General features: G+C 62.9%; 215 protein-coding genes, 1 tRNA gene, 7 pseudogenes, 1 riboswitch and 1 other annotated feature (1 of these 225 only partly in view). Of the genes and pseudogenes, 127 read left to right on the forward strand and 96 right to left on the reverse strand.

The genetic code is table 11. The features are described from left to right. Positions 1-325: the start of a thiamine ABC transporter substrate binding subunit gene (gene thiB, locus ACX3OW_RS10310; RefSeq protein WP_459095685.1), read on the reverse strand. 683 nt of this gene lie to the left of the window's left edge; 325 of the gene's 1,008 nt are visible here — the first part of the coding sequence; its start codon is at positions 323-325; its stop codon lies off the left edge, out of view. Positions 326-395: 70 nt separating this feature from the next. Then, a riboswitch (TPP riboswitch) is annotated at positions 396-492 on the reverse strand. A 20-nt stretch (positions 493-512) separates the two neighbouring features. On the opposite strand from thiB, the gene ACX3OW_RS10315 reads away from it, so the two are divergent. Beyond that, positions 513-1,223, forward strand: a complete 711-nt coding sequence (locus ACX3OW_RS10315) for a thiamine diphosphokinase (RefSeq protein ID WP_459095686.1) — start codon at positions 513-515, stop codon at positions 1,221-1,223. Positions 1,224-1,301: 78 nt separating this feature from the next. Here ACX3OW_RS10315 and rpoH read toward each other — a convergent pair whose 3' ends face one another. Beyond that, positions 1,302-2,171, reverse strand: a complete 870-nt coding sequence (gene rpoH / locus ACX3OW_RS10320) for an RNA polymerase sigma factor RpoH (protein WP_459095687.1) — start codon at positions 2,169-2,171, stop codon at positions 1,302-1,304. Between the two features lie 239 nt (positions 2,172-2,410). Then, on the reverse strand, positions 2,411-3,439 hold the full coding sequence (locus tag ACX3OW_RS10325) for an RluA family pseudouridine synthase (protein ID WP_459095688.1): 1,029 nt from the start codon (positions 3,437-3,439) through the stop codon (positions 2,411-2,413). Between ACX3OW_RS10325 and ACX3OW_RS10330 the strand changes: the two genes are divergently transcribed. Continuing rightward, the gene (locus ACX3OW_RS10330; RefSeq protein WP_459095689.1) at positions 3,438-3,791 is read left to right on the forward strand and encodes a hypothetical protein; all 354 of its coding nucleotides are present in this window, start codon (positions 3,438-3,440) and stop codon (positions 3,789-3,791) included. The genes ACX3OW_RS10325 and ACX3OW_RS10330 overlap by 2 nt on opposite strands. An 18-nt stretch (positions 3,792-3,809) precedes the next feature. Here the strand turns inward: ACX3OW_RS10330 and ACX3OW_RS10335 are convergent, their stop codons facing one another. Beyond that, positions 3,810-4,754: a hypothetical protein gene (locus ACX3OW_RS10335; protein ID WP_459095690.1), complete on the reverse strand. Its 945-nt coding sequence runs from the start codon at positions 4,752-4,754 to the stop codon at positions 3,810-3,812. 153 nt (positions 4,755-4,907) lie between these two features. Beyond that, entirely contained in the window at positions 4,908-5,477 is a 570-nt protein-coding gene (locus ACX3OW_RS10340; protein WP_459095691.1) for a DUF1134 domain-containing protein, read from the reverse strand. Between the two features lie 174 nt (positions 5,478-5,651). Between ACX3OW_RS10340 and ACX3OW_RS10345 the strand changes: the two genes are divergently transcribed. The 3 genes from ACX3OW_RS10345 (at position 5,652) to ACX3OW_RS10355 (ending at position 7,304) form a co-directional block, all read left to right on the forward strand. After that, positions 5,652-6,089 (forward strand): YHS domain-containing (seleno)protein, encoded by a 438-nt coding sequence (locus tag ACX3OW_RS10345; RefSeq protein ID WP_459095692.1) that lies wholly within the window; start codon positions 5,652-5,654, stop codon positions 6,087-6,089. A 54-nt stretch (positions 6,090-6,143) separates the two neighbouring features. After that, positions 6,144-6,857: a histidine phosphotransferase ChpT gene (gene chpT, locus ACX3OW_RS10350; RefSeq protein ID WP_459095693.1), complete on the forward strand. Its 714-nt coding sequence runs from the start codon at positions 6,144-6,146 to the stop codon at positions 6,855-6,857. Positions 6,858-6,935: 78 nt separating this feature from the next. Then, positions 6,936-7,304 (forward strand): response regulator, encoded by a 369-nt coding sequence (locus ACX3OW_RS10355; protein WP_459095694.1) that lies wholly within the window; start codon positions 6,936-6,938, stop codon positions 7,302-7,304. A gap of 35 nt (positions 7,305-7,339) precedes the next feature. Here ACX3OW_RS10355 and ACX3OW_RS10360 read toward each other — a convergent pair whose 3' ends face one another. The 3 genes from ACX3OW_RS10360 to ctrA all read right to left on the reverse strand — a co-directional run bounded on the left by ACX3OW_RS10360 (position 7,340) and on the right by ctrA (position 10,726). After that, complete coding sequence (locus ACX3OW_RS10360) at positions 7,340-8,602, reverse strand: RNA polymerase sigma factor (RefSeq protein ID WP_459095695.1); 1,263 nt, start codon at positions 8,600-8,602, stop codon at positions 7,340-7,342. A 390-nt stretch (positions 8,603-8,992) separates the two neighbouring features. Then, positions 8,993-9,859 carry an alpha/beta fold hydrolase gene (locus ACX3OW_RS10365; protein ID WP_459095696.1) on the reverse strand — a complete coding sequence of 289 codons (867 nt, stop codon included), beginning with the start codon at positions 9,857-9,859 and terminating at the stop codon, positions 8,993-8,995. Positions 9,860-10,018: 159 nt separating this feature from the next. Beyond that, positions 10,019-10,726, reverse strand: coding sequence for a response regulator transcription factor CtrA (gene ctrA / locus ACX3OW_RS10370; protein ID WP_459095697.1), 708 nt, complete (start codon positions 10,724-10,726; stop codon positions 10,019-10,021). Positions 10,727-11,147: 421 nt separating this feature from the next. Here ctrA and fliI point away from each other — a divergent pair, with 421 nt between their 5' ends. After that, the gene (fliI, locus tag ACX3OW_RS10375) at positions 11,148-12,476 is read left to right on the forward strand and encodes a flagellar protein export ATPase FliI (protein ID WP_459095698.1); all 1,329 of its coding nucleotides are present in this window, start codon (positions 11,148-11,150) and stop codon (positions 12,474-12,476) included. Positions 12,477-12,528: 52 nt separating this feature from the next. After that, on the forward strand, positions 12,529-12,942 hold the full coding sequence (gene fliJ, locus ACX3OW_RS10380; protein WP_459095699.1) for a flagellar export protein FliJ: 414 nt from the start codon (positions 12,529-12,531) through the stop codon (positions 12,940-12,942). 205 nt (positions 12,943-13,147) lie between these two features. Here fliJ and ACX3OW_RS10385 read toward each other — a convergent pair whose 3' ends face one another. The 11 genes from ACX3OW_RS10385 to fliF all read right to left on the reverse strand — a co-directional run bounded on the left by ACX3OW_RS10385 (position 13,148) and on the right by fliF (position 25,215). Then, positions 13,148-14,632 carry a SulP family inorganic anion transporter gene (locus ACX3OW_RS10385; protein WP_459095700.1) on the reverse strand — a complete coding sequence of 495 codons (1,485 nt, stop codon included), beginning with the start codon at positions 14,630-14,632 and terminating at the stop codon, positions 13,148-13,150. Positions 14,633-14,698: 66 nt separating this feature from the next. Beyond that, positions 14,699-14,754, reverse strand: a sequence feature (sul1 is cis-regulatory element that is thought to sense ions involved in sulfur or methionine metabolism; They are found in Alphaproteobacteria). Between the two features lie 46 nt (positions 14,755-14,800). Next, the gene (locus tag ACX3OW_RS10390; RefSeq protein ID WP_459095701.1) at positions 14,801-15,724 is read right to left on the reverse strand and encodes a PRC-barrel domain-containing protein; all 924 of its coding nucleotides are present in this window, start codon (positions 15,722-15,724) and stop codon (positions 14,801-14,803) included. Between the two features lie 72 nt (positions 15,725-15,796). Beyond that, on the reverse strand, positions 15,797-16,453 hold the full coding sequence (locus ACX3OW_RS10395; protein WP_459095702.1) for a PRC-barrel domain-containing protein: 657 nt from the start codon (positions 16,451-16,453) through the stop codon (positions 15,797-15,799). A gap of 419 nt (positions 16,454-16,872) precedes the next feature. Then, a complete protein-coding gene (locus ACX3OW_RS10400; RefSeq protein ID WP_459095703.1) occupies positions 16,873-17,307 on the reverse strand; it encodes a GNAT family N-acetyltransferase in 435 nt (144 codons plus the stop codon). Positions 17,308-17,508: 201 nt separating this feature from the next. Beyond that, positions 17,509-17,796: a putative quinol monooxygenase gene (locus ACX3OW_RS10405; RefSeq protein ID WP_459095704.1), complete on the reverse strand. Its 288-nt coding sequence runs from the start codon at positions 17,794-17,796 to the stop codon at positions 17,509-17,511. A gap of 2 nt (positions 17,797-17,798) precedes the next feature. Continuing rightward, a complete protein-coding gene (gene flhA, locus ACX3OW_RS10410) occupies positions 17,799-19,943 on the reverse strand; it encodes a flagellar biosynthesis protein FlhA (protein ID WP_459095705.1) in 2,145 nt (714 codons plus the stop codon). Between the two features lie 187 nt (positions 19,944-20,130). Further along, positions 20,131-21,498, reverse strand: a complete 1,368-nt coding sequence (flbD, locus tag ACX3OW_RS10415) for a sigma-54-dependent transcriptional regulator FlbD (RefSeq protein ID WP_459095706.1) — start codon at positions 21,496-21,498, stop codon at positions 20,131-20,133. An 11-nt stretch (positions 21,499-21,509) separates the two neighbouring features. Further along, positions 21,510-21,800 carry a flagellar motor switch protein FliN gene (gene fliN / locus ACX3OW_RS10420; protein WP_459096091.1) on the reverse strand — a complete coding sequence of 97 codons (291 nt, stop codon included), beginning with the start codon at positions 21,798-21,800 and terminating at the stop codon, positions 21,510-21,512. Between the two features lie 56 nt (positions 21,801-21,856). Beyond that, a complete protein-coding gene (locus tag ACX3OW_RS10425; RefSeq protein WP_459095707.1) occupies positions 21,857-22,510 on the reverse strand; it encodes a FliH/SctL family protein in 654 nt (217 codons plus the stop codon). A gap of 3 nt (positions 22,511-22,513) precedes the next feature. Further along, complete coding sequence (gene fliG, locus ACX3OW_RS10430; RefSeq protein WP_459095708.1) at positions 22,514-23,587, reverse strand: flagellar motor switch protein FliG; 1,074 nt, start codon at positions 23,585-23,587, stop codon at positions 22,514-22,516. Then, positions 23,587-25,215: a flagellar basal-body MS-ring/collar protein FliF gene (gene fliF, locus ACX3OW_RS10435; protein WP_459095709.1), complete on the reverse strand. Its 1,629-nt coding sequence runs from the start codon at positions 25,213-25,215 to the stop codon at positions 23,587-23,589. The genes fliG and fliF overlap by 1 nt, the downstream gene beginning before the upstream one ends. Positions 25,216-25,372: 157 nt before the next feature. Between fliF and ACX3OW_RS10440 the strand changes: the two genes are divergently transcribed. Then, positions 25,373-25,987, forward strand: coding sequence for a glutathione S-transferase family protein (locus tag ACX3OW_RS10440; protein WP_459095710.1), 615 nt, complete (start codon positions 25,373-25,375; stop codon positions 25,985-25,987). 445 nt (positions 25,988-26,432) lie between these two features. On the opposite strand, the gene sciP is transcribed toward ACX3OW_RS10440, so the two are convergent. From sciP to ACX3OW_RS10455, 3 genes are all read right to left on the reverse strand, one after another. Continuing rightward, a complete protein-coding gene (sciP, locus tag ACX3OW_RS10445) occupies positions 26,433-26,711 on the reverse strand; it encodes a CtrA inhibitor SciP (protein ID WP_035102845.1) in 279 nt (92 codons plus the stop codon). A 260-nt stretch (positions 26,712-26,971) separates the two neighbouring features. Then, positions 26,972-27,682, reverse strand: a complete 711-nt coding sequence (locus tag ACX3OW_RS10450; RefSeq protein WP_459095711.1) for a flagellar hook assembly protein FlgD — start codon at positions 27,680-27,682, stop codon at positions 26,972-26,974. A 12-nt stretch (positions 27,683-27,694) separates the two neighbouring features. Continuing rightward, the gene (locus ACX3OW_RS10455; protein ID WP_459095712.1) at positions 27,695-29,131 is read right to left on the reverse strand and encodes a flagellar hook-length control protein FliK; all 1,437 of its coding nucleotides are present in this window, start codon (positions 29,129-29,131) and stop codon (positions 27,695-27,697) included. Positions 29,132-29,388: 257 nt separating this feature from the next. Here ACX3OW_RS10455 and mnmA point away from each other — a divergent pair, with 257 nt between their 5' ends. Then, the gene (gene mnmA / locus ACX3OW_RS10460) at positions 29,389-30,540 is read left to right on the forward strand and encodes a tRNA 2-thiouridine(34) synthase MnmA (protein WP_459095713.1); all 1,152 of its coding nucleotides are present in this window, start codon (positions 29,389-29,391) and stop codon (positions 30,538-30,540) included. 168 nt (positions 30,541-30,708) lie between these two features. On the opposite strand, the gene ACX3OW_RS10465 is transcribed toward mnmA, so the two are convergent. After that, complete coding sequence (locus tag ACX3OW_RS10465) at positions 30,709-30,909, reverse strand: hypothetical protein (RefSeq protein ID WP_459095714.1); 201 nt, start codon at positions 30,907-30,909, stop codon at positions 30,709-30,711. A gap of 141 nt (positions 30,910-31,050) precedes the next feature. Here ACX3OW_RS10465 and ACX3OW_RS10470 point away from each other — a divergent pair, with 141 nt between their 5' ends. The 3 genes from ACX3OW_RS10470 (at position 31,051) to ACX3OW_RS10480 (ending at position 34,457) form a co-directional block, all read left to right on the forward strand. Beyond that, a complete protein-coding gene (locus tag ACX3OW_RS10470; protein WP_459096092.1) occupies positions 31,051-31,563 on the forward strand; it encodes an RNA polymerase sigma factor in 513 nt (170 codons plus the stop codon). Positions 31,564-31,757: 194 nt separating this feature from the next. Further along, a complete protein-coding gene (locus tag ACX3OW_RS10475; protein ID WP_459095715.1) occupies positions 31,758-33,578 on the forward strand; it encodes a vWA domain-containing protein in 1,821 nt (606 codons plus the stop codon). Positions 33,579-33,767: 189 nt separating this feature from the next. Next, positions 33,768-34,457: a hypothetical protein gene (locus ACX3OW_RS10480; RefSeq protein ID WP_459095716.1), complete on the forward strand. Its 690-nt coding sequence runs from the start codon at positions 33,768-33,770 to the stop codon at positions 34,455-34,457. Between the two features lie 184 nt (positions 34,458-34,641). On the opposite strand, the gene ACX3OW_RS10485 is transcribed toward ACX3OW_RS10480, so the two are convergent. Continuing rightward, positions 34,642-35,592 carry a ring-cleaving dioxygenase gene (locus ACX3OW_RS10485; RefSeq protein WP_459095717.1) on the reverse strand — a complete coding sequence of 317 codons (951 nt, stop codon included), beginning with the start codon at positions 35,590-35,592 and terminating at the stop codon, positions 34,642-34,644. A 268-nt stretch (positions 35,593-35,860) separates the two neighbouring features. Here ACX3OW_RS10485 and ACX3OW_RS10490 point away from each other — a divergent pair. The 7 genes from ACX3OW_RS10490 (at position 35,861) to ACX3OW_RS10520 (ending at position 44,969) form a co-directional block, all read left to right on the forward strand. Further along, a tRNA-Met gene (locus ACX3OW_RS10490) sits at positions 35,861-35,937 on the forward strand. A 723-nt stretch (positions 35,938-36,660) separates the two neighbouring features. Next, the gene (locus ACX3OW_RS10495; protein ID WP_459095718.1) at positions 36,661-38,724 is read left to right on the forward strand and encodes a hydantoinase/oxoprolinase family protein; all 2,064 of its coding nucleotides are present in this window, start codon (positions 36,661-36,663) and stop codon (positions 38,722-38,724) included. A gap of 17 nt (positions 38,725-38,741) precedes the next feature. Further along, positions 38,742-40,517 carry a hydantoinase B/oxoprolinase family protein gene (locus tag ACX3OW_RS10500; protein ID WP_459095719.1) on the forward strand — a complete coding sequence of 592 codons (1,776 nt, stop codon included), beginning with the start codon at positions 38,742-38,744 and terminating at the stop codon, positions 40,515-40,517. 22 nt (positions 40,518-40,539) lie between these two features. Further along, positions 40,540-42,102, forward strand: coding sequence for a sugar ABC transporter ATP-binding protein (locus tag ACX3OW_RS10505; protein WP_459096093.1), 1,563 nt, complete (start codon positions 40,540-40,542; stop codon positions 42,100-42,102). Positions 42,103-42,123: 21 nt separating this feature from the next. Next, entirely contained in the window at positions 42,124-43,137 is a 1,014-nt protein-coding gene (locus ACX3OW_RS10510) for an ABC transporter permease subunit (protein WP_459095720.1), read from the forward strand. 76 nt (positions 43,138-43,213) lie between these two features. Continuing rightward, the gene (locus ACX3OW_RS10515) at positions 43,214-44,143 is read left to right on the forward strand and encodes an ABC transporter substrate-binding protein (RefSeq protein ID WP_459095721.1); all 930 of its coding nucleotides are present in this window, start codon (positions 43,214-43,216) and stop codon (positions 44,141-44,143) included. 64 nt (positions 44,144-44,207) lie between these two features. Continuing rightward, complete coding sequence (locus ACX3OW_RS10520; protein WP_459095722.1) at positions 44,208-44,969, forward strand: SDR family NAD(P)-dependent oxidoreductase; 762 nt, start codon at positions 44,208-44,210, stop codon at positions 44,967-44,969. A 100-nt stretch (positions 44,970-45,069) separates the two neighbouring features. Here the strand turns inward: ACX3OW_RS10520 and ACX3OW_RS10525 are convergent, their stop codons facing one another. Beyond that, complete coding sequence (locus tag ACX3OW_RS10525; RefSeq protein WP_459095723.1) at positions 45,070-45,726, reverse strand: GntR family transcriptional regulator; 657 nt, start codon at positions 45,724-45,726, stop codon at positions 45,070-45,072. Positions 45,727-45,925: 199 nt separating this feature from the next. Here ACX3OW_RS10525 and ACX3OW_RS10530 point away from each other — a divergent pair, with 199 nt between their 5' ends. From ACX3OW_RS10530 to ACX3OW_RS10550, 5 genes and pseudogenes are all read left to right on the forward strand, one after another. Then, positions 45,926-46,726, forward strand: a complete 801-nt coding sequence (locus ACX3OW_RS10530; protein ID WP_459095724.1) for an SDR family oxidoreductase — start codon at positions 45,926-45,928, stop codon at positions 46,724-46,726. A gap of 31 nt (positions 46,727-46,757) precedes the next feature. Then, on the forward strand, positions 46,758-47,696 hold the full coding sequence (locus ACX3OW_RS10535; RefSeq protein WP_459095725.1) for a beta-keto acid cleavage family enzyme: 939 nt from the start codon (positions 46,758-46,760) through the stop codon (positions 47,694-47,696). A 38-nt stretch (positions 47,697-47,734) separates the two neighbouring features. Beyond that, the gene (locus ACX3OW_RS10540; protein ID WP_459095726.1) at positions 47,735-48,949 is read left to right on the forward strand and encodes a glycerate kinase type-2 family protein; all 1,215 of its coding nucleotides are present in this window, start codon (positions 47,735-47,737) and stop codon (positions 48,947-48,949) included. 28 nt (positions 48,950-48,977) lie between these two features. After that, positions 48,978-49,526 carry a gamma carbonic anhydrase family protein gene (locus tag ACX3OW_RS10545; RefSeq protein WP_459095727.1) on the forward strand — a complete coding sequence of 183 codons (549 nt, stop codon included), beginning with the start codon at positions 48,978-48,980 and terminating at the stop codon, positions 49,524-49,526. A 204-nt stretch (positions 49,527-49,730) separates the two neighbouring features. After that, positions 49,731-49,868: pseudogene (locus tag ACX3OW_RS10550) on the forward strand (IS3 family transposase); the annotation flags it as partial. Between the two features lie 51 nt (positions 49,869-49,919). Here the strand turns inward: ACX3OW_RS10550 and ACX3OW_RS10555 are convergent. Next, the gene (locus tag ACX3OW_RS10555) at positions 49,920-50,132 is read right to left on the reverse strand and encodes a carboxymuconolactone decarboxylase family protein (RefSeq protein WP_459095728.1); all 213 of its coding nucleotides are present in this window, start codon (positions 50,130-50,132) and stop codon (positions 49,920-49,922) included. A 25-nt stretch (positions 50,133-50,157) separates the two neighbouring features. Here ACX3OW_RS10555 and ACX3OW_RS10560 point away from each other — a divergent pair, with 25 nt between their 5' ends. Continuing rightward, positions 50,158-50,325 carry a hypothetical protein gene (locus ACX3OW_RS10560; protein WP_459095729.1) on the forward strand — a complete coding sequence of 56 codons (168 nt, stop codon included), beginning with the start codon at positions 50,158-50,160 and terminating at the stop codon, positions 50,323-50,325. 188 nt (positions 50,326-50,513) lie between these two features. Here the strand turns inward: ACX3OW_RS10560 and ACX3OW_RS10565 are convergent. After that, positions 50,514-50,647: pseudogene (locus ACX3OW_RS10565) on the reverse strand (alpha/beta hydrolase); the annotation flags it as partial. On the opposite strand from ACX3OW_RS10565, the gene ACX3OW_RS10570 reads away from it, so the two are divergent. After that, entirely contained in the window at positions 50,623-51,057 is a 435-nt protein-coding gene (locus ACX3OW_RS10570; protein WP_459095730.1) for an IclR family transcriptional regulator domain-containing protein, read from the forward strand. The pseudogene ACX3OW_RS10565 and the gene ACX3OW_RS10570 overlap by 25 nt on opposite strands. Positions 51,058-51,162: 105 nt before the next feature. Here the strand turns inward: ACX3OW_RS10570 and ACX3OW_RS10575 are convergent, their stop codons facing one another. Beyond that, on the reverse strand, positions 51,163-51,330 hold the full coding sequence (locus ACX3OW_RS10575) for a hypothetical protein (protein ID WP_459095731.1): 168 nt from the start codon (positions 51,328-51,330) through the stop codon (positions 51,163-51,165). 26 nt (positions 51,331-51,356) lie between these two features. Between ACX3OW_RS10575 and ACX3OW_RS10580 the strand changes: the two are divergent. After that, positions 51,357-51,809: pseudogene (locus tag ACX3OW_RS10580) on the forward strand (oligopeptide/dipeptide ABC transporter ATP-binding protein); the annotation flags it as partial. 83 nt (positions 51,810-51,892) lie between these two features. Here the strand turns inward: ACX3OW_RS10580 and ACX3OW_RS10585 are convergent. Continuing rightward, on the reverse strand, positions 51,893-52,714 hold the full coding sequence (locus ACX3OW_RS10585; RefSeq protein WP_459095732.1) for an IclR family transcriptional regulator: 822 nt from the start codon (positions 52,712-52,714) through the stop codon (positions 51,893-51,895). 252 nt (positions 52,715-52,966) lie between these two features. On the opposite strand from ACX3OW_RS10585, the gene ACX3OW_RS10590 reads away from it, so the two are divergent. Then, positions 52,967-53,623 carry a GntR family transcriptional regulator gene (locus tag ACX3OW_RS10590; RefSeq protein WP_459095733.1) on the forward strand — a complete coding sequence of 219 codons (657 nt, stop codon included), beginning with the start codon at positions 52,967-52,969 and terminating at the stop codon, positions 53,621-53,623. A gap of 210 nt (positions 53,624-53,833) precedes the next feature. Continuing rightward, entirely contained in the window at positions 53,834-54,253 is a 420-nt protein-coding gene (locus ACX3OW_RS10595) for a MarR family winged helix-turn-helix transcriptional regulator (protein WP_459095734.1), read from the forward strand. A gap of 23 nt (positions 54,254-54,276) precedes the next feature. On the opposite strand, the gene ACX3OW_RS10600 is transcribed toward ACX3OW_RS10595, so the two are convergent. The 4 genes from ACX3OW_RS10600 to ACX3OW_RS10615 form a co-directional block, all read right to left on the reverse strand. Beyond that, entirely contained in the window at positions 54,277-55,065 is a 789-nt protein-coding gene (locus tag ACX3OW_RS10600) for a crotonase/enoyl-CoA hydratase family protein (RefSeq protein WP_459095735.1), read from the reverse strand. Between the two features lie 45 nt (positions 55,066-55,110). Continuing rightward, a complete protein-coding gene (locus ACX3OW_RS10605; RefSeq protein WP_459095736.1) occupies positions 55,111-55,872 on the reverse strand; it encodes an SDR family NAD(P)-dependent oxidoreductase in 762 nt (253 codons plus the stop codon). Positions 55,873-55,894: 22 nt separating this feature from the next. Further along, positions 55,895-57,760, reverse strand: coding sequence for a feruloyl-CoA synthase (locus tag ACX3OW_RS10610; RefSeq protein WP_459095737.1), 1,866 nt, complete (start codon positions 57,758-57,760; stop codon positions 55,895-55,897). Positions 57,761-57,827: 67 nt separating this feature from the next. Further along, a complete protein-coding gene (locus ACX3OW_RS10615) occupies positions 57,828-58,718 on the reverse strand; it encodes an amidohydrolase family protein (RefSeq protein ID WP_459095738.1) in 891 nt (296 codons plus the stop codon). A gap of 62 nt (positions 58,719-58,780) precedes the next feature. On the opposite strand from ACX3OW_RS10615, the gene ACX3OW_RS10620 reads away from it, so the two are divergent. The 3 genes and pseudogenes from ACX3OW_RS10620 (at position 58,781) to ACX3OW_RS10630 (ending at position 61,287) form a co-directional block, all read left to right on the forward strand. After that, the gene (locus tag ACX3OW_RS10620; RefSeq protein WP_459095739.1) at positions 58,781-59,146 is read left to right on the forward strand and encodes a hypothetical protein; all 366 of its coding nucleotides are present in this window, start codon (positions 58,781-58,783) and stop codon (positions 59,144-59,146) included. A 26-nt stretch (positions 59,147-59,172) separates the two neighbouring features. After that, positions 59,173-60,834, forward strand: coding sequence for an acyl-CoA dehydrogenase family protein (locus tag ACX3OW_RS10625; protein WP_459095740.1), 1,662 nt, complete (start codon positions 59,173-59,175; stop codon positions 60,832-60,834). A 150-nt stretch (positions 60,835-60,984) separates the two neighbouring features. Next, positions 60,985-61,287 (forward strand): annotated as a pseudogene (locus tag ACX3OW_RS10630) (3-methyl-2-oxobutanoate hydroxymethyltransferase). A 64-nt stretch (positions 61,288-61,351) separates the two neighbouring features. On the opposite strand, the pseudogene ACX3OW_RS10635 reads toward ACX3OW_RS10630, so the two are convergent. After that, a pseudogene (locus ACX3OW_RS10635) lies at positions 61,352-61,969 on the reverse strand (VOC family protein); the annotation flags it as partial. A gap of 416 nt (positions 61,970-62,385) precedes the next feature. Here ACX3OW_RS10635 and ACX3OW_RS10640 point away from each other — a divergent pair. The 4 genes from ACX3OW_RS10640 to ACX3OW_RS10655 all read left to right on the forward strand — a co-directional run bounded on the left by ACX3OW_RS10640 (position 62,386) and on the right by ACX3OW_RS10655 (position 63,515). Then, complete coding sequence (locus ACX3OW_RS10640) at positions 62,386-62,622, forward strand: hypothetical protein (RefSeq protein ID WP_459095741.1); 237 nt, start codon at positions 62,386-62,388, stop codon at positions 62,620-62,622. A gap of 109 nt (positions 62,623-62,731) precedes the next feature. After that, entirely contained in the window at positions 62,732-62,899 is a 168-nt protein-coding gene (locus tag ACX3OW_RS10645) for a hypothetical protein (protein ID WP_459095742.1), read from the forward strand. A gap of 56 nt (positions 62,900-62,955) precedes the next feature. Next, on the forward strand, positions 62,956-63,420 hold the full coding sequence (locus tag ACX3OW_RS10650; RefSeq protein WP_459095743.1) for a cytochrome b: 465 nt from the start codon (positions 62,956-62,958) through the stop codon (positions 63,418-63,420). Further along, positions 63,333-63,515, forward strand: coding sequence for a cytochrome b (locus ACX3OW_RS10655; RefSeq protein ID WP_459096094.1), 183 nt, complete (start codon positions 63,333-63,335; stop codon positions 63,513-63,515). The genes ACX3OW_RS10650 and ACX3OW_RS10655 overlap by 88 nt, the downstream gene beginning before the upstream one ends. An 883-nt stretch (positions 63,516-64,398) precedes the next feature. Here ACX3OW_RS10655 and ACX3OW_RS10660 read toward each other — a convergent pair. From ACX3OW_RS10660 to ACX3OW_RS10670, 3 genes are all read right to left on the reverse strand, one after another. After that, on the reverse strand, positions 64,399-65,067 hold the full coding sequence (locus tag ACX3OW_RS10660) for an NAD(P)H-binding protein (protein ID WP_459095744.1): 669 nt from the start codon (positions 65,065-65,067) through the stop codon (positions 64,399-64,401). Between the two features lie 170 nt (positions 65,068-65,237). After that, positions 65,238-65,909: a hypothetical protein gene (locus tag ACX3OW_RS10665; RefSeq protein WP_459095745.1), complete on the reverse strand. Its 672-nt coding sequence runs from the start codon at positions 65,907-65,909 to the stop codon at positions 65,238-65,240. A 46-nt stretch (positions 65,910-65,955) separates the two neighbouring features. Beyond that, positions 65,956-66,984, reverse strand: coding sequence for a hypothetical protein (locus tag ACX3OW_RS10670; protein ID WP_459095746.1), 1,029 nt, complete (start codon positions 66,982-66,984; stop codon positions 65,956-65,958). Here ACX3OW_RS10670 and ACX3OW_RS10675 point away from each other — a divergent pair. The 3 genes from ACX3OW_RS10675 (at position 66,983) to ACX3OW_RS10685 (ending at position 68,601) form a co-directional block, all read left to right on the forward strand. Beyond that, a complete protein-coding gene (locus ACX3OW_RS10675; RefSeq protein WP_459095747.1) occupies positions 66,983-67,414 on the forward strand; it encodes a hypothetical protein in 432 nt (143 codons plus the stop codon). The genes ACX3OW_RS10670 and ACX3OW_RS10675 overlap by 2 nt on opposite strands. Next, positions 67,407-67,790, forward strand: a complete 384-nt coding sequence (locus ACX3OW_RS10680; protein WP_459095748.1) for a hypothetical protein — start codon at positions 67,407-67,409, stop codon at positions 67,788-67,790. Before ACX3OW_RS10675 ends, ACX3OW_RS10680 begins: the two co-directional genes overlap by 8 nt. Before the next feature lie 85 nt (positions 67,791-67,875). Further along, a complete protein-coding gene (locus ACX3OW_RS10685; protein WP_459095749.1) occupies positions 67,876-68,601 on the forward strand; it encodes a DUF6683 family protein in 726 nt (241 codons plus the stop codon). 84 nt (positions 68,602-68,685) lie between these two features. On the opposite strand, the gene ACX3OW_RS10690 is transcribed toward ACX3OW_RS10685, so the two are convergent. Beyond that, the gene (locus ACX3OW_RS10690; RefSeq protein ID WP_459095750.1) at positions 68,686-69,120 is read right to left on the reverse strand and encodes a hypothetical protein; all 435 of its coding nucleotides are present in this window, start codon (positions 69,118-69,120) and stop codon (positions 68,686-68,688) included. 109 nt (positions 69,121-69,229) lie between these two features. Beyond that, on the reverse strand, positions 69,230-70,354 hold the full coding sequence (locus tag ACX3OW_RS10695; RefSeq protein ID WP_459095751.1) for a hypothetical protein: 1,125 nt from the start codon (positions 70,352-70,354) through the stop codon (positions 69,230-69,232). A gap of 170 nt (positions 70,355-70,524) precedes the next feature. On the opposite strand from ACX3OW_RS10695, the gene ACX3OW_RS10700 reads away from it, so the two are divergent. From ACX3OW_RS10700 to ACX3OW_RS10720, 5 genes are all read left to right on the forward strand, one after another. Then, positions 70,525-70,878 carry a hypothetical protein gene (locus ACX3OW_RS10700; protein WP_459095752.1) on the forward strand — a complete coding sequence of 118 codons (354 nt, stop codon included), beginning with the start codon at positions 70,525-70,527 and terminating at the stop codon, positions 70,876-70,878. Between the two features lie 82 nt (positions 70,879-70,960). Next, positions 70,961-71,134 (forward strand): hypothetical protein, encoded by a 174-nt coding sequence (locus ACX3OW_RS10705; RefSeq protein ID WP_459095753.1) that lies wholly within the window; start codon positions 70,961-70,963, stop codon positions 71,132-71,134. A 99-nt stretch (positions 71,135-71,233) separates the two neighbouring features. Continuing rightward, positions 71,234-71,896, forward strand: coding sequence for an RNA polymerase sigma factor (locus ACX3OW_RS10710; protein WP_459095754.1), 663 nt, complete (start codon positions 71,234-71,236; stop codon positions 71,894-71,896). After that, a complete protein-coding gene (locus ACX3OW_RS10715; RefSeq protein WP_459095755.1) occupies positions 71,893-72,669 on the forward strand; it encodes a hypothetical protein in 777 nt (258 codons plus the stop codon). Before ACX3OW_RS10710 ends, ACX3OW_RS10715 begins: the two co-directional genes overlap by 4 nt. Positions 72,670-72,765: 96 nt before the next feature. Beyond that, the gene (locus tag ACX3OW_RS10720) at positions 72,766-73,371 is read left to right on the forward strand and encodes a hypothetical protein (RefSeq protein WP_459095756.1); all 606 of its coding nucleotides are present in this window, start codon (positions 72,766-72,768) and stop codon (positions 73,369-73,371) included. Positions 73,372-74,033: 662 nt separating this feature from the next. Here ACX3OW_RS10720 and ACX3OW_RS10725 read toward each other — a convergent pair. The 5 genes from ACX3OW_RS10725 to ACX3OW_RS10745 form a co-directional block, all read right to left on the reverse strand. Further along, the gene (locus tag ACX3OW_RS10725; RefSeq protein WP_459095757.1) at positions 74,034-74,630 is read right to left on the reverse strand and encodes an alpha/beta hydrolase; all 597 of its coding nucleotides are present in this window, start codon (positions 74,628-74,630) and stop codon (positions 74,034-74,036) included. Beyond that, positions 74,630-75,607, reverse strand: coding sequence for a glutathione S-transferase family protein (locus ACX3OW_RS10730; RefSeq protein WP_459095758.1), 978 nt, complete (start codon positions 75,605-75,607; stop codon positions 74,630-74,632). Before ACX3OW_RS10730 ends, ACX3OW_RS10725 begins: the two co-directional genes overlap by 1 nt. Continuing rightward, positions 75,597-76,433 (reverse strand): VOC family protein, encoded by an 837-nt coding sequence (locus ACX3OW_RS10735; protein ID WP_459095759.1) that lies wholly within the window; start codon positions 76,431-76,433, stop codon positions 75,597-75,599. Before ACX3OW_RS10735 ends, ACX3OW_RS10730 begins: the two co-directional genes overlap by 11 nt. Before the next feature lie 60 nt (positions 76,434-76,493). Further along, the gene (locus tag ACX3OW_RS10740) at positions 76,494-77,087 is read right to left on the reverse strand and encodes an NADPH-dependent F420 reductase (protein WP_459095760.1); all 594 of its coding nucleotides are present in this window, start codon (positions 77,085-77,087) and stop codon (positions 76,494-76,496) included. Between the two features lie 110 nt (positions 77,088-77,197). Beyond that, positions 77,198-78,097 (reverse strand): LysR family transcriptional regulator, encoded by a 900-nt coding sequence (locus ACX3OW_RS10745; protein WP_459095761.1) that lies wholly within the window; start codon positions 78,095-78,097, stop codon positions 77,198-77,200. Between the two features lie 203 nt (positions 78,098-78,300). Between ACX3OW_RS10745 and ACX3OW_RS10750 the strand changes: the two genes are divergently transcribed. Continuing rightward, on the forward strand, positions 78,301-79,383 hold the full coding sequence (locus tag ACX3OW_RS10750) for an ABC transporter ATP-binding protein (RefSeq protein ID WP_459095762.1): 1,083 nt from the start codon (positions 78,301-78,303) through the stop codon (positions 79,381-79,383). On the opposite strand, the gene ACX3OW_RS10755 is transcribed toward ACX3OW_RS10750, so the two are convergent. After that, positions 79,321-80,976, reverse strand: a complete 1,656-nt coding sequence (locus tag ACX3OW_RS10755; RefSeq protein ID WP_459095763.1) for an ABC transporter permease — start codon at positions 80,974-80,976, stop codon at positions 79,321-79,323. The genes ACX3OW_RS10750 and ACX3OW_RS10755 overlap by 63 nt on opposite strands. Positions 80,977-81,072: 96 nt before the next feature. Further along, a complete protein-coding gene (locus ACX3OW_RS10760; RefSeq protein WP_459095764.1) occupies positions 81,073-82,047 on the reverse strand; it encodes an ABC transporter substrate-binding protein in 975 nt (324 codons plus the stop codon). Between the two features lie 336 nt (positions 82,048-82,383). On the opposite strand from ACX3OW_RS10760, the gene ACX3OW_RS10765 reads away from it, so the two are divergent. The 3 genes from ACX3OW_RS10765 to ACX3OW_RS10775 all read left to right on the forward strand — a co-directional run bounded on the left by ACX3OW_RS10765 (position 82,384) and on the right by ACX3OW_RS10775 (position 86,323). Then, positions 82,384-84,606 (forward strand): methyl-accepting chemotaxis protein, encoded by a 2,223-nt coding sequence (locus ACX3OW_RS10765; protein ID WP_459095765.1) that lies wholly within the window; start codon positions 82,384-82,386, stop codon positions 84,604-84,606. A 161-nt stretch (positions 84,607-84,767) separates the two neighbouring features. Beyond that, positions 84,768-85,190 (forward strand): MarR family winged helix-turn-helix transcriptional regulator, encoded by a 423-nt coding sequence (locus ACX3OW_RS10770; RefSeq protein ID WP_459095766.1) that lies wholly within the window; start codon positions 84,768-84,770, stop codon positions 85,188-85,190. Continuing rightward, complete coding sequence (locus ACX3OW_RS10775) at positions 85,187-86,323, forward strand: FUSC family protein (protein ID WP_459095767.1); 1,137 nt, start codon at positions 85,187-85,189, stop codon at positions 86,321-86,323. Before ACX3OW_RS10770 ends, ACX3OW_RS10775 begins: the two co-directional genes overlap by 4 nt. Here ACX3OW_RS10775 and ACX3OW_RS10780 read toward each other — a convergent pair. From ACX3OW_RS10780 to ACX3OW_RS10795, 4 genes and pseudogenes are all read right to left on the reverse strand, one after another. Then, positions 86,304-86,565: pseudogene (locus ACX3OW_RS10780) on the reverse strand (ArsR/SmtB family transcription factor); the annotation flags it as partial. The gene ACX3OW_RS10775 and the pseudogene ACX3OW_RS10780 sit on opposite strands and share 20 nt — an antisense overlap. 43 nt (positions 86,566-86,608) lie before the next feature. Continuing rightward, complete coding sequence (gene chrA / locus ACX3OW_RS10785) at positions 86,609-87,820, reverse strand: chromate efflux transporter (RefSeq protein WP_459095768.1); 1,212 nt, start codon at positions 87,818-87,820, stop codon at positions 86,609-86,611. Positions 87,821-88,064: 244 nt separating this feature from the next. Further along, on the reverse strand, positions 88,065-88,739 hold the full coding sequence (locus tag ACX3OW_RS10790; RefSeq protein WP_459095769.1) for a L,D-transpeptidase: 675 nt from the start codon (positions 88,737-88,739) through the stop codon (positions 88,065-88,067). A gap of 47 nt (positions 88,740-88,786) precedes the next feature. Then, the gene (locus ACX3OW_RS10795) at positions 88,787-90,535 is read right to left on the reverse strand and encodes a peptidoglycan D,D-transpeptidase FtsI family protein (RefSeq protein ID WP_459095770.1); all 1,749 of its coding nucleotides are present in this window, start codon (positions 90,533-90,535) and stop codon (positions 88,787-88,789) included. 146 nt (positions 90,536-90,681) lie between these two features. Between ACX3OW_RS10795 and ACX3OW_RS10800 the strand changes: the two genes are divergently transcribed. Next, positions 90,682-91,134, forward strand: a complete 453-nt coding sequence (locus ACX3OW_RS10800; protein ID WP_459095771.1) for a MarR family winged helix-turn-helix transcriptional regulator — start codon at positions 90,682-90,684, stop codon at positions 91,132-91,134. 81 nt (positions 91,135-91,215) lie between these two features. Here the strand turns inward: ACX3OW_RS10800 and pcaD are convergent, their stop codons facing one another. From pcaD to ACX3OW_RS10820, 4 genes are read right to left on the reverse strand one after another with little or no spacing between them, the layout of a single operon-like run. Then, entirely contained in the window at positions 91,216-92,013 is a 798-nt protein-coding gene (gene pcaD, locus ACX3OW_RS10805; RefSeq protein WP_459095772.1) for a 3-oxoadipate enol-lactonase, read from the reverse strand. Between the two features lie 56 nt (positions 92,014-92,069). Then, on the reverse strand, positions 92,070-92,990 hold the full coding sequence (catA, locus tag ACX3OW_RS10810; RefSeq protein WP_459095773.1) for a catechol 1,2-dioxygenase: 921 nt from the start codon (positions 92,988-92,990) through the stop codon (positions 92,070-92,072). 35 nt (positions 92,991-93,025) lie between these two features. Further along, entirely contained in the window at positions 93,026-93,316 is a 291-nt protein-coding gene (gene catC / locus ACX3OW_RS10815) for a muconolactone Delta-isomerase (protein WP_459095774.1), read from the reverse strand. 1 nt (position 93,317) lies between these two features. Further along, the gene (locus tag ACX3OW_RS10820) at positions 93,318-94,463 is read right to left on the reverse strand and encodes a muconate cycloisomerase family protein (protein ID WP_459095775.1); all 1,146 of its coding nucleotides are present in this window, start codon (positions 94,461-94,463) and stop codon (positions 93,318-93,320) included. Between the two features lie 119 nt (positions 94,464-94,582). On the opposite strand from ACX3OW_RS10820, the gene ACX3OW_RS10825 reads away from it, so the two are divergent. Further along, positions 94,583-95,491: a LysR family transcriptional regulator gene (locus ACX3OW_RS10825; protein ID WP_459095776.1), complete on the forward strand. Its 909-nt coding sequence runs from the start codon at positions 94,583-94,585 to the stop codon at positions 95,489-95,491. 266 nt (positions 95,492-95,757) lie between these two features. Here ACX3OW_RS10825 and ACX3OW_RS10830 read toward each other — a convergent pair whose 3' ends face one another. Further along, a complete protein-coding gene (locus ACX3OW_RS10830) occupies positions 95,758-96,195 on the reverse strand; it encodes a hypothetical protein (protein WP_459095777.1) in 438 nt (145 codons plus the stop codon). A 504-nt stretch (positions 96,196-96,699) separates the two neighbouring features. Next, the gene (locus ACX3OW_RS10835) at positions 96,700-97,020 is read right to left on the reverse strand and encodes a hypothetical protein (protein WP_459095778.1); all 321 of its coding nucleotides are present in this window, start codon (positions 97,018-97,020) and stop codon (positions 96,700-96,702) included. Between the two features lie 197 nt (positions 97,021-97,217). Here ACX3OW_RS10835 and ACX3OW_RS10840 point away from each other — a divergent pair. Continuing rightward, a pseudogene (locus ACX3OW_RS10840) lies at positions 97,218-97,860 on the forward strand (hypothetical protein). 475 nt (positions 97,861-98,335) lie between these two features. After that, positions 98,336-98,548, forward strand: coding sequence for a cold-shock protein (locus tag ACX3OW_RS10845; protein ID WP_046171438.1), 213 nt, complete (start codon positions 98,336-98,338; stop codon positions 98,546-98,548). Between the two features lie 998 nt (positions 98,549-99,546). On the opposite strand, the gene ACX3OW_RS10850 is transcribed toward ACX3OW_RS10845, so the two are convergent. The 3 genes from ACX3OW_RS10850 to ACX3OW_RS10860 are packed head-to-tail and all read right to left on the reverse strand — an operon-like array spanning position 99,547 to position 103,682. Then, positions 99,547-100,578 carry an autotransporter outer membrane beta-barrel domain-containing protein gene (locus tag ACX3OW_RS10850; RefSeq protein ID WP_459096095.1) on the reverse strand — a complete coding sequence of 344 codons (1,032 nt, stop codon included), beginning with the start codon at positions 100,576-100,578 and terminating at the stop codon, positions 99,547-99,549. Next, positions 100,538-102,970, reverse strand: a complete 2,433-nt coding sequence (locus ACX3OW_RS10855) for a beta strand repeat-containing protein (RefSeq protein WP_459096096.1) — start codon at positions 102,968-102,970, stop codon at positions 100,538-100,540. Before ACX3OW_RS10855 ends, ACX3OW_RS10850 begins: the two co-directional genes overlap by 41 nt. Continuing rightward, positions 102,864-103,682 (reverse strand): hypothetical protein, encoded by an 819-nt coding sequence (locus tag ACX3OW_RS10860; protein WP_459095779.1) that lies wholly within the window; start codon positions 103,680-103,682, stop codon positions 102,864-102,866. Before ACX3OW_RS10860 ends, ACX3OW_RS10855 begins: the two co-directional genes overlap by 107 nt. 339 nt (positions 103,683-104,021) lie before the next feature. Between ACX3OW_RS10860 and ACX3OW_RS10865 the strand changes: the two genes are divergently transcribed. Further along, complete coding sequence (locus ACX3OW_RS10865) at positions 104,022-104,144, forward strand: hypothetical protein (RefSeq protein ID WP_459095780.1); 123 nt, start codon at positions 104,022-104,024, stop codon at positions 104,142-104,144. Between the two features lie 141 nt (positions 104,145-104,285). Beyond that, positions 104,286-104,621, forward strand: coding sequence for a hypothetical protein (locus ACX3OW_RS10870; protein WP_459095781.1), 336 nt, complete (start codon positions 104,286-104,288; stop codon positions 104,619-104,621). On the opposite strand, the gene otnK is transcribed toward ACX3OW_RS10870, so the two are convergent. The 4 genes from otnK to ACX3OW_RS10890 form a co-directional block, all read right to left on the reverse strand. Continuing rightward, positions 104,587-105,864: a 3-oxo-tetronate kinase gene (gene otnK, locus ACX3OW_RS10875; protein WP_459095782.1), complete on the reverse strand. Its 1,278-nt coding sequence runs from the start codon at positions 105,862-105,864 to the stop codon at positions 104,587-104,589. The two genes, ACX3OW_RS10870 and otnK, sit on opposite strands and share 35 nt — an antisense overlap. 115 nt (positions 105,865-105,979) lie before the next feature. Continuing rightward, a complete protein-coding gene (locus ACX3OW_RS10880; RefSeq protein ID WP_459095783.1) occupies positions 105,980-106,615 on the reverse strand; it encodes a class II aldolase/adducin family protein in 636 nt (211 codons plus the stop codon). A 99-nt stretch (positions 106,616-106,714) separates the two neighbouring features. Then, positions 106,715-108,148 carry an NAD-dependent succinate-semialdehyde dehydrogenase gene (locus ACX3OW_RS10885; protein ID WP_459095784.1) on the reverse strand — a complete coding sequence of 478 codons (1,434 nt, stop codon included), beginning with the start codon at positions 108,146-108,148 and terminating at the stop codon, positions 106,715-106,717. Between the two features lie 88 nt (positions 108,149-108,236). After that, entirely contained in the window at positions 108,237-108,995 is a 759-nt protein-coding gene (locus ACX3OW_RS10890) for an IclR family transcriptional regulator (protein ID WP_459095785.1), read from the reverse strand. 583 nt (positions 108,996-109,578) lie between these two features. On the opposite strand from ACX3OW_RS10890, the gene ACX3OW_RS10895 reads away from it, so the two are divergent. The 13 genes from ACX3OW_RS10895 (at position 109,579) to rpiB (ending at position 124,352) form a co-directional block, all read left to right on the forward strand. Beyond that, positions 109,579-110,361, forward strand: coding sequence for a CoA transferase subunit A (locus ACX3OW_RS10895; RefSeq protein ID WP_459096097.1), 783 nt, complete (start codon positions 109,579-109,581; stop codon positions 110,359-110,361). Then, positions 110,358-111,107 (forward strand): CoA-transferase, encoded by a 750-nt coding sequence (locus ACX3OW_RS10900; protein ID WP_459095786.1) that lies wholly within the window; start codon positions 110,358-110,360, stop codon positions 111,105-111,107. The genes ACX3OW_RS10895 and ACX3OW_RS10900 overlap by 4 nt, the downstream gene beginning before the upstream one ends. A 40-nt stretch (positions 111,108-111,147) precedes the next feature. Beyond that, positions 111,148-112,377 (forward strand): CaiB/BaiF CoA transferase family protein, encoded by a 1,230-nt coding sequence (locus tag ACX3OW_RS10905; RefSeq protein WP_459095787.1) that lies wholly within the window; start codon positions 111,148-111,150, stop codon positions 112,375-112,377. Between the two features lie 48 nt (positions 112,378-112,425). After that, the gene (locus ACX3OW_RS10910; protein ID WP_459096098.1) at positions 112,426-113,979 is read left to right on the forward strand and encodes an acetolactate synthase large subunit; all 1,554 of its coding nucleotides are present in this window, start codon (positions 112,426-112,428) and stop codon (positions 113,977-113,979) included. A gap of 40 nt (positions 113,980-114,019) precedes the next feature. Then, positions 114,020-116,338 carry a molybdopterin-dependent oxidoreductase gene (locus ACX3OW_RS10915; protein WP_459095788.1) on the forward strand — a complete coding sequence of 773 codons (2,319 nt, stop codon included), beginning with the start codon at positions 114,020-114,022 and terminating at the stop codon, positions 116,336-116,338. Positions 116,339-116,369: 31 nt separating this feature from the next. After that, the gene (locus ACX3OW_RS10920) at positions 116,370-116,939 is read left to right on the forward strand and encodes a peroxidase-related enzyme (RefSeq protein ID WP_459095789.1); all 570 of its coding nucleotides are present in this window, start codon (positions 116,370-116,372) and stop codon (positions 116,937-116,939) included. A gap of 61 nt (positions 116,940-117,000) precedes the next feature. Continuing rightward, on the forward strand, positions 117,001-117,993 hold the full coding sequence (locus ACX3OW_RS10925) for an MDR family oxidoreductase (protein WP_459095790.1): 993 nt from the start codon (positions 117,001-117,003) through the stop codon (positions 117,991-117,993). A 122-nt stretch (positions 117,994-118,115) separates the two neighbouring features. Beyond that, positions 118,116-119,756: an acyl-CoA synthetase gene (locus ACX3OW_RS10930; RefSeq protein WP_459095791.1), complete on the forward strand. Its 1,641-nt coding sequence runs from the start codon at positions 118,116-118,118 to the stop codon at positions 119,754-119,756. Between the two features lie 411 nt (positions 119,757-120,167). Further along, positions 120,168-120,860, forward strand: a complete 693-nt coding sequence (locus ACX3OW_RS10935; RefSeq protein ID WP_459095792.1) for an ABC transporter ATP-binding protein — start codon at positions 120,168-120,170, stop codon at positions 120,858-120,860. Then, the gene (locus ACX3OW_RS10940) at positions 120,860-121,693 is read left to right on the forward strand and encodes an ABC transporter permease (RefSeq protein ID WP_459095793.1); all 834 of its coding nucleotides are present in this window, start codon (positions 120,860-120,862) and stop codon (positions 121,691-121,693) included. Before ACX3OW_RS10935 ends, ACX3OW_RS10940 begins: the two co-directional genes overlap by 1 nt. A 37-nt stretch (positions 121,694-121,730) precedes the next feature. Further along, positions 121,731-122,771 (forward strand): ABC transporter substrate-binding protein, encoded by a 1,041-nt coding sequence (locus tag ACX3OW_RS10945; protein ID WP_459095794.1) that lies wholly within the window; start codon positions 121,731-121,733, stop codon positions 122,769-122,771. A 108-nt stretch (positions 122,772-122,879) separates the two neighbouring features. After that, positions 122,880-123,845 carry a nucleoside hydrolase gene (locus ACX3OW_RS10950; protein WP_459095795.1) on the forward strand — a complete coding sequence of 322 codons (966 nt, stop codon included), beginning with the start codon at positions 122,880-122,882 and terminating at the stop codon, positions 123,843-123,845. Positions 123,846-123,905: 60 nt separating this feature from the next. Beyond that, positions 123,906-124,352, forward strand: coding sequence for a ribose 5-phosphate isomerase B (gene rpiB / locus ACX3OW_RS10955; protein WP_459095796.1), 447 nt, complete (start codon positions 123,906-123,908; stop codon positions 124,350-124,352). 60 nt (positions 124,353-124,412) lie between these two features. Here rpiB and ACX3OW_RS10960 read toward each other — a convergent pair whose 3' ends face one another. Beyond that, a complete protein-coding gene (locus tag ACX3OW_RS10960; RefSeq protein ID WP_459095797.1) occupies positions 124,413-125,144 on the reverse strand; it encodes an SDR family oxidoreductase in 732 nt (243 codons plus the stop codon). A gap of 115 nt (positions 125,145-125,259) precedes the next feature. Between ACX3OW_RS10960 and ACX3OW_RS10965 the strand changes: the two genes are divergently transcribed. From ACX3OW_RS10965 to ACX3OW_RS10990, 6 genes are all read left to right on the forward strand, one after another. Then, on the forward strand, positions 125,260-126,243 hold the full coding sequence (locus ACX3OW_RS10965) for a TRAP transporter substrate-binding protein (protein WP_459095798.1): 984 nt from the start codon (positions 125,260-125,262) through the stop codon (positions 126,241-126,243). Positions 126,244-126,300: 57 nt separating this feature from the next. Further along, positions 126,301-126,789 carry a TRAP transporter small permease gene (locus ACX3OW_RS10970; protein ID WP_459095799.1) on the forward strand — a complete coding sequence of 163 codons (489 nt, stop codon included), beginning with the start codon at positions 126,301-126,303 and terminating at the stop codon, positions 126,787-126,789. Between the two features lie 2 nt (positions 126,790-126,791). Next, positions 126,792-128,063, forward strand: coding sequence for a TRAP transporter large permease (locus ACX3OW_RS10975; protein WP_459095800.1), 1,272 nt, complete (start codon positions 126,792-126,794; stop codon positions 128,061-128,063). 12 nt (positions 128,064-128,075) lie between these two features. After that, complete coding sequence (locus ACX3OW_RS10980) at positions 128,076-128,849, forward strand: IclR family transcriptional regulator (RefSeq protein ID WP_459095801.1); 774 nt, start codon at positions 128,076-128,078, stop codon at positions 128,847-128,849. A 102-nt stretch (positions 128,850-128,951) separates the two neighbouring features. After that, positions 128,952-130,037: a carbohydrate ABC transporter substrate-binding protein gene (locus ACX3OW_RS10985; protein WP_459096099.1), complete on the forward strand. Its 1,086-nt coding sequence runs from the start codon at positions 128,952-128,954 to the stop codon at positions 130,035-130,037. A 14-nt stretch (positions 130,038-130,051) separates the two neighbouring features. Continuing rightward, on the forward strand, positions 130,052-131,194 hold the full coding sequence (locus ACX3OW_RS10990; protein WP_459095802.1) for an extracellular solute-binding protein: 1,143 nt from the start codon (positions 130,052-130,054) through the stop codon (positions 131,192-131,194). Positions 131,195-131,239: 45 nt separating this feature from the next. On the opposite strand, the gene ACX3OW_RS10995 is transcribed toward ACX3OW_RS10990, so the two are convergent. The 9 genes from ACX3OW_RS10995 to ACX3OW_RS11035 form a co-directional block, all read right to left on the reverse strand. Then, positions 131,240-132,439 carry a UxaA family hydrolase gene (locus ACX3OW_RS10995; protein WP_459095803.1) on the reverse strand — a complete coding sequence of 400 codons (1,200 nt, stop codon included), beginning with the start codon at positions 132,437-132,439 and terminating at the stop codon, positions 131,240-131,242. After that, positions 132,436-132,744, reverse strand: coding sequence for a UxaA family hydrolase (locus ACX3OW_RS11000; RefSeq protein WP_459095804.1), 309 nt, complete (start codon positions 132,742-132,744; stop codon positions 132,436-132,438). Before ACX3OW_RS11000 ends, ACX3OW_RS10995 begins: the two co-directional genes overlap by 4 nt. A 9-nt stretch (positions 132,745-132,753) precedes the next feature. Beyond that, on the reverse strand, positions 132,754-133,443 hold the full coding sequence (locus ACX3OW_RS11005) for an RraA family protein (RefSeq protein WP_459095805.1): 690 nt from the start codon (positions 133,441-133,443) through the stop codon (positions 132,754-132,756). A gap of 21 nt (positions 133,444-133,464) precedes the next feature. Continuing rightward, positions 133,465-134,745 carry a TRAP transporter large permease gene (locus ACX3OW_RS11010; protein ID WP_459095806.1) on the reverse strand — a complete coding sequence of 427 codons (1,281 nt, stop codon included), beginning with the start codon at positions 134,743-134,745 and terminating at the stop codon, positions 133,465-133,467. Further along, positions 134,742-135,212 (reverse strand): TRAP transporter small permease, encoded by a 471-nt coding sequence (locus ACX3OW_RS11015; RefSeq protein WP_459095807.1) that lies wholly within the window; start codon positions 135,210-135,212, stop codon positions 134,742-134,744. Before ACX3OW_RS11015 ends, ACX3OW_RS11010 begins: the two co-directional genes overlap by 4 nt. Before the next feature lie 87 nt (positions 135,213-135,299). Continuing rightward, on the reverse strand, positions 135,300-136,274 hold the full coding sequence (locus ACX3OW_RS11020) for a C4-dicarboxylate TRAP transporter substrate-binding protein (protein WP_459095808.1): 975 nt from the start codon (positions 136,272-136,274) through the stop codon (positions 135,300-135,302). A gap of 43 nt (positions 136,275-136,317) precedes the next feature. Continuing rightward, positions 136,318-137,091, reverse strand: a complete 774-nt coding sequence (locus ACX3OW_RS11025; protein WP_459095809.1) for an SDR family NAD(P)-dependent oxidoreductase — start codon at positions 137,089-137,091, stop codon at positions 136,318-136,320. Between the two features lie 9 nt (positions 137,092-137,100). Further along, positions 137,101-138,114 (reverse strand): zinc-binding alcohol dehydrogenase family protein, encoded by a 1,014-nt coding sequence (locus ACX3OW_RS11030; protein ID WP_459095810.1) that lies wholly within the window; start codon positions 138,112-138,114, stop codon positions 137,101-137,103. Continuing rightward, positions 138,111-138,821 carry a FadR/GntR family transcriptional regulator gene (locus ACX3OW_RS11035; RefSeq protein ID WP_459095811.1) on the reverse strand — a complete coding sequence of 237 codons (711 nt, stop codon included), beginning with the start codon at positions 138,819-138,821 and terminating at the stop codon, positions 138,111-138,113. The genes ACX3OW_RS11030 and ACX3OW_RS11035 overlap by 4 nt, the downstream gene beginning before the upstream one ends. A gap of 317 nt (positions 138,822-139,138) precedes the next feature. Between ACX3OW_RS11035 and ACX3OW_RS11040 the strand changes: the two genes are divergently transcribed. Both ACX3OW_RS11040 and ACX3OW_RS11045 read left to right on the forward strand, forming a co-directional pair. Next, positions 139,139-139,786 carry an RraA family protein gene (locus ACX3OW_RS11040; RefSeq protein WP_459095812.1) on the forward strand — a complete coding sequence of 216 codons (648 nt, stop codon included), beginning with the start codon at positions 139,139-139,141 and terminating at the stop codon, positions 139,784-139,786. Beyond that, complete coding sequence (locus tag ACX3OW_RS11045) at positions 139,786-140,520, forward strand: FadR/GntR family transcriptional regulator (RefSeq protein WP_459095813.1); 735 nt, start codon at positions 139,786-139,788, stop codon at positions 140,518-140,520. The genes ACX3OW_RS11040 and ACX3OW_RS11045 overlap by 1 nt, the downstream gene beginning before the upstream one ends. 76 nt (positions 140,521-140,596) lie before the next feature. Here ACX3OW_RS11045 and ACX3OW_RS11050 read toward each other — a convergent pair whose 3' ends face one another. The 3 genes from ACX3OW_RS11050 to ACX3OW_RS11060 are packed head-to-tail and all read right to left on the reverse strand — an operon-like array spanning position 140,597 to position 145,512. Beyond that, a complete protein-coding gene (locus ACX3OW_RS11050) occupies positions 140,597-142,864 on the reverse strand; it encodes an NADP-dependent malic enzyme (RefSeq protein ID WP_459095814.1) in 2,268 nt (755 codons plus the stop codon). 36 nt (positions 142,865-142,900) lie between these two features. Further along, the gene (locus ACX3OW_RS11055; protein ID WP_459095815.1) at positions 142,901-143,326 is read right to left on the reverse strand and encodes a GlcG/HbpS family heme-binding protein; all 426 of its coding nucleotides are present in this window, start codon (positions 143,324-143,326) and stop codon (positions 142,901-142,903) included. Between the two features lie 20 nt (positions 143,327-143,346). Next, complete coding sequence (locus ACX3OW_RS11060) at positions 143,347-145,512, reverse strand: malate synthase G (protein WP_459095816.1); 2,166 nt, start codon at positions 145,510-145,512, stop codon at positions 143,347-143,349. Positions 145,513-145,664: 152 nt separating this feature from the next. On the opposite strand from ACX3OW_RS11060, the gene ACX3OW_RS11065 reads away from it, so the two are divergent. Together ACX3OW_RS11065 and ACX3OW_RS11070 are read left to right on the forward strand one after the other, a co-directional pair. After that, positions 145,665-146,483, forward strand: a complete 819-nt coding sequence (locus tag ACX3OW_RS11065; protein WP_459095817.1) for an IclR family transcriptional regulator — start codon at positions 145,665-145,667, stop codon at positions 146,481-146,483. 263 nt (positions 146,484-146,746) lie between these two features. Beyond that, positions 146,747-148,198 carry an aspartate ammonia-lyase gene (locus tag ACX3OW_RS11070; protein WP_459095818.1) on the forward strand — a complete coding sequence of 484 codons (1,452 nt, stop codon included), beginning with the start codon at positions 146,747-146,749 and terminating at the stop codon, positions 148,196-148,198. Positions 148,199-148,253: 55 nt separating this feature from the next. On the opposite strand, the gene ACX3OW_RS11075 is transcribed toward ACX3OW_RS11070, so the two are convergent. The 3 genes from ACX3OW_RS11075 to ACX3OW_RS11085 are packed head-to-tail and all read right to left on the reverse strand — an operon-like array spanning position 148,254 to position 150,786. Then, positions 148,254-149,429: an acetyl-CoA C-acetyltransferase gene (locus ACX3OW_RS11075; protein ID WP_459095819.1), complete on the reverse strand. Its 1,176-nt coding sequence runs from the start codon at positions 149,427-149,429 to the stop codon at positions 148,254-148,256. Then, positions 149,426-150,073 (reverse strand): 3-oxoacid CoA-transferase subunit B, encoded by a 648-nt coding sequence (locus tag ACX3OW_RS11080; protein WP_459095820.1) that lies wholly within the window; start codon positions 150,071-150,073, stop codon positions 149,426-149,428. Before ACX3OW_RS11080 ends, ACX3OW_RS11075 begins: the two co-directional genes overlap by 4 nt. Beyond that, positions 150,073-150,786, reverse strand: coding sequence for a CoA transferase subunit A (locus ACX3OW_RS11085; protein ID WP_459095821.1), 714 nt, complete (start codon positions 150,784-150,786; stop codon positions 150,073-150,075). The genes ACX3OW_RS11080 and ACX3OW_RS11085 overlap by 1 nt, the downstream gene beginning before the upstream one ends. Before the next feature lie 75 nt (positions 150,787-150,861). Between ACX3OW_RS11085 and ACX3OW_RS11090 the strand changes: the two genes are divergently transcribed. The 5 genes from ACX3OW_RS11090 to ACX3OW_RS11110 all read left to right on the forward strand — a co-directional run bounded on the left by ACX3OW_RS11090 (position 150,862) and on the right by ACX3OW_RS11110 (position 155,618). Further along, on the forward strand, positions 150,862-151,443 hold the full coding sequence (locus ACX3OW_RS11090) for a helix-turn-helix transcriptional regulator (RefSeq protein WP_459095822.1): 582 nt from the start codon (positions 150,862-150,864) through the stop codon (positions 151,441-151,443). A 132-nt stretch (positions 151,444-151,575) separates the two neighbouring features. After that, entirely contained in the window at positions 151,576-153,168 is a 1,593-nt protein-coding gene (gene ctaD, locus ACX3OW_RS11095; RefSeq protein WP_459095823.1) for a cytochrome c oxidase subunit I, read from the forward strand. Between the two features lie 26 nt (positions 153,169-153,194). Next, on the forward strand, positions 153,195-153,818 hold the full coding sequence (locus ACX3OW_RS11100) for a Tim44/TimA family putative adaptor protein (protein ID WP_459095824.1): 624 nt from the start codon (positions 153,195-153,197) through the stop codon (positions 153,816-153,818). A 1-nt stretch (position 153,819) separates the two neighbouring features. Further along, positions 153,820-154,182, forward strand: a complete 363-nt coding sequence (locus tag ACX3OW_RS11105) for a DUF488 domain-containing protein (protein ID WP_459095825.1) — start codon at positions 153,820-153,822, stop codon at positions 154,180-154,182. Continuing rightward, positions 154,179-155,618, forward strand: a complete 1,440-nt coding sequence (locus tag ACX3OW_RS11110) for an NAD(P)H-dependent flavin oxidoreductase (protein WP_459095826.1) — start codon at positions 154,179-154,181, stop codon at positions 155,616-155,618. Before ACX3OW_RS11105 ends, ACX3OW_RS11110 begins: the two co-directional genes overlap by 4 nt. A 104-nt stretch (positions 155,619-155,722) precedes the next feature. On the opposite strand, the gene ACX3OW_RS11115 is transcribed toward ACX3OW_RS11110, so the two are convergent. Then, on the reverse strand, positions 155,723-156,568 hold the full coding sequence (locus ACX3OW_RS11115) for a LysR family transcriptional regulator (RefSeq protein WP_459095827.1): 846 nt from the start codon (positions 156,566-156,568) through the stop codon (positions 155,723-155,725). Positions 156,569-156,719: 151 nt separating this feature from the next. Here ACX3OW_RS11115 and ACX3OW_RS11120 point away from each other — a divergent pair, with 151 nt between their 5' ends. The 9 genes from ACX3OW_RS11120 to ACX3OW_RS11160 all read left to right on the forward strand — a co-directional run bounded on the left by ACX3OW_RS11120 (position 156,720) and on the right by ACX3OW_RS11160 (position 166,052). Further along, on the forward strand, positions 156,720-158,528 hold the full coding sequence (locus ACX3OW_RS11120) for an assimilatory sulfite reductase (NADPH) flavoprotein subunit (protein WP_459095828.1): 1,809 nt from the start codon (positions 156,720-156,722) through the stop codon (positions 158,526-158,528). Beyond that, on the forward strand, positions 158,528-160,225 hold the full coding sequence (gene cysI, locus ACX3OW_RS11125; protein ID WP_459095829.1) for an assimilatory sulfite reductase (NADPH) hemoprotein subunit: 1,698 nt from the start codon (positions 158,528-158,530) through the stop codon (positions 160,223-160,225). The genes ACX3OW_RS11120 and cysI overlap by 1 nt, the downstream gene beginning before the upstream one ends. Then, on the forward strand, positions 160,218-161,084 hold the full coding sequence (locus ACX3OW_RS11130) for a sulfurtransferase (protein ID WP_459095830.1): 867 nt from the start codon (positions 160,218-160,220) through the stop codon (positions 161,082-161,084). Before cysI ends, ACX3OW_RS11130 begins: the two co-directional genes overlap by 8 nt. A 184-nt stretch (positions 161,085-161,268) precedes the next feature. Then, positions 161,269-162,540 carry an O-acetylhomoserine aminocarboxypropyltransferase/cysteine synthase family protein gene (locus ACX3OW_RS11135; protein WP_459095831.1) on the forward strand — a complete coding sequence of 424 codons (1,272 nt, stop codon included), beginning with the start codon at positions 161,269-161,271 and terminating at the stop codon, positions 162,538-162,540. A 503-nt stretch (positions 162,541-163,043) separates the two neighbouring features. Further along, entirely contained in the window at positions 163,044-163,436 is a 393-nt protein-coding gene (locus ACX3OW_RS11140; protein ID WP_459096100.1) for a DUF5602 domain-containing protein, read from the forward strand. Continuing rightward, entirely contained in the window at positions 163,437-163,964 is a 528-nt protein-coding gene (locus tag ACX3OW_RS11145; RefSeq protein ID WP_459095832.1) for a plastocyanin/azurin family copper-binding protein, read from the forward strand. A gap of 15 nt (positions 163,965-163,979) precedes the next feature. After that, complete coding sequence (locus tag ACX3OW_RS11150; protein ID WP_459095833.1) at positions 163,980-164,681, forward strand: RNA polymerase sigma factor; 702 nt, start codon at positions 163,980-163,982, stop codon at positions 164,679-164,681. A gap of 303 nt (positions 164,682-164,984) precedes the next feature. Next, positions 164,985-165,398 (forward strand): nucleoside diphosphate kinase regulator, encoded by a 414-nt coding sequence (rnk, locus tag ACX3OW_RS11155; protein ID WP_459095834.1) that lies wholly within the window; start codon positions 164,985-164,987, stop codon positions 165,396-165,398. A 120-nt stretch (positions 165,399-165,518) separates the two neighbouring features. Then, positions 165,519-166,052: a hypothetical protein gene (locus tag ACX3OW_RS11160; protein ID WP_459095835.1), complete on the forward strand. Its 534-nt coding sequence runs from the start codon at positions 165,519-165,521 to the stop codon at positions 166,050-166,052. Here the strand turns inward: ACX3OW_RS11160 and ACX3OW_RS11165 are convergent. Both ACX3OW_RS11165 and ACX3OW_RS11170 read right to left on the reverse strand, forming a co-directional pair. Next, positions 166,049-166,420 (reverse strand): YbaN family protein, encoded by a 372-nt coding sequence (locus tag ACX3OW_RS11165; protein WP_459095836.1) that lies wholly within the window; start codon positions 166,418-166,420, stop codon positions 166,049-166,051. The two genes, ACX3OW_RS11160 and ACX3OW_RS11165, sit on opposite strands and share 4 nt — an antisense overlap. Then, positions 166,417-167,103, reverse strand: coding sequence for an NnrU family protein (locus tag ACX3OW_RS11170; RefSeq protein ID WP_459095837.1), 687 nt, complete (start codon positions 167,101-167,103; stop codon positions 166,417-166,419). The genes ACX3OW_RS11165 and ACX3OW_RS11170 overlap by 4 nt, the downstream gene beginning before the upstream one ends. A 173-nt stretch (positions 167,104-167,276) precedes the next feature. Here ACX3OW_RS11170 and ACX3OW_RS11175 point away from each other — a divergent pair, with 173 nt between their 5' ends. Next, on the forward strand, positions 167,277-167,732 hold the full coding sequence (locus ACX3OW_RS11175) for a globin family protein (RefSeq protein ID WP_459095838.1): 456 nt from the start codon (positions 167,277-167,279) through the stop codon (positions 167,730-167,732). Here the strand turns inward: ACX3OW_RS11175 and ccoS are convergent. From ccoS to ACX3OW_RS11220, 9 genes are all read right to left on the reverse strand, one after another. Then, the gene (ccoS, locus tag ACX3OW_RS11180; RefSeq protein WP_459095839.1) at positions 167,729-167,887 is read right to left on the reverse strand and encodes a cbb3-type cytochrome oxidase assembly protein CcoS; all 159 of its coding nucleotides are present in this window, start codon (positions 167,885-167,887) and stop codon (positions 167,729-167,731) included. The two genes, ACX3OW_RS11175 and ccoS, sit on opposite strands and share 4 nt — an antisense overlap. A 2-nt stretch (positions 167,888-167,889) precedes the next feature. Next, entirely contained in the window at positions 167,890-170,118 is a 2,229-nt protein-coding gene (locus ACX3OW_RS11185) for a cation-translocating P-type ATPase (RefSeq protein WP_459095840.1), read from the reverse strand. A 3-nt stretch (positions 170,119-170,121) separates the two neighbouring features. After that, on the reverse strand, positions 170,122-170,919 hold the full coding sequence (locus ACX3OW_RS11190) for a DUF2189 domain-containing protein (protein ID WP_459095841.1): 798 nt from the start codon (positions 170,917-170,919) through the stop codon (positions 170,122-170,124). A gap of 23 nt (positions 170,920-170,942) precedes the next feature. Beyond that, on the reverse strand, positions 170,943-171,155 hold the full coding sequence (locus ACX3OW_RS11195) for a hypothetical protein (protein WP_459095842.1): 213 nt from the start codon (positions 171,153-171,155) through the stop codon (positions 170,943-170,945). Next, a complete protein-coding gene (ccoP, locus tag ACX3OW_RS11200) occupies positions 171,152-172,030 on the reverse strand; it encodes a cytochrome-c oxidase, cbb3-type subunit III (protein WP_459095843.1) in 879 nt (292 codons plus the stop codon). The genes ACX3OW_RS11195 and ccoP overlap by 4 nt, the downstream gene beginning before the upstream one ends. Then, the gene (locus ACX3OW_RS11205) at positions 172,018-172,194 is read right to left on the reverse strand and encodes a cbb3-type cytochrome c oxidase subunit 3 (RefSeq protein WP_459095844.1); all 177 of its coding nucleotides are present in this window, start codon (positions 172,192-172,194) and stop codon (positions 172,018-172,020) included. Before ACX3OW_RS11205 ends, ccoP begins: the two co-directional genes overlap by 13 nt. After that, positions 172,195-172,926 carry a cytochrome-c oxidase, cbb3-type subunit II gene (gene ccoO / locus ACX3OW_RS11210; protein WP_459095845.1) on the reverse strand — a complete coding sequence of 244 codons (732 nt, stop codon included), beginning with the start codon at positions 172,924-172,926 and terminating at the stop codon, positions 172,195-172,197. It abuts the gene before it with no gap. A 5-nt stretch (positions 172,927-172,931) separates the two neighbouring features. Further along, the gene (gene ccoN, locus ACX3OW_RS11215; protein WP_459095846.1) at positions 172,932-174,575 is read right to left on the reverse strand and encodes a cytochrome-c oxidase, cbb3-type subunit I; all 1,644 of its coding nucleotides are present in this window, start codon (positions 174,573-174,575) and stop codon (positions 172,932-172,934) included. A gap of 127 nt (positions 174,576-174,702) precedes the next feature. Continuing rightward, on the reverse strand, positions 174,703-175,914 hold the full coding sequence (locus ACX3OW_RS11220; protein ID WP_459095847.1) for an NnrS family protein: 1,212 nt from the start codon (positions 175,912-175,914) through the stop codon (positions 174,703-174,705). A 177-nt stretch (positions 175,915-176,091) separates the two neighbouring features. Between ACX3OW_RS11220 and ACX3OW_RS11225 the strand changes: the two genes are divergently transcribed. Next, complete coding sequence (locus tag ACX3OW_RS11225) at positions 176,092-177,639, forward strand: PAS domain S-box protein (RefSeq protein ID WP_459095848.1); 1,548 nt, start codon at positions 176,092-176,094, stop codon at positions 177,637-177,639. A gap of 3 nt (positions 177,640-177,642) precedes the next feature. Here the strand turns inward: ACX3OW_RS11225 and ACX3OW_RS11230 are convergent, their stop codons facing one another. Next, on the reverse strand, positions 177,643-178,350 hold the full coding sequence (locus tag ACX3OW_RS11230; RefSeq protein WP_459095849.1) for a response regulator: 708 nt from the start codon (positions 178,348-178,350) through the stop codon (positions 177,643-177,645). Between the two features lie 128 nt (positions 178,351-178,478). Between ACX3OW_RS11230 and ACX3OW_RS11235 the strand changes: the two genes are divergently transcribed. The 6 genes from ACX3OW_RS11235 (at position 178,479) to ACX3OW_RS11260 (ending at position 183,815) form a co-directional block, all read left to right on the forward strand. Continuing rightward, a complete protein-coding gene (locus ACX3OW_RS11235) occupies positions 178,479-179,156 on the forward strand; it encodes a helix-turn-helix domain-containing protein (protein WP_459095850.1) in 678 nt (225 codons plus the stop codon). A 17-nt stretch (positions 179,157-179,173) separates the two neighbouring features. Then, the gene (locus ACX3OW_RS11240) at positions 179,174-179,488 is read left to right on the forward strand and encodes a hypothetical protein (RefSeq protein ID WP_459095851.1); all 315 of its coding nucleotides are present in this window, start codon (positions 179,174-179,176) and stop codon (positions 179,486-179,488) included. 97 nt (positions 179,489-179,585) lie between these two features. After that, positions 179,586-181,451, forward strand: coding sequence for an ABC transporter ATP-binding protein (locus tag ACX3OW_RS11245; RefSeq protein ID WP_459095852.1), 1,866 nt, complete (start codon positions 179,586-179,588; stop codon positions 181,449-181,451). A gap of 141 nt (positions 181,452-181,592) precedes the next feature. Then, the gene (locus ACX3OW_RS11250) at positions 181,593-181,775 is read left to right on the forward strand and encodes a hypothetical protein (RefSeq protein WP_459095853.1); all 183 of its coding nucleotides are present in this window, start codon (positions 181,593-181,595) and stop codon (positions 181,773-181,775) included. 234 nt (positions 181,776-182,009) lie between these two features. Then, a complete protein-coding gene (gene motA, locus ACX3OW_RS11255; RefSeq protein WP_459095854.1) occupies positions 182,010-182,873 on the forward strand; it encodes a flagellar motor stator protein MotA in 864 nt (287 codons plus the stop codon). Between the two features lie 21 nt (positions 182,874-182,894). After that, positions 182,895-183,815, forward strand: coding sequence for a flagellar motor protein MotB (locus ACX3OW_RS11260; protein ID WP_459095855.1), 921 nt, complete (start codon positions 182,895-182,897; stop codon positions 183,813-183,815). A 40-nt stretch (positions 183,816-183,855) separates the two neighbouring features. Here ACX3OW_RS11260 and ACX3OW_RS11265 read toward each other — a convergent pair whose 3' ends face one another. Together ACX3OW_RS11265 and ACX3OW_RS11270 are read right to left on the reverse strand one after the other, a co-directional pair. Continuing rightward, on the reverse strand, positions 183,856-184,272 hold the full coding sequence (locus ACX3OW_RS11265; protein ID WP_459095856.1) for a c-type cytochrome: 417 nt from the start codon (positions 184,270-184,272) through the stop codon (positions 183,856-183,858). Positions 184,273-184,275: 3 nt separating this feature from the next. Further along, complete coding sequence (locus tag ACX3OW_RS11270) at positions 184,276-185,826, reverse strand: flavin monoamine oxidase family protein (RefSeq protein WP_459095857.1); 1,551 nt, start codon at positions 185,824-185,826, stop codon at positions 184,276-184,278. Between the two features lie 305 nt (positions 185,827-186,131). On the opposite strand from ACX3OW_RS11270, the gene ACX3OW_RS11275 reads away from it, so the two are divergent. The 10 genes from ACX3OW_RS11275 to ACX3OW_RS11320 all read left to right on the forward strand — a co-directional run bounded on the left by ACX3OW_RS11275 (position 186,132) and on the right by ACX3OW_RS11320 (position 199,039). Continuing rightward, a complete protein-coding gene (locus tag ACX3OW_RS11275; RefSeq protein ID WP_459095858.1) occupies positions 186,132-187,136 on the forward strand; it encodes a LacI family DNA-binding transcriptional regulator in 1,005 nt (334 codons plus the stop codon). Positions 187,137-187,373: 237 nt separating this feature from the next. Beyond that, positions 187,374-189,302 (forward strand): ABC transporter substrate-binding protein, encoded by a 1,929-nt coding sequence (locus tag ACX3OW_RS11280; protein ID WP_459095859.1) that lies wholly within the window; start codon positions 187,374-187,376, stop codon positions 189,300-189,302. A gap of 161 nt (positions 189,303-189,463) precedes the next feature. Continuing rightward, a complete protein-coding gene (locus tag ACX3OW_RS11285; RefSeq protein WP_459095860.1) occupies positions 189,464-190,456 on the forward strand; it encodes an ABC transporter permease in 993 nt (330 codons plus the stop codon). A 19-nt stretch (positions 190,457-190,475) separates the two neighbouring features. Further along, positions 190,476-191,600, forward strand: coding sequence for an ABC transporter permease (locus tag ACX3OW_RS11290; protein ID WP_459096101.1), 1,125 nt, complete (start codon positions 190,476-190,478; stop codon positions 191,598-191,600). Then, on the forward strand, positions 191,575-192,612 hold the full coding sequence (locus ACX3OW_RS11295; RefSeq protein WP_459096102.1) for an ABC transporter ATP-binding protein: 1,038 nt from the start codon (positions 191,575-191,577) through the stop codon (positions 192,610-192,612). Before ACX3OW_RS11290 ends, ACX3OW_RS11295 begins: the two co-directional genes overlap by 26 nt. After that, positions 192,609-193,667, forward strand: a complete 1,059-nt coding sequence (locus ACX3OW_RS11300) for an ABC transporter ATP-binding protein (protein WP_459095861.1) — start codon at positions 192,609-192,611, stop codon at positions 193,665-193,667. The genes ACX3OW_RS11295 and ACX3OW_RS11300 overlap by 4 nt, the downstream gene beginning before the upstream one ends. Then, on the forward strand, positions 193,668-195,539 hold the full coding sequence (locus ACX3OW_RS11305; protein WP_459095862.1) for a DUF2264 domain-containing protein: 1,872 nt from the start codon (positions 193,668-193,670) through the stop codon (positions 195,537-195,539). Continuing rightward, positions 195,536-196,546, forward strand: coding sequence for a hydroxyacid dehydrogenase (locus ACX3OW_RS11310; RefSeq protein ID WP_459095863.1), 1,011 nt, complete (start codon positions 195,536-195,538; stop codon positions 196,544-196,546). Before ACX3OW_RS11305 ends, ACX3OW_RS11310 begins: the two co-directional genes overlap by 4 nt. Before the next feature lie 201 nt (positions 196,547-196,747). Next, positions 196,748-198,379: an acyltransferase gene (locus ACX3OW_RS11315; RefSeq protein ID WP_459095864.1), complete on the forward strand. Its 1,632-nt coding sequence runs from the start codon at positions 196,748-196,750 to the stop codon at positions 198,377-198,379. A gap of 9 nt (positions 198,380-198,388) precedes the next feature. Further along, entirely contained in the window at positions 198,389-199,039 is a 651-nt protein-coding gene (locus tag ACX3OW_RS11320) for a ThuA domain-containing protein (protein WP_459095865.1), read from the forward strand. Positions 199,040-199,042: 3 nt separating this feature from the next. Here the strand turns inward: ACX3OW_RS11320 and ACX3OW_RS11325 are convergent, their stop codons facing one another. Beyond that, positions 199,043-199,753: a class I SAM-dependent methyltransferase gene (locus ACX3OW_RS11325; protein ID WP_459095866.1), complete on the reverse strand. Its 711-nt coding sequence runs from the start codon at positions 199,751-199,753 to the stop codon at positions 199,043-199,045. Positions 199,754-199,966: 213 nt separating this feature from the next. Here ACX3OW_RS11325 and ACX3OW_RS11330 point away from each other — a divergent pair, with 213 nt between their 5' ends. Then, entirely contained in the window at positions 199,967-200,191 is a 225-nt protein-coding gene (locus tag ACX3OW_RS11330; RefSeq protein ID WP_459095867.1) for a DUF2934 domain-containing protein, read from the forward strand. Positions 200,192-200,236: 45 nt separating this feature from the next. On the opposite strand, the gene efp is transcribed toward ACX3OW_RS11330, so the two are convergent. Beyond that, complete coding sequence (efp, locus tag ACX3OW_RS11335; RefSeq protein WP_459095868.1) at positions 200,237-200,806, reverse strand: elongation factor P; 570 nt, start codon at positions 200,804-200,806, stop codon at positions 200,237-200,239. 127 nt (positions 200,807-200,933) lie between these two features. Here efp and epmA point away from each other — a divergent pair, with 127 nt between their 5' ends. From epmA to ACX3OW_RS11420, 17 genes are all read left to right on the forward strand, one after another. Next, entirely contained in the window at positions 200,934-201,992 is a 1,059-nt protein-coding gene (gene epmA, locus ACX3OW_RS11340) for an EF-P lysine aminoacylase EpmA (protein ID WP_459095869.1), read from the forward strand. Between the two features lie 80 nt (positions 201,993-202,072). Next, positions 202,073-203,107 carry a lysine-2,3-aminomutase-like protein gene (locus ACX3OW_RS11345; protein ID WP_459095870.1) on the forward strand — a complete coding sequence of 345 codons (1,035 nt, stop codon included), beginning with the start codon at positions 202,073-202,075 and terminating at the stop codon, positions 203,105-203,107. Between the two features lie 367 nt (positions 203,108-203,474). Next, complete coding sequence (locus ACX3OW_RS11350) at positions 203,475-204,782, forward strand: hemolysin family protein (RefSeq protein ID WP_459095871.1); 1,308 nt, start codon at positions 203,475-203,477, stop codon at positions 204,780-204,782. Between the two features lie 12 nt (positions 204,783-204,794). Then, positions 204,795-205,829, forward strand: a complete 1,035-nt coding sequence (locus ACX3OW_RS11355) for an Ldh family oxidoreductase (RefSeq protein WP_459095872.1) — start codon at positions 204,795-204,797, stop codon at positions 205,827-205,829. A 97-nt stretch (positions 205,830-205,926) separates the two neighbouring features. Continuing rightward, a complete protein-coding gene (locus tag ACX3OW_RS11360; protein WP_459095873.1) occupies positions 205,927-207,123 on the forward strand; it encodes an efflux RND transporter periplasmic adaptor subunit in 1,197 nt (398 codons plus the stop codon). Between the two features lie 2 nt (positions 207,124-207,125). Further along, positions 207,126-209,075: a MacB family efflux pump subunit gene (locus tag ACX3OW_RS11365; protein ID WP_459095874.1), complete on the forward strand. Its 1,950-nt coding sequence runs from the start codon at positions 207,126-207,128 to the stop codon at positions 209,073-209,075. A 621-nt stretch (positions 209,076-209,696) separates the two neighbouring features. Further along, entirely contained in the window at positions 209,697-211,586 is a 1,890-nt protein-coding gene (locus ACX3OW_RS11370) for an autotransporter assembly complex protein TamA (protein ID WP_459095875.1), read from the forward strand. Then, positions 211,586-215,932 carry a translocation/assembly module TamB domain-containing protein gene (locus tag ACX3OW_RS11375; RefSeq protein ID WP_459095876.1) on the forward strand — a complete coding sequence of 1,449 codons (4,347 nt, stop codon included), beginning with the start codon at positions 211,586-211,588 and terminating at the stop codon, positions 215,930-215,932. Before ACX3OW_RS11370 ends, ACX3OW_RS11375 begins: the two co-directional genes overlap by 1 nt. A gap of 147 nt (positions 215,933-216,079) precedes the next feature. After that, positions 216,080-216,313, forward strand: a complete 234-nt coding sequence (locus ACX3OW_RS11380) for a hypothetical protein (RefSeq protein WP_459095877.1) — start codon at positions 216,080-216,082, stop codon at positions 216,311-216,313. Between the two features lie 115 nt (positions 216,314-216,428). Further along, positions 216,429-217,037 (forward strand): AprI/Inh family metalloprotease inhibitor, encoded by a 609-nt coding sequence (locus ACX3OW_RS11385; RefSeq protein WP_459095878.1) that lies wholly within the window; start codon positions 216,429-216,431, stop codon positions 217,035-217,037. 159 nt (positions 217,038-217,196) lie between these two features. Continuing rightward, positions 217,197-218,345 (forward strand): cell division protein ZapE, encoded by a 1,149-nt coding sequence (gene zapE, locus ACX3OW_RS11390; protein WP_459095879.1) that lies wholly within the window; start codon positions 217,197-217,199, stop codon positions 218,343-218,345. Positions 218,346-218,596: 251 nt separating this feature from the next. Further along, positions 218,597-219,559: a malate dehydrogenase gene (gene mdh, locus ACX3OW_RS11395; protein WP_459095880.1), complete on the forward strand. Its 963-nt coding sequence runs from the start codon at positions 218,597-218,599 to the stop codon at positions 219,557-219,559. Between the two features lie 113 nt (positions 219,560-219,672). After that, positions 219,673-220,872 (forward strand): ADP-forming succinate--CoA ligase subunit beta, encoded by a 1,200-nt coding sequence (gene sucC / locus ACX3OW_RS11400; RefSeq protein ID WP_459095881.1) that lies wholly within the window; start codon positions 219,673-219,675, stop codon positions 220,870-220,872. Positions 220,873-220,896: 24 nt separating this feature from the next. After that, complete coding sequence (sucD, locus tag ACX3OW_RS11405; RefSeq protein WP_459095882.1) at positions 220,897-221,802, forward strand: succinate--CoA ligase subunit alpha; 906 nt, start codon at positions 220,897-220,899, stop codon at positions 221,800-221,802. Positions 221,803-222,002: 200 nt separating this feature from the next. After that, entirely contained in the window at positions 222,003-225,005 is a 3,003-nt protein-coding gene (locus ACX3OW_RS11410) for a 2-oxoglutarate dehydrogenase E1 component (protein WP_459095883.1), read from the forward strand. A 12-nt stretch (positions 225,006-225,017) separates the two neighbouring features. Then, positions 225,018-226,283 (forward strand): 2-oxoglutarate dehydrogenase complex dihydrolipoyllysine-residue succinyltransferase, encoded by a 1,266-nt coding sequence (gene odhB, locus ACX3OW_RS11415; protein WP_459095884.1) that lies wholly within the window; start codon positions 225,018-225,020, stop codon positions 226,281-226,283. Between the two features lie 161 nt (positions 226,284-226,444). Further along, positions 226,445-226,891: a hypothetical protein gene (locus ACX3OW_RS11420; RefSeq protein ID WP_459095885.1), complete on the forward strand. Its 447-nt coding sequence runs from the start codon at positions 226,445-226,447 to the stop codon at positions 226,889-226,891. The last annotated feature ends 40 nt before the right edge of the window (positions 226,892-226,931 follow it).

A 226,931-nucleotide genomic window follows, 5' to 3' on the forward strand; every position in this document is an offset into this window, starting at 1 on the left:
TCAGCCCGTGATCGGCAAACAGGCCCGTGGCGCGGGCTTCGCCGGCGACGGCGGTATCGAGCCCGACGATGAGGTCGGCCTCGGTGGTATCGCCTTCAAGCTGCACGCGGCGTAGCGTGCCGATGGAGCTGTCGGCAGCGATCCATTCGACGGTGCAGCCGCCGCATATGGCTTCAAAGCCGGTCTTGAGCGCCGGGCCGGGGCCCCATTCGGCGGCAAAGCCGTCATAGGTGTAGATGGTGAGCTTGGGCGTATCCTGCGCAATTGCAGGTGCGACGAACAATCCGGCAAGGACCGCAAGCGCCAGACGAGTGGATTTGACCATGGGTCATCCCTTCAATGGTGTGCGGTCATGGGTGAAGGGATATGTGTCAATGGCGTGGACCGACGAGAGGCCCTTGCCATCTCGAACTTCCTCCGCCAGCATGACCTGGTTCAGGTTCAATGGGTAACTCTCAGCTCCGGAACCCCGGAACACCCCAGCGAGACACCCCACACTTAATGAGACCATTGTGACAGTGCAAGACACTTCGGTGCCGATAGCCCATGGGCCCTTGGTCGTATGCGATGGGCCGCTGGCCATTGTGGGCGGTGGCGCGGTCGATCCGGCGCTGCTGGTGGAGCTGGCCGGGCGCGGCGTCATGCTGGTGGGGGCCGATGGCGGCGGCGATGCCATTGGCGATGCCGGGCTGCTGCCCGCCGCCATCATCGGCGACCTCGATTCGCTGCGGGACCGCGCCCGCTGGGAGGCGCGGACGCGGGTGATCCATATTCCCGAGCAGATCACCACCGATTTCCAGAAAGCGCTGTATTCCACCGACGCGCCGGTGACGCTGGCGCTGGGCATGACCGGCAAGCGGCTCGACCATACGCTGGCGGCGCTCAGCGCCGTGCTGCAATTCGCGCCGTCGCGCCGCCTGCTGCTGGTCGACGAGGTGGATGTGGCGCTGGCGGTGACCGGCTGTATCGCCTTTGAGGCCGGTATCCGCGAACGCGTCTCGATCCATCCGCTGCTGCCGATCGATTTCGTCCGCTCCAGCGGGCTGCTCTATCCGATGGACGGGCTGACGCTGGAACCCGGCGGGCTGATCGGCACCTCCAATGAAGGCACTGGCGGCCGGGTGGTCATCGAGCCGATGGACGATACGCCGTGGCTGCTGATCCTGGGCAAGGAGCGGCTGTGGGATTTGATCGCGGCAAGCCAACTGGCCGCCCAGCCTTAGTTCGCGGTGACACCGTGCAAGCGTGCAGAAAACAAAAAAGGCGGGCACCGGGCCCGCCTTTTGAATATTTCATCGCGCTCAGTTGGCGCGGGCGGCTTCCTTGACGGCGTCTTGCACCTTCTCAAAGGCCCGCACTTCGATCTGCCGGATACGCTCGCGGCTGACCTCATATTCCTGGGCCAGCTCTTCGAGTGTCTTGGGATTGTCCTGCAGGCGACGGGCCTGGAAGATCGCCCGTTCGCGCTCGTTGAGCACGTCCATGGCATTGTTGAGCAGACCCATGCGCTCGGAAAACTCCTGGCTTTCGCCAAGGCTGGTTTCCTGGCTCGGCGTGTCATCGACCAGCCAGTCCTGCCATTCGGAGGCGCCTTCGTCGGCCCGCATCGGCGAGTTCAGCGAGGCGTCGCCGGAGAGGCGGGCATTCATCGAGACCACGTCGGCCTCGGTCACCTTCAGCGTGGTGGCGATCTGCTTGATCTGGTCGGGATGCAGCGCCCCATCGTCCAGCGCGGCGATCTGCCCCTTCACCTTGCGCAGGTTGAAGAACAGCCGCTTCTGGGCAGCGGTGGTGCCGATCTTGACCAGGCTCCAGCTGCGCAGCACATATTCCTGAATGGCGGCACGGATCCACCACATGGCATAGGTCGCCAGGCGGAAGCCCTTTTCCGGCTCGAAACGCTTGACGGCATGCATCAGGCCGACATTGCCCTCCGAAATCACTTCGGAAATCGGCAAGCCATAGCCGCGATAGCCCATGGCGATCTTGGCCACGAGCCGCAAATGGCTGGTAATGAGTTTCTGGGCCGCGCCGGGATCTTCATGTTCCTTGTAGCGCTTGGCCAGCATGTATTCTTCATTCGGCTCCAGCATGGGAAACTTGCGGATTTCCTGAAGATAACGGCTCAATCCGCCTTCGGCGGAGAGCACTGGTAGATTGGTCTGGGCCATAGACACGCACCCCTTTCTGGTTCCCTCGCATTCCGCGAGCGGACAACAATCCGGCCATGGCCACAACGGCCCATCGCCAGACTACGATGGATATATAGGCGCCAATGCGGCCTTTGTAAGGGGCGGCAACCAGAAGAAACGTTACAAAGCCGTAATGGTTGCGCGCCCGTAGCGGGGCACCGATAGATTAGACGCCTAAACCGCAGTTTGGTTCATTCACCTTGTAGTGAAGGTCGGGTCTAGCGCGCAAACGCCTTGTTATAGCCATCCAACGCCTCCTGCAGCGCCTCCAGATCGGGCGGGAGCGGGGCCTCGAAGAACATTTCCTCCTTGGTCATCGGATGCTCGAAGCCCAGTTCGGCGGCGTGCAAGGCCTGCCGGCCCAGCGCAATCACCGGCTCGGCGAGGTCGGGCGGCAGCTTGTTGATCTTGGTGGCATAGCCCGAGGCATAGACGCTGTCGGCGACCAGCGGGTGGCCGATATGGGCCATGTGGACGCGGATCTGGTGGGTGCGGCCGGTTTCGAGCTGGCACTGGACCCGGGTGATGTCCCAGCCGGGATCGCCATAGCGGGCTTCGACGACATAATGCGTGACGGCTTCGCGGCCGTCCTGGCGCACCGTCTGCTTGAGCCGGTTGTTCTGGTCGCGGCCGAGCGGGACCTCAATGGTGCCCTTGGCTGTTTCGGTGGTGCCCCAGACAAAGGCGGTATAGGCGCGGTGCAGCGGGCCGCTGCGGCCATGATCGGCAAACTGCGCGGACAAATGCCGATGCGCGCGCTCGGTCTTGGCGGCGACCATGACGCCGGAGGTGTCGCGGTCGAGCCGGTGCACGATGCCGGGGCGCTTGACCCCGCCAATGCCCTGCAGGCTATCGCCGCAATGAAACAGCAGCGCATTGACCAGCGTGCCATCGGGCGAGCCGGGGGCAGGGTGGACCACCATGCCGACCGGCTTGTTGATGACGATGAGCTGATCGTCCTCATAGAGGATGTCGAGCGGGATATTTTCCGGGTGTGGTTCGGCGTCTTCGGGGGGTGGGGCAAGAAGGATGATTGTCTCGCCCGCCGTTAGCCGGTATTTGGGCTCGCTGACGGTCTTCCCGTTCATGCTGACGGCGCCGGCCAGGATCAGATCCTTGATCCGGCTGCGGCTCAGCACCGGATGGGCCTTGGCCAAGGCGGCATCGAGCCGCAAGCCGGCCAGATCGGCATCGACCACGACCTCGACTTCGTCGCCCTCGAACTCTGCAGCGGTATTTTCGGCCATGAGCGATCCTAATCAGACTGGGCCAAGCGGCCCCAAAGCGGACGAGCCACTGTCCCCCGAGGCGCTGGCAATGTTTGCCAAGGCGCGCCGTTCCTTCGGGATTTCGATCGGCATCCTGTTGCTGGGCTTTATGGCGATTGGCATCGCCCTTGTCTATCGCGTGATGCGCGACGCTCCGCCGCCCACGATGGCGGAAAGCGTTATGCTACCCGCGGGTGCCGAAATTGTGTCGGCCATGGTGAGCGATGGCGCCCTCAACGTCACCTATGTGGCGGGCGGTACAACGACGCTGGCATTGTTCGATCCGGCAACGGGCGAATTGCTGCGCGTGGTGGTGCTGGCGACGGAATAGGGTGGCAAGGGCTAAGCCCTAGCGCCCCTGGATTTCCCGTAGCGCCGTCAGCCGATCCGTCACCGAGCCCTTGCGCTGGCCCTTGGTCGGCAGCAGGTCACTGCCCTCGCTATCATCGGCGAAGCGCTGGACGCGGTCGAACAGGCTTTCCTCTTCGGCCGTGGCTGCCGGAGTTTCTGTATCGACGGTATAAACCAGCCGGCTGACGCTGGCGGCGATGTCGTTGAGCTTTTCGCGCAGATAGGCATCCTCGATCCGCTCGCTGTCCCAATCGGCCAGGATGCTGGCTTCGACATTGCCCACCTGCTGGTGCAGCGCGTCCACCTCGGCGTCGAGGCTGAGCTTGTCGGCCAGCAATTGGTCGGCCTGATCGGCGGATTTTTCCACCACGTGGCTGGTTTCGGCGAGCAGGGCATTGAGCTGGTTTTCGGCGCTGGCCATGCGCGCTTCGGCGGCGACCAGGCTATCAGCCTCGGGGGCTTCGACCGGATCAGCCTGCACTTTATGCTGGGTTTCCAACGTGTCGGCTCGCGCCGCCAACTCGCGCTCGCGCATGCGCAAGTGCTGGGACAGATCGGTATTCTCGCGTTCCAGCTCGCTCAGCCGGGCGCGCAATTCGGCTTCGCGCGTCTCCAGTTCCTCGACAATGGCGCTGTGCTGCGCGCGTTCGGCTCTCAGCGCACCAAGGTCGCTGCGCGCCTGATTAACGTCGCCCAATTGCTCGGCGAGGCGGCTGCGCAAGGTCTCGACGGTGATTTCGAGGCGGCGGGTGGAAAGGGCGAATTCGGCGCGCAACTGATCCTTGTCGGCGCGGAATTCAGCCATGGTGATGGGAGTGGCGGCTTCGATGCGGCGCTTGGTGAGGCGCACGGCGCGCTTCCACACGGCCGGCAGGATGATCAGCGACACCAGGCCGGCCATCAGCAGGCCCAGCGCGAAATACATGATGTTCTCGATGACCATCGGCCAAACTCCGAAACCGCATCGGCACGCAATACGGGCAATCCCTATCTGGCAGCATCATGGCGCGGCCGCCAGGTTTGCCAGGGTTTAACCCTAACGGTTCTGGGAGGTTCCGTCACGGCCCCGCTGCAGGTGGGGCCAGTCAGGATTGCGTCAGAAGGGGTTCCAGGTCGGCTCGTTGGTGAATTTGAGATAGCCGACATTGATGCCGAGGCGGGCGCCGACGCCGGAGCGGATCGGCACCATCACCACATTGCCGCGCTTGATCACGGTCATGCCGAAGCCGCCCATGATATAGGCCGAGCCGTCGACGCCGGCAAAACGGCCGAGCGCGTCCGGCACCTGATTGAGATTATAGACCAGCATCATCACCTTGGAGCCGTCGCCGCCGATGTCGAAGCCGATCGACGGGCCCTGCCAGTAGATATTGTACTCGCCGACATTGCGGGTGTGCAGGATCCCTTCGCCATAGCGGGCGCCGGCAAACAGCGCCCCACCGGCGTCTTCGCCCAGAATATAGCCATTTGGCAGGCCGAACTGGCTGACGGCGCGCTCGACCAGCGAGGCCAGGCCCTGCGAGGCGGAGCCAAAGAATTCCTTGCCGCTGTCGACCAGATCTTCGCCGGAATAGCTGTCGCTGAGCGAGCCCTGAGCATAGGCAGTTTGCATCGGCGCGACGAGCGCGGCCATGATGGCAATGATGAGGGCGAGGCGCTTGAACATCGAAATCTCCCGGGGGCGAGGGGCGACGCCGGCGGTTACGGAGTCGTTAAGGCTTGGACCGTAGTTTTGTCGGGCAGACTTTGGTCGCCGACAATGCCGATCATTGGGTCCATGATGAAGCAAATCTCTAAACAAATCTTAACCATGCTTGCCTTTGTTTTGCCGCTATTGAGCATGGCTAGCCTCGCTATTTTGCCGGTCCGGGCACAGTCGATGGTGACGCTGATCGTCACCGATCCACTGACCGGGGTGGCCATCTATGGCATGGACCCGGTGAGCTATTTCACCGAGTCCGACCCGCAGCTGGGGCGGGGGGATTTTGAATTTATCTGGAACAATGTGTCCTGGCATTTCGCTAGTGCCGCCAATCGCGACATCTTCCAGCGCTCCCCCGAGATCTATGCGCCGCAGTTTGGCGGGCATGGGGCGATGGGGATGGCGCGCGGCTATGTCGCTGACAGCGACCCCCGCATTTACACCGTGTTCAAGCAACGGCTGTATCTGTTCTATTCGGCCTCCAATCGCGAAGCCTTCCTGCTGGCGCCTGACGTGGCTGCCCAGCAGGCTGAGACGCATTGGACCGAATTGTCGAAGACCCTCTCGGTCAATTGATCGCCGGCCCGGCGCCACAATTTCACCTGTCCCACTTTTATGGATCACCCTCTAATGTCGGCTGAACTGATTCTTACGGAGACTGCCCAGATGGACATCATCGAGCTGAAGGCAACCGATCTGGCGGCCATGCTGTGCAGCCGTGTCTGCCATGACCTGATCAATCCCATCGGTGCTATCGGCAATGGCCTTGAAGTGCTGGCCGATCCCAACCAGACCGAAATGGCTGAAGGCGCGCGCGATCTGATCGCCAGCGCTGCCAAGCAGAGTCGGGCCAAGCTGGAATTTGCGCGGCTGGCCTATGGCGCGTCGTCGACCTCGGGCACCGATATCGACACCCGCGAATGCGAGCGCGTTGCCCGTATCCTGTTCGAGATCGAAAAGGCCGATCTTGAGTGGAATGTGCCGCTGATCCTGATGCCCAAGCACAAGGCCAAGCTGTTCATGAATCTGCTGCTGATCGCCGCCATGTCGGTGCCGCGCGGCGGGCAGGTCAAGGCCACCATCGAGGGCGAGGCCGGCCAGGAGCGGTTTGAATTCACCTCCAAGAGCGACCCAGAAAAGCGCCAAAAGACTTTGATTCCAGCGGGTTGCGTCGGATTGCTGGCGGGCACGCCCGAGGAGGGCTTCGTCGATGCGCGGGGCATCCAGCCCTTCTACACGGGTGTGTTGGCACGGATGACGGATATGGAAATCAAGATCGGGCTGGAGGACGCGCAGTTTGTCCTCACCGCCACGCCCAAAGTGGTCGAGCCCGTCGCGGCCTGAGCCGGAAATGCTAACCAATTCCTAGGATGTGCGAACGCATAATCGGAGTGTGCGTTCGCCTCAATGGAGTCTTGGGGGATGAAATCCTGCCTGATTGTCGATGATTCCAGTGTGGTGCGCAAAGTGGCGCGCCGCCTGCTTGAGGACATGGACTATATCGTCGAGGAAGCCGAAGACGGGCAGGACGCCTTTGAAAAATGCCGGCAAGAAATGCCGGATGCCATCCTGCTTGATTGGAATATGCCGATCATGAGCGGGCTCGAATTTCTCAAGCTGCTGCGGGCCTATGTTGGCGGCGAGAAACCCCATGTGGTTTATTGCACCGTCGAAAATGATATTGGCGCCATAGCCTTAGCGCTGAAGGCCGGCGCCAGCGACTATATGATGAAGCCGTTCGACCGAGCCCTTCTCGAAGCCAAATTCGAGCCGGTCGCAGCAGCAGCCTAGTGCTGCATGCTGGCAGATTTCTTGCGGTTTTCTTGTCAGGCGGACTGTTCCGCCCGCCCCATCAGATAGACCCGTTCCCGTTCATTGCGGGTCAGCTCGGCGGCGCGGCGAAATTCCAGCGTCGCTTCGGTGTGGCGACCCAATTTGCTCAACAGGTCGCCGCGCACGCCATAGAGCAGATGATAGTTCTGCAGCGTCGGATTGTCCTTGATGGTCTCGATCAGCGCCAGCGCCGCCGCCGGACCATCGGCCATGGAAATCGCTACCGCCCGATTGAGTTCGATCACCGGCGAAGGGGTGAGCTGGGCCAGCCTTGCATAGAGATCGGCGATGCGGCGCCAATCGGTATCGACGGCTTTACGCGCCCTAGCATGGCAGGCGGCGATGGCGGCCTGTAGCGCATAGGGGGCGTCGGCGCCGCCCAGGGCGACGGCGCGGTCGAGGGCGGCCAGCCCCCGGCGGATCAGCAACTGGTCCCAGCGGGCGCGATCCTGATCCAGCAGCAGCACCGGAACACCCTTGGCATCGGTGCGGGCCGGAATGCGCGAGGCCTGGATTTCCATCAACCCGATCAGCGCATGGACTTCGGCATCGTCGGGGGCCAGCCGGGCCAGGGTGCGACCGAGTCGCATTGCCTCCTCGCAGAGTTGCGGCCGCATCCAGTCTTCGCCGGCGGTGGCTGAATAGCCCTCGTTGAAAATCAGATAGAGTACCCCCAGCACCGAGGACAGGCGCTCGACGCGTTCGGCGCCGCGTGGCACCTCGAAAGGAATACCGGCCTCGGCAATGGTTCGCTTGGCGCGGACGATGCGCTGGCCGATGGTCGGCTCGGCGGCGAGGAAGGCGCGGGCGATCTCTTCGGTGGTGAGCCCGCCCAACAGGCGCAAAGTCAGCGCCACCCGCGATTCCGCCGGCAGGATGGGGTGGCAGGCGGTAAAGATCAGCCGCAGCAAATCGTCGCCGACCTCGTCATCCAGCGCCTCGACCAGTTCAGTTTCGTGATCGGGGGTGTCGTCCTCGATGAGGCGGCCGACTTCTTCGAGCTTGGTGGCGGCCATTTTGCGGTGGCGGAAATAGTCGATGCCGCGCCGCTTGGCGGTCTGCATCAGCCAGGCGCCGGGATTTTTCGGCACGCCGGATTCGGGCCAGGCCTTGAGCGCGATCAGCAGGGCGTCCTGCGCCAGTTCCTCGGCCAGCGAGATATCGCGCACCATGCGCGTCAGCCCGGCGATCAACCGCGGCTGCTCGATCTTCCAGACGCTGGTGATGGCGCGGTGAGTCTCGGACTGAGAGGTCATGGCGGGGGATGAAATCAGGATGATGTGGCGGGGGCAAGATGGTTGGTGATGAGGGGGCCTCGCGGGATCGGTGCGTGGGGCTCCACCCCCTCCTGCCATTCGGGCGTAGCCCTCATGGCCTTACGCGCTCAAATCGCTCCATCGGAGCGATTTGTCCCTGCGGGCCGCTTGCAAGTCCCCCATCAAGGGGGAGGTATCAGATCGAGTTTGGGGCACCATCTGGCCAAAACCACAGGACAGCACCTCCCCCTAGATGGGGGAGGTTGGGAGGGCGTGGGCCGAACACGCCAAGGCTGCTGATCATCCCAGTGGCTGCATCTCAGGATGGGTCCCGGCTCAAGGCCGGGATGACACCGTGTTTTTTGATGCCTCGGTGCTCAAGAACTGCCTCTACATTCCCGTGAAGCCTTCCGGGGTCTGTCCCTGCAGGAAGGGTTCGATGAGGCCGTAGAGCAGGTCGACCTGGTTGATGACGGCGGTGTGGGAGGTGGCGGGGAGGATGGCGAGGCGCGAGGGGGAGAGGGGGGCGCCCATGTCGCCCATGTCGCCGCCGCCGAGCAGGCGGAACAGGGCGACATTGTGCTCGAGGGTGGAGACATCGGCGTCGCCGGCGATGATCAGCATCGGCGCGGCCAGCGTCTTGACCTCGGCTTCCCAGGCCATTGGTTCGCTTTCCAGCGCGATGAGCTTTTCCACCACGGGGCGGAAGCCGTCGGGATTGACGGCGAGTTTTTTCCACTCGTCTTCCATCGGAGTGCCGACGAACATTTCGGGGGTCATGTTCGGAATGAAGGCGGTAAAGGCCGGCTGCCAGCCGGAGATGTCATAGGCGACCGAGGCGGCGACCAGTTGGTCGACTTTTTCGGGATGGTCGATGGCGAGGCGGAGGCCGGCGGCGGCGCCCATGGAATAGCCGAAGATATCGGCCTTCTCGACGCCCACGGCATCCATGAAGGCGGCGACGTCACTGGCGAGGTTGGGATAGGTGATGGGGCGGTCGATATCGTTGGTGCGGCCGTGGCCCTGGAACTCGAGGGCATAGACCTTATGGGTTTCGGCCAGCTTGGGGATGATGGCGCCCATGGTCGGGATATTCATATAGGCGCCATGCAGGACGATCAGCGGATCGCCGGTGCCGGACACCTCGTAATACATCTCCATGCCGTTGACCGGCACGGTGGCGCCGACCGGTTCGGACTGGGCGAAGGCGGCGCTGCTGGCAAGCAACAGGCCAGTGATGATGGCAATGCGGAACATGAAATTCTCCTCGGTGCGGCGCTGGGCGCTTCTGACCCAACGACGAGCCGGGGGCGCCGGTTTCGACAGGGTCGGGAGAATTTTTGGTGCAGGGGCAAAGAAAAAGCCCCGCGCGACTGGGTCACACGGGGCTTCAAGTAACGTCAGAGCCTGGGAGGGCTAGGCGACGTTTTCTGAATAGGTTTCGACCTCGTCCGGCTCGCGCAGCACATAGCCGCGACCCCAGACGGTCTCGATGTAATTCTTGCCACCGGTGGCCACCGAAAGCTTCTTGCGCAGCTTGCAGATGAACACGTCGATGATTTTCAGCTCAGGCTCGTCCATGCCGCCATAAAGGTGGTTGAGGAACATTTCCTTGGTGAGCGTGGTCCCCTTGCGGAGGGAGAGCAGCTCGAGCATCTGATATTCCTTGCCCGTGAGGTGGACCCGCTGGGTCTGCACTTCGACGGTCTTGGTATCGAGATTGACGGTCAGTTCGCCAGTGGTGATGACCGACTGGGCATGACCCTTGGACCGCCGAACGATGGCGTGGATGCGGGCCACGAGCTCGTCCTTGTGGAAGGGCTTGGTCATGTAGTCATCGGCGCCGAAGCCGAGCCCGCGTACCTTATCCTCAATGCCGGCAAGGCCGGACAGAATGAGAATTGGCGTCTGAACCTTGGCGACGCGCAAGGTGCGCAGCACCTCGTAACCGCTCATGTCAGGCAGGTTCAGATCGAGAAGAATGATGTCGTAGTCATAGAGTTTGCCGAGATCGACACCCTCTTCACCGAGATCGGTGGTGTAGACGTTGAAACTTTCGGACTTCAGCATCAGTTCGATGCTTTGCGCTGTCGCGCTGTCGTCCTCAATAAGGAGTACCCGCATTATATTCCCCTTGTCATGCGTTCCTGCTGGAACCGTGGGACCTGGCCTGCCCACGCCAACCCTACTGGATATGACTGAACCCTAAGTCCAAATAGTTAACAAAGTTTAATTCGGTTGGGCAATACGCAAATGCCATCCGTACAAATTAAGTCTAAGTTATTGAAAATTAACAGCAATTTATATGAATTTTTCTTAATAAAATGGTTTAAGTCGTCGCTCTAAACGACTCTTTAGACTCAAGCAATTGCAGGTCTGGCAAGGGTTTGGCGGCGGGTCCGGCCAAATGGCGCACGGACGGGTCCACCGCTTGCAATAGCGCCATTTGCTTAACGATGGGTTACTGTGTGATTCGTGATTGACCATGGTTCGGCCGGTTTGGAAACCATAAACGGGCCACCAGCGAGCGGACATTAAGCGGAACATGAAGGCGCTGATCTCGGCCATTGAGGCCATCGACGACATCGAAGTGTTCGGTCGCGTCAAATCGGTGCAGGGGCTGCTCATCGAAATTGTCGGGCCGGTGCGCGAATTGCGGGTCGGCGGCCGGGTGCAGATCGAGACGGTGAACAGCGAAGTGCTGGCCGCCGAAATCATCGGCTTCAAGGATGGGCATGCGCTGTGCCTGCCATTCGGGCAGCTCTCGGGCGTGCGCATGGGCTGCAAGGCGGTGTTCCAGCGCCATGACGGCGCGGCGTTTCCCTCGGAGGGCTGGCTGGGGCGGGTGATCAATGCCAATGGCGAGCCGATCGATGGCAAGGGACCGTTGCCGCGCGGCGCCACGGCCTATCCGCTGCGACAGAATCCGCTGCTGGCACATGACCGGGTGCGGGTGGGCGATCCGCTCGAACTGGGGGTGCGCTGCCTCAACACCTTTACCACGGTGTGCGAGGGGCAGCGGCTGGGGATTTTTGCCGGTTCGGGCGTTGGCAAGTCGGTGCTCATGAGTATGCTGGCGCGCAACACCAATGTGGATGTGGCGATCATCGGGCTGATCGGCGAGCGCGGGCGTGAGGTGCATGAGTTCATCCAGGAATATCTGGGTGAGGCGGGGCTGGCCAATGCGGTGGTGGTGGTGGCGACCAGTGACGAGGCGGCGCTGATGCGGCGGCAGGCGGCCTATATGTCTTTGGCGCTGAGCGAGTTCTTCCGCGATTCTGGCAAGCGCGTGCTGTGCATGATGGACAGCCTGACCCGTTTTGCCATGGCGCAGCGCGAAATCGGGCTGGCCATCGGCGAGCCCCCGACCGCCAAGGGCTATCCGCCTACGGTGTTCACAGAATTGCCACGATTGCTGGAACGGGCGGGTCCGGGGACTCCATTAACCGGTTCTGTTACCGGACTATTTACCGTTTTGGTCGAAGGTGATGATCACAATGAGCCCATCGCGGACGCCGTGCGCGGTATTCTGGATGGTCATATTGTGATGGAGCGCGGGATTGCCGAGCGGGGACGCTACCCGGCTGTGAACGTGCTCCGGTCCATCTCGCGCACCATGCCAGGGTGTGTGCCAGCCGAATTTCGGCCGGTTCTGGCCAAGGCGCGAGAACTCATGTCGATTTATTCCGACATGGAGGAACTGATCCGGCTGGGGGCTTACCGGAAAGGGTCAGATCCGAAAGTGGACCGCGCTATCGCCATCTATCCCGCATTAGAGGCTTTTTTGAGCCAGGAGCGGGAAGAGACGACGACGATTGCCGAGGGCTATCAAAGGCTCGCGGAGATCGTGGCCGAGGCGGGCGCGGCAGGCTGATGGGACTGGGTATGGGTCCCGGAACTGACTTGGTGTGTAAGGAGTACAGGTCTTGAAATCGCGCAGCGAGAGCCTCATTCGGCTCAAAAAGTTCCAGGTGGACGAAAAGCGCCGTCAGGTCGCGCAGATCGAGATGATGGTGGCCGATTTCGAACGCATGGCGTCCGAACTCGACCAGCAGATTGAAATCGAGCAGACCAAGACCGGCATTTCCGATGTGGCGCATTTCGCCTATTCGACGTTTGCGAAGGCCGCGCTGACCAGGCGCGACAATCTGCTCAATTCGGCCGGCGACATGAAGGGCAAGCTCGAAGCGGCCCAGGACGCGCTCGCCGAAGCCCTTGAAGATCTCAAAAAGGTCGAACTGCTCGACCAGCGCGAGCACCAGCGCGAGGCTGCCGAGCAGCTCAAGCTGGAACAGGCCGAATATGACGAAATCGGCCGGCTGCGGTTTCGCAGCCAGTAAGCGTTACGGAATTTGAAAAAAGGCCCGCAGTTTGCGGGCCTTTTTGCGTTTGGGGGCCTGATTTAGTTTTGCCGTCATTGCCGGGCTTGTCCCGGCAATCCAGCGGAGCTTCAACCATCGCTGGACCACCCGGACAAGCCGGGTGGTGACGGTGGGGAGGGGCGGTGTCCGCCACCAAACATCGGGGGTGGGGGAGAGCCTGGCGTCAGGGGCCGAGGACGCGGTCGATGGCGCCGGCTTCGTCATGCACGGCCAGCCGGTCCATGATGGTGGCGCTGGCTTCGTTCATGCCCAGTAATTCGACTTCCACCCCGGCGCGGCGGAATTTGAGGATCGCCACGTCGACGGCGTTGACGCCGCTGAGGTCCCAGATATGGGCGGTGCTGACGTCGATAGTCACGCGCTGGAGCGGTTCGGCGAAGTCGAAGGCGTCGAGGAATCTTTCGGTCGAGGCGAAGAAGAGTTGCCCCTCGATCCGGTAGTGCCGCTCCTGGCCATCATCGGACAGCGTGGTGGTGACGCGGAAAATCTGCGCCACTTTCCAGGCAAAGAAAATGCCGGAGAGCAGCACGCCGACGCCGACGCCCAGCGCCAGATTATGGGTGCCGAGCACGGTCAGCACGGTGGCCAGCATGACGATGCTGGAGCGGCGCGGATGCTTGCGCAGATCGGCGAAGGACGACCAGTTGAAGGTGCCGATCGAGACCATGATCATGATGGCCACCAATGCCGGCATGGGAATGAGCCCGACCACGTCGCCGAGCACCATCAGCAGGAATAGCAGGAAGGCTCCGGCGATGAAGGTGGAGAGCCTTGTGCGGCCGCCCGATTTCACATTGATCACCGACTGGCCGATCATGGCACAGCCGGCCATGCCGCCGAACAGGCCGCTGACCATATTGGCAATGCCCTGACCGATGGATTCGCGGTTCTTGTCGCTCTTGGTATCGGTCATCTGATCGACAATGGAGGCGGTGAGCAGGCTTTCGAGCAGGCCCACGGCGGCGACGGCAGCCGAATAGGGCAGGATGATCCACAAGGTTTCCAGCGTCAGCGGCACATCGGGAAACAGCAGCATCGGCAGGGTGGAGGGCAGCTCGCCCAGATTGGCGACGGTGCGCACATCGATCTGCAGCGCCAGCGACAGCAGGGTCAGCACCAGAATGCAGATCAGCGGCGAGGGCACGGCGCGGGTGAGGCGCGGGAACAGATAGAGGATGGCCAGACCCGCCGCGATCATGGCGTAGGTCTGCCAGGAGACGCCGATCAGCTCGGGCAGCTGGGCCATGAAAATCAGGATGGCCAGTGCATTGACGAAGCCGGTCAGCACCGAGCGGGAGACGAATTTCATGATGCCGCCGATGCGCAGATAACCGGCGCCGATCTGCAGCAGGCCAGCCAGAATGGTGGCGGCCAGCAGATATTGCAGGCCATGCTCGCGCACCAGGCTGCCCATCAAGACGGCGGTGGCGGCGGTGGCGGCCGAGATCATCGCCGGGCGGCCGCCGGCGACGGAAATCACCATGGCGATGATGAAGGAGGCGTAGAGGCCGACTTTGGGATCGACCCCGGCAATGAGCGAGAAGCCGATGGCTTCGGGGATCAGAGCGAGGGCGACGACGATGCCGGCCAGCACATCACCACGGATGTTGCTCAGCCAATCGCGCCGCAAGGTTTGGGCAAAGGTCATGTTGGGGTCCAGACGACCAAACGGAACGGGCGCCAAGGCGCGCGGATCAGTGGGTCATGTCAGCTGGAGTGTCCGGCGGATTGGCGGCCGGAAGAGCCACCCGGAATTGCACCGGGTCCGATCGAGTACAGGCTTTGTGCCTGCCTCGACCGGAGAAATCAAGCGCGGCTAGGGGTTGATCACCATGCGCTGGCTGGCGCGGTCATTAGCGTAGGTGGTGGGATCGTAGGTGGCCTGGGCCTCGAGCTGGGTGCTGGTGGTGTTGAGGAACAGATAGCGGTTGCCGAAGGTGTCGGAGGAGAAGGCCAGATTGTCGAAGCCCACCGCCACCGGCTTGGCGCCGAGGCCGAGGAAGCCGCCGACATCGACGATCACCGCGTCAAAGCTGCCATCGGCATTGGTGATGATGTCGCCAATGGTGCCGATCTGCTGGTCGTCGACGCCGAAGACGCCGATGCCGCGCAACTGGTCGGCGGTCAGGCCGGATTCATCGAAATCGGAAAAGCCGGTGCGGTCGAGCGGGGCGCCGATCGCCGGGCTTTCGGGCTGGTCGGTGGTGAGGGCAGGATCAATGGCGGTGGCGTTGGGGTTGCCGTCGACCAGCTGGTCTTCTTCTTCCTGGGTGGTGAGGGCGGGCTTGCCGGTGGTTTCCTCGCTGTCCGACCAGATGAAGGCCGGCGCGGCGGTGAGCAGCTCGGCAGTGGTGGGCAGCACCCAGCGGCGCGAGCCATCGTCGCGCATCGCCCATTCGAGCTGGGCAAAATCGACGGCAATTTCCTTCTCGCCGACGCCGAGGAAGCCGCCAACGCTGACCACGACGGCCGAAATACCCAAGCCAGCGGTGACCACCAGATTGGTGACGGTGCCGATGTTTTCAGCAGGGTCCTCGACCGCCGAATAAATGGTTTGGCCGAGCAACTGGGTGACCAGCACATCCTCGCCGCCAGCCGCATAGCCTTGCGACAGCACTGTGGGCGGCGTCAGGCCGCTCTGTTGCAGCTCCGTGGGGGCAACGGGGGCAGCGGCCTGGCCCAGGGCGGGCGACGCCAGCAGCAGAGCGAGGGCGGTGGCAGTCAGAAACGGACGCAGCATTGAAGAATCTCCTGTGACGCAGAAAGGGCCGACCCGAAGGCCGGCCCTCCCCAAGGGATAATCCGCGAGGGATTAGTTGGTTGCGGGTGCGGCAGGCGCTGCGGCAGGCGCCATGGCGTCAGCCGGTGCCGGCGCCGGCTCATCCTCGAGCCAGACGAAATCGGGCGCAGCGTTCAGCGCTTCGGCGGTGGTGGGGACCACCCAGCGCTCGGTGTTGTCAGCGGCGATGGTGAATTCGAGGCTGCGGAAGTCCACCGCGACCGACTTTTCACCCAGGCCGAGGAAGCCACCGACGCCAATAATGGCGGCGACGATCTGGCCGTTATCGTCAAACACGATGTCGGTGATCTTGCCGATATCCTCGGCATCGTCACCGGTGGAGGAAAACACCGACTGGCCGATCAGGCGGGTGCCCAGATTGTCGGTATCAACGGCGGTGTAGCCGGTCGACAGCTCGAATTGCGGGCGGGTGGCATTGTCGACGGCCACAGCGGCATTGTTGGCTGCATTATTGGCAGCGTCAGCGGCCTTGCCGGCGGCCTCCTGCGTGGCTGCGGCAGCATCCTTGGCGGCAGCGGCAGCGGCGTCGGTGGCGTCTTTCACCGCATCGGCGGCGTTATCGACGGCATTTTCCACTGGAGTGGGGGCGGCCGGAGCAGCGTCCTGGGCAATTGCGCCGGTGGTCAGCAGGGCAGCAAGGGCTGTTGTGGCCAAAAGAGTGCGGATCATTGTAGGCTCCAAAGGTTCATCGTCAAAGGTGAACGGGCCGTACGGTGCAAAACTTGCCGGTAGCGCATCGTGCGGCCCTTTATGTCCACGACAACGCAGGTCGGCCGGAGGCGTTCCGAAAGATTATTGAGCGCTGGCTGGGATTTGGTGGGAACCGGCATTGAAAAGGCCGGCTAGCGAAATCGCTGCCGGCCTCCTCCGCCTCCCTGGCGGTATTGTTCGGGCGCTGCGCAGCACAGGGCGCGCAAACCTCCCGACATCGCCAATAATAGCGCAATCAGCGGGGCAGGAAACGGCTTGCCGCGCGACAGGCTTAAGGCCCTGCTAATTGGTTAATACGGCACCGCCATTCGGGCGTAGCCCTCATGGCCTTGTTCACTCAAATCGCTCCACCGGAGCGATTTGTCCCTGCGAGCCGCTCACAAGTCATAGCTGCGCATGGCGCGGTGCGGCATGCCGCCATCCTGAAACTCGGGGCCGAAGGCGGCGAAGCCGAGCTTTTCATACATGCCCAGCTTGTCCGATTGCGCCGTGAGGTAGAAGCGGTCGCGACCCTGGGCGCGGGCATGATCCATCGCCGCCAGCATCATCGCCTTGGCAATGCCCTGGCCGCGAAACGACTGGCGCACGGCGACCCGACCGATCTTGATGTGCTCGGGCAGGGTGATGAGCCGCAGCGTGCCGACCACTTCGCCGGCCACGATGGCGACGAAATGGGTGGCGGTCATGTCATCGGCATCGTGCTCGTCTGCCTCGGGGACGTGCTGCTCCCAGACAAAGACTTCGCGGCGCAGCGCGAAGGCGGCGTTGCACAGGGTGGAAAAGGGCGGGACGGTGAGGATGGTGATGGACATGGGGGGAGAATAACCAGTGGTGGATGCGGTGTCATCGGGGTTGGAGGCACAACAAACAGGGTGTCATCCCGGCCTTGAGCCGGGATCCATCTTGAGATGGTTTTGCCGGCGGGATCTCAGGATGGGCCCCGGCTCAAGGCCGGGGTGACATCGTGGGTGGGGTGAGTTTTGGGATCAAACTGACGCTGCGTCTTATGGCGATCAGGGCGTGGTGGTGATGGTGTAGTGCCGGGGCAGGCCGGCGGTGATGCGGGCCCAGGCGGAGGCGCCGGCGCGGTGCTGGTGGGCGTCGAAGGCGGCCTGGTCGGTGAAAAGTTCAGCGACCAGCAACCGGGTCGGGTCATCGGCGCTGTGGACGATTTCGAAACTGAGGCAGCCGGGCTCGGCCCGGGTCAGGGCGATGTGCTCGGGCAGGGCCTGCAAGACGGCGGCCAGCCGGTCGGCGGGAATTTCGACATAGCCCGTCAGATGGATTTGGCCGGTGGTCATGGCTAGACGCTGCCGACGGTCTTGAGGCGGATGCGGGGATGCACCTCGTTCTGGCTCATCACCACGGTCTGCGGGCGGAAGCGCTCGATGATCGAGCGGACATGCGGGCGGATCGAGGGTGAGGTGATCAGTACCGGCAATTCGCCCTGCTGGGCGGCGCGCTCGAAGGCGGTCTGGATGGCGCCGATGAATTGCTGCAAGCGGCTCGGGGCCATGGCCAGATGGCGGTTTTCGCCCTCGCCAACCATGGCTTCGGCGAAATCGCGTTCCCATTGCGGGCCCAGGGTCAGCAGCGGCAGATTGCCGTCCGGCCCCAGATTGGCGGCGCAGAGCTGGCGCGACAGGCGGCTGCGCACATGCTCGGCAATGGTCTGTACCGAGCGGCCGGGGCCGGCGATTTCGGCGATGGCTTCGAGAATGGTCGACAGGTCGCGGATCGAGATGCGCTCGTTGAGCAGGGTTTGCAGCACCCGCTGCACGCCCGAGACGGTGATCATGCCGGGCACGATGTCTTCCACCAGCTTCTGCTGCTCCTTGGGCAGGCCTGACAGCAGGGACTGCACATTGGCGTAGCTCAGGAGGTCCGCGACATTGGCCTTGAGCACTTCGGTCAGATGGGTGGAAATGACCGTGGACGGATCGATGATGGAGAGGCCGCGCAATTCGGCCTCGTCGCGCAGCGCCGGCTCGATCCAGGTGGCGGGCAGGCCAAAGGTGGGCTCGGTGGTGTGGGTGCCCGGCAGGTCGATCTGGTTGCCATAGGGGTCCATCACCATCAGCTGGCTGGCATAAATCTCGCCGGTGCCGGCTTCGACTTCCTTGATGCGAACCTTATAGACATTGGGCTCAAGCTGCATGTTGTCGAGGATGCGCACCGGCGGCATGATGAAGCCCAGCTCGATGGCGAGCTGGCGACGCAGCGCCTTGATCTGCTCGGTCAGGCGGTCACTGCCATTCTCATCTTCCTTGACGAGGCTGAGCAGGCCATAGCCGAGTTCGAGCTTGAGTTCGTCGATGCGCAGGCTGTCGCTGATCGGGGCCTCTTCATGGGCGGCCGGGCCACCGGGGGCGCCGGGCTGCGACGGGGCCTTGCTCAACTGCTGCAGCGTTTCGTCGGCGGCTTTCTCGTCCTTGGTGCGGGCGGCGCGCCAGGCGACGTAGCCGACGCCGGCGGCCAGCGCCAGGAAGGGCAGGATCGGCATGCCGGGCAGCAGGGCCAGCAGCGCCATGACGGCGGCCGACATGCCCAGAGCGCGCGGATAGCCAGTGAACTGGGCCGACAGGGCCTTGTCGGCCGAGCCGGTGACGCCGGATTTGGAGACCAGGATACCGGCAGCGGTGGAGACGATCAGCGCCGGGATCTGGGAAACCAGGCCATCGCCGATGGTCAGCAGGGTGTAGACATTGCCGGCTTCCTGAAAGGTCAGGCCTTCCTGCATCACGCCGATCAGAATGCCGGCCGAGATGTTGATGAAGGTGATGATCAGGCCGGCAATGGCGTCGCCGCGCACGAATTTGCTGGCGCCGTCCATGTTGCCGAAAAAGGCGCTTTCGCCTTCGAGTTCGGCGCGGCGCTTCTTGGCGCTGTCTTCGTCGATCAGACCGGCGGAAAGGTCGGCGTCGATGGCCATCTGTTTGCCGGGCATGGCGTCGAGGCTGAAGCGGGCGGCCACTTCGGCGATACGGCCCGAACCCTTGGTGATGACGATGAAGTTGACGATCACCAGAATGATGAACACCACCGCACCAATGACGAAATTACCGCGGGTGACGAAATTGCCGAAGGCCTCGATGACGTGGCCGGCAGCGGCGGTGCCGTTATGGCCTTCGGAGAGGATCAGGCGGGTGGTGGCCAGGTTCAGGCCCAGCCGCAGCATGGTGGCGATCAGCAGCACGGTGGGGAAGGCGGAGAATTCGAGCGGCTTCTGAATGAACAGGGCCGTCATCAGGATCATCACCGAAAAGACGATGGAGACGGCGAGCAGCCCGTCGACCAGCAAAGCCGGCATCGGCACGATGAGCAGGACGATAAGGCCCATGACGCCGGCGGCCAGGGCGATATCGCCCGAGCGCAGCATGTCGAAGACCGAATTGGCGGTCGGGATTTTGAACGGAGCGCGCGGGCGGCCACTGGGGAGATCGGTCATGGGCTACACTGCGTTCCCCTTCTCCCCTTGCGGGAGAAGGTGCCCGAAGGGCGGATGAGGGGTGTGTGTCCGCACATCGCGTATGCGGAGGCAGACCCCTCACCCTGGATTTCTGCTGAACGCAGAAATCCTGTCCTTCTCCCGCAAGGGGAGAGGGGAATCCGGTGGGTGGGGAAGGGGTGTGCCATCAAGCTACGCTGCGCCGTTCACCCGGATCGGGCACGTTGGTGCCTTCGTCGGCATATTGGTTGAGTTTGTTGCGCAGGGTGCGGATGGAGATGCCCAGGATGTTGGCGGCGTGGGTGCGGTTGCCCAGCGTGTGATCGAGGGTGTCGAGGATCAGCTCGCGTTCGACCTCGGCCACGGTCCGGCCGACCAGGGCCCGGGACATGGTTTCAGCGGTCTGAGCGAGCTGGGCGGAGAGCGAATTGGCCGAAGCGGCTTCGACCAGGCCCATGCCGTCCGGCAGCACGATGGCATCGGGGCCGATGATATCGCCCGAGGATAGCAGCACGGCGCGGTGCAGGGTGTTTTCCAGCTCGCGGACATTGCCCGGCCAGGGGGCTTGCAGCAGAGCGGCACGAGCGTCGGGGGACAGCTCGCGCGGGGGCAGGCCATTGGCCTTGGCGTATTTGGCGACGAAATGCTCGGACAGAGCGGCGATGTCGCCGGGGCGGTCGCGCAGAGCGGGGAGCTTGAGATTGACCACGTTGAGGCGGAACATCAGATCTTCGCGGAAGCTGCCCTCGCGCACCGCTTCGGCCAGGTTGCGGTTGGAGGTGGCGAGGATACGGATGTCGACGGGCACGGGCTTGCCGCCGCCGACGCGGTCGATCAGGCGTTCCTGAATGGCGCGCAGCAGTTTGGCTTGCAGGCGGACATCCATTTCGCTGATTTCGTCGAGCAGCAGCGTGCCGCCCGAGGCTTCCTCGAACTTGCCGATGCGGCGGGCGATGGCGCCGGTGAAGGCACCCTTTTCATGGCCGAACAGCTCGGATTCGAGCAGCGCCTCGGGGATGGCGGCGCAGTTGATCGAGATGAAGGGCTTGTTGGCGCGCTTGCTGCGGGAATGGACGTATTTGGCCAGCACTTCCTTGCCGGTGCCGCTTTCGCCGGTGATCAGAATGGAAGCGTCGGAGCCGGCGATCTGGTCGGCCATGCGCACGACACGCTCCATGGCCGGATCGCGGAACAGGAATTCGGAAGAGTCGCGGGCGACGGCGGCGATGACGGCGGCAATCAGCTCGGCATCGGGCGGCAGAGGAATATATTCCTTAGCCCCGGCGCGGATGGCGTTGACGGCGGCGGCGGCATTGGCTTCGACGCCGCAGGCGACCACCGGAATGGCGATGCGTTCGGCCTCGAGGCCGGCGATCAGCCGGGAAATATCCATCACCACATCGACCAGCAGCAGATCGGCGCCACGGCCGGCACGCAAAGCGGCCAGCGCGATCTCGACGGAGGGCGCATGGGCCACCTTGGCCCCGCCATTCATCGCCATCTTGGTGGCTTCGCTGAGTTGGCCCTCGAGGGCTCCGATGATGAGCAGACGCATCCTGGCCTCCCTTACTGTGGTTTGATGATTTCGGTCATGGTGACGCCGAGCTTGCTTTCGACCAGGACGATTTCGCCGCGGGCGACGAGGCGGTCATTGACGAAAATCTCGACGGCTTCACCGACCTGACGGTCGAGTTCGATGACGGTGCCGGTATCGAGGCGCAGCAGGTCGCTGACCGCCATCTTGGTGCGTCCGAGCACGACCGAGATGCGGACCGGCACGTCGAATACCGCTTCGAGATCGGAGGCGCTGCGCTCGCCATAGGCTTCGGGGCCGTCGGGCTTGCTGGGGGCCAGCATTTCTTCGAAGCTGATGGGTTCCTGCGTGGTGATGTCGTCACCGGGATCGGAAGCGCTCATTGGCTGCTCTCCTGTTGGCTGGCCCGGCCGCTGCGGGCGGCGAGATAGGCCGAAATCTTGCTATCAATGTCACTGGCGATGGCGCCGATATCGCGGACCAGCCCGCCATCGACCCATTCGAGCCGCCCGTCGCCGAGGCGGATATCGGGATCGCCCATCACCACCAGCCGACCGGCAAAGCCGGAAGTGTGCATATGGGCGGTGGCGATGTCGCGAATGCCGTCGGCAATGGTGGGGTGGCAGCGCACCACCAGATGCGGCACCCCATTGAGGTTTTGCATGCACTCGGCGATCAAAGCGTCGAGTTCGATGGTGGGGTAGCGCGCCAGCAGATGCAGCGCCAGCTTGCGGCCGATGCTGGCCGCCAGTTCCACCGCTTCGCGGCGCGACTGGCCGGTGGCGGCGTCGAGCGCTGCCGCCATGCCGGCGGTCTGGGTGGCCAGGGTGCCGGCGGCAGCGGCCAGGGTCTGCGCTGCCATCGAGGTGGCATTGCGCTCGCCGGCGGCGACGCCCTCGGCATAAGCCTCTTCGCGCGCCTGGGCCAGCAGGTCGGCGACGAGGCGCTCGGGCATGGTGGGCTCGGGCGGCGCTTGCGGGGTGGTGCGCTGGCCGAGGTCGAGATCGAAGGTGAAGCGGGCGGGTTGGGCCATAAGTTACGCCACCATCTGATCGTCGGACTTGGATTTGACGATGAGGATTTCGCCCTTGGCGGCGAGATCCTTGGCGGTGGAGACCATGCGGCCCTGCGCCTCGTCGACGTCCTTGAGCCGCACCGGGCCCATGACTTCCATATCGTCCTGCAGCAGCCGGACGGTGCGGCCGGACATGTTCTTGAAGAAGGTTTCCTTGACGGTCTCGTTGGCGCCCTTGAGCGCCATGGCGAGTTCCTTCTTGTCCATCTTGGCTAGCAGGGTCTGGATCGCCGAGGATTCGAGCTTGGCCAGATCCTCGAAGGTGAACATCAGCGCCTTGATGCGCTCGGCATCGTCGCGGTTGTGCTCTTCCAGCGTGGTGATGAAGCGGGCTTCGGTCTGACGGTCGAAAGAGTTGAAGATTTCGGCCATCTGTTCGTGGCTGTCGCGGCGCTTGGAATGGTTCAGCGTCGACATGAATTCGGTGCGGAGCGTGGTTTCGATCTTTTCGAGGATTTCCTTCTGAACCGGATCGAGGCCCAGCATGCGCTGGACCACATCCATGGCGAGTTCCTCCGGCAGGACGGCCAGGACCTTGGAGGCGTGATCGGTGGCGATCTTGGACAGCACCACGGCGATCGTCTGGGGATATTCATTCTTGAGGTAGGCGGCGAGCACGTCGGCCTGCACGTTGGAGAGTTTCTCCCACATGTTGCGACCGGCCGGCCCGCGAATTTCTTCCATGATGGAATCGACTTTTTCCTGCGGCAGGAAGCTGAGCAGCAGGCGTTCGGTGGAGTCGGTATTGCCCGAGAGCGAGCCATTGGACGAAATGGTGGTGACGAATTCCACCATCAGATCGTCCAGCATCTCCTGGGTGATCGGGCCAAGGCGCACCATGGCGCGGCTGAGCTGTTTGACTTCAAGGTCGTCCAGCTCATCGAAAATCGGCTTGCCGTAGTCGGGGCCAAGCGCCAGCAGCAAAGCGGCGGCTTTCTCGTCGCCCTTAAGCACGCGCGCGGTGGTGGCGTCGCTGACGATCAGCTGGCGGCTGACGCCTTCCTGGGAATCAAGGGATTGCGCGGTGAGGGCCATTACGCTGCGCTCCCCAGCCAGTCACGCACGATCAAGGCGGCCTGACGCGGATTTTCTTCAACCAGGGTGCCGACGGTCTTGAGCGTCTGCAGCTGGGTTTCGCCCATGGATTTGGCATTGGCGACCCAGGCGGGGGTCTTGTCATGCGGGCCATCGTCGATTTCGGCGATGATCTGGCCATCGGCGCTGAGCAGGCCATGATGGCCCAGTTCGGCGGCCGGCGGCAGGGCCAGCGGCAGGTTCTCGGGGGTCAGCGCCTTGCCCAGCAGCGGCCGCATGACGAAGAACACCAGCGCCAGGGCGATCAGCAGGGTGACCGCCATTTCGGCGCCGTTCATCAGATCGTCGCGGGTGAAATCGAGCAACCCACCGGCGCTGTCGGTCCCCGGCACCGACAGCTCGGGCCGCTCGGCAAACTGCATGTTGACGACTTCGACGCTGTCGCCGCGCAGCTCGGAATAGCCAACCGCCGAGCGGACCAGGGTCAGCAACTGGGCGACCTCGTCGGCGGAGCGGGGGGTATAGACCGGGGTGCCCGAAGTGTCGGCGGCGTAAACGCCATCGACCACCACGGCGACCGACAGGCGCTTGATGGCGCCGGCATCGGTCACGGCCACCTGGGTGGTCTTGGAAATTTCGTAATTGGTGACTTCCTCGGAAGAAGTGCCCTGTTCGGTGGGACCGGCGGCGCCGGCATTCTGGCTGGCACCGGGCAGCTCATTGGCGACGGTCACCTGGCCATTGAGGCCGCCGGACAGGTTTTCGGTTTCGCGGACCTGGCTGGAGCGAACCACCTGGCTTTCCGGATCGAAGGTTTCCTGGGTGGTGGTCGAGCGGTTAAAGTCGATCTCGGCGCTGACTTCGACGCGGGCCCGCCCGGCGCCAACGATATTGGCCAGCATGTCCTCGACGCGGGTGCGCAGGCGGTTTTCAAAGCCCAGCGTGCGCTCGGCGGCTTCCCCGGCAATGGCGCCCTGTTCGTCGGCGGTGCCCGAAGCCAGCAGATTGCCCTGATCATCGACGATCGAGACGCGGCCAGGCGTCAGACCTTCGATGGCCGAAGCGACCAGATGCTGGATCGAGCGGATCTCGCCGCTGGCCAGCTGACCGCGCACCGCCAGCACAATGGAGGCGGACGGATCGCTGCGTTCGCGGCGGAACAGCTCGCGCTCGGGTAGCACGAGGTGAACGCGGGCGCTCTTGATGCGGGTGAGCGAGCCGATGGTGCGGGCCAGTTCGCCTTCGAGGGCGCGCACATTGTTCAAATTTTGCACGAAGCTGGTGGCGCCCAGCGTCGACTGTTCGTCAAAGATCTCGTAGCCGACCTGGCCCCGCTGCGGCAGGCCCGAGCCGGCCAGCGTCATGCGGGTGGTGGTGATCTGGTCGCGCGGAATGAGGATGGTGTCGCCTTCGCCGCGCAGTTCAAACGGAATATTGAGGGTCTGCAGCTCGGTGACGATGGCCGAGGAATCTTCGAGGCTCAGCCCGGTATAGAGCGGCGCCAGATTCGGGGTCTGGGCGCGTAGCACCAGAAAGCCGAAAAAACCGAGCATCAGCACGGCGACGACCGCCATCGCTGCCAGACGGGGCAGGCCAATGCGGTTGATGAGCTGGGTAAAATTATCCACGCCGGCACTCGATTCCAGATATGGCCAGCACCGCGAACACGCGAAACGACCGGTGGGCAAAAATTACCTAGCTGATGGTAAATATTGTCTTAACCCCCGGTTGCAGTTTGCAAATTTCGGCAGAAACTGCCGGGATAAGTGGCGAAAGGATGAATGAATGCTGAAACTGCTGGGGCGCATCACCTCGATCAATGTGCGCAAAGTGCTGTGGGCGCTGGACGAACTGGGTCTGGCCTACGAGCGCGAGGATTGGGGTCTGCCGCTGCGCGATCCCAAAGCGCCCGAATTTCTGGCGCTCAATCCCAATGCGCAGGTGCCGGTGCTGGTCGAAGGGGCCTTCGCGCTGTGGGAAAGCAATGCCATCCTGATCTATCTGGCCGAGCGCGAGGGACGGTTATTGCCCGAACAGCTCGAATTGCGCGCCTTGGCGCTGCAATGGCTGAGCTGGCAGGCCAGCGAACTCAATCCGTCCTGGGGCTATGCGGTGCAGGCGCTGATCCGCCGCACCCCGGGCTATGACGATGAGGCCAGGATTGCCGCCGCGATGACCAGCTGGGGGACGCGGATGGCGATGCTGGAGGCGCAATTGACCAAGAGTGGACCGTTTATCAGCGATGGCTTCAGCATCGCCGATATCGCGCTCGGGCTGTCGGTGCATCGCTGGCTGGAAATCAAGGCGGAGAAGCCGGTGCTGCCGGCGGTGGTGGATTATTATCAGCGGCTGAAGGAGCGGGAAGCGGGGGCACGCTGGATGGCGGTGGAGACGCCGTAGGGGTTGGATATTGGCACCACCCACGATGTCACCCCGGCCTTGAGCCGGGGCCCATCCCGGGATCATGCCGCTGAATAAATCTCAGGATGGGTCCCGGCTCAAGGCCGGGATGACACCGAGTTTTTGGATGCTTGGGGTCGCTGGTCTTTCAGCATCTGGGAGCGCGAGTTTGCGCCATTCGAACGTAGCTCTCATGGCCTTCTTGCTTCAAATCGTTCCACAGGAGCGATTTGCCCGGCGGGACAGCTCGAAGCCCCTCACCCTGACCTTCCGCTGAACGCGTCAGGTCTGTCCCTCTCCCGCAAGGGGCGAGGGAGGCCGGTGGGTGGGGCGAGGGAAGAACTGGTCGGGCGCGAGGGGAAAAGGGGCTCTGGGCCCCGCCCAGACAACACAAAGCCCGCCGGGAAGACCTGGCGGGCTTTGAAATTGTTCCGGATCGGTGCACTCAGCCTTCGCGGTAGTGCTGGATCCAGGTCGTGCGTAGTCCGGCGAGGCCATGTTTATCGATGGCGGCCTGCCAGTTCAGAAATTCATCGACGCTCAGCGTGTAGCGGTCGCACGCTTCTTCGAGGCTGAGCAGTCCGCCGCGCACAGCGGCGACGACTTCGGCTTTACGGCGGATGACCCACCTCCGCGTGTTGGCGGGGGGAAGGTCTGCGATCGTGAGCGGACTTCCGTCCGGTCCGATTACGTACTTAACGCGAGGACGCATTTGTACGGTCATTTTACTCTCTACTCAACCTGACCATATGAGACTGAGAGTAGGCCAACGGCCTTAAAATTCGACTAAGGGGAAACTTACAACAGGTTAAGAATGGTCTGGGATTTCAAGGCATTGGATTGCTGTACCAAGGGACAGTAAAACGCCAAGCCGGTGAGCGTCGGTGGGGTGTGGGAGCTCCCACAGCTCGGTGTATGTGGAGACCACGACACCCCCACCCTAACCCTCCCCTCAAGGGGAGGGGACGGCATCGGGGCAAGCCGCTAGGCGGCGTCGGTTTCCTTGTCGTCGGCCGGTGGCGGCTTGGCGGTTACGTCGGGAATGCGCACGTCGGTGACGTCGGTGATGGTGACGCGGCGGCTGCCGACGCTGAGCACCGGTACGGCGCCGGTGAAGTCCACGGCCGTGACGATGCCGATCGAGGCGGTGCTGATGCGCACGGGCTTGCCATTGGCATCGGCGCCCTTGATCTCGACACTATAGACGCCGTTGGGGCGAATATTGCCGTCACTGCCCTTGCCATCCCAGCGGAAGGTGCCGGGGCCCATTTCCAGCGGGCCGGTCTCGACATAGACGATCTCGCCCTTGGCGTCCTTGATGGTCACGGTGGCGTTGGCGGCGTTGGCGTCGGCGCTATAGGCCCAGAACACCGCATTGGTGTCGCTGAGCTCGCCGGTCTTGCCCGAGGAGGTCACTTCCTTGCCGATATAGGACACCGCGTCCGATTTGGCGGTGTTCTGGCTCGACTGCATCAGCGCGGCCAGGAACTCATTGGTCTTGAGCTGCTGCTCGACGCCGGTGAACTGCACCAGCTGGGCGGTGAACTGGTTGGTGTCCAACGGGTCCATCGGGTTCTGGTTCTTGAGCTGGGTGGTCAAGATGTTGAGGAAGGTGTCGAAATTATCCGCGATGGTCGACCGCGAAGTCGCCATCTGGTTGGCGCCTGAATTGCCCGAAACACCGCTGACGGCCATGCCACCTGCTCCTTATGCGAGAATGTTGACACCGCTGGCACTGAGATTGCCGCGGTAAAGGTTGACGGTCGGGGGCGGCGCCTCGTCGGCAGTCGCGGCCAGCTCGGCGTCGAACAGGGAGCGGCCGCCATTGCCGTCCTGCTGGCCACCGCTGAAAGGGTTCTGCTTGAGCGAGAATTCCAGATTGGTCTTGGCGCCATCAAGGCCCGCCTGCTGCAGCGCCCGTTCCAGCCCGCGCTGGTCGCGCTGCATCAGATCGAGCGTTTCGGCCTTTTCCACGGTCAGTCTGGCATTGACCTTGCCGGAGGCGTCGATATCGAGCCGCACATCGATCTTGCCCAATTCGGCCGGGTCGAGGCGGATCTGGAAGCGGGTATTGCCGTCGCTGACCTGGCGCACCAGCTCGAAAGCAAGCTGGGGCAGGTTGAGCTGTTGCTGGTTGGTCTGATAGCCGGCCTGCACCACGCGCGGCGCGGCCACGATATCGGCGCGCGCTGCCGGCGCGGACTGGGTCGCGACGGGTGCCTCGGGCTGGGTGTCGACGGCAGCGGCAACCGCCGTGGGGCGGGCATCCACCGGCTTGCGGTCATCGGGCTTGGCCTCGGCGGTGGTGCCGGTGGGCTGGGGCTTGAGCGGGGCGTCGGCGGGCTCGGCGTCGGGATCGGTGGCAATGTCGGCTTTGCCCTTGCCGGTCAGGGCCGGCTCGGTCAGCTTGAGTTCGGGCGTCGCCAGCACGGGTTCGGCCGGCTTGGGCGGGGTGGTGAGCCGGGACAAGGCGGCCTCCAGCTCGGCGTCATCCGGCAAGGTCAGCTGGTCGTCGCCATTGAGCGCCGCGAGCAGGGCGGTAAGCTTTTCGCCCAGCGTCTTGGCTTGGGCGCTCAGCGTCGCGTCGGTGGTGGCCGCGCCGTCGAGCAGGGATTTGGCGATTGGGCCCAAAGCTGCGGTCAGCCGGGCTTCGAAACTGGACTCATCGGTTGCCAGCGCGGCGAGATCGCCGAGCACGGGCAGGGCATCGAGGTCGAGGCCGAGCGCTTCGCTCAGGCTGGTCAGCGCGGCGTCGAGGCGCTTGAGGGCTTCAGCATCGAGCGGTTCGCCGGCAGCGAGCCGGGCCTGCAGGTCGGCCAGGCCGTCGATGATTTCGGCGAGTAGCGGCGCGGTTTCCGGCGCGGCCTGGGCTGGGATGACGGCATCGATGACGGCGGCAATCGCGTCGGGGTCGTCCTGGCGCTGGGCCTCGTCGCCGCCGGAGCCGGCAGACGGCGTGGTCGGGCTGCGCTCGATAGCGGGTTCGGGCTTGGCGGCGGCAGTCGCTTCGGCCGGCTTGGCGGCATTGCCCACCAGCGCAGCAAAAACATCACGCGCGCCACGATCCGCCCCCGCAGCGCCATTGAGGCTCTTGCTGGAGGTGATGCCGGCGACGGCGCTGGTAACGGTCAGATGTGATGCCACGCAAGCGGCCCCGTAAAAGTGAGACTAGTCCGCCAGAGCTGATGCAAGTGTGGTGCCAAGTTGGGATGTGGTGAAAATCGACGCAAAAACAATGGCTTGATGGCGCGGGCGTGAAAGTGGCTCAGGCCCCGGCGGCAAGAGCTGCTGCGGCAGCGGCAATTGTTGCCGGGCGGTGGCGTTGCAGCCGCGCCGAGAACAGCGTAAAAGCCGCCCACTCGTCCGCTGGCCCTTGAACCCACCCGGATACTGGAACACACATGTTGAACTCGCTTGATATTGCCAAACGTCCCGAAGACACGCGCATTGTGGTCGCGATGTCAGGGGGCGTTGATTCCTCGGTCGTTGCCGGCCTGTTGGCCCGACAGGGCTATGACGTCGTCGGCGTCACACTGCAGCTGTACGACCATGGTGAAGCCACCCATCGCAAAGGCGCGTGCTGTGCCGGGCAGGATATTCACGACGCGCGCCGGGTCGCTGCCGCGCTTGGGATTCCCCATTATGTGCTCGACTATGAAGAGCGCTTCAAAAAGAGCGTCATTGCGCCCTTTGCCAATGCCTATCAGCAGGGGGAAACCCCGGTGCCCTGCATTGCCTGCAATCAGTCGGTCAAATTCGTCGACCTGATGGCAGTGGCGCGGGATCTGGGCGCCGATGCGCTGGCGACCGGGCATTATGTGCAGTCGCGGCTGGGTGACGATGGGCGGCGGCAGTTGTTCCGCCCGGTCGATGCCGAGCGCGACCAGACCTATTTCCTGTTTGCCACCACCCAGGCGCAGCTGGATTATCTACGCTTCCCGCTGGGCGGGATGAGCAAGGCCGAAGTGCGCGAGCTGGCCCGCGACATGGGGCTCGAAATCGCCGAAAAGCACGACAGTCAGGACATCTGCTTCGTGCCGCAGGGCAAATATTCCGACATCATCCGCAAGATGCATCCCGAGGCGGTGGCGACCGGCGAGATTGTGCATCTCGACGGCCGCGTGCTGGGCACGCATGAGGGGATCGTCAATTACACTATCGGCCAGCGCAAGGGTCTGGGCGTGGCGGCGGCCGAGCCGCTCTATGTCATCAAGCTGGAGCACAAGACCGGCCGGGTGATCGTTGGCCCGCGCGAGGCGCTGAAGACCCATACGGTGCGGTTGCGCAATGTGAACTGGCTGGGCGGCACGCCGCTGAGCCAGCTGAGCGCCGGCAATGGCGCGCCAGTGGAAGTCAAGGTGCGCTCGACGCGGGGGCCGCAGCCGGCGGTGATCCAGGAACGCGATGGCGAGGTGTTCGTGACGCTGGTGTCGGGCGAATATGGGATTTCGCCGGGGCAGGCCTGCGTGTTTTACGCCGATGATACGCCGACTTCGGAAGTCTGGGGCGGCGGGTTTATTGCCGAGGCGGTGCCGCAGGTGTTTGCGGCATAATTTGCCTTCAGCATCCAAAAACGCGATGTCATCCCGGCCTTGAGCCGGGACCCATCTTGAGATGGTTGCAACGGCGCGATTTGGGGATGGGCCCCGGCTCAAGGCCGGGGTGACACCGTGGATGGGGCGTGTTTTGTTTGCCCCTCCCAAGGGGCGAGGGGTGGGGCGCTATTGGGCGGCCGGAGCCTCGGCCGGGGCCTCAACCGCGGCGGCGTCTTTGGCGGCGGTGCTGGCTTCCTTGAGTTCCTGGTAGGAACTCAGCCCGCCCATGGCGGTGGAAATGGCGATCAGCACCAGTGCGGCGCCCAGGATCAGCAGCACGATACGCGAGCGGGTCAGCGCGAAGGGGCTCAGCTTGGGTTCGTCCATCGGATCAGCCTTCAAATAAATCTGCGCAAAGCACCCAAGGACTGGGCGCGCACCAGCGTCTTATCACTACAATGCAGCCGACTCTAGGCAGAGATGGTGATGGAGCTCTATGCCGCAGCGCCGGCCGAGGCAGCGAACGCGGTGACGCGGGCGCTGGTGGTGCGTGCGCAAAATGGCGATCCCGACGCCTTCTCAGAGCTGCTTGAGAGCCATTATGACCAGATCTTTCGCACCGCCTGGAAATGGTGCGGCAATCGCGCCGATGCCGAGGATATTGCCCAGGATGTCTGCGTCAAGCTGGGTGCGGCGCTTGCCGGATTTGACGGGCGCAGTGCGTTTTCCAGCTGGGTCTATCGCATCACGCTCAATGCGGTGCGCGATCTGCAGCGGGCTGGACAACGGCGCGGCAAATATGCCGATGCCTATGCCGAAGTGACGCCGGACGAACAGCCCGCCGACCAGGAAGAGGCCGCCACCAGCCGCCAGCTGTGGATCGCCGTGCGGGGCCTGCCGGAGAAGCAGCGCGACGCGGTGCTGTTGGTCTATGCCGAAGAATTGAGCCACGCGGACGCGGCCGAGATCATGGGCATTCGCGAGGCCACGGTGTCCTGGCATGTGCATGAGGCCCGCAAGACCCTGAGGGGGCTGCTATGAGTGACCACGATCCCCTGAACCGGCTAGAAGGTGCGACCACGCCCGCCCCGCATGCGGATGCTAAAGCGCGTGCGCTGGCGGCGGGCCGGGCCGCGTTTGCCGCCAGCCAGCAAAAAACCGCCCCGACGCCCCAAGGAAGTCATTGGGGCCAGCGTCTCAAATCCATCATCAGCTCCTCCAAAAGGATTTCGATCATGGATTTGCGTCTCCCCATTGGCACTGCCGCCATTGCGCTGCTCGTGCTGCCGCTTGGCTATCAGCTCTATACGACGACCTCGATGACTCCCGCCGAGAGCGTCGCGGTGCCGCAGCAGGTCGAGATCGCGCCGGCGCCGGCCGACGTGCCGGTGGCCACTGCCCAGACCAAGGCGGAGGCGCCCAACATCGCCGCCCGGCCCGCCCCCGAAATGGCGCGCCAGCCGGCGCCGAGCATCGCCCTCGACAGCAGCGTGGCCAACCGGGTGCAGTCGATGGCGCCTGCCGGCGCCATGGCAGAGAGCGAGGCGCTGTATGCGCCAGCGCCCATGCCCGTCGGCGGGGCAATGCCGAGCGAGCCGAGCGGCGACCAGTTCACCAGCTTTGACGAGCAGCGGCTCAAAATCGTGGCCGATGAGCCGGTGTCGACCTTCTCGATCGATGTCGATACCGCCAGCTATGCCTATGTGCGGCGGCTGCTGGAGGACGGCTATCTGCCCGGGCCCGATGCGGTGCGCATCGAGGAGCTGATCAATTATTTCCCCTATGATTACAAAGCTGCCGAAAGCGCCGCAGTGCCGTTCCAGCCGAGCGTGGCGGTTTATCCGACGCCGTGGAACCCCAAGACGCAATTGCTGCAGATCGGCATCAAGGGCTATGTGCCGGCGGCTGGCGAAGACAGAGCGAGCAATCTGGTGTTCCTCATCGACACCTCGGGCTCGATGGATGCGCCGGACAAGCTGCCGCTGCTCAAGCGCGCCTTTGGCCTGCTGGTCGATCAACTGTCGGGCAATGATAGTGTGTCCATCGTCGCCTATGCCGGCTCGGCCGGGGTGGTGCTGGAGCCGACCTCGGCCACAGACAAGGCCAAGATTTTGGGCGCGCTGGACCAGCTGTCGGCGGGCGGCAGCACGGCGGGCGCCGAGGGGATTACCCTGGCCTATCGGCTGGCCGAACAGGCCAAGGTGAGCGGCGGCACCAATCGGGTGATCCTGGCCACCGATGGCGATTTCAATGTCGGGATCGATGATCCTGAGGCGCTCAAGGACTTCATCAAGCTCAAGCGCGATAGTGGCGTGACGCTATCGGTGCTCGGTTTTGGGCGCGGCAATCTAGATGACGCGACGATGCAGGCGCTGGCCCAGACCGGCAATGGCAATGCCAGCTATATTGCCAGCTTCCGCGAGGCGCAGAAGGTGCTGGTCGAGGAAATCGGCGGCACGCTCGACATGATCGCCAAGGATGTGAAAATCCAGGTCGAGTTCAATCCGGGCGTGGTCAGCGAATATCGGTTGATCGGCTATGAGACGCGGGCGCTCAACCGCGAGGATTTCAACAATGATGCGGTGGATGCCGGCGATATTGGCGCCGGGCATACCGTAACCGCGCTCTATGAAATCACCCCGGTGGGTTCGGGGGGCGAGCTGGTTGATCCGCTGCGCTATGGGCAAGCGAGCGAGACGGCGGCGGCGGGCGATGAAATCGCCTTCCTCAAGATGCGCTACAAGCTGCCGGACAGCGATGTCAGCCAGCTGATCGAAACGCCGGTGACGCCGAGCGTGGTCTATGGCGATATCGCCGAGGTTAGCGACGACATGCGCTTTGCCGCCGCGGTGGCGGCGTTTGGGCAGAAGCTCAAGGGCAGTGACTATGGCAGCGCCATGGACTGGGACGGGGTGGAGGCGCTGGCCCGCTCGGGCAAGGGGGCGGATGAGGCTGGCTATCGGGCGGAGTTTATCCAACTGATCAAGACGGCGGCGCTGCTGCAGCGGGATGGGGCGAGCAAGGCGACTGGCGCGGACAACGCTATCACGCCCTGACGCATTCTATGCGGCTGGTGTTGCCCCGCCCACGATGTCACCCCGGCGAAAGCCGGGATCCATCCTGAGATCTCAAGATGGATCCCGGCTCAAGGCCGGGATGACACCGTGTTTTTGATCGTCTCTACAACCCCAGCGCCATCCTCACCCAATCATGTACAGTGCCGCTCCCAATCCCCGGAGGCCGCGTTGCGCAATTTCGATTTCAGTTCCTGGCAGGGCGTGCTCACCACTGTGCTCGGCCTGGCCATGTTCACCCTGATCGGCATCGGCATTCGCCTGCTGATGATGGTCACCATCCAGCAGCGGCAGCAGCGGCAAAACCGGCAGATCAACGAGCGGCTGAAGACGCTGATCGCCGCCTATAAGGTGCTGGGCGGCTCGTTCACCGGCACGCTGACGGTCAGCCCGATCCATTTGCGCCAATTGCGCCGCGATGAGGCCGAAGGCGATGCGGTGGCCGAACCCACTGGCGATGGCGATGGCGAAGGCTCGGACCGGACGCGGCGGATTCGCGATGCGGTGGAAGCCTCGCTGTCCGACATCATCCTGCTGGGCACCGAGGAGCAGGTGCGGCTGGCCGAACAGGCGGCGCGCGAACTGGTGGCTGGCCGGCCGGTGCATACTCATGATCTCGTGGTGTCGCTGCGCAATTTCATCCGCAAGGCGCTCGATCTTGACGGCATTCCCGCCGATCTCACCATCCCGATGCAGGGCCCGACCCGCCCCGGCAGTGCCGGCGGCGGCGGGCGCGGCAAGGGTGAAGGCGGGCAGGGTAGTAGTGGTGGCGGTGGCGGCGGCGGTATGGGTGGCGGAATGGGTGGTGGGGGCATGGGCGGTGGCGGTATGGGCACCGACGACCCGACCCCGCCGCGCTAGCCAGCCACAAAAAAAAGCCCCCTCCCCAGCGGGGAGAGGGCGGACCAGCGCTTTACAGGATCTCGTCACACCGTCACCACCCGGCTTGTCCGGGTGGTCCAGGGATGCGTGAACATCGCTGGATTGCCGGGACAGGCCCGGCAATGACGGTTGAACCAAGATCCAGGCCTAGACAGGCATCGTCTTACACCAGCGGCTTCAAGCCGGCTTCGATGCTGGCGCGGCGGCCTTCGAGGAAGGGCGGCAGGGCCAGGCTTTCGCCCAGGGTTTCCAGCGGCTCGTCGGCGGTGAAGCCGGGAACGTCGGTGGCGATTTCGAACAGGATGCCGTTCGGCTCGCGGAAATAGAGCGAGGTGAAGTAATAGCGCTCCACTTCGCCGCTCGAGCGCAGGCCGGCCTGGGTGACCCGCGCGATCCACTGGCGCAGGCTATCCTGATCCGGGGTGCGGAAAGCCACGTGATGCACGCCACCGGCGCCGGGACGGGCGGGCGACAAGCTCGGATCGACCACCACATGCAGTTCGGCGCCGGGGCCGCCCGGACCCATCTCGAAGACATGGGTTTCGGGGGTGTGGCTGGTCATGGCGTAGGAGCGAACCTTGCGCATATTCATCACCTGGGTCAGCACCGCCTCGGTGCGATCCAGCCGCGGCACGGCCATGCTGATGGGCCCGAGGCCAATGATCTGGCGCTCGACCGGCACCGGGCTTTTGGCCCAGGGCTTCACCTTGTTGGCGGAGTCGATCACCATGCGGAAGCGCTGGCCCTCGAAATCCTCGAAATCGAGCGAGAGCTGGCCATTGCGCTCCTTGATGGCGCTGGTGCCGACATTGTGGGTCTGCAGATGGTCCTTCCACCAATTGAGGCTGTCCTCGCTATCGACGCGCAGACCGGTGCGGCTCACCGTGTGGTTGCCGCGCTTTTCCGGTGCCGCGTCGAAGTCGAAGAAGGTCAGATCGGCGCCGGGCGACGCCACGCCGTCACCATAGAACAGGTGATAAGCGGTGGTGTCGTCCTGGTTGACGGTCTTCTTGATCAGCCGCATGCCCAGGGTCTGGGTGTAGAAGGCGAGGTTCTTCTTGGCCTCGGCGGTGACCGCCGTGAGGTGATGGATGCCTCCGAGTTCGAGCGTCATGTTTTGTCTCCTGCTGTCGGCGGGGTTGGGCGCCGCTGTGTTGAGCTAGATGTAGGCCAGACGGGACGGTTTGTGCAGACGGACAATTTCGACAGACTGGTGTCGATTATCGAACGATGGATAGCGGGCGTCGGCGCACCCCGTTCCGGCGCCCAGAAGCATGCGGCGACGAAATGGTGTGTTGAATCATCGTCACTGGTGTCTTGACAGCACGGCGTGCTAAACTTAGGTAAGTCGCGTCGCCGGGGAAACCCGCGCAGCCCCTTGAGGCGGAGTAGCTCAGTTGGTTAGAGCGGCGGAATCATAATCCGTGTGTCCCCAGTTCAAATCTGGGCTTCGCTACCAAATTAGCTGATTAAATTCAGCCACTTAGAGAGGGCCGTTGGTCGAATGACCAGCGGCCCTCGTTTTATTTCTATCCCCAGGAAATACGGGCTATTCCGGCGTTTTCCGTGGAAGCACGGCAAGTCCACGGCACACGCGTTGGCACATGATCCGCGACTTTTCGTGGAGAAGAAGATCGTGTTGAGGGGGAAGAAGGCGATCCGCCCACCCTCACCCACCCCCAGCTTCATCAAATCTGGGGCAAGCGCCGCAGGCGCTAGCGGACAAATCCGCAGTCAAGTCTGCCTCAGGCCCCGTCCTCAAAATGTGCGCGACAGCGCAAGCGACGCCACATCACCATTCTGGTCCAGCCGTCGCGGACCAGATCGAGCCAAGCGACATTATGAGGAAGGAAGAGGCAGACGACCTTGGCGCTAAGCCACAGTGCATCCAGGCCACGAAAGTCTGAGATGAGCCGGAAGCGACACGTCCTTGGCGACAGTAACACCTCGGTTCTCGGACCTAAACCTTCACGGTCGCGATTTCAGCGTCGAATCTGCCTTCTTTCCGAGCGGTCGCAGCGCGCGCAGGCTGCTTCATAAATGGGCATTCGAAAAAATCGACTGCACATGCATCACTAATGCCTTGACACGAACTCGCCCAAAGTCCTCAATGTGATCATTGATCAAAAGTCGCTTGGCGATTTGGTCAGCGTGTAGTTGAGCAGTGGATGGGAGTGTCCCAATGGGCATGCGTATGTCGTGTGATACGGGCGGAACGTTTACCGATCTTGCGGTCGCGACCGATGATGAGATCAGAATTTTCAAGAGCCTGACGACCCCGCATGATCCGGTTGAGGGCATTCTCAATGCCATCGGCCTAGCTGCGATCCACTATGGCCTCGACACCGTTGACCTGCTTTCGAGCGTCGAGAGCTTTATGCATGCCACGACCCGATCGCTCAACGCAGTGCTGACTGGAAACGTCGCCCGAACAGCATTTCTGACCACCAAAGGGCATCCGGATATCCTGGTGATCCGAGAGGGTGGTCGCTCGGACCCGTTCGACTACTCGATGCCCTATCCTTCGCCCTATGTGCCGCGTTCGATGACCTTTGAGATCGACGAACGCATCGGCCCGCACGGCGCCATTATTCAGCCACTTGATGAGCAGGCGGTGGTCGACCTGCTGTGGCAGGTGCGCGAGCGCAATGTCGAAGCTATCGGCGTCTGCCTGATGTGGTCGATCTCCAATGGTGCGCATGAAAAGCGCGTCGGCGAGTTGATCGAAAAAACCTTGCCGGGCATTCCCTACACGCTGTCCCACCAGCTTAATCCCACTCTGCGCGAGTATCGCCGCGCGTCGGCCGCCTGCATGGATGCGTCGCTGAAGCCGACCATGCATCACTATCTTAGCAGCCTGAAATCCCGGCTTATCGGCGCTGGCTTTGCCGGCCGGCTGTTGATGGTGACCTCGCAGGGTGGGGTCATGGACGCTGACGCAGTGGCGGCGGCACCAATCCATGCTCTTAATTCCGGTCCGGCCATGGCGCCCGTTGCCGGGCGGTTTTACGCCAAGCGCGATGCGGGCAGCGATGTGGCCATCGTCGCCGATACGGGCGGCACCAGCTATGACGTTTCCATCGTTCGACAGGGGCGTATTCCGCGTACCAAGGAGACGTGGATCGGCCAGCCGTTCCAGGGGCACATGACGGGATTTCCCTCGGTTGACGTGACCAGCGTTGGTGCAGGCGGCGGCTCGATCGCCTGGGTGGACGAGGGCGGGCTGCTGCATGTTGGTCCCCAAAGTGCGGGCGCCATGCCGGGACCGGTCAGCTATGGACGTGGCGGCACGCTGCCTACGGTTACCGATTGCTCGCTGATCCTCGGCTATCTCGATCCGGGTTTTTTCCTCGGCGGTACGATGCTGTTGGACGTGGAGAGTGCCCGCAAGGCGCTCGATATCAACGTCGCCCAGAAGCTCGGTGTGAGCATCGAAGACGCCGCTTTGGCGGTCATGTCACTCACGACAGAGAAGATGGTCGGCGCCATCGAGGATATCACCGTCAATCAAGGTATCGACACGTCATCTGCCGTGATGATTGGTGGGGGCGGGGCCGGTGGTCTCAATGCGGTTGCCGTCGGTCGGCGCCTGGGCTGCAAGTCGGTGCTAATCCCGGAGACTGGCGCGACCTTGAGCGCCGTCGGCGCATTGATGTCGGAACTCTATGGCGAGTTCACCAAGGTCAGCTACATGACCAGCGCGGATTTCGATGCCGCGGCGGCCAATGCTGTCATTGCCGAGTTGAAGGCCAAGTGCCGAGAATTTATCGAAGCCTATGGCCATGGCGCGGTCTCGACTTCGATCGAGGTCGCGGTGGAGGCGCGCTATCCCAAGCAGGTCTGGGAAATTGAGATTGGCGTACCCGACGACGATTTCAGCAAGCCTGATGTGCTGCCGACGCTGATCCAGGCCTTCCATGCCGAACACCGGACGCTGTTCCAGATCTCTGATGATCAGTCGGGCATCGAGATTATTGCCTGGCGCGCCTATGTCCGCTGCAAGCTGCAGAGTGAAAGTGCGCACAAGACGATCACCGTGACGGGTGAGCCCCAACAGTTGCACCGGCCTGTCTACCTCGCTGGCGAGGGCTGGACCGATGTCGAAGTGCGCCGTGTCGACGAGATGGCGCCGGGTGTGGCCATGGCAGGTCCCGCCATTGTGGAGTCGCCTTTCACCACCGTTGTCATCGATCGGGGGACCATCGCAAGCCGCAGTACGGCCGGCGGCCTCGTGGTGCAGCTATGATTTCGGGGAATTCTGACATGACCAAGAGCAATGCAAATTCCGGCGTGCAGATGGCAATTTTGGCCAGCCGTATCGACGGTATCGCCCGCAAGATGGCCAACACCCTGTTCCGAACGGCACGTTCTGGCGTGCTGAACAGCGGCCATGATTTTTCCTGCGTCGTGCTCACCGCCGATTTTCGCCTCATCGCCGGCGCTGTCAGCCTCCCGGCCCACGTCATGGCCGGTCCCGATGAAATTGCGCGTTATGTCAGCCAGATGCACCCCGAGATGCGGCGCGGCGATGCGTTTCTGCACAACTCGCCCTATCACGGCAACTCGCACGCCGCCGACCATTGCCTGGTCGTACCGGTTATCGATGACGATGGCGTGCATCGCTACACGGTGATCGCCAAGGCCCACCAGGCCGACTGCGGTAACTCCAAGCCGACCACCTATATTGGCGACGCGGCCGACGTATACGAAGAGGGCGCGCTGATTTTCCCGGCGGTCCAGATTCAGCGCGATTACAAGGATATCGGCGACGTCATCCGCATGTGTCAGACCCGCATCCGCGTTCCAGATATCTGGTGGGGTGACTATCTCGCCTCACTTGGAGCGGTGCGCATTGGCGAGCGGGAACTGCTGTCACTCGGCAAGGAAGTTGGCTGGGATCGGCTGGCCAACCATGTTGAAGAATGGTTCGACTATTCGGAACGCCGCATTGCCACGGCGATCGGTCGCCTCCAGAGCGGCTCGGTGACGGTCTCTTCTACCCACGATCCGTTTCCGGGTGCTCCAGATGGCATTGCTGTCGAGGTCAAGCTGACACTCGACGCCGAGGCCGGGCGCATCGAGATCGACCTGCGGGACAACCCGGACTGCCTGCCGTGCGGCCTCAACCTGACCGAGGGTACGTCCCGCAGCGCAGCGCTGGTTGGTGTTTTCAATGGTCTGGGTGATCACACCATTCCGGCCAATGCCGGCTCGTTCCGGCGCCTGACAGTTCACCTGCGCGAAAACTGCGTTGTTGGCATTCCACGTCACCCTTTCAGCTGCTCGGTCGCTACAACCAATCTGGCAGACCGGGTTGCCTCGCCGGTGCAGCGCGCCATCGCCCAGATTTCGCCCGGCTTTGGCATGGCCGAGGGTGGTCCGATCTTCCCGCCGGCTGGCGGTGTGATTTCGGGCAATGACCCGCGGCGCGGCAACACTGCCTATGTGAACCAGGTCCACCTGGGGATCACGGGCGGGCCGGCTACCCCCAGCCAGGACGGCTGGTTGACCCTGATCCACGTCGGCAATGCGGGCCTATGCCGCCACGACTGCATCGAGGTCGACGAGTTGAGCTATCCGATCACGGTCTGGGAACGACGGATCCTTTCCGACACGGCTGGCGCTGGCAAGTTCCGCGGCGCGCCCTCGGTTAGAGTGGAATTTGGTCCGTCCGAGAATGCCAGCATGCGCGTGTTCTACAATGCTGACGGGATGATCAATGTCGCTCAGGGCGCTGTTGGCGGTCTGCCCGGTTCTGCCACCGGCGCGCTCAAGCGTCTCAACAACGGCAGTCTGGAGCAGCAGGAAGCCTGCGGTGGCGTTTCGCTCAGCCAGAACGAACGCATTGTCTCCATCTCTTCCGGTGGCGGCGGCTATGGCCTGCCGTTCGAGCGCGACGAAGCTTCGGTCGCCCTCGACGTCAGCGAGGGCTACTTCACCCGGGACAAGGCGGAAGAGCTGTTTGGCGTGGTGCTGACCGAGAACGGCGCCGTCGACCAGCAAGCAACCGTCACCGCGCGGCAGGCGATGCGCGCCTGATCGAGGGGAGAAAGGCATGGCCATGACCCATTTTGCCCAGACCGATACGGATCGGCCGGCACTGCTGGAGATGCGCAATATCAGCAAGACGTTCGGCGTCTTGCGAGCGCTCAAGGATGTGTCCCTGTCGGTCCATGCCGGAGAAATCCATGCATTGATGGGCGAAAATGGTGCTGGCAAGTCTACGCTTATGGGCATCCTGTCGGGGAATACCCCGGCCGATGCCGGCGGCCAGATCCTGATGGACGGCCAGCTGCGCGACGTGCGCAACCCCATAGATGCCCGCAAGCTGGGCATTGCCATAATTCACCAGGAACTTGCCCTGGCCGAGAACATCACCGTCATGGACAACATGACGCTGGGCAATGAGCCATCGCACTGGGGCATCCGCTCCCGTGCTCGGCTCAAGGCATTGTGTCAGCCGGTGTTGGAACGCTTGGGACTGGCTTGGGCGCGCGATCGCAAGGTCGGTACCCTGTCGGTTGCCGAGCGGCAGATGGTGGAGATCGGCCGCGCCCTGATGCTCGACGCGCGGGTGCTCGTCATGGACGAGCCGACGACATCGCTGTCTTCGCGCGAGACCGACCGGCTTTTTTCCATTGTGCGCCAGCTCCGCGAGGAGGGTAGGGCGATCGTTTACATCAGCCACCGGATGAACGAGATCTACGATCTGGCCGATCGCGTGTCGGTGCTGCGGGACGGCGCCTATGTCGGTCAGTTGCAGCGGGACGAAATTGCTGCCGACCGTCTCGTCGCCATGATGGTTGGGCGCGACATTTCAACTTTTTATACCAAGGACGGCGATGCCCGAACCGACCTGTCGGCGGCGCCGGTGGTGCTGTCGGTGCAGGAGCTTGGCGACGGTGACTGGATTGGCCCCTGCAGCTTCGACATTCGTGCCGGCGAAGTGCTCGGTCTTGCCGGGCTCGTCGGCGCCGGACGAACTGAACTCGCGCGCCTGATCTTTGCCGCTGATCGTCCGCGGAACGGGTCGATTTCGCTTAATGGCAAGCTGTTGGCGCTGTCCGAGCCGGTGGATGCGCTGGAAGCGGGGATCGCCTACCTGACTGAGGACCGAAAAGGGCTGGGGCTGCTGCTCGACATGTCTGTGCGCAGCAACCTCAACCTCAACGTCATCGCGGACGACGCGAGTGCACGATTACTTCTGGATAAGTCCAAGGCCAAGCAGCGTTCTGCCGACGCCATCAAGGCTATGGCCATCCGCGTTCACGACGATCGCACCCTGGTCGGCACCCTTTCGGGCGGCAACCAGCAAAAGGTGCTGCTGTCACGTCTCCTGCAGCGCAATCCGTTTGTGCTCATTCTCGATGAACCAACGCGCGGGGTGGATGTCGGCGCCAAGTCCGAAATCTACAAGATCATCAGCGGTCTCGCTGCCGCAGGCGTTGCCGTGCTCGTCATTTCCAGCGAGCTACCCGAAATCATCGGCATTGCCGACCGCGTACTGGTGATGCGCGAAGGCCTGATCGCCGGCGAGTTGGGCGGCTTCACCGGTCTGTCCATCACCCAGGAAGCCATCATCAGCATTGCGACCGGCTCCGCGCCAGCGTCAGCGACCGCCTAGAACAGATCCAAAGGAAAAGCCATGCAGAGCCCATCTCAAACCGCGGCGGCGTCGGAAAAGCAGGCGCATGTCGGCTCCTTCATCCGGGCTGTCGGCATGCTGCCGATCCTGATCCTGCTGGTCATCGTCTTCCAGTTGCTGAGCGGCTATCTGCAGACGGGCGATCTCGTCGCCGCGTGGGGTTCCGGACGCGTGGTATCGGTCCAGAACCTTTCGATCGTGGCGCAGCAGGCGTCCATCAATATTGTGCTCGCGGCCGGCATGACCTTTGTCATCATTACCGGCGGGATCGACCTGTCGGTGGGGTCCGTGCTGGCAGCCGCGGCTATGGTCGGCGTCCTGGTTTCGCTCGATCCCAATATCGGAGCTTTTACAGCCGTCGGACTGGCGCTGGGCATGGGCCTGCTGCTCGGGATGGCCAATGGCACGCTGATCTCTGTATTCAAGCTGCAGCCATTCATCGTGACGCTTGGCGCACTGACGGCCGTACGCGGCCTGGCTCGACTTATCGGTAACGACCAGACCGTATTCAACCGAGACTTGCCTTTCGCGGCCATTGGCAATGGTAATTTTTTCGGCGTGCCGTGGATGGTGATCATTGCACTGGCCGTGGTGGTCGTCTCCTGGTTCATCCTGCGCTTCACCGTGCTCGGCGTGCGGATCTATGCGGTTGGCGGCAATCCCAAGGCAGCTCGATTGAGCGGTATCCGCGTGTGGCAGGTAATCCTGTTTACCTACGGCATGTCGGGCCTGTTGGCCGGGCTCGGCGGGGTCATGTCGGCCTCGCGTCTCTATGCGGCCAACGGCCTGCAGCTGGGGCAATCCTATGAGCTCGATGCGATTGCGGCAGTGATCCTGGGCGGCACCCGCTTTGTCGGCGGCGTGGGTTCTATCTGGGGAACGCTGGTTGGAGCCCTGATCATCGCCGTGTTGACCAACGGCCTCGTGCTGATCGGGGTCAGCGACGTCTGGCAGTACATCATCAAGGGTTTCGTGATCATCGGAGCGGTCATTCTCGATCGGCTCCGGCAGTAGATGACGCTCCCACCTAGGGCGGGGCGGTCGTGTCCTCAGGGCGCGGCCTGAAGGTTAGGCAACAAGGAATAGACCAATGAAAGCGACTATAATCTCAGCACTCGCCGTCCTTGCCTTGAGCAGCGTGGCCGTGCATTCAGCAGAAGAACTAACCTCTATCGGCATATCCGTAGGGTCGCTGGGCAACCCCTATTACGTCGCCTTGGCCAAGGGTGCAGAAGACGCCGCCAAGGCGATCAATCCCGATGTTCGCACCACGACGCTAGGCTTTGAGCTCGACCTCAACAAGCAGTTCGAGCAGATCGACAATTTTATTGCTGCCGGCGTTGACCTGATCGTCATCACAGCGGCCGATCCGGTTGCCGTCGAGTCAGCCGTGGCCCGCGCCCAGGCCGCCGGCATCAAGGTGCTGGCCGTCGATACCGGCGTTGCCAATGCCGATATCGTTGTCACCACCGACAATGTGAAAGCCGGCGAAATTGCCTGCCAATTCATCGTCGACGAGCTCAAGGGCAGTGGCGATGTGGTCATTCAGAACGGGCCACAGAATTCGGCGGTGATCGACCGCATCAATGGCTGCAAGGCAGTGTTCGCCGCCAATGCCGGCATCAACGTTCTGGCGGACAATCAGGACGGCAAGAGCTCGCGCGATGGCGGCATGGCAGTGATGCTGAGCGATCTGACGCGATTTGCTAATATCGATGCGGTGTTTGCCTGCTGCGATCCGCAGGCCCTGGGTAGCGATCTGGCGGCCAAGCAGCTCGGCCGTGGCGACATCATCATCACTTCGGTCGATGGTGCTCCCGATATCGTGGAAGCCCTGAAGGCCGACACGCTGGTGGAGGCTTCGGCCAGCCAGGACCCCTATGGCATGGCGCAGCTTGCCGTGAAGATGGGCTATGACCTGATGAACGGAACAGTGCCGGCCGAAAAGCTGATCTTGGTTGAGCCCAAGCTGGTGACCCGCGCCAATGTCGACGAATACAAGGGCTGGACCGGCAACTAAGCCGATCCAACACCAACGATGCCGGGCGGTTGCCGCCCGGTATTTTTCAATCTGGAGCTGAGCAATGGGTGAGCTGACTGGCAAGGTTGCCTTGGTAACCGGTGGCAATGGCGGGATTGGCTTGGCCATGGCACGCGCATTGGCCGGCGCGGGAGCGACAATAGCCATCGTTGGTCGCGATACGGCAAAGAATGCCGCGGCGGTTGAGGTTCTGACGCATCCCACTGCTCCGCCGCCCTTGGCTCTTGAGGGAAACATGACAGATGAGCAGAGTGTCAAGGCGACACTGGAACGCGTTGTCACGCAGTTTGGCGGCCTCGACATTCTGATCAACAATGTCGGCACCAATGACCGCAAGTTGCCTCAGGATTACGATCTGGCTGAATGGAACGCCCTGATATCCATAAACCTGACATCGGCCTTCCTGGTCTCACAGGCGGCATATCCCCTGATCTGCAGGCGCGGTGGCGGCAAGATGCTGAATGTCGGCTCGATGCTGTCGATCTTTGGATCGGCTATGTCTGCCCCCTATGCGGCTGCTAAAGGTGGAGTCGTTCAGATGACCAAGTCGTTGGCGCAGGCCTGGGCCGGGCAGAACATCCAGGTCAATGCGATTCTACCGGGCTGGATCGATACCGACCTTACGGTTGGTGCCAAGCAACAGATCCCGGATCTGCACGAACGGGTGCTCGCCCGAACACCTGCGGGTCGCTGGGGCCGGCCGGAAGACATTGGTGGCGCAGCACTATTCCTCTGCTCGTCGTCGGCAGATTTCATCACTGGCGTCAGTCTGCCGGTCGACGGAGGCTATTCGTCCGCCGGCTAAAGCGCGTCGCGATCTTTCAGATTCGCTCTATGCGCTTTAGGCCATTGTTTTTGCGCATGTCTTTATCCCGAAACCGGTTCCCACTTTCGGCAGACAGGCTCTAGACCAGAGCCAGCAGGGAATCCATGCCGTCCTTGATATCGCTGGTGATAGCCTTCTCCGCCGCGTCGGCATCTTCGTTGCGCAATGCATCGAGCGCCGCTTCGTGCATCATGTTGGAGTAGCTGTACTGCCCTTCTTTCTGCAGCAGGTGGAATGAAGGGCCGACACGCAGCCAAAGGGTCTCAATAGCACTGAGCGCGGTCTCGGAGGCCGCCTGCTTGTAGATGGTGAAATGGAACTTGTAGTTGGCGCGCACGTAGACCGCACGGTCCATCGACTTGGCGGCCGCTTCCAGTTCGGCAAGTATCTCGGTCAAGACGGCGAGGAAGGGGGCATCGACGCGCTCCGCCGCCCATCGCGCAGCGGCCGGCTCCAGTAAAAGCCGGACGCGGCGCAGGTCTCTCAGCCGCGCCGCATCAAGGTTTGGCACACCAATGGTGCGGCCGGACACCACCGTCAGGGCATTCGCCGCCGTCAGCCGCTTGAGCGCTTCGCGCACCGGCATGGCGCTCACACCGAATGCATCCGCCAAGCCATTAATGGTGACCAGCTGACCCGGAGCGATGCTGCCATCAAGAATGAGCTCGCAGAGCCGCTTATAGACATGTTCATGCATTGTGGAGTGGGCAATGGGCGTAATTGGCAATGTGCTCATTCGTGCTTCCCGAACCGGCCAGGTCGATTCGACTGCGGCCACCTATTGCACCTTAAGGGAAAAAAACCACCGCTTGAAGAGGTGTCGATATTTGATCTATGATCAAAAGTATCAAGAGACAGCGAACGTCTCCTCTCTAGTCAAATTGGTGTCCCATGTTTTCCATAAGCCATGCTGCCCTTTATCGCGGAGGTCTGCGGTGACAGACTATCTCTCACCCGTGAAAGGCTTGGCGGGGCTTGCCGGCCAACGCGTTATCGTTACCGCTGGAGCCGGTGGCATCGGGCTGGCTATTGTACAGGAGTTGGCTGCGCACGGTTGCCGGATCGCCATCTGTGACGTGTCCCAGGCCGCGCTCGCCAACGTTCAGGCGGAGTTCCCCGAGGTTTTCGCGATGCAAGCCGATGTGTCCGATGAGGTCGCTGTGTCCGACTTTTTTGGCGCCGCAGCAACAGCGCTGGGCGGACTGGATGCGCTGGTAAACAACGCGGGCATTTCCGGCCCCACCGGGGGCATAGAGGATATCGACCCGCAGGAATGGCGGCGGACCATCGACATTTGCCTGACCGGTCAATTTTTGTGTGCCCGTGCAGCAGTTCCCTTGCTGAAAGCGGCGGGCGGCGGCGCGATCGTCAACATGTCGTCGTCGGCCGGCCGGCATGGATATGCATTCCGCACGCCCTATTCATCGGCAAAATTCGGCGTTGTCGGGCTGACCCTGAGCCTCGCCAAGGAACTCGGACCCAGCGAAATCCGCGTCAATGCCCTGCTGCCGGGTATCGTTGCAGGCCCGCGCATGGAAAAAGTGATTTCTGATCGGGCAGGTCAGGTCGGGGTGCCGGTCGAGGAAATGCGCGAACGCTACATGCAGAATATTTCCATGCGTCGCATGGTCGATCCGGAAGATGTCGCGACCACCACCGCGTTCCTGCTGTCGCGTGCCGGTCGCAATATTTCCGGCCAACTCATCGGCGTCGACGGCAACGTCGAGACGCTCTGACCCTCCCCAAATTTCAAGCGAGAATCCAGTCATGTCCAAGGGCAGACCTGTCATCATTACCTGCGCCCTGACGGGTGCCATCCATACCCCCAGCATGTCGCCATATCTGCCGGTGACAGCCGAGGCCATCATCGCCGAGGCTCTCGCTTCGGCTGAGGCAGGCGCCGCGATACTGCATGTGCATGCGCGCAATCGCGCCGACGGTCGGCCAGATCAAAGCCCCGAGGGCTTTGCCGAACTACTGCCCTCCATCAGCGAGAATACGAATGCTGTGGTCAATCTGACCACCGGTGGCAGCCCCTTCATGAAAGTGGAAGAGCGCGTCAAGCCCGCCGTTCAGTTCGCGCCGGAACTTGCCTCGCTGAACATGGGCTCGATCAATTTCGGGCTCTATCCGATGCTGAGCAAGTATAAGGAATTCAAGTATGACTGGGAGCGCGAACATCTCGAAAACAGTCGCGACCTGATCTTCCGCAACAGCTTTGCCGACATCGAATACGTGTTGGAGGCCTGCTACGAGCAGGGAACGCGTTTCGAGTTCGAATGCTACGATATTGCCCATCTCTACAACCTGGCACACTTTGCCGATCGAGGCCTGCTCAAGGGGCCATTTTTCATCCAGTCGGTCTTTGGTTTGCTCGGGGGCATCGGCACCCACGCTGAAGACGTCATGCACATGAAGCGGACTGCGGATCGTCTGTTCGGCGGTAACTTCCAGTGGTCCGTACTGGGAGCCGGATCGAGCCAATTCCGTATCGGTGCACAATCTATCGCGATGGGTGGGCACATTCGCGTCGGCCTCGAGGACAGCCTGTGGATCGGCAAGGGCGAACTTGCCAAGTCCAGCGCCGACCAGGTGCGCAAGGCCGTGCAGATCATCGAAGGCCTCGGCTTGAGCGTGGCGACGCCTGACGAGGCCCGTACCCTGCTCGGGCTCAAAGGTGCTGGCGCCGTCAAGTTTAACGGCTGAAGCGAGCACTGAAAATGCCCTCGAGCTCCGAATTCCGATTGCGCCGCATCTTCGATGCGGCCTTGGCGGCTGCCTTGCCGGAGGGCAAGTTCGACGGCAAATTGCCCCCGCCGCCAGTTGGCCGCACCATTGTTTTGGGGGCGGGCAAGGCGGCGGCCAGCATGGCTGCCGCCTTCGAGGCTGCCTGGGAACATCCCTGCGAAGGGCTTGTTATCACCCGTTATAGACATGGCACCCCAACGCGGCACATCGAAGTGGTCGAGGCTGGCCATCCCATTCCCGATCTAAGCGGCCACGCCGCGGCAACGCGCATCATGGACCTGGCACGCTCCGCCGGGCCCGATGATCTCGTCGTTTGCCTCGTGTCTGGTGGTGCCTCGGCGTTGTTGAGCCTGCCCGCGGACGGCGTCACCCTTGATGACAAACGCCGGATTAATAGAGAATTGCTGGCCAGTGGGGCACCGATCGGGCAGATCAATTCCGTGCGGCGCTCGATGTCTGCTATCAAGGGTGGACGGTTGGCCGCGCTGGTTGCTCCAGCACGCCTAGTCACCTATCTGATCTCCGATGTGCCGGGCGATGCACCTCACGACATCGGCTCAGGCCCGACTTTCTCCACCGCCTCTAACCCCAAACGTGCACTTGACCTGCTGGATGGCTACGCCATCGCCACCCATGTCGATCTCAGGCAGGCGATCCTTCGCAATGTCGTTGAGTTATGCGGTGCACCGCCTGTCTGGCATATGCTCGCGACGCCCGTCGATGCGCTTGCGGCAGCAGCACGTTGCGTGGAAGGCTTGGGCTATCGTGCCATCATGCTGGGCGATGCGATCGAAGGCGAGGCGCGTGAAGTTGGCCGCGCCTTTGCCGCTATCGCAAGCTATCACGCGGACCAATCCGCCCGCAGCGGCCCCGTTGCTCTGATCTCGGGCGGTGAAACGACCGTGACAGTGCGGGGCACTGGAAGGGGTGGGCGTAATACCGAGTTCCTGCTCGGCTTGGTTGCGCAACTTGGCCAGCGGCGCGGGATCAGCGCACTGGCCTGCGATACCGATGGCATCGACGGCATCGAAGACAATGCCGGAGCTTGGATTGATCTCGGCGCCATCTCCAATGACGACGATCAGTCCATTGCGCGACACCTCGCGAACAACGACTCATATGCCTATTTTGCCGCTCAGGACCGGCTGATCATGACCGGCCCAACCCGGACCAACGTCAACGACTTTCGCCTTGTGCTGATCGAAGCCTAGGCGCGTACCGAAAACCGGAAAGAACGTCATGCCCTGTTCTGCCCTGGATGGCGTCAAGCCGCAGATCGACCCAACCTGCTGGATCGCGCCGACCGCAGATCTCATAGGCCGGATCAGGCTGCATGGTCAGGTGAGCATATGGTTTGGCGCTATTTTGCGCGGCGACCATGAAATGATCGACGTGGGGTCCCAAAGCAATATCCAGGATGGTGCTGTGCTCCATACAGACCCTGGCTTCCCCCTCAGTGTGGGGCAGGCGTGTACGGTCGGGCACCGGGCTATCCTGCATGGCTGCACGATCAGTGATGGCACGCTTGTCGGGATGGGCGCGACGATTCTCAATGGCGCGACTATCGGGGCACAGAGCCTTGTCGGTGCCAACGCCCTGGTAACGGAGGGCAAGAATTTGCCCGATCGCTCTCTTGTCGTCGGGTCGCCTGCAAGGGCCGTCCGCGTCCTGGCACAAGATGAGGTGGATCGGATCCGTAGCAATGCTCTCAGCTACGTCGCAAACGCCTGCCGCTATTCCGACACGCTTGAAAGCCTTCGTGGCTCTGTCCGTGACTACAAGATGTAGGCCTCGAGGTCTTCTATGGCGAAACGGCACGTCTCAAGTACCTACTTGTGGTGCCAGCATTTGGAGGAAAGCGAACGGTCGATGATGTCCGATATGGAACGTATTGCAGAAGGGGAAGTGATTTGGCACTTGCCGTCTGGTCTGCCCCCACAGAAGTGGTCCTTTTTGAAGTATGGGATATTCCCCTTTTGAAAGGATACGCAGATGGCTAGGAAACGTCCGACGGCCGAAGAGATCGTCACCAAACGTCGGTAGGTCGATGTACTGACCTCGCAGGGAAAAACGGTCGCGGAGGCTGTGCGCGCGATAGCCGTGACGGAAGTAACCTATTGCCGGCACCGAGTTCTCACACAGCCTCGGCGGGGAAGGAGACCAGCAGCTTTAGGATGGCACCTAGTGTTGCCGGACATTCGCGTGAAGCCTTGCCGTGCCCCAGCCGGCGTAGAAGGCGAGATGAGTGACGATCTCCGAAACTTCGGTGGCGGTGACGCCATTGGCCAGGGCCCGCTCCAGTTCGGTCGCAAGGTCGGCCGCATAGTTGCGTGCAACAAGTGCCGAAATCGTCAGGATGCTGCGGTCGCGCGGCGCCAAGTGCTGGAACGGCACGCAGGCCTACAGCGAAAGCAAGTTCTTGGTCGCCGCGCTGGCTTTGGCGGTCGCGCGCCTGCGGCCAGACATTTTCAGCAATGCGGTCGATCCCGACTGGGTGCCGACCCGGATGGGTGGCCAGGGTGCTCCGGACGATCTTGAACAGGGCGCCACAACTCAGGTCGCGCCGGCAGCAGGCACCATGGCCTAGCCGCACTGTTGGGGCAATATTTCTACCATCTTTAGACGCGCGAGCCGGAAACACAAACACGGGGCCTTCGCGTGCAGGATCGCGTCATCGACTTATGCAGCAAGCTGTCCGGGCTGAGCATTACCTGAAGCCTTGTCGCCGTAATGCGAATGCCGACGCCTTGCCAGAGACAAGGCGTCGGCCACAAATTATGCGCTCAGGTGCTGCTCGAAAAATGATTGCAGTTTGTCGAACGGTATCAGGTCCACCTGATCGTACAGATCAGTGTGGGTGGCGCCTGGATAGTCAGGAGCTCCTTTGGCTCCGCCGCAGCCTCATACGCCGGCGCTTGGTGGTTACGCGACCTCGCTCGGCCTGGTTCTGCTTTCGGGCCAGTCTCGCGACGCACAGGAGCAGTACTTGGCCAGGGGGCCGTTCAAGCGATACACATCTCGCACCAATTTCGATCCCATCGAACTGGTGGCTCTGTTGGGCAAAGCCCGGCTCGATGGCTACGCGACGGTTCAGGACCAACTGGAATATGGCGTGATTGCAGTGGCTGTGCCGGTAATGGACCGGGCGGGGCACGTCGTCGCGGCCATAAACTGTTCTGCGCTGTCGGAACGGGTGGATTCCGAAACGCTGATACGGACACGTGTTCCTGCACTTCAGGCCGCGTCGCGCCAGATCAGCCAGGCGTTGGATCGCCATCCTGCGCTGGTGCACTCGGTATTGAGCAGCGTCAACGCGTAGCTGCGGGTCTCGGCTTCAAGCCGGTTGACCAGATCGAGCGCGACGAGGAAGCGCCGCGCGTGCCGTTGCCGATGCACGCCCGGGTAATGGCGCCTAGCCGGGTGTTCAATATCCGGTGCCGAACGTTGCCCCGACGACGGGGGCTTTCTTGAATTTTCCGGCCAGTCCCGCAAGGGCGCTGGAAAAGAGCGTCACATCAGTGCCCACGGCCACGAAGGTCGCCCCCAATTCGAGATAGCGCGCTGCCAGCGTCGGGTCGGCGGCCGGAAGCAATATCGAACCGCCGCGTCAGGCCCCGCGCCCGCGCCCTGGCGCTGGAGCCCAAGATTATCGTGGCTGACGAGGCCGTTTCGGCGCTCGACGTTTCAATCAAGGGGCAGGTCGTCAACCTGTTGCTCGATCTGCAGCGCGATCTGGGCCTGTCCTATATCTTCATTTCTCATGACATGGCCGTAGTGGAGCGGGTCAGCCACCGGGTTGCGGTCATGTATCTCGGGGAAATTGTCGAAATGGGGCCGGCAGCGGCGATTTTCGCCAATCCGCAGCACCCCTATACCAAAACCCTCATCGCTGCCGTTCCGACACCGGACCCTCTGTTGCGGGATCGGAGCCGTAGGGTGCCGGCAGGCGACATAAAAAACCCGATCCGGCCTGCGGACTACCAAGTGCCGATCCGCGTATACCGGACTGTAGCGCCAGACCATGTCGTGCAGGTATGGGGCGCCGAATGGGAGCCCGGAGCAACGGCCTAAAGCCAGCCGCGACGGGCCGGTCGTGCAACGAAAGTGTCGGCCCGCCGCAAACGGGATCATTGCCGTGGGGCATGGACCTTCCGCTAGGCATTTTCTTGGGGCATACGGCCGCCCATGGCGATGGTGATTTCGGCAGCGGTTTCTTTGAGCAGATTGCCCAGCGCCGACAGGCGGCCATCCGTCAGGCGGCGGGCAAGCCCGGACACTGATATCGCGCACATTGGTTCGGCGCAGTGATTGTAGACGACCGCGGCCACGCAGCGCAGACCCAACAGGTACTCTTCGTCGTCCACCGCATAGCCCAATTCCCTGACCGCCATGAGCTGCTTCCGCAATTCACCGGGTGTCCTGATGCTTTTGGGGGTGGGGGTTTTTAGCCCTTCGGCCTTCAGGAACGAGGACAGGTCGTCATCGTCGTAGGAGGCCAGCATGGCCTTTCCCATACCAGAGACTGTGAGCGGCGCGCGCCCGCCGACATTGGAGATGGCGCGCATGATCTCGCGGCTTTCCACTCTGGTCAGGAAGAGCAATTGCCCGCGGTCAACAACGCCGAGATTGGCCGTCTCCTTGGTCTGGTCGCGCAGGCGGCGTAGGTACGGCGTGAGATGAGCCGCGAAATTGCGATGCTTGGCAAAGGCACTGCCAACGACAAAGGCCTGGCTGCCAATATGCCAGAGATTGGTGTGCATCCCGAACTGGACGAAACCATGCCGCTGCAAAGTGGTCATCAGCCGGTGCGTTGTGGACAAGGACAGGCGTGTGGTTTTCGCGAGGTCCGTTAGCCGCAGGCCATCCTCGTTGTCGGCCAAGGTTCCAAGCAGGCCGATCGCGCGATCGATCGATTGCACGCTGCCGGTGGAGTCGGCGCCAGGCACGCTGCGCTTCTTCGAATTCTCGTTCATCATCAATGCTCTGGACCCTCCATTCGACCTCGGCGGCGGCTGAAGCGAGCCAGCACGATGCCAAGCCACCCATCAGTGGTATGGATTCTCCAGCAGCCCGACATTTCACATAATACATTATGCATTATATTTGACGCTGGCAATCCGAACGTGTGATTGATGGGCTCGAGGCAAGGCGACGCGGATTGTGGCTAGCGCTTTGGTCCGTCGGGCGGGTAAGGGTTAATTTTAAGCATTGGGTGAATGGTGAGTAGATTGGACCAGTTTTCAGTGGGGGGGGCCGGGTATGTACGGGTTGGCGATGCCATTCGTGAATGCATCATCCACGGCGTCTATCCGCCGGGTTCGCGGCTGAAAGTTCAGGAGCTATGCGCGCAGTTTGGGATTAGCTCCAATCCCATCCGCGAAGCCTTGCAACAATTGCAGGGCGAAGGCCTGGTCGTTATTTCTCCCAATCGTGGGGCGACGGTTCGGGTTTTCGACGAGGAACTGATCCGCCATGTGTATGACATTGGCGCCGGGGTGGACGGCATTCTGGCGCGTCGATGCGCGTCCGTGGCCTCGCCCGCGCAAGTTGATCATCTCCGCGGCATCCAGCGCCAGCTCGAGGCGGTCGAAACGGCTTTGCGTGGGACCCTGAACGGCGAGTTTCACGCCGAGTTGGCGCGCATTTCCGGCAATACCGAGGCCCTGGAAATCCGCCGCAAGCATCACAATCTGATTGGCGGCATTCGAGAAAAGTATGGCCATTCTTCGCCTGCGAGATTTATGCAGGTTAACAAAGAGCACTGGTCGATAATTGATGCGATCGCGGCAGGCGATGAGAACGCTGCCGAACAGGCCGCGCGCTATCATTGCCTGCAGTCCTGTGAAGACTTGGTTGGTCTCTACAGAAGTTTTGACGCCGAATAATCGCTGGCTGCATTCGCGCGTTGGCCTATCTCGCGTGACCTGCCAGCGGCCTCTTCCATGACAGGTGCTCGCCGCTGTTCTCGGCCGCTGCCGGTGGGGCGGGGTGGCCTGGGCGTTTCAGCCCCGCTACGCCTTTGCAGCGGGCTTTTTATCTGGCGGTGGTATAGATGGCTGAGGCGCAGCCATCAGCGGGAAGGCTTAGTATCAGACGTGAACAGCGAAGCGACCACCAATATTATCGGCTATCGCCTCCGGCGCGCGCAGATCAGCGTCTTCCAGCGGTTCATGACGGCATTCGCCGAACTGGAGTTGCGGCCGGTGGAGTATTCGACGCTGGAGCTGATCGCCGAGAATCCGGGAAAGAAGCAGAGTGAGATCGCCGAAGTGCTCGGGGTGAAGCGCGCCAATTTCGTCGTGACAATCAACCAGCTGCAGAGCCGGAACCTCGTCGAGCGGCGATCAGACGCCGGTGACAAGCGCGCCAATGCGCTCTACCTCACGCCAATAGGCGTGGCTTTTTTTGAGCAGGCCCGCAGGATTCAAGCTGGCTTTGAGCAAGACTGCATCAACCGGCTGGGGGGAGGGCATGAGACGCAGCGTCTGTTCGCGCTGCTCGACCGGCTCAGCTAGCGTGGCCATGCTTGCTCCCACCGTCAGCTAAATATCGGGCGGCGTTTTTCAAGAAACGCCTTCAATCCTTCTTCGGCATCGGGTCCTGTCTGGCTCAAGGCTGCGGCAAGGCTCTCAGTGTAAAGGCCTGCCTCCGGCGGCATTGCTGCGATGCGCGCGATCGCCTGAACAATGAACTGGTTTATTGCCGGCGAGTTCTCCGCAATGCGGTGGGCCAACTCGAAAGCCTTGTTCAGCGCTTCTCCTGCCGGAACGGCGTAGTGCGCCAGCCCCAAGCGCTCGCCTTCGGCGGCCGTGTAGGTGCGCCCAGTCAACATCATCTCGGTCAGTCGGTCCGCCCCGATAAGTTTGGCAATGCGCACCGAGCCGCCGCCGCCCACGAAAATGCCACGCAGACCCTCCGGCATGCGGAACTGCGTACCCTCTTCAGCGATGCGCACATGGCAGGCCGAGGCGAGCTCAAGCCCCCCGCCCATCACCGCTCCGTTCATAGCCGCAATGACCGGGCACGGCGAATATTGCAACAATTCCATGACGCGGTGCCAATTTCGGGAATGCGCCATTACCTCAAGCGGTTGACGATGCACCTGCTGGCTGAGGTCGAGCCCGGACGAGAAATGTCCGCCCGCTCCCGAAAGCAGGATCACCCGAACCGAAGCGGGAAGGTCGGAGAAATAGCTGTCGAGCGCGGCGATGGTCGCATCATTGAGGGCATTCCGCTTCTCCGGCCTGCTGATGATCAGGTGCGCAACCTTCCCCGTCTGCGCGATAACGAGGGGGGTGGGTTCCATCTGTTCGGGCGTTTGGTGCATGTTACCTCTTGGCTAAGCTGCTGAGCAGGGCGATGTCTGCATGAGTTATTTGGGCTGCATCCGCAGTGCCCCGTCCAGCCGGACGACCTCGCCGTTCATGTAGTCGTTTTCGGCCAGCGCCATGACGAGCGCGGCGAACTCGTCGGGCTTGCCCAGGCGCGCCGGATTTGGAATGGACGCGCCCAAGGCCTGCTGGGCTTCGATCGGTAATTCATCAAGCAGGGGAGTCAGAAATAGTCCCGGTGCAATCGCCAGCACCCGGATACCGAAGCGGGCAAATTCGCGGGCGGCCGGCAGGGTGAGCGCCACGATGCCACCCTTTGAGGCTGCATAGGCGGCTTGCCCGATCTGCCCCTCATAGGCGGCAATAGAGGCCGTGGAGATGATGACGCCGCGCTGGTTATTGGCGTCCGGCTCTGCCTGCTGCATGGCGTGGGCAACCAGGCGCATCATGTTGAAGCTGCCCACGAGGTTGACCCGGACCACCTTCTCAAACGCCTCGAGCGGCATCGGACCGTCCCGGCCCACAATGCGCTGGGCCGAGCCGATGCCGGCGCAGTTGAGCAAAAGGGAAGGCGTGCCGAATTCCGCCACGGCACGACTGACAGCCGCTTCCACGGCGACCGCATCGGTGACATCACAGTCGAAGTAGGCGCCGCCAATTTCCCAGGCGATAGCTTCCCCCTGTTCCCGGTTACGGTCAAACACTGCGACCTTGGCGCCGGCCCCGGCAAGGCGGTTGGCGCTGGCCGCGCCCAAGCCTGAGGCAGCTCCAGTAATGAAAGCGACTTTGCCGTCAAATTTCATTGTCCTAATCCTGTCTGGCGCATCAGTCTGGTTGAGTTGCTCTTGGCATCTGCATCACTGCATCTGCTGCAGGCTCGACATAGAGTTGGTCGACCAGACTCTTTCGGCCCGCCAAGATCCCGCGCTGATTGATCGAACCTTTGTCGGTCACTTCCCCAGCATCCTGGCTCAACGGCTCAGTCATGACCAAGGCGCGCGCGACATGGTTGGAACTCCCGGTGGCCCCCTGCGCCAGTCGTGCCAGGTTGGCGCGGAAGGTCTGGGAAACCTGCGGAGTAGCGAGCAATTCTGCGGTGCCGATCTCGCCGGTAATGCCAGCATGTCGCATGCAGGCCTCGAGGTCAGGGACAATCAACGCGCCAATGTGGTTTCGGTCGGCCCCGGTCAATACGACATCGCGGATTAACGGAGCGCAGGCGTCGATGACAGACTTGCGGACCGCGGCGAAATTGACCCAGGTGCCCGTGGACAGTTTGAAGTCTTCGCTGACACGCCCGTCGAATATGAAGCCCTTGCTGTAGTCACTCGGGTCGACGGGCCGGATGGCGTCACCGATCTGGTAAAAGCCTTCATCATCGAAGGCTTCCGCCGACTTTGCTGCATCGCGCCAATAGCCGGGCGTGACATTGGGACCCTTGAGACGAACTTCCGTCTTGTCGCCATTGGGAACCAGCTTGATGGTCATGCCAGCAGCGGGCAGGCCGATATGCCCGGCCTGAGGCGCTGCCCAGGTCGTGGTGAAGGTGAATGGCGCCGTCTCGGTAGACCCGTAGCCGGTGATGATCGACACCCTCAGGCCAAGCTCGGCCAGGGCGGCATCATCCAGACCCTCGAACACGTGCTGGGAGAGGCTCGCGCCAGCGTATTGCATCAGCTTGAGCTTGGAGAAGAAGCTGGCGCGCACCTCGGCGTCATCGGCAAACGCAGCGACGAGGAACTCGTAGCCCTTGGGCACGGAGAAATAGACCGTCGGCTGCACGTCGCGCAGATTGCGCAAGGTTTTGCCGATGCCCTTGGGCGTCGGCAGGCCGTCATCAACGTAGAACGTGCCGCCGTTGTAGAAGGCGATGCCCGTGTTGTGGCTGCTGCCGGCGACATGATTCCAGGGCATCCAGTCGAGCATGACAGGCGGTTCGTCCTGCAAGAACGCAAGGGCGGTTCGGATCATCTCCTGATTGCAGGACATCATCCGGTTGGTGGTGATGACGCCCTTGGGCATGCCGGTGGAGCCTGAGGTGTAGAGCACCTTGGCGATCGTGTCGGGCGTGACGCTGTTATGTGCAGCCTCTACGGCTGGAGTGACAGGCGTGCGCGCGATGTCATCGAAAAGCGTGACTGAGCGACCATCTGGCGGATTCCGACGGACGACGACTGGAATGTCGTTGCCGAAGACGGCAGCTATGGCCGGCGCAAATGCAGCGCCGTCGGAAGCGTAGATCATGCCCGGCGTCAGGTTCGCAGCGATATGCTTGAGCTTGCCGTAATCGGTGGAGATGAGGGAATAGGCCGGCGAAATCGGGGCGTAGGGAATGCCGACCCAGATGGCGGCAAGACCGAGAAGCAGGTGCTCGATTTCGTTGCCGGAAAGGATCAGGAGAGGGCGTTCCAGTGAGATCCCCGCATCGAGCAGCGATTGGGCCAGGGGCGGCAAGCACTCCAGCACCTGGCGGTAGGTCTGGTGGCGCCAGTTGCCATCTTCACCGCGGTCAGCAATCATCACCGCATCGGGCGTTTTGTGAGCCCAATGCTCAATGGCCTCCACAATGGAGCGGGCATAATTGGCCAGCGCGACATCAGATTTCACAATCGTGGTACCGTCCGCGCGCTGCTCGATCCGCACGGTTGCGTGGCCCATGCGCACCGGACGCAGTGATGTCTCAGCGTTCATCTTTTCCTCCAGCGATCTTGTATTCGAAGTGCATGGTCGCGAGGTTGAGCCCCGCTGACGGCCGCGTTTAAGAGTGGGCGACTGGCTCTGAGACGCCCAGCAGTCGCATGGCATTCTGCTTCAGGATCAGCGGGCGAACCTCGTCCTTGATGTCGATGGTTTCGAACGCTGCCAGCCACTTTTCCGGGGCGATCATCGGCCAGTCGGAGCCAAACAAGACTTTGTGCTTGAGCAGCGTGTTGGCGTAGCGCACCAGGATCGGCGGAAAGTATTTAGGGGACCAACCGGACAGGTCGATGTAGACGTTGGGCTTATGGGTCGCGACCGCCAAAGCCTCGTCCTGCCAGGGAAAGGATGGGTGGGCGAGGATGATGGGCATGTCAGGGAAATCTGCCGCTACATCGTCGATATACATGGGGTTGGAATATTTTAGCCGCATGCCGTTGCCGCCACGCATTCCCGAGCCGACGCCGGTCTGCCCGGTATGAAAGAGCACCGGTTTTCCGGTCTCGGCCATCGCCTCGTAGAGCGGATAGGCTAACCGGTCATTGGGGAAGAAACCCTGCATGGTCGGGTGCAGCTTGAAACCTTGCACACCGTAATTTTCGACCAGGTTCCGCGCCTCGCGGGCGCCGAGCTTGCCTTTGTGAGGATCAATGGAGGCAAACGGGATTAGAATGTCGGAATGGTCCGCGCAGAGCTCGGCGACTTCCTCGTTCTCGTAGCGGCGGTAGCCGGTTTCCCGTTCGGCATCGACGGGGAAAATGACGGCGGCGATGTTCATTGAGCGGTAATGGGCAGCGGTCTCCGGGATTGTCGGCGGGTGCGTCCAGGGCGCGCGGAAATACTTGGCCATGGTGCTTTGCAGGTCGTCATAGCCATCGTCTGCATGGCAGCCGCAAGGCTCTTCGGCATGAGTGTGGAAGTCGATTGCCCGAACGCTTGCAAAGTCGACCATCGTCGTCCCCCTGATCCGCAATCGCCAGGATTGCCATTTATATTGTAATGAAGCATAACAACATGAACGGCAAGCCCTGTCCTGGGTTTTATGAGGAGTCATCGACAATGCAGGCTAACAAGGCACCCAGCTCGACAACCGCCGCAGTGCTTGAGGCTGCCGGCGACCTCGAGTCAGCGGTGGACATCAATGCGCTGGATGCTGCTGCTCTTGCCGCCGACAGGAAGCTGGCGACCACCCGTAAAAGCCTCGTGGAGCGCCTTATCTATGGGCCGGCACCAAGGGCCGAGGAGCTTCAGGAGGGCGGACGAATTGCAGCCTCCCTCGACAAACCACATCCGGTACTGGACGCGGCGCTCCGGACATTAGGGGAGGGGGTTGCCTTTACGTCCGAGGCAAAATTTCCCCGCAGCTGCGCTCCGCCGTAGCGGCCGCAGGCGCCTATGGCCTGACGGTGCCCGCCGAGTTCGGCGGGCGGGCGCAGAGCTATTTGCAGCTGGCGCATATCGAGGAGGCACTCAGCGCCAATGGGCTGGGTCCCATCGCCGTAGAAATCTCCGGTCAGCTCACGATCGGCGCTGGTGCGCTTCTGGGTTTTGGCACGGACATGCAGCGGGGCAAATTCCTGCCAGAGATAGCCAAGGGCCGGTTGATTGCCTTCGCCCTGACGGAGGTCGGTACAGGCGTTAATGCCAAGAAAATCCAGGCCTATGTCGAGACCGATGCTAACGGAAATTATCGCCTGTTCGCGGACGGATCGCGCAACAAGCTATGGATCACCAGCGCCTGCCATGGCGGACTTGTTGCCGTCGCCGCCCGCATCGGCAAGACTGGTACGGAACTGGGGCTGTTCATCACCGAGCTGCCCGAACAAGATGTTGCTGCCGGCGAGAAGGATTGGGAGTTCCGGTGCGAGCCTTCCGGCGTCGACGCCTTTACTGCCAATGTGAATTCACGGCTGCATTTCAGCAACTACCCCATCCCGGCCGAAAATCGGATTCCGGGCGATGGGGTGGAAGTTCTGTTCTATTCGCTTCGGCTCGGGCGCTGCATGCTGGCGGCGATGTCAGCGGGCTATCAGAGGATGCTGGCGCGTGACGCTAGCCACTATGCCGGGGAGCGCCGGGGCGTCGGTGGTCCGGTCATCAAGCATGAGCTGCCACAGCTCGCGATCGGTCGCATGCTTGGCGGCTCCCTGCAGGCGCGGGCGCTGGCCTATCTGGCGCTCAGCCAGGATGCGGCGGGTGCCAATCTTGCGGGCCTGCGGGACATCACCAAGTCGGCTGCGGCCGACACGGGCAATGAATCGATGCGGGCCAGCGAGCATGTCATGGGCGGGCGCGCCTTTGATCGCAACAGCCGCGTCAACAAGGCCCGCGCCAATCTGCATTTGTTCGGCATCGTTGAGGGCGAGAACGACATGATCCGCATGGGCATGGTGCGCGACGTGACGGCATCGTTTGTCGACCGCTACTTGGCGCCCCTGCTTGGTGCGTTGCAAAAGGCCAATATCGACCAGAACGGCAGGCCAGTGGCGGCGGACAGGCGCATGCTGCGGCTCGGGGGACTCGACCTTGTGCGTTCGCCGCGGCGTTCTGTCGGCGTCTTGGCGAATGTGGTGACGACACCGGCGGTCTACCGACTGCTGGGCTGGATAGTAGCGAATGCTGCGGACGACCTCAAAAAGATGCTATCCTCGAAGGGGCACAGCACCCTTCCAAAGGAACTGCGTGGCCATGCCCGATATGCGGAAGCTGAGCTTCGCAAGGTACGCTGGCGCTACCTTCGACTGACGCTGTCCTTCCAGCTTGAACTGGCCAGTGCGCAGCTGGCGCTGCAGAGGCTCGGCCTGCAGATCGAGCATCTCGTGTCCATGGTGGCCATCTGCCATCATGCGGCGGTGCAGGACCCTTCGCAGTGGCGGATAGCCCATCTTCGCTGCCTTCTTTTGCGGGAACAGGTCGAGGCACTGACGGCAGGCTTGCGGACCCGGACCCTGCGCCGGCTTCGCCGAGCCACGGCAGAAGTTGCGCAGGATGTCGTCATTGGCAGCACTAGCTTGTTTCATGGGCTCGATGCAGAGCCCTATGCTCACCCGTTCGGAAAGGCGGAGTGACAGGTCCAAACTGAGCAAAACACAGGCTAACTTCCTGGACTTTTGAGTCCTACATCATCATTGGATGGCCAAGATGTCAGTGCAGGCGACGACCAAGCATTGACTACACGCGATATCCGAAGGCTCCGGGATTGCGCAGAACCGATCGCCATGCTGACGGCCTATGATTGCGTCATGGCCGGTCTACTTGATCAGTCTGGCATCGACATGATCCTGGTCGGCGACAGCTTGGGCAATGTTGTGCTTGGCCACGAGACGACGCTGAACGTCACTCTGGCTGAATGATCCGACCTGCCCTTCGGCACCACCACCGATCCCGACACGGCGCTGCGCAACGCCGTGGACATCCTCCAGCGAACGGGTGTGCAGGCGGTGAAGATCGAAGGCCAAGGTGCCGGCTATCGAAAGGCTGACCGGGTACGGCATTCGAGACCGGTAACTTCTCTGGGGTGAGCGCTGCCACGATTTGTTAGCGTCGACCGGTCTGTGGTGCGCCGGTTGTCACCGGCGCCCGTCGTTAGTCAAGAGCGGGCAGAATCTCTTCAATGCGGGAGCGCAGATGGTCGTGTTGGGTCGGGATCTTCAGCGCCTCGCCCAGATGTGCGGTGTCCTCGTCGCGATCGAACCCAGGCTCGTTGGTCGCCACCTCAAAAGGACCCCGCCCGGGGGGCGGAAGCCCAGAAGCAGTCACGGTCGAGAACGGGGGTGACGTGGTACCCGGTGTTGAGCAGGGCCGTGCGGACTTCCAGCTGCGCAGCCCGGTTTTCCGGCGAAGGCGACGTGGCGCACCGAGCCTGCGCCTTCCCGAGCCGGGGCCGCACGGGCAGCACTTCCAGGTCGATGTAGTCAGCGCCATTGCCGCCGCTGATGCCGTATCGCGTCAGTGCGCCACGACGATCGATCTCCCGATAGCCCATATACTTCAGCAGTTCACCGGTGGCGCCGCCGTCACGCAGACGCATGGCCACGCCCTTGAAGCCATCATCGGCTGAAACAGGCCGCCAGCGAAAGGCGCACGGGGATGGCCATCGACTTCGGTGAGGGCGAAACCGTCGCCATCAGGACCAAAGAAACGAAGCTGCTTAAAGCTATCCCGCTCTTCCAGCCCAGCCAGATTGTTGGCAACGAAGCGTTCTCGAGGCTATGGGTCAGGAACAGGTCCCGCCAATGCCGCCGTCAGCTAAGCCATTCCACGATCTCGCCGAAGTGACGCCGCAACTCTCACAAATGTACCTCATCGGAGTTGGGGCCAATAAGCACCCATTAGCTCCGCCAAAAGTGGAGCTTCTTCCAGATTGAGGCCTTGTCTGCTGAATGGTCCCCTAGGTCCGGTTTCCTTCTAGACAGGCGGCGGGCGACCATCAGGGAGCACCTCAATGACTAGGCTCATCGCCCTGGGACGAGCAAGGCAGAGGCAGGGTAGTCGCCATATTTTCGCCATGTAGATGGCCGGCAAATGAGCGTTAATTAATAAAATTTCGGGGATGTAACTGGCGGTCAAGCCGCCCCGTGGCCCATCTATTCCACGTTACCAATGTGGAGAAAGAAGCCATGAAGAAACTCACTGCAACTCTTGCCGCCGCCCTGATTGTTGGCGGTCTTGCACCCTCCGTCATGGCCAGCGAAGATCGTACCTTTGACGCTGATTTTGCCAAGACTCTGATCACCTACGGGGGTTCTGACGTCGACCGCGTCGAAGAATGGGGCGGCTATGTCCGCGCCTTTATGAACGACGGCTCGATGGCGTTTTTTGATCAGGACACACTCAAGCCAGTTCAGTTGCGCTAGCACCCAGCAGCTATCGCTCGGCCGGCTCTGATGACAGGGCCTTGCTAGAGGCACCTGCCCAGCAGCCCTTGGCGCAACAGCCAGGGGCTTTTGCACATGGAGAGATAGCATGATGATCCTGCGGATGTTTCTCTCGGCTCATTGGGTTGCGGACTACCCATTGCAGGAGATTTTCTCGCCAAGGCAGCGCAAGCACGGCCCGCTTCGGTCCCTCGCTGTGGTGGGCATCGGCCGCGCCACGCCTTACTTAATATTCATGAACCTTGCGGCGAGTTAAGTTGGCATCGCTCCCAGTGATGATGCTCTTCTCCTCTGAAAGAATAGAGGCGTAACATGACCGGCAACTCTCCCAACTCCCCGTCACCCCAAGATCGCTATGACGTCATCACGATCGCATTTCACTGGATCACAGCGGTTCCGGTTCTCGTCCTATTTGGCAGTGCGTTGGTTTGGAATTCTACACCGCGCGACTGGGATCTTGATTGGCTGGAGGATTTGCACGTGTCCTTGGGCATCGCCCTCGCCGTTGTTCTTGTGGGGCGCTTGGCATGGCGTGTCTTTGCCTCGCGCCGTCTTCCTGGCGCCGGCGCTCCGGTGATGCAGCTAGCCTCTAAGTTGGTGCATGGGATCTTGTATGTTCTCCTCGCGCTGCAAGTCGTGCTCGGCGTCGGGCTGAGGTGGTACAGGGGCAGGATTTCTCGTTTTTCGGCCTGTTCTCGCTCCCTGTCGCTGCAGAAGCCAATCGCGAGTTATCGCGGCAGGTATCCGGGCTGCATGATGTTGCGGCCTGGGCGCTAATGTATCTCGTCATTGCGCATGCTGGCGCTGCACTGTTCCACCGTTATGTCCTGAAGGATGGCGTGCTTAAGAGGATGATGCCCACCGGGAGCTAGGACGTATTGCATTCATCGCGCCCGCAAGACTTTGGAGCGGCCCGATACCGCAGGCGTTCGGGAATTGGTTGATGCGGCCAACAAGGGGCCAGAGATCGCCAGCGTCAGGATCAGGTGTGCGGGACATACCAGCTGCGGGGCCGGCTGAAAGGCTCATGAAGGCCGGCTCCGGCCGCCCTTGCGGTCGTAATGATCTCCGTGCCAGCGCTGCTGGTGGAACATCACGAGGTGCACTCTCTGAGCGGCGCGGCCTCGCTTGAAGATTGGTTGCGCCGCACGCTAGCATTCAAAATGGAGTGGGTGTTGGTTGTAACTTCGGCGACGTCTCTAACGACCTCAGGGCTCTGACCCACCACGATCGGGTGGGTTTTCTGAGTCTGGTGGGCCATGAAAAAGCTATTCAATAACTGGAAATTCTATGTCGCGAAAAAGAATTAGAAATGCTTCAACCTCTCCCAAGCCCGCAACTAATTTACGGTACGCCGTACATGCGCACTGGCTATGGGTCGCTCTAGTAGTCGGTCTGGTGACTGGGGGCACGACGGGATACTTTGCGGGCCGTTCCGTCAATATCGACAGCAGTTCGGAACTGGATCAATACGGGCGTGGACTTAGCGATCCGCACTATAACCATTCACATCCATAGTGAAGAGTTGATGCGATGATGAAAAAATCCTCGCCCTGGTCCAGTCGATTATTATGACAATGGCTTATCTGCACACTTCGTTGGCTGCGGCCGGTCCAAGGACTGCATCAGCTTTTACTGGATCATCGAATGCAACGGTAATAAGTTCAGACATAAACCTTCTCTAGATTATGTTTGGTTGGAGTATTAGGAAGCGAGCCCAGCCCACGCCTTGGGCCGGACCATCATCGGAATGACCTACAGAAGTGCGGCTGCGACGGCGGTCGAGAGCGGGGTGGTCGGGCGACCAATCAGCTGTGAAAGCTGACGCGAATCGTCGAACAGCGCACCGTCCACGGCGGCGACATCATAGCCGGCAACTGCCTTTGCTGCTGGTTCCGGGAGGCCGAACCCGGCCAGCACGGTGGCATACTCGTCAGCCGGCAGGTTTTTGTGCGGGATTGCCTTGCCCGACTGACGTGAGATTTCGGCTGCGAGATCGGCAAGCGTATAGGCGTCGTCGCTGGCAAGCTCATAGGTCTTGCCGTTGTGACCTTCACTGGTGAGAATGGCAACCGCCGCTTCCGCATAGTCGGCCCGCGGGGCCGATGAAATCCGGCCGTTGCCCGCGCTGCCGTTGCCCGCGCTGCCGATGAATGCGCCGCCGGCGAGCGCGCCACCAATCGATCCGGTGTAGTGCTCGGTGTACCAGCCGTTGCGCAGAATGGTGAACGTGATGCCCGAGGCCTTCAATTCGGCTTCCGTTTGCCGGTGCTCTTCCGCCAGGTCGAGCGCAGAGGTGTCGGCATGCAGAGGCCTGGTATAGACGATCCGTCCGACGCCCGCCGTTTTGGCCGCTTCGATGATGTTGTGTCCTGATCGGTCGCGCTCAGTGTGATCCGCAGCACAATGGAGCCACTTGAACACGGACGCTCACCCCGCCGCGACGAACTATGGCGAGTCTGTGATCTAATCGCCGTCGATCGGGAAGGGGAGAGGAGAGGTGTTGCCTTGCAGGCCGAGGATCGAAACCCTCAGCACTTATGGTTTCACAGTTAATGGGGCAATATCACATGCGCGTCGGCCGAGAGTCGTCGTCAGTACTGTGCGCAGTAAGGTTCCCGGTCGAGGCGCATGGCGCCGCCGAACGGGTTCCATCGATTGACCAAGCGCCACTCCACCCGTTTGCAGCCATTGTCTTCGCCTGTCGCAGCTTCGGCTGCGCCTGCGTTTGGAACGGTGTCTGGTTCAGGCGATGCGACTGCGACCTCCATAGAAAAAATCAAGCTGAAGGCTGCGTCATCGGAGGTCGCACCCGCTTCGCTTGGAAAGCGGCGCAGCGTAAAACTGCCGTCCTGCTCGGATATTTCGCCGGTCAGGGTCGTCTCAAAGCCATTGGCCACGTCAATCGCGAGAAAGTGTCCTGCTGCGTCAATCTGGGTCATCCCCTCGGTGCTGAATTCACGCCACGCCCCATCTGGGCCCGGCTGCAGCGTCGCGCCCAGATCGAAGCCGCCGCTGCCCTCGATCATGCCGGAGGTGCTGAAGGCGATCTGGCCGTCATCGGCCTGCGAGAACCGCATTTCGACTGTTCCGGTGTCGCGGTGCACACGCTCGCCACCTTGGGCCGGAAACACCTCCACTGTCAGGGAGCCGCTATAGGTTTCGTCAAGCGTAGCGGGGAAGGGGGTATCTTGCGCCTCAGGAGAGGGCACTCCGACAAGGGTGGTGACGAGCAGAACGGCACCAATATAGACCAGTCGGCGCATGGCGGGTTTCCTGTGGTTTTGGGGCGAGGCCATGGGCGATTTTGACTCAGCCTGGGGCGCAGGTGACGGTGTAGCCGGCGACAGTCGGGGTGGCAGGCGGTTCGGCCTCGCCGACGCTGGAGACCGATAAGCGGCCTTGGGCTGAGTGATACTCGAAGCCGCAGTAACCAAATCCGGTACCGGAGCATCCCGTCACCTCCGTAAGGCCCAGCGCCGCAAGATCCGCGCTGCGTTGGTCAGGCCATTCGCCGAGGGACGGTTCAACCGGCATCCAGCCAAACTGGCCTATTTTGTTGCGCGCCTCGGCAAGCGGCAGTCCATAAATATAGGGCACGATGGCGCCGCCGCCGCAGAAGGTTTCCTCCGCCGCCAGGGCCGCGATGGTGATGGCGCCATCAGCGCCCAAGCTAATATCGGCGAGGGGCTGGGGCAGGTAATCGCCATCCCAGAGGCGCAGGCCGTGGTTGCCGAAGCGTTCGATCCGGCCAAGAGGCAGAGGAGCGGATGGGGCCGCATAGGCCACAGCGACCAGGGCCTTGCCAGCAAAGAAGCCGACATTGCCGTCATGCGATTGGCAGGAGCCGCTGGTGCCAGGCTCGAAGCCGCCAACAAAGCTGACAGCCGTCAACACGCCGATATCGAGTTCGCCGGTCACCCGCCATCCGGCGCGTTCCGCTACCAGCCCGCCCGGGGAGGTTGGCGGGATGGCCAGGTGTGCGCAAAATTCTGATGCATCGGCAATGCTCGGCGCCGGAGGTAGTTTTGACAGCGGGGTGATGGCGATGCCGACCACGGTTGAGCGTATTACTGCGGTGTTTCCGGCAACGAAAGCCGGCGCAACGACCAGCGCGGCAGCAGCCGCCATGAGCGGAAGAACCACAGAAAATTCGCGCATAGGGCGCTCCATTTGTGTCGTCGCCGGGGGGGAATTGGCTAGGCTTTGATGATAGGACGCGGCGTATGCTGGAAAGCTTGGCACAAACGGTAAAGAAAAATCTCGCCTGCCGCAGCGGTCCGACCAAGCTTTGCCTCTCTCCGAGCGTCTCACCATCAACAGCTTGGGAGAACCGGCCATGAAGACGCTTCTGTTTATTGCCGCCGCGCGGGGCCTGCTGGCGGGCGCCTTGCTTGGTTCCGCCAGTGCCGCGCTGGCAAATGACGCTTCTATCCGCGAGCTGGATGTGTACTGCCTGGCCGCCGATGGCACTCGCGGCGGGGTCGCGGCCAGTCAGGATGGCGCGACATTGGTCTATACGCAGCAGCCCAATGCGGCCGAGGACGCCCTGCATTTTGTGCATAGCCGGAGCGTTGTTGCGCAGTGGCATGCGCAGCTCGATGCGGCGGGGTTTGATGGCCTGGCCACGGTCGAACCGGCGGGTGATTTTTGCGCCATCAAGCGGACGCAGGCCGGCCATGTGCATCAGATCGCTTGGCCGCGCGATGCCGCCCCACCGGCACCACTAGGTGCTTTATTCGAGGCCATCATGAATTTTCGCTATGAGTGAGCGCTTCACCGACCCAGCATCACCACCACCGGCTCGGCCCGGACGCGATCAAGCGCGGGGCATCACGATGTTGGGCACGGCTTTATATATTGGTGTGCCCGCCCTGATCGCCTGCGCTGCAGGACTGGTATTTCTGCTGTGGGTTTTTGGCGCGTCGGCGACGGAAGGCGCGGGGGCGCATGGCTGGACGCTCGGGTTCTGGGCACTGCTGGGCTATGTGTCGCTGTATCAGGGGCTTTTGTTGCTGCTGGGGCTGGGTAAACTCGCGAGGCTACCCGTCAGCGAGCCCATCCATAGAGTGATCTGGACCGCCACGATAATCTTTGTCGCAGTCATGGCCTATGCGCTGCGAGAACTCGGCGTTTTCGCAGGCTGAAACCGCGCCCGTGGAAAACGCGATCTACTCACCAAGGTTTGGTGAAGCTGGCACGTCAAATAGGCAGGCAACGAGGAGAACCTGAATGATCGGCAGCCACAATTTGATCGGCGCACTCTTGGGGGCAGCGCTTTTGGCCACCCCAGTGCAGGCGCAGGACTTCGGCATGGTGCTGTTCAACGACTCGATCGATTTGACCAACGCCTACATTGCCCAGGAGGCCATGGCGAGCGTGGCCAATGCCGGTGCACATGCTGTGACCACAAAGGCGCGCACGGCGGCCGAGGTGCTGCAGTTTGGCACCGATCGCGGTATTTCGGCACAAGTGCGCGAGCAGTTTCGCAGTGAACTCATCAACACGCATCCGTCGCAAGCCGCTGCCATCGATGCCGCACTGCGCCAGGATTGGCTCCGCGGCTATCGCGAGGAAATAGCGACGCCCAATGGCCTCGACCCTGCCAACCTTGCTGACGCCTATACCGGCTATCTGGTGGCGAGTTGGGCCTTGGTCAACAATGTCGAAACGCTCAGCGATCGGGCTATCGCATCGGTGCGGAACAGCATGCGGATGGCAATGGCGGAAAACACCGCTATCGCCATGATGAGCGATGCCGAAAAGCAGCACGTTGCCGAGAGCCTGATCTACAATACCGTCCTGGTCATGGCCAATCGCATTCATATCAGCCAGATGGGCGACATGAGCCTACAACGGGCCGCCGCCGACCACTACCAGGCAGCCTTCCTGGCGCTTGGAATTGACCTGTCGAAGATGGCGCTGTCGGACACGGGCTTTGTCAGCGGCGCGCGATGAATTGTATGGGCGCGGCACTAGTGGTGGGCCGCGCCCTGCCTTTAACGCGCCCACCGTCACGACGGCCGCGGGGCCCGATGAGCATCATTTCGCATTCAACTCGGTCCGGTGGCGCTCAACGTAGTCGGCGAAGCGCTTGTCATTGAGATTGCCGGAGAGCCGATAGGGTGGATCGTAAGAAAAATCGAAGGTGAAACGCCCGCTTGAGTCCACCACCAGATCACACACCGTCCAGAAAACACCGTTCTGCGCCTGCATCTGCGCTGCCAAGCGGGCAAAGAGATCCTCGGTTGCCTGAGACAACTGGACCGAGACCTTTTCCAACTCTACGCCCACGCCGCCAGCCACGGCAAAGCTCAGCACGCTGGTGACCAAGTCCTCGGCCGACCATTGCGCCTCGAAGTTCACAACGATGCGCCGCCACTGGCGGTCGCCCCACTGACCGTCCCGCGGCTTCGCGATATCGGCAATTACGGAGGCGGCGATGGCTGTTTGGGTCTCGGATTGCTCGGCAAACATGTGGCCCCCATTGTCTGGCGCCTTGGACGTGCAGGTTGCTGCGGAGTCGCCGCCGCGAGCTTCCCTGGCGACCAGGCCGCGTCTGCGACCCGGCGCCATATTCCTCCGCTCACGACGCCTGCCCGATCTGCAACACGGTAAACTGCCGGCGCATATAGAGATCGAACAACGCGTTGAAGGTGGGGTTGACGTTTGGATCTTCGCCATCGCTGACGATGGTGACAATGGCGGCGCACAGGCTATCGACCCCTGCGGCCGTCGTGGCCGTGATTGTGCCCTGGGCCATATCGGGCATGGATTCGATCCAGCGCTGTTCGATGCGCTGTGCGGCTGCATCCGCCGTCGCGCAATCGCCATAGGTGAGCGACAGGGCCACAGCCGGGGTGTCCAATTGTACGTCGGCGATGATGCCACCGAAATAGGGCGGAATGCCCGCAAGGCTGGCGTCCATGCTTGCTTCCAGCCTGGTCCGAACGTCATCGAAATTGCCGCTTTGGGGCAACAGGAAATCCCCCGGATCAACCAGGGTCAGACCAAAAGCGGGAGAAATCACCATCGCCTGGACGATCCAGCCATCCCCAACGGACTGGTCGAGGCCGGCGAGCGCGGTGGCCACGATGGGATTGTCAGCGGCACTGGGCTGGTCCGCGACCAGTGTCGGCAAGGCATCGGGGTGCATCGATTGGACAACGGCATTACCGTCGGCTGTCGCGAACGAGGCCGCGCCCATGGTGCCGCGCCATGGGTCGGAAGGATTGCGGTTCCTCAGGTCTGGCGCCAGTGGCTCGCCATTGCCCAATATGCCGGCATCGCCCACCGGGACGAAATCGCGCGCGGTCAAGGCATCAAGCAGAGCAGTGGTAGCGGCGGCGTCAGCTAGCCCCCAGATCGACACCACTTCTGGCGTGCGGCCAAAGCCTGCAACATAATGGAGTTGATCAAAGGCGATGCCGGATTTTTCTTCCCAAGGGTCCACCCCGCCCATGTGGAGCGCCTCGATGGGGCGCAGCGCGGCGCCGAGCTGGGTGCGCAACAAACTCTTTGCGCCCAACTCACTGCCTGCCAGCCCGCGCAGCGCCCAGATGTCGACGAAATAAGCTTGCTCCGGCACCGGCTGGGTCAGGATAGTTTCGGGCAGATGCCCGAGGGCATCGGCTAGCGCGTCGAGATTTTGGGCAAAGGCCGGGCCGCTGGTGGTGAGCAACAGGGAGGCAGCGATAACGGTTAGGCGCATGGGCGTCTCCTTCGGATCAGTTCTCTCAAGGATAGGACGGAAGGGCACGAACAAAGCTTGGTCGTCTTTCCATTTTTTCGCCGAAGTGGCCAAGGTCGGTACATAACCAATCGTCTTATCGGCATCGGAACAAGGCTAACCGCCTCGAAAGCCGCTGAAGGAGCGCCATCATGTTCTCGACATTCAAGGCGATACCAATCCTTGCCGCAGTTCTGCTGTTGAACGCGCCCGACCATGCGGTCGGCGAAGGGGCGATCAAGCACGGCATGTTGAAGGTCGGCAGCACCGGCATCAACTGCTACATGCCGCCATGCCCGTGGCGCGGTATTGTCAGCGGTGACGTTCCGAGCGGTGGTTTCCAGCGCCCGCTCTGGTGGGGCGAGATATTGCCCACTCTCGACGCCAGCGACAATGACGCGCGCCGCATTCGGCGCGCCTGGGACGATTTTGACTGTCTGCTGGTCGAGGGCGCATTCGTTGGGTCGATGCTGACGGTCGGGCGCATCATGGGAGCTTGCTCATGACTTCGCGCCTTGCCATGTCTGATCGCGACAAGGCCGGCGCACTGCCGGAAAGTGGCCCGGTCTGCTGGATGCAGGAGGAACGATGATACCGCTCTTGCCGATTGTTGCGCTCATGCTCGCCGGCGGATTCTGGGCCGGCGTTGACGGCTCTAAGGAATGCGGCCGGCTGGACAGATGGCTGGGCCGCAGCGGCTGCGTCGGCAGCTTCAATGTCAACAATCCGCACCGTGTCTTACCTGACCTGGTCGCGCGATGAGACGGCAGTTGCCATCCGCTCGCAAGCTGGGAATACTATCATCGACCGGTTCTTGGTGAGGACCGCCGCGTTCTCGTCGCCATGATCACGAGAACACCCATGGCAAGCCCGACAATTGAGCCGCGGGCGGCCAACACCATCACATTTCAGACACAAGTTTTCTGCTTGCTTAGCGTTACGAGTGCGGGGTCATGGGGGGCTGGCGACGGCGTGCGACTGGTTGATGAACAGATAGGTGTGCCGCCCGACGACGCCGATGGTCTGGTGCGCCGGGCAAAGGCAGGCGACATTGCCGCATTTGAAGGCCTTGTGGCCCTGCATTATCGTTTCATCTACAAGACGGCGTTCCGCTGGCTTGGGCACAAGAGCGATGCTGAAGACGTGACCCAATCGGTTTGCCTGCGGCTGGCCGACGCGCTGTCCAGTTTCGATGGCCGGTCAAAGTTCACCAGCTGGCTTTATCGGGTGACGCTCAATGCGGTGCGAGATCTGCAGCGTACCCATCAGCGCCGCGGCAGGCAGGTCGATGCGGTTGCCGCCATAACCCGCGAGGAGCGCGAGCCGGACCAGGAAGATCAACTACGGGTCAACGATATCTGGCGTATCGTGCGCGAGTTGCCGGACAAGCAGCGCGATGCGGTGCTGCTGGTATTCGGCGAGGAAATGTCCCAAGCCGAAGCTGCAGCCATCATGGGGTGTAAGGAAGTGACCGTGTCCTGGCACATCCACAATGCCCGTAAATCCTTGAGGGATCTGCTGTGAGCACGCCCGAACGCGATCCCTTCGATCTGCTGCCGCAGTTCGCCGACCCGGAGCCCGATCCGGTCGTCATGCAAGCGGTCATCGCGCAAAGCCGCGAGGCGTTTGCCCGGCGACAAACCCGTCGTGCTGCGGCGGAGCGGGGCTTGTGGGACAGGCTCCGCGCTTGGCTGCGCGTTTCACCCGGCTGGCTGGTGCCCGCCGGCATTGGCGTTTTCGGCGTTGTCATGGCCCTTGCGGTGGTGCCGGGATTGATGATGACGTCACCCAGCGGCCCAGCATTAGATCATGCCGTCGCCGAAGCGCCCACCGCTCAACCGCCAGCGATGAGCGAGCCCGGCCCCGCGCTGTTGCGTGGGGATGGCATCCGCATGGGCGCCCAGCCGGGCCCAGGGGGTCGGCCTATCGAACCCGACGCAGCGCCCATGACGATCTTTGACGGCGACGGTGTCCAACTGGGCTATCGGGTCACGCCTGCGGAAATGCTGATCTACCGGCTCGATGCTGATACCGAGCAATTGGTCGATGCCCAGCCGCTGGTTCCGGGCGAGCAAAGTGATATTCGTGGCGCTTTTGTAACATCCCTCGGGCAGTTGGACCTACTGGGGGCGCAAATCCGGGTCGATGACAGCGTGTTTTGGCGTGTCTATCGCCTCGTCGACGGCGCCTATGCCCGAGACTTGGAACTCAGCGCCCTCATAGCCGATGCACCTGATCAGGCCGAGGCCGAGCGGCGCCTGGCGGCAAGTGATTCAACGCCGGTCGCTGACCGCTAGAAAAATAACCGTTGTGACCAAGATGGGCGCCGTTCGCAGCGTCTCATCTACAGGCGCAAAAGCCGCGCCATCATGATCTCGCAAGGAGACCCGCCTATGCCGCGCCAAACCCGCCTTGTTCGCCTAGCCTCTGCTGCTGTCGTTGTCGCTGCGTCACTGGCGGCGATGCCCGTGATTGCTCAGGACGTGACCGACTATCTCGGCGTGCCCGGCCCAATTGCCTTTGGCGATACAGACTATCTGCTGGCCTGGTCGTCCCAACCCGACGGGCAATACACCAAGCAGGAATATTTGCCCGCTGGCCAGACGCCCGAAGCCTATGACAGCATGATCCTGGTAGAGTTTCTTGCCGCCGACCTAACTCCGCTGGCCATGGCCAGCGCCCAGGTGGAGCTGCTCAATGACCGCAAGCAGACTGATCCGCTGGTCAACATGGACCTCATCGAGAATGAGGCGACGGGCGAGGTCATTCTCGACTTTATTGTCTCCACCAAAGATGAGAACGGAGAGTATATCGTTGAGTGGAACGCATATCGGTATGCCAACGCCGAGAGCAGCGACGGCCAGATCGGCGGCCTGCTTTTTGCCATCAGCCACCGCGCCTATGGCAACGACGCGGCGAAAGAGTTTTTAGGGACGCTCAAAGGTTTCAAGGGCACCCAGATGCAGGCGCTCGCTACCGCTGCCTTGCCGGCGCTATGACTCGGCACAGCGCTTTGCATAGGCCAGCGAACCGCATGTTCGCAGCAGAAAATCTTGGGTGCAAACCCACCCGGTACACAATTTTGAAAAAGCGATCTGAGATGTCTTTGATCGCTCATTTTTTCTTCTAAACAGAGGCCATGCGCCTTTTTCTCTATCTCTTTTGCGCTGTGGCGTTCATCTTGATAGCGGGATGGACGGTCTATGTGCTCCCGACTCCCGGCACTCTATCGGCATGGGAGCTGGCGGGAGCCTTCCTGCCGGCGCTCCTATTGATGCTGGCGTTACTGGCGATGTTGGCACTGATGCACTGCCCTTCTATGTGATGAGGTTTTTCCGCTGGATACGTCAATGGATGGGGCCGCGGGGGCGCAATTAACTTGTCCAACGGCTGATTTGAAGAGGGGCGCCCTTCGTCTATTATACTCCGCCTAACGGAGTGTGCTTTCCGCTTCTGGGGGCGGTGGGACAGGAACACGGTTGCGGTCACGCTCACCCCGAGGGTGTAATTCCGCTTCCGCCATCACGGGCCGCCCCACTTGTAAGGGCCGCCGCATTGCTCCGGAAGGCGTGGCGCCAGCCCACCATGCCGCGCAAGGACGGCACAAAAGCGCGCCGCCGCACGGCCTGTTCAGACAGGCCGCTGGCTGAATGCTGGGCAATCAGGATAAGACGTCATCGAGAAACGCAGCCGCCTGCGCGAGGCCGGTGGGAGAAACCTGATGGCCCAGCCCCGGTTCAATCGTGAGCTTGGCCCGCACCCCGACTGCCGTTAGCTGTTCGGCGGCTCGCACACTCTCGCTCGGCGGCATGATCGGGTCGGCGTCGCCATGGACCAGCAGCAATGGTGTGCCGGTCGATGGCGCCAGAGGCAAGGGCGAGGCCAGCCGCCCCGAAAAGGCGACCACGGCGCCCACCGGCCAGCGACCGCTGGCCAGCGCGTCGAGTGCCATGATCGCGCCCTGGGAAAAACCGAGCAGCGCCACGCGATGCAGGGCGTCGGAAAATCCGTGTCGCGTGATCAAATCGGCAATCACCGCATCGAACCCGGCTCGGGCAGCGGCGACACGGTCGGGCCGATTGCCCGCCGTTACCCCGGCCACGCTGAACCACTCATGGCCCCGGCCATTGCCATGGGGCGCGTCCGGACTTTCGAACACGATGCCAGGCAGGGCCGGGGCCATGGCCTGGCCGAGTGCTGCCATGTTGGCGCCGCTGCTGCCGACGCCGTGCAGGAGAATGACCAGACCGCGGTCCATCAATTCTGTCCTTGCACCGAAACCGGAGCAAGGCCCGGCAAATCGGGCCCCTTGGGCACGATGCCATTGGGGTTGAGCGCCTTGATCGAATAATAGCCGGCCTTGATGTGCTCGATGTTGACGGTCTCGGCCACACCCGGCACTGCCAGCATGGTCGCCTGATAGGCGCTCAATGCCGGATAGTCCGCCAGGCGCCGCAAATTGCACTTGAACAGGCCATGATAGGCGGCGTCGAAGCGGACCAGGGTGACAAACAGCCGGATGTCGGCCTCGGTCAGCGCGGCGCCCAGCAGGAACGGTCCGCCATTCTCTAGCCGTGTCTCGAGCGTGTCCAGCATCGCAAAAACGCCATCGAAGGCTTCTTCATAGGCCAGTTGCGTCGTCGCGAATCCAGCGCGGTAGACGCCATTGTTAAGGCGCGGATAGATCTCGGCATTGAGCGCGTCGATCTCGGCCTGTAGGGCTTCGGGGTAAAGGTCCGGGCCGCTGGCCAGATGGCCGAAACCGGTGTTGAGCATGCGCACGATATCGGCGCTCTCGTTGTTGACGATGGTGCCGGTCTGCTTGTCCCACAGGACAGGCACGGTGGCGCGGCCGGTATAGTGCGGATCGGCCTTGGTGTAGATTTCGTGCATATAGGTTGCGTTGTTGATGTCGTCGGGGCCAGTGCCGGGATAGCCACCAAAGGTCCAGCCCTGGTCGCTCAGTTGCGGGTTGACGACGCTTACGGAAATAACGTCCTCCAGCCCCTTGAGCTTGCGCGCGATCAGGGTGCGTGAGGCCCAGGGGCAGATCAGCGCCACATAAAGATGATAACGGTTCGGTTCAGCGGTAAAGCCGCCGGTACCAGTTGGGCCGGCGCTGCCATCGGGCGTCACCCAATTGCGAAAGCCGGAAACCTGCCGCACGAAGCCGCCCTTGGTATCGCTCGCCTGCACCGGCTGCCAGTCTTCAGTCCATTTTCCATCAACCAGCATGGTCTTCGTCCTTCGTGATAATCGTGAGTGGAATGTTCCAGGGATCGGACAGTGTGAATGTCGCCCCGCTTTGGCCGGCGCGGTTGGCAATGGCGTCGCGTTCGGCCGGGGTGGCACGCAGAACGACTTCGGCGAGGCCGGTTTCGCCCCCGGCCAGAGGCTTGGCGCCGCGGCTGTTCCAGATGTTGGTGGCCAGGTGATGGTGGTAATCGCCCGAGGCGTAGAAACTGCCGCCGGGATAGTGGGACGTGCGCTTCATGCCCAACACGCCAGTATAAAACGCCTCGGCCTCGGCAATATTGCCGACCTGCAGATGGACATGGCCGACGACACTGTCCGCGGGCACACCGCGCCAGTCGGCTTTGGCCTCCTCAAGCAGGGTATTGAGGTCGAGGTGCTCGGTGCTCATCACCACGCCTTCGGCCGAATGTTGCCAGGCTTTGCGCGGCCGGTCGACATAGACCTCGATGCCGTTGCCTTCCGGATCAGCGAGGTAGATCGCCTCGCTAACCAAATGATCGGAGGCGCCCTGGACGGGCGCACGGATGCGGGCGATATGGCCCAGCCAATCGGCGAGCGCCTGACGCGATGGCAGCAGAAACGCCGTGTGGAACAGGCCGGCAGCGCGCGGGTCGCGCAAGCGCGCCGCCTTGTCCTGCCGCAGTTCCAACAGAGTCTGACTGCCAACACCCAGCCGGCGGACCTCGCCATCGGCTGACAGCGGCTCTAGGCCGAGCACGTCGCGATAATAGGTGGCGACCGCATCGAGGTCGCGCACCACGAGCGCCACATGACCGATGTCGATCGGTGCGTCACTGCTTGCCATTTTACTCGTCTCCAAAATGCAGCTCCGGCCACCTTGGCCGGAGCGTTGATCATGGTGTGGTCAGATGCCGACCCAGGTGGGGGCGATATCGGTGCCCTTGCCCTGGCCATAGCCCAGCCCGATATTGAGAGCGGCGACAGCCTCGAGATTGCGCGCGGCGGCTAAGGGGCCGGCGACAATGGCCTTGAGACCGGCTGCATTCACCAGCGCTGCGACCTGGGCCACGGCATCGGCATCATCGCCGGCGAGCAATACGGTCGCCGGGGTGCCGGCCACCTGGCCGCGGTTCTGCAGCACCGAAGCGAACAGCGTGTTGAAGCCCTTCACCACCTTGGCCTGCGGTGCGAGCCGGGCGATTTCCTCGGCGGCGCTGGTGGAAAAGCCAATGGCCAGGCCCGAGAAGTCGGCCTTCATCGGATTGGTGAGATCGACGACGATCTTGCCGGCAAAGCCGTCAGCGACCTTCACCACGTCAGCTGCTGCATCATAGGGCACGGCGAGAAAAACGATGTCGGCCTGGGCGACGGCGTCGGCGATCGAGATAGCAGTGTCAGAGGGTTGGCGCGAGCCGAAGACGATGGCGTTGCCGGTGGCGGAAAATACAGTGGCAAGGCCCTGGGCCATGTTGCCGGTGCCGATGATTGCGAGTGTCATTTTTTACGTTCCTGTCAGTTGCCCTGCGGCGATGACCTGAATATGGACCCATTCTGTTCGAGCTGCTATCTGGTCAAAACGCAGAAGATTTCTTCCAAACCAGAAGAACTCTACCAGTCCTGGTCCCAGGGTGGGCTGTCCTGAAACCGCGCCACGAGAAAATCCACCATCACCCTGACTTTTGCCGCCAGGTGCCGACCGGTGGTATAAACAGCCCATAGCGCCAGCGGGTCGGCTTCATACGCGGCCAGCACCGGCACCAGCTGGCCGGTGCGAATTCGGTCTCCCGCGACGAAGCTGGGACCTTGCACCAGGCCCAGTCCGATCGCCGCGGCGGCCGAACAAGCCTCGGCATTGGAGAAACGCAACCGTCCGCTGATCGGTACTGTCACGCCGCCGGCGAAGCGCCAGCTGGCCCCATCGGCCAGGTTGGTATCGAGAATGCAGGCGTGTCCGCTCACCTCCTCCGGGCGGTTCGGGGCGCCGAATTGTTTCAGATAGGCGGGCGCTGCCGTCGTCACCAGCCGGATCGGACAGAGCTTGCGGGCGACCAGGGTGCTGTCGCGCAAGGTGCCGATACGCAGCGCCAGATCGAACCCCTCTTCGACCAGATTGACCACCCGATCGGAGAATGACACGTCCAGTTCGATCAGCGGATATGCCGCCGCAAACTCGGCAAACAGCGGGGCCAGGACCTGCGTGCCAAAAGTGAGCGGCACCGACATGAGCAACCGCCCGCGCGGCGCGCCGGACGCGCTGCGGATGGTGGCGTCGAGTTCATCCAACTCATCGAGCAGGCCTTTGATCCGCTCGAAATACGCCCGGCCAGCCTCGGTGGGCGACACTGAACGGGTGGTGCGCTGCAGCAATTGCACGCCCAAATCTTCCTCGAGCCGGGACACCAGCTTGGAGGCCTGCCCCGAACTGACGCCGAGCTTTTGTGCAGCGCCAGAAAAGCTGCGGCCTTCGATGACCGCAACGAACATCCGGTCGCAAGCCAGTCTATCCATGCCAGGTGCCTCACAGGATGGGAAAATGTTGGCGATACGGAGTAGCGTAGCATGGCTGTCGCCAATCCTCTGCCACGAACCATCGGGGCTAGTAAGTCACGCGGGCCTATGCCGATCTTGAGCAGCACACCGGCGACACCCCCGTCGGACTTGTTGCAACTGGTCGTCGCTTCGCTGTCACAGAAGGCTTCTAGAGAGCCCGGATGACTGTCATTGCACTCAACAAACTTTCCAAGCAGTTTGGCGACACATTTGCCGTTCAGCAGGCCAGTTTTCGGCTGGAGACGGGGTCGCTGACGGCGCTGCTGGAGCCGTCGGGCTGCGGGAAGACGACGCTGCTCAGACTGATTGCCGGGTTCGAGCAGCCCGATAGCGGGACGATCCATCTGGGCGACCGACTGGTTGCAAGTGCGCAGGCGATGGCGCCGCCGGAGAAGCGCAATCTCGGCATCGTGTTCCAGTCCTATGCGCTGTGGCCGCATATGGATGTGGCGGGCAATGTTGCGTATCCGCTAAAGGCGCGTTCATTTGGCCGCGATGCGATTGCCGAGCAGGTGTGCAAGGTGCTGGCCACGGTTTCGCTGACGGGGTTCGAGCAGCGCGCGGTGGACGGTTTGTCGGGCGGCCAGCGTCAGCGTGTGGCGTTGGCGCGGTGTCTGGTGACCGGCACCGATATCATTTTGCTCGATGAACCGCTGGCCAATCTCGACGTGCATCTGCGTGCCGAGATGATCGATGTGTTTGCCCGGTTGCATCGGGAAACCGGGGCCACGATTGTCTTTGTCACCCATGACCAGGCCGAAGCGCTGGCGCTGGCCGATTGCGTTATCGTGTTGGATCGCGGGGTGGTGCAGCAATCGGGGCGACCGGAGCAGCTATATGATGAGCCGGTCAATGCCATGGTTGCCGGCTTTGTCGGCCGTGGTTCGATGGTTACGGCACAGGTGTCTGAGGGCCGCGTATGCCTCGGCGAGCTGCCGATATCGGCGCGCGGCACAGTGCGGGGTGCCGAATTACGGCTGCTGTTGCGGCCGGAGGGCCTGGCGCTTGCCGAGGCGGGCATTCCAGCAGTGGTTGCTGGGTCGCGTTATGCCGGGGCGGGGTATGACACGACGCTGCAACTTGCCGGTGGTGATACTGTACTGATCAATGCACGCGAGCGGCTGGAGATTGGCCGGCAGGTGCATTTCGCCGTCAGCGATGCCTGGATCGTGCCGGACGGACTAGCGCCAGGGCAACACGCCCGTGGGCAGGCGGCGGCCCAGTCGGTCGAGCAGAGCCAATAACAGGACGATCACCAACAAGGTGATCACCGCCACGGCGGCTGCCTGCGGCGAGAGGCCCGTTTCTTCGAGGCTGAAAAGGATGACACCGATGGTCTCGTTGCGGCTGGACCAAAGCAGGGCCGAGACAGTGAGTTCGTTGAAGGCGCTCATGAACACCAGCAGCGCCCCGGCAGCGGCGGCGGGGGCTGCCAGCGGCGCGGTAATCGTCAGCAAGCGCCGGATCGTGCCAGCGCCGGCGCCGGCCGCGGCTTCGTCGAGGTCAGGCGCCAACTGGCCCAGCGCTGCCTCGACCGGTTTGACGGCCAGAGCAGCGAACCGCATCAGATAGGCGATGAGGATGATCCAGGGCGTGGCGTAGAGGCTGCCCAACAGCGGCAAGGGTCGCAGAAAGAGCAGAATGCAGGCAATGGCCAGCACAATGCCGGGCAGGGCATAGGGCAATTCGAGCAGGCCATGCGCCACCCGGGCCACGGGGCGCGGCAATTTGGCGAGGCCCAGGGCCAGCGGGATGGCGAGCAAGGCCAGAATGGCAGCGGCCAGCAGGGACAAATAGCCGGAGTTCACAAATGCTCGCAGGGTCGAGGCCTGACGGAACAGGATTTCGGCATAATTGTCCAGGGTGAAGGTCGCCAGCGAGAGCGGGACACCAAAGGCCGGCACCAGCGAGGTGGTGAGCAGGGCCATCGCGGGCAGGATGAGCATCACGCCGAGCAGTATCATGCCCGCGATGGCCGCCGGCCAGCGCCAGGCGCCGAGTGCGAAATGCATGGGCGTACCCCGGGTGACCGAAAAGCTGCTGCGCCTTAGGGCCAGTCCCTGAGTGACAATGCCGGCTAGCGCAATGATGCAGATCAGCAGCGATAATCCGGCCACCTGGGGCAGGACGGAGGGGCCATTGCTGGACAGTTGCTGGTAGATCAGCGTCGCCAGCGTCAGGTAGTTTTCCGGCATGCCAAGCAAGGCCGGGATGCCGAAATTGCCGACGCCCGAGACGAAGGCCAGTGCGCCGGCCGCGATGCAGTAGGGCCACAGCAGCGGCAGCACGATATCGAGCAAGAGTCGGGACGGACCGACGCCGGCGGCCCGGGCAGCGTCCACATAATCGCGCGGCAGCGAGACTAGCCCGGCGCGCAGCGTGATGAAGACGATGGGTGCATGCTGCATGCCAAACAGCACGATGATCCCGGTCCGACCCAGCAAGGGGTTGGCGGTCCCCGGCGGCGGGGCGATGCCGAGCGCGCCCAGCAGGGCGCTGGAGGGGCCCAGCAGGTGCGTGAAGGCCAGAGCCATGACCTGCGGCGCGATCATCAGCGGCAGGATCAGCAGGAATCCTTGCAGCTTGCGCAGCGGCATGTCGGTGACGGCGACCAGCAGCGCGAAGGGGGCGCCGATCAGCAGGGCGAGCAGGGCGCCGCACAGGGCAGTGTCGATGGTGTTGAATATCGCCCGCTGTGTGGCGGTACGCGCCAGCCGGGATAGCAGCGGGCTCGCATCGAGCACGCCGTCGGGAACCAGCGCCGTGGCGACCAGCCGGCCGATCGGCAATGCGGCCAGCAGGCCCACGACCAGAATAACGAGAGCGGCGGGCAGCATGTGCCCCGCCGCTCTGCTGATGCGAATATCCGGCACTGTCAAGGGAGGAGCCGTGCCGTCTGTCCGCATCGATGGGTGCGTTGGTGTCACGCCTGGTTACTGGCCGAAGATCTCGCCGAACTTTTCCTTGTTCGCAGTTTCATTGGTGAGAGCAGCGGCGGCGTCATAGGTCAGAACCTTGATGTCGGCGCGGGCAGGATAGCCGGCGGGCAGGGCGACGCCGTCACGTGCCGGAATATAACCCTGGAGCGAGGCCAGCTGCTGGCCTTCCTCGGAGAGCAGGAAATCGATGAACAGCTTGGCATTGTCGGGATTGGGCGCGGAAGCAAGGATCGCTGCCGGTTCCGTCACGGCAGAAACGCCCTCGGTCGGGAACACGAAGGCAACGGGTGCGCCCTTGGCCGCTTCGCGGATCGGCAGATAGTCAACGATCATGCCATAGAGTTTTTCGCCGCCAGCAACCGCGGTCAGCACGTCGCCATTGCCACCCGAGGCCTGCGCGCCATTGGCAGCGAGAGCGGCATAGAAATCCCAGCCTTCGGCAAGGTTATCCGTCAGGGTGACGGTGTGGATCAGCGCCGCGCCGGAGGTCAGCGGGCTGGGCATGGCCAACTGGTCCTTGGCTTCGGGCTTGGTCAGGTCGAGCCAACTGGTCGGGATCAGGCTGGCAGCGGTGTTGTAGACGATGCCGGTGGTGATCAGCTTGGTCGAGAAATAGGCGCCGTCTTCATCGAACAGGCTGGCGTCTAACCCGGTCGTGTCGGCTTCGGGGAAATTGAGCAGCAGGCCCTCGGCCTTGAGCCCTTCCATCGTCACCACATCGGCGATCAGCAGCACGTCGGCCAGCGGCGTGCCGGCTTCCTGCTCGGCGCGGAACTTGGCCATGATCTTGGGGGTGCCGTCGCGCACCCACTCGACCTCGATGCCCGGATATTTGGCCATGAAGGCGTCGGCAGTTTGCTGGGCGTCGGTGTTGGGCTGGCTGGTATAGAGCACCAGGCTGCCCTCCTGGGCGAGGGCAGGGGTGAGGGCGGTGGCCAACATCAGGCCGGCGGCAAGAAGGATACGCATGGCAGCTCCGGTGTGTGGCTGCGCGGGGGGAGGATCGCAGCACGAGCGGACTTATCCAGCGTGTTTGACAGTGCAATGACGGTTGAGGCGGCCCGGTGCCGATCGGGCTCCTGAGAAGCCGCTTGCGATGCCATTTTCGACGGCGCTCCCTATGCCATCGTTTCAGGTGGTCAGGCGGGTCAAGTCAATGCAACGCCATCGAAATTTCATATCCCGTCGCTAACGCCCGCAGCGCGGCGGTTTGCCGGACAATGTGACGGATGAACGACGTTCGCGTTTGCGACTCATTTACGCGCCGCCCGTATTGCGCCTGCTGAACGGGCTCTGGGGGGCACCATGCTATTCTCGAAAATCTCGATTGCCGGCCGTATCTATGCGTCCTTTGCCGTGATGATCGTCCTGTTGGCGCTCCTGACCGTACTGGCCGTCGTCGGTGTGCAGACCATTGCCGGAACGCTCGATGGGTTCCGCACCGCGACGGAGGAGGCAACCCGGGTGCGCAGCCTGACGACGACGCTGACCGGCGCGCGACTGGCGGTACGAAACTATGCGGCAGAGCCCACCGACGACACGGCCCAATTGGTGACCCAAAGCGTTGCCGAGCTTGCCGCCTTGGGCGCCGGCGGCGACATGGCCGAAAGCATCGCCGCCTATGGCGCTGAAGCCGCATCCCTGATCGCGCTCGATGAGGTTCTCGCCGTTCAGCTGACCGGCCTTGACGCCGCCGGCATTGCGGCAACCCAAACGCTGAGCGCAATGATCGATCAGTCCTCCCAATCCGCCAACCTTAACGCCAAGGCGGCGGCGCTGGCTGGGTTGGCGATGGAGAATCTACTGCAGCTTCGCCTCGGTGTGGCCGAATTGATCGGGAGTCCGGACGACGCGCAACTGGCGTTGGCAATGGCCTCGTCGGCCGCCTCGGGCGCTGCCCTGGCGGATCTGCGCGCAACCTTCTTTAAGACCGAAGATCTTGCCCGTGTCGATTCGGTGCTGTCAGCGCTCGATGCCTACGCCGCCGAAGTGCAGGACGTTTTTGTGCGTCTGACCGAACGCGAAGCGCTGCGCGGCGCGCTTGCGGATCTCGAACTGTTGCTGGAGCAGGCCTCGGCTAGGGCGTCCGATGTCAATGCGGCGCGGCAGGCCGAAAGCGAAGCGATTGCGGCAGCCAATTCGGCCGCCGTGCAGATCTGGGTTCTGGCGGTGGGCTCGCTATCGCTCGCCATAGGCGGGGCATTGGCCTTCCTGATTGCGCGCTGGCTGTCGCGCACCATAAGGCGATTGGCTTCGGCCACCGATCGATTGGCAGCTGGCGATTTTTCCGTCACGCTGCCGCAGACCAATTCCAGCAACGAGCTTGGTCAGATTGCCCGCGCCCTCGAAATTTTTGGCGCCAATGGTCTGGCCTTGCAGGCCGAGCAGCTGGCTAAAGCCGAAGAGTTCGCCAATCAGCGCGCGCGTCAGGAGGAACTCGGCCGGTTCCAGATGGTGCTGGCCAATCTGGCCAGTGCCGCTGCCCGGGGCGACTTCCGCCATCGCCTTCCCAATGATTTTGCCCTCGACGAACTCGTGCCTGTCGTCGGCAGCATCAACCAGTTGCTGCAGACCATTGAACGCGGACTTGCCGAGACCTCCTCCGTGCTGGCTGCCGTCGCCGCTGCGGATCTGACGCAGCGCGTCACTGGCGATTATGAGGGCGCCTTTGCCGCGCTCAAGCTCAACACCAATGGCGTGGCCGACCGCCTCTCCGAAATTATGCAGGATTTGCGCGTCACCTCGCATGCGCTCAAAAACGCTACCGAGGAGATACTCTCTGGCGCCACCGATCTAGCTGACCGCACGACCCGCCAGGCATTGGCCGTCGAGGAAACCTCAGCTGCAATGCATCAGCTATCCCAAACCGTGCAGCAGAACGCCGCGCAGGCCCGTCACGTCAACGCAGAAGCCGGTGCGGTGGCGCGGATTGCCGCCGATAGCGGCGCGGTCATGCTTGAAGCCAATGCTGCGATGCAACGCGTTAATGGCGCCTCAACCCAGATCGTCAACATCATCGGCATGATCGACGACATCGCTTTCCAGACCAATCTGCTGGCGCTCAATGCCTCCGTCGAAGCGGCCAGGGCGGGCGAGGCAGGCAGGGGCTTCGCTATCGTCGCCATCGAAGTGCGGCGCCTCGCGCAATCGGCGGCCAGAGCGTCCGCCGATATCAAGGCACTCATTGATACCAGTGTCGGGGCAGTCGCCCAGGGGACGCGCCTGGTCGCGGCTGCGACCACCAGCCTGCTGGACGTGCAAAAAGGGCTGAATAACAGCGCCGCCCTGATGGAGCAGATCATGATCGCCAGCGATGAACAGGCCAGCGCCATCGCAGAAGCCGGACAGGCCATTGGCACGCTCGATGACATGACGCAACGCAATGCAACATTGGTGGAGCAGCTCAACACGGCGCTGGCGCAAACCGAGAGCCAGGCCGCCGAGCTCGACGACGTGGTAAAATCCTTCGTTCTGGGACGTATGGCTTCGGACCGGGCGGAATTGCTCCGCGCCGAGCACGCTGCCTGAGCCGCGCCTCGCGTCTTGTCAGGGGCAGGTTCGCCGTCATCGCCGGGTAGCAGTGTCCGAGCTGACAAAATGAATTGATTTGCAATTCAATCTAATCTTGATACGTACGGCGGATGACCAATCATCGTTCGCCACGGTCCCGTTTCGGGATTTTGTTTTCCTTGCTCGCGCGCCGCTGGCGCCGGTCGATCGAGGCTCATCTGGCCGCCGCCGGCCTCACCGATGCCACCTGGGTGCCCTTGGTGCATCTGCAGGAAACCGGCGGCGGAATTACCCAGAAGCAGCTGGCGGCCCTGGTGGGTGTCGATGGTTCGAGCCTGGTTCGCGTACTCGATATTCTCGCCCGCGAGGGGCTGATCGAACGGCGCCGTGACGAAGCCGATGGCCGGGCGCGGCTCATCTATCTGACGCCGGAAGGGGAAGGCCGGGTTGGCGAAATCCGGCAGGAGCTGGATAAGGCCGAAGCGGCCATGCTGTCGGAGCTTTCAGATAGCGACATCGCCGCGCTGCTCGTTCATTTCCAAACCATCGACCGGCGCCTGACGGAGCTTGCGGTCGCTCCCGAGCCGGAGCAGAGCCCATGAGAGAAACCGAGCCAACAGGACCGCAAGACCGGCGCCCGGAGCTTCTGGCACGCCGGCGCGATGCTGCGCGTCATCTGCTGCATCCGCATCAGCTTAAAGCCAGCATGGCCCTTTCCGCACACCCCTCGTTGCGGAATGCGATCCTCGCCGGCGTGCAGGCAGCGCTCACTGCGGCCATCGCGCTGCCGCTGGTTCATCTGTCGCCGTGGTCGCATCTGATCGGTTTCGCTGCGCTGGGCGCATTGGTTGCGCTGTTCGGACGCTTCGCGCCGCCCCGCCGGCGCGGACTTATTCTTTTGCTCTGTGGATTGTGGCAGGTACTGGCGGTTTTCGGCATGTCGGCCGCCGCCTGGCTCGGCGCGCCGATGCTCGTTCAGCTCATTTTGCTCGCATTATCCTGCGGCCTGTTTCTTTTCGTCAGCGTCACCGGAAAGTTCGGGGCCCCTGGCCCCTTGATCTTCGTCTTCGCGGTCGGGGCGTCCATGTCGGTCGACATGTCGCTTGAGCAACTGCTTGAGCGTAGCGCAGCTACCGCGATCGTCGCGGCGTTGGCATGGGCAATCTGTGTCGCCAGCGAGGCGTTTCGCCATCACCCGACCGCCGAGCGCCCATTCCCGGCCGATCCGGAGCTTCCACTCGGTTACCGACTGAACGCCGCCTCTCGAAGCATTGCGGGCGCCGGGATCGCGATCTTGGTGAGTTATGCATTCGGTGCGAACCACCCGGCCTGGGCCGCGATGGGGGCGCTGGCGGTGATGCAGGGCACGCAGCTTCACCTCAGCATGAACCGCGCCTTGCAACGCATGGCCGGTACCGTCGTCGGCGCGGCACTGGCCTGGGTTCTGCTCATGCAGGAACCCTCGGTATGGCTCGTGATTGCCGTTCTGGTGATCGTCCAGATTCTGACGGAGATCGTGATTGGCATCAACTATGCCTTCGGTCAGGTGCTGGTGACCCCGATGGCGCTGCTGATGACCTATCTCGGCGCGGCGCAGGCGGCCGGGCCGGAGATCGCGCCTGAACGCGTGTTCGACACAGTGCTGGGCGCCGCAGTCGGCATCGGCATGGCGGTGTTGCTGTCCACGATCGACGATCGCCGGCATCTCGCCGAGCACCGCCGCAGCAATCCTTGACCAGATACAGCATCAGGTCGCGGAGCTGATCGAGCTCGGCGCGATAGATAATCGAGCGGCTCTGCCGTTCGCACTCGACCAGTCCCGCCCGGGACAGCGTTGCCAGATGCGCTGACATGGTATTTTGCGGAATCTCCAGCAGGCAATTCATCCGGCTCATGCTGCACCAGCAGCCGGAACGTATCGAGCCGGGTCGTTTGGGCGAGCGCGGCCAAAGCCGGCATTGCATCTGTTGATTTCATATATCCAGCGTGCTGAATATATGGGCGACTCTTGCATGAGCCTTTACATCAGGCTCAGCCCCATCCCGCTCAGAGCCATGAGCGCCACCACGATCCAGGGCGGAGCCTTCCAGACGGTCAGCAGCACAAAGCCCGTCAGGGCAAGCGCAAAATCATACGGGCCGACAATGGCGCTCGTCCAAACCGGATCGTACAGCGCCGCGCCAAGCAGTCCGACCACCGCGGCATTGGCGCCCCGCATCGCCGCCTGCATGGCGGGCCGGGAGCGCAGCGCATCCCAGAACGGCAGCGCGCCAATCAGCAGCAGGAAGCCCGGCAGGAAGATTGCCGCGAGCGCGATCATCGCCCCGGCCAAGCCATTCGGCAGCGGCCCGATGACCGCGCCGAGATAGGCGGCAAACGTGAACAACGGCCCCGGCATGGCCTGTGCCGCGCCATAGCCCGCAAGGAACGCATCCTCACTGATCCACCCTGGGTGAACCACCTCGACTTGCAGCAAGGGCAGCACCACATGCCCACCACCAAAGACCAGCGATCCGGCCCGGTAGAAGGCGTCGAACAGCGCCAGACCAGGCGATGCCCAGGCCACAATAGGAAGGCCGATCAACAACAGCAGAAACAGCGCCAGCGCCATGGCTCCAGCCCGCTTGGTGAGGGGAAATCTGAGGTGTCCGGTCACGGCAGCGGGAGCGGTCCGGCATAGCCACAGGCCGACAAGCGCCCCGACAACGATAGCGGCGATTTGCCCGAGCGCACCGGCCATGAACACGACGATCAAAACGGCCATCAGAGCAATGCTGGCCCGCTCCCGATCCGGCGCCAGCGTTCGCGCCATCCCCCACACGGCCTGGGCGACTACGGCAACGGCCACGATTTTGAGACCATGCAGCAGACCAATGCCCACCGGCCCGGCAAAGGCGGTCGCGCTATAGGCGAACAGGACCAGGATCAGCGCCGAAGGCACGGTGAACGCAGCCCAGGCCGCCAGGGCCCCGAGTGGCCCAGCGCGCAACAGACCAAGCGCAAAACCCACTTGACTGGATGCCGGACCGGGCAGGAACTGGCAGAGCGCGACGAGCTCGCCATAGCTTGCCTCATCCAGCCATTTGCGACGCACCACCAGCTCGTCCCGGAAATAGCCGAGATGCGCGATCGGCCCGCCGAACGACGTCAGGCCAAGCTTCAAGAAGGCGCGGAAAACCTCACCGGCTTGAGCAGCTGGAGCTTTTGCGAGAACTGGCGTGGGTTCAGCCATTAAAGCCGCCTCTGGATATCAAACTCCTTCGAGCTACCGCACTCTTGCTTACGGGGAATGACAATCGACGCGTCAAATCAGAAATTTCTACGCCGCCCCCCTGTTTGCGTAGGGCGCGGACCACGCTGCCGTCTCGATAGCCAGCGTCAGCAGCACTATCCGTCTATGACCATGACCAGAAGACACGATCCGATGCTCTGGATGTGCTTGGGAGCCGGTTGATGAAATCGCGCCGAGCGGGCGCCTAAATCACGATGAGTGGCGAGCCACTGCGCACCTCGTTGTGGAGATGGATGATATCCTGTGGCAGCATGCGGACGCAGCCACTGGAAATGGCCTGCCCGATGGTCTTTTCGTCCGGGTTGCCGTGGATGCGGTAGAGGGTGTCCTCGCTGCCCTGATGAATATAGAGCGCGCGCGGTCCCATAGGATTGTCCGGACCTGGCTCCATACCCCTGCGGTACGTCTCGAGTTCGGGGTGGCGCTTGATCATGTCAGAAGGCGGTGTCCATGTCGGCCACGCGCGCTTATAGGCAATATGCGCCCGCCCAGACCATGCAAATCCTGCGGCACCGATCCCTACGCCGTAACGCGTAGCCATACCGCCATCGCGGACGTGGTAGAGGAACCGGTCATTGGTGTCGACGATGACGGTACCAGGCACCTCGCCAGTGGGGTCCACGACATCCTGGCGCCAGAACCGCTCGGGGACCAGCTCCATCCGCGAGGCGCGGATCGGGAATTTGTCGTCCAGCACGGCCGCATACATCAGGGCGACTTCAGGTGGCACGACCCGCCTTCCCTCTGTCGCAGCGGCACGGGCCGGAGGCGGGCTCGCAGTCGTCGTGCATCCGGCCAGCGCAGTTGCCAGTAAGCTCGTGCCACCAACAAGGAAATGCCTTCGGTCCAGGAACGTCATATTCGTATGCCTATATCTATTGAAATCATTGTGGAGTGCGATTGAAGTCAGCCACTGACCTGGTCATAGGGGATGTTGTCCCAGACGCGCGGCAGCACGCCCAGGATCGGCCCTATGCGGGACACGATCCGGCCCGTCATATCGCCAGCGTTATAGGCCGACGTTCTTCCCGTGCCGGGGCGTTCCGATACTGGCTCATCCACCATGATGACCATGGCGAAGCGCGGGTCATCGAGCGGGAAAGCCGACGAAAAAAAAGTCGTTACCTTTTCGCTTGAGTAGCGCCCGGCCACGACCTTTTCGGCCGTTCCGGTCTTGCCGCCGATGCGATAGCCATCGGCGAGATTGTTGGCCCGCCGCGCGGAGCCTTGGAGCGCATTGAGGCGCATGAGGTATCGCACCTGTGCGCTGGTCCTGCCCTTGACCACCCGCACCCTATCTTCGTCCCGGATCGCGCCCTGCCGTTGCAGGAGGGTGGGCGTGATGAGATAGCCGCCATTGACCAGCGCCGCGGTCGCCGACAGCATCTGCATTGGGGTAACACTGAGCCCATGTCCAAACGAAATCGTTGCGGCCGCGACGCTGGAGAGCGTCTTTGGAATCGTGGACGCGGTTACCTCTGGCAGCTCAATCGACGGCGCCCCATCGAACCCCATCCGCGTCAGGAATTTTCGAAAGGGCTCGGTCCCCATTTTTTCCGCGATGCGGACCGTCCCGATATTGGATGAAAAGGTGTAGACCTCCGGCACCGACAGGGCCCGGTACTTGCCGAAATAATCCGAGATAGTGTGGCGACCAAATCGTACCGGCGTGCTGGCATCGACTTGATCGCCCAGGCTGATCGCGCCGGAATCCAATGCGCCGGCAATCGTTACCGTCTTGAATATCGATGCCGGTTCAAATTTCGCTGCGGTCATCCGATTGAACCGGCCATCAATCAGCATGGTGGCGGGCTGGTTGGGATCGAAGTCCGGCACGGATGCCAGAGCGATCACCTCGCCAGTATTCACGTCCACGATCCCCCCCGCCGCAGCGGCAGCCTGATAGCGCTGCATCGCGCCCACAATTTCTGTGTGCAGTATGTGCTGAACCCGCATGTCGACCGATAGCCGTATCGGCTCCAGGGCCGCGTCGCGGGCGAGGCCAAGCTGGTGGAGCAACGCGAGATCGTGCGCGCGGTCAATATGGTGTTCGATGCCGGCAATGCCGCCATTGTCGACGTTAACAGCGCCGAGAATGTGCGACGCCTGATGAGAGGCGGGATAGAACCGCTTTGTTTCCGTCAGGAAGTCCAAGCCGGGTATGCCGAGCCGCATGAGCGCATCCCGCTTTTGCGGGGAAAGCTCGCGAGCAATCCAGGCAAAGCCGCTGTCGCCGTCAAGACGATTGCGCAGCCATGGCAGCGCAAGATGGGGGAAGACGGAGTGAACGGCCTGCGCGGCTTCTTCCACGTCGATGATCCGGCGGGGCTCCGCAAATAGCGATGGCACGCGAATGTCGAGTGCCATCGCGACGCCATTCCGGTCGAGGATTGTCGGTCGCGACGCCAGCGCGGCATTGAGCACCCGACCATCGATGCTGTCCTGGACGTCAATAGTCCCGAGCCAGAACAAGCGGGCCAGCACCACGACGAATCCCATGCAGACCAGCACGAGTGCCCAGGTAATGCGCTTTCTGGTGGTGTCGAGATTGAGTTTGTGGTGACCAACGATAACAATCGTGCCGCTTTGGTCCGCATGCTCTTGCGCTGCGGCCGGCGGGGCGGAGCTGGAAGGGAGTTGCATCGACTTGCTCAATTGTTCAGCCGCTACTTGTCCCGGACGAACCCTGCGCTACAGAGGCACGGTCCATGACCCGCAATCGGCGCTGGTATTCTTGCCTCGATAATTTATAATAAGCGTACTGATTATCAGCATGCTTGTCAATTTGGATGGGATAGTTCGTGTTGCGGGTAAGATCACTTCCGGGGCATCTGGCCCGCCGCTTCCACCAGATTTCGACCGCTCTATTCGACGTGGAGATGCGCAGGAGCGGACTGGACCTGACGCCGGTGCAATATGCCGCGCTGGTGGCGGTGCAGGGGCAACCGTCGATAGACCAGGCGACCCTTGCCGGATTGATCGCCTATGATAGGACGACTATTGGCGGTGTGGTGGATCGGCTCGTCGATAAGGGTTTCATCATCCGCGAAACCAGCGCCAGGGACCGGCGAGCCAAAGTGCTGACGTCATCCCCGGAAGGTGAAGCGATCATCGAACAGGCGCATGCGGCAGCAATGCGCGCCCAGGAAACCCTGGTGACCGGGCTCAGCCCTGCGGAAACCGACGAGTTGGTTCGCCTGCTGGAAAAATCTGTGGCAGCGCTGAACAGCGTTAGCCGGACGTCCGCTCGCTGAGCTGTGCTGCATCGCCGCTTTCGCGCGTGGCTATTGCTCTGCCGACGTCAAGAACTTGATCTTGAGCCGCCTCGCACAGCGCTATTGGTTAAGAAAATCCATGACGGTGGCCGAGAAAGCGCCCCGCTGTTCGACATTGGAGAGGTGCGCCGCCTCAAGCACCGCAAGGCGCCCGTCTTGAACCTGATCGGCTAGCCACTGCCCGTCTGCAATTGAGGTGGACGGGTCCCGTGCCCCCGCGATCACCAGCGTCCGTGCCCTGGTCAGGCTGGCCGTTGGCCGCAGGTCCATGTCGCGGATGGCGGCACAGCAACCGGCATATCCCACTGGATTGCAGCCCAGCAGCATCTGGTTGATTGGTGCCACGGCCTCCGGATTGCGATCGGGAAAGCCGGTCGTGAACCAGCGGCGCATGGAGGCTTCGGCGAGCGGCGCCATGCCATGGCTCAGCACGCCCTCGATGCGCGACTGCCAGTTGCCTGGCGGGCCCATATAGGCTGCGGTGTTGGCCAGGATTAGCCGGTCGATCCGTTCGGGAGCGCGCAAGCCCAGCCACTGCCCAACCATGCCGCCCTTCGAGAGCCCGCAGAAATGCGCCCTGTCGATGCCGAGATGGTCCAACAGTTGCACGGCATCGCGGCCAAGCCGATCCATCGAATAACCACCCACGGGTGAGTCTGAACGGCCATGCCCGCGACTGTCATAACGCAGCACACGGAAGCTTTGGGTGAAAGCTCCTAGCTGCGGACGCCACATGTCCATGTCGGTGCCGAGTGAGTTCGATAGCAGCAAGACTGGAGCGGTTTCCGGTCCGTCCATCCGAAAGGCGATATGGCAGCCATCATCGGCCTGGAAATGACTGACCTGAACCTCCGGCATAGGAACCCTCTCACATAGAAAAAGGCAGGCGCGGGCGCGCCTGCCTTTGGTAACGACTAGACTGCGGCGCGCAGTCGGTCCGAACCCTTGGCCTCTTCTGCTGACTTGGCCGGGTGCAGCACGAAATCGAATTCGATCTCGGCATAACGACCCTCGAGCCCGTGCTTGGCGCCTGGACCTTCGCCCTCGCGGTAGTTCACGGCCGGGATGAGGTCGTCGCGCGTGGCATAGGCGAAGTCGTCACGCAGGTAGGGATCGCCATCGATATTGATTTGGGTCGTCAGGTGACGATGGGCGTCGGCAGAGGCGAAGAAGTGGATATGGGCCGGACGATTGCCGTGGCGTCCGAGTTGCTTGAGGATGCCCTCGGTGGAGCCGCCGGGCGGGCAGGCATAGCCTGACGGCACGATGGAGCGGAAGCCATAGCGTCCATCCGCGTCGGTGACGATGGTCCGGCGCAGGTTGAAGTCGGATTGGGATTTGTCGAAGAACGAGTAATTGCCCAGCGTATTGGCGTGCCAGACCTCGACCCTGGCGCCAGCCAGCGGCTTGCCGCCCACGTCGCGCACCTGGCCATGCATATAGAGCAGCTCGCCCTGGTCCTTGCCGTCATCGAGCCGGGCAAAGCCGTGCTCCACCGGCGCCCCGGCAACATAGAGCGGACCCTCGATGGTGCGCGGGGTGCCATCGACGATGCCTTGGGCGGCGTCCTGGGCATCGGCGCGAATATCGAGGAAACGTTCGACGCCGAGACCCGCGGCCCAGAGGCCAAATTCCGGGGCACCGGAAGCCACATAGTTCAGCGCCTGCCAGAATTCGTCCTCCGAGACGTCGAATTCATCGATCGCGGCGAACAGGTCGCCGACGACACGGCGGACAATAGCTTTGAGGCGCGGGTCGCCGCTGACGGTGTCACTGCCAGACAGCTTGTTCAGCAGGTCCTGCACTTCAGGCGTATCAACTAGTAACTGGGTCATATCTATCTCCTCACTCGATGGAATGGCTGACCGGCTCAGCGGTCGTCGGCATGGACCGAGGAGGGATGGCGGCACACCGCCAAAACCTCGATCGTCATGAAGGGGAACAGTGGCAGTGTGCTCAGAATGTCGTGCAGTTCCTGGGTGTCGGCCACATCGAACAGGCTGAAATTCGAGTATTGGCCGGCAATGCGCCACAAATGGCGCCACTTGCCCTGCTTCTGCAGCTCCTGCGCGCGCTCGCGCTCGACGCGCTTGAGCTCGGCCACGCGGTCAGGTTGGATATCGAAGGGAATGGCGACATCCATGCGGACGTGAAACAGCATGTCAGGCTCCTGTAGAATAGGTCTTGCGGACGGCGTCACGCCGGAAGAAAGCGAGTTTTTCTGCGTCTATGCGTACGCCCAGGCCGGGGCCATCAGGCACCTTGAGCGCGAAATCGGCATAGGCTAGCGGCGTTTCCAGGATCTCCTCGGTCAGCAACAGCGGACCGAACAGTTCCGTACCAAAGGCCAGGCTCGGGAAAGTCGCGAAAAGCTGCGCCGAGGCGGCGGTTGCCACGCCCGATTCCAGCATGGTGCCGCCGTAAAGGCCGATGCCGGCCGCTTCGGCAATGGCGGCAACCTTGGCAGCATTGGACAGGCCGCCCGATTGCTGGATCTTGACGGCAAAGACATCGGCTGCCGCCTCTGAAGCGATTGTGAAGGCGCTTGTCGGGCCGGTGAGGGCTTCATCAGCCATGACCGGAATATTGAACCGACCGGCCAGCCGACCCATCGCCCGCCGGTTGTGGGCGGCGACCGGCTGCTCCACGAGGTCGCAGCCAGCATCCTCCAGCATCTGCAGGCCGCGTGCCGCAGTCACCTCGTCCCAGGCCATGTTGACGTCGACGCGCACACTGGCGCGGTCCCCGAGCGCCCTCTTGATGGCGGCAACATGAGCCACGTCATCGGCCAGGGAACGCTTGCCGATCTTAAGCTTGAAGATGCGGTGGCGCCGCTGATCCAGCATCGACTCGGCTTCGATGATATCGCGGGCCGTATCGCCACTGGCCAGGGTCCAGGCGACGGGCAGGGTGTCGCGGCGGCGGCCACCCAAGAGCTCGGACACCGGCAGGTCGACGCGCTGCCCCACGGCATCGAGCAAGGCCGTTTCGATGGCGCATTTGGCGAAATTGTTGCCCACCACGACCTTGTCGAGCGTAGCCATGAGAGCGGCGGGACGCGTCGGGTCGCCCCCCACAAGGACCGGCGCAAAATAGGTATCGATCGCCAGCTTGATGGTTTCGGGGCTTTCCGGACCATAGCTGAGGCCGCCAATCGTCGTCGCTTCGCCTATGCCGGACACGCCGTCAGAACAGCGGATGGTGACCACGCACAGCGTCTGACGCTGCATCGTCGTCATCGCCAGAACGTGCGGACGAATTGTTGGCAAGTCGACTAGACAGGTTTCGATCGCCTCTATGCGTAACATTGATCCATAGCCCGCAGATATACGTTGGAGGCCATGGATATCCCTTCCCAGGCGAGCTACAAAAGACTAACTCGGTCCAATTCGATACTCTGTAGGTATAGATGATTGAAATCCGGCACTTGCGCTATTTTTTAGCCGTGGCTCAGGAGCTCAATTTCTCCAAGGCGGCCGAAAAACTGAACATGGCGCAGCCGCCGCTCAGCCGGCAGATCCAGCGACTTGAGGCCGAACTTGGCGTGACCTTGTTCAACCGCGACAGCCGGCCGCTCAGCCTCACCCGTGGAGGAAGCTTGTTTCGCGAGCAGGCGCTCGGCGTCATGCAGCGCATGGATGAGATGGGTGGCATGATGAAGCGCTTTGTCGCCGCCGAAAAACCCCGCTTCGTAATCGGTTTCGTGCCTTCGGTGATCTATGCGCGGCTACCGCGCGTCATCCGCGGTTTTCGTGAGGTTGAGCCTGACGTCGAACTGTCGCTGATCGAAATGATGAGCCTCGAACAGATCGCGGCACTCAAGGAGGGGCGCATCGATGTGGGTTTCGGCCGCGTGCGCTTCGATGACCCCGCCCTGCGCCGGGAAGTGCTGCGCGAGGAACGGCTGGTGGTCGCCCTGCCGCTCGGGCACAGGCTAGCCGGGGAACTGCCCGTGCCGCTCAGCGCGCTGGCGGGCGAAGCGCTGATCGTCTATCCGCGCGAGCCCCGGCCAAGCTATGCCGATCAGGTTCTTTCCCTGTTCCGCGACCGTGGCCTCGAGCCCATCCATATCCACGAAGTGCGGGAATTGCAAACAGCCATCGGGCTGGTCGCATCGGCCGCCGGCATTTGCATCGTGCCCGCTTCAGTACGTCTCCTCGAACGCGGAGACGTCGTCTACCGGGACCTTGCCGACCATGTCACCAGCCCAATCATCCTCAGCTATCGTCGGGATGACCCCTCGGAACACCTCACCACCCTGCGCAAGGTCATTGATCGGGTGCATGCAGAATGGGCCTGGCCATGGTCAGCTGGCGAGAACAAAGATCCAACATAGCCAAGTCACTGCTGGGAACAGGCGCGTAGCTTGGGTGCCGATCGGCACGGTAAGCTATTGAATTCTCAATGGCCCGCGAGGTTACATCTTGGCGCCGAATTTACAGTCGGCGCCCGTCGCTGGCTGCCAAATCGGTCAAGCCGGTTCCGTCCCATATTCAGACACAGGTAAGTTCCGCTTGCGAAGCGGACGCGACCTAGATTCGCATAATATGGGTATGGGATTTGATGGGGCAACGACAGATACATGTGTCTATGCCGAGGTGTCTATGCTTCAACGTTTTTCGAGACAACCAGCCGCAAGTGCCCATTTCTCTTAGGGGGAACGTACAGGTCACTCACGGGCTTCATGGGGCGGAACTGGGGATCGAACCTTGTGGATAGTGCAACAACGGGCCATGAATTTCCATCTATGGCGCCAACCGTCGCCTCGCCAAGTGCCCGTTCGATCCCGCTCTTGCACGTTTCCATGCACATCCAAACCATCTTCGTCACTTCTACCCCCGAAGTAGGTTTGAATCCCCATTCCTTCTCCTTCCTGAAATAGAGTTTCTGAAGTTTGAGCGCCGCAAAGTGGAGGGTCATAAATCCCGATGGACCGTCTGTTATGAGTGCCATTAGAAGATCGGCATTGGCATTTGAACGGCGGAGGGCGTGAACAAGCCCAGGGTGCGTGAGCAGGTGATTGAGGTCAGCGTGCATCATTTGGCGTATCCTGATAACGAGCGGGTTCAGAGGCGGCCAAGCTTTCTGTTGGGTCTTCAGTGGCCAGCGTGACCGAGGCGAACTCGTTTGACGCGCGGAGCGTGAACAGGTCTGTACGGGCGGCCTACGGAGGTATGCCTCCTCTCAGGCGTCTCAAAGAGCAGAGCGGCCAACCTCTCCTTCAGGACCAGAAGCCAGTCGACGATGCGGGACCGAGGTTTAGGACGTGTGCGAATATCTCGATTGTGTGTCGGCGCGACCCTTTCAACCTGGCGAAAGAGGGCATTGGGCATACCACTGAATGTCACCGGCTCATCAAGCCGAGCAGCGTCACCTAGGTCTTGACGGGCCCGCCGTTCCATATGCAAGAGCGTTTTACCCTTGACGGAGGCCCTTGCCGTGGGCCTGACCAAATTATCGGACAAGAGAGCTGTGAGGTCCCGGTTGAGGTCAGTGACATTCAGCTTGCGGGTTGGACGTTGGCACTCAGCATAGAACGCCGTTTTACGGGCATTTTCCGTTGCCGAGCTTGGGCAGGGTAAGTCGGCCGGTATCAACAAATAACGGGGCCGTGTCTCGGTGCCGTGTCATGGCCACATAGATGGCCTCCGCAGGCATGGGACGCAGTGCGGCCACGCAAGCGCGATCCACCGTCATTCCTTGGGAGAAGTTTGTGGTGACGCAATATGCGTGGCGCAAAAGCGGCAACTTCGGCTCATCATCTGCACGATAACCAACAAGGTCGCGTATCGCGGCGCTGACCCTTTGACCACTATCTTCAAACTCCAGTGTGATTTTGGGGTTGGCTCCGGCATCAATGGCCAAGTGCCAAGTGCTCTTAAACTCCCGCCCTTGCCTGACGCCCTGATTGACAAGTGGGCGGAAGACTCTCGTGTGCAAAGCCTCGGCCGCCAGGTTGAAGAGCTATCGGCGCTTCTTGGGAAGCTGAACAGGTTGGTGACTACTCCTGTAGAGCACACCCCTCCCGAAGGGGCGGGTTCCCCAAGTAGCGAGAGGTAGGGATGTCAGTACGCAAGAGGATTTGGAATACCCCAAGTGGGCAAGCAAAAGAAGGCTGGCAGGCTGATTATGTCGACGGGCTAGGCAAGCGCCGGCGAAAGATGTTCACTAAAAAGAAGGAAGCCGATGCATCCCTAGCCGGTGCAAAGGTTGAGGTTCGTGATGGACTGCATGTGCCCGACACCGCCACCATCACTATTGAAAAAGCCGGCCCCGAAGCGAGGGAGCGGACGATTCCACTTCCATCGGTTTTGGTCAACACTCTGCGAGAATGGAAGCAGGTATGTCCAAAGGGTGATCTTGGGCTTGCATTCCCGAATGGCGCGGGCAAGCCCGAAAGCCACGCCAACATCATCAATCGCGGCCTCATTAATTGAGGCGGGTGTTACTCTAGCTGGTAAGAACGCTATGTGCGAGCCAGTCATGCTTGCAAAATATACCGGGCTTCATGCCCTGAGACACTTCTACGCTAGCTGGTGCATCAACCCCGTGGCGATGGGAGGCATGGGGCTGGTGGCCAAGATGGTGCAAGAGCGTTTGGGTCATGCCAGCATAGTGATGACTCTTGACCTGTACGGTCACCTCTTCCCCAGCGCCGACGGAAACGAAGAAGTCACTGCGGCGGCCGATGCACTCATGACTTGAATGGCACATGACTGGCACGGCACGTAAAGATGCGAAGAACTGCTGGTCTTTTTAGCGGAATCATAATCCGTGTGTCCCCAGTTCAAATCTGGGCTTCGCTACCAAATTTAGCTGAATGATTTCAGCAACGTAACGGTAAGGCCGTCTCACGTAAGTGGGGCGGCCTTGTCACATCCGATATCCAGCATTTCCGGGCCTCTCCGCATGGGCGCATAGCGACTTCTGGATTTTCGCCGCTTGAGCGCTACCACCTCCGCATACCAGGCAAACTGCGGAAAGCAGCTTTGGCCTTGCTTTTGTGCGGCTTTGGTCCGAATAGTGGCCGCTATACGTTTGCAGCCTATGACGGCTGCCCTTTGCCGGTCATCTCCGGTCCTCGGCTCACTGCTCGAATGTGAACGTTTCTATGCCCCGCAGCATGTCGCTGGCGGGCAGCGCTCGCGCCAAGGCACCGAGCTTTAAAAGGACTATTTCAATGGCCACCATCACCGGCACTGTTAAATTCTTCAACACCACCAAGGGCTTCGGCTTTATCTCGCCTGAAGGCGGCGGTAAGGACGCCTTCGTGCACATTTCTGCCGTTCAGCAGTCGGGCCTCCAGGGCCTCTACGAGAACGACAAGGTTACCTACGACATCGAGAGCGGCCGCGACGGCAAGGAATCCGCCGTCAACCTCACGCTGCTCTAGTATTTCAGGTGATTGGCCTGCCTGCGAAGGCGGGCCAGATCGCCGGCGCTCCAACTAAGTTGGCGCATTGCGTCAGATAAGGCCCGCTTCGGCGGGCCTTATCTATTTCAGAGCTAGCGAACCGGAGCCTAGAGCGCGCACGGACGAGCGAGATGCGCCGGGCCGGCGATAGTTCGGGGTGAATACGCGTAAACGGGCGGATTGTTCTCATCCGGGTTTGGAATTGGATCATTCGGAGGCGGTGTTTCCGGCTCAATGGGCGGAATGTTCGGTATAGGGGCAGGCACCGGGAAAGGCTCAGGCATGGGTTTCGGATTAGGGCCTGGTGCCGGCGGAGGATCACTCTCGGGAGGGCCTGGCAACGTCATGGTCAATCTCCTTGGATCTCCGGTGAAAACGGGCGGAGCGCTGGCCTAGTTCCAAAGAGGAGAGCGATGCCTTGCCTCTCGACGCCGGTCAGGTGGCTCGCGTGGTCCCGAGACCGGGCGATCGACGCTCGCCGCTGCAAACACCAGGTCGGCTTTTTTGATACTCGTCCCAGACAAAGCCTGAAGGCACGGGCACAACAATCGGGTGTGAACGCCGGCAAGGGATCTGGTTGGAGCATCGAAGTTGGCGCGCGGTTCGAAGCGCCAGAGGCTGGAGCGGAGCGCTCGCCTGAAATCAAAAGGCGGGCTGAAGGGTATTACAAGCACCACATCAGCCCTAACCAGAGGCCGATCGGCGAGGATCAAACCAAAGGCTGACGGTGAAGTGCGCCATTGAGCGCGCATTTGCAAGGCCCACGACGATGGCGGCAAGCGCAGATGGAGATAAGCCTGTGGGCGGCGGGGTGCTAGGCCCGGTCGTGCTCGGGCTCACCATCCGCAAGGCGTGGCTGAAAAGTCAGATCGCCAGCCGGAAGCTGAAGACTTGGACGAGTGGCGCTGACGAGGGTTTCACGCCCGAGTTTTTCGCGACTTTGTAGTACATACTCGGGAGCCGCTTGGCCAAAACCGTCAGAACGTATTGTTCCACGTCGCCTTCAGGGCGTGGGTCTGCGCCGCGCTGCCGAGCTGGCCGTCATAGGTGAGGTTCAGCGTGGTATTGGCGCTCACGTCGAGGTTGAGCCCGCCGCTCAGTATGAACATATCGGCTGCAAGGGGCGCCCCCAGCACGGTGAAGCTCGTGCCGCCGGCGAGACTGTGCAGGGCGCTCGGCGTTTCGGCGAATGCATGCTGCCAGCCAATGCCCCCGCTGACCGTCAACAGCATGTCATCGGCAACGACGAGCTTATGCTCGGCGCCCAGCCCCAGTGTTGCGAATGTCGCCTCGATGAGGTTGGCAGCGCTGCTCAACGCCGCTGGTCCGCCTGTCTCGGTAAAGGCGTCAGTGGCGTGGCGCACATGGCTGAGGCCCGCATAGGGGATCAACGAGACGGCGCCGAGGTCGACTTCGTGGGACAGCCGCGCAAAAGCCTGCGCCGTTGCCGCCGAATAATGCGCGGTCAGCGCATCGCTGAAGCCGGGGAAGGCTATTTCGCGGCTGGCGCTGATGTCGTGCCGCGTCAATGCGGCCCCCAGCGACAGGCTGGTGTCGCCCCACTGGCGGCCGCCATAGAGCCCGAGGCCAGCATCGACGCTGGTGCTGCGCGCGTTGAGTCCGGCCACACTGGTGCCGGTCGCTCCGGCCTGCAGCATCATGCCCAGTCGCCAGTCGGCGAGCAGCCCATCGATACCGGCGGCGAAGCCCCCTGTCATCGATTCCACGCCGGCTGAACCAGGGCTGGCTGCGATGCTCCCATGCGCGCCGTAGAATTGTCCCCACATGCCGCTGGTAAGCGCGGGGCTCGAGAGCAGCGTCGGGCTTTCGGCATAGCTGCTGACACTGTCGCCGCCGCCGAGGGCGTCGAACGCCTGGTCGATGCGACTGGTCGCCAAGCCGGCGATCAGGTTCGCCGACTGCATCGTCACGCTGGCGGTCGAGGGCTGCGCTGCGCCCGAGAGCGCGTCAAACGCCTGCTCGGCCTGGCTGGCGTTGAGCCACAGGATGGCATCGGTTGCCGGCGCCGAGCGATTGCGCGCCCGCGGCGGCGGCGCGCTGCGTCCCGGTCACCCCCACTTGGGCGAACCCCACATTGTTGCGCGCCAGATTGAGCGTCACGCTGCCCGCCGTCTGATAGTCGAGCCGCGGATCGAGGAAGGCGAGATCGGTCGTCACCCCGCTGAAGGCGCCGCTGATGCTGCCGGCGCTGAGGATCGTATAGGGCGTCAGGAAATTGTAGCTGTTGCCTATCGGGCTGGCCGTAACGCGGACCGTGCCGTTGAGCGCCGCGCTGGTCGCGATCAGTCTGTCCGCATGCCCGGTCGAGTCGACACTGACATTGTAGCTGGAACCGGGACCAAAGCTCGCGGTCGCCGCCGTCAGCGTCTGGCCTGCCTTGGTGCCACGCATGTCGAGAATGCCGTCATTGCGCAGCGTAGTGATGCCGGTCAACGCACCCCTGAGCCGCAGCAGGCCGGTATTGGTGAAAGCGCCATTGATCTGGTTCCGCGCGTTGACGGTGCCGGCGCTGGTGAAGGCGCCGTTCCACACGCCGCTTGTGGTGATCGTGCCGGCATTGCCCAGCACATCGCCGCTCCAGGTGCTGTTGGCGCCGTTGGAGATGGTGCCGGTATTGCCGGTATTGCCATTGTCGGTGTTTGTGGCCAGCACGGCGCCGGTCCACAAACCGGAATTGAAGATGGTGCCGGCATTGCCCGTCAAGGCCCCGGTCCACTCGCCACGATTTTCGATCCGACCTTCATTGCCGCGAACCGCGCCGGCCCACGCGCCCAGTGCGTCGTTCTTGATGTAGCCGCTGGCGGCATTGCCGAGCACGGACCCCGTCCAGACACCGCCGCCGCCGTTGAAAATGCTGGCATTATTGGCGACCACGTCGCCGTTCCAGTAGCCGGTGCCGACCTCGCCGGGCGCGTTGTCGTTCGACACATTGCCATTATTGCCCAAGATCTTGCCGTTCCAGGTCCCGCCCTCGTTGCCGATCCAGCCGGAATTTCCGGCGACATCGCCGGTCCATATGCCCGTGGCCGAGGTGACCACCCCGCCATTGGCGCCGTTGCCGCTGATGGTGCCGCCGAGCCAGGTGCCGTGATTGTTGATCGTCCCCTGGTTGCCCTTGACGCTGCCGGTCCAGCTGCCGCCCAGATCGTTGGTGATGACGCCCCGGTTGGCGTAAACATCGCCTGCCCAGCGCGCCTGGTTCACGCCATTCGGGTTGAGAACCGACTCATTGGTGTTGTTGCTGATGAAGTCGCTGTTACCGCGGATATCCCCGCTCCAGCTCCCGTTCAGATTGAGGATCATGCCGGCGTTGCCCGCCACTGTGCCGTTGATCCAGGTCCCGTAATTGTGGATCTGCCCAAACGTGCCGCCTCCGCCATTGCCGATCACGCTGCCGCTCCAGCTGCCGCCCGCCTTGTTGAAAATAGCGTTGCTGTTCCCCACAATGTCGCCCACCCAGTGGGCACCATTCTCATTGTGAATCTGGTCATAGGCAGCCAAGACGTTGCCGGTCCAAGTCCCGCTGTTGGAGACGCCGCCATTGGTCGAGAGGTCGCCTATCCAGCTGGCGCCTGCCGCATTGCGAATGCCGCCATTATTGCTGACAACATCACCCACCCAGTGGGCACCACTCAAATTATTGATCTGGCCGGCGTTGGTCAGCACCTTGCCGGTCCACACGCCCGGCGCATGGTTGTTGATGTCACTGGTATTGCTGGCGATATCGGCGTTGTACACCGCGTAATTGTCGAACGCGGCGGCATTGTCGAGATCGTCATGCACCGTGCCAAAATTGATGAGATGACCGTTGTTGACGATGTTGTTGGGGACACGGATCGTCAGTGTCGCGCCTTCCGCCACATAGAGCGTCGCGCCGTGGTCAATCGTCGCCGACTCGAACGAGGCCATGTCGGTCGACATGCCGGTGCCGATCTGCAGCGTCCCGCCGGTCACCGACAGGCCGCCCAGCATGATCCCGCCGCCCAGCGTCAGCGTGCCGACCCCCTGCTTGACCAAGGCAGCAGTTTCGCCGCCGATGGTGCCGAGGAAAGTCGTGTCGGTCTCGTCGCCCACCGTCAGCGTCATGCCATCGGCGATCTGCACGGAGCCGCCCTCGGAGCCGCCGCCCAACAATGAGCCGATGGTCTCGGAATCGGTCAGTAGGAGCGTTGCACCCGCCACATTGGCGATGCTCACCGCACTGGTGTCGGCCAAGGCATTGCCGTTGCGAAGTTCCAGCACGCCGGCGGCGATCACGACGGAGCCGGTGAAGTCATTGTCGTTCGTCAACACCACGGCGCCGCTGCCGGACTTGATCAGCCTGCCGGTACCCGTGAGCGCGGCGTCGACAATCGCTGTCCCGCTGTCGGGCCGGAGCATGAAGGCCTCCGAGGCGTCGATGGTCGCGCCGATCGACAGCGCTTCGGCGCTGGTCAGTTCGTAAACATCGGTGGTCACGGCGGCGCTCAGGGGTGCCGCCAGACTGGGTGTAGTGCGGCGTATTGATCGTCAGCTGGCTGACGTCGCCGCCCGATTGCGAGATCGAATTCGTGGCATTCAAAATGCCGAAGCCGGACGCCGCGCCGCCCGTTATCGTGGTGTCGCGTGTGAAAAACGCGCTCGGACCGAATTGCTCATCGCGGCCAATGCTGAGCTGCCCGGTCCCACTGAGCTTCAGCATGTCGACGGTATAATCCGAGAAATTCTGTTTGCTGCTTCTGATGGTGAACAGCCCGCCACTGAGGTCGAGCCCGAGGGCGGACCACCCCCTATTGCTCATCGTTGGCGTGCCGCTGGTGACGATCGCCCAGTCGCCTTCGGATGGCAGTGTGGCTGTTGTCTCGACGACATTTCCGTCCGCATCCAGGACGATGGGATCCCAGTTGGGTGGGCGCGCATAGCCCGGGCTGGTATCACCCCCGCTCCAGGTGAAGACCAGACCTTCCGCACTGGCCCCCGGCACGCTGGCCAGCAGCGCCGCGCCGGCCATCCCGGCAAGTAGCCGGCAGCGCAATGTCCCGAAATCAGCATAGGCAACAGCGCCGCCGCAGCCGCTATGCTGCGCCGGCCAATTCAACTGCAATCTGTTCACGGACTGTCCCCCGCCCATCCCCCGACTTGCGGGGTGCCCTCGTTAACAAGACGTTAACGCCCTCCTCGGGCGTGGGCTAACCCAAAAACGGGTCGGCGGCCTTATCCTGTTGATGTTTGACGCCGCACGAGCTGCGGCCCGGCCGGCATGGAGTCGGAGGCTGCCGAAGTCATCATGAACTGATCAACGCTTCTTGGTGTCGTTGCCTTCGGAGCGCGAAAGGCTCACGTTCCCCGCTGACCACATGGCCGTTAGGCTGCCAGCTCGCCGACATCGATTGGGCCGCTCGGCAAAGCGAGTTACCATCGCGTTACATGCATTGAAATGAGAGGACAGGCCGTGATTACTGACGTGGATCGCAAGCATTTGCAGCGTTTTGTCGAACTGGCCGCCCAGGCCTTGAGCACAGGCGACGAGCCGTTTGGGTCGGTGCTGGTGTCCTCAACTGGGGACGCGCGGTAGCTTGCTGGCGGCGCTCTCGATTGGGGCAGGGGGGCTTGCTGGGCTGGTGCAGGCGCTCGGACTGCTGCGCTGGGTCATGTGCTCGTCCCCAGCCTTGCCGCGATGTACGTGGCTCCTGGTGCAAGCGAGATCGACCAATCGATGGCCGTCGCGCTCTTCGACGCTGCCAACCATTATCTCGGCATGGGCGTCGGCGAGCATCTGGGCTACTTCTTCACCGCAATCTGGACCCTGCTGGCCTCGGCATTAATCCTGCAGACCAACCGCATCACGGCGGCGGCCGGTTTCATTATCGCCATCGGCGTGATCGTCGGAATGCTCGAGCCGTTCGGGGTGCCGATGACCGGCATGATCAATTCGATCAGCTACACGCTTTGGGCCGTCTGGACACTGGTCCTCGGCGTTGTGGTGCTGCGCGGAGAGCGTCAGGCTGGACCAGTGTCTAGCGGCCGGCCATGGCGTCCAGATGCTCGTTGAAGACCTCGTCGCTCCCGAGGGCACCGGATTTGAGGCAAAGCCCCAGCCGGGTCGGGCCTTCGGCCACGCTCAGAGGGATCTTGCCCTTGGCGTAGGGGCCCAACTGCAATTCGCGGATTTTTAGCGCATCAACCACGGCGCCCGAGGTCTCGCCCCCCGATACGATGAGGCGACGAATGCCGCGGGCAACGAGGCCCGCGGCAATGCGGGCCAAGGCATCGTCGGCGAGGCGCGAGGCTTCCTCGCGGCCAAGCCTGGCCTGCAGCTCGCCCACGGATTGCGGCGATGCGGAGGTGGCGATGGCGAAGGAATTGTCCCCGATGCGATCCGTGGCCCAGGCCAAGGCGGTTTCGACGACGTCGACACCGTTTGCCGCGTCGTTGAGATCGATTCGCAACACCGGTCGGCCGCTCTGTTCGAAGCTGTGCAGTTGCTCAAGGTTGCGTCGCGAGCAGCTTCCCGCGACGATGGCTCCGGGCCCCGAGACGGAGGGCAGCGGCTGCGGGGCGGCCGCTGCGTCGATCCAGTTCATGGCCCGCCAATGCGGCGGGTAATGTCGGATCATCGCCGAATGTCCCGTCACCAGGGGCCAGTCGTTGCTGAACGCGGCAATCCGCGCCAGATCGTCTTCGCACAGCGCGTCAACGATGAAATATTCGATGCCCTCTGCCCGTTTTTGCTGAATGAAGGCGCGACAAGCGTCGGCACCCTCCGCCAATTTCGACCAGCGCAACACGCCTACCTTGCGCCCGGTCTGCGGCCGCAGGACTTCCGCGAGGTTGGACTCCGTCATGGGCGTGGCGGGATCGAAGCGCTTCGGCGAGGCCGACAGCAGCACGTCGCCGGAAAAAGCATGGCCGTTATAGACGGTGCGGTCGAACTCGGGAAAGGCCGGGCAGAAAATGGTCTGCGTCGCGCCCGACAGCTCCATCAGAGGGTCAACGCAGGGGCCGATATTGCCTTTGGGGGTCGAAGCGAAGGTGGCGCAATATTTGAAAAACATCTGACGGGGCCGGTGTGACGCCAGAAACCGCCCGGCCTCAAGGCACATCTGGGAGGCAGCCTCGGTTGGCGCAACACGCGACTTCAGCGCCACCACCACGGCATCGGCATTGACCGCAGGATCGTCACGCAGCGGACCCACAAAAAACTGGGTTCGAACGCCCGCCGCCACGAGCATGCTGGCGAGTTCGACGCCGCCGGTAAGGTCGTCGGCTATCGCTCCAAAACAGATATTACGCACTCATTCCTCCCTGGGGCGGGGCCACTGAACCGATATTCATGACGGCCGACGCGTCGTCGCAGAAGTTGCAGGGCGGCATTGCTGTCGCCGGTTTTTGCCTGGAATTGGTTGTCGGTTAACCCGATGCGTAACTGGCAAAGCGCGTCATGACCTCGGCAATCTGCGCGTCGTTCAGCAGCAGCGGCACACCGGAGCTGCAGGCGAGAATATATTGCCTTGCCAGCGTTTCGAGCACTTCGGCCGAAGCCAGCGCCTCCGCAAGGGTCCGGCCGTAGCAGATCATGCCATGGTTCCCCAGCAGGCATGCCTTGCGTCCCGCCAAGGCCTCGACGGCCGCCGTAGCGAGTTCCGCAGTGCCAAACAGGACATAGGGGGTGCACCGCACGTCACCGCCGCCGAACCGTGCCATCTGGTAATGGAAGGCGGGCAGTGTGCGGTTTTGAACGGCCAGAGCGACGCAGGCGTCCGAATGGGTGTGAACGATGGCGCCGGCATTGGGGAATGCCTGATAGATCGCCGCATGCATGGCCCATTCGGACGAGGGCTTGCGACCATCGGTGGTCGAGCCGGCGAAATCGCTTTCGACAAAGCTGCCGGCCTGGACATTGCCGACGCGGGTGCCGGTCACCGATATCGTCATGCCCTGGTCGGTGCGTTTGCTGATATTGCCTTCGGCCCCGACGATGAGACGGAGCTCCGCCAGCCGCTGATAGGCGGCAGCGAGGCGCGTTGGCGCAGTGGAGTCAGCCATGAACGCCCCCCGCATGCAGGACTGGGGAAGCGGTCAGTGGGGAGGAGCGGAGCATGTCATCTATCATGGGTGGTCCTTGCCTTCTGTTGCCGTGGGCCGTTACAGGCCGGCCTGGGTGACCAATTTCGTGTTGAGATAGGCCTCCACCGCCTCCGAGCCGCCCTCGCTGCCATAACCGGAATCCTTGACGCCGCCGAAGGGGACTTCGGGCAGGGCGAAGCCGTTATGGTTGATGGTCATCATGCCGCTTTCGACGCCGGTGCTGACGCGCATCGCGGTCTTTTGCGAGCTGGTATAGGCATAGGCTGCGAGGCCAAAGGGCAAGCGGTTGGCTTCGGTCACCGCTTCCTCGATGCCGTCGAATGGCGAGATGAGCGCCAGCGGCCCGAAGGGTTCCTCGTTCATGACCAGCGCATCGAGCGGCACGTCGGTGAGCACCGTCGGCTCGAAGAAATAGCCCTTATTGCCAATGCGGCGGCCACCGGTCGCGATGGTTGCGCCGCGTTTTGTGGCATCGGCGACCATTTCCTCGACCGCTTCCAGCCGCCTTTTATTGGCCAGGGGCCCCATGGTCGTCTCGGGCGCAAATCCATCGCCCACCTGGTATTTTTGGGCGGCGGCGACGAATTTTTCGACGAAGCTGTCATAGACCTTCCGCTGCACCAGGAATCGCGTTGGCGCGATGCAGATCTGACCGGCGTTGCGGAATTTGGATCCCGACAGCACCGCACTGGCCGCGTCGATATTGGCATCGTCGAAAATGATCGCCGGGGCGTGACCGCCCAGTTCCATGGTCACGCGCTTCATATGCGCACCGGCGAGCGCGGCAAGTTTCTTGCCGACAGCGGTTGAGCCCGTGAACGAAATCTTGCGAATGGCGGGATGGGGAATGAGGTATTCGGAAATCTCGCTGGGCACGCCATAGACCAGGTTGATCACCCCGGCCGGAACGCCCGCGTCGACGAAGGCGCGGATCAACGCCGCAGGAGATGCCGGTGTTTCCTCGGGGGCCTTGACGATGATCGAACAGCCGGCGGCAAGCGCTGCGGAGAGTTTGCGCACCACCTGATTGATGGGGAAGTTCCACGGCGAGAATGCCGCAACCGGCCCGACCGGCTCCTTGATGGCGAGTTGCTGGACGTCTTCTCGCCGCGCCGGAATGATGCGGCCATAGGTGCGGCGCGCCTCTTCGGCAAACCACTCGATGATATCGGCACCGGCCAGCACTTCGCCGCGTGCTTCGGCTAGGGGCTTGCCCTGCTCAAGCGTCATCAGCGGCGCGATGTCGTCGGCCCGGAGCCGCAACAGGTCGGCCGCGCGACGCATGATCTTGCTGCGATCGAAGGCCGACATGGCCCGCCAGACACCAAAACCACTCCAGACGGCCTGCAGGGCCTCGTCCAGATCCTCGATCCCGGCATGGGCCACCCGGCCGATTTCCGCTTCGGTCGCCGGATTGAGCACCGATATTGTGCGACCCTGTCGAGCGGGGCGCCACTCGCCGGCAATCAGAAGTTGGGTGTCAGTGTACATAGTGGTCGACCTTTCGCAGAAGCAGTGCAGCAGATGAGCCGGACCCCGTCAGCCGGGAGGCAGTCCAAGGTTTGGGGTAGGGCAGTGGCTAGCCCAAGTCGGAAGAATGGCCGAGAGCTCTGCCAATATCGCGCGCTGCCTCGATGACGTGCGGCGCGAAGGCTTGCAGCTGGCGGCGTTTCAGGCGGCTGTCCGGTCCGGACACACCAATCGCACCGACCAACTGGTTCGACCGGTCCAGGATGGCGCAGGCCACAGCAGCGATGCCTTCACGCCATTCACCGTGATAGACGGCGCAGTAACCCTCGGCGCGGACCAGTTCCAGGTCTTGGCGAAGCTCTTCCAACGAGCCTTTGGAGGTCTCGGTGAGCTTTTGGAAGCGCCCTTCGAAACGTTCAAGATACTCGTCCGGCATTTGCGCCAGCATCGCCTTGCCGGTTGCTACCGCCCAAGCGGGAGCGCGCGAGCCGACGCTGGTGTGGGCCCGGATGTGGTGGGCACTGTCGATCTTGTCGACATAGACAATCTCGGTATCGTCAAGAATTGAAAGATGGACCGTCTCGGTGGTTTGTTCGGCCAGCCGGATCATCGCCGGGCGGGCAATCTTTAAGAGGCCCATCCTGCGGATCGCCAGACTGCCCAGCTCCCAGATCTTGGTGGTGAGCTCATAGGTGCTGAAGACCGGGACTTGCCGGACATAGCCGTGCATCTGCAGGGTCGTCAGCAGGCGGTGGACATTGCTTTTGGTCAGCCCGAGTTCAGCCGCAAGGTCGGTGACGCCGCGTGGGGTTTCGCTATGAGCCAGCGCCTCTATCAGACGCAATCCCTTTACAAATGCTTTGTCCATAAATTGAAATCCTTTGGCAATTAGACGCTAGACTTGCAGTAGTTCAATAAACCCAGCGCTCATGGAGTATTATGTTGATCTGCCATTTCCTGAGGCAGACGTTTGGCATAAGAGAACGGGTATATGGTCATCTGCCCGCAATGCAAACCATTCCATTTTGCGCGAATGTGCCGTTGAATGGACACTCCCTGAAGTCACCGCCTGCGCTCACATCTTCTTGCGCGTCGCTCAGCCAGGCCATTTTGCCCCGCGCTTGAGCGACGTCGCCAGTCGCAGCAGTCCTGTAATGTGGAATGCCGTTCCAAAATATACAGGGAGGCGCCCGGGCTTTGTCAAGGGCAAAGCGTCGCTCCGATCTGCCTGCATGGCGCCGGACTTCCTCCGCTAGCGAAGCCATTGACAGCGCCAAACAAACAGCCTTATTCTGAATTCCAGAATGATGTTCTGCAATATAGAACGTAATTATTTCGGCAGTGGATGCTGCCGTGGTGAGGAATCGGACCAGCCCGAGGCTTGTTGCTGACTATCTTTTGGGGAGAGACTTGTGTTGGTCGCCACGTCCGATCTGAAAACGCTTGCCGCCATGGTCGCGCCGGGAATGTCCATCGCAGTGCCGGTGGACTACGCCGGCGTATCGATGGCGATGACCAGGGCGCTCATCGCGCATGGCGCGGATGAACTGGACCTCATCTGCGTGCCGACCGGCGGATTGCAGCCGGATATGCTGATCGGGGCAGGGCTGGTCAGGTCCATTGAAACCAGCGCCATGACCCTGGGTGAAGCGGGCGGCGCGCCGTGTTTCAATCGCGCCGTCAAGAACGGCACCATCGTGGTCAAGGATGCGACCTGCCCCGCCATCCATGCCGGATTGCTGGCGGCGCAGAAGGGGCTCCCCTTCATGGCCATGCGCGGGCTGATTGGAACGGATGTGCTGCGTCACCGGCCGGACTGGCGGATCATCGACAATCCGTTTGCCACAGAGGGGGATCCGGTGGTCCTGATCCCGGCGATCCAGCCCGATATCGCCATTTTTCACTGCCCCATGGCCGACCGCGCCGGCAATGTCTGGATTGGGCGGCGGCGCGAACTGGCCACCATGGCCTATGCCGCCAAGCGCACGATCGTGACGGTGGAGCGGATCATCGAGGGCAGTCTGTTCGAGAACGAGACAATCGCTGCGGGAACGCTGCCCGCTCTCTATGTCGATGCCATCGGGATCGCTCCAGAAGGGGCGGCGCCCTATGGCTTGTGGGGCGAATATTCCAGCGATTCAGCCGAAATTGCGCGTTACGCCGCCGCTGCCAGAACCGAAGAAGGCTTTGCCGCCTATATGGCCGGCCTCAACATGGGAGCCCGCGCCCAATGACACCTGCATCGGCTCGCGAAAGACTGATTTTTATCATTGCCCGCCTGCTGGACGGCGTGCGCCACGTCGCCGTGGGCGCAGCCTCGCCCATTCCGGCCGCTGGAGCGATGCTGTTGCGGGCGATGAAGGAGGCCGAGGGTGCGCCGCCGGTGCGGATTTCCATCCTGGGCTCGGTCGAGCATAATTTCTTCACCAACGGCTCGGTCGAACTGTTCGATTGCGCCGGCCAGGGCCGCATCGACGCCTTCTTTCTTGGCGGCGGCCAGATTGACGGACAGGCCAATGTCAATCTGGTCGGGGTCGGGGATTACCCCCGGAGCAGTGTGCGCTGGCCCGGCTCATTTGGCGCCGCCTATCTCTATTTCGTCGTGCCCCGCGTCATCTTGTTCCGTGAGGAGCACACCCCGCGCGTCTTTGTCGACAAGGTGGACTTCGTGTCGGCGCCGGGCACCAGCCCCGACGGCGTTTATCGGCCCGGTGGGCCCTATGCCCTGCTGACCGGTCTGGGGCTTTTCGATTTCGATGCGACGCGGCCCGGCTTCCGGCTGGCCAGCGTGCATCCCGGGCATGATCTGTCCGAGATCAAGGCGGCGACCGGCTTTGATTTCGCGCATGACGCCAACCCCGTCGCGACGCCTGACCCCGATGACGCCACCCTGACGCTGCTGCGCACCCGCATCCTTGATGAGCTTTCGGAGACATATCCTGAGTTTGCCGCCCTGATGCAGCATGATGCCGCCCCCTAGGACGATCGCTGCGAAGTCAGTGACGATTGAAAGAGTGATAATGAGTCAAGATCGATCAAATCCCGGCGCCCTCGCCTCTCTGAAGGTCATCGACGCCAGCCGCGTCCTTGGGGGGCCTTATGCCGGTCAGATCCTGGCCGATCACGGCGCGGACGTCATCAAAATCGAACCGCCGCAAGGCGACGAAACCCGCGGCTGGGGTCCGCCGTTCCTCGACGAAACCGCCAGCTATTTCCTTGGGCTCAATCGTAACAAGCGGGGCATGGCGCTCGATATGGCCCAGCCGGCCGGGCAGGAACTGCTGCTCCGGTTGCTGGAGGACACCGATGTGTTCATCGAAAACTTCAAGGCCGGCACGCTGGAGAAGTGGGGCCTTTCCGCCGAGGCGCTGGCAGAGCGCTTTCCGCGCCTGATCCATTGCCGCGTGTCGGGTTTCGGGAGCGACGGTCCTTATGGCGGCATGCCCGGCTATGATGCTGCCATCCAGGCGACCTGCGGCATCATGAGCGTCAATGGCGAGGCCGGGGGCGAACCGTTGCGCGTCGGCCTGCCGGTGGTGGATATGGTCACCGGGCTGAACGCGGTGATCGGCATCCTGATGGCGGTGAACGAGCGCAACCAGAGTGGCAAGGGCCAGTTCGTGGAGACGGCGCTTTATGATTGCGGGTTTTCGCTGCTGCACCCGCATATGCCGAACTTCTACCTGTCGGGGAAAGTGGCGGGTACCTCCGGCAATGCCCACCCCAATATCTGTCCCTATGACACCTACCGGACCGCCACGACCCCGATTTTCCTGGCTGTCGGCAATAACCGCCAGTTCGAGACCCTGTGTCGCTTGATCGACCGCGAAGACATTCCGCGCGAGGAGCGCTTTGCCACCAATGGCAACCGCAATGCCAATCGCGATGCCCTCAAGGTCGAGCTGGAAGCGGCCCTGGCCAAGCATACCTGTGTCGACATTGCCAAGCAGTTGATCGAAGCCGGCGTGCCCTGCGGCGCCGTGCGCTCGATCGACGAAGTGGCCGCCGATCCGCACACAATTCATCGTGGCATGGTGGTTGATATTGGTGACTATCGCGGCACGGGCAGCCCGATCAAATTGTCCCGTACGCCGGCGAGCTATCGGGACAAGCCGCCTGGCTTTGCCCAGCACACCGTCGATATTCTCGAAGAGCGGGTGATTGATCCGGGTGATTATGCCGATGTGTTGCCCGGTCTTGATCCGGCGCCAGCCCAGCGCGCAGCCGCCCCCAAGGCCTACACGCGATAGCAATCAAGGATCCGTCCCTGGCGGAAGCAGTAGATGGAAAATAGCAATATGAACGGTGCCGATTTTCTTTGTGACACCTTGCTGGCGAATGACGTCGATGTCTGTTTCGCCAATCCCGGTACCTCGGAAATGCACTTTGTCGCCGCGCTCGACCGCAAGCCACAAATGCGTTGCGTGCTGGGGCTGTTCGAGGGCGTCGTCACCGGTGCGGCGGATGGCTATGCGCGCATGACCGACCGGCCCGCGGCGACCTTGCTGCATCTGGGCCCCGGCCTCGCCAATGGCCTCGCCAATTTGCACAATGCCCGGCGCGCCAACACCCCGATCGTCAATATCGTGGGCGAACACGCTTCCCATCACCTGCCTTTCGACGCGCCTTTGACCAGCGACATCGAATCCCTGGCGCGGCCGATGTCGCATTGGGTGCATCGCATTGGCTCGGCCCAGAGCATCGGGGAGGACACCGCCCAGGCCATCGAAGTGGCCAACAGCGCGCCCGGCAGGATTTCAACCCTGATCCTGCCCGCCGACGCGGCGTGGGGCGAGGTCGAAAACGCTGTTGTACCGCAGGCGGCGGCACGCTCTGTCACCACGCCCGATGCTGCCGGTATCCGTGAGGCCGCCAATGCCCTGCGCGCCGCCGGCAACCAGGCGGTGATCTTGCTGACGGGAGCGGCCTTGCGGGCCGGCGCCCTGGCGACGGCGAGCCGCATCGCCCAGGCAACCGGCGCGCGGCTGCTGGCGCAGCAGTCCAATGCCCGCATCGAGCGCGGGGCAGGGCGGGTGGCCATTGATCGGGTCCCCTATCATGTGGACCTGGCGCTGGCGGCGTTCGCTTCGACCCGAGAGATGATTTTGATCGGCGCCAAGGCTCCGGTGGCGTTTTTCGCCTATCCCGGCAAGCCCAGCAGCATGCTGCCTGCAACCTGCAGGGTGACCGATCTGGTGGCGGAAGGCGGTGATCTCGCGCTGGCCATCGAGATGCTGGCCGACGCGCTGAACATTCCCCGTGACATCGCCGCGGTGGTCGAGCAGCCCTGCAAGGCGGCATTGCCGCAGGGCGCGCTGACGTCGGATGCCATCGCCGCAACCATTGCGCAGCTGCTGCCGGAAAACGCCATTGTCTGCGACGAGTCCATCAGCTCGGGCGGCAGTATTTTCAGCTCCACCTATGCCGCCCAGCCGCATGATTTCCTGCAGCTCACCGGCGGGGCAATCGGCGTTGGCCTGCCGCTGGCACTGGGCGCCGCCATCGCCTGCCCGGACCGCAAAGTGGTGCTGCTCCAGGCCGATGGCAGCGGCATGTACACGCTCCAGGCGCTGTGGACCCAGGCGCGCGAAAATTCGGACGTGGTGACGATCATTTACGCCAACCGGCGCTATGGCATTCTCCACAACGAACTCAAGAATGTCGGCGCGGGCGTTGCCGGCCACAATGCCAGCCGCATGCTCGATTTGGACAATCCCGAACTCAACTGGGTCCAGATGGCGAATGGCATGGGCGTCGAGGCGGGGCGCGCAACTACCGCCGAGGAATTCGCCAAGCTGCTTGGGACGGCCATGGCTCGCAAAGGCCCGTTCCTGATCGAAGCCATGATCTGACGGCGTCTGGGACTGGACAAAAGGAAGGGTTGAGCACCGCATGAGCGACATCAAACGCGTTTCGCATTGCAGCCACTGGGGTGCCTATACCATTCTGGTCGATGGCAACACGATTGTCGGCGTCGAACCGTTCGCCGACGACCCGGCGCCATCGCCCATCATCCATTCGGTCAAGGACTGGGCCGATCCGACGCGGCGTATCGCCAGGCCCATGGTCCGCTCCGGCTGGCTGGAAAAGCGCGAGGCCAGCGACCGCTCGGGTCGCGGTCGCGAGAAATTCGTGCCGGTCAGCTGGGACGAGGCGCTGACGCTAGTCGCGGGCGAGATTAATCGCGTCCGGACCAATTTCGGCAATGCCTCGATTTTTGCCGGCTCCTATGGCTGGACCAGCTGTGGCCGGTTTCACCATGCCCCATCCCTGCTCAAGCGCACGCTGAACCTGGTCGGCGGTTTTACCGGTCACGTTGATACCTATAGCGTCGCCGCCGGGCCGGTCATTTTGCGGCATGTGCTGGGCAATGCCCTGGCCAGCGACGGGCAATCCAACACGCTCGACAGCATCGCCGAGAATACCGAAACCCTGGTGATTTTCGGCGCCCTGTCGCCGCGCACCGCGCAGAATGAGGCCGGGGGGCTCGGCCGGCATTCGCTCGAGGGCTATTTGCGTCGGCTGGTCGAGCGCAAAGTGCGCATCATCCTGGTCTCGCCATTGCGCGACGACCTGCCCGACTGGGTCGAGGCGGAATGGTGGCCGATCCGGCCCAATACCGACACGGCATTGATGCTGGCGCTAGCGCGTGAGGTGGTCAAGGCGGGCCAGCACGACCAGGATTTCTTGCGCCGCTGCTGCAGTGGCTCCGAGGAATTCCTGGGCTATCTCGCCGGCCAGCCCGACGGGGTGGACAAGGATGCCGCTTGGGCCGAGGCGATTGTCGAAATCGACGCCGAACGTATCCGCAGCCTCGCCCATGCGCTGGTGACGACGCGCAGCATGCTGACCGTGAGCTGGAGCCTGCAACGCGCCGATCACGGCGAACAGCCGTTCTGGGCTGCCCTCGGGCTGGCTGCCGTCACCGGTCAGATTGGGCTGCCTGGCGGGGGCGTGGGCTATGGCTATGGCTCGCTGGGGGGCGTTGGCGCGCCGTTCGGCATCGGCAAGTCACCGGCCATGTCGCAGCTCACCAAGCCGATCAACAGCTTCATTCCGGTCGCGCGGATCACCGACCTGCTGCTCAATCCCGGCGGCGCCTTTGAGTATGAAGGCCAGAGCTACACCTATCCTGACGCAAGAATGGTCTATTGGGCCGGCGGCAATCCGTTCCACCATCATCAGGACCTGAACCGGCTGGCCGACGCCTGGACCAGGCCCGAGACCATCGTGGTGCAGGACCCGATGTGGACGGCGACGGCGCAGCGCGCCGACATCGTGCTGCCGGCCACCACTTCCATCGAGCGCCACGACATCGCCGGCAATAGGCGGTCCGACTTCTTGGTGGCCATGCACAAGGCCATCGAACCGGTGGGCGAGGCGCGATCGGATTTCGACATCTTCAACGGCCTTGCCGAAAAATTGGGTGTCGCGGCGGGTTTCAACGAAGGCCGCGACGAAATGGGGTGGATCCGCCATCTCTATGAAGCCAGTCGCACCGACGCGCGGGATCGGCTGGACGTTCAACTGCCCGATTTCGAGACCTTCTGGCGGGACGGCAGCGCGCGCGTCCAGACCCAGAAAAACTACACCTATCTCGCCGATTTCCGCGTCAATCCCGACGAACACCGGTTGGCCACCGAAAGCGGGCGGATCGTGTTGACCAGCACCAAGCTGACGGGCCTGGGCTATGATGACTGTCTGGGCCACCCCGCCTGGCTGCCCCCCGCCGAATGGCTGGGCAGCGAGACGGTCGAGGATGACCAGCTTCACCTCATTTCCCACCAGCCTACCGGTCGGCTGCACAGCCAACTCGAAGCGGCACCCGCCAGTCGCCTGTACAAGCGCAATGGGCGCGAACAGGTCCGCGTCAACGCCGCCGCGGCGGAGCGGCTGGGGGTGGTGGACGGGCAGACCGTACGGCTGTGGAACGAGCGCGGCCAATGTCTCGCTACCCTGGCGATTTCGAATGACGTGCGCGACCGGGTCGCGGTGCTGCCGACCGGATCGTGGTTCACCCCCGCCGCCGAAAATGGCGGGCTCGAACTGTCGGGCAATCCCAACGTGCTGACGCTGGACAAGCCGACCTCGCAATTCGGCCAGGGGTGCTCGGCGCATACCTGCCTGATCCGCATCGAACCCTATGCGGGCGAGACCCCCGATGCGGACCAGAATTACCTGAACAACATCGCAACACTGATCGGTGCCTGAGGGCACCGGCTCGACCTATGAGGAGAATAACATGACCGCAAACCCTATCAGCCGGTTCCCCGTCCCCGAGATCAAGGATCTGCCGAGCGACATTTCAGAGCGTATCCTGGCCGTGCAGGAGAAGTCGGGCTTCGTTCCCAATGTCTTTCTGGTGCTCGCCCACCGGCCCGAGGAATTCCGCGCCTTCTTTGCCTATCATGACGCGCTGATGGACAAGCCCGGCCCCATCACCAAGGCCGAGCGCGAGATGATCGTCGTCGCCACCAGCAATGCCAATCAGTGCCAGTACTGCGTGGTGGCGCATGGGGCGATCCTGCGCGTCCGCGCCAAGGATCCGCACATCGCTGATCAGGTCGCCATCAACTACCGCAAGGCCGATATCACGCTGCGCCAGAAGGCGATGATCGATTTCGCCATGAAGGTTTCCGCGCGGGCCCAGGAGGTCGGCGACGACGACATGGAGACGCTCAAGGGCCACGGCTTCACCGAAGAAGACATCTGGGACATCGCGGCCATCTCCGCCTTTTTCGGCATGTCCAACCGCCTGGCCAACGTCACCAGCATGCGGCCGAACGACGAGTTTTACGCGCTGGGGCGCTGAAACCACGGGGTCGGGAACGGCCCTGTCGTCGCGCATTTCCTGCCAAGCATGAGGCACTAAAATGAACCAATCTTTCACCGCGCTGATGATCGAAGATGTCGAGGGCAAGCCGCGCGCCGGCTTCAAGCAGATCGCCCTGAGCGATCTGCCCGATCACGATGTTCTGGTCGAGGTCGCCTATTCCAGCCTGAACTACAAGGATGGGCTGGCGGTTTCCGGCAAGGGGCGCATCGCCCGCAAACTGCCGATGGTGGCCGGGGCCGATCTGGCCGGCACCGTCATCGAGTCGCGCTCGCCGGACTGGCAGAAGGGCGACCAGGTGGTCGTCAACGGGTGGGGCTTGTCCGAAACCGAATGGGGCGGCTATTCACGCTATCAGCGCGTCAAACCGCAGTGGTTGACCCGTCTGCCGGCCCAATTTTCGGCGGAGCAGGCCATGGCGATCGGCACGGCCGGCTACACGGCGGCGCTATGCGTCAATGCGCTCGAAGCCTGGGGCGCGATCACCCCCAATCAAGGCGAAGTGCTGGTCACCGGCGCTGCCGGCGGTGTCGGCTCGGTGGCGGTGGCGCTACTGGCCAGCCGCGGCTATCTGGTCACCGCGTCCACGGGCCGGCCCGATACTCACGACTATCTGGCTTCCCTGGGCGCGAAGGCATTCATCGACCGCGCCGCCCTGTCCGAGAAAGGCGGGGCCTTGCAAAAGGAACGCTGGTCCGGGGCGGTGGATAGTGTGGGGTCGACGACGCTGGCCAATGTGCTCGCCCAGACGGCCTATGGCGGGGCGGTTGCCGCTTGCGGTCTGGCTGGTGGTGCCGATCTGCCGGCGACCGTCATGCCCCACATCCTGCGCAGCGTCGCTCTGCTTGGCATTGACTCAGTGATGGCGCCGCATGCCCAACGCACGCGCGCCTGGGAGACACTGGCCCAGAGCCTTGATCCCAAGGCGCTCGCGAGCATCACTACCGTGGAGCCGCTGTCGCGGGTGCCCGAGCTGGCCAATGAAATCCTGGCCGGGCGCACGCGTGGACGGGTGGTGATCCGCATCGAATAGGGCAGGGACCTGAGCGAGCCCGTTCACAGGCGGACGGGCTCGACCACCGTCGACAAGTGCACCATTGGCGACGCGACCAATGCCCTCTCGGGCTAGCCGGTCGCGCTACTTCCGGACCAAACATGCCAAATCCCTACGCTGACAACCTCGACCGGAATGCGGCCAATTTCGAGCCGCTGACGCCGCTGAGCTATCTCGAGCGCGCGGCCAGCACCCAGCCCGACTGGATCGCCATCATCCACGGTGAACGGCGCGTCAGCTATGGTGAATTCTGGCGCCGCTCGCGCCAGCTTGCTTCTGCGCTGGCCGGGCAGGGGATCAGCAAGGGCGACACGGTCACGGTCATGCTGTCGAACACCCCGCCGATGCTGGAGGCGCATTTCGGCGTGCCCATGGTGAAGGCGGTGCTGCACGCGCTCAACACGCGCCTTGAAGCAGCGGCCATCGCCTTCCAGCTCGATCATGCCGAGACCAAGGTGCTGATCGTCGACCGCGAATTCTCTGGCGTGATGAAGCAGGCGCTGGTGCTGGCGAAGGTCCGGCCGTTGGTCATCGACTACGACGATCCTGACTATGGCGTCGACGCCCCCCATCCCAAGGGCGAGCGCATAGGCACCCAGGACTATGAGGAATTTGTTGATGCCGGCGATCCGGCATTCGCCTGGTCGATGCCAGACGACGAGTGGGATGCCATTGCGCTCAACTACACCTCGGGCACGACCGGCAATCCCAAGGGCGTCGTCTATCATCACCGCGGCGCGGCGCTGATGGCCAACGCCAATATTCTCCATTCCGGCCTCGGCAAACACTGTGTCTATCTGTGGACCCTGCCGATGTTCCACTGCAATGGCTGGTGCTTTCCCTGGGCCCTCGCCATCCAGACCGGTACGCATGTGTGCCTGCGCTGGGTGCGGCCAGCCGCCATTTACGACGCCATCACCAAGCATGATGTGACCCATCTCTGCGGCGCGCCGGTGGTCATGTCGGCGCTGATCAATGCGCCGGAGTATCAAAAATCCCGCCTTACCCGGCGTGTGGCCATGAGCACGGCCGGATCGACGCCGCCGGAGGCAGTGCTCGCCGGCATGGCGGAGGCGGGGTTTGACGTCACCCATGTCTATGGACTGAGCGAGTCCTTTGGGCCGGCGGTGGTCAATGAGTGGCATGCCGAATGGGACGTTCTGGGTCATGGCGACCGCGCCGCCAAACTGGCCCGGCAGGGGGTCCGCACCAATGCGCTGGGCGCCGTCAACGTCATGGACCCGACGACCATGCAACCGACACCAGCCGATGGCACGACCATGGGTGAGGTCATGCTGCGCGGCAATGTCGTCATGAAAGGCTATCTCAAGAACCAGGAGGCGACGGACGAGGCCTTTGCTGGCGGCTGGTTCCACACCGGCGATCTCGCGGTGATGCATCCGGACGGCTACATCCAACTCAAGGATCGCTCCAAGGACATCATTATCTCAGGGGGCGAGAACATCTCCTCGATTGAGGTCGAAGAGGCGCTGTACAAGCACGCGGCGGTGGCGTCCTGCGGCGTGGTTGCCCGCGCTGATGACAAATGGGGAGAAACGCCGATTGCCTTCGTTGAGCTGAAACCGGGCAAGATCTCTACCGAAGCCGAGCTGATCGAGCATTGCCGTGCGCATCTGGCCCGCTTCAAATGTCCCCGCACCGTTATTTTCGCCGAAATCCCCAAGACCTCGACCGGCAAGGTGCAGAAATACCTTCTACGAGAAATGGCGAAACACAGCTGAACGGTGGCAGAAGCTGCCGCCTGCCGGTGGCGTAAATATGGGCTGCGATTAGGCGAAGTCGGTCCCGGGTGATTGCTGCAAAACTGTCCGGTGACAGCGTGCTGGCGCTTGGCTGCGGCGGTCTGAAAAGCGTTCTCCCGCCCGGCGGCAAATTGACAACTATCTTCTCTGGATGCCCCACAAACGGACGACTAACGCGCTTGACAAGCTTCGTGTCCAAAGTTAACATTTTAGAACGTTGTATCATAATGCAGAACGTCTCGACTGACCGCACGCCGCAGGATCACGCGATAGAAAAAACTAGAACGGCGCTCGAGATTGTCTCGGTTTCGACGAGAAATGAGGGAGGGTAATTTGTCAGTTCCAATTTCCATTCGAGGGGTATCTCGCTCGTTTGGTGCACTGCGAGCTTTGGACAATGTTGATCTGGAGATCGCCGCCGGGGAGTTCGTGGCGTTTGTCGGGCCTTCCGGGTGCGGCAAGACCACGCTGCTGCGTATCGTGGCCGATCTGGACACGCCCTCCACTGGAACCGTGACGATTGGCGGGGAAGGTCCGCGTGCCGCGCGCCGCAAGAAAATGCTCGGCCTGGTATCGCAACGGCCTGCCGTCTTGCCGTGGAAACGGGCGATTGATGACGTGCGGTTTACCCAGAGTGTCGCCAGAAAGGCCGGCCTTCCCGCCGAAGAACTGCTGCGGGACTTCGGTCTGGCGGGTCACGAGATGAAACGGCCGGCGCAGCTGTCAGGCGGCATGGTGCAGCGCGTCAACCTGGCCAGCGCCATCGCGCACGATCCGTCGCTATTGCTGATGGATGAGCCATTCTCGGCCCTCGATGAGCTCAAGCGCGAGGAAATCGGCAGCTGGTTCGGGCGCGAACTCAGCGTGCGGCCGCGTACCGTACTGTTCGTCACCCATCACATCGACGAGGCGGTGCTGCTGTCGGATCGGGTGATTGTTTTTTCGCCCGGCCCCGGCCGCATCCGGGAGGATGTGCGGGTTGATGCGCCCCGGCCGCGCCAGCCGAACTTTCGCAGCGACCCCGTCTTCATCAATACCACGGCGCATCTGCGTCGAATGTTGTTCGAGCGGGAAGAAGCATAATGACCCTTGCCAGCCAAAAATCCGTTAGCAGCCGGACTGGACGCGGCCAGTCCCTCGGCATAGCCGTGCTCGATCGCGTCGGCCGGGCCGTGATGAAGGTGGTCTTGCCGGCCCTGACCATCCTCGCGCTCTGGTATCTGGCAATATGGTGGTCCGGTTTGCCGGCCTTTGTGCTGCCAAGGCCGGAATCGGTGCTCAGCGCGCTGCTCGGGTCCTATCCGTTGATCTGGGAGCATCTGCTCGAGACCCTGAAGGTCGCGCTTATCGGCTACCTGATCGCCAACGTGCTGGGCATTGGCCTGGCCGTCTTCTTCGTGATTTTCCCCACGGGGAGAATGCTGACGATGCCGGCGGCCATCACTATTCGCAACATACCCTGGGTCATTCTCGTCTCGGTGCTGGGTCTTTCAATGGGCGATGGCATGGCCACCAAGGTCACGGTCATTGTCCTGGCCAGCTTCTTTCCCGTGATGGTCAATACCTATCGCGGATTGCTGTCCGTCGACTCCATCCTGCTTGACCGCATGCGGATCCTGGACGCCCCGGTGTGGGAGGTCTTTGCCAAGGTCCGCTTCCCCTATTCCCTGCCTTATATCGTGGCGGCCCAGGAAATTACGGTCAGCGCAAGCATCGTGGTGGCAATCGCGGTTGAGTGGATGATTTCACGAACTGGACTCGGGTATCTGATCAATCAGTCAATGATGCAATACCGAGGAGATCTGGTGTACGCAGTGGCGCTTGTTGCGGCTGTTATTTCAATCGCTGCATACACTACTGTCGTATATTTGGGCGAACGGCTAAATTGGAAAGACAAAACCGACAACGATCGGTGATGTCTTTGTAATAATCTGAAACACTATGGAGGAAAATATGAATAGTGTGCGTGTAGGTCTATCGGCAGCCGTGTTTGCGGCGAGCCTGTTCAGCATGTCGGGACATGTCAGCATCGCCCAGGAGCTGACCAATGTCCGGGTTGCCTTGCCGTGGTTCCGCAACGGGCAATATGCCGCCCTGATGGCGGCGGACGTGAACGGTTATTTCGCCGAGGAGGGGCTCAAGATCGAGCCAATCGACGGCGGTCCGGGCAAGAACCCGATCCTGACGGTCGGCACTGGCCAGGCTGAAATTGGCATCAGCTTCCCGTCGGCGGTCGTGTCGGCACGTGTGGCCGAGCAGCCTGTCGATGTCGTTGCGATCGGCGCGATCTATCAGATGTCCCCCTACGGCTGGGTGACGCTGGCCAATCCCGGCGATCCCGACCCCAAGCCAGAGGATATGGCGGGAAAGCGGGTTGGCATCCAGTCGGATGGCGAGATGTTCATCGCGGCCGTCGCCAATAAATACGGCTTCGACATGTCCAGCATCGATCTGACCACTGTGCAGGGTGGCGCCGAGCCGCTGCTGACGGGCGCGGTGGACTATGCCAGCGGCTGGGTCAACGACATCCCGTTCCAGATCGAAACGGAAACAGCCAAGCCGGACGCCGCCGATAGCATCAAGGGCAAGACCTGGAAGGCCATCTTGCTGGCCGAGGTCGGGTTTTCGAACTTCAACAACGTGATGATCGCGTCGGGTGACACCGTCCGGGACAATCCCGAAATGATCCGCAAGTTCATGAAGGCCCTGGCGCGCGGGCTGGAATTCATGGCGGCGGATACTGCAGCCACCGCCGCTATCTCGGTCGCATATCCCGGTCAGATCGACGGCATCGAAAAGCTGTCGTGGAGCATCCCGATCAGCAATGGCCTGCAGCAGAGCGACGCCACCAGAGAGCATGGCTACCTCTGGATGGAGCCTGAGGTCTGGGAAGGCGTGATGCAGTTCTATTTCGACAACAAGCTGCTCGCCCGCATGGTGCCGGTCGAGGAAATCATGACCAACGAATTCAACCCCGGCATCCTGTCCAAGTAGACGGCGTCGCCTGCAAATAATGCTCCCCGGCAGTCTTGCGCTGCCGGGGAGCGCCAGCCTCCTCTCCTGACCGCAAGACCGAAACCTTAGGAAAAATAGGTACGCTTGATGAGCAAGACTCGCATTATCCTGGACGTCGACACCGGCGTGGACGACGCCATGGCAATCCTCTATGCGCTCGGGCGCCCTGGAATTCAGCTCGAAGCCTGCACCACGGTGTATGGCAATACCGAAGTCGAGAACTCGACTGCCAACACCCTTGCCATGCTGCATCTGTGCGGCCGCGGCGACATTCCGGTGGCGGAGGGCGTGGGACGCCCGCTGCTGAAGCCCTTCGTAAAATCGGCTGCCCACATTCACGGCGAAAATGGCCTTGGCGGCGTGACGCTGCCGACCCCGCCGAACCGGGCGGTGAAAGAGCATGCCGTCGATCTGCTGATCCGCATGGCGCATGAGAACCCGGGCGAGATCTCCCTGCTGCCGGTCTCGCCGCTGACCAATATCGCCCTGGCCTTTGCCAAGGACCCTTCGATCGCCAAGCTGTTCAAGCAGGTGGTGATCATGGGGAGCAACCTGACCTTCCCCGGTATCCTGGGCATCAAGAGCACCAATGCCGATCCCAATTTCTACAACGATCCCGAAGCTGCCAGCATCGTCATGAATTCGGGCGCCAACATTGTTCTGGTCGGGGTCGACGCGACTGGCCTGGTACGGATGAACCGCACGCAGATGGAGTGGATCCGGAGCAATGGTGGCCAGCCGGCCAAGACGCTGATGGACATCACTGAATTCTACTACAATTTCTACATCAATCGGCAGGAGGTCCGGCCAGCGCATCTGCCGCGCGGCGCCGGCATGCACGACCCGTTGGCCGTGGCTATCGCCGAGGACCCGAGCCTGGCCACGATGGAAGCGATCCGGGGCGAAATCGAACTGACGGGTGAATACACCCGTGGCCAGTTGATCGCCGACCGGCGCCTGATCCCGGGTCAGGAGCCCAATGTGCGCATCTGCACCGACGTCAAAGCGGACGAATTCATGAACCGCTTCTGCGAAGCCATGACCAAGGTGTAAGCCAGCAAAACTACGTATCCCCGGCGGTTGCCGCCGGGGACCAGGCCAAGGGAGAATGAAATGGTGAACCCAAGAACCATTGCGATGGGCAATGATCACGTTGCCTTCGAGTTGAAGTTTTTCCTGAAGGACCTGCTCGAGGCCGCTGGCCACACCGTGCTGAATTTTGGCTGCGATTCTGCGGACAAGGTCGACTATCCCGATTTTGCCCGCAGTGTCGCCACGGCGATCGGAGGCGGCGAGGCCAGCATGGGGGTGCTCATCTGTGGCAGCGGCATCGGCATCAGCATCGCGGCCAACCGTTTCCCCCATATCCGCGCCGCCCTGGTGCATGACACTCTCGGCGCCCGCCTGTCCCGACAGCATAATGATGCGAATGTGTTGTGCCTTGGTGCGCAAACGCTGGGGCGCTGGACGGCGCGCGACTGCCTGGACACCTTCATGTCCACTACCTACGACGCGGAGTTGCACGGCCATCGGGTCAAGATGCTCGGCGAAATGTGCTAGTAGCGCATAAAAAAGTCCGGGCGCATGGCCCGGACGATTTCGAATTTAAGTTAGCGCCGCCTAGCAGGTCCAGCCGCCGTCGATGACGTGGATCTGGCCGGTCGTGTAGGTGGCGCCAGCCAGATAGACGGCCAGCTCGGCGATCTCCTCAGGGGCGCCAATGCGCCCGATCGGCTGACGGCCGATAAAGGCGGCGCGAGCGCCTTCATAGTCACCGGTCGCCTTCCAGCGCTCCTTGAGGGAGGGGCTGTCGACGGTGCCGGGGCAGATGGCGTTGCAGCGAATGCCAGCGCCAACATAATCAGCGGCAATGGATTTGGTGAGACCGATAACGGCCGCCTTGGTGGTGCCGTAGGCGCAGCGATTGATCACGCCCTTGGGGCTGCCGGCGACCGACGACATGTTGATGATGCTGCCATCACCGCGCTCGATCATGCCGGGCAGGATGGCCTGAATGGTGCGGACCTGCGCCTTGACGTTGAGGTCAAAGGCGAAGTCGAGTTCGGCATCGGTCATGTCCAGCAGCGTGCCGTTGTGGACGACGCCGGCACAGTTGAACAGCACGTCGATGGGGCCAAGCTGCGCCACTAACTGACGCACCGCTTCGGTATCGAGCACATTGAGCAGATGTGTCTCGATCGCAGGATGCTGGTCCATCTCGCCAAGCTGGGCGGCATTGATGTCGGTGGCGATCACCCTGGCGCCGGCAGCCGCGAAAGCCAAGGCGCTGGCCTTACCAATCCCCTGTGCCGCTGCGGTGATGAGCACGGTTTTCCCGTCGAGCTTGGTCATTTCCATCCTTCCATGGCTTCGGTTGACGTTTGGTAGTTCATCGATATATGAAAAACAATTGTCATATACGAAAATGCTGCAGGGAAGAGCCACGGCAGTAATCTGGGAGTTCTCCATGAAATTTATGTCCACCATTTCCGTGGCCGCGCTGACGGCTGTCCTGTTCTCTGGCGCGGCCCAGGCCGAATCCGTGCTGCGCTTCGCCCACATGAATTCGCCTGAACATTTTGTGCATGTGGCCGCCGCGCAGATGGCTGAGACCATTGCCGCGCGCAGCAATGGCGAGATCAAGATCGAGCTGTTCCCGAGCGGTCAGCTGGGCGAAAATGGCGCCGTCACCGAACAGATGTCGTTCGGCGCGGACCTGATGGGGCAGGTGGGTATCGGCATGCTGGCCGACTACGCCCCCGACTATTCCATCGTGCTGTACCCGTTCCTCTATCCCGATTTCGATGGCGCCAAGCGTCTGCTCGCCAGCGAGCTGATCAAGGAGCTTGAGGCCAAGGTCGCCGAAAGCAATATCAAGGTGATGTGCTACGCCCATTTTGGCGTGCGCGATCTCTATACCCAGTCCAGGGAAGTGCGCTCCCCCGCTGATTCCGAGGGCCTGAGCATCCGCGTGCAGCCGGTGACCATCTATACGGAGATGGTGCGCCTGGTGTTCGGCGGCGCGGCGACGCCGATGCCGTGGCCCGACGTCTATAGCGCGCTGGCGCAGGGCGTGATCGACGCGGCCGAAGCGCCGCCATCGTCGATCATCGACCAGAAGCACTATGAGAGCGCCAAGTTCCTCAGCCAGACCAACCACATGCTGGACATCATCCCGATCACCGTCAGCGGCTCCTGGTTCAATGCGCTCTCGGAACCCAATCAGGCGATTTTCCAGGAAGAAGCCGACGCCGCCTGTGACCGCATGTCGGAAGCCTCGATTGCGAGCTACGAAGCTGGCATTGCCGAGCTGGCCGCCCATGGCATGACCATCATCGCCGACATTGATCGCGCCGCCTTTGCCGATCGGGCCGCCGGTATCGCCGATGCCTTCCCGGAATGGAGCGAGGGCCTCTATGCCCGCGCCAAGGCCATCGTCGACAGCAAGTAAGCCTCATGCCGGCCTGGGTTTTGCCCGGGCCGGCATCGTCACGAAGTGGAGGGAAGGATGCGCGCATTTTTCAATGCCTTTGATGCTGTCTTGCGCGGCATCGACAGGGTCCTGATAGTTTTCGGCGTCGCCGTCATGGTGGTGCTGGTCGGCGTGGTGTTTGGGGCGGTGGTCATGCGCTACGCGTTCAATGCACCGCTGATTTTCTCGTTCGACCTGTCCACGCTGCTGTTTGCCTGGGTGGTTTTTGTCGGGCTGGCCGTGGCGGATCGCGATGATGCCCATATGGGGCTCGACCTGATTTCCGGGATCAAGGCTCCCGGCATCCGCAATGCGCTCACCGCGCTGCGGATCGTGCTGGTCACCGCGCTATGCGGCTATCTCGCCTGGACCGGTTACCAGCTCTTTATCCGTACCGGCGCCCAGATTCCCTCGCTGCGCATTTCGGCGCGCTGGCTCTATGCCAGCATGCCGATCGGCTTCGGGCTGTTGGCGCTGTCTTATCTTGGCCGCCTGGCGCGGCTGGCTGCCGGCGGAGTGCGCTGATCATGTTGTGGCTTATTGCAGTTCTTTTTCCTGTCCTGCTGTTGTTGGGCATGCCCGTCGGGCTCATCCTGTTGTCGCTGTCGGTCGCCTATGTGGTGTTCGAGCCGGCGGTGATGGATGTGGTGCTGGCGCAGCGCATCGTGCAGGGCACCCAGAGCTTTCCGCTGCTGGCGGTGCCGTTGTTCATCCTCACCGGCGAGCTGATGAATATTTCGGGCATCAGCCGCCGCGTCATGGATTTTGCCGGGGTGCTGACCCGTCGCATGTGGGGCGGGTTGGCGCAGACCAACGTGCTGCTGTCGACGCTGCTGGCCGGTATGTCGGGTTCGGCCAATGGCGATGCGGCCATGCAGGCCAAAATTCTCGTGCCCGAGATGACCAAGCGCGGCTATCCGCTGGCCTATTCCAGCGCCCTGACCGCCATGTCGTCGCTGATTGCGCCGATGATCCCACCCGGGATCGGCTTGATCCTGTTCGGCTTCGTCACCAACACCTCCATCGGCGCGCTGTTTGCGGGCGCCGTGCTGCCCGGCCTGCTGCTGGCGGTGATGATGATGGGCCAGACCTATGTCATTACCCGCAGGAACCGCTGGGATCCGCCGACCGAGGCCAAGCCGAGCGACCCCGCATTGTTCCGGGCCTTCCTGATGGCGCTGCCGGCGATTTTGCTGCCGGTGCTGATCATCCTGGGCATTCGCGGTGGTATCTTCACCCCGGCCGAAGCGGCGGGTGTAGCGGTGGTTTATACCCTGATCTGCGTCATTGCCTATCGCGAGGCCGACTGGAAGTCGGTCTGGCTGGCGATGCGCTCGACGGTATCGACCACGGCGGCGATCATTCTGGTGCTGGCGGCCTCGACGGCCTTCAGCTGGGTGCTGACCTTTGAACGGGTGCCGCAGACCATTGCCGAAGGCCTGTTGCAGGTGACCGACAACAGCACGCTACTGCTGACGCTGATTGCCGGGGTGCTGCTGATAGCTGGGGCCTTTATCGAGGGCACGGCGCTGATCCTGATCCTGGGGCCGATCTTTCTGCCGGTGACCAATGCTCTGGGCATCGATCCGGTGCATTACGGCGTGGTCTTCGTGCTGATGGCGCATCTGGGCGGTGTTACTCCGCCGGTGGGCACGATCATGTTCACCACCTGCACCATCACCAAGACGCCGCTGATGGCGTTCACCCGCGCCGTGCTGCCGATGATTGCCGCCTATCTGGTGTTTGCCATGGTGCTGATCGCGGTTCCGGTGCTCAGTACCGGCTTGGCCCATCTCTAGCGCGAGGACATGATGAGCGAGGACAACACCCAGAACGGGGATGCCGGCCAGCCGAGCTATTCGGCGCCGGCGGTCGACAAGGCCTTCGAGATCATCGACCTGGTGGCCGGTGAAATCGCCGGGCTGACCGTGACCGACATGGCGGTGCGGCTGGGGCGGTCGACCAGCCAGATCTACCGGGTGGTGGTCTCGCTGCACCGGCTGGGCCTGTTGCATCGCGATGAGGAGAGCGACCGCTATGCCCTCACGCTCAAGCTGTTCGAGATAGCCAGCCGGCACCCGCCGCTGCAACGGCTGATCGGCCATGCGACGCCCATTCTGGAACGGCTGGCCGAAGAGACCGACCAGTCTTGTCATCTGGCCGCCATCAGTGGCGCCTCGCTGGTCATTCTGGCGCAGGCCGATAGCCCTATGGCGATGCATTATACCATCCGGCTGGGCTCGCGCTTTCCGGTCATGGAAACCAGCTCGGGCGTGGCCATTGCGGCGCATCAGTCTGCCGCCCGCCAGCAGAGCTTGCTGGACGGTTTTTCTGCCAGCGAACAGGCGGCATTCCGCAGCCGCTTTGCCGAGCTCGTGGCCAATGGCTTCGAACGGCGCGAGAGCGAGGTGACTGCTGGGGTGGTCAATCTCAGTACGCCGATTTTGGACGCGCAGGGGCGCTCGCTGGGCGCGATCACCTGCCTGTTCCTGCCGCAGCGGCGGATGCGCGCCACGCTGGACACAGTGCTGGAAAAGGTCGTCGAAGCCGGCCAGCAGCTCAACACCATCATGCAGAACGCCTGAGCGCCGCCACTGCTGCGGCGCCCTCGGCGATAGTTTATTTCGGAGACTGATTTGACAACGCTCAAAGGTATTACCTGGCGTCATCCGCGCGGCTTTGACCCGATGGTGGCAACCTCCAGCCAATGGCAGGCGCTGACCGGCGTGACCATTGAATGGGAGCAGCGGAGCCTGCAGGATTTCGAGAGCTTCCCGGTCGATGAGCTGGCGCGGCGCTACGATCTGCTGGTGATCGATCATCCCCATGTTGGCCAGATTGCGCGCGAGAATTGCCTGGTGCCGCTGGATCGTGCCGACCGGGCCGAGGCGCTGGCCGGGCTGGCTGCCCATTCGGTGGGTCAGTCATTTGCCAGCTATCACTGGCAGGGGCACCAGTGGGCGCTGCCCATCGATGCGGCCGCGCAGGTGCAGGCCTATCGTCCTGATCTGCTGGGCGGGCCGGTGACGCGCTGGGAACAGGTCGTTGAGCTGGCCGAACAGGGGCGCGTGCTGATTCCGATGCGGTCGCCGCATGCGCTGATGAGCTTTTATACGCTAGCGGCCAATCTGGGCACGCCCTGCGCGGCGGCGCCGGGTGGCAAGCTGATCGAGGAAGCCGCCGGCGTGCGGGTGCTGGAACTGCTGGCCGAATTGATGGGCCTGGTCCGCGACGATTGCTGGGAGCTTGATCCCATCGCCGCGCTGGAACTGCTGGCCAGCGACGACACCGATACGGCCCTGCTGCCGCTGACCTATGGCTATCTCAGCTACGCCACCGACGGTTTCCGCCCGCAGCGGGCCGGCTTTGCCGATATTCCTGCGGCTGGCGTTTCCGGTCCGATCGGATCGGCACTGGGCGGCACCGGCATTGCCGTGTCCAACCATTCGGCGGCCATCGAGCAGGCGCTCGACTATGCGTTCTGGGTGGCCGGCGAGGCCGTACAAAAGACCACCTATACCCAGGCCGGCGGTCAGGCGGGCCATGCGGCGGCCTGGGATGACGAAGCGGTCAATGCACCGGTTCTTGGCTTCTATCGCCAGACCCGCGCCACTCTCGAAGGCGCCTGGGTGCGGCCGCGTCACGATGGCTACATGGCGTTTCAGAAAGCCGGCTCGGCGATCCTCGAAAACGGGTTGCGCAACAATGAGTCCGGCGCGGCCATCATCGCCGCCCTCAACGCGGCCTATGCTGCATCGCTGCCGACGGCATAGACAACGGGGACGATATGGCTGGGATTGACAAGGTGCGGTTGCGCGGCATGACGTGGGGCCATACCCGCGGTTACGATCCGATGGTGGTGACGTCGCAGGTGTTTGCCGAGCGCCATCCCGGCGTCGAGATTGTCTGGGAGCAGCGCCCGCTGCAGGCTTTCGCCGATCGGCCGCTCGGGGCGATGAGCCTCGAATATGACCTGATGGTGATCGATCATCCCCATGTCGGGGAAGCGGCGGCAGGTGGCCATTTGCTGACGCTGGACGGGCTGGGGCGCGATGCCGAACTGGCGCTGCTGGCGGCGGAGTCGGTGGGCGTGTCGCACGCCTCCTATGAATTCGGCGGTCGGCAATGGGCGCTGGCCATCGACGCGGCCACTCCCATTTCCATCTACCGGCCCGACCTGCTGGCGGCGGCGCCGACCAGTTGGGCCGAGGTCGTGGCGCTGGCCGAACAGGGCCAGGTGATCTGGCCGCTTAAGCCGATCAATGCGCTGATGAGCTTTTTCAATCTGCTGGCCAATCAGCGTGCGCCGTTCGGCGCCAATGGCATTGGGGCCGATCCGGCCATCGCTATCGCCGTGCTGGAAACCATGCGCGCCGTGGCGCGGCATGTGCCCGAGCCCTGTTTCGCCATGGACCCGATCGAGGCGTACGAATGGCTGTCGGCGCGCTCAAGCCACAGCTATGTGCCCTATCTTTACGGCTACACCAATTATTCGCGCCCCGGCTTCCGTCCGCATTACGTGCAGGCGGCCAATATTCCGGCGCTGGGCGATGCCGGGCCGCTGGGGTCGCCGATTGGCGGCACTGGTATCGCGATTTCGGCCCATACGCGCCATGCGGCGCTGGCGGCTGAATATGCGTTCTGGATCGCCTCGGCGGAGTGTCAGCGCGGGCTGTATTTTGCGGCCGGTGGGCAACCAGCCAATATCGTGGCTTGGCGTGATGCGGACTGCAATGCGGCTTCCGGCAATTTCTTTGCCGCGACGCTGCCGACGCTGGAGCAGTCTTATCTGCGGCCCCGTCACCATGGCTATATGGCGTTCCAGGATATTGGCGGCGATCTGGTGCATGCTTGCCTCGTCGGGACCATGACGCCGGCGGATTGTGCCGCCGCCATCAACGCGGCCTATGCCGACAGCTTTGCTGCCTGAATAGATAAGGGGCACCGGTCACCCGATGCCCCTTTTTGGTCTGGATCAGCTGGGCAGGCAGGCTGGGCCCGCCGGCTCGAACGACTTGTAGGTCAGGATGAATTCGCGGTGGCCTAGCGCTTCGGACTTGGTCTGGGCGCCGGCAGCGACTTCCTGGATCAGCGCGAAGATTTCGGCGCCAACGTCGTCGAGGCTGGCCGCGCCCTCGAGGATGCGGCCCGCGTCGACGTCCATGTCGTCTTCCATCTTGCGATAGGTGTCGGGGTTGGCGCAGACCTTGATCACCGGGGCAATGGCCGAGCCGACGACCGAACCGCGCCCGGTGACGAACAGCGTCATATGGCTGCCCGAAGCGATCAGTTCGACGATTTCGGCGGTGTCCGAGATATTGGGGAAGCCGTAGCGCACTTCACCATCCGGGACGACGTCCATCAGATACAGCCCGCCGCGCGGCGGCACGGTGCCTGGCTTGACGATGCCCGAAATCGGCGAGGAACCGGATTTGGCATAGGCGCCCATCGACTTCTCCTCGATGGTGGAAAGGCCGCCATCAGCATTGCCGGGAGCAAAGCTGCCATAGCCCAGGGTTGCGTAATAGGTCGCGGCCTTGGCGACCGAGGCGCGCAATTCATCCCCGAGCGCCGGGGTGATGGCGCGGCTGGCCATGATCTCTTCGCAGCCGATCAACTCGCCGGTTTCCTCGAAGATGCAGGTCGCGCCGGCCGACACCAGCGTGTCGAAGGCCCGGCCAACTGCCGGATTGCCGGTCAGCCCACTGGTGCCATCCGAGCCGCCACAGACGGTGCCGATGATCAGTTCTTCAACGGCCATTGGCACAGTGGGGGCGTTGCGCAGGGCCGCGAGCTGGGACTGCACCCAGTCCTTGCCGGCCTTGATGGTCTTGAGCGAGCCGCCATCATTCTGGATGGTCAGCGTATGCACCGGACGACCGCTTTTTTCCACGATATCGGCCAGCGAGAACTTGTTGAAGCTTTCGCAGCCGAGCGACAGCAGCAGCACCGCCCCGATATTGGGGTGGGTGCAGAGCTTTTCCATCATCTGCTGGGCATAGGCATTGGGGTAGCAGCCGGGAAAGCCGATCAGATGCACATCGCCATCGGGCGACGAGGAAACGATCTGGCGGCCGACATGGTGGGCGCATTCCACCAGATAGGCGACCGCCATCACGTTGCGGATGCCCTTGCGTCCGTCCGCACGCGGATAGCCGCGCATTGCCGTGCTCATGGGGTTGCCTCGCTGGTCGGTTTGGCGATCACATGGGTGGCCGTGTAATCGCTCTTGATGTTGTGGATATGCACGGACTCGCCGACCCGGATCGCCTGGGTCGCCGAGCCGATCGGAGCACCGTATTTGAGGATCTTGTCCCCGGCCGCGATCGCCTGGCGGGCGATCTTGTGGCCGCGGTCGAGCAAGGCGCCGAGCACCACCTTGTCGTCCTCGACGATCACGGCCTCACCGGCCGGGATCGGTTCGCGGGCCACCAGGATATTGTCCTGGGGCGAGAGCAGCAGCAGACGCGGATCAGTCATGGCCAATCCTTACATCACGCCGAAGGTGCTAAAGGCCTCGGTGGCGCTCATGCCCTGCTTGATGGCCTCGGCCACCTGATTTTCGGTGCGGGTCTTTTCCAGCGCCTGGGTCACGACCTCATCGACAATGGCGGTCGGGATGATCAGCACGCCTTCGTCATCGCCATACACCATATCGCCGGGATTGATGGTGATGCCACCGATCTCGATGGTGGTGCGATAGTCGATCACCTTGCCGCGCGGGCCCTGATCCTGGGCATAGATGCCCCGGCAGAAGGTCGGGAAACCCAGCGCCTGGATTTCGCCCACGTCACGCACATAACCATCCAGCACGGCGCCGCCGGCCTTGAGATGGGTGGCGCGGGTCGACATCAACCCGCCCCAGATGGCGTAGTTGAGCGACGCGCCGGTGGCGATGTAGATCTCGCCTTCCTTGAGGTCGTCCAGCGCTTCGAGCATCAGCCCGAACGGCTTGTGCGCCAGCGGACCGGCGGAGCTGTCGAGGCCATTGCCGAACACGTCGGCTTCCAGCACCGGCATGGCACGGCCGGCAATGCGGGTGCCCGGCGCCAGCGGCGCCAGGCCGGCTGGCAGGAACTGCTTGCGGTAGCCCATCACGTCGAGGATATCGCCCACCACGGCGGTGAACAGGTCCTCTTTGAGAATGCGGATAGTTTCCGCCTCAGTGCGCTTGGTCATGGAAAAGTCTTTCGTCACTAACTAACTGCCGCTCGAGAGGAGCAGCGAGATTGCAGGAATGTAGGTGATCAGCAGCAGGCCGAGGAGCAGCGCCGCATAGAGGCCAAGCGACTGGCGGGTGAATTCCGCCACATTGACCTTCGTGATGTTGCACACCACCAGCATCACGGTGCCGATCGGCGGCGTGAGCGTGCCCACCGAGAGGTTGACGATCAGGATGATGCCGAAATGGATCGGGTCAATGCCCATCGCCAGAACGGTCGGCATCAGCAGCGGCACGAGCACGATCATCAGCGCGGTGCCTTCGAGCAGGCAGCCGAGCCCGAGGAACAGCACGTTGAGCAGCAGCAGGAACAGGTATTTGTTGTCGCTGATGGCGACAATGCTGGCAGCCAGCGTCTGACCGACCTGCTCGAGCGAGAACACCCAGGCCAGCGCCGAGCTGGCCATGATGATCAGCATGACAGAGGCCGTCGACTTGGCGGTTTCGACCAGCGCGTCGCCGACATGGGACAGGCGCATTTCGCGATAGACGATGAAACCGATGAAGATGACGAAGGCCACGGCAAAGGCGCCGGCTTCGGTGGGGGTGAAGATGTTGGCGCGGATGCCGCCGATAACGGCCACCACCAGCAGCACGGCCGGCCACGCCGAGATGAGGGTTGCACCAACTTCGGTGCGCTTGGGCCAGGTGGTCCGGGTCGGCTTGTAACCGCGGCGCACCGAGATGATGTAAACCGTGATTAGCAGCAGCAGGGCCAGCAGCAGGCCTGGCAGAATGCCGGCCATGAACATGCGGCCCACCGAGACGTTGGCGAGCAGGGCGTAGATGATGAGCGCAATGCCGGGCGGAATGATCGGGGTGATCAGCGAGCCAAAGGCAGTGACCGCCGCGGCGAAGCCACGATTATAGCCCTGCTTTTCCATTTCCGGCACCATCATGCGCGCGGTCATGGCGGCATCGGCGAGGTTGGAGGCGCTGAGGCCGCCCATCAAGGTCGAGAGCATGACGTTGGCCATGGCCATGCCGCCGCGAAAGCGGCCGACCAGCAGGTCAGCGACGCTGAGCATGCGTCGGGCAATGCCGGTATGGCCCATCAGGGTGCCGAGCAGGATGAAGAACGGGATGGCGAGCAGCGACACGTTCTGCGTCGGGCTGATCACGCGCTGGATGGCGATGGTGATCGGGACCTGATTGAAGAACAGGAAATAGACCAGCACGGCCACGAGGATGGCGATGTAGAGGCGCATATTGAGAGCAATAAGCGCCAGCATTACGAGAATTACGGTGGTAAGGGTCATTCAGCATCGTCCTCGGCGAGGGCACGGAAACCCTTGATGGCGTCGATCAGCATGTAGAGCGCGATTCCGACCGCTCCGACTGGAATGGCGATGTCGATCCAGAGCCAGGAAATGCGCAGGATGGACGTGACCTTGAACTGCACCGACAGCGCCAGCTGCAGGCCAATCCAGCCCACATAAAGAATGACGGCGACGGATGCGGACGCGACGATGGCGTTGACCAGCAGGCGCGCGCGCTTGGGCATGGCGTCGGTGAGCAGTGAGATGGTCAGATGCTGGCCGTCGCGCTCGGCGGCGATGGCGCCGAACATCACGATCCAGATCATCAGCAGGCCGCTGACTTCTTCGGACCAGTGCACGGGCTGTCCCACGGCATAGCGCATGACCACGGCGTAGTTGGCGATGCCGACCAGCACCAGCAGCGGCACGGCCGCCAGCCAGTTGATCGGCTTTTCAAGGAACTTCATTGTCGTCTCCGGAACAGCAACCGACCCGCCATGGCGCGCAGCTTGCAAGACAAGGGATGCGGCGGGCAGGGCGCCCGCCGCACACGATTACTGAATTTCAGCCTGGATCAGGTCGTAAAGGCCTGGGGTCCATTCCGGGAACTCGGAGTAAACCTTCATGCTCAGCTCCTTGAACGGAGCGGTGTCGACTTCGATGACTTCGACGCCGGCGGCCTTCATTTCTTCGACCATCTTGGCGTCCAGGTCGGTGATGAGCTGCTGGCTATAGAGGCCAGCTTCATAAGCCGTTTCCTGGATCAGGGCAGCGTCCTCGGGAGCGAGGGTGGAGAAATAGGCCTCGCCGCCAATGAACATGGCGGTGTTGGTCAGGTAGTTGATCATCGAGAGGTACTTGGCCTCTTCGTGGAACTTCTGGCCGTAGAGCACGGCAATCGGGTTTTCCACGCCGTCGATCACGCCCTGCGCCAATGCGCCGAAGGTCTCGCCCAGCGGCAGCGGGGTCGCGGTTGCGCCCATGGCCTCGAGGATCTTGATCTGCATGATGTTGTTCGGCACGCGGATCTTCATGCCGGCCAGGTCAGCCGGGGTACGAACCGGCTTGGTGGTGATCAGCTGACGCACGCCATAAAGCAGGTTTGGCATGACGATGCGGATGCCCTTGGCGCGCAGCGCTTCGTCATGGGCCTTGAACCACTCGCCATCATAGATGGCGAACAGCTTGGCCGGATCTTCGACCAGGTAGGGCCCGAACAGCACGCCCAGATCGGGCTCATAGTCGGCCAGGAAGCCGACGTCGCTGATCTGCACGACGTTGAGGCCGGCAATGGCCTGCTCGGTCACGTCAGCCTTGGAGCCCATCTGCGAGCTGGGATAGAGTTCGAGGGCGATGCGGCCGCCGCTCTTCTCGGCAACCAGATCTTTCCAGTAATTGGCGACGATATCGACCGGCTCGCCAGGATTGTTTTCATAGGCGACGCGCAGCTTGACGTCCTGTGCGGCAACGCCGGTTACACCCAGGGCAAGCACGCAGAGCGCGACGCCGCCAACAAGTTTCTTCAACATAGTAGTCGTTTCCTCCAACGAACCACGGCAGGGTGCCGCGGCTTTAAAATCCAATGACTCCCCCACCGTCGACGACGAGGGTTTGTCCGGTTACGTAGGCTGCGGCAGGCGACGCCAGATAGACGCAGGCCCAACCTATGTCTTCCGGCCGACCCAGGGTGTTGGTCTGGATGCGGCCAAGAATTTTTGCTTTGCGCGCCGGATCGGCGGCAGTGGCGGCGCGGAACAGATCGGTGTCGATCCAGCCCGGCGCGACGGCGTTGACGCGGATGCCGCGCCCGGCGAATTCGGCCGACAGGCCGCGCACGACGCCGGTGATGGCGGTTTTGGATGCGGTGTAGCCCAGCACCAAAGGCTGGCCGATAAACGAGGTCATCGAGGCGGTGAAGATCACCGAACCGGCGCCGCGTTCCAGCTGCGGGCCGAGCACCGAGCGCGTCAGTTCGAGCGCGCCGCGCACATGCACGTCGAAGACCTGATCGAAGTCGGCCATGGTCGACTGCTCGAACGGCTTCTTGACGGTGTTGCCGGCATTGTTGACCAGAATATCGATCGGGCCCTGGCGCTCGAGAATGCCGGCCGCGGCGGCGGCAACGCCATCCACATCGGCCAGGTCGAGGGTTTCGGCAGCAGCATTGCCGCCGAGTTCGGCCACGGCTGCGTCGAGCACCTCACGGCGGCGGCCCGCGACGATGACGCGTGCGCCGGCGCTGGCCATGCAGCGGGCAATGGCGAGGCCAAGCCCCGAGCCACCACCGGTGACCAAAGCGGTTTTGCCTGCCAGGCCAAAGGCCTGCGCCCAATCAGCTTGCGACATGGTGGGGTCCTAAACTTCGATGACGATCTTGAGCGCGTCGGGGTGGCTGGCCCAATAGGGCAGCGCCTGATCGGCTTCGGCGAAGGGGAAAATGCGAGTGATCAGGCCATCGGCAGCCTCGCCCAGCGTCTCGAGATAGGCGATCACCGCCTCGAAATCGGCCAGGGTCGCATTGCGCGAGCCCATGATGTCGAGTTCCTTGAGGTTGAAAAACCGCGTCTCATAGGTGACCGGGGCCTTGGAATAGCCCACATAAACCACCCGCCCGGCAAAGCCGGCAAAGTCGATGGCTTGGGTGAAGGTGATCGGCAGGCCCACGGCCTCGATCACCACATCGGCGCCATCGCCCTTGGTCAGGGCTTCGATGCGGGCGGCCACGTCCTCGCTGGACGCATCCACCGCGTGGGCCGCGCCATAGGTCTTGGCATAGGCGGCCTTGTCGGCATTCACATCAATGGCGATGACTTCGGCGCCGCGGGCGGCGGCGGCCACAATGGCCCCCATGCCGATCATGCCGCAGCCGATCACTACCACCACCTCGCCTGCCGTCACGGCACCGCGCGCCACGGCGTGGAAGCCCACGGAGAGCGGCTCGACCAGCGCCAGATGGCGGGCGGCCAGGGTGTCGTTGCGGATCAGCTTGGCGTAGGGGAGCACGATGGAATCGGCCAGCCCGCCATCCTGCTGCACACCCAGCGTCTTGTTGTAGCGGCAGGCATTGGTGCGGCCCTTGCGGCAGGCCGAGCAGGCGCCGCAACTGGTATAGGGCAGCACCACTACGCGCTGACCCATGGCGTAGTCGGCCGGAACGTCCGGGCCGAGCGCAGCGATTTCGCCACCGATCTCATGGCCGGGAATCCGGGGCAAAGTCACCAGCGGATTGAGGCCGCGAAAGGTATTGAGGTCGCTGCCGCAGAGCCCGACATGGCGCACCGCGACCAGCACTTCGCCCGGTCCCGGCGTGGCCGCGGCAATGTCGTGCAACGCAGTACGGCCTTCGGCTTCGATCATCAGGGCTTTCATGCCAGTGGTTCCGTTGTGGTGGGTAGGGCCAGATCGCGCAGCATGGTTTCCTCCAGCACGCCCTCGCTATAGCGATAGTGGTCGGTGCAGGTGGCGAGCAGATCTGGATAGGAGCGGCGGCGCAGCGCCGCGACGATGCCGCGATGATTGTCGGCGGAGGCAATATCGTGGCGCGGCACGTGCTTGCCGATTTCCATGTAGAACACGATGCTTTGGGCCAGCACGCGATAGAGCTTGCGGATCACGCCATTGCCCGACGCCTCGACCATCAGATTGTGGAAGGCATAGTCGGCCTCAGCGGCCTGCCGGGCGGTCAGCGCCCGTTCCATCAGCACCACATAGCCTTCGAGCTTATCGATATCGGCGTCGGCAATATTCTCCACGACCGCCGGCAAAATCCCCAGCTCGATGAAGCGGCGGAATTCCAGCAGGTCCTTGCAGGTATTGAGGCTGCGGTCGAAATATTGCGCGAAAACGTTAAAGGCCACGGAGATATCGGGCGTGCAGACCCGGGGTCCACGCTGGGTCTTTTCGACATAGCCATAGGCCTCCAGCACGATCAGGGCTTCGCGCACGGTATTGCGCCCCACCCCGAAACGCTCGGCGTAAAGCCGTTCGTTGGGAAGGTAGTCGCCCGGCTGATGCAGCGTCTGGATCTCGGTCTTGAGCGCCTCCAAAACGCTCTGAACCGCCGATACGCGAACCATTCCTCACTCCATGGTCCAACAATGGGACCATGCGCTGGTATGGAAGATATTTGGTTGAGTCAATGGGGGGGCGATGTTCCTTGGCTGGCCTTTAAACGGAAAAATGCAGCCGAACGGGATGCCTCTGCCGCTGCCATGCGCGGCGACCTGGCGCCCGGTAATGCCCTCGCAGCCCGCCGATAGATCGCTGCTGCCGCTGTGTTAACCCTTGGCGCAAAACCAGATTTTTGATTCATCTGATGAATGATTGTCAAAGCAAAGAAGCTGTGGCACGATTTGTCGTCACTGCCGCAATGGGCGGCTACAGAGGAGATTGCATGCCTAGTCTGACCGAGCGCCTTGCCGCCTGCTATTCTGGTGTCGTTTACGACATCATGCGCGACATGGGGCTGCCGCCGGCGGTGTTGCCGAACACCATCCGCTCGCTTGAAGCCGGCGTTAAGATCGCCGGTCCGGTATTCACCATGCGTGGCCGGCCGGACAATTCGATTGGCGCGCATGAGTCGCTGCTGGAATGGACCAGCTTCCTGTCCAAGGCGCCGTCGGGTCACGTGGTGGTATGCCAGCCGCAGGACACCTCGCGGGCCCTGATGGGTGAATTGTCAGCCGAGGCGCTCAAGCTGCGCGGCGTGCTGGGCTATCTGGTGGATGGCGGCGCGCGCGACGTGAGCTTCATCAAGAAGATCGGTTTCCCGGTGTTCTGCAGCTACACCTCGCCGGTCGACGTGGTGGCCAATTGGCGGCCGGAGGCGTTTGACGAGCCGGTGACCATCGGCAATATCGTGATCTATCCGGGCGACTATATTCTGGGCGATGAAGACGGGGTGGTGGTGATCCCGGCGGCGCATGCCGAAGAGGTCATCGAGCGCTGCGAAGTGGCCGTCAATACCGAGAGCCTGGTGCGCAAGGCGATTCTGGCCGGCGAAGACCCGCAGACCGCCTATATCAAGCACGGCAAGTTCTGATGCCCGGCGCAGTGGCGAGACCAGCCGCCGCCCATAATCTGGGCAAGGGCAAGATCGCCACTGCGGTTGCGGTGCTCGGCGAAAAGATCGTGGCGGGGCATTTCCCGCCCGATACCCCGCTGCCGGTCGAGGCCCATCTGGCCCGCGAAATACAGGTCGGGCGCAGCGTGCTGCGCGAAGCGATCAAAGTGCTGGCCGGCAAGGGCATGGTCTCGGCCCGGCCACGCCACGGCACGGTCATCCTGCCGCGCGAGCAGTGGAACCTGTTTGATCAGGATGTGCTGCATTGGTTGTTGCGACCCGATGCCGTCACGCCCAAGCTGGTTGCCGACATTGTCGCCGCGCGCAAAATCATCGAGCCGGAAGCGGCGCGGCTGGCGGCAACTCATGCCAATGACGCCGACCGGCAGGCGATCCTCGGAGCGTATCAGGACATGGTTGCCGCCGCAGCCGACCCCGTCGCTTCGGTGGCCGCCGATATACGGCTCCATACCGCCATTCTGGACGCCTCGCATAATTTGATCCTGCAGGCCTTCGCACCGGCGATTACGGTGATTTTGGACGCTTTTTTCCGGATCAGCATCCAGAACCCCGACATTTTCGCCAGCAACCTCGGGGCGCATGGCGACTTGGCCAACCAGATTGCCGCCAACAACCCGGCTGGGGCGTACCAGGCCATGCACGCCGTGCTCGCGACCACCGAAGCCGATCTGGTCAAGCGGCTGAAGCTCTAACCCTCAATGGACTGAACAAAAAAGGGTCGCCCCTCGTGCGAAGGGCGACCCTTTTTGGCTTTGCGTGGCGTTGGCGCTAGTGAATCGCCTCATTGGCAGCGATGGCGGCCATGTTGACGATGCCGCGGCTGCTGACCGAGGGGGCCAGGATATGCGCCGGCTGGCGGGTGCCCATCAGAATGGGGCCGACGGGCAGGGCGTTGTTGAGTTCCTTGAGCAGGGTCATCGACAGGTTGGCCGATTCCAGATTGGGGAAGATCAGCAAATTGGCTTCGCCCTTGAGCACCGAATTGGGGACATAGCGTTCGCGCAGGCTTTCATTGATCGCCAGATCGCCCTGCATTTCGCCATCGACCACGAGGTCTGGCGCCACATCCTTGAGTGTTGCATAGACCGTGCGCATCTTCTCGCTGGTCGCCCCATCGCGTGAGCCGAAGTTGGAATAGCTCAGCAGCGCCGCCTTGGCCTCGATATTGAAGCGCTTGAGGTGGTTGCGTGCCTGCAGGGTGATGGCAATGATCTCTTCGGCCGAAGGGTCGATATTGACATAGGTATCGGCCAGGAAGAACACGCCACGGTTCATCACCAGCATCGACAGCGCCGAAAGCTGGCTGGCTTCGGGCGCCAGCCCGATGACCGACTGGATGTCGCGGGCATGCTTGATGAAGCGACCCTGCAAACCGCAGATCAGCGCATCGGCCTCGCCCCGGCGCACCGCCAGAGAGCCGATGACGGTGGTATTGGTGCGCACGATGGTGCGTGCGGTATCGGGCGTTACGCCCTGGCGACCCACCAGCTCCAGGAAGTCGGCGACATAGTCGCGATAGCGCGGATCGTCCTCGGGATTGACGATATCGAAGTCGCGCCCGGCCTTTAGGGTCAGGCCGAAGCGGGCGATGCGCTGCTCGATCACCGAGGGGCGGCCGATCAGGATAGCCCGGCCGATACCGTCCTCCAGCATTACCTGGGTGGCGCGCAGCACGCGCTCGTCCTCGCCATCGGCAAAGGCGATGCGCTTGTTCTGCCCCTGGGCCCGCTCGATCATTGGCTTCATGACGAGGCCCGACCGGAACACGAAACGGTTGAGCTGGTCGCGATAGGCGGCAAAGTCGGCGATCGGCCGCTTGGCCACACCCGACTCCATCGCCGCCTTGGCCACGGCCGGCGCAATGCGCAGGATCAGGCGCTGGTCGAAGGGATTGGGGATCAGATATTCCGGCCCGAAAATGGCCGGCACACCATGGGTGCTGGCCTCCAGCCCCGGCTCATGCGCCAGCTTGGCAATGGCATGGGCTGCGGCCGCCTTCATCTCCTCGTTGATGACGGTGGCGCCGCAATCGAGCGCCCCCCGGAACAGAAAGGGGAAACACAGGACGTTGTTGACCTGGTTGGGATAGTCCGACCGGCCGGTGCAGATCATCGCATCGGGGCGAGCTTCGCGCGCCAGTTCGGGCATGATTTCGGGGGTCGGATTGGAGAGGGCCAGGATCAGCGGATTGGCCGCCATGTCCTTCATCATCTCGGGTTTCAGCGCCCCGGCCTTTGACAGGCCGACATAGATGTCGGCGCCGGCCATGACTTCGCTGAGCTCGGTCTTGTCGGTCTGCTGCGCGAAGGCGCCGCGCCAGCGGTCGACGGTGTTATCGCGCGCCTTGGTCACCAGCCCCTTGGAATCGGCGATCCAGATGTTTTCACGGGTGGCGCCCACGGCAATCAGCATGTTCATGCAGGCGATGGCGGCGGCGCCGGCCCCGGAGGTCACGATCTTGACCTTGGCGATATCCTTGCCCGTCAACTCCATGGCGTTGAGCACTGCCGCAGCCACGATGATGGCCGTGCCGTGCTGATCGTCATGGAACACCGGGATGTTCATGCGCTCGCGCAAAGCTTCCTCGATCTCGAAGCATTCGGGGGCCTTGATGTCCTCGAGATTGATGCCACCGAAGCTGGGCTCGAGCGGCGCCACGATGTCGATGAAGCGCTGCGGGTCCTGCTCGTTCACCTCGATATCGATGGAGTCGATGCCGGCGAACTTCTTGAACAGCACCGCCTTGCCTTCCATCACCGGCTTGGAGGCCAGCGCGCCGATATTGCCGAGGCCGAGCACGGCGGTGCCGTTGGAGATCACCGCGACCAGATTGCCCTTGGAGGTGTATTTATACACCGCCTCGGGATCGGCCGCGATTTCCTCGCAGGGAATGGCCACCCCCGGCGAATAGGCCAGCGCGAGATCGCGCGTGTTGGCCAGTGGCTTGGTCGAAACGATCTCCAGCTTGCCGGGTCTGGGATATTCGTGGAAATGCAGCGCGGCGTCGCGCAGGTCGGTGGTCTTGTTTTCAGTCATGACGTGTCCTCGTTGCGCCGCCGTCAGCGTTCTGGGTTAGGTCCTGGTTGCCAGGAAATGATCTATGCCGGCCTGGGCGACATCCTGGTCCTGCGCCGGGGTTCCCGAGCTGACGCCGATGCCGCCGACGACCTGTCCATCCACGGATACGGGCAGGCCACCACCCACCACCATCAGCCGCCCGCCAATGGCGCTGTTGATGCCATAGGCCGGGCTGCCAGGCTGGCTGGAAGCACCATATTCGTGTGTCGCGCGCTTGGCCGCAGAGGCCGTGTAGGACTTGTCGATGGCAATAGTAGAACTGGTAATTTTGCCGCCGTCCATCCTCTCGAAAGCAATGAGATTGCCACTTTCGTCGGTGATGGCGATGCACATGGGAACGCCGATGGCGTCAGCGCGGGCGCGCGCGCCCTCCAGCAAAAGTCCGGCGTCGGCGAGGTCGAGGCGGGTAATCGTCAACATATTGTTTCTCCTGATAGAATTTAAGCGGCCTTGGCCTGGCGGCGACGGCGATGCAGCACCGGTTCGGTGTAGCCATTGGGCTGTTTTGCGCCCTCAAGCACCAGTTCCAGCGCGGCCTGGAAAGCGACGTTATCCGCAAAACCCGGCGCCATGGACCGATAGTTTGAATCGGCCTGGTTCTGGCTGTCCACTACCAGCGCCATGCGCTGCATCGACTCGGTTACCTGGGCCTCGGTGACGAGGCCGTGCTGCAGCCAATTGGCGATGTGCTGGGACGAAATCCGCAACGTGGCCCGGTCTTCCATCAGCGCCACATCGTTGATGTCCAGCACCTTGGAGCAGCCAATGCCCTGATCGATCCAGCGCACCACATAGCCGAGAATGCTCTGGCAATTATTGTCCAGCTCCAGCCGCACCGCATCGTCGGACAGATTGCGGCCGTCGAGCAGAGGCGGGGTGAGGATCGCATCGAGCGAGGCAGTTGGGCGGGCGGCAATGACCTGCCGGACCTGCGCGACATTGACCTGATGATAATGGGTGGCGTGCAGCACCGCAGCGGTGGGCGAGGGGACCCAGGCGGTGTTGGCGCCGGATTTGACATGGCCCAGCTTGGCGGTGAGCATTTCACCCATATCGTCGGGTTTGGCCCACATGCCCTTGCCGATTTGGGCGTGGCCGTCGAGGCCGGCCTTCAGCCCCTGGTCGACATTGTTGTTTTCATAGGCGCCGAGCCAGATCGCATCCTTGATCTCGCCCTTGGGCAGCACCGGCCCGGCCAGCTTGCTGGTGTGGATTTCGTCGCCGGTGCGATCGAGAAAACCGGTATTGATGAACACCAGCCGCTGGCGCACCGCCCGGATGCATTCCTTGAGGTTGACGCTGGTGCGGCGCTCTTCGTCCATGACGCCCACTTTGAGCGTGTTGCGCGCCAGCCCGAGAATGTCCTCGACGCGGTCGAACAGCGTATTGGTGAGCGCCACTTCCTTGGGGCCATGCATCTTCGGCTTGACGATATAGACGCTGCCGGTCCGGCTATTGCGCAGCCCGGTTTGCTTGGCCAGATCGTGCATCGCAGCCAGCGAGGTCACCATGGCGTCAAGAAAACCCTCGGGCGTCTCGTTGCCATCAGCATCGAGCACGGCATCGGTGGTCATCAGATGCCCGACATTGCGCACCAGCATCAGGCTGCGGCCGGTCAGCGAGATTTCGCTGCCATCAGGGGCGGTATAGTGCCGGTCGGCGGCCAGTGTGCGGGTATGGTCCTTGCCGCCCTTGGTAAAGGTCTCGGCGAGGTCGCCCCGCATCAGGCCCAACCAGTTGCGATAAACCGCGACCTTGTCCGCGGCATCGACCGCGGCAACCGAGTCTTCGCAGTCCTGAATGGTGGTCAGCGCCGATTCCACGACGACGTCGCTGACGCCGGCGGCGCTTTGCTGGCCCACCGGGCTCGTCTTATCGAGGTGAATTTCGAGATGCAGGCCATTGTTCTTGAACAGCAGCACCTGCTTGTCGCCCGCCGCCGAGGAACCGACAAACTGGCTCGGATCAGCGAGGCCGGACGCCGCGCCATCCTTGAGGGCAATCTGCAAGCCATTCGACCCGGATGCATAGCTGGCGACGTCGGCGTGGCTACCCTGGGCGAGCGGGATGGCTTGATCCAGAAACGCCATTGCCCAGGCGACGACGGCCGCGCCGCGCTGCGCGTTATACTGCTTGCCGGGGGCCAGTTCGCCGCTGACATCAATCGCGTCAGTGCCATAGAGCGCGTCGTAGAGGCTACCCCAACGGGCATTGGCCGCATTGAGGGCAAAGCGGGCATTCATCACCGGCACCACGAGCTGGGGACCGGCCAGCGTGGCGATTTCGGGATCGACACCGGTGGTCTCGATTTTGAAGTCATCGCCTTCGGGAACAAGGTAGCCGATGTCGTGCAGGAAGGCCTTGTAGTCTTCCAGCGCGAAAACCTGTCCGCGCCGCGCCTGATGCCAGGTGTCGATCTGCGCCTGGAGCTGGGCGCGCTCGGCCAGCACCGCCGTATTGACCGGCCCCAGGTCAGCCAGCAGGTCGGCATAGCCCTGCCAGAAAACATCCTGGCTGACGCCGGTCCCGGGCAGCGCTTCCACTTCCACAAACGCAGCGAGTTCGCTCGCGATCTGCAGGCCGTGCTTTGGAACATAGCTAGTCATGGAAATCTCCGCATTATTACCTGCTGACGGACCTAGGATGTTCCGGTGGCGCGAGCGACCGGGCAGCCAATAAATTTCACCATGCGGAAAAGTCTTGCGCTCAAGCGTCCGACGGGCTGACGGCGATGGCCCCAGGCTGGTAGAAACGCCGGATGACAGACACAGCATCACCTAAGCCAAAGGGGCCAGTCCGTTCGAGCGGCGTTCAATCCGTCGAGCGCGCCATGTCGCTGCTGGAAGTGCTCGGCGAGGACGAGGAAGGCTATCGCCTGACCGATCTGGCGCATCGGACCGGGCTGTCGCCATCGACCGTGCATCGCCTGCTCACCAGCCTCGAGAAGCGCAAATTCGTGCAGTTCGACCAGTCCGACGGCATGTGGCATGTCGGCCGGATGGCGTTTTCCGTCGGTTCGGCCTTTGTGCGCCAGCGCAATTTTGTGGCGCCGGCCTTGCCGTTCCTGCGGCGGCTGCGCGACCAGACCCGCGAGACCGCCAATCTCGGCGTGGTGGACGAGGGCGAGCTGGTGGTGCTGACGCAGATCGAAAGCCGCGAGATCATGCGCGCGATCACGCGGGTGGGCGGCCGGGCGCCGATGATCACCTCGGGCATGGGCAAGGCCATCCTCGCGACCTACAGCCCGGCGGATGTCTCGGCCATCGTCAGCAGCCAGGGCATGCGCAAATCGACCGCCAACTCGATCACGCGGGCCTCGGATTTGCGCACTGAACTCACCACCATCCGGCAGCAGGGCTATTCGGTGGACGATCAGGAATTCGTCACCGGGCTCCGCTGCATCGCCGCCGTGGTTTATAACCATCAGGGCGAGGCGCTGTGCGCGATTTCCGTGTCGGGCCTGGCGCAGCGGCTGACCACGGACCGCATCCCGGCCATCGGGCAATTGCTGGCCGATACCGCGCGGGAAATGACCCTGGCGCTGGGGGGCAGGCTGCCGGGGCACAATGAGCCGTGACGCGCTGATTTTCACATGGCGGCAAAGTGGCGAACTCTGATTGCCGGCCCGAGAGCCTGCCGGTCCGAGCACGCGTCTTAAGACTTGAACGCGGCCATGGGCTTGGTAAACGATCCGATCTATGGTCTGATAATCGGGCTATGGACCAGTAATTTCGACCAGGTCCTTACCCTGCCGCTCCTCAGACTGGCGCCGGCGAGCCGCGTGATCCTGCTTCGGATGCGCGGCTCTTTTGCAATTTCTCCAACCTGTGACTTACGCCAATGATGCAACATTCCTCGATCCCTCCCCCTGTCCGCCGCGAATATGATTCCCTCGGGCCGGTGGATGTTCCCCTTGATGCCTATTACGGCGCGCAGACCGCACGGGCGCTCGCCAATTTCCAAATTTCCGGCATGACCATCGGTCACTACCCGGCGCTGATCCGCTCGCTGGCGATGATCAAGCTGGCCGCCGCGCGGGCCAATAAGCGGCTCGGCGATCTGAGCGACGAAAAATGCGAGGTCATCGTCCGGGCCTGTCAGGATGTCATCGATGGCGGGCTGGCCGACCAGTTCACGCTCGATGCCATTCAGGGCGGCGCCGGCACCTCGACCAACATGAACATGAACGAGGTCATCGCCAACCGCGCCCTCGAATATCTGGGCAAGGCCAAGGGCGAGTACGCCCATCTGCATCCCAACAACGATGTGAACCTCTCCCAGTCCACCAATGACGTCTATCCGACGGCCATAAGGCTGGCGATCCGCTTCAGCTATCTGGACCTGTCCAAGTCGCTGACGCGTCTGGCGCGGGCCTTCGAGGCCAAGGCCGGGGAATTCCGCGATGTGGTGAAGCTGGGGCGCACCCAGTTGCAGGACGCCGTGCCGATGACCCTGGGCCAGGAATTCATGGCTTTCGCCGATACGCTTGACGCAGATGTGGCGCGGCTCGACGCGACCGCCGCGTTGATGCTCGAGGTCAATCTGGGCGGCACCGCCATCGGCACCGGCATCACCGCCGACCCGGCCTATGCCGGCATCGTGGTCGAAGAGCTGGGCCGCGTCACCGGCCTGCCCGTCATTGCGGCGGCCAACCTGATCGAAGCCAGCTGGGACACCGGCGGGTTCGTGCTGTTCTCGGGCATGCTTAAAAGCATCGCCGTGAAACTGTCCAAAATTTCCAACGATTTGCGCCTGCTGTCCAGCGGCCCGCGCGGTGGGATTGGCGAGATCAATCTGCCGCCAATGCAGCCGGGTTCGTCGATCATGCCCGGCAAGGTCAATCCGGTGATCCCCGAGGTGGTCAGCCAGGTGGCATTCCAGGTGATCGGCGCCGATGTGGCTGTCACCATGGCCGCAGAGGCCGGCCAGCTTCAGCTCAATGCCATGGAGCCGGTGATCGCGTTCAACATCCTGCAGTCGTTGAGCCTGCTGACCAATGCCGTCGATACGCTGACCGACAAATGCGTGGTCGGTATCACCGCCAATGTCGAGCAGTGCCAGCGCCATCTGGAAGCCGGGGCGGCGCTGGCCACCGCGCTGACCTCGCTGATCGGCTATGAGCGCTCCGCCGAGCTGGCCCACCAGATCCTGGCAACCGGCAAGACGATGCGGCAGCTGCTCGAAGAGGACCAGCTGATCTCCGATGAACTGATCGAGCAGGCCCTCGATATCCAGGCCCTGACGCGTCCGTCGCGCATCCGCGCCAAGGCGCGTGTCGCCGTTCCGGGCTAATTGATTACCGGCTCGCCGGCCGCCAAGGCGGTCGGCGAGCCAACTATGCGCAGCGCTAGAGGCGCTCGACGCAGAGCGCCACGCCCATGCCGCCGCCGATGCACAAAGTGGCAATGCCGCGACGATTATTGCCGCGTTGCAGCTCATGCAGCAGGGTCACCAGAATACGCGCGCCCGAGGCGCCGATGGGGTGGCCGATGGCGATGGCGCCGCCATTGACGTTGACCTTGTCACTATCCCAGCCCATTGCGGCGTTGACGGCGCAGGCCTGTGCCGCAAAGGCCTCATTGGCCTCAATCACGTCGAGATCGGCAATGGTCCAGCCGGCCTTGGCCAGCGCCTTCTGCGACGCCGGGATCGGCCCGGTGCCCATCACGTCCGGGCTGACACCCGCCGTGGCCCAGGAGGCGATTCGCGCCAGCGGCTGTAAGCCGCGTCGCGCGGCTTCATCCGCATGCATCAGCACCAGCGCCGCCGCGCCATCATTGAGGCCCGAGGCATTGCCAGCCGTCACCGATCCTTCGCGGTCAAAGGCAGGGCGCAGCTTGGCCAGGCCCTCGGCGCTGGTATCGGCGCGAATATATTCGTCCTGATCGACAATCACCTCGCCCTTGCGGGTCTTGACCGTAACCGGGGTGATCTCGGCGCTGAACCGGCCGGCGGCTTGCGCGGCGGCCGCCTTCTGCTGGGAGGCGAGCGCAAAAGCGTCCTGCTGGTCGCGGCTGATGGTAAACTGGCGGGCGACGTTTTCCGCCGTGATCCCCATGTGATAGCCGCCGAAAGCATCCATCAGTCCGTCCACCACCATGGTATCGACCAGACTGATCGGCCCCATCTTCGTGCCGGCGCGCAAGGCCTGGCAGTGCGGCGACAGCGACATCGATTCCTGACCACCGGCCACGACGATGCGGGCATCGCCGGTCAAAATCTGCTGCATGCCCAGCGCCACGGCACGCAGGCCCGAGCCGCAGACCTGATTGATGCCGAAGGCGGTGGCCGAAGCCGGCATGCCGGCCAGCATGGCGGCCTGACGCGCCGGGTTTTGCCCGGCGCCGGCAGTGAGAACCTGACCGAGAATGGCCTCGTCAATTTCACCAGCCTCGACCTTGGCGCGGGCGAGGGCCGCCGTGATGGCCGCAGCGCCCAGCTCGTGGGCCGGTACGGTGCCCAGACTACCGAGAAAGCTGCCGACCGGGGTGCGAGCGGCGCTGACAATGACAATGTCGCTCATGATTTCAGCCCGATCACAAAACTGGCCTCGGTCTTGGCCGTGATTTCATCGACGGACACGCCATCCGCCAGCTCGATCAGGGTCATGTTCGCTTCGCCGCGCCGGGTCAGGGTGAACACGCCCAGATCGGTGATCACCACATCGGCGACGCGCTTGCCAGTGAGGGGCAGGGTGCAGGCCTTGAGCAGCTTGGGCTCGCCCTTGGCCTCATGCTCCATCACCACCACCACGCGCTTGACGCCGGCCACCAGATCCATGGCGCCGCCCATGCCCTTGACCATCTTGCCGGGGATCATCCAATTGGCCAGATCGCCATTCTCGGCCACCTGCATGGCGCCCAGAATCGACAGGTCGATATGGCCACCCCGGATCATGCCAAAGCTGTCGGCGCTGGAAAAATAGCTGGTCAGCGGCAGTTCGGTGATGGTCTGCTTGCCGGCATTGATCAGGTCAGCGTCTTCGTCACCTTCATAGGGGAAGGGGCCCATGCCCAGCATGCCGTTTTCGCTTTGCAGCCGCACATCCATCCCGGCGGGGATGTAGTTGGCCACCAGCGTCGGGATGCCGATGCCGAGATTGACGTAAAAGCCGTCTTCGAGTTCCTGAGCGGCGCGGGCCGCCATTTGATCGCGGGTCCAGGCCATCAGACGATCTCCCCTTCGCGCTGGCGCAGTGTGCGCTGTTCGATATGTTTGGTGGCGTTCGGCACATGCACGAGGCGCGACACGAAAATGCCGGGCGTATGGACGCTATCGGGCTCGATCTCGCCGCTGGGCACCAGATGCTCCACCTCGGCAATGGTGAGCTTGCCGGCGGTGGCCATCATCGGATTGAAGTTCCGCGCGGTCTTGCGATAGACTAGATTGCCTTCGTGATCGCCCTTCCAGGCATGGACCAGCGACACATCGGCCACGAGGCCAGTTTCCATCACATAGTCTTCGCCGTCGAAGCTGCGCACTTCCTTGCCTTCGGCAATCAGCGTGCCGACGCCGGTCTTGGTGTAAAAGGCCGGGATGCCCGCCCCACCGGCGCGAATGCGCTCGGCCAGCGTGCCCTGCGGGTTGAATTCCAGCTCAAGCTCGCCCGACAGATATTGCTGGGCGAACAGCTTGTTCTCGCCGACATAGGACGAGATCATCTTGCGGATCTGCTTGGTCGCCAGCAACTGGCCGAGGCCAATGCCGTCGACGCCGGCATTGTTGGAAATCACCGTCAGCTCTTTGGCGCCGGAGAGTTTGACCGCGTCGATCAGTGTCTCGGGAATGCCGCATAGGCCAAAGCCGCCCGACATGACCACCATGCCGTCGCGTAATTGGCCAGCCAACGCTTCGGCCGCACTCGCAAAGATTTTGCGCATCCCTTGCCTCCTCAAGACATAATGGCCAGAGGCTAGTTCTTGCGCAGGGGAGGGAGTTAGTCGTATTTATACGACATGCCCCTTGCCCCCTTATCCTTCGCGCTCGCCGATATTCCGGTGCCAATGGTGTTCGCCACGCACCGCATCATTCGCGACTGCAATGAGGAATTCGCCAGACAGTTCGGCTATGTAAGGGCCGAGCTGATCGACACCAGTTTCGTCCGGCTCTATCCGGCGCTGGCCGATTTCGTTCGCACCGGCGAGAGCTGGCGGGTGCATCTGCCGGGCGGCTCGGTCTATTACGACGAGCGCATCATGGCGCGGGCCGATGGGCAGCGTTTCTGGTGCCGGGTCAATGGCCGCTCGCAGGAGCGCACTGATCCGTTTGCGGCAGCCCTCTATTGCTTTGAAGCCTTCAGCCGGCCGCTGGGCGACCCGACGATGACCCTGACCGGGCGGCAGCGGCAGATTTTGACGCTGGTAGCGCAGGGCAAAACCAACGCCGCTATCGCCGTCGAACTGGGACTGTCCAAACGCACCATCGAGGCGCATCGCCTGCGCCTCGCGCGCTCTGCCGGTGTCAGTAATACGGCGCAGCTCGTGGCCTGGTTCCTGTCGGTGGAGGGATTGGACGATCGCATATCAGTGCAAAAATAATCATATGAACGGCCAATAATATTCGTTGGTCTGATCTTGAATTCGCCCATAGGGTGGTGGTGAGCATCGAGACGCTCACTCCTCCTTGATCTGGAACCCAGCGCCTCCTGCGGATTTTTGCCGGAGGACCAGATGGATATCGCCGCCCCAATCGCCGCTCCCAATCGGAGCCTGTTCAGGCGCTGGGTGCTGTCGACCAATCACAAGGATATCGGCACCCTCTATCTGGTGTTCTCGATCCTGGCCGGGGTGCTCGGCACCGGCCTGTCATTCGCCATTCGCCTCGAATTGCAGCAACCGGGGCTGCAAATGTTCCACAATACCGATCTCTACAACGCTGTGGTCTCGGCCCATGGGCTGGTGATGATCTTCTTCGTGCTGATGCCGGCGCTGATCGGCGGCTTCGGCAACTGGTTCGTGCCGCTGCTGATCGGCGCACCGGATATGGCGTTTCCGCGCCTGAACAACGTGTCGTTCTGGCTGCTGGTCGCCTCCTTCATCCTGTTCCTGATTTCGCTGTTTGTCGAAGGTCCGTCGGGCTCCAATGGCCATAGCGGTGGCTGGACCCTCTATCCGCCGCTCTCGACCTCGGGGCAGCCGGGGCCGGCGGTGGATTTCGTCATCCTGTCGATCCATCTGGCCGGCGTGTCGTCGATTCTGGGCGCCATCAATCTGATCACCACCATCTTCAACATGCGCGCGCCGGGCATGACTTTGCACAAGATGCCACTGTTTGGCTGGGCCATGCTGGTGACCGCCTTCATGCTGCTGCTGTCACTGCCGGTCCTGGCTGGCGCCATTACCATGGTGCTGACCGACCGCAATTTCGGCACCACCTTCTTCTTCCCGCAGGGCGGGGGCGATCCGGTGCTGTATCAGCATCTGTTCTGGTTCTTCGGCCACCCCGAAGTTTACATCATGATCGTGCCGGCCTTCGGCATTGTCAGCCATGTGGTCTCGACCTTTTCGCAGAAGCCGATCTTTGGCTATCTGGCCATGGTTTACGCCATGGTGGCGATCGGCTTTATCGGCTTTCTGGTGTGGGCCCACCACATGTTCACCACCGGCCTGTCGCTGAATGTGCAGGCCTTCTTCATGACTGCGTCGATGGTCATCGCCGTGCCGACCGGCATCAAGGTGTTCTCCTGGCTCGCCACCATGTGGGGCGGCTCGATCACGTTTCGCGTGCCGATGCTGTGGGCCATCGGCTTCATCCTGCTATTCACCATTGGCGGCGTTACCGGCGTCCTGCTGGCCAGCGCCGGGCTCGATCACACCCTGCACGACACCTATTATGTCATCGCCCATTTCCACTATGTGCTGTCGCTGGGCTCGGCCTTCGCCATCTTTGCCGGCTTCTACTACTGGTTCCCCAAAATGAGCGGCTATCTCTACAATGAGACGTTGGGGCGGATTCACTTCGGGCTGATGTTTGTCGGGGTCAATATCGTGTTCTTCCCCCAGCATTTCCTCGGCCTCGCCGGCATGCCGCGCCGCTATGTCGATTACCCCGATGCCTTCGCCTTATGGAACCTGGTGTCGTCCATCGGCGCTTATCTCTCGACGGCGGGTTTTCTGGTGTTCCTCGTCACCGTCGCCGAAGCCTTCATGGCCAGGCGGCCGGCCCCCGACAATCCGTGGGGCGTCGGCGCTACCACGCTGGAATGGACCCTGTCGTCACCACCGCCGGAGCACCAGTTCAGCACCCTGCCGCAGATCGCCTGAGCGGCGCATGATTGAAGGAGTTTGTTATGAATGAGCTCGGCCTTCTTGATTATCTGCTGATTGCCTTTTCCCTCGCCTTCTCCTGGCGGATGTATCATTCAGCCCAGCCACCGCCGGCCGAGGTCGATAACCCGGCCTTCCAGCCCCTGGCCGCCTCGGGCAATGCGGCACAGGCCGCGCCTGGCCTGCCCAAATCCTCGCTCGACGAAACCCTGCGGCGGATCGCGACCGCCTGCCACTATGCCAGCATCGACACCTTCATCACCGGCGCCAAGAGCGTCTATGAGACGGTGATCGCAGCCTTTGCCGCCGGCGATATCGAGGCCTGCAGCTATCTGCTGGCCGAGCCGGTGCGCGACAGCTTTGCCCAGGCCATTGCCGAGCGCCTGGCGCGTGGCGAAACGGCCGAGCTAGTGTTCATTGGGTTTAAGGAGGCGCGCATTGCCGATGCCGGCCTGGATCAGGAGCGCGCCTGGATCGCCATCCGCTTCGTCGCCGAGCTGGTCTCAGTCACCCGCAACAGCGATGGCAGGGTGATCGCGGGCAGTCCCGGCCTGGTGGCGACCACCTCGGAAGTCTGGACCTTCGAACGCGAGCTGAAAGCACCCGGCCCAGACTGGCTGCTGGTGATGACGGATGCGGATGCCTGAGATGGGCGCCCATTACGCCATCAAGCGCATCTACGAGCCGGCCGCGTCCGAGGACGGGGTGCGCGTGCTGGTCGACCGGCTGTGGCCGCGCGGCGTGAGCAAGGACGAGGCCAAAATTGATCATTGGCTCAAGGACGTGGCCCCCAGTTCAGAGCTGCGCACCTGGTTCGGCCATGAGCCAGTGCGTTGGGACGAGTTCCGCCGCCGCTATCGCGCCGAACTGCACGACAATAACGCCGCCCTCGATGAACTGCGCCAACTCACCGGCAAGGTCACCCTGCTATATGGCGCGCATGACGAGGCGCATAATCAGGCGGTGGTGCTGCTCGAACTGCTGCAATCACCAAGGAAAGGCGCGTCATGAAGCTGCCGCATAGCCCCGTCTGCGACTTGCTGGGGAGCCGCATTCCCATCGTGCTGGCCGGCATGGGCGGGGTAGCCCGCTCCGAATTGGTGGCGGCGGTCACCGAGGCCGGCGGCTTCGGCTTTCTCGGCATGGTGCGCGAGCCGCCCGAACTGATCGAGCGCGAGGTGGTGCAATTGCGCCGGCGCGGCCACCAGCGCTTCGGCGTCAATATCATTCCCGCCGCTACCGATCCGGCGCTGCTGGACCAGCAGGTGGCGACCTGCATAAGGCTGGCCGTGCCGGTGGTTTGCACCTTTTGGGATCTCGATACGCAGGTGACGGCGCGGCTGCGCGATGCGGGCATTTTGGTGGTGCATCAGGTGGGCTCGGTCGATGAAGCCATCGAAGCGGAACGCGCCGGGGTGCAAATCATCATCGCGCAAGGGCGTGAGGCGGGCGGCCATGTGCGCGGCGTGCGGCCGCTGCGCGATCTGCTGCCCGAGGTTGTGGGCGCGGTCAACATCCCGGTGCTGGCGGCCGGCGGGCTGGGCGGTGGCGGCGATCTGGTGACCGCCATGGCGCTGGGCGCCGCTGGCATCGTGTTGGGCACGGCATTGATGGCCACCGAGGAATCCTTTGCCCATGCCTATCACAAGCAGCGCCTGCTGGCGGCCAAGGCCGACGACACGGTGCTCACCAGCAGTTTTCACATCAATTGGCCGATCAATGCCCCGGTGCGGGTGCTCAAAAGCGCGGTGACTGCTGGCGCGCGCGGCGATCCGCAGCTGCCGCGCCAGATCATTATCGGCGAGGAGGAGGGCCGGCCGATCTATCTGTTCAGCACGGATTCGCCCTTGCGCTCGATGAGCGGTGATTTTGAATCCATGGCACTCTATGCCGGCACCGGCGTTGGCCGTATCGGTGAAATTGTCCCGGCCGCCGAGCGACTGTCCAGCATTCTGACCGCCGCTGTAGCTCTGCTACCCGATGAGCCCCAAGTGGTGGAGATCATCGAATCCAGCTCGCCGGTCTGCTATGCCGGCGAAATCTCAGGCGCCTATATGGGCCAGCTGAGCCCGGAGGAACTGACCAGCGAACTATGGCAATTGGCCGCCCAACTCCATGCCGCCCTCCGCGCCACCCTGGCGCAATATGTCGATCCCGCCGCCCCGAGCCAGCCGCCTTTTGCCGACGCTGCAGCCGAACTGGCCGGCTGGACGCTAGCCGTGCAGCAATGGGCCAAACGGGCAGGGGATACGCCCGACCGTCATCCGCCCTCCAACGCCGGTGAGCCTGCGCTGCTATCGGGCCTGATCGCCCTGATCCCCCAGATTGCCGAGGCCGATATCCGGGCGCGATTGATCGCGCTGCGCGGCCTCCTTGAGGGGCGGCAGCCGGGCGCTCCGGTTGCGAGCCCCAATGCGATCCCCCTCCCCCTTGAGGGGAGGGGTTAGGGGTGGGGGTGTCGTGGCCTCCACACACACCGGGCCAGCGGGGATCACGACACCCCCACCCCCCGCCCTCCCCTCAAGGGGGAGGGAGCCCATCGGGGCCAAACCTACCCCACCGCACTCGACCGAAACCCACGCCGCATGCGGTCGATGATCCCCGGTTCGGCGCGGCTCGAATAGACCATATGTACCGAGTAGGAGAATTCCGGCGCGTCGGCCACGCGATGCAGTCGGCCGGCGTCCAGATGTGGCCGCACGGCGCTGAGCCGGAAATAGCCGGCGCCGCCGACCCGCGTCAGATAGAGCAGCGCCAGCGGCCCATGCGAGATCATCACGCCGGGGCTGGCAATTTCGGGAAACGCCGCCTGATGGCTGGCCTGAAACGACGGCCCCCAATCGACATGCACATAATCCTCGGGCAGGCCGCGCCCGCCATCGCTGGCGGTGGTCACCATCACCAGTTTTTCCGCCGTCAGCAGTTCGACCACGGTATTGCCGCCCTGCGGCGGTGGATCATACAGCACGGCCATATCCAGCGCGCCATTATGCACCGCCTCCAACAGCCGCGAGGGGATATCGACCTCGGCCCGCAGTGCGATATCGGGGGCCTCCTGTTTCATCCACACCAGCCAGTCGGCGAGGATCGGATTCCACAGGCTGATCTCGGAGCCGACGCTGGCGATATCGACCCGGCCCTGCGGCAAGCCGACCTGCTGGCGCGCCCGATCCCACACCTGAACCAGCGTCGTGGCATGGCGCACGAAGCGCTCGCCGGCCGGGGTCAGTCGCGCGCCGGACTTGTTGCGGATGAAAAGTCGCCGTCCAAGCTGCTCTTCAAGCGCGTGAACCCGCGCACTGACCGCGGTTTGTGTTACGTTCAAACGGCCCGCCGCCGCAACAAAACTGCCCGTCTCGGCGATCTCGAGGAACGTCTTTGCTAAAGCGATGTCCATGCTAGAAAGACCAATATTGTTGGTGTTATCGGACAATATCATTCATTTGACTGGTATAATAACCGCTGTCAACACTCCGGCCAACTGCAGAATTTCTGCCGGTTGACCAGCGAAGCGCGTGGTCGGCCGCGACCGCGGGTGACCTGTCGTCATGACCAAAACCGACTTTGCCGGCCCAGGGCTGAGCGAGGACCAGTGGGGCCGCCTCAAGGGCCTGGCAACCAGCCTCAGCGCCGAACAGGCCAATTGGGTTGGTGGCTATTTCACCGGCTATGCCGACGCCGCGCGGTCGAACGGCGACATTGCCACCATCCAGCCGCCGCTCGGTGTGCCGACTGCCAACGCCGCGCCAGCGCAACGCAGTCTGACCATCCTTTACGGCAGCGAAACCGGCAATGCGCTCGCGCTGGGCGAGGAACTGGCAGTGGCGGCCGTCGCGCTGGGGCTCAGTGCCAGCGCCGTTGATATGGCAGACTACCGTCCGGCATCGCTCAAGCAGGAGCAGGACCTGCTGCTGATCACCAGCACCCATGGCGAAGGCGAGCCGCCCCAGCCGGCGCTGGCGTTCTTCGAGTTTATCGCTGGCCGCAAGGCCCCGCGCCTGGAGGGTGTGCGCTTCGCCGTTATGGCGCTGGGCGACAGCACCTATGAATTCTTCTGCGAGACCGGCAAGCGGCTGGACCGGCGATTGGAAGAGTTGGGCGCCGAACGGCTGGAGGCGCGGATCGATTGCGACGTCGACCAACTGGGGCAGGGGCGCGACTGGGCCAAAACGGTGCTGCAGGCGCTGGCCCAAGATCACCCATCGGTGTCCGCTACAGTCGCGCCATCGACTTCTACGACCGCACCCAGCGTCGATCAGGCCAATCCGTTTATCGCCGAGGTGCTGGAAAATCTCATCATCACCGGGCGCGGATCGAGCAAGCAGACCCGCCATCTCGAACTCAATTTGCAGGGCTCCGGCCTGCGCTACGAGCCGGGCGATGCGTTGGGCATTGTCGGGCAGAATGATCCGCGCGTCGTTGCCGAGCTGCTGGACTTGCTCCAGCTCGATCCCGAGCAGGCGCTTGGCGATGGGGCGACCCGACTTGGTGAAGCCCTGCAAAGCGGTTTCGAGATTGCCACCGCCACGCCGAAATTTCTCTCTCATTGGGCCGAGCTCAGTGGCGCTGCCGCCTTGGCCAATTTAGCCGGCCCCGACAAGTCGGCCGAACGCTTCGCCTTCCTCGAAGCCCATCATGTCGCCGATATCATCCGGCTTTATCCCATCGTCGGCATCACCGCCGACAGCTTCTTTGCCGGGCTGCGGGCCCTGCAACCGCGCCTCTATTCCATCGCCTCAAGCCAGACTGCGCAGGATGGCGATGTGCATCTGACGGTATCGACGGTGCGCTATCAATTGCATGGTTCGGAGCGCTTTGGCGTGGTCAGCGGCGGTCTGGCCCGACTGCCCGACGACGCCACCCTGCCGGTCTATATCAAGCCCAATCCGCATTTCCGCCTGCCGGCTGACGATGTGCCGATCATCATGGTCGGGGCCGGAACCGGCGTCGCGCCCTATCGCGCCTTCATGCAGGAGCGTGAGTTGCGCGGAGCGACCGGCCGCTCCTGGCTGGTGTTTGGCGACCGCAATTTCCGCTCCGATTTTCTCTATCAGGCCGAATGGCAGGCCCAGCTCAAATCCGGCGCGCTCAGCCGCATGGATGTCGCGTTTTCCCGCGATGGCGCCAGCAAAGCCTATGTGCAGCACCGCCTGCGCGAACAGGCGCGCGACATCTTCGCCTGGCTGGAGCAGGGGGCGCATTTCTACGTCTGTGGCGATGCCAAGGGCATGGCGCCCGATCTGCATGCGGCCCTGCTCGCTGTCATCGCCGAAGCCGGCGGCAAATCGCTGGAGCAGGCCGAAGATTATGTCCGGGCGTTGCAGCGCGCCGGCCGTTACCAGCGGGATGTATATTGATGAGCATGGATCGCAGCACCGACCTGTCGCAGCCTTTGGCGCAACTGGGGCCGGACGAAAGCCTCAAGGCCAATAGCGATCAGCTGCGCGGCAGCATTGCCCTCAGTCTGCTCGACCGCATCACCGGGGCGGTCAGCGGCGACGATACCAAGCTGCTGAAATTCCAGGGCATCTATCAGCAGGATGACCGCGATGTACGCGACGAGCGCCGCAAACAGAAGCTGGAGCCGGCCTATCAGTTCATGGCCCGGGTTCGCCTGCCGGGCGGCGTCGCCACCCCCGAGCAATGGCTCAAGATCGACGCGCTGGCCCGCCAGCATGGCGGCGACACTTTGCGCATGACCACGCGCCAGACCTTCCAGTTCCACTGGCTGCTCAAGGATAGTCTGCGCCCCACCATTCAGGGCCTGCACGAGGTGCTGCTCGACACCGTGGCCGCCTGCGGCGATGACTCGCGCGGGGTGATGTGCTCGGTCAATCCGCAGCTCTCGGCGCTGCATGCCGAACTCGCGACACTGGCCCAGCAGTCGAGCGACCGCGCCGTGCCCAAGATGCGCGCCTATCACGAAATCTGGTATGGCGATGAGCGCGTGGCCACCTCGGACCCCGAGGAGCCGTTTTACGGCCGCACCTATATGCCGCGCAAATTCAAGATCGGCTTCGTGCTGCCCCCCAGCAACGATATCGACGTCTACTCCCAGGATTTGGGTTACATCGCCATTGTCGAAGGCGGCGAGCTAGTCGGCTTCAACGTCGCCATTGGCGGCGGCATGGGCCGCACCGACCGGGTGCCCACCACCTATCCGCGGCTGGGTGATGTCATCGGCTTCATCCCCAAACATCAGGTGTTCGCCACCAGCGCGGCCGTCATGGCGGTGCAGCGCGATTTCGGCAATCGTGCCGACCGGGCCCGCGCCCGCTTCAAATACACCATCGACGACAAGGGCCTCGCCTGGGTCAAAGCCGAGATCGAAGCCCGCCTCGGCTTCCCCTTTGCGCCCGCCCGCCCCTTCGCCTTCACCAGCAATGGCGACGAGTTGGGCTGGACCGAGGGTGACAATGGTAAGTTCCACTACACGCTGTTTGTGGAAAACGGCCGCCTCGGCGCTGGCTCCAAAACCCGCGCCATGGATGGCTTGCGCGCCATCGCGCAAATCCACACCGGCCAGTTCCGCGTCACCCCCAACCAGAATGTCGTCATCGCCGATATCGCGCCAAAGGCGCGCCCGGCCATCGAAAAGCTGCTGGTCGAATACGGCCTCACTGAAAACCACAGCCTGATCCGGCTCAATTCCATGGCCTGCGTCGCCTTCCCCACCTGCGGTTTGGCGATGGCCGAAAGCGAGCGCTATCTGCCCAGCCTGCTCGACAAGCTCGAACCGATCCTTGTCGGCCACGGCCTCGCCGACACCCCGATCACCCTGCGCATGAGCGGCTGCCCCAATGGCTGCTCGCGCCCCTATATCGCCGAAATCGCCCTGACCGGTCGTGCGCCCGGCAAATACAATCTCTATCTCGGCGGCGGTTTTCACGGCGAACGCCTCAATAGCCTGATCGCGGAAAATATTGGCGAGGCGCAAATCCTCGCCACCCTCGATCCCTTGTTTGGCCACTACGCCGCGCAACGCCGGCCGGGCGAGCATTTCGGCGATTTCTACCACCGCACCGCAACAGAAAAGGCAATGCAAAATGGTTGATATTCCCGCAGGTCCATTGGTCACCGCCGCCTGGGTCGAGGCCAATCTGGCCAATCCCAACATCCGAATTTTCGAAGTCAGCGTCGATCCCGGCGTTTATGCCGCCGGCCATATCCCTGGTGCCGTCAATCTCGATTGGCACGTCGATCTGGTCGATACCGTCAACCGCGACATAGCCTCGCGCGAAAAGCTTGAGGGCAAGCTCCGCGCGGCGGGCGTCGACGCTGACACCACGATTGTGATTTACGGCGATCACAATAACTGGTTCGCCGCCTGGGGCGCCTGGGTGCTCGAAATCTATGGGCTCGGGGCCAAGGTCAAGCTGCTCGATGGCGGGCGCAAGCTCTGGGAGGCCCGCAAGCTCCCGGTGACCGACGAAGTGCCCAGCTTCACCGCCTCAAACCTGATCCTGGCCGAACGCAACGAAGCCCTGCGTGCCCGCCTCCCCAATGTGCTCGACATCGCGCAGGGTCGGGTCGACGGCAAGCTGGTCGATATCCGCTCGCCCGACGAATATACCGGCAAGATTTTTGCTCCCGAGGGGGTCAAGGAATTGTCCATCCGCGCCGGCCACGTCCCCGGCGCCGAGAATGTGCCGTGGGGCACCATCGTCAACGAGGATGGCACCTTCAAGCCGGTGGATGACATTCGCGCCATCTACGCCGCCAAGGGTGTCGACGGCAGCAAGCCGGTGATCACCTATTGCCGCATTGGCGAGCGCTCCAGCCATTCCTGGTTCGCCCTCAAGCGCATCCTCGGCTACGACGTGCGCAATTATGACGGCTCGTGGACCGAATATGGCAATGCCGTCGGCGTCCCGGTGGAAAACACCGCCGGTACCATCTGGCTGGGCAAATAGCCGACGATTTTGCGTGCAGGCCGGTTGCGAAGAAACCCGTTTGTGCCAAAGCGCCAGCGCGCAGCACATTATGGCGGAAACCGAGGCGGATTCGCACTGACATTACCGGCCGTGCGCTTGGCGCGCGGCCGTAAAGCGTTATGGTAGCGCCGGAATTTATTGGCCAATTACAGGGAGATTTTTCATGAAGCTCGAAACGCTGGCGCTGCACCACGCCTACAAGTCCGATCCGACCACCAAGTCCGCCGCCGTGCCGATCTACCAGACCACGTCCTACACTTTTGACGACACCCAGCACGGTGCCGACCTGTTCAATCTGGCCGTGCCGGGCAATATCTATACCCGCATCATGAACCCCACCACGGCGGTGCTCGAGCAGCGCGTGGCCGAGATGGAAGGCGGCATTGGCGGCCTCGCCGTTGCCTCCGGCATGTCGGCCATCACCTATGCCATTCAGGCCATTGCCGGCGTCGGCGACAACATCGTTTCGACCAGCCAGGTCTATGGCGGCACCTATAATCTGTTCATGCACAGCTTCCCCCGCCAGGGCATCGAAGTGCGTATGGCTGCCGGCGACGATTTCGCCGCCATCGAGGCGCTGATCGACGACAACACCAAGGCGGTGTTCTGCGAATCCATCGGCAATCCGGCCGGCAATATTGTCGATATCGAGCGCCTGGCGCAGATCGCCCACAAGCATGGCGTGCCGCTGATCGTCGACAACACCGTGGCGACGCCCTATCTCTGCCGTCCGTTCGATTTCGGCGCTGATATCGTCGTCCACGCCATGACCAAATATATTGGCGGCCACGGCAATTCCATCGGCGGCATCATCGTCGATAGCGGCAAGTTCGATTGGGTGGCCAACAAGAAGCGCTTCGCCGTGCTCAACGAGCCCGATCCGTCCTATCACGGCGTGGTCTATACCGCCGCTCTGGGCGCCGCCGCCTATATCGGTCGCTGCCGCGTGGTGCCGCTGCGCAATACCGGCGCGGCTCTGTCGCCGCACAGCGCTTTCCTCATCCTGATGGGTCTGGAAACGCTGGGCCTGCGCATGGAGCGCCACAACGAAAACGCGCTCAAGGTGGCGCAGTTTCTGGAAAACCACCCCAAGGTGAGCTGGGTCAATTACGGCGCACTGCCGACCAACAAGTATCATGATGTCGCCAAGCGCATCACCAAGGGCCAGGCCTCGGGCATTGTCAGCTTCGGCATCAAGGGCGGCCAGGAAGCCGGCGGCAAGTTCATCGACGCGCTGGATATGATCCTGCGTCTGGTCAATATCGGCGACGCCAAGTCGCTGGCCTGCCACCCGGCCTCGACCACCCACCGCCAGCTCAACCCCGAAGAACTGGCCCGCGCCGGCGTCTCGGAAGATCTGGTGCGCCTGTCGGTCGGCATCGAGCATATCGACGACATCATCGCCGACATCGACCAGGCCCTCGCCAAGGCCTGATGCAGAAGGCGGCCCCAGTGGCCGCCTTTTTTGTCTGTTGCCGCGTGTCTTCCACACCCCCGATGTCATCCCGGCCTTGAGCCGGGACCCATCCCGAGATGCTCCCACCGTCACCACCCGACTTGTTCGGGTGGTCCAGGGGACGCGGTGCCATCGCTGGATTGCGGGGACAAGCCCGGCAATGACGGTGGACGAGAGTTTTGAAATCCCAATGCCTCCCCCAACCGCGATCCGTCCCCTCCCCCTTGAGGGGAGGGTTAGGGTGGGGGTGTCGTGGGTGCAGCGTGTACAATATTGGCGTTCGAGCGAATTGATCCTCCGACACCCCCACCCCGGCCCTCCCCTCAAGGGGGAGGGAGTGCATCGGGGCTCCCGAAAACCCAAAAATCCCCGGGAACCTTTCCCCTCCTCCCTCATCCAATGGTGCAGAACAGCGGCATGGGCCGCCGTCATATCCTGGAGATGGAAAAGTGAAACTTCTTGCCCTTGCCGCTGCCGCCCTCATGCTGGCCGGCTCCCTGCCGGCCATGGCCCATGATGTTCCTGCCGATATCGCCAAGGCCCCGCCGGCTGGTGCCTTCGCGGCGGTGAGTGGTCTGGTGCCGCTGCCCGATTTCCTGCCCGGCATGGGCCAGCTGTTCGTCGATCCGGCGACGCTGCCGGCCGGCCCGTTCCTGGCCTATGATCATGACGGCGCGCTGGTCAGCACCATCTATATGTTGCCGATGAAGGACCTCAATCCCGACAACCGCTTTGAAGATCTGGCGGCGCCCGGCGGCAATGTCGATCACGTCGATGTCTACTACAATGCCGGCCATCCCGGCGTCGAAGAGCCCCATATCCACGTCGTGCTCTGGCATGTGCCGGTGGCCGACGAAGCCAAGGTCGCCCAGTAAATGCTGACGCGTCGGCGCATATTGGAGGTCGGCGGGGTCACCCTCGCCGCCTTCGTGCTCCGCCCCGCTCTGGTGCGGGGTGCGGAGATTGTCGATATCGAAATGACCGGCAAGCCGGATGGCTCCGACGTGTGGTTCGATCCAATTGGTCTGCATATCCAGCCGGGCCAGACCATACGCTGGACCAATCGCGATGCGGGCAATTCCCACACCGCGACGGCCTATCATCCGTCGCTGTTTGATCGCCAGCAGCGCATCCCCGAAGGCGCCGAGCCCTGGGATTCCGACTATCTGCTCCCCGGCGACAGCTTCTCGGTGACGCTGACGGTGCCCGGGGTCTATGATTACTACTGCGTGCCGCATGAGCATGCCGGCATGGTCGGCCGCATTGTGGTCGGCGATGCGCCGGCGGCGGACTATCCTGCCACCAGCGCCGATGCCAAGCTGATGGCTCTGCCTGATGTGGCGCTGGCCGCGTTCCCGTCGATTGCCGATATCGTGGCGGCGGGTGCGGTGCAGCGCAAGTGAGTGGGGATTGATCGGATGGATCTAACGACCCTGGGGGCGGCGGGCACTCCCGCCGCCGATAGCGAACAGGCTCTGGTTGCGCAGGCGCGGCAGGGCAGCGAAAGCGCCATTCGCCGGCTGATCAAGGCCAACAACCAACGCCTGTTCCGGGTGGCGCGCAGCGTCATGCGCAATGATGGCGAGGCCGAGGACGTGGTGCAGGCGACCTATGTGAAGGCCTTCACCCATCTCGACACCTTTCGCGGCGAGTCGCAGTTTTCCACCTGGCTGACCCGCATCGCCCTCAATGATGCGCTGGGCCGGGTGCGCAAACGCCGGGTCACCACCGATCTGACGGCGCTGGACGCCGCTGTCGAAAGTGATAGTGGCCTCGGGTCGCTGTTTCCGCTCTCTCTGGTACCCCTTTCTGCCGATAGCGAGGCCGATCGAACCGAAATGCGTAAACTGCTCGAACACGCCATCGACCAATTGCCCGAGGCCTTCCGTCTGGTGTTCATCCTGCGCGACGTCGAGGGTCTGTCCATTGCCGAGGCGGCCAGCCAGCTCGGCATCAAGCCCGAGACGGTCAAGACCCGCCTGCACCGGGCGCGCCAGCTGTTGCGCACCACGATTGAACAGCAGATTGCCGGCTCGTTTGCCGATGTGTTTCCGTTCGACGGGGCAAGGTGTGACAGTATGGCCGACAAGGTCATCGCGGCGCTGGCTTCTGCCTCCTGACCGCAAGCCCGTCGGGGGCGTCATCTTGACAATTTTCACCGACGGGCTACCTATCTATACATGAACCCGCTTTGCACATTTCTGACGACGGCAACCCGCCGGGAACATCCGGTCGAGGGATAGTTGCCCTAAACTCGCATACTTCGGTATCGGTCGGGTTTAGGGGTTCATCACATCTATGACATTGTCAAAGCGCAGCCGGTGCCATCGCACCGGGGCCATGGCATGTCCCCCACAATTTTCTGCTCAGCGAACGCGGCCTTCCGGCCGGCACCGATATACGATCGCCTTGGAGACGAAGACATGAAAACACAAACGCTGCGGCCCCGGATCACCGTGGGTGAACAGGAACATCGGCAGTTGACCTTGCTGGCCACCGGCGGTTCGACCGACGTGGCCGATGATCTGCTGGCCGAAATGGAGCGGGCGCGGGTCGTGCCCGACACTGCGCTGCCCGAAGACATTGTCCGCATGGGCTCGACGGCGCGCTATCGCACCAATGCCGGCGCTGAGCAGGAAGTGACGCTGGTCTATCCGGCGCATGCCGATATTTCGCGCGGCCGCATTTCCGTGATGACGCCAATCGGCGCGGCGCTGGTCGGCCTCAAGACCGGTCAGGCCATCACCTGGGTGACACGGGAAGGGCGCAAAAACGTCCTCACCGTGCTCGATGTGCGCCCGCCGGTGCCTGAAGTGGAGGGCGAGGCGGCCGAATGAGCCGCGCGTCGGCGGCGTCATGCCTCCGCGCCGCAAGCGTTGCTCCCTGACCGCGCAAAATCGGTCAGGGAGTTGTCATGGCCTCTGCGAGGCCTATTTTCGTCTGCAGTGGGAATTGCCATGTCCGACCCTCAAGCCGTCAGCCTGACCTCCAAGGATTATGCCGTTCTCGAAACGCTGCTGGCGGCACCGGGCGATGCGCTCAGCGGCTCGACCATGTTCATCCGCCGCAAGCTGCGCAGCGCCACGCTGGTATTCCCCACCGATATCGACGCTAATGTGGTCACCCTCAGCAGCCGGGTGCGCTACCGCATTGATGGCGGCGCGACCGAGGAGCGGGTCATTGTTGCCAGCGCGGGCGAAACCGTTGCGTGGCCGACGCTGGGGCTGGACTGCGCCCGTGGCGTTGCCCTGCTCGGGGCGAGCGTCGGGCAGTCGTTGGAAGTGCCGCGTCAGGACGGGACTTTTGAAACCCTGCATGTCGAAGCGGTGCTGTATCAGCCCGAGGCGCATGGCGAGGTCGATACCGGAGTTGCGCCCGAACCGGTCCGCTCCGGCACCGTCAGCCAGTTCAGTGCCTTTCGCCAGCGACGCAACAGCCCGCCGCGCGACTTCGACGGCGATGACGACGATCCCGGCCCGAGCGCTGCCTAGCGCGACGGCGCCGGACGCGTGGCGATGAAACTGGCAACTGCCAGCAGCGTCACCGCCAGCGGCACGGCGATCATCAGCCCAAGCCCATAAAAATACAGCGCTGCACCATAGCCCAGCGCCATGGTCCCCAGCGCGATGGCTTTCGTGCGGGTGGCAATCGCGCCTTCGCGCTGCCAGTTGCGCAGCGGCGTGCCCAAGACCGGATGCGCCAACAGCCAGGCCGCCATCCGCGGCGATGAGCGATAGAAAAACCACAGCGCCGCCAGCACAAATGGCGTCGTCGGCAGCAGCGGCAATACCGCTCCAGCCGCGCCCAGCGCCAGCATGATCCAGCCCAGCACCAGATAGACAGCGCGCAATCCTGTCATGCTGTCACCATCGCCAGCGGATCGGCCCCGACCAACATGGCGTGCCCACCCAGCAACAGCCACGCCGTCAACGCCCCGCTGAGCAGCACAGCGATCACCAGCGGTGCGTCCATCCGCAGTCTGGTCCGCCCCGCCGCGATGGCGGCGAAGGGCAACACGGAGGTGGTGGCGGCGACTGCTGTCCAGCCATCGCCCAGACCGCGACGGGCACGACGGTCGCCGATCACCATGCCGAGCATAGCGAAGGCCAGCAGCGCGCCGAACAGCAACAGGCTGCGCAGATCGCCATTGGGCACCAGATGACTACCGGCCCACAGCGCAAAACCCCACAGCACCGGATGGCGCGTGATGGTGGTGATAGCGCCGGCGTCATCGCCGGGACGGCGCAACGTGATCGAGGCCGGGTTGGGACTGGTCAAACCCGCCAACAGGAAAACCAGCCCGATCGGGGTCAAAATCAGCGGCACCCAGGCTTGCCATGGCGCCGGGTCCCAGAGCGGCAAGAAATCCAGCAGAAAACTGGCAGCAAACAGCCAGAAAACTGCCAGCAAAGAGGCAGCAGAATAGCAGAAAAGATAGGTCTTTCTGCCCATTATGCTGACAAGTTTGGCCCGTAGCGGCGGGATGGCCGGCACCATATGCAGCAATAAAAATACCGCCAGGGCGGCGAAAAACTGGGTCAAAAAAACGGCTTCCGATCTCGATCTGGCCAAAATAGCGCAATGGGCCCACCCCCGCCACGCCCATGCCGTCGCATGCCCAGGAATAGGCGTTCGGTCTTTGATATCGATCAACTGCAACGCCGATTAGTGCGCTAAAGTAAGGGCTTACCGGCCTGTTGAGACGCGATAAGCCCATGCCCTTTCCCCCTTTCGCTCCGTCGGTTTTCTTCGACGAAGCGGACATTGACGCGCTGGTCGCCGAGTTCAGCGAGCGCATCCGCCGCAGCCCCTCGCTGCGCCCGGCGCTGGATCGGCTGGTGGGCAATCACTGGGAAGAGGCCGAGCAAGCCGCCGGATCATTCCTGCGCGCCACGATGTTTCTTGAGGCACGCCCGATAGTTAACGGCGATTGGCTACTACAATTGCTGCGGCTGCTCGATGCCAAGGCCATTGATGAACTGGCCGATATCCTGCTCGATTGCGCCCTGGTGGCATTGCCGCTGCACAGCGCTGCGGTCGTCGCCGAGATCGGCGAGGAACTGGCGCGGCTGCTCAAGGGCGTGGTGGCTCGTGACGGCGTAGCCCGCCAGCGCCTCCTGCTCAAAGCCCGCTCGCGCCTCGCGGCCGGGGCCTTGATGAGCCGGCTCTAATTGTCGGGCCTTGGCTCGTCTTCCTCATAGAGAATCCGCTCCGCCGCGCCGTCGAGGTCCTCATACTGCCCATCGCGCAGCGTCCACAGGAAGATCACTAGCCCGGCGGCGCCGAGCAGGACTGAGATGGGGATTAGATAGAAAAAATCATGCATGGCTAAGCCCTTAGCCGCTGCTTCGCCGACCAGCGATAGCCGCCCCAGCCCAGCCGCAAGGCGTTCAGCACCACCACAATCGAGGACAGCGACATGGCGATGGCGGCGAGGAACGGATTGACATAGCCGGCCACGGCGATGGGCAGGGCGATGACATTGTAGAGGATCGACAGCGCAAAATTCTGCCGCACCAGCCGCCCGGCATCGCGCGCCACGGCCAGCGCCAGCGGCACCGCCGACAGATCATCATGGAGGAACACGAAATCGGCGGCGCTGCGCCCGACGTCGACAGCGCTGGACGGCGCCATCGACACATGGGCCGCCAGCAAAGCCGGGGCGTCATTGAGCCCATCGCCCACCATCAGCACCTTGTGGCCAGCGGCCGTCAGTGCAGCGATGCGCTCGGTCTTGCCGCCAGGCAACACGCCGCCGGCGCTGATGGCAATGTTCAAATTATCCGCCACACTGGCGACGGCCTCGGGCGTGTCGCCGGAAATGATTTCCACGCTCAGCCCCGCATCGCGCAGCGCGGTGACGGCGTCCTGCGCTCCGGGCCGCAAGCCATCGCGGAAGCTGAAACGGGCCAGCTCAACGCCATCGGCGCTGAGGATGGTGCCGCTGGCGTCGGCGTTATTGGTCAACGCCCAATCGGCGCGGCCCAGTCGATAGGTGACACCATTCAGCAGGCCCTCGACGCCAAAGCCGGGCAGTTCGCGCACCGCACTGAAGGCGACGCCATCGCCAGTGCCAACGCGTGTGATGGTGCGCGAATAGGGGTGGCGCGAATAGGCGGCAAGCGAGGCGGCCTTCGCCAGGACCTGCGGCGCTATGGCGTCGAGGCCCAGCAGTTGCGGGCTGCCCAGGGTCAGCGTGCCGGTCTTGTCGAAGACCACGCTGTCGATTTCGGCCAGCCGCTCCAGCGCCGAGCCGTCCTTGACCATGATGCCGGCGTCGAACAGCCGGCGCGCCGCCACCACCTGCACCATCGGCACGGCCAGCCCGAGCGCGCAGGGGCAGGTGATGATCAGCACGGCGATGGCGACGGTGACGGCATTATGCATGTCACCATTGAAAGCCATCCAGAACAGGAAGGCGGCGAAGGCGGCCAGGTGGACGATGGCCGAATACAGCGCGGCGGCGCGGTCGGCGATGCGGCGATAGCGGTTGCGGCCACTCTCGGCGACCTCCATCAGCCGCACCATCTGCGCCAATGTCGAATCCTGTTCTCCGGCCTCGGCGCGAATGGTCAGCGGGCCGGTGAGGTTGAGCGTTCCGGCCTCCAGGCGCGTGCCGGGTTCAGCGGCGACGGGCAGGCTTTCGCCGCTGATCAGGCTGCGGTCGAGATCGGAGGTGCCAATCAGCACCAAAGCGTCGACCGGCACGCGTTCGCCGGCGGCCAGCAGGATGGTCATGTCGGGCACGATGTCGCGCAGCGGCAGATATTCGGGATGGCCATCGGCCTGCAACACCAGCGCGCCGCGCGGCGCCAGCCGGGCCAGGCCCTTGACGGCGGTGCGGGCGCGTTCGCGCATCACATGGTCGAGCGTGCGCCCGATCAACAGGAAGAAAATCAGCGAAATGGCGGCGTCGAAATACACTTCGGCACCGGAATTGATCGTGTCGTAAAGGCTCAGCGCCACGGCCAGCGCGATGCCGATGGTGATCGGCACATCCATATTGGTGCGGCGATGACGGATAGCGTTCCAGGCCGAGACGTAAAACACCCGGCCCGAATACAGCACCGCCGGTACTGCCAGTCCGGCGCAGATCCAGTGCAGGATATCGCGAGTAATCCCATCGGCGCCCGACCACACCGAGCCGGACAGCATCATGATATTCATCGAGGCAAAGGCCGACACCGCCAGCGCCCGGATCAGCCCGGGCAGGGTGCGGTCCTTCTGCTCGTCCTCGACCTCGTAGAGATGGGGCGGGTAGCCGAGGTCGAATAGCGTCTCCATCAGGGGCGGCGGGGTGTCGCCAAGCCAGCGCACGGCGACCCGCTTGGTGGACAGATTGACCCGCGCCGACTGGATGCCCTCCAGTTTGCCCAGTGCCTTTTCGATGGTCTGGATGCAGCCGCCGCAATGGATCGACGGCACCGACAGATCGGTCTGCTGCACGCCGCCGCCCACGGCGCGGCTGGCGAGCCGCACTTCATCAGCTGACGGGCCGCGCTGGATCGGTCCAGCGACGGCCTCGATGAACTCAGGCGGCGGCAGGCAGCAGCTCATGGGTTAGTCCCGCACGGCGGCATAGGCGTGCCAGGTGGCGTGGCCGAGCAGCGGGAAAATCACGATCAACCCGATCAGCGCGGTGCCCAGGCTCAGCGCGGTCAGTGCCAGCACGATGACGCCCCAGAGCAGCACCGATGGCAGATTGTTCCACACCAGCGACATCGACATGCCCATGGCCGAGAAGGCATCGAGGCGGCGGTCCAGCATCATCGGAATGGAGAAGGCGCTGATGGCAAAGGCGAAAGCGGCGAACAAGCCGCCCACAGCGGTGCCGGTGACCAGCATGGCCAGGCCCGTTGGCGTGGTGAACAGCATTTCCACGATATGGTCAAAGCCGGGAAACGGCCGCCAGCCGAAGAACAGCGCGTAGAGCAGCACAGCGGCCCGCATCCACAGCAGCATCAGCATCATCAGGATGGCGCCAACGAAAAACAGATGCGTGCCGCCGCCGCGCTGCGGGAAGATCATGCGCCATAGAGTGACTTTTTCGCCCGCCTCCAGCCGGCGGCTCTTTTCATAGAGGCCAGTGGCCAGTAGCGGCCCGACCACGAGAAACCCGGCCAGCGCCGGGAATAAAATGTGGTCCCAACCGAAGGTCAGCATGCCGGCGATCACCAGCAGCGACAGCAGCGCGATGCCCAGACCATAAAGCAGGCTCGGCATCGGACGGACCCAAAGATCGCGCCAGCCCAGCGCCAGCCATTTGAACGCGGCGCTGGCCGGCAGATTGCGGTTGTGGTCGATCGCCGGGGGCAAAGCGGGGACGGTATCGGGAATGGGTATCAGGGTCTTGGCCATGGGGCGATCCGTTGGGTTGAAGGTCAGCAGGCCGATTTGGCGGCGCGGTAGGCGCCATCCGTGCCGGCGCCCTTGAGGTGGGTGACGCAATCGGGCTGCGACGAGAAGGCGACATAGACAAGGTGGGCATTGGCGACCAGCAGCACGCCGATAATCACCACGGCGGCAATGATCAGCAGCCGGAACGTGCTGCGCCGCCGCGCGTCATTGTCCCGGCTGCCGGCCTCGACGCTCATGGTTGGCTGGCCCGCAAATCGAGCACATAGAGCGTCAGCAGCCGAATATCGGCAGCCGACAGTCGGCCCTCCCAGGAGGGCATGGTGCCGGCGCGGCCGCCATAGACCGACTGGCGGATGCTGGCGTGGTCACCGCCATAGAGCCAGTAGGCGTCAGTCAGGTTCGGTGCGCCACTCTCGCTCATCCCCATGGCGTCCTCGCCATGGCAGCCGGCGCAATTGTTGGCGAAGATTTCGGCGCCTGCGGCCAGGGTTGCTGGATCGACGGCAAGGGTTGGATCGGACAGGGTCTGCACATAGGCCACCACTGTGTCGATTTCGGCACGGGCCAGCATCTGGTCGCGGCCAAAGGCCAGCATTTCGGCATAGCGCGTCTCGGGACTGGAGCCGTTGATGCCGACGCGGATGGTCTCTTCCACCAGTTCAGCCTCATCGCCCCACATCAGCGCCGCGGCGGCCAGATTGGGGAAGCCGGTGCTGCCGGTGGCCGAGGTGCCGTGGCAGGCGGCGCAATTGTCGCCGAATAGCGCCCCGCCGGTTTCTCGCACGATATTCATCAGCGCCGGATCGGCCTGGATGGCGGCGAAATCCTCGCTCTCGATGCGGCTGGTCCAGTCTGCCCGTTCCAGTCGCCCTTCCTGCACGCTCTGGGTAACTGCGGCGTGCTGATCAGCGCCCAGCAGACCCCGGAAATAGCCATTGATCCCCGGCCAGCTTGGCATCAGCACGGTCCACAAGACGGCAAAGCCCGCCAGCAGGATGAGGAAGAAATACAGCACGCGCGGCACCGGCGTGTTGAGTTCCTTGATGCCATTCCACTCATGGCCGGTGGTGACCTGACCGGAGATTTCGTCGCGTTCGCCTAGCCCTGCCATGGCCGGTCCTCCTCTTCACGAACCGGCAATTGGGCGGCGGCGTCAAAGCCCTTTTTGTTGGAGGGCCAATAGGTCCAGACCAGTGCGATGACGGTCATGGCCAGCATGTAAAACAGGCCGAAGGACTTAGCGAAGCCGACAACGGCGTCATGATCGAAGGGCATTTATTCGGCCTCCGGCTGGTTGGGTTCATGGGCGGCATTGGTCAGATTGCCGAGCACCTGCAGATAGGCGACCAGCGCATCCATGTCGGTCAGGCGGTTGGAAACGCCGTCGAACATGCGGATATTGGTGGCGTCGCCATAGCGCTCGGCGACGCCGCTCACCTGGGGCGAGTCCGGATTGGCCTGGCCATAGGCGTCGAGCGCGGCATTGGCGATCTGCTCGTCGGTATAGGGCACGCCAACCGCCCGCAGCGCCTTGAGATGATTGCTCATCTTGTCGGTGCGCAACTCGTCGCGCAGCAGCCAGCGATAGGCGGGCATTTTGGACTCGGGCACGACGTCACGCGGATTGTAGAGGTGCATAGTGTGCCACTCGTCCGAGTATTTGTTGCCGAGCCGGGCCAGATCCGGCCCGGTGCGCTTGGAGCCCCAGAGCTGGGGATGGTCGTAGCTGCTTTCCACCGCCAGCGAATAGGGGCCGTAGCGTTCCACCTCGTCGCGCAGGGTGCGGATCATCTGGCTGTGGCAGGCGTAGCACCCCTCCCGCATATAGATGTCGCGCCCGGCCACTTCGAGCGGGGTATAGACCCGCATGTCGGGGGCCTGTTCCACCGTTTCGTCTATGGTGAACAGGGGAGCGATCTCGATCAGCCCGCCGATCGAGGCGACGAAGATGATGAACACGACAAGGCCGATGGCGCTGCGTTCGAGGTTATAATGAAGGCCGAACATGGCGCTTATTCTCCGGCTTGCAGGACGGGCTGGACGGGAATGTCGAGGGCGACATCGTCCGGGGCGGTGGCCGGCATGCGGATGGTCATGACGACATTATAGGTGGCAACCAGCGCGCCGAGCAGGAACAGCAGGCCGCCAAAGGCGCGGGCGATATAGTAGGGATGCATCGGCACGACGCTGTCGATGAACGAGTAGGCGAGGCCACCGCTCTCGGTGTAGGTGCGCCACATCAGGCCCTGGATGACGCCCGAATTCCACATGGCGAAGACGTAGATAACGGTCCCCGACAGGGCGAGCCAGAAATGTAGCTCGACCAGCTTGTTGGAGTAGAGCCCCGGGCGTTTCCACATCGAGGGCACTAGCGCATAGAGCGAACCGAAGGTGATCATGGCGACCCAGCCTAGCGCGCCGGCATGGACGTGGCCGATGGTCCAGTCGGTGTAGTGGCTGAGCGAGTTCACGGCGCGGATGGCCATGAACGAGCCTTCAAAGGTGGTGATGCCGTAAAAGATCGCGGCCAGTGCCATGAAGCGCAATACGGCGTCGTCGCGTACCTTGTGCCACGCGCCGTTGAGGGTCAGCAGGGCGTTGCCCGCCGAGGCCCAGCTCGGCACCAGCAGCACGACCGAGAAGGCCATGCCCAACGTCTGCACCCAATGGGGCAGGGCGGTGTAGTGCAGGTGGTGAGAACCGGCCCACATATACATGAAGGTGATGCCCCAGAAGCTGATGATCGACATCCGGTAGGAGAAGATCGGCCGGCCGGCGCGCTTGGGCAGATAGTAATACATCATGCCCAGGAAGCCGGAGGTGAGGAAGAAGGCCACGGCGTTATGGCCGTACCACCATTGCGTCATGGCATCCTGCACGCCGGAGAACAGCGAGTAGGATTTGGCGCTGCCCCAGTCGATGGGAATAGCCAGATTGTTGACGATATGCAGGATGGCCACGACCAGGATGAAGGCCATGTAATACCAGTTGGCCACATAGATATGCGGCTCCTTGCGGCGGGCCAAAGTGCGCATATAGATGGCGAAATACACCACCCAGACGACGACCAGCCAGATATCGGCATACCATTCCGGCTCGGCATATTCCTTGGACTGGGTAATGCCCATCAGATAGCCGGTGGCGGCGATGACGCAGAACAGATTGTAGCCCAGCAGCACGAACCAGGGGCTGATCTGGTCGGGCAGGCGGGCGCGGGTGGTGCGCTGCAGCACGTGGAATGAGGTGGCGATCAGCGCATTGCCGCCGAAGCCGAAAATCACGCCGCTGGTATGGACCGGACGGAGACGGCCAAAGCTGGCCCAGGCCGCGTCAAAGGTCATATCGGGCCAGGCCAGCAGGGCGGCGACCCAAAAGCCGGCGCCCATGCCGGCGATGGCCCAGAGCAGGGTGAGGATGATGCCGACCTTGGTGGGTTCGTCGTAATATTCGCTGAGCCGCTCGGGGCTGGGCTCGGGCGCATCCTTGCCGCGTAGCACCAGCATGAAGCCGCCCAGCCCGGACGCCAGCACGATCCAGCCGTGCGCGCCCAGCAGGTCATTGCGGCCGCCGATGGCCATGGCGAGGCCGACAAGGCCGAGTGCCCCAAGGATCAGCATGGCCCAGAGCCGCTCGGCCCGTGTCAAATCTGCAATCATTATCGGTCGTCCTGTTCCGGCGTCGGGCGCAGAGGCCCGCATTCCGACCGAGGCCTAATGGAAACCCCCGCACAGTCTTTGATCTGGCGCAATTATCGGGCGCATTGGCCATCGTGCCGCGCCCGGCTCAATCGCCCCGCTCACGGCGACGGCGCAGCAGCACCGGGCCGTATTCAAGGCTGTAGAGCCCGAAGGCGATGATCCAGCACAGGCCGCTGGCCGATAGCAGCTCGGTGGCAAAATCGGGCCAGACGCTGGCGAATGGTCGCAACAGCGCAGTGGCGAGCAATGCGGCATAGCTGGCCGTAGTGGTGCGGGAGGCCATGAGCGGCAGGCCGGTATGGCCGCGTGTCGCCCGGGTCATGATGGCCAGCGTCATGACGCCGATGGCGCCAACGGTGAACATATGCAGCGCCGCTATCGGCTCGACCCAGCCTAGTTGGGCGGCGGCCACGGCGAAAAACCCCGCCGGCACGAAGGCGTAGCCAAGATGCAGCACGAGCACCAGTTTTTCGTCCCAGCACTGCCAGCCGCGCCAGCGGGCCAGCCTCAGTAGATGCAGACCGCCGGCGATAGCGCATCCAATGGCCGCCCAAAGCGTGTCCGGCAGCATCACCCAAAGCGCCAATGCGGCCAGTCCGGTCAGCAATGCCACGGTGTCGAAGCGGCCATAGGGTGTCGGCAGTTTGGTGCTGAAGCGCTTGGCCAGCCAGTTGCGGGTGAAGCTGGGCACCACCCTGCCGCCCATGATCGTGATCAGCATGACGAAGGCGCTGACGCCGAGCCGGTTGGCCAGCGCCGCCTCGCCGCCCCAGGCGACCAGCAGGTGGAAGCCGAGATTGGCCAGTGCCAGCGCCAGAATGCCGGCCAATATCTTGAGGTCCTTCCATTTGCGGCCAGCGGCAATCTCGCGCAGGCAGATGGCGAACAGCACCGGCAGGAAGGCGGCGTCGATGGCGACAGAGAGCGGCAGGCCCAGCAGGTCGGGCGCCAGCAGGGCCAGCCGCCCGGCACACCACAGCGCAAATAGCCCGATCAGCGGCGCGCCCGATACCGGCAGGCGACCGGTCCAGTTGGGAATGGCGGTGAGCAGAAAGCCGGCCAGCGCCGCCGAGCTATAGCCGAACAGCATTTCATGGGCGTGCCAATAGGCCCCGCCATAGCTGCCGCCAATGTCCCAGCCAACGGCAATTGCCCCGATCCACAGCGCCATGGCGAGGATAGCCCACAGCCCGGCGGCGAGGAAAAACGGCCGGAAACCATAGGAGAAAATCACCGGGCCGCTGCGGGCAATGCCGCGCGGGACGGGGGTGCGCTTGACGGTCGGAATGTCGCTCATCGGGCTCGCCTTGAGCAGCCGTGCTCAGCCCGCCCTCTAGCGCAGGGCTTGGCGAGGGTCTTTGTTCCAGCGCAAATACGCTGAATTTATTCGGCGTTGCCTTGGCTGGTTTTTGTTTGTGCCGCGCATGCCCCATCGCTAGGCTTTGCGCGGTGCCGTGTTGAAAGTGAGCCTGACGTGTCCGACGATTTTGAATCCAACCTGTCGCTCGTGGGACAGGCGCGCAAGCTGCAGGCCATTCTGGAATCGGCGGTCGACGCCATCATCACCATCGATGGCAAGGGCCTCATCACCACGGTCAATCCGGCGGCGGCCCGACTGTTCGGCTATGAGCAGGATGAATTTCTCGGGCGCAATGTGCATTTCCTGATGCCCGAGCCCTACCATTCCGAGCATGACGGCTATCTGCATAATTACCGCTCCACCGGACGGCGCAAGATCATCGGCATCGGGCGCGAGGTCAGCGGTCGCCGGCGCGACGGCACGCTATTTCCGATGCATCTGGCGGTGAGTGAATTCGAGATCGACGGTCGGATTCATTTCACCGGCATCATTCACGATCTGTCGGCCCACAAGGCCACCGAACTGGCGCTGCGCCAGGCGCAGAAGATGGAGGCCATGGGCCAGCTGACCGGCGGCATTGCCCATGATTTCAACAATCTGCTAACCGTGATCATCGGCAATCTGGAGATGCTGGAGGGCAAGCTCACGACGCCCCAGCAGCGCGAGTTGACCACCGAGGCGCTTGAGGCGGCCGATCTGGGGGCGCGGCTCACCGCGCGGCTGCTGGCCTTTGCCCGCCGCTCGCAGCTTGAGCCGGAAAGCATCAATCTCAACAGTTTCGTGGTCGGCCTGACCGACATGCTGCACCGCACGCTGGGCGCGACCATCTATCTGTCCAATGCGCTGACGCCCAATCTGTGGTCGGCGCGGGTCGATGCCTCGCAGGTGGAAAGCGCCATCGTCAATCTGGCGGTCAATGCGCGCGATGCGATGCCTGATGGCGGGCGCCTGCTGATCGAGACCGGCAATGTCGCCATTGATGCGGCCAGGTCGAGCCAGCTCGATGGTCTGCCGCCGGGCGACTATGTGCGCCTGTCAGTGTCCGATACCGGCGCCGGCATGCCCGATGCGGTGCGCGAGCGTGCGTTCGAGCCGTTTTTCACCACCAAGGAGCAGGGGCGCGGCACCGGGCTGGGCCTGTCGATGATCTATGGCTTTGCCAAGCAATCGAGCGGCTTGGCCACCATTGAGAGCCTTGAGGGCAAGGGCACCACGGTCACCATTTACCTGCCGCGCTACCGGGTGGAGCCAGTGGAAGGCGTGGCCGGGGAGGGTAGTGATGCCGCCTCCGGCAATGGTCAGGTGATCCTGGCGGTGGAGGATGATGATCGCGTCCGCAAGCTCACGGTCTCGCGCCTGACGCAGCTGGGCTACACGGTGCTGTCGGCGGCCAGCGGCGCCGAGGCCCTGGCTGTGTTGGCGGCTAATCCAGCGGTCGATCTGCTGTTTACCGATGTGGTGATGCCGGGCGGCATGTCGGGCTATGAATTGCGCCTGCAGGTGCGGGAACTCTATCCGCAGATGCCGGTATTGCTGACCTCGGGCTATGCCGAGGAACTGGCCGGCGACCTGACCAAAGCCGATAAGGGCCTCAAAATTCTGCGCAAACCCTATCGGCTGGCCGAACTGGCGGCCGCCATCGGCGACGCATTGGCGCGCTAAGGCTCAGCTCCGCAGCGTCTTCGGAGTGAAGCTGTAGCCGGCGCCGCGCACGGTTTTCAGCAGCCTCGGCTGCTGGCTATCGGTCTCGATGAGCTTGCGCAGCCGGGCGATCTGATTGTCGATGCTGCGATCATTGGGGGTCCAGTCATGGCCCTTGAGCAGGTCCATGATCTGGTCGCGGCTCAGCACCCGATGCGGGTGTTGGGAGAAGAGCGCCAGCAGGTCAAATTCACCGCTGGTGATGCGGATATCGCCATCCGGCCCACTCAATTCGCGGCGGTCCAGATCGAGTACAAAGCCATCGAAACCGATTTGGGCGCTAGGGGAGGCCGCATCGCGTGGGGCGGTCCGACGCAGCACCGAGCGGACGCGGGCCAACACCTCGCGCAGGTGGAACGGCTTGGCGATATAGTCGTCGGCGCCGATTTCCAGCCCGACAATGCGGTCGATCATGTCGCCCTTGCCGGTGATCATGATGATGGGCAGGTCCCAGTTCTGCCGCACTGTGCGAGCGATCGAGAGCCCATCGGTGCGGCCCAGATTGAGATCGAGCGTGATCAGGTCGACGCCGCCATCCAGCGCTGTGTCGACCCCGGCCTGATCCACCGCCTCGCTGACGCGGAAGCCCTCGCCCTCAAAACAGCGCCGCAGCATGCGACGGACCTGATCGTCATCGTCCACGACCAGAATGTGGTGCTGCTGATCCGCCATCGGCGCTGTCTGGCTCCGGTTCCGTTACATTCAGTTACAAATCAGTACGCAGGGTCCGCAAGGGTCTTACATAGCGCAGTCTATATGTCTCCAGCGACGCGAATATTGTGCGGGTCCGGGGATAGAACATGCAGCTTTCCACTATCGCATTGGGTGTTGAGACTCAAACGCCCTGGATGGGCGGCGCGGCTAACGCCAATGGCGTCAGGTTGCTGGCAGCTTATGATCCATTGTTTCGTGAGGGCGATGAAACCACTGGATTTTACGAGATTCTCAGCGGCGCGGTGCGGGCCTACAAGATTTTTCCCGATGGCCGCCGCCAGATCGTCACCTTCGCCTTCGCCGGCGACATTGTCGGCTTCGGCCATGGCGATACCTACCGTTTCGATTGCGATGCGCTGACCACAACGCGGGTTCGCGCCATCCCCAAATCCTCGCTGTTGCGCGCCATGCGCGAGCGCCCTGAGCTAGCGGAAAAACTGCTCAAGGTGGCCGGCGATGAAGTGGCCAGCATGCAGGATCTGTCGATCCTGCTGTGCCGCAAGACGGCGGTCGAGCGGATCGCCAGCTTTCTGCTGAGCATGGCCGGTCGGGCCAGGGCGCCAATGGTTGGCCGCGCTCTGCCGCTGCCGATGTGCCGCGCCGATATTGCCGATTATCTCGGCCTCACCATCGAAACGGTCAGCCGCAACATGACGCGGCTGCGCGCCATGCGGGTCATCGATCTGCCCAATCGCGGCAGCTTCGTGGTGCGCGATATGGACCGGCTTCGCCTGCTCGCGCAGTGCGAAGGCGATCTGCATTAAGCGGGTAGGGCAGGCCCATGGATCGGCTACGTCGACGTCTGGCGATCGGCATTTTTGACAATATCGGAGCCGTCGAGACGATCATGGCGCAGCTGGGCGCGCTCGGCATTACCGGGTGCGAATGCTTTGAGTTGACCGACGATGCGGCGCTGGCCGAGCCGGGCAGTATCGCGCTTGACGATGTGGCGCTGCGCGCCGAGAGGCATCTGGTGCTGCGGATCTATCTCGATACCCTGGCCGACGAGCAGCGCGTCGCCAAAATTCTGCTGGACAGCCCGGCCCTCAGCGTCCAGCTGCACGATATCAATCCGCCAATCCCCATCCTGCACTGAGCGGCTGACGGTTCGGGTGCCGAATGCACGCGGCGGGTGGTCGCGCCGGGGCGAATGGCCCTATACAGATAGCCATTGCCGCCATTTTTGGTTTCCGATGACCGTTTTCAGCGTTCTGCATCGGGCTTTCGAGTCCTGGATCGACCCCTTCCGCCAGCCCGTCAGCCTTGAGCCGCCAGCCTCGGGGCCACGCTTTTTCTGGCACTATATTCGCCAGGCCAAGCTGGCCTTTTTGGCGCTGCTGATTCTGGGTGGCGCGGTGGCGCTGATCGAGGCGGCGTTATTTTATTATGTCGGGCGGCTGGTCGATATGCTCGACGCGGCCAATCAGGGCGCCGGCTGGAACGGGCTGCTCGCGGCCAATGGCACCGAATTGGCGCTCATGCTGTTCGTCGTGCTCGGCGTGCGGTTTTTCGTGACCTGGCTGTCGGCGGCGGTGGAAGAGCAGACGGTCAATCTGGGCTTTTACAATCTGGTGCGCTGGCAGGCCTATGCCCATGTCATTCGCCAGAGCCTGAGCTTTTTCCAGAATGATTTCTCCGGCGCCATCGCCAGCAAGGTCTGGCAGAGCGGCAGCGCCGTGGGCGATTTCATGGTGGCGCTGCTGCAGGTGGTCTGGTTCATCGCCGTCTATGCCATCGCCACGCTGGTGCTGGTGGGGCAGCTCGACTGGCGGCTTGGGGCAGCGGTTGCCCTGTGGATTGCCGCCTTTTCCGGTCTGGCCTGGTATTATGTGCCGCGCATGCGCCAACGCTCGACTGTGGTGGCGGAAACGGCGTCGGCGCTCACCGGGCGGGTGGTGGACAGCTTTTCCAATATCCAGACGCTCAAGCTGTTCGGCCCCAGCGAGGCCGATGACCGCTTCGTGCGGCGCGGCTTCGAGAATTTTCTCGGCGCGCTGACCGGACTGGCGCGCACGCTGGTTGGCGTGCGTTCGGCCATGGGCATGCTGTCGGGCCTGGCCATCGCCGGCATCGGCGCGCTGAGTGTGCATTTGTGGACCCAGGGGCTGATCTCGGTCGGCGGCGTGGCCTTTACCCTCGGGCTGGTGCTGCGACTCTACAATCTGCTGGGCCGGATGATGAACCAGCTCAACGGGCTGATGCGCAATTATGGCACGGCTCAGAATTCGGCCGAGTTGATCGCCCGTCCGCTCGGGCTGGTCGATGCACCGAACGCGGTGCCGCTGCATGTCACGGCGGGCCGGATTCACTTTGAAGCTGTCGGTTTCCACTATGGCCGGCCGGGTGGGATCATCGAGCAATTCGATCTCGATATCGCGCCGGGCGAGCGGGTCGGGCTGATCGGGCGCTCCGGGGCCGGCAAGTCCACCCTGGTCAATCTGCTGCTGCGCTTTTACGATTTGCAAAGCGGTCGCATCACCATTGATGGGCAGGATATCTCCCAAGTCACCCAGGCGTCGCTACGCGCCAATATCGGCGTGGTGACGCAGGATACGGCACTGCTCCATCGTTCTGTGCGCGCCAATATCGTGTTCGGCCGGCCCGACGCCAGCGACGCGGAAATGGTCAGTGCCGCCGAGATGGCCGAGGCCGATGAGTTCATCGACAACCTCGTCGACTTCAAGGGCCGCAAAGGCTACGACGCCCAGGTGGGCGAGCGGGGCGTCAAGCTCTCCGGTGGTCAGCGCCAGCGGGTGGCGATTGCCCGGGTGCTGCTCAAGAATGCGCCGATCCTGGTGCTGGATGAGGCTACGTCGGCGCTGGACAGCGAAGTGGAGGCGGCCATTCAAAGCCAGCTGGAACGGCTGATGCAGGGCAAGACGGTGATCGCCATCGCCCATCGCCTGTCCACCATCGCCGCGATGGACCGGCTGGTGGTGCTGGACCACGGCCAGATTGTCGAGCAGGGGACGCATGCCGAATTGCTGGTGCTAGGCGGGCATTATGCCCAGCTCTGGCAGCGCCAGTCGGGCGGGTTTCTCGATCCCGAAACGCCCTAAGCAGTTCTACGCAATTGGACGGGTTAGGCTTAACAAATCCTTTCGCTTAGTCGGCTGATCGGCTTGTGACTATATGAGCGCCAACAGCGACAGGAGAGGGCTCTGATCAATCTTGAACTTTTGGCTGGCGGGATATTTCTGGTGACCGCCGGCGCCTATTATCTGGAATGTGCGACACGTGCCGCGCTGGCCGTGGACTTCGTGCATCCTGCGCTGGGGCCGGTGACTACGCCGGCTGAGCTGGCCTGGTACTATCGTCCGGCCGAGGTTTTCATGCGCCAGGTTATCCACGCCCGTAGCCAGCGCGGCATCTGGCGGAACTAGTCTTTCTCTTCATCGAAACTGCCACCCGGCGTGCCGCGATTTCGCCGCGCCGGTGCATTCGATTCAACTTTCGGCACCAATCTTACCACTTTTGGCAGGCGCACACCGCAAGGTGATCGCTGCCATGCGTGAGCCGGGGAGGACCAGACCCCGGGGATAACCCACTGTTAAGGTAAACCGACCGATAATGCCCGCCTGGGAACGTTGTCGTCCTCAAGGTGAGTTTCAGGTCTAATGCGTCTTATCATCGGGGTCATCATGGTCGTCGCCTGCGTTATTGGCGGCTATATCGGGGTGGGTGGCCATCTGGCAGTGCTGTGGCAGCCCTACGAATTCATCATCATTCTGGGCGCCGCCATGGGCGCCTATATCATCGGCAATACCGGCGCGGTGCTGAAGCAGACGCTGGGCGTGTTCGGCACGCTGTTCAAAGGCCCCAAATACAACAAGGCGGCGTATGTCGAACTGCTGGGCATGCAGTTCAGCCTCTACAAGCTGGTGCAGTCCAAGGGTATTCTGGCGCTTGAGCAGCATATCGAAAACCCCAGCGAATCGACGCTGTTCGCCCGCTTCCCCACCTTTGCCAACAACCATCACGCGGTGGAGTTCGTCTGCGATTACCTGCGCATGGTGACGCTGGGGTCCAACAACGTCCATGAAATGGAAGCGTTGATGGATGAGGAATTGGAAACCCATCACCAGGAGCAGGACCGGCTGGTGAGCGCCATTCAGGCGCTGGCCGATGGCACGCCCGCTCTGGGCATTGTCGCCGCCGTGCTCGGCATCATCCACACCATGGGCGCCATTGCCCAGCCGCCCGAAGTGCTAGGGCACATGATCGGTGGCGCTCTGGTGGGTACCTTCTTCGGCGTATTCGTCGCCTATGGCTTTTTCGCGCCCTTCGCGCAGTCGCTGCGCAACACCTATGAGGCCGAATCCAAGTATTTCCTGTCGCTCAAGGTGGGCCTGCTGGCCCATATCTCGGGCCAGGTCCCGGTGATGGCCATCGAATTTGCCCGCAAGGCGCTGATGTCAGAAGACCGGCCGACCTTCGCGGAAATCGACGAGGCCACCTCTAATCTGCCGGCAGCCACCTAAGCCGGGTTCAGGAAAGCCAGAATGGCGAATTACGACCAGCCGATCATCATCAAGCGCGCCAAGCGGCGCAAGCACCCCCATCACGGCGGGGCCTGGAAGATCGCCTATGCCGACTTCGTGACGGCGATGATGGCGTTCTTCCTTCTGCTCTGGCTGATCAGCATGACCACGCCCGAGCAGAAGGAGGGCCTCGCTTCCTATTTCGCGCCCCCCAATATCAGCCCGACCACCAGCGGATCGGGCGGCTTGATGGGCGGCACGGCACTTGATGATTCGGATTCGCTGATGGCGGGCTCGACGCCGGCCGAAACGGTGGATGCCTCGGTGACGCCCAAGGGCCAGGAGTTCGGCACGGTCGAGGGCGCAATGAGCGGTCGCGACCAGTCGGCGGGCAATCCATTCGACACCGCCAAGGCCTCGCAATCCGACCTCAAGGCGACCGAGGATATGGCGTTCCACAGTGCGGCGGCCAGCATTCGCCAGGCCTGGCAGGCCATGCCCGACATCACCGAAATGTCGGATAATCTGCTGATCGAGGAGACCGAAGAGGGCCTCAATATCCGGATCATCGATCAGGAAGGCAGCCCGATGTTTCCCGAGGGATCGAAATATCCCAATGAACCGACGCGGCAGGCGATCGCGGCGATCGCTCCGATCCTGCAGAAGCTATCCAATCAGGTGCGCATTTCGGGCCATACGGCGGCAGGCGGGGTCTATGCCAATCCGCGCTATGGCTCGTGGGAGCTGTCGGCCGACCGCGCCAATATCGTGCGGCAGATTTTGGGCGAGTTCGGGCTCAAGGACGACCGGATCAATTCGGTGGTCGGTCGCTCGACGGCGGAACCGTTCTTTCCCAATGACCCCTATATGGCGGCCAATGAGCGGATCGAGATTACCCTATTGCATGAATCGTCGCCGGTGCCGGCGGGGCTAAAGCCCTAAAAAAACCCGGCGTGGTCGAAACCACGCCGGGTAATTTGGCTTAACGCGCAGCAGCGACCATTTCGGCCGTAGCCGGCTCGTCGGCGTAGTTGTTGCCGAAGTTGGTGCGGATATAGTTCACCACGGCGGCGATCTGCTCGTCATTCATGATCCCGCCCAGCGGCGGCATGGCCTTCTGCCCCTTGACGATCATGTAGATCGGGTAGTCAGCGAATTCGAGCGTCTCGTTATTGGCCAGTGCCGGATAGGCTCCGGCGCCGACAGCGCCTTCACCCTTGGACATGTGGCAGCTGGCGCAAACGGCTTCGTAAAGCCCCTTGCCCGTCTGCTGGGTCAGCACCGACGAGCTGCCGAACCAGGCCTTGCTGTCATCGGCGGCGGCGTCCTGCGCCAGGGCGGCGCCGGTTGCCAGCATGCTGACCAATGCGGCAGCGGCGGCGATTTTAGTGAAGTTCATCGATTATGCTCCTGCTGCGGTGGTGGCTTCGGCGTGCAGGCGGGTGATCGCGTCGAGCGACGAGAGCACGGCACCTTCCATCCAAGCCGGCAGATAGGACAGGTGCTCGCCGGCGCAGACGATGCGGCGGTCCATGGACACGCCGTCCTGATACTGGGCTTCCTTGTCCTGCCAGGTGCCGTTGCAACCCAGCGTCCACGGCACGCGGTGCCAGGCGACAGCCACGCCAGCCTTGAACTCTTCCTGCATCTGCGGATGAATCTGGCTGCCATATTCGAGGGTGTGCTGGATACGATCAGCCGGCGTCATCGACGAGAACTGATAGGCCGTTGCGCCCCAGGAATAGGCCCCGAGCAGAACGCCGGGCTTGCTGGAGAGGTAGTCGTTGGACGGGTAGGAAATCTGCGAGATCGGCAGGTCGGTATAGGTCGAGCCGCCGTAGATATGCTCGTCTTCTTCCCAGAACCGGCGATTGAACTCGAGGCCGACCTTGATGGCGGTCGCGTAGGACATCGTGTTGATGACGTCCGAGAGCGGGCCGGAGAAGTCGTGGTCGATCTGGCTGAGCACCGAGAAGGGGATGGTGCAAACGCAGTAATCCGCCGTCGATGTCGCCTCGGCCCCGCCATTGGCGCGGTCTTCATAAGTGACGGTGACGCCGGTTTCGTCCTGGCGAATGGCGGTGATCTTCTTGTTGTAGCTGACCAGGTCGCCCAGGTTTTCAGCCATTGCGCGCGCGATCATGTCCATGCCGCCCTTGGGCTGGAAGATCGGCATCGAGCCATTGAGGCCTTCGCTGGTGGCCAGACGGCTCCACAGACCCGAATCCAGCAGCGTGGTCAGATCCATGATGTCGTTGGCGATTGGTGCGCCATCGACGCCGCCGCCCGGTGCACGCTCATAGCCGCGACGCGCGCTGGCCGTGTTGCCCGAGACGTATTCGTTGTCGCTGTTAAGCGCGCCGAAGGTGCGCAGTGCGGCGAGCAACTGGGTCTTGTCAGTGTCCGACAGCACTTCGTCCAGCGCACCCTGATTGGTGACCTTCGACAGCAGATCGGAGATGTGGCCGCGGAAATCGGTGTTGATTTCGCGGTAGCGCACGGGCTTGCCATCGAGGGCTTTGCTGGAGTGCACATAGGAGAAGTTGTTGATCTGGATCAGTGGCTCCAGCTCGACGCCGAGGCGGCGGCAGTAGTCCATGATGCCGTAGTGGTTGTAGGGCACGCGCCATGGGCCGGGATTGAAATAATTGCCCTCGGCAAAATCGACGGTCTGGGTTTCGCCACCCAGTTCCTCGAAGGTGTCGCCGGCCCGCAGGGTCCAGCAACGGCCGCCCGCAACGTCGCGGAATTCAAGTATTTCGACTTCATAGCCGGCGTCGCGCAATTCCATTGCCGCAACCATGCCGGCAATGCCGGCGCCGAGAACCAGCACCTTGGCACCAGCGGGCGCCTGACCAAGCTTGATCGCGCCTTCATATGGCGAGGCCTGGGCCAGACCCATAGCACCCATCGCCTGATACATTACTGCTGCGCCACCAACTGCGCCGATCATGGAAAGAAATTCTCTCCTGGTCGGAATTATAGTGTTTTTGTCTTCCATTGCCTTTGTTCTCCAAACGTGTGGCTTGGCCGGTTATCGGCCGGAGGGGCAAAAAGGTCAATGTCACCGAACGGTTCAGCCACAGGTAAGAGGCTGATCACATTGGGTTTTGCACTGGCTGGGCCGCAGCCGGCGGCCGGCAATGCGCCAGCCCCTTGGACGCCTTGGCTGGGGAGGGGCCAGGGAGATAGTTCCACACGGGGCTTGCGTTGCTCAAAAAACGCAAATATTGCGTAAAGGAGAAACAAGGAGCTGCCGTGGCCAAACAGAGACGCGCGAACCAGACCGACATCGCGGAGCGCCTTGGCGTTTCGGTGAGCACCGTGTCGCGCGCTTTGGCCAATGAGATCGGCATCAGCGATGCGGTGCGGCGCGATGTGCAGCGCATGGCGCGGACGCTGGGCTACAAATCCAAACACAATACGCTGCCGGCGGGCGGCGATAAGCGCGCCGTGGCGCTGGTTCCGCTCGGGGGCGCGACCAGCGGGCTGTCGGGGTTTTACTTCGGCATCGTCGAGGGCATGCGGACCCAGGCCGCCGAAGCCGGGATGACGCTGGATCTGCGGCTGGTCAATGAAGCGGCGGTGACGCTGGAGCTGATCCAGAAGCAGATCGAGCAGGCCGATGCCGGTGGCTTGCTGCTGGCGGGGATCGACGCCTGGGACGAGCTGGCGGCGTGGTCGGCGGAAGCCGGAACGCCGGTGGTGCTGGTCAATGGCAGCGACCCGAAAATGCGGGTGAGCTCGGTGTCGCCAGCCAATTACTACGGCGCCTTCATGGCGACGCAGCGGCTGCTGGACGCCGGGCACCGCAAGATTTTGCATTATACCCACCGCTACCGGCCGACCATTCGCCAGCGCCAGCGCGGCTTCGAACAGGCCATCGCCATGACGCCGGGGGCGGTCGGCACCATCGTCAATACCGATGAGCGCCATACCGGGGAATTGCTGGCCGATATGCTGGCCCTGCGGCACGATATCACCGCGGCTTTCATCTGGAACGACATCGCGGCGGTGGAGATGCTGGAAGGCATTTATGATCCGCAAAGCCCCTTGCCGCCGAACTTTTCCATCATCGGCTTCGATGATTTGCCGCTGGCTGGAATGGCGACGCCACGGCTGAGCACGGTGCGGGTCGAGCGTGAGGCGATCGGGCGCGGCGCGGTGCGGTTGCTGGCCGAGCATATGGATGGCGAACGCGCCGTGCAGCAGCTCGAAATCGGCGTCAGCATGGTCGAAGGCGAGACGGTCTTTACCGTCTGAGCGGGGCGAGAAGCCACCGTATTCACCGCAAAAATGTTAGCGGACGGCGCGCCTCGACCCGGTGAAAGAGCGCCTTTCCCCGCCATAGGCCATTGGCCCGACAATGCAAAATGAGCAAATTTGCGTTATTTGCGTGATTTACGCAAAATACTTGCGATTGCGCAAAACCTGACCTAACTTGCGTCTGCGTCACGAGGCGCCGGGCCGGAAGCAGACGGCCGCAAGGGAGGAACATCCATGAACAGAACTTTACGCAGGTCGGGCGTGCATGCCGGCCGTGTCGTTAGCGGCGCGCTCACCGCCGTATTGATGCTGGGCAGTGCCGCCATCGCCCAGCAGCAATCGCCGATGCTTGATGCGGCTGTGGCCAGTGGCGAACTGCCGCCGGTCGCCGAGCGCCTGCCGACCAATCCGCTGGTCATCGATCCGGTGGAAAGTGTCGGCGTCTATGGTGGCACCTGGCGCTCGGCGTTGCGCGGCGGCCTCGACAATGCCTGGATCGGCCGCACCGTGGCCTATGACGGCCTGGTGCGCTACGATCGCGAATGGAAGCAGATCATCCCCAATCTGGCAGAGAGCTGGGAAGTCAGTGAAGACTCCCGCGTCTATACCTTCAAGCTGCGCGAGGGGCTGAAGTGGAATAACGGCACCCCGTTCACCAGTGCCGACATCGCCTTCGCGGTCGAACTCTTCAGCGAGCCCAGCTACGGCGTGGGCGGCTTCATCAAGGATCCGAAAAACCCTGTCAGCGTCGAAGTGGTCGATGAGACCACGTTCAAATTCGTCTTCCGTGATCCCAATGGCGTGATCATGGACGAGCTGGCCAGCATCAACGGACTGACCGTGGTGTCGCTGAGCAAGGACTATTGCGGCCAATTCCACCCCAAATACAACCCGGACGCTGTCGCGCAGGCCAAGGCCGCCGGCTTCGAGACGTGGGAGTTGTGGATGGGCAATCGCTGCTCATGGGCGACGGAAACCATCCGCTTTGCCAATCCCGAGCTGCCCTTCATGAATGCGTGGATGATCGACGTGCCGCTGACCGGCGACGCGAGCCGCACCACCTTCGTGCGCAATCCCTATTACTGGAAGGTCGACACCGCCGGCAATCAGCTGCCCTATATCGACCGGCTCGATATGCGCGTCTCGGACTCGCTGGAAGAGCTGACGCTGATGGCGCTGAATGGCGAAATCGACTTCCAGGATCGTCATATCGCCACCGTGGCCAACCAGCCGCTGTTCTTCGACGGCCAGGAAACCGGTGACTATCGGCTCGGCGCCAACATCCCGGCGAGCATGAATACCATGACGCTGCAGTTCAACATGAACCACGTCGATCCGGCGCGCCGCGCCGTGTTCGGCAACAAGGACTTCCGCATCGGCGTCAGCCATCTGATCGACCGGCAGGAAATCATCGATGTGGTGTTTACCGGGCAGGGCGAACCCTTCCAGGCCGCGCCGCGCCCTGAATCGCCGTTCTATGACGAGGAAATGGCCAAGCAATATACCGAGCTGGACCTCGAAGCGGCCGATGCCGCGTTCCAGGCCGCCGGCCTTGGCCCCAAGAATGCCGATGGCTTCTACACCATGCCGGACGGTTCGCCGCTGGTCGTCACCATCGACACCATCGCTGCCTTCCGCACCGAATGGACCGACATGATGGAGCTGATCCAGCTGCAGATCGAAGCCGGTGGCATCGATATCGAGCTGAACAATATCGACCGCACCCTCTATTACGACAAGCGCCCGCTCGGCGACTATGACGCCCAGATCTGGCAGGGCGACGGCGGCCTCGATGTGGTGCAGGAGCCGCGTTACTACATGGCTTCGGGTGACGAATCCGTCTGGGCCTATCGCTGGGCCCAGTGGTTCAACGGCTCGCGTCCGGAAATCGCCGAAGAGCCCGCCGATTGGGCCAAGCAGCAGATGGACAAGATGAAGCTGCTGCGTGGCGAGGGTGACCCGGCCAAGCGCGATACGCTGATGAAGGAAATCCTGGCCCTGGCCAAGGAGAACTTCCCGGTGATCGGCATCAGCCTGCCCGGCAATGGCTATTACATCGCCAAGAACAATATGCGGAACATCGCTGAACCGATGCTGCACGCCTATCTGTTCCCCACCCCCGGCCCCTACGATCCGTTCCAGTGGTACTTCGCCGCTGAGTAACGGCCTCCCGCCCCTCGCGGCGCTCCCCGCGCCGCGAGGGGAATATCGCCCACCGATCTGTACCTCCCCCTTGACGGGGGAGGCTAGGAGGGGGTGACGGCGAGCCCCGATGCTTGGGGCGCCCCCATGCTCACCAAGTTTCTGACGAACAGGAGACGCCGATGCTGCGTTTCATTACCAGCCGGATGATTGCGATGGTGCTGACGATGTGGGCGGTGAGCTTTGTGGCTTTCGCCATCATCCAGCTGCCGCCGGGCGATTATCTGACCACCTATATGGCGATGCTGGCCGCCAATGGCGATCAGGTCGATCCGGCCCAGATCGAGGCGCTGCGCCAGCAATATGGCTTCGGCGAGCCCTACATCATCCAATATTGGAAATGGATCAGCGGCATTCTGCTGCGCGGCGATTTCGGGCAGAGCTTTGAATGGAAAGCGCCGGTGACGACGCTGATCTGGGGCCGGCTGGGCAATTCCATCCTGCTCGAAGGGCTGGCCGTCATCGTGATGTGGCTGGTCGCCCTGCCTATCGGCATCTATGCCGCCGTGCGCAAATATTCCCTCGGCGATTATCTCGCCACCATTGGCGGCTTTCTCGGCCTCGCCATTCCCAATTTCTTCTTCGCGCTGATCCTGATGTATCTCAGCTTCACCTGGTTCGGCCAAACCATTGGCGGGCTGTTCTCGCCCGAATTCGAGACGGCGCGCTGGAGCCCGGCCCGGGTCTGGGATTTCCTCAGCCACGCCTGGGCGCCGATCCTGGTGCTGTCGCTGGCCGGCACCGCCGAGCTGATCCGCATCCTGCGCGCCAATCTGCTCGATGAGCTGAAAAAGCCCTATGTGACCACGGCGCGGGCCAAGGGCCTGAGCGAGTTCCGTACCATCCTGAAATATCCGGTGCGGGTGGCGCTCAATCCGCTGATCTCGACCATTGGCTGGCTGCTGCCGGCGCTGGTGTCGAGTTCGGTGCTGGTGTCGGTGGTGCTCAATCTGCCGACCGCCGGGCCGCTGCTGCTGCGCTCACTGACCAGCCAGGACATGTTCCTCGCCGGCGCCATCATCATGCTGCTGGGCATGCTGACGGTGATCGGCACGCTGATCAGCGATCTGCTGCTCGCCTGGATCGATCCCCGCATTCGCTACGGGAGCAAATAGACCAATGGCTATCGAAACCATGACGGATAGCGCGCTGCCGACCCCGGTTATTCGCGCCAAGCGCGAGAGCCAGCTCGGGCTGATGTGGCGGCGCTTCAAGCGGCACCGGCTGGCGCTGGTGAGCCTGTGGATCGTGATCGCGTTTTATCTGGTGGCGCTGCTGGCCGAATTTATCGCCCCCACCGATCCGGGTGCCTATAGCGCGCGCTATACCTATGCGCCGCCCCAGGGCATCCAGCTGATTTCCACCGCCGAAGACGGCTCGTGGCGGTTTGCCCCGCATGTGAATGGCTATGCCACCGAGATCGACCCCAAGGCGATGCGGCGGATTTTTGTCATCGATCCCGAGGTCGAAATCCCGGTGCAGTTCTTTGCGCCGAGCAAGCCCTATCTGCTGGCCGGCCTCATTCCGATGACGGTCAAACTGATCGGCGTCGCCGACCCGAAAGCGCCCTTCTATGTGCTGGGCGCCGACCGGCTGGGCCGCGACCTGCTGAGCCGGCTGATCCATGGCACCCGCATTTCGCTGTCCATTGGTCTCGCCGGCGTCACGCTCAGCCTGTTCTTCGGCATCATCATCGGCGGCTTTGCCGGCTATTATGGCGGCTGGTTCGATAGCGCGGTGATGCGGGTGGTGGAGTTCATCCGCTCGATGCCGACCATTCCGCTGTGGCTGGGGCTGGCGGCAGCCTTGCCCAAGGACTGGAGCGCGCTGCAGACCTATTTCGCCATCACCATCATTCTCAGCCTGATCGGCTGGACCGAGCTGGCGCGCGTGGTGCGCGGGCGCTTCCTGAGCCTGCGCACCGAGGACTTCGTCACCGCGGCGCAGCTCGATGGCGCCAGCGACTGGCGCATCATCACAAGGCATATGGTGCCCAGCTTCATGAGCCACATCATTGCGGCGGCGACTCTGGCCATTCCCGGCATGATCTTGGCGGAAACGGCGCTGAGCTTTCTCGGCCTGGGGCTACAGGCCCCCATCGTCAGCTGGGGCACGCTGCTGCAGGACGCGCAGAATATCCGCACCCTGGCCACCGCCCCTTGGCTGCTGACCCCCGGCATCTGCGTGGTCATCATCATCCTCAGTATGAACTTTTTTGGAGACGGCCTCCGTGATGCCGCTGATCCCCATGGCCGCTAGTCCCATCCTCACCATCGCCGACATGTCCATCGTCTTCACCTCGCCCGACGAGCCCGATATCGAGGCGGTGCGGCAGGTCGATCTGACGCTGACGCCGGGCAAGACGCTGGCGCTGGTGGGCGAAAGCGGCTGCGGGAAATCCGTCACCGCCCGCGCCGTGCTGCGGCTGCTCGACAAGAATGCCAATATCCAGCGCGGCTCCATCGTTTACGCGCCGGCGGATGCCAAGCCCACCGATATCGTCCAGCTCAAGCAGGACAGCCTGCCGCTGCGGGCCATTCGCGGCAACCAGATCGCCATGATTTTTCAGGAGCCGATGAGCTCGCTGTCGCCGGTGCACACCATTGGCGACCAGATCGACGAGATGATGGTGATCCATGAAGGGCTCAAGCCCAAGGAAGCGCGCGAGCGCACCGTGGCGCTGCTCGAGCAGGTGGGCATTCCCGGCGCACGCGAGCGGGCCGATGCCTATCCGTTCCAGCTCTCGGGCGGGCTGCGGCAGCGCGCCATGATCGCCATGGCGCTGGCCTGCACGCCAAAAGTGCTGATTGCCGACGAGCCGACCACGGCGCTGGACGTGACCACGCAGGCACAAATTCTGGACCTCTTGGCGCAATTGCAGGCCGATTTCGGCATGGCGATGCTGTTCATCACCCATGACCTCGGCGTGGTGGCCGAAATCGCCGACGAGGTGGCGGTGATGTATCTGGGCGATGTGGTGGAGCAGGGGAGCGTGTTTGACGTCTTCGCCGCCCCCAAGCATCCCTATACCCAGGCGCTGCTGGCTTCGATTCCCAAGATGGCGCGCAAGGCCGAGCGGGTGCGGCTCTCGCCCATCCACGGCACGGTGCCGGCGCCCAAGGACCGGCCCTCCGGCTGCGCCTTCACCAGCCGCTGCCCCTATGCCTTCGAGCCCTGCGCTACTGTCCGACCAGAACGCACCGAAATCGGGGCAGGCCACCACGCCCGCTGTCACTTGCTGACGCGGCAAAATGCGGAGGCAGTCGCATGAGCCCGTTGCTGACCGTCGAAAACCTCTCCAAGCATTACGTGCTCAGCGGCGGCTGGTTCGGCCCCGAACGCCGGCTCGATGCGCTGACCGATATCAATCTGACGGTGGAAGCCGGAGAAACCCTCGCCATTGTCGGCGAAAGCGGCTGCGGCAAGACCACGCTGGGGCGCTGCATTATTCAGGCGCAATCCTCCGATGGCGGGCGGGTGGTGTATCACCCCAAATCCGGCGGCGACGTGGAACTGACCGCGCTCAAGAAGCGGGAGCTAAAACCCTGGCGGCAGGATATCCGCATGATCTTCCAGGACCCGATGAGCTCGCTCAATCCCAATATGCGGGTGTTCGATATCGTCGCCGAGCCGCTGCGCATCCACAAGATCTGCAAGGGCAAGGCGCTGGAAGAGCTGGTGTTGTCGACGCTGGAAAAGGTGGGCATTCCCGCCGAGGCGGTGGGACGCTATCCACATGCGTTTTCCGGCGGCCAGCGCCAGCGCATCGGCATCGCCAGGGCGCTGGTACTCGACCCCAAGCTGGTGATCGCCGACGAGGCGGTGTCGGCGCTCGACGTGTCGATCCAAGCGCAGGTGCTCAACCTGCTGGAAGACCTCAAGGCCGAATTCGGGCTGACCTATATTTTCATCAGCCATGATCTGGGCGTGGTCAACTACATCGCTGACCGCGTGGTGGTGATGTATCTCGGCCATGTGGTGGAAAATGCGCCCACCGAGATGCTGTTTGAACGGCCGCGTCACCCCTACACCGAGCTGCTGCTCGAAGCCCTGCCGATTGCCGATCCGCTGCGGCGCAAGGGACGGAAGAAGGAAGTGCGCGGCGAAATCCCCTATCTGGGCAATCGCCCGGTGGGCTGCCCGTTCCACACCCGCTGCAAATATGCCGAGGACCGCTGCCGCAGCGAGCGGCCGGAACTGCGCCCGATCAACGGTAGTGCCCAGCAGGCGGCCTGCCATTTTGCTGAAAAACTCGACCTGAAGGGCGCCTATGCCGCGCCCGCCGTCGCCCCACAGATGACGCGTGAAAACGAGGATATCGCCTGAATGACTTATGATCCGGTGAGCGCCAATCCGTTGCATGGCAATCCGCTCAAGACCCGCGCCGATGTCGAAAAGGCGTTGCACGATTTATTCAACCCGCTGCTGCCCTTCTTTTCGGAAGGCGCAGCGCGGGTGCGGCTCGACGGCGCCGGGGCGCATTTCGACCGCGCGGCGGCCGACCTTGAAGGCTTTGCCCGCCCGCTCTGGGGGCTGACCCCGCTGGCGGCGGGCGGTGGTCAGTTCGACCATTGGGCACTCTATCGCCAGGGCCTCGCCAATGGCACCGATCCCGAGCATCCCGAATACTGGGGCACGGTCAGCTCGACCGATCAGCGCATGGTCGAGTTGGCGGCGATTGGCTTCACCCTGCGGCTGCTGCCGCATCTGGTGTGGGAGCCGCTACCGCAGAAGGCCAAGGACAATCTGGCCGCCTATCTCAAGCATGCGCGCCAGTTCGACTATGCTGATAATAACTGGAAGTTCTTCCGCATCCTCGTCGATCTGGGGCTGGACGAATGCGGCGTCGACTTCGACCGTTCGCTGACCGAGAAATATCTCGAAGAACTGGATGGCTTCTATCTCGGCGATGGCTGGTATCGCGACGGCAATGTGCGGCGCGTCGACCACTACATTCCCTTCGCCATGCATTTTTATGGGTTGATCTACGCCAAGCTGGCCAAGGGCGATGACAAGCGCGTCGCCGCCTATAGAGAGCGGGCCAAACTGTTCGCCAAGGATATCCGCCACTGGTTTGACGAAGATGGCGGTGCGCTGGCCTTCGGACGGAGCCTGACCTATCGTTTTGCCTGCGGCGGCATCTGGGGCGCCTTGGCCTTTGCTGATCTCGACGTGCTGCCCTGGGGCGAGATCAAGGGGCAGTATATGCGCCATCTGCGCTGGTGGGCCGACAAGCCGATCGCCAATCGCGATGGCGTGCTGTCGATCGGCTTCGGCTATCCCAACCTGTTCATGTCCGAGAGCTACAATTCGGCCGGCTCGCCCTATTGGGCGCTGAAGGCCTTCCTGCCGCTGGCGCTGCCGGAGGATCACCCATTCTGGACCGCCGAGGAAACCCCGGCCGAAGTCAGCAAGAAGCCGGTGCCGCTTAAGCATCCGGGAATGGTGATGGTACATACCCCAGGCAATGTGGTGGCGCTGTCAAGCGGCCAGCAGGTGCGGTTCGGGCGCGGCACCTGGCATATGCGGCAGGGGGCGGAGAAATACTGCAAATTCGTCTATTCCTCGCGCTACGGCTTTTCCGTCGAGTCCGATGACCGCGATTACGATAATGGCGCGTTTGACGGGGCGCTGGCCTTTTCCGACGACGGCATTCATTACCGCGTCCGCGAGGGCAATGAAGTCGCCCAGATCGCCGAGAATACGCTGTTCGGGCGCTGGAAGCCGTGGAGCGATGTGACTGTCGAAACCTGGCTGATCCCGGCCAATCTCTGGCATATCCGCGTCCACCGCATCAATACGCCGCGCGCCTTGCATGCCACCGAAGGCGGCTTCGCCATCGGCCGGGCGGACCTCAACGCCGACACCTATATCGACGAAGCCGGCCGGGCCATCGCCAAGAGCGCAACCGATGTCAGCGCCATTGTCGATCTGGTCAGGCAGCGGGCCGGGCGGGCGCATCGGGCGCTGCCCAATACCAATCTCATCGTCTCCAAATCCATCGTGCCACAATTGCGCGGGGCGATCCCACCTGGGGAGACGCTGCTGGTGACGGCGGCGATGGCGCTGCCGGCCGGCGCCGAGGCCGAGGCGGCGCTAGGGCAAGTGCCCCATGCACCGGACATGGTGGCGCTGGAAGCCATGTTCGCCCGCGAGGGCATTGATGTGAGCGCCATTCTGGTGCCGGAGCGCGATTGATGCGACCAAAACTCGCCTTCGCCATGGCGGCGGACAAGACCCGACATGTGTTTGACGCGGCGGCATTGGCCCGGCTGGCGCGCAGTTGCGATATCGTGCGGGCCACGCCGCTGGAGGAGTTCTCCAGCGCCGAGGCGCGCGCCGTGCTGGGCGAAATCGACATTCTGGTGACCGGCTGGGGCTGCCCGATGCTGACGCCCGAGGTGCTCGCCGACGCCAGCAACCTCAAGCTGGTCGCCCATGCGGCGGGCACGGTGAAATTCACCGTCGACCCCGCGGTCTATGAAGCCGGGATCAGGGTGACCCACGCTGCCGACGCCAATGCGGTGCCGGTGGCCGAATTCACCCTGGCGGCGATCATCTTCGCCAATAAACGAGTGTTCGAGCTGCGCGACCGCTATCGCGCCGATCCGGCGCGGCGCACCACCTATGCGCTGATGGATGAGCGCATCGGCAATTATCACCGCACCATCGGGCTGGTCGGCGCGTCGCGCATCGGCCGCAGGGTGGCGCGCATGCTGCAGGGGCTCGACGTCACCGTGCTGATCAATGACCCGTTCATGGCAGCAGATGATCCGCTGCTGGCGCGGGCCGAACTGGTGGATCTCGACACGCTGATGGCCCGCTCCGATGTGGTGTCGGTCCACGCGCCGGCGCTGCCGTCCACGCAGGGCATGATCGGAGCCAAACAGCTCAAGCTGATGCAGGACGGGGCTGGGTTTATCAATACGGCGCGCGGCTCGCTGGTCGATGAAGCGGCGCTGATCGCCGAATTGCAGACCGGCCGCATTCACGCGGTGATCGACGTCACCGACCCGGAGATACCCGAAGCCAGTTCGCCGCTCTATAGTCTGCCCAATGTCTTCCTGACCCCGCATATCGCCGGCGCCGCCGGCACCGAAAGACTGCGGCTGGGAGAACTGGTCATCGCCGAAATCGAGCGTTTTGTCGGAGGGCAGCACATGGAATTCGAAATCGAACCAGCCCTGCTGGAGCGCTTGGCGTGAGGGGGATGTGGCGCGAGGGCGCCTCGTACTGGATGTCACCCTCCCCCTTGCGGGGAGGGTAGGGTGGGGGTGAGTCCCAAACGCCGAGCGTGCGGACGTATACCCCCTCCCGGCTCGATCACGGACTTAGCCAAGGCTAAGTCCTATCTCGCTGCTTTCCCCGCAAGGGGGAGGGTGAAGCCGGTGGGTGCGGAGAGACTAGTGGACAGTTTTCGACTATCAGACGACCCCGAGCACACCGCCCGGCTACAATTCCTCACCTGGGACCGCACCCAGGCCGACATCGACAGCCCCGAACATCGCGCCCGGCAAGCCCATCTGTCCCGGGTCGCCGGCGCACAGTTCCACCCCACCGCTTACGTCGCAGCCGAGGCCGCGATTTTCACCACCCATCTGGTGCTGGGCGAACAAAGCTGGATTGCCGGCCATGCGCTGGTGCGCGGCGACGTGGAGTTCGGCGCCCATACCACGATCAATCCCTATGCGATGATTTCGGGCCGAGTGCGCTGCGGCGACGGCGTGCGCATTGCCAGTCATGTCTCCATCGTCGGCTTCAATCACGGCTTTGATGATCCCAGCGTGCCGATCCACACGCAAAAGCACGAGACGCTCGGCATCACCATCGAAGACGATGTGTGGATCGGCGCCAACGCGGTGGTGCTCGACGGGGTCACCATCGGCAAGGGCGCAGTGGTCGCCGCCGGGGCGGTGGTGAGCAAGAATGTGCCGCCACTGGCCATCGTCGGCGGCGTGCCGGCCAAACTCGTACGCTATCGCGGTCAATCCGCCACCAGCGACGTCACCGGGGCCTTGGTCCGGCTCGGCGACGCAGCAGCCGCGCAATGGCCAGCGATTTTGGCAAGCCATCGCCAGGGCAACGACTACGTGTCGCGCGAAGCCGATGGCACCGTCCGGCGCAGTGCCCGGCATCGCAATGACGCCATCGAGATCGCTGCGGGCTTTGGCGCGCTGCCCGAAGGGCTGGATGTGGCCGCCACCCTTGCCGAATTGCAGGCGCTGCAGGACCCCATCACCGGGCTGTTCCCCGATCCCAAACAGCCCCCAGCACCGGGCGAAGCGGTGCGCGACAATGGCTTGGCGCTCTACAATGTGCTCTCGGTCGGCTACGCCATCGAGCTGCTGGGCGGCCAGCCTCTGCACAAGATTGCTGCCGTCGAACTCGGCGCCAACGCGCTCTGCGACTGGCTGGAAGGGCTGACCTGGCGCAGCCGCGCCTGGGGCGCTGGCGCGGCCGTCGATGCCATCGGCACGGCGCTCTATTTCAACGCCCGCTATTTTACCACCGGCCGGGCGCGGGAAATCCTGTTCGGCTGGCTGGCCTTGCATCAGGACCGGGCGACCGGCCTCTGGGGCTCACCAACCCTAGCCGAAGGGCTGCTACAGCCAGTCAACGGCTTCTATCGGCTGACCCGCGGCACCTATGCCCAGTTCGGCCTGCCGGTGCCCAATGCCGAGCGGGCCATTGACTCAGTGCTTCTGAATTATCGCAATTATGGCGGCTTTGCCGGCCCGACCTATACTGCGTGCAATCTGCTCGACACCATCCACCCGCTGCTGCTCTGTCTCAAGCAGACCGACCATCGCCGCGCCGAGGCCGACGCCATCGCCCGCGCCATCATCCAGCGGGCCGAGCAGCGCTGGATCACCGACCAAGGCTTCGCCTTTGCCGATGGGCAGGCGCCGAGCCTGCAAGGCACCGAAATGTGGCTGTCGGTGGTGCATCTGGCCGCTGACCTGCTTGGCCTGGCCGACAAATTCGCCTTCGTACCCAAGGGCGTGCATCGGACGCGCGCCGTGGGCTTGGGGCTGTGAGGATTGACGATGAATAGTACAAAAAAAGCCCTGGTGGTCTGGGGCGGCATGGAACTGCACACGCCCGAACGCGGGGCGCAGGTGGTGCGCGAACTGTTGGAAGCCGAAGGCTTTGCTGTCACCGTGACGCCGGATTATGACGCGCTCGGTGCCGACGATGTCGGCAGCAATGACCTGGTGGTGCCGGTCATCACCGACGGGGTGCTGGCGCCAGAAAAAATGGCCAAGCTGATCACTGCGATCCGCGCTGGCACCGGGCTGGCCGGCTATCACATGGGCTTGGCCACCAGCTTCCGTTCCAGCGTGCCGTTCCGCTATGCGGCGAGCTGCTACTGGGTACAGCATCCGGGCAATATCATCACCTATCGGGTCGACGTGACCGACAGCAGCCACCCGATCATGGCCGGCATCGACAGCTTCGAGCACACCTCCGAGCAATATTATCTGAACTACGACCCGGCGGTGGACGTGCTGGCGACCACGGTATTTTCCGGCGAATTCCACCCCTGGCGCAAGGACGTAGTGATGCCGGTGGTGTTCACCACCATGCATGATCAGGGCCGGGTGTTTTACTCCTCGCTCGGGCATACAGCCGACGAGCTGCGCAGCGGCCCCGTCCGCGAAATCCTGCGGCGCGGGTTGCTCTGGGCAGCGCGCTGAGCGCTACTGCGCCCCTCGCTGCCGCAACACTTCGGACTCCGGCAGCGCATTGGCATAGCCCAATTCCCGATTGGCCCGGGCCCAGAAGCTGGGATGCACCCGGTCGAGCAGGCTGGGATCATCAGGCAGCAACCCCAGCCGCCCGCGCGTCGCCGCATCCAGATACAGCACCGCATTCTGCCGATACCAGGCCGGAATGGCCTCGTCGGTCCAGATGGCCGGGCGCACCACATCGTGGGCGGTGTAGCCATGGCCGGCGAAGCGCGCGGCCCACCAGCTCGGCCATTGCTCGTTGAGATGGCCGACGCCGCCCTGGCCGGGAATGGCGGCGCTGAACAGAATGGCCGGCGCCAGCGCCACCAGATCGGCGACAAAGCTGTCGGCTCGGCCGGGCGTCAAGTGTTCGCCCACCTCCAGCGATAGCACCAGCTCGACGCGCGGGCCGGCAAAGCGCTGCTCCAGATCCTGCGCCACAAACTCGATCGCCGGATTGTCGAGCATGGCCGGGGTGACCCAATCGCCCTCGATGCCGAAACCGGTGGCCGCCCCGTCGGCCAAGGCTGCGGCCAGCCAGGTGCCAGTGCCGCAGCCGATATCGGCGACATGGCGGCGCGGCAGGCCCGGCGGCAGCGCGCCGAGGATGCGGCTGGCGGCGTGAGCGGTGTGCAGGCGGCGGTTTTCGTAGAAATTGGCGGGGTAGAGCGAGGCGGACATCGGCAGGCCACTCGGTGATTGCCGGCTGAGCCTATGCCGGGCGGATGCGGCAGGCCAGATCAATTCGGGGGAACCATGCAGGGCAAGCAGTCGTTGCTGAGGGTGCCCCGGTGCCGAGCGGCGGAGCCTGGGGTGCTGCCGATATGGCTTGCCCGGCGTGGCCCGCCAAATGGGCCGCCCGGCTCTGCTGCCGCGTTTTGACCGGTCGGGGCGATGCGTAAAAACAGCGAAGTGGCCGAGAGGCTGCGGCAGACAGCCTATTTTTTATGGGAGCAGGATGGACGGCCCCAAGACCGCTCGTTCCACTATTGGCTGCGCGCCAAGGAGATGCTGCTGCGCGAGCTGGCCTATGACAAATGGCTGGCCGACGGCACCCCGATTGGGCGCGCCGACGAGCATTGGCACGATGCGGCCGGGGAAATTGACGAGCCGAAATAGCAACGGGCCCCGCAGGGCCCGTTTTTTGATCGCTGAGGCTAAGCCTCAGTCCTTGGCGCGTTCCACATAGGAATTGTCTTCGGTCAGGATCACGATGCGGGTGCCGGCGCCGATATGGGGCGGGACCATGACGCGCAGGCCGTTATTGAGCACGGCAGGCTTGTAGGAGGACGACGCCGTCTGGCCCTTGACCACCGGCTCGGTCTCGACAATCTCGAAGCTCAGGCGCTGCGGCAGTTCCATGGCAATGGCGTTGCCTTCAAAGGTCTTGAGCGACACCTTCATGCCATCGGTCAGATAGGCCTTCTGGTCGCCGACCACGTCTTCCGGCACGGTGATCTGCTCGTAGCTCACCGGCTCCATGAAGTGGTGGCCTTCGCCGTCCGAATAGAGATAATCATATTCGCGCTCGTCGACATCGGCCTTTTCGACCATTTCGACGGTGCGCCAGCGGCCGACCACCTTCACGCCATCCGACATGCGGCGCATGTTGACGTTGGTGATGGAGTTGCCCTTGCCGGGGTGGACGTTTTCTGCGGTCAGGATGATGTGCAGATTGCCGTCCTGTTCGACGACATTGCCCTTGCGCAGCGACGAGGCGATGACCTTGACCATTATTCTTCCTTGTTCGTATCGGTGGCGCGTCGTAGAGGCAGGGCCGTCCCGCGCGCGAAATAGGCTTTCGTGCGCCAACTATCCTATCTCGGCGAAAATCGCCAGCCCGGCCGTCATATAAGGTCACATGAGCAGCACCCCGTCTCATTCCGCATCGCCCTGGTGGACGCCTTCGGTCCATGCCGATCGCCGCCCGATCCTGCTGGCGCGCGCCCGCATCGAGGCGCGCATTCGGCTCTATCTGGCCGAGCAGGAGTTTTTGCTGGTCGATCCGCCGGCGCTGCAGCGCTCGCCGGGCAATGAGACCCATCTGCACGCCTTCAAGACCGAGATGATCGGCAATGACGGGGCGGGCCAAGCGATGTATCTGCACACCTCCCCCGAATTCACCATGAAAAAGCTGCTGGCCGCCGGCGAGCAACGCATCGCCAGCCTCGGCCATGTCTGGCGCAATCGCGAGCGCAGCGCGCTGCATCACCCCGAATTTACCATGCTGGAATGGTATCGGGTGGGCGAAGCCTATGATGCGGTGATTGGAGACTGCGTGGCCCTGCTGCGCCTCGCCGCCGAAACCACCGGGGCAAGAACCCTGCGCTATCGCGACTGGGAATGCGATCCCTTCGTCACCCCAGAACGCCTGAGCGTGGTCGACGCCTTTATGCGCTATGCCGGCATCGATCTGCTGGCCAGCATGGACAGCGACGGCGTCACCGATGGCGAGGCGCTGGCCGCCCAGATGCTGGCGCAGGGGCTGGCGGTGCCCGAGGATCGCAGCTGGAGCTATCTGTTCAGCCTGATCCTCTTTGAAAAGGTCGAGCCGCAACTCGGCAATGGCCGCATCACCGTGCTGGACCGCTATCCGGCCGCCGAAGCCGCCTTGGCGCGGCGGGCCGCCGATGATCGCCGCGTCTCCGAGCGCTTCGAGCTTTATGCCTGCGGCGTCGAGCTGGCCAATGGCTTTGGCGAATTGACCGACGCCGCCGAGCAGCGCCGACGCTTCGCCGCAGAAATGGCCGAAAAGCAGCGCATCTATGGCGAGCAATACCCGCTGGACGAGGATTTTCTGGAGGCGCTAGAGCTGATGCCGGAAGCCAGCGGCGTGGCGCTGGGCTTTGATCGCCTGGTCATGCTGGCGACGGGTGCGCCCCGGATCGAGGCGGTGCTGTGGGCACCGGTAGCGGAATGAGCATTTTGGACAGCGCAGACATCGCAGATGCTTTCCCGAACGCGATCGAACCCCCTCGCCCCTCAGGGGAGAGGGTTGGGGTGAGGAGTGCCGCGCTCAAAACCGTCGCCGATCTCGTCGCCGCCGGCCTGAGCAATGGCGAAAACCTCGAAGCCGTCGCCCAAAAATACGCCATCGCCATCACCCCGGCGATCACCGCGCTGATCGACCCCACCGACCCCGATGACCCCATCGCCCGCCAATTCGTCCCCGACCCGCGCGAACTGATCACCACGCCGGACGAGCGCATCGACCCCATCGGCGACCTGACCCATTCGCCGGTGGAAGGCATTGTGCATCGCTATCCCGACCGGGTGCTGCTGAAAGCCGTGCATGTCTGCCCGGTCTATTGCCGCTTCTGTTTCCGCCGCGAAATGGTCGGCCCGCAGGGGCTGGGCACGCTGACCGCCGCCGAGCTGGACGCGGCCATCGCCTATATCTCCGATCACAGCGAAATCTGGGAAGTGATCCTCACCGGCGGCGATCCGCTGGTGCTGTCGGCGCGCCGGCTGCGCGAGATCATGGCGCGGCTGGCCGGCATCGACCACGTCAAAATCATCCGCTTCCACACCCGCGTGCCGGTGGTGCAGCCCGAGCGGGTCGATGCCGAAATGGTCGCGGCGCTGCGCTCCAGCGGCAAGACCACCTATCTGGCGGTCCATGCCAATCATCCGCGCGAATTCACGCAAGCTGCCAAGGCGGCGATGGCGCTGCTGGTCGACAATGGCATCGTGCTGCTCAGCCAGTCGGTGCTGCTCAAGGGCATCAACGATAGTGTCGAAACGCTCGCCGCGCTGATGCAGGCCTTCGTCGAAAATCGCGCTCGCCCGTATTATCTGCACCACCCCGATCTGGCCCCCGGCACCAGCCATTTCCGCCTCAGCATCGAAGAGGGCCAGGCGCTGGTCACCGCCTTGCGTGGGCGCATTTCCGGCCTCGCCCAGCCGACCTACATCCTCGACATCCCCGGCGGCTACGGCAAAGCCGATATCGGCGCCAGCCCGATTGCCGGCAGCGACGGGTGCTTTACCGTGCGCGACTGGCAGGGCCAGGAACACGCCTACCCACCGAAATAAAGTGCTGCCCTCCGCGAGCCCGATCTGGTCCCTCCCCCTTGAGGGGAGGGGTGTTTATCTAGACCGCGGCTCACAAACCGCTGCGCTGGTGGCATGAAGCTATCGGTTCTTGCCCTCCCTCCCCCTTGAGGGGAGGGCCGGGGTGGGGGTCGGCTTGGTGGCCCCCGATGGACCCCCACCCTCAATCCCTCCCCTCAAGGGGGAGGGAGGCGAAGAAACCGAAACGTTGGGCAAGTCCAAACTTGACGCGGGAATGGCATCCGCGCTCACTCCCCACACCATTTCCGTTTGCCCCCAGCCCCGTGCTAGAGAGAACGCCCGTCTCAAAAGCTGCGTCACCCTTGCCATGAATGCCCCGATTGCAATCTTGCTGCTGCTGGCCCTGATCGGGATCAGTGTCATCATCGCCCTGTCTGAAATTGCCTTTGCTGCGGCGCGCGAGGTCCGCATTCGCGCCCTGGCCGAAGCCGGTAACAAGAAGGCGCTGCGTTTCGTGGCGCTGCGCGCCAATGCTGGCGATGTGCTGACGGCGCTGCAGATTGCCACCAACGCGGTGTCGATCCTGGCCGGTACACTGGGCGAGGATGCATTGGGGCCGATGTTCCGCGCCGGGCTGATGGCCATTGGCGTCGAGGCCGGCCTGGCTCGCATTATCGGCTCGGTGCTGGCCTTCTGCCTCGTCACCGGCGCCTTTGTGCTGTTTGCCGATCTGACGCCGAAGCGGGTGGCGATGCTGGTGCCGGAAAAGGTGGCGCTGTCCATCGTCTGGTTCCCCGAACTGGCGGTCAAACTGCTGAAACCCCTGGTCTGGCTGTTCGGCAAGCTGTCCGATGTGCTGATCAACATGCTGCATCTCGAGCCCAAGTCGCATGAGGATGAGGTGACGGCCGAGGATTTCCGCATGATCCTGGCCGGCGGCGCCGCCTCGGGCGTGCTGATGAAAAACGAATATCGGCTGATCGAAAACGTGCTGGCGCTGGAGCTGCGCAGCGTCACCTCGGTGATGACCATCCGCGAGGATATCGTCTATCTCGACCTGACCGACTCGCTGGAAGTGCAGCAGGACAAGGTGCGGCGGCGGCCGTTTTCGCACTACCCGATCTGCGATGGCGGCATCGATAGCGTGATCGGCTGCGTGCGGGCCGAGGACGTGCTGGCCACCGTCATGGAGCGGCCCGAGCAGGTGGATTTCCTCAAGGCGCGGCGCGATGTGCTGTCGGTGCCCGATACGCTCAACGTCTGGGAAGTGCTGGCCGAATTCCAGGCGCAGAGCACCGGCTTTGCCCTGGTGGTCAGCGAATATGCGCTGGTGGTGGGCGTCGTCACCTTCAAGGATTTGATGGGCGCGCTGATGCTGGGGCTGGCCAATCCGTTCGAGGAGCAGTCCATTCTCAAGCGCGACGACCAGAGCTGGCTGATCGACGGCATGGCGCCGTTTGTCGATGTGACGCGGACGCTCAATATCAAGAAGCTGGCCCCCGAAGCCGCCTATGAAACCATTGGCGGCTTCATCGTGCATCGGCTGCGCCGCGCGGCGCGCAAGGGCGACAAGGTGGAAGCCGCCGGCTATGTCTTCGAGGTGGTCGACGCCGACAAGATGCGGCTCAATCAGCTGCTGGTGACCAAGGCCTCGAGCAAGCTGCGCGGCGGCGCCGAGCGCCGGGTCGCCCCCTAAGGAGGATAGGTTTTGGACAGTTCGGCGAAGCTATTTCCGGTACAATTGCTGGAAACCAAAGTCGCGGCGGCGCTGCGGCAGGCCGGGGCCAGCGAGGCGTCGCTGATGGCGGCGACCCGGGCGATGCTGCATGCCTCGCTGGTGGGGGTGGACAGCCATGGCGTGCGGCTGACCGAGCATTATTGCAACATGCTGGCCGGTGGCCGGCTCAACAAAGACCCGCAGCTCAAGGTCAATATCACCGCCGCGGGCAGTGCCATGGTCGATGGCGATGACGGGCTGGGCCATTATGCGGCCTATAAAGCCGTCGAAGTCGGCATCGAACTCGCCCAACAGGCCGGCGTCGGCGCGGTGGGCATTGCCCATTCCTCCCATCTGGGCGCGGCGGGGGCCTATGCGCTGGCCGGGGCCGAGCGGGGCTTTGTCACCTTCGCCACCACCAATACCGATTCCATGGTGGCGCTGTTCGATGGCGCGCAGCGCTTCCACGGCACCAATCCGCTGGCCTTTGCCGCGCCGGTGCCTGATAGCGCGCCCTGGCTACTCGACATGGCGACCTCGTCGATTCCGATGAACCGGGTGCTGCTGCACCGCTCGCTCGGGCTCGAACTGCCGGCCGGCATTGCCGCCGACAAGGATGGGCATCCGGCCACCGACCCCAATGTGGTGGATATGCTGCTGCCGCTGGGCGGGGCCGATTATGGCTATAAGGGCGCGGCTCTGGCCGGGGTGGCGACTTTGTTCTCGGCGCTGCTGACCGGCACCACGCTGGATAGCGATTTCATCCCGATGTATGGCGGCGACGACGTGTCCACGCCGCGCAATATGGGCCATTTCGTGCTGGTCATCGATCCCGGCAAATTCGTTGGCCGCGAGCTGTTCGGCCTGATGATCACTCGCTATCTGGCCAGCCTGCGCAGCGCCGCCGTGCGCCCCGGCGCCGAGCGCGTCATGGCCCCGGGCGATCGCGAATGGGAAGAAAAAGCCCGCCGACAGGCCGAAGGCGTGCCGGTCGACCCCGATACGATCCGCTTTCTGGGGCTCTAGCCTCACGCATCCGTTCCCAACCTTACCAAGTCCTAACGTGAACGCAGCGTCGCAACGTATTATCGTGCGACGAACGGAAATGCGGAGTGCGGACGGCTTGAAGAGTTTGGCAAAATGGCTGGTGGCGTTGCTCGTGCTGGGGGGCGTCGGGCTTGGCGCGTGGTGGTATTTCCTCGCCGCGCCCAAGGCGGCGACGTTGCCCAGCACGGTGGTGGTCGGGCGCGGCAATATCGAGCAGACGGTGCTGGCCTCGGGCGTGCTGGAGGCCAATTCGCTGGTCAGCGTCGGCGCCGAAGTGTCGGGCCGCATCGAGGCCGTGCATGTGGTGCTGGGGCAGGACGTCAAGAAAGGCGATCTGATCGTCGAGATCGACAGCCTCGATCAGGAAAACGCCATCAAGACGGCGCAGGCCGTGCTGGCCGGCATCCAGGCGCAGCAGCGCAATCAGCAGGCCAGCCTGCTCAAGGCGCAAGCGGCGCTGGCGCGCAGCACCCAGCTCAGCGCCAATAGCCTCGTTTCGCAAACCGATCTCGAAACCGCGCAGGCGGCGGTGGATTCGGCGCAGGCGCAGATCGACCAGCTTGATGCGCAGATCGCCCAGTCCCAGCTCAGCGTTGAATCGGCCGAGCTCAACCTCGCCCGCACCCGCATCGTCGCCCCCAGCGCCGGCACCATCGTGGCGCTGCTGGTCGATGAGGGCCAGACCGTCAATGCCAGTTCCGCCATTCCCACCATCGTCAAGATCGCCGATCTCGACACCATGGTGATCAAGGCCGAAATTTCCGAGGCCGATGTGGTGCGCGTCGCGGCCGGGCAGCGGGTGTATTTCACCATTCTGGGCGAGCCCGATCGCAAGATCGACGCCACTCTGCGCGAGGTCGAGCCAGCCCCGACCTCGATCAGCTCGGACACGGCGTCGACCGACAGCGCGGTCTATTACAACGGGTTGTTCGACGTGCCCAATCCCGATCACCGGCTGCGCATTTCGATGACAGCGCAGGTGACCATCGTGCTCGACGAGGTCGAGGATGCGCTGGTGCTGTCCTCCGGTCTGGTGACGCGCAGGGACCCCCAGGGCAATGCCATGGTGGCGGTCTATGATCCGGCGACCGAACAGATCGAACCACGCAAAATCGAAATCGGCCTCAACAACAATGTCATGGCCGAAATCAAAAGCGGGCTCAGCGAGGGCGAGCAGGTGGTCAGCGGGGCCGCCCCGGCCCTGCGCCAGGGCGGCCAGGCGGGTGGCGGCGGTGCGCGCTTTGGCGGCCCCGGCCTGCGCATCGGCGGCTGACCGTGACAGACCCCATCATCTCGCTGCGTGGCTTGAGCCGCAGTTTCCAGACCGGCGCCGAGGCGGTGACCGTGCTCAAGGATGTCGATCTCGATATCCATCAGGGCGAGCTAGTCGCCATTATCGGTCAGTCCGGCTCGGGCAAGTCGACGCTGATGAATATCCTCGGCTGTCTCGACCGGGCCACCTCCGGCACCTATAAATTTGCCGGCCAGGAGGTCAGCAAGCTCGGCCCCGATGCGCTGGCCGAGCTGCGCCGCGAGCATTTCGGCTTCATCTTCCAGCGCTATCAGCTGCTCGCCGATCTCGATGCGGTGGGCAATGTGGAAATGCCGGCGATCTATGCCGGGGTCGATGGCGCGGCGCGGCGGCAGCGGGCGATCGATCTGCTGACAAGGCTGGGGCTGGGTGATCGCCTGACCCACCGGCCCAATGCCCTCTCGGGTGGTCAGCAACAGCGCGTCAGCGTGGCGCGGGCGCTGATGAATGGCGGCGAGGTGATCCTCGCCGATGAGCCCACCGGGGCGCTGGATTCGCGCAGCGGCAAGGAGCTGATGGCGCTGCTCGGCGAATTGCATCGCGACGGCCACACCATCATCATCGTCACCCATGATCCGCTGATCGCGGCGCAGACCCAGCGCGTCATCGAGATTTCCGACGGCCAGATCATCGCCGACCGGCGCAATAGCGACGCTACCCGATCCGACCGCACCAACGACCCCATCCGCCGCATCGCCCGCTGGCGCGAAGGCTTTGATCGCGGCGCCGAAGCCTTGCGCATGGCGCTGCGGGCCATGGTGGCGCACAAGCTGCGCACCTTCCTCACCATGCTCGGCATCATCATCGGCATCGCCTCGGTGGTCAGCGTCGTGGCGCTGGGGCAGGGCAGTCAGCAGACCGTGCTGGAAAACATCGCCTCCATCGGCACCAACACCATCAATATCTATCCGGGCAGCGGCTTTGGCGACCGGCGCAGCAATCGCATCCAGACCCTGTTGCCCTCCGACGCCGAGGCGCTGGCCAGCCAGCCCTATGCCGACAGCGTCTCGCCGCAGGTCTCCGCCAATGCCACGGTGCTGTATCGCAGCACCTCGTCCAATGCCTCCATCACGGGGGTCGGCGAAGGCTATTTCCAGGTCAATGGCCGGACCTTCGCGCAGGGCGTCGGCTTCAACGACACCAGCATCACCCAGCGCACACAGGAAGCGGTGATCGACGGCAATGCGCGCGACGCCATTTTCATCAATGGCGAGGACCCGATCGGGCAGGTCATCATGCTGGGCAAGGTGCCGGTTCGGGTGATTGGCGTGGTGGAAAATGTCACCGGCTTCGGGCCCGGCGGCAACAGCGCCAATGTCTATGTGCCCTATACCACGGCGATGGATCGCATTCTGGGCGTGTCCTATCTCGGCTCCATCGCCTTGCGGGTGAGCGATGATTTCGACATGGCCCAGGCCGAGGCCGAAATCACCGAATTGCTGACCCGGCTGCATGGCGGCAAGACCGATTTCTTCCTGCAGAACACCGCCACCATCCGCGACACCATCCAGTCGACCTCGGCCACGCTGACGCTGCTGATTTCCACCATCGCCGTGATCTCGCTGGTGGTGGGCGGCATCGGGGTGATGAACATCATGCTGGTCAGTGTCTCCGAGCGCACCAAGGAGATCGGCATCCGTATGGCCGTCGGTGCCCGCCGCGGCGACATCATGCGGCAATTCCTCATCGAGGCGGTGCTGGTGTGCTTTGTCGGCGGCGCCGCCGGCGTCGGTCTGAGCTTCGGCCTCGGCCACGCGCTCACCCTGCTGGTCGAGGGCGCTCGGCTCAGCTACTCCACCGAATCGATCCTGCTCGCCATCGCCTCCGCCAGCCTGATCGGCGTGGTCTTCGGCTTCATGCCAGCCCGGTCGGCAGCACGGATGGACCCGGTGGAAGCATTGGCGCGGGAGTAATCTGGGGGCCTACAGGGTGGTTGGGATGAGATCTTCTTTCGTCCTGATCATCCGCTGAGTTCCCAGTCGACACCCTCCCCCTTGCGGGGAGGGATCAAGGGTGGGGGTCGGCTAGCCTCGATCATCGGGGCTCTCGCACCCCCTCCCGGCTCGATGACGGAGTTAGCAAGGGCTAACTCCTATCTCGCTCTCCCTCCCCGCAAGGGGGAGGGTGACACCGTGGCTGTGGCTCCTCTTTCTTCCCTTCTCCCCTTGAGGGAGAAGGTGCCCGAAGGGCGGATGAGGGGTCGCTTTAATTGGCCTCAAAGCATGGGCACCCGCCGCCCCTCACCCCATTCTTCCGTCGAACGCCCCCAGCGTTGCCCATCCGCCACTCCGCCCGCCGCATCGTCCCCCGCCACCCTCGCCAAACTTGTGCCACCTGCGCCCCCACCCTAAACTCGACATGATGTGATCGCTTTGTGATCGAGCGAGCCATGTCGGCGCAGTCGGGGCGGAAGGTGTTTAACCAAATCTTCTATTCTGATGGAATAATTTATGCTTCTGCCTCAGATGGTTGAAGCGTAACGGGCGGGAATTAGTCCACTGCATATCGCGCGGTTAGTAACGAGTATTGGCGCTTTGTGCGTTGCCACGGCCGGTCTGGGCCTGGCGACGATGCCGGCGCTCGCGTTTGAAATTTTTGGCCTCAAGCTGTTCGAGGACCAGAGCGAGATCGATGCGGAGGCGGTGATTACCGATCCGCAGCCCTACACAGTCAGCATCACCGTCAACGCCACCGGCACGGTCGAAACCGCCGTGCGCAACGCTTCGGCGCTGCTCGCCGACGAGGCCGAGCCGGCCTCGGGCGCGGCGGGTTTGCTGGCCAAGGCGCGGGGCGATTATCGCCGCATCATCGCGGCGCTCTACAATGAAGGCCATTACGGCGGCACCGCCAGCATTCGCGTCGGTGGCGTCGAAGCGGCCAATCTGCCGCCCGATATCGATCTGCCCGATCCGGTGGATGTGGCCATCGTGGTCGATCCGGGTCCGCTATTCCATTTCAATAGCGTCAATAGCGTCAATATCGTCAATCAGGCGCTGCCGACTTCCGACCCCGACGATCAGGTCGATCCGCCCTTGAGCCGCGGTTTCGGCAGTGGTGAAGTCGCCCGCTCGTCGGTGATCCTCGCCGCCGAACAGTTGACGCTCGAAGCCTGGCGCCAGCAGGGCCACGCCAAGGCGGTGATCCTCAGCCGTGACGTGGTGGCCGATCACGCCACCAACACCGTCGACGTCACCATCACGGTCAATCCCGGCCCGCGCGCCGCGTTTGGCGCGGTGACGGTGACCGGCACCGAGAATATGGACCCCGACTTCGTGCGCCGGCAGACCGGCCTGACCGAGGGCGAGGAATATGATCCCGATGAGCTGAAGCTGGCGCAAAAGCGCCTCGACCGCTTGGAAGTGTTCCGGGCGGCGCGGCTTGAAGCTGCCGACGACATCGGGGCTGACGGGCTGCTGCCGTATAATCTGATCGTGCAGGAACTGGCCGGACGGCGCTTCGGCGTTGGCGCCACCTATTCCAGCATCGATGGGCTGGGGCTTGAGGCCTATCATCTGTGGCGCAATCTGTTCGGCCAGGCCGAGCGACTGCGGCTCGACGCCAAGGTGGCCAGCATTGCCTGGCCAATCGACACGACGCAGTTCGACTATTTCTTCGGTGGCACCTTCACCAAGCCGGGCGTCTTCACCCCCGACACCGATTTCGTCGCGTCGGTCTCGGCCGAGCGCACCATCTATCCGACCTATACCGAAACCTCGGCTGCGGGCCGGGCCGGGCTGACCCATATTTTTTCCGATGAGATCAGCTTCGAGGGCGGGGCGCAGTTCGAAATCAACCGCTTCGACGACGCCTTTGGCACGCGCGACTTCAAGACGGCCGGGCTCTATTCCGGCGCGGTGCTGGATTTCCGCAACGACAAGGTCAATGCCACCCAGGGCTGGTATCTGGCCGGCACGCTGGACCCGTTCTACGAATTCCATTTCGGCAATGCCGGGGTGCAGGCGACCGTCGAGGGCCGTACCTATTTCGGCTTTGGCGAAGACGATCCCTATGTGCTGGCGGCGCGCTTCAAGGCGGGCGTGCTGGTGGGGCCGGACCTGGCCGAAATCCCGCCCGACAAGCTGTTCTTTGCCGGCGGTGGCGGCTCGGTGCGCGGCTATGGCTTTAAATCCATCGGCGTCGATGACGGCATGGGCAAGGTGACCGGCGGGCGCTATCTGCTCGAAGCCTCGCTCGAAGCCCGCGCCAAGGTCACCAATGATATCGGCGTGGTCGGCTTCGTCGATGGCGGCTATGTGGCGGCCGACGTGTTCCCGAGCATTGACGACCTGCGCATCGGCGCGGGCGTCGGCGTGCGCTATTTCACCGGGTTGGGGCCGCTGCGGCTCGATCTGGCATTGCCGCTCAACAAGCGGGCCGGCGACCCCGATTATGCCATTTATGTCGGCATAGGGCAGGCATTCTGATGATGCGTTTATCCGCAAAGCCACGGCGGCTGCTGATCGCCGGTCTGGTACTATTGGGGCTGGCCGTGCCGGCCGTTATCGTCGCGCAGGATGTGCTGACGATGGACAACCAGGAACAGAAAGACTGGCTGACCAGCTTTGTCGAGGAACGCCTGTCGACCCCCGAGCGGCAGATCCGGCTCTCCAATATCGACGGTATTCTCGGCTCCGACGTGTCGGTGCGCCAGATCACCATTTCGGACACCGAAGGGGTGTGGCTGCAGGTCAATAACGCGACGCTGAACTGGAATCAGGCAGCGCTGTTTTTCGGCCGGCTCGAAGTCAAATCGCTCAAGGCCGACTCCATCGACTACCTCCGCAACGCGATGCCGGCCGAAACCGGCGTCGACCTGCCGGCGCCCGAAGCCGGTGGCGGTTTTGCCATCCCCGAATTTCCGGTCGCGGTCATTCTCGAAGAGCTGAGCATTCCCTCGGTGAGTTTCGGCGCTTCGGTGTTCGGACTGGCGGCGGAAGTCTCGCTTGTCGGTGCGCTGACGCTGGACGGTGGCAACCTCGATACCAGTCTCGATATCGAGCGGCTCGATGGGCCGGGCGGTACGCTCAAACTGGCAGCAAACTACCAGCATGCTGCAAGCACGATCTTGCTGGATCTGGCCCTGGTGGAGCCGGAAAATGGCGTCATCGCCAATCTGCTCAACATCGAAAATCGCCCGGCGGTGACGCTGACGCTGAACGGTAGCGGCCCGGTCACCGAGCTGCGCACCGAGCTGGCGCTCGCCGCCAATGGCCAGACCGCGCTCTCCGGCGTGGCGACGATCAACCAGCAATCCGCTGGCATCGCTGTCGCCGCCGATCTGCGTGGGCCGCTAGCGACGCTGATCGCCGAGCCCTATCGCCCCTTCTTCGGCGCCGAAACCGCCTTGTCCGCCAATGGCTTGCTCCGCACTGGCGGTGGCATCACCCTCAATCAGCTCAAGCTGACCGGCGGGCAATTGGCACTCGACGCCGCCGCCGAAATCACCCCGGACAACTTCCTCAAGGCGCTCAAACTCGATGCCGTGATCGCCGATACGGCTGGCAATCCGGTGATCTTGCCGGTTCCCGGTAGCGCGACAAAGCTAGCCGATGGTCAGCTGCATATCGATTTTGGCAGTGACGGTTCGGAGAACTGGACCTCCACGGTCGCGGTCAATGGCTTCGCCATGCCGGGCTTTGCCGCCCAAAAACTCGATTTCAGCATTGGCGGCATTGCTGCCAATCTTGCTGACCCTTCCAGCCGCCGCGTAACCTTCAATGGCGACGGCGCGCTGACTGGTATCGACGCCGACGAAGCGGTCGAAGCCGCGCTGGGCGACAGCATCGGTTTGGGCGTTGCCGGGCTGTGGAATGCCGGTTCGCCCATCGAGCTGGCGCAGTTGCGCGTAGCCGGCGGCGTGCTCTCGGCTTCGCTGTCGGGCCTGCTCGATGGTCTTGATTTTGCAGGCGATATTGACCTGCAGACCGCCAGCATCGCGCCGTTTTCGTCGCTGGCTGGCCGCGATCTGACAGGCCAATTGGCGCTCAAGGCCAATGGCCGGATCATGCCGCTGAGCGGTGGCTTCGACCTGACTTTGGATGGCACCGGCACCGATCTGGCCATTGCCGACGACGTCGTGGACCGCCTGCTGACCGGCGACGTCGCCGTCTCCGGCCGGATCGCGCGCACCGAAGTTGGCCTCAGCGCCGACGCCTTCCGCATCGCCAATGATCAGGTTCAACTCAACGCAAATGGCAGCTATTCCAACGCGTTAGCCGATTTCCTGTTCAGCGTCGACCTCGCCGATCTGGCGCTGCTCTCTGACGAAGCCAGCGGTAAACTCTCCATCATCGGCACCGCCAAAGGCGCCGACAGTGTCATCGATCTCAAGCTCGACGCCACTGTCCCTACCGGCACTTTGGCCGACCGCAGCCTGCGCAATGCGGCGCTGGGTTTCGCCGGCCGCTACAATATTGATCGCCTCGACGGCAAGCTCAGCGGCGCCGCCGATCTCGACGGCCATCGCGCCAGCCTGGGCGGCGACGTCACCGTTGATGTCACCGGACAGGCGCTGCGCAATCTCGATTTCGCCGTCGCCGGCACCAGCATTCGCGGTGGGGTAACCCGCACCGGCGACACCGGCCTGCTGAACGGCAATCTCACCGCCGTGTCGCCCGATATCGCTGTGGCCGCCGCGCTGGCGCTGCTCGATGCGCGCGGCGCGATCAATGCCGAAATCATTCTGGCCGGCGTCGAAGACAAGCAGGGCGCCAGCGTCCGTGCCGACGTTAAGGGCTTGGTGGTCAACGACAATATTCGTGTTGGTTCGGCTGACATCCAGGCGGCGGTCGGCGATCTGTTCGGCGTGCCGATGGTCGATGGCACCGCCAATGCGCGCAATGTCGCTGCCGCCGGCGTCGAGATTGCCACCCTCACCGCCAAGGCCAATCAGAGTGGCGATACCACGGCTTTCGATGCGCAGGCCGCGCTAACGCTGGGCACCAATATCGACGTGGCCGGTTCGCTGACCCCGATTGCCAATGGCTATCGGCTGGGGCTGGATCGGGCGCAATTGCAGCAGGGGCAGTTGTCCGCCCGGCTGGCGCAGCCCACCGTTTTGCAGGTGGCCGGCAGCAATGTCGCCATCGACAATGTGCGCTTCGATGTGGGCTCGGGCTCGATCACCGCCTCTGGCTCGGCCGGCGATGTGCTTGATATTGCACTCGATATTACGGCGCTGCCGCTCAATATCGCCAATACCATCATGCCCGAATTGGGGCTGGCCGGCACCATCAATGGCCGCGCCACCGTCTCGGGCACTGGCGCCGATCCGCGCGTTGCCTTCGAGGCGCGCGCCGATGGCGTCAACGCCGCTGCCATCAAGGAATTCGGCATCGCACCCATCGGCGCCACGGCCAGCGGCAGCTTCAGGGACAATGCGGTGACGCTGTCGGCGCTCAGCGCCAATGGGGCCGGCGGGTTGACCATCACCGGATCCGGCACAGTGCCGCTCAGCGGCGGCGGTCTGGCCGTTGCTGTCAAGGGTTCGGCGCCGCTGGTGCTGGCCAATCGCTTCGTCGCCGAGCGCGGCGGCCAGTTCAGCGGTACGGCCAATCTCGACGCCCGCGTCAGCGGCAGTATCGCCAGCCCGCAATTTGCCGGTACGGTGACGACCAGTGGTTCGGGCTATACCGATCCCGAACTCAATCTGCGCCTGCAGAACATCACCGGCTCGGCGAGCCTGAGTGGCACCAGCCTGGTGATCAACAGCCTCAACGCCGGCCTCTCCACCGGTGGCAGCGTCTCGGCTTCCGGCAGCGTGGGTCTCACCGGCGGTTTCCCGGCAGACATTCGCGTGGTGGCCAATTCGGCGCGTTATGCCGATGGCACGATGTTCGTCGCCACGGTGTCCGGTGGGCTGGCGCTGACCGGCAACCTCACCGGTTCACCCTTGCTGGCCGGCACGCTCAATGTCGAAAAAGCCGATATCACCATTCCCGATAATCTCGGCGGTGGGGCCGAGCTGGTTGATGTGCGCCATCGCAACGCCCCAGCCAGCGTCAACCAGACCCTGGCGCGCGCCAAGGTGGATCAATTCACCAACGCGCCGACTCCACAGACGCGTCCGAGCGGGTTGCTGCTCGACCTGACGGTCAATGCGCCCAACCAGATTTTCATTCGCGGCATGGGGCTCGACGCCGAAGTGGGCGGCTCGGTGGTGCTCAAGGGGCCAGTCAACAATATCCAGCCGGTGGGCGGCTTCTCGCTCAATCGCGGGCGGCTGTCGATTTTGGGGCAGCGGATCAATTTCCAGTCGGGCACGGTGACCTTGGTCGGCGATCTCGATCCATTCATCGATTTCCTTGCCACCACCGAGGGGCAGGACATCACGGTCAATGTGATCGTGCAGGGCCGCGTCTCCGATCTGCGCATCGAATTCGGCTCCAGCCCGCAAATGCCGCAGGATGAAGTGCTGGCGCGGCTGCTATTCAATCGCTCGATGGGCGAGCTGTCGCCGATGCAGTTGGCCAAGCTGGCCGGCGCAGCAGCCGAGCTGGTGGGCGGTGGCGGCAATAGCTCGCTGATGGACAGTATTCGCGGCGCGGCGGGCCTCGCCGATCTCGATCTGGTCACCGACGACAAGGGCAATGCCGCTGTGCAGGCAGGCACCTATCTCGATGACAATATCTATCTGGGCGTCACCGCTGGCGCCAATGGCCAGAACAAGGTGACGATCAACCTCGACGTGACCAACGACCTCAAGGTCACCGGCGCGGCCGGACAGGACGGCAATTCCAGCCTCGGGGTGTTTTATGAGCGGGATTATTAGGGTCTGGTGAGTTTTGGGCTTCGTCTTGGGAGCTTGCCCCACTCAAGGCCGGGATGACACCGCGTTTAGATGCGGGAATTATGCAACGGGCTAGCCCTTGCGCCACGCCCCATTGACCGTCAGGATCAAGCCAACATGGAGGCCGGCATGGACTACCAGATCATCGCGCAAGCCAAGAACGTTCCGCAGGCCATGGCATTGGCCGTGGCGTTGCGGGCCTATGGGTTCCACCCGCTCGAACAGGGCGATGGCGGCTTGCCCGGGGTGTCGAATCTGTTCGGTCCCGAAGGGGTTCCGGTGCAGGTGCCGGAAGACGAAGCGGCGGATGCAACTGTTCTGGTGGTAGAGTTGCTCAAGGAAATGGCCGATTCTACCCCCTAAAAACTGCCACATTGGTCAGGCTTGCTGTACTGGTGCGGTTGAACGCAGCGCGGTCCTTAGCTATAAGCCAGCCAAGCTGTTAACAAAAATTAAGCCTTAGGGCAGGAGCTCTCTCATGATGGATTGGATGCGCGGATCGTTGTCCGCGGTAGGCGTGGTGGCAATCGCCGTCGTGCTGGCAGCGTGCCAGTCCACCGGTTCCAATACAGCCAACCTCAACACGATCGGCGCGCCATCGCAGTTGCAGCCGGTGCAGAGTTCGACGGTGCAGCAGGGTACCCTGCCGGCCATTGGCGCCACCGGCACTCCGGCACCGGGCCTGTCGGGCCAGCCTATTCTGGGCGGCGTTCCGGCCAACTCGACCGGTATTGCCAGCCTGCCCAGCGCCAATCCGGGCAGCTCCATCGTCTCGCTCGATCCGCTGGCCCAGCCCGTCGCGGGCGGCATGAGTGCCGGCCCTGAAGGCACCTGGAACGTGGTGGCTGGCGCCGCCACCTGCCGCATCAACCTGCCGATGACCTCCAAGACCGGCACCAGCTACTACCGCGCGTCGGCCCCGGGCTGCACCGTGCCGCAGATCGCTTCGGTCGCCGGCTGGCAGCAGGTCGGCAGCCAGCTCCAGCTTTATGATGAGAACGGCAATATCGCGGCCTTCCTCGCCCCCAGCGGCGGCCGCTATATCGGCACCATGGGCGGTGGCCAGGCCATCTCCATGTCGCGCTAAGTCATTGCGGAAGCCGGCCGAGAGGCCGGCTTCTTGCTTTTTGCCGCCGCTTTCCGCACATGTGCAGCCGACCTCATGGTGAGCCACCACGCGGTCACGCCACAATTGTGCCCCGACCTCGTCCGCTCGCGATGAGGTCCACTTTGAGAATTCGCATCCTTGAACTCCCAGGCTTCCATTCCGGCCGGTAGCACCGCCCCCGTCAGCGCCGCCTATGCGGATTTGGCGGCGCGTGGCGTCTTGCAGGCCGATCCGGCGCAGCGCGACGCCGCGGCGCTGCTCGATACTGTGCTGGCCGGGCTTGTCGCCGAACGGCCCCGGCGGCTGTTGGGCAAGTTCTTCAAGCCCGAGCCAGTGCGCGGGCTCTATCTCCATGGCGAGGTGGGGCGCGGCAAGACCATGCTGATGGACCTGTTCTTTGCCGCAGTGCCGATCAAACAGAAGCGGCGGGTGCATTTCCACGAATTCATGGACTCCATCCATGCCGGCATGGCGGCGTTCCGCAAGAGCGCCAAGGGCAAGGATGCCGATCCGGTGGAAGCCGTGGTCAAACCGTTGCTCAGGTCGGGCCTGCGCCTGCTGTGCCTCGATGAATTTCACGTGCATGACATCACCAATGCCATGCTGCTGTATCGGCTGTTCGACAAGCTGTTCGCCCATGGCGTGACGCTTGTGGCGACGTCCAATGTGCTGCCCGACGATCTCTACCGCGATGGCCTCAACCGGCAGCTTTTCCTGCCGTTCATCGCGCTGCTCAAGCAATATACCGTGATCGCGGCGCTGCCGGCAGAGCGGGACTATCGGCGGATGAAATTTGCCGGTCAGCATGTCTATGCCTTCGGGACAGGACCTGACGCCCGCGCCGAAATGGACCGGCTGTGGCTGCGCATCACCGGCGGCGAGCCTGGGGCGCCCGGCGTTGTGGACAGCATCGGACGGAAAATCGTCGTGCCGCTGGTCGCCATGGGCGCAGCGCGCTTCAACTTTGCCGATCTCTGCGAAAAGCCGCTCGGCTCGCGCGATTTCGTCCGCATCGCCCATCAGTTCGATTCGATCATCATCGATGGCGTGCCGCAGATGGATCGCACCAAATCGGATGCGGCCAAGCGCTTCATCCTGCTGATCGACAATCTCTATGATCGCGGCGTCAAGCTGGGCGCCAGCTTTGCCGTGCCGCTGGAACAACTGGGGCACGACCAGCGCACCGCCTTTGAATTCCAGCGCACAATCTCCCGGCTGACCGAGATGCAGTCCGAGGAATATCTGGAAAAAGCCCTGCGCGACACCCCGAGCGACGCGGTGAACTGACCCAACCCCGACGCGGCGGCTGTGGCATCAAAGGGACCGCCATTCGGGCGTAGCCCGCATGGCCTTCTCGCCTAAAATCGCTCCACTGGAGCGATTTTCCCTTTGGGAGGGCTCGAAGCTTGCCCAATCGGCACCACCCCTTCGCCCATCAGCAAGGCCCAATCCGCCCTTTAGACGAACGGTTCACTTGCCCCTCATGACGTGGGGGGCTAAGAGGTGCGCCAATTCAACGCAGTCTGGGATGAAGACTTATGGCGCGCAAGAAGATCGCTCTTATCGGCTCGGGTCAGATTGGCGGTACGCTCGCCCATCTCGCCGCTCTCAAGGACCTCGGCGACATCGTATTGTTCGATATCGTTGACGGGGTGCCCCAGGGCAAGGCGCTCGATATCTCCCAGTCGGCTCCGGTAGAGGGCTATGACGCCCGCATCACCGGCACCTCCAAATACGAAGATCTGGCGGGCGCTGACGTGGTCATCGTCACCGCCGGCGTGCCGCGCAAGCCGGGCATGAGCCGCGACGACCTGCTCGAAATCAACCTCAAGGTGATGGAGCAGGTAGGCGCAGGCATTGCCAAATATGCCAAGGACGCCTTCGTCATCTGCATCACTAACCCGCTCGACGCGATGGTCTGGGCGCTGCAGAAGTTCTCTGGCCTGCCCACCAACAAGGTGATCGGCATGGCCGGCGTGCTGGACAGCTCGCGTTTCTGCCATTTCATCGCCGACGAGCTTGGCGTGTCCGTTCAGGACGTCAATGCCTTCGTGATGGGCGGCCATGGCGACACCATGGTGCCGCTGGCCCGCTACTCGACCGTCGCCGGCATCCCGCTCACCGACATCGTCAAGATGGGCTGGATGAGCAAGGAGCGCCTCGAAGAAATCATCCAGCGCACCCGCGATGGCGGCGCCGAGATCGTCGGCCTGCTCAAGACCGGTTCGGCCTTCTACGCTCCTGCCACTTCGGCCATCGCCATGGCCGAGAGCTACCTCAAGGACAAGAAGCGCGTGCTGCCCGCTGCCGCCTATCTGGATGGCCAGTATGGCGTGAAGGGCACCTATGTCGGCGTGCCGGTGGTCATCGGCGCCGGTGGCGCCGAGAAGGTCATCGAGATTTCGCTGAACTCGGCGGAGCAGAAGGCATTCGACAAGTCGGTTGCCTCGGTCGAAGGCCTGATCGACGCCTGCAAGAAAATCGCGCCCAAGCTGGCGTAACCGCACATTTTACGTCGGATTGTCGTCTCCTCCCCGTAGGGGGAGGGGCGGCAGACTGAATGGCCCGGGCTACCAGTCGGGCAGCAGAATTTCACCCATAAAGGGGACTTTGAATGAACATCCATGAACATCAGGCCAAAGAGCTGCTGAAGTCGTATGGCGCGCCGGTTGCGGCGGGCGTGGCGATCTTCTCGGCCGACGACGCTGCTGCGGCTGCCCAGTCGCTGCCGGGTCCGCTCTATGTGGTCAAGAGCCAGATCCACGCCGGTGGGCGCGGCAAGGGCAAGTTCAAGGAGCTCGGCCCCGATTCCAAGGGCGGCGTGCGTCTCGCCAAGACCATCGACGAGGTCGTGGCCTTCTCCAAGGAAATGCTGGGCAACACGCTGGTGACCAAGCAGACCGGCGACGCCGGCAAGCAGGTCAATCGCCTCTATATCGAAGACGGCGCCGACATTGCCCGCGAGCTGTATTGCTCGCTGCTGGTCAATCGTGAGAGCGGCCGGGTCTCCTTCGTGGTTTCCACCGAAGGCGGCATGGACATCGAGGCCGTGGCCGAGCACACGCCGGAAAAGATCATCACCGTCGATATCGATCCGGACACCGGCGTGACCGCAGCCGATGTGGCCACCATCGTTGGCGCGCTGGCGCTCGATGGCGATGCCAAGGCCGATGCCACCACGCTGTTCCCGATCCTCTACAAGGCGTTCACCGAAACCGACATGAGCCTGTTGGAAGTGAACCCGCTGATCGTGCTGACCGATGGTCACCTGCGCGTGCTCGACGCCAAGGTCAGCTTCGACAACAATGCCGCCTTCCGCCACGACGAGCTGAAGCCCCTGCGTGACCTCTCCGAGGAAGACGCCAAGGAAATCGAAGCCTCGAAGTATGATCTCGCCTATGTCGCCCTCGACGGCAATATCGGCTGCATGGTCAATGGCGCCGGTCTGGCCATGTCCACCATGGACATCATCAAGCTCTACGGCGCCGAGCCGGCAAACTTTCTCGACGTTGGTGGCGGTGCCTCCAAGGAGAAGGTGACGGCGGCGTTCAAGATCATCACGGCCGATCCGGCGGTGAAGGGCATCCTGGTCAACATCTTCGGCGGCATCATGCGCTGCGACGTCATTGCCGAAGGCGTGATCGCTGCGGTCAAGGAAGTCGGCCTGCAGGTGCCGCTGGTGGTGCGTCTCGAAGGCACCAACGTCAAGGAAGGCAAGGCCATCCTCAATCAGTCCGGCCTCAACGTCATCTCCGCTGATGACCTCGATGACGCGGCGCAGAAAATCGTCGCTGCCGTCAAGTCCGCTGCCTAACGCCCTGCAAGAGAGACCAAACCAATGTCGATTCTCGTCAATAAAGACACCAAGGTTCTCGTTCAGGGCCTGACCGGCAAGACCGGCACCTTCCATACCGAGCAGGCACTGGCCTATTACGGCACCAAGATGGTCGGTGGCACCCATCCTAAGAAGGGCGGCGAGTCCTGGTCGTCGGGCGTTGATGGCACCCAGCTGCCGATCTTTGCCTCGGTAGCCGAGGGCAAGGAACGCACTGGCGCCAATGCTTCGGTGATCTATGTGCCGCCTCCGGGCGCTGCCGCTGCCATCGAAGAAGCCATCGACGCGGAAATCCCGCTGATCGTCTGCATCACCGAAGGTATTCCGGTGCTCGATATGGTGCGGGTCAAGGCCAAGCTGGCCAAGTCCAAGTCGCGCCTGCTTGGCCCGAACTGCCCGGGCGTGCTGACGCCGGAAGAATGCAAGATCGGCATCATGCCGGGCTCGATCTTCTCCAAGGGTTCGGTGGGCATTGTTTCGCGCTCCGGCACTCTTACCTATGAAGCCGTGTTCCAGACCACCAATGAAGGCCTGGGCCAGACCACCGCTGTCGGTATCGGCGGCGACCCGGTCAAGGGCACCGAATTCATCGACATGCTGGAAATGTTCCTCGCTGACGAAGCCACCAAGTCGATCATCATGATCGGCGAAATCGGTGGTTCGGCTGAAGAAGACGCCGCCCAGTTCCTGATCGATGAAGCCAAGCGCGGCCGCAGCAAGCCGATGGCTGGCTTCATCGCTGGCCTCACTGCACCTCCGGGTCGCACCATGGGTCATGCTGGCGCCGTAATTTCAGGCGGTAAGGGCGGGGCGGAAGACAAGATTGCCGCGATGGAAGCTGCGGGCATCCGCATGTCGAAGTCGCCGGCCCGAATCGGCCGCACCCTGAGCGAACTGCTCAAGGGCTAAGTCTGCCGTGCTTTCGCCTCCCGGCGATGCTGCGCAGATCACGATTAGATGAGCGGCGGCGCCGGGTGGCGGCGCCGCAAGTCTTAACAAGATACAAAGGATATGCAGTCACTATCCCCGAAAATTGTGACTGTTGAGATCAGGCCGCAGGCCGGTTCATTGAGAAGGATGGCGGGGCGTGGGCCTCGCATAAAAACGCGATGACACGACAGGAAAAGAACGACACGTTCTTGCTGACCTCGTTCCTCTATGGTGGGAACGCCGACTACATCGAGCAGCTCTATGCCCGCTACCGGACCGATCCGTCCAGCGTGGATGAGACCTGGCAGAGCTTCTTCTCCAAACTCGGCGACGGCGACGGCGTTGCCGAGCAGAACGCCGAAGGTCCCAGCTGGGGCCGGGCGGACTGGCCGCAGAGCGCCAAGGGCGAGCTGATCAGCGCGCTGGATGGTGACTGGGGCGACATTGCCGTCAAGGCCGAGAAGGCCATCGCCAAAAAGGCCGAGGCGCTCGGCGTCGCCAAGACCAGCGTCGCCGACGTGATGCAGGCGACCCGCGACTCGATCCGCGCCATCATGATGATCCGCGCCTACCGCATGCGCGGGCATCTGCATGCCGATCTCGATCCGCTCAAGATGATGGAAGAAGAGCCGGCGCCGGAACTCGATCCGGGCAGCTACGGCTTCACCGAGGCCGATTACAGCCGCAAGATCTTCATCGACAACTATCTCGGTCTTGAATACGCGACCCTTCCCGAGATGCTGGCGATCCTGCGCCGCACCTATTGCGGCACCGTCGGCATCGAATTCATGCACATGTCCGATCCTGAGGCCAAGCAGTGGATTCAGGAACGCATCGAAGGCCCGGACAAGGAAATCACCTTCACGCCCGAGGGCAAGAAGGCGATCCTGTCCAAGCTGATCGAGGCCGAAGGCTTCGAGAAGTTCATCGACGTCAAATATACCGGCACCAAGCGCTTCGGCCTTGATGGCAGCGAATCCACCATTCCGGCGCTTGAGCAGATCATCAAGCGCGGCGGTGCCCTGGGCATCAAGGACATCGTGCTGGGCATGGCTCACCGCGGGCGTCTCAACGTGCTGACTCAGGTGATGGCCAAGCCGCACCGCGCGCTGTTCCACGAATTCAAGGGCGGCGCCTTCTACCCCGACGACGTCGAGGGTTCGGGCGACGTGAAGTACCACCTGGGTGCCTCGTCTGACCGCGAGTTCGACGGCAACAAGGTTCACCTGTCGCTGACCGCCAATCCGAGCCATCTCGAAATCGTTGATCCGGTGGTGCTGGGCAAGTCCCGCGCCAAACAGGACCAGCATATTTCGCCCGATGGCAAGCTGGTCAACATGGACCAGGACGGTCGTCCCGACCGCTCCATGGTGCTGCCACTGCTGATCCATGGCGATGCCGCCTTTGCCGGGCAGGGCGTGATCGCCGAGTGCCTGGGCCTGTCGGGCCTCAAAGGGCACCGCACGGGTGGTTCGATCCACTTCGTGATCAACAACCAGATCGGCTTCACCACTTCGCCGATGTATTCGCGTTCGTCGCCCTATCCGACCGACGTCGCCAAGATGATCGAAGCGCCGGTGTTCCACGTCAACGGGGATGACCCGGAAGCCGTGGTGTTCGCCGCCAAGGTGGCGGTGGAATATCGCCAGAAGTTCGGCAAGCCGGTCGTCATCGACATGTTCTGCTATCGCCGCTTCGGCCACAACGAAGGCGACGAGCCCAGCTTCACCCAGCCGCTGATGTACTCCAAGATCCGCTCGCACAAGACGACGCTGGAGCTGTATTCGGACAAGCTGGTGGGCGAAGGCCTGCTGACGGCGGCCGAGGTCGACAAGCTCAAGGCCGATTGGCGCGCCACGCTCGAACGCGAGTTCGAGGCCGGGCAGGACTATCGTCCGAACAAGGCCGACTGGCTTGATGGCGCCTGGAAGGATTTCCGTCAGGCCGATCAGGAAGGGCCGCGTCGCGGCACTTCCGGGGTCGAGATGGACCGTCTGACCGCGATCGGCACCGCGCTGACCCGCGTGCCGGAAGGCTTCAACGTCCACCGTACGGTCAAGCGCTTCATGGATAACCGCCTGGCGGCGATCCAGTCCGGCGAAGGCATTGATTGGGCGACGGCGGAGGCCTTGGCCCTTGGCACGCTGGTGACCGATGGTCATCCGGTGCGCCTCAGCGGTCAGGACGTGGAACGCGGGACCTTCAGCCAGCGCCATTCGGTGCTGAATGATCAGCTCGTCGACAACAAGAGCTATACCCCGCTCAACAACCTCGCGCCGGACCAGAGCCGCTATGAGGTCATCAACTCGATGCTGTCCGAAGAGGCGGTGCTCGGGTTCGAATATGGCTACTCGCTGGCGGAGCCCAAGGCGCTGACCATCTGGGAAGCCCAGTTCGGTGACTTCGTCAACGGCGCCCAGGTGGTGATCGACCAGTTCATCAGCTCGGGCGAGCGCAAGTGGTTCCGCATGTCGGGCCTCGTGATGCTGTTGCCGCATGGCTATGAAGGGCAGGGCCCGGAGCATTCCTCGGCGCGTCCCGAGCGGTTCCTGCAGCTCTGCGCCGAAGACAATATGCAGGTCGCCAACTGCACCACGCCGGCCAACTATTTCCACATCCTGCGCCGGCAGGTGACCCGCGACTTCCGCAAGCCGCTGATCCTGATGACGCCCAAGAGCCTGCTGCGCCACAAGCGTGCCACCTCGGGGCTGGTCGAACTGGGGCCGGATTCCTGCTTCCATCGTCTGCTGTGGGACGATGCCGAAGCGCCGGGCGTGCCCAAGACGACCACCAAGCTGGTGGGCGACGACAAGATCCGTCGCGTCGTGCTGTGCACCGGCAAGGTCTATTACGACCTGCTGGAAGATCGCGAGAAGAAGGGCATCAACGATGTCTATCTGCTGCGCATCGAGCAGCTCTATCCGTTCCCGGCCAAGGCGCTGCTGGACGAATTGAGCCGCTTCCAGAATGCCGAGATCATCTGGTGTCAGGAAGAGCCCAAGAATATGGGTGCCTGGGCCTTCATTCAGCCCTATGTTGAGTGGGTCTTCGACCAGATGGGCCGTACCGGCCAGCGCGTGCGCTATACCGGTCGTCCGGCTTCGGCCTCCACTGCCACGGGTCTGATGCGGACCCATCTCGCCCAACTGCAGGCCTTCCTCGACGAAGCCCTCGGCAGCTAAAAGGACCAAACAATGTCGACTGAAATCCGCGTCCCCACTCTTGGCGAAAGCGTCACCGAGGCAACGATTGGTCAGTGGTTCAAGAAGGTGGGTGACACTGTCACCGCCGATGAGCCCATCGTCGAACTGGAAACCGACAAGGTGACCATCGAAGTTCCTGCGCCGGCTTCCGGCGTGCTCGAAGCCATCGCCGTCCAGCCGGGCGAGACGGTGGATGTCGGCGCGCTGCTCGGCGCCATCGGTGGGGCTGGTGCCGTCGCTGCTGCGGCTCCGGCTGCTGCCGCGCCGACCCCGGCCAAGGCCGAGGTTCCCGCTGCCAATGCTGCCGGTCCCGAGCCGGTCAAGCCTGCCACCACCACCATGGCGCCGGCCCCGTCGGCGCAGAAGCTGATCAATGAAAGCGGCCTTGCCGCTGGCGATGTCGCTGGTTCGGGCAAGCGCGGTCAGGTGCTCAAGGAAGACGTGCTGTCGACCCTGGCCAAGCCTGTCGCCGCGCCGGCTGCTGCTACCGCTCCGGTGGCCAAGGCCGAAGCCCCCAAGGCGCCGGCTCCGCGTGGTCCGGTTGCTGCCGATGATGCGAGCCGCGAAGAGCGGGTCCGCATGACCCGCCTGCGCCTGACCATCGCCCGCCGCCTCAAGGATGCCCAGAACACCGCCGCCATGCTGACCACCTTCAACGAGGTGGACATGAAGCCGGTGATGGACCTGCGCGCGTCCTACAAGGAACTGTTCGAGAAGAAGCACGGCGTCAAGCTCGGCTTCATGGGCTTTTTCACCAAGGCCGTGGTGCACGCCCTCAAGGAAATCCCCTCGGTCAATGCCGAGATCGATGGCGATGACCTGATCTACAAGAACTACGCCCATATCGGCGTGGCTGTGGGCACCGAAAAGGGCCTCGTCGTGCCGGTGGTGCGCGATGCTGACCAGATGTCGATTGCCGATATCGAGAAGTCGATCAACGCGCTCGGCAAGAAGGCCCGCGACGGTCAGCTGTCGATGGCCGACATGCAGGGCGGCACCTTCACCATCTCCAATGGTGGCGTTTATGGCTCGCTGATGTCGACGCCGATCCTCAATGCCCCGCAGTCGGGTATTCTGGGCATGCACAAGATCCAGGAGCGGCCCGTAGTGGTCGGCGGTCAGATCGTCATCCGTCCGATGATGTATCTGGCACTGAGCTACGACCACCGGATCGTCGACGGCAAGGAAGCCGTGACCTTCCTGGTGCGCGTCAAGGAAAGCCTTGAAGCACCCGAGCGTCTGGTGCTCGACCTCTAGTTTTGCCGCATTGCGGTGACATGAATTGGGGTCCGCTACGGCGGGCCCCTTTTTGTTAGCAGGATCGTGATGTGGGTTAAGTGCGATGCTAACAGTCTGTTAACGCGCGTGCCGCACATCACACCCTCTGTTATCGCGTTTTTTAAAGAGTAGTGCGCCTGTTGCGATCCCTGGTTTTTCCCGCTGTCATCTGGCTCGCCGCACTGATCCCCGCCGCCGCACAGGGCGCGGGCGACGCCGAGTTGATCGGCGAATTGATGGCATTTCATGGCTCGCAGGCCATCGTCTCGGCCATGACCACCCATTGCTACGAGACCACCGGGCTCGACCCCGCCTATAAGAGCGCCAACGACAATTGGTATCTGCGCAATATCGGCTTTCTCGATCTGGCCGACCGGGTGATCGCCCGGCTGGGCGGCGCCGCCGAGGGCCAGCAGCAGGCCGCCGAAACCTATGGCGGCACCCAGATCATGAGTGCCTACAATCAAGCGCCGGACAAGAATCTGTTCTGCCGGGGCCTGCTCGAGCAGATCGACAATGGGGCGCTCGATATCGACAAGCAGCTGCCGACGGCGCTTGGCAAGGCCCAGGCCATCGCCTCGGAGTAATACGCCGCCTCATGCTTTTGGCCGGCTTCGCTTTTGCCGC

Source organism: Devosia sp. A449, assembly GCF_054489375.1.

Coding starts and splice junctions, on each gene's coding strand:
- ACX3OW_RS11110 (WP_459095826.1), top strand. CDS start 154,179: ATGAAGCTGCCGCATAGCCCCGTCTGCGACTTGCTGGGGAGCCGCATT.
- ACX3OW_RS10450 (WP_459095711.1), bottom strand. CDS start 27,682: ATGGCCGTCAGCGGTGTTTCGGGCAATTCAGGCGCCAACCAGATGGCG.
- ACX3OW_RS11245 (WP_459095852.1), top strand. CDS start 179,586: ATGACCGTTTTCAGCGTTCTGCATCGGGCTTTCGAGTCCTGGATCGAC.
- ACX3OW_RS10925 (WP_459095790.1), top strand. CDS start 117,001: ATGAACCAATCTTTCACCGCGCTGATGATCGAAGATGTCGAGGGCAAG.
- fliG (WP_459095708.1), bottom strand. CDS start 23,587: ATGGCCCTCACCGCGCAATCCCTTGATTCCCAGGAAGGCGTCAGCCGC.
- cysI (WP_459095829.1), top strand. CDS start 158,528: ATGAGCATGGATCGCAGCACCGACCTGTCGCAGCCTTTGGCGCAACTG.
- chpT (WP_459095693.1), top strand. CDS start 6,144: ATGTCGGCTGAACTGATTCTTACGGAGACTGCCCAGATGGACATCATC.
- ACX3OW_RS10485 (WP_459095717.1), bottom strand. CDS start 35,592: ATGACGCTCGAACTCGGAGGCATCCATCACCTCACGGCGGTCACCGCC.
- ACX3OW_RS10915 (WP_459095788.1), top strand. CDS start 114,020: ATGAGCGACATCAAACGCGTTTCGCATTGCAGCCACTGGGGTGCCTAT.
- ACX3OW_RS11005 (WP_459095805.1), bottom strand. CDS start 133,443: ATGACCAAGCGCACTGAGGCGGAAACTATCCGCATTCTCAAAGAGGAC.
- ACX3OW_RS10640 (WP_459095741.1), top strand. CDS start 62,386: ATGAAGAAACTCACTGCAACTCTTGCCGCCGCCCTGATTGTTGGCGGT.
- ACX3OW_RS10360 (WP_459095695.1), bottom strand. CDS start 8,602: ATGACCTCTCAGTCCGAGACTCACCGCGCCATCACCAGCGTCTGGAAG.
- rpoH (WP_459095687.1), bottom strand. CDS start 2,171: ATGGCCCAGACCAATCTACCAGTGCTCTCCGCCGAAGGCGGATTGAGC.
- ACX3OW_RS11120 (WP_459095828.1), top strand. CDS start 156,720: ATGACCAAAACCGACTTTGCCGGCCCAGGGCTGAGCGAGGACCAGTGG.
- ACX3OW_RS10355 (WP_459095694.1), top strand. CDS start 6,936: ATGAAATCCTGCCTGATTGTCGATGATTCCAGTGTGGTGCGCAAAGTG.
- ACX3OW_RS10885 (WP_459095784.1), bottom strand. CDS start 108,148: ATGTACACTGACACCCAACTTCTGATTGCCGGCGAGTGGCGCCCCGCT.
- sucC (WP_459095881.1), top strand. CDS start 219,673: ATGAACATCCATGAACATCAGGCCAAAGAGCTGCTGAAGTCGTATGGC.
- ACX3OW_RS10700 (WP_459095752.1), top strand. CDS start 70,525: ATGTTCTCGACATTCAAGGCGATACCAATCCTTGCCGCAGTTCTGCTG.
- ACX3OW_RS10980 (WP_459095801.1), top strand. CDS start 128,076: ATGAGCGAGGACAACACCCAGAACGGGGATGCCGGCCAGCCGAGCTAT.
- ACX3OW_RS10760 (WP_459095764.1), bottom strand. CDS start 82,047: ATGCGTATCCTTCTTGCCGCCGGCCTGATGTTGGCCACCGCCCTCACC.
- ACX3OW_RS10945 (WP_459095794.1), top strand. CDS start 121,731: ATGAATAGTGTGCGTGTAGGTCTATCGGCAGCCGTGTTTGCGGCGAGC.
- ACX3OW_RS10400 (WP_459095703.1), bottom strand. CDS start 17,307: ATGTCCATCACCATCCTCACCGTCCCGCCCTTTTCCACCCTGTGCAAC.
- ACX3OW_RS11270 (WP_459095857.1), bottom strand. CDS start 185,826: ATGATCGGCGCAGTTGGTGGCGCAGCAGTAATGTATCAGGCGATGGGT.
- ACX3OW_RS11140 (WP_459096100.1), top strand. CDS start 163,044: ATGCTGGCCGGCTCCCTGCCGGCCATGGCCCATGATGTTCCTGCCGAT.
- fliN (WP_459096091.1), bottom strand. CDS start 21,800: ATGCTGGCCCCCAGCAAGCCCGACGGCCCCGAAGCCTATGGCGAGCGC.
- ACX3OW_RS10405 (WP_459095704.1), bottom strand. CDS start 17,796: ATGACCACCGGCCAAATCCATCTGACGGGCTATGTCGAAATTCCCGCC.
- ACX3OW_RS11090 (WP_459095822.1), top strand. CDS start 150,862: ATGCCCCTTGCCCCCTTATCCTTCGCGCTCGCCGATATTCCGGTGCCA.
- ACX3OW_RS11015 (WP_459095807.1), bottom strand. CDS start 135,212: ATGAAGTTCCTTGAAAAGCCGATCAACTGGCTGGCGGCCGTGCCGCTG.
- ACX3OW_RS10650 (WP_459095743.1), top strand. CDS start 62,956: ATGACCGGCAACTCTCCCAACTCCCCGTCACCCCAAGATCGCTATGAC.
- ACX3OW_RS11165 (WP_459095836.1), bottom strand. CDS start 166,420: ATGACAGGATTGCGCGCTGTCTATCTGGTGCTGGGCTGGATCATGCTG.
- ACX3OW_RS10390 (WP_459095701.1), bottom strand. CDS start 15,724: ATGCTGCGTCCGTTTCTGACTGCCACCGCCCTCGCTCTGCTGCTGGCG.
- ACX3OW_RS11330 (WP_459095867.1), top strand. CDS start 199,967: ATGCGTAAAAACAGCGAAGTGGCCGAGAGGCTGCGGCAGACAGCCTAT.
- ACX3OW_RS11185 (WP_459095840.1), bottom strand. CDS start 170,118: ATGAGCTGCTGCCTGCCGCCGCCTGAGTTCATCGAGGCCGTCGCTGGA.
- ACX3OW_RS10610 (WP_459095737.1), bottom strand. CDS start 57,760: ATGAACGCTGAGACATCACTGCGTCCGGTGCGCATGGGCCACGCAACC.
- ACX3OW_RS10790 (WP_459095769.1), bottom strand. CDS start 88,739: ATGACGTTCCTGGACCGAAGGCATTTCCTTGTTGGTGGCACGAGCTTA.
- ACX3OW_RS10730 (WP_459095758.1), bottom strand. CDS start 75,607: ATGCTGGTTGATGGAAAATGGACTGAAGACTGGCAGCCGGTGCAGGCG.
- ctrA (WP_459095697.1), bottom strand. CDS start 10,726: ATGCGGGTACTCCTTATTGAGGACGACAGCGCGACAGCGCAAAGCATC.
- ACX3OW_RS11410 (WP_459095883.1), top strand. CDS start 222,003: ATGACACGACAGGAAAAGAACGACACGTTCTTGCTGACCTCGTTCCTC.
- ACX3OW_RS10965 (WP_459095798.1), top strand. CDS start 125,260: ATGAAATTTATGTCCACCATTTCCGTGGCCGCGCTGACGGCTGTCCTG.
- ACX3OW_RS10880 (WP_459095783.1), bottom strand. CDS start 106,615: ATGGCTGACTCCACTGCGCCAACGCGCCTCGCTGCCGCCTATCAGCGG.
- ACX3OW_RS11380 (WP_459095877.1), top strand. CDS start 216,080: ATGGACTACCAGATCATCGCGCAAGCCAAGAACGTTCCGCAGGCCATG.
- ACX3OW_RS10495 (WP_459095718.1), top strand. CDS start 36,661: ATGGGCATGCGTATGTCGTGTGATACGGGCGGAACGTTTACCGATCTT.
- ACX3OW_RS10620 (WP_459095739.1), top strand. CDS start 58,781: ATGAACGGCAAGCCCTGTCCTGGGTTTTATGAGGAGTCATCGACAATG.
- ACX3OW_RS11060 (WP_459095816.1), bottom strand. CDS start 145,512: ATGACTAGCTATGTTCCAAAGCACGGCCTGCAGATCGCGAGCGAACTC.
- ACX3OW_RS11305 (WP_459095862.1), top strand. CDS start 193,668: ATGACTTATGATCCGGTGAGCGCCAATCCGTTGCATGGCAATCCGCTC.
- ACX3OW_RS11150 (WP_459095833.1), top strand. CDS start 163,980: ATGGATCTAACGACCCTGGGGGCGGCGGGCACTCCCGCCGCCGATAGC.
- ACX3OW_RS10975 (WP_459095800.1), top strand. CDS start 126,792: ATGTTGTGGCTTATTGCAGTTCTTTTTCCTGTCCTGCTGTTGTTGGGC.
- ACX3OW_RS10960 (WP_459095797.1), bottom strand. CDS start 125,144: ATGACCAAGCTCGACGGGAAAACCGTGCTCATCACCGCAGCGGCACAG.
- ACX3OW_RS10970 (WP_459095799.1), top strand. CDS start 126,301: ATGCGCGCATTTTTCAATGCCTTTGATGCTGTCTTGCGCGGCATCGAC.
- ACX3OW_RS10735 (WP_459095759.1), bottom strand. CDS start 76,433: ATGGCAAGCAGTGACGCACCGATCGACATCGGTCATGTGGCGCTCGTG.
- ccoO (WP_459095845.1), bottom strand. CDS start 172,926: ATGTTCGGCCTTCATTATAACCTCGAACGCAGCGCCATCGGCCTTGTC.
- ACX3OW_RS11160 (WP_459095835.1), top strand. CDS start 165,519: ATGTCCGACCCTCAAGCCGTCAGCCTGACCTCCAAGGATTATGCCGTT.
- ACX3OW_RS10720 (WP_459095756.1), top strand. CDS start 72,766: ATGCCGCGCCAAACCCGCCTTGTTCGCCTAGCCTCTGCTGCTGTCGTT.
- ACX3OW_RS11045 (WP_459095813.1), top strand. CDS start 139,786: ATGCCCGGCGCAGTGGCGAGACCAGCCGCCGCCCATAATCTGGGCAAG.
- mdh (WP_459095880.1), top strand. CDS start 218,597: ATGGCGCGCAAGAAGATCGCTCTTATCGGCTCGGGTCAGATTGGCGGT.
- ACX3OW_RS11205 (WP_459095844.1), bottom strand. CDS start 172,194: ATGCCCTTCGATCATGACGCCGTTGTCGGCTTCGCTAAGTCCTTCGGC.
- ACX3OW_RS11040 (WP_459095812.1), top strand. CDS start 139,139: ATGCCTAGTCTGACCGAGCGCCTTGCCGCCTGCTATTCTGGTGTCGTT.
- ACX3OW_RS10870 (WP_459095781.1), top strand. CDS start 104,286: ATGGCCGTCGCGCTCTTCGACGCTGCCAACCATTATCTCGGCATGGGC.
- ACX3OW_RS11100 (WP_459095824.1), top strand. CDS start 153,195: ATGAATGAGCTCGGCCTTCTTGATTATCTGCTGATTGCCTTTTCCCTC.
- ACX3OW_RS10675 (WP_459095747.1), top strand. CDS start 66,983: ATGAAGACGCTTCTGTTTATTGCCGCCGCGCGGGGCCTGCTGGCGGGC.
- flbD (WP_459095706.1), bottom strand. CDS start 21,498: ATGCGTCTGCTCATCATCGGAGCCCTCGAGGGCCAACTCAGCGAAGCC.
- ACX3OW_RS10950 (WP_459095795.1), top strand. CDS start 122,880: ATGAGCAAGACTCGCATTATCCTGGACGTCGACACCGGCGTGGACGAC.
- ACX3OW_RS10345 (WP_459095692.1), top strand. CDS start 5,652: ATGGCTAGCCTCGCTATTTTGCCGGTCCGGGCACAGTCGATGGTGACG.
- ACX3OW_RS10690 (WP_459095750.1), bottom strand. CDS start 69,120: ATGTTTGCCGAGCAATCCGAGACCCAAACAGCCATCGCCGCCTCCGTA.
- ACX3OW_RS10930 (WP_459095791.1), top strand. CDS start 118,116: ATGCCAAATCCCTACGCTGACAACCTCGACCGGAATGCGGCCAATTTC.
- ACX3OW_RS11265 (WP_459095856.1), bottom strand. CDS start 184,272: ATGAACTTCACTAAAATCGCCGCCGCTGCCGCATTGGTCAGCATGCTG.
- ACX3OW_RS10685 (WP_459095749.1), top strand. CDS start 67,876: ATGATCGGCAGCCACAATTTGATCGGCGCACTCTTGGGGGCAGCGCTT.
- ACX3OW_RS10920 (WP_459095789.1), top strand. CDS start 116,370: ATGACCGCAAACCCTATCAGCCGGTTCCCCGTCCCCGAGATCAAGGAT.
- ACX3OW_RS10755 (WP_459095763.1), bottom strand. CDS start 80,976: ATGCTGCCCGCCGCTCTCGTTATTCTGGTCGTGGGCCTGCTGGCCGCA.
- ACX3OW_RS11145 (WP_459095832.1), top strand. CDS start 163,437: ATGCTGACGCGTCGGCGCATATTGGAGGTCGGCGGGGTCACCCTCGCC.
- ACX3OW_RS11280 (WP_459095859.1), top strand. CDS start 187,374: ATGAACAGAACTTTACGCAGGTCGGGCGTGCATGCCGGCCGTGTCGTT.
- ACX3OW_RS11085 (WP_459095821.1), bottom strand. CDS start 150,786: ATGCGCAAAATCTTTGCGAGTGCGGCCGAAGCGTTGGCTGGCCAATTA.
- ACX3OW_RS10890 (WP_459095785.1), bottom strand. CDS start 108,995: ATGGACAAAGCATTTGTAAAGGGATTGCGTCTGATAGAGGCGCTGGCT.
- ACX3OW_RS10605 (WP_459095736.1), bottom strand. CDS start 55,872: ATGAAATTTGACGGCAAAGTCGCTTTCATTACTGGAGCTGCCTCAGGC.
- ACX3OW_RS10545 (WP_459095727.1), top strand. CDS start 48,978: ATGCCCTGTTCTGCCCTGGATGGCGTCAAGCCGCAGATCGACCCAACC.
- ACX3OW_RS10520 (WP_459095722.1), top strand. CDS start 44,208: ATGGGTGAGCTGACTGGCAAGGTTGCCTTGGTAACCGGTGGCAATGGC.
- odhB (WP_459095884.1), top strand. CDS start 225,018: ATGTCGACTGAAATCCGCGTCCCCACTCTTGGCGAAAGCGTCACCGAG.
- pcaD (WP_459095772.1), bottom strand. CDS start 92,013: ATGCCGGAGGTTCAGGTCAGTCATTTCCAGGCCGATGATGGCTGCCAT.
- ACX3OW_RS10585 (WP_459095732.1), bottom strand. CDS start 52,714: ATGATGAACGAGAATTCGAAGAAGCGCAGCGTGCCTGGCGCCGACTCC.
- chrA (WP_459095768.1), bottom strand. CDS start 87,820: ATGGCTGAACCCACGCCAGTTCTCGCAAAAGCTCCAGCTGCTCAAGCC.
- ACX3OW_RS11300 (WP_459095861.1), top strand. CDS start 192,609: ATGAGCCCGTTGCTGACCGTCGAAAACCTCTCCAAGCATTACGTGCTC.
- ACX3OW_RS10775 (WP_459095767.1), top strand. CDS start 85,187: ATGAGAGAAACCGAGCCAACAGGACCGCAAGACCGGCGCCCGGAGCTT.
- ACX3OW_RS11285 (WP_459095860.1), top strand. CDS start 189,464: ATGCTGCGTTTCATTACCAGCCGGATGATTGCGATGGTGCTGACGATG.
- ccoP (WP_459095843.1), bottom strand. CDS start 172,030: ATGGCAGGGCTAGGCGAACGCGACGAAATCTCCGGTCAGGTCACCACC.
- ACX3OW_RS11050 (WP_459095814.1), bottom strand. CDS start 142,864: ATGACTGAAAACAAGACCACCGACCTGCGCGACGCCGCGCTGCATTTC.
- ACX3OW_RS11075 (WP_459095819.1), bottom strand. CDS start 149,429: ATGAGCGACATTGTCATTGTCAGCGCCGCTCGCACCCCGGTCGGCAGC.
- ACX3OW_RS10385 (WP_459095700.1), bottom strand. CDS start 14,632: ATGACCTTTGCCCAAACCTTGCGGCGCGATTGGCTGAGCAACATCCGT.
- ACX3OW_RS11115 (WP_459095827.1), bottom strand. CDS start 156,568: ATGGACATCGCTTTAGCAAAGACGTTCCTCGAGATCGCCGAGACGGGC.
- ACX3OW_RS10680 (WP_459095748.1), top strand. CDS start 67,407: ATGAGTGAGCGCTTCACCGACCCAGCATCACCACCACCGGCTCGGCCC.
- ACX3OW_RS10910 (WP_459096098.1), top strand. CDS start 112,426: ATGAACGGTGCCGATTTTCTTTGTGACACCTTGCTGGCGAATGACGTC.
- ACX3OW_RS10515 (WP_459095721.1), top strand. CDS start 43,214: ATGAAAGCGACTATAATCTCAGCACTCGCCGTCCTTGCCTTGAGCAGC.
- ACX3OW_RS11375 (WP_459095876.1), top strand. CDS start 211,586: ATGATGCGTTTATCCGCAAAGCCACGGCGGCTGCTGATCGCCGGTCTG.
- ACX3OW_RS10505 (WP_459096093.1), top strand. CDS start 40,540: ATGACCCATTTTGCCCAGACCGATACGGATCGGCCGGCACTGCTGGAG.
- ACX3OW_RS10995 (WP_459095803.1), bottom strand. CDS start 132,439: ATGAGCACGGCAATGCGCGGCTATCCGCGTGCGGACGGACGCAAGGGC.
- ACX3OW_RS11135 (WP_459095831.1), top strand. CDS start 161,269: ATGAAGCTCGAAACGCTGGCGCTGCACCACGCCTACAAGTCCGATCCG.
- ACX3OW_RS10525 (WP_459095723.1), bottom strand. CDS start 45,726: ATGAGCACATTGCCAATTACGCCCATTGCCCACTCCACAATGCATGAA.
- ACX3OW_RS10705 (WP_459095753.1), top strand. CDS start 70,961: ATGATACCGCTCTTGCCGATTGTTGCGCTCATGCTCGCCGGCGGATTC.
- ACX3OW_RS10820 (WP_459095775.1), bottom strand. CDS start 94,463: ATGTTACGCATAGAGGCGATCGAAACCTGTCTAGTCGACTTGCCAACA.
- ACX3OW_RS11130 (WP_459095830.1), top strand. CDS start 160,218: ATGGTTGATATTCCCGCAGGTCCATTGGTCACCGCCGCCTGGGTCGAG.
- catA (WP_459095773.1), bottom strand. CDS start 92,990: ATGACCCAGTTACTAGTTGATACGCCTGAAGTGCAGGACCTGCTGAAC.
- ccoS (WP_459095839.1), bottom strand. CDS start 167,887: ATGCATGATTTTTTCTATCTAATCCCCATCTCAGTCCTGCTCGGCGCC.
- ACX3OW_RS10725 (WP_459095757.1), bottom strand. CDS start 74,630: ATGGACCGCGGTCTGGTCATTCTCCTGCACGGCGTCGGCAGCAGCGGC.
- ACX3OW_RS11230 (WP_459095849.1), bottom strand. CDS start 178,350: ATGGCGGATCAGCAGCACCACATTCTGGTCGTGGACGATGACGATCAG.
- ACX3OW_RS11080 (WP_459095820.1), bottom strand. CDS start 150,073: ATGGCCTGGACCCGCGATCAAATGGCGGCCCGCGCCGCTCAGGAACTC.
- ACX3OW_RS10500 (WP_459095719.1), top strand. CDS start 38,742: ATGACCAAGAGCAATGCAAATTCCGGCGTGCAGATGGCAATTTTGGCC.
- ACX3OW_RS11320 (WP_459095865.1), top strand. CDS start 198,389: ATGAATAGTACAAAAAAAGCCCTGGTGGTCTGGGGCGGCATGGAACTG.
- ACX3OW_RS11260 (WP_459095855.1), top strand. CDS start 182,895: ATGGCGAATTACGACCAGCCGATCATCATCAAGCGCGCCAAGCGGCGC.
- ACX3OW_RS10670 (WP_459095746.1), bottom strand. CDS start 66,984: ATGGCCGGTTCTCCCAAGCTGTTGATGGTGAGACGCTCGGAGAGAGGC.
- ACX3OW_RS10645 (WP_459095742.1), top strand. CDS start 62,732: ATGATGATCCTGCGGATGTTTCTCTCGGCTCATTGGGTTGCGGACTAC.
- mnmA (WP_459095713.1), top strand. CDS start 29,389: ATGTTGAACTCGCTTGATATTGCCAAACGTCCCGAAGACACGCGCATT.
- ACX3OW_RS10855 (WP_459096096.1), bottom strand. CDS start 102,970: ATGCTCCGGCCCGACAGCGGGACAGCGATTGTCGACGCCGCGCTCACG.
- ACX3OW_RS10340 (WP_459095691.1), bottom strand. CDS start 5,477: ATGTTCAAGCGCCTCGCCCTCATCATTGCCATCATGGCCGCGCTCGTC.
- ACX3OW_RS10740 (WP_459095760.1), bottom strand. CDS start 77,087: ATGACACTCGCAATCATCGGCACCGGCAACATGGCCCAGGGCCTTGCC.
- ACX3OW_RS10475 (WP_459095715.1), top strand. CDS start 31,758: ATGGATTTGCGTCTCCCCATTGGCACTGCCGCCATTGCGCTGCTCGTG.
- ACX3OW_RS10335 (WP_459095690.1), bottom strand. CDS start 4,754: ATGGTCATCGAGAACATCATGTATTTCGCGCTGGGCCTGCTGATGGCC.
- ACX3OW_RS10440 (WP_459095710.1), top strand. CDS start 25,373: ATGCTGAAACTGCTGGGGCGCATCACCTCGATCAATGTGCGCAAAGTG.
- ACX3OW_RS10940 (WP_459095793.1), top strand. CDS start 120,860: ATGACCCTTGCCAGCCAAAAATCCGTTAGCAGCCGGACTGGACGCGGC.
- ctaD (WP_459095823.1), top strand. CDS start 151,576: ATGGATATCGCCGCCCCAATCGCCGCTCCCAATCGGAGCCTGTTCAGG.
- ACX3OW_RS11020 (WP_459095808.1), bottom strand. CDS start 136,274: ATGTTGAAGAAACTTGTTGGCGGCGTCGCGCTCTGCGTGCTTGCCCTG.
- ACX3OW_RS10395 (WP_459095702.1), bottom strand. CDS start 16,453: ATGATCCGCACTCTTTTGGCCACAACAGCCCTTGCTGCCCTGCTGACC.
- efp (WP_459095868.1), bottom strand. CDS start 200,806: ATGGTCAAGGTCATCGCCTCGTCGCTGCGCAAGGGCAATGTCGTCGAA.
- ACX3OW_RS11195 (WP_459095842.1), bottom strand. CDS start 171,155: ATGAGCGTCGAGGCCGGCAGCCGGGACAATGACGCGCGGCGGCGCAGC.
- ACX3OW_RS11385 (WP_459095878.1), top strand. CDS start 216,429: ATGATGGATTGGATGCGCGGATCGTTGTCCGCGGTAGGCGTGGTGGCA.
- sciP (WP_035102845.1), bottom strand. CDS start 26,711: ATGACCGTACAAATGCGTCCTCGCGTTAAGTACGTAATCGGACCGGAC.
- ACX3OW_RS10830 (WP_459095777.1), bottom strand. CDS start 96,195: ATGATGCACGCTGACCTCAATCACCTGCTCACGCACCCTGGGCTTGTT.
- ACX3OW_RS11030 (WP_459095810.1), bottom strand. CDS start 138,114: ATGAAAGCCCTGATGATCGAAGCCGAAGGCCGTACTGCGTTGCACGAC.
- ccoN (WP_459095846.1), bottom strand. CDS start 174,575: ATGATTGCAGATTTGACACGGGCCGAGCGGCTCTGGGCCATGCTGATC.
- ACX3OW_RS10695 (WP_459095751.1), bottom strand. CDS start 70,354: ATGCGCCTAACCGTTATCGCTGCCTCCCTGTTGCTCACCACCAGCGGC.
- ACX3OW_RS11220 (WP_459095847.1), bottom strand. CDS start 175,914: ATGAGCGACATTCCGACCGTCAAGCGCACCCCCGTCCCGCGCGGCATT.
- ACX3OW_RS10895 (WP_459096097.1), top strand. CDS start 109,579: ATGGTCGCGCCGGGAATGTCCATCGCAGTGCCGGTGGACTACGCCGGC.
- ACX3OW_RS11295 (WP_459096102.1), top strand. CDS start 191,575: ATGCCGCTGATCCCCATGGCCGCTAGTCCCATCCTCACCATCGCCGAC.
- ACX3OW_RS10325 (WP_459095688.1), bottom strand. CDS start 3,439: ATGGCCGAAAATACCGCTGCAGAGTTCGAGGGCGACGAAGTCGAGGTC.
- ACX3OW_RS10990 (WP_459095802.1), top strand. CDS start 130,052: ATGGCTGGGATTGACAAGGTGCGGTTGCGCGGCATGACGTGGGGCCAT.
- ACX3OW_RS11290 (WP_459096101.1), top strand. CDS start 190,476: ATGACGGATAGCGCGCTGCCGACCCCGGTTATTCGCGCCAAGCGCGAG.
- ACX3OW_RS11175 (WP_459095838.1), top strand. CDS start 167,277: ATGCCCTTTCCCCCTTTCGCTCCGTCGGTTTTCTTCGACGAAGCGGAC.
- epmA (WP_459095869.1), top strand. CDS start 200,934: ATGAGCAGCACCCCGTCTCATTCCGCATCGCCCTGGTGGACGCCTTCG.
- ACX3OW_RS11035 (WP_459095811.1), bottom strand. CDS start 138,821: ATGGTTCGCGTATCGGCGGTTCAGAGCGTTTTGGAGGCGCTCAAGACC.
- ACX3OW_RS10750 (WP_459095762.1), top strand. CDS start 78,301: ATGACTGTCATTGCACTCAACAAACTTTCCAAGCAGTTTGGCGACACA.
- ACX3OW_RS10615 (WP_459095738.1), bottom strand. CDS start 58,718: ATGGTCGACTTTGCAAGCGTTCGGGCAATCGACTTCCACACTCATGCC.
- ACX3OW_RS11240 (WP_459095851.1), top strand. CDS start 179,174: ATGGATCGGCTACGTCGACGTCTGGCGATCGGCATTTTTGACAATATC.
- ACX3OW_RS11055 (WP_459095815.1), bottom strand. CDS start 143,326: ATGTTGACGATTACCCGCCTCGACCTCGCCGACGCCGGACTTTTGCTG.
- ACX3OW_RS11065 (WP_459095817.1), top strand. CDS start 145,665: ATGACAGACACAGCATCACCTAAGCCAAAGGGGCCAGTCCGTTCGAGC.
- ACX3OW_RS11235 (WP_459095850.1), top strand. CDS start 178,479: ATGCAGCTTTCCACTATCGCATTGGGTGTTGAGACTCAAACGCCCTGG.
- motA (WP_459095854.1), top strand. CDS start 182,010: ATGCGTCTTATCATCGGGGTCATCATGGTCGTCGCCTGCGTTATTGGC.
- ACX3OW_RS10665 (WP_459095745.1), bottom strand. CDS start 65,909: ATGCGCCGACTGGTCTATATTGGTGCCGTTCTGCTCGTCACCACCCTT.
- ACX3OW_RS11010 (WP_459095806.1), bottom strand. CDS start 134,745: ATGACCCTTACCACCGTAATTCTCGTAATGCTGGCGCTTATTGCTCTC.
- ACX3OW_RS11070 (WP_459095818.1), top strand. CDS start 146,747: ATGATGCAACATTCCTCGATCCCTCCCCCTGTCCGCCGCGAATATGAT.
- ACX3OW_RS10600 (WP_459095735.1), bottom strand. CDS start 55,065: ATGCACCAAACGCCCGAACAGATGGAACCCACCCCCCTCGTTATCGCG.
- ACX3OW_RS10905 (WP_459095787.1), top strand. CDS start 111,148: ATGAGTCAAGATCGATCAAATCCCGGCGCCCTCGCCTCTCTGAAGGTC.
- ACX3OW_RS10510 (WP_459095720.1), top strand. CDS start 42,124: ATGCAGAGCCCATCTCAAACCGCGGCGGCGTCGGAAAAGCAGGCGCAT.
- ACX3OW_RS10745 (WP_459095761.1), bottom strand. CDS start 78,097: ATGGATAGACTGGCTTGCGACCGGATGTTCGTTGCGGTCATCGAAGGC.
- ACX3OW_RS11105 (WP_459095825.1), top strand. CDS start 153,820: ATGGGCGCCCATTACGCCATCAAGCGCATCTACGAGCCGGCCGCGTCC.
- rpiB (WP_459095796.1), top strand. CDS start 123,906: ATGGTGAACCCAAGAACCATTGCGATGGGCAATGATCACGTTGCCTTC.
- catC (WP_459095774.1), bottom strand. CDS start 93,316: ATGCTGTTTCACGTCCGCATGGATGTCGCCATTCCCTTCGATATCCAA.
- ACX3OW_RS10710 (WP_459095754.1), top strand. CDS start 71,234: ATGGCAAGCCCGACAATTGAGCCGCGGGCGGCCAACACCATCACATTT.
- flhA (WP_459095705.1), bottom strand. CDS start 19,943: ATGACCGATCTCCCCAGTGGCCGCCCGCGCGCTCCGTTCAAAATCCCG.
- ACX3OW_RS10985 (WP_459096099.1), top strand. CDS start 128,952: ATGGTGGCAACCTCCAGCCAATGGCAGGCGCTGACCGGCGTGACCATT.
- ACX3OW_RS10365 (WP_459095696.1), bottom strand. CDS start 9,859: ATGTTCCGCATTGCCATCATCACTGGCCTGTTGCTTGCCAGCAGCGCC.
- ACX3OW_RS11025 (WP_459095809.1), bottom strand. CDS start 137,091: ATGTCGCAAGCTGATTGGGCGCAGGCCTTTGGCCTGGCAGGCAAAACC.
- ACX3OW_RS11325 (WP_459095866.1), bottom strand. CDS start 199,753: ATGTCCGCCTCGCTCTACCCCGCCAATTTCTACGAAAACCGCCGCCTG.
- rnk (WP_459095834.1), top strand. CDS start 164,985: ATGAAAACACAAACGCTGCGGCCCCGGATCACCGTGGGTGAACAGGAA.
- ACX3OW_RS10330 (WP_459095689.1), top strand. CDS start 3,438: ATGAGCGATCCTAATCAGACTGGGCCAAGCGGCCCCAAAGCGGACGAG.
- ACX3OW_RS10535 (WP_459095725.1), top strand. CDS start 46,758: ATGTCCAAGGGCAGACCTGTCATCATTACCTGCGCCCTGACGGGTGCC.
- ACX3OW_RS10765 (WP_459095765.1), top strand. CDS start 82,384: ATGCTATTCTCGAAAATCTCGATTGCCGGCCGTATCTATGCGTCCTTT.
- ACX3OW_RS10425 (WP_459095707.1), bottom strand. CDS start 22,510: ATGGCCCAACCCGCCCGCTTCACCTTCGATCTCGACCTCGGCCAGCGC.
- ACX3OW_RS11000 (WP_459095804.1), bottom strand. CDS start 132,744: ATGACTGATCCGCGTCTGCTGCTGCTCTCGCCCCAGGACAATATCCTG.
- fliI (WP_459095698.1), top strand. CDS start 11,148: ATGAAGGCGCTGATCTCGGCCATTGAGGCCATCGACGACATCGAAGTG.
- sucD (WP_459095882.1), top strand. CDS start 220,897: ATGTCGATTCTCGTCAATAAAGACACCAAGGTTCTCGTTCAGGGCCTG.
- ACX3OW_RS10465 (WP_459095714.1), bottom strand. CDS start 30,909: ATGGACGAACCCAAGCTGAGCCCCTTCGCGCTGACCCGCTCGCGTATC.
- ACX3OW_RS10845 (WP_046171438.1), top strand. CDS start 98,336: ATGGCCACCATCACCGGCACTGTTAAATTCTTCAACACCACCAAGGGC.
- ACX3OW_RS10900 (WP_459095786.1), top strand. CDS start 110,358: ATGACACCTGCATCGGCTCGCGAAAGACTGATTTTTATCATTGCCCGC.
- ACX3OW_RS11190 (WP_459095841.1), bottom strand. CDS start 170,919: ATGGCCAAGACCCTGATACCCATTCCCGATACCGTCCCCGCTTTGCCC.